Annotated in this window: 181 protein-coding genes and 34 pseudogenes (2 of these 215 cut by a window edge); 97 read left to right on the forward strand and 118 right to left on the reverse strand. The window is 68.7% G+C overall.

The window, feature by feature from the left end; translation table 11 throughout:
• Positions 1–999, forward strand: partial view of an IPT/TIG domain-containing protein gene (locus tag AS97_RS45400; protein WP_210566977.1) — the 3' portion only. It extends 9 nt beyond the left edge of the window; the window shows 999 of its 1,008 coding nt (coding positions 10–1,008); the start codon falls outside the window, past its left edge; the stop codon is at positions 997–999.
• 694 nt (positions 1,000–1,693) lie between these two features.
• Positions 1,694–1,978 carry a hypothetical protein gene (locus AS97_RS45405; protein ID WP_210566978.1) on the forward strand — a complete coding sequence of 95 codons (285 nt, stop codon included), beginning with the start codon at positions 1,694–1,696 and terminating at the stop codon, positions 1,976–1,978.
• Here the strand turns inward: AS97_RS45405 and AS97_RS45410 are convergent.
• The 4 genes from AS97_RS45410 to AS97_RS45425 form a co-directional block, all read right to left on the reverse strand.
• Positions 1,938–2,732 (reverse strand): SDR family NAD(P)-dependent oxidoreductase, encoded by a 795-nt coding sequence (locus tag AS97_RS45410; RefSeq protein ID WP_210566979.1) that lies wholly within the window; start codon positions 2,730–2,732, stop codon positions 1,938–1,940. The genes AS97_RS45405 and AS97_RS45410 overlap by 41 nt on opposite strands.
• 11 nt (positions 2,733–2,743) lie before the next feature.
• Positions 2,744–2,911: a hypothetical protein gene (locus AS97_RS45415; protein ID WP_161500364.1), complete on the reverse strand. Its 168-nt coding sequence runs from the start codon at positions 2,909–2,911 to the stop codon at positions 2,744–2,746.
• Between the two features lie 360 nt (positions 2,912–3,271).
• A complete protein-coding gene (locus tag AS97_RS45420) occupies positions 3,272–3,709 on the reverse strand; it encodes a DoxX family protein (protein ID WP_210566980.1) in 438 nt (145 codons plus the stop codon).
• A 777-nt stretch (positions 3,710–4,486) separates the two neighbouring features.
• Entirely contained in the window at positions 4,487–5,071 is a 585-nt protein-coding gene (locus AS97_RS45425; protein WP_059146853.1) for a CGNR zinc finger domain-containing protein, read from the reverse strand.
• 51 nt (positions 5,072–5,122) lie between these two features.
• Here AS97_RS45425 and AS97_RS45430 point away from each other — a divergent pair, with 51 nt between their 5' ends.
• Both AS97_RS45430 and AS97_RS45435 read left to right on the forward strand, forming a co-directional pair.
• Positions 5,123–6,568 (forward strand): MFS transporter, encoded by a 1,446-nt coding sequence (locus tag AS97_RS45430; RefSeq protein WP_210566981.1) that lies wholly within the window; start codon positions 5,123–5,125, stop codon positions 6,566–6,568.
• 52 nt (positions 6,569–6,620) lie between these two features.
• The gene (locus AS97_RS45435; protein ID WP_125755587.1) at positions 6,621–7,742 is read left to right on the forward strand and encodes an epoxide hydrolase; all 1,122 of its coding nucleotides are present in this window, start codon (positions 6,621–6,623) and stop codon (positions 7,740–7,742) included.
• A gap of 154 nt (positions 7,743–7,896) precedes the next feature.
• On the opposite strand, the pseudogene AS97_RS45440 reads toward AS97_RS45435, so the two are convergent.
• Positions 7,897–8,598: pseudogene (locus AS97_RS45440) on the reverse strand (Tn3 family transposase); the annotation flags it as partial.
• A gap of 1,098 nt (positions 8,599–9,696) precedes the next feature.
• On the opposite strand from AS97_RS45440, the gene ctaD reads away from it, so the two are divergent.
• Together ctaD and AS97_RS45450 are read left to right on the forward strand one after the other, a co-directional pair.
• Entirely contained in the window at positions 9,697–11,364 is a 1,668-nt protein-coding gene (gene ctaD / locus AS97_RS45445) for a cytochrome c oxidase subunit I (RefSeq protein ID WP_079059628.1), read from the forward strand.
• Positions 11,365–11,427: 63 nt separating this feature from the next.
• Positions 11,428–11,997: a hypothetical protein gene (locus AS97_RS45450; protein ID WP_210566982.1), complete on the forward strand. Its 570-nt coding sequence runs from the start codon at positions 11,428–11,430 to the stop codon at positions 11,995–11,997.
• Between the two features lie 111 nt (positions 11,998–12,108).
• Here AS97_RS45450 and AS97_RS45455 read toward each other — a convergent pair whose 3' ends face one another.
• From AS97_RS45455 to AS97_RS45470, 4 genes are all read right to left on the reverse strand, one after another.
• Positions 12,109–12,483 carry a hypothetical protein gene (locus AS97_RS45455; protein ID WP_210566983.1) on the reverse strand — a complete coding sequence of 125 codons (375 nt, stop codon included), beginning with the start codon at positions 12,481–12,483 and terminating at the stop codon, positions 12,109–12,111.
• Between the two features lie 156 nt (positions 12,484–12,639).
• Positions 12,640–13,515, reverse strand: a complete 876-nt coding sequence (locus AS97_RS45460) for a universal stress protein (protein ID WP_210566984.1) — start codon at positions 13,513–13,515, stop codon at positions 12,640–12,642.
• Positions 13,516–13,571: 56 nt separating this feature from the next.
• On the reverse strand, positions 13,572–14,072 hold the full coding sequence (locus tag AS97_RS45465; RefSeq protein WP_210566985.1) for a hypothetical protein: 501 nt from the start codon (positions 14,070–14,072) through the stop codon (positions 13,572–13,574).
• Between the two features lie 67 nt (positions 14,073–14,139).
• Positions 14,140–15,027 carry a universal stress protein gene (locus tag AS97_RS45470; protein ID WP_210566986.1) on the reverse strand — a complete coding sequence of 296 codons (888 nt, stop codon included), beginning with the start codon at positions 15,025–15,027 and terminating at the stop codon, positions 14,140–14,142.
• A gap of 111 nt (positions 15,028–15,138) precedes the next feature.
• Here AS97_RS45470 and AS97_RS45475 point away from each other — a divergent pair, with 111 nt between their 5' ends.
• Positions 15,139–15,336 (forward strand): CBS domain-containing protein, encoded by a 198-nt coding sequence (locus AS97_RS45475; protein ID WP_059146844.1) that lies wholly within the window; start codon positions 15,139–15,141, stop codon positions 15,334–15,336.
• Positions 15,337–15,539: 203 nt separating this feature from the next.
• On the opposite strand, the gene AS97_RS45480 is transcribed toward AS97_RS45475, so the two are convergent.
• Positions 15,540–16,097 carry a substrate-binding domain-containing protein gene (locus AS97_RS45480; protein WP_282615718.1) on the reverse strand — a complete coding sequence of 186 codons (558 nt, stop codon included), beginning with the start codon at positions 16,095–16,097 and terminating at the stop codon, positions 15,540–15,542.
• 157 nt (positions 16,098–16,254) lie between these two features.
• Here AS97_RS45480 and AS97_RS45485 point away from each other — a divergent pair, with 157 nt between their 5' ends.
• Positions 16,255–16,944, forward strand: a complete 690-nt coding sequence (locus tag AS97_RS45485; RefSeq protein WP_086706935.1) for a response regulator transcription factor — start codon at positions 16,255–16,257, stop codon at positions 16,942–16,944.
• A gap of 82 nt (positions 16,945–17,026) precedes the next feature.
• Here AS97_RS45485 and AS97_RS45490 read toward each other — a convergent pair whose 3' ends face one another.
• The 4 genes and pseudogenes from AS97_RS45490 to AS97_RS45505 form a co-directional block, all read right to left on the reverse strand.
• On the reverse strand, positions 17,027–17,482 hold the full coding sequence (locus tag AS97_RS45490; protein ID WP_059146842.1) for a cyclic nucleotide-binding domain-containing protein: 456 nt from the start codon (positions 17,480–17,482) through the stop codon (positions 17,027–17,029).
• 162 nt (positions 17,483–17,644) lie between these two features.
• Positions 17,645–18,163, reverse strand: coding sequence for a pyridoxamine 5'-phosphate oxidase family protein (locus AS97_RS45495; protein WP_079059627.1), 519 nt, complete (start codon positions 18,161–18,163; stop codon positions 17,645–17,647).
• Positions 18,160–18,657 carry a hypothetical protein gene (locus AS97_RS45500; RefSeq protein WP_059146841.1) on the reverse strand — a complete coding sequence of 166 codons (498 nt, stop codon included), beginning with the start codon at positions 18,655–18,657 and terminating at the stop codon, positions 18,160–18,162. The genes AS97_RS45495 and AS97_RS45500 overlap by 4 nt, the downstream gene beginning before the upstream one ends.
• Before the next feature lie 245 nt (positions 18,658–18,902).
• A pseudogene (locus AS97_RS45505) lies at positions 18,903–19,250 on the reverse strand (respiratory nitrate reductase subunit gamma); the annotation flags it as partial.
• A 133-nt stretch (positions 19,251–19,383) separates the two neighbouring features.
• Between AS97_RS45505 and AS97_RS45510 the strand changes: the two are divergent.
• A pseudogene (locus AS97_RS45510) lies at positions 19,384–19,969 on the forward strand (hypothetical protein); the annotation flags it as partial.
• A 67-nt stretch (positions 19,970–20,036) separates the two neighbouring features.
• Here AS97_RS45510 and AS97_RS45515 read toward each other — a convergent pair.
• Positions 20,037–20,459 carry a pyridoxamine 5'-phosphate oxidase family protein gene (locus AS97_RS45515; RefSeq protein WP_210566988.1) on the reverse strand — a complete coding sequence of 141 codons (423 nt, stop codon included), beginning with the start codon at positions 20,457–20,459 and terminating at the stop codon, positions 20,037–20,039.
• Positions 20,460–20,515: 56 nt separating this feature from the next.
• Here AS97_RS45515 and AS97_RS48825 point away from each other — a divergent pair, with 56 nt between their 5' ends.
• Positions 20,516–21,097, forward strand: a complete 582-nt coding sequence (locus tag AS97_RS48825) for a hemerythrin domain-containing protein (RefSeq protein ID WP_282615719.1) — start codon at positions 20,516–20,518, stop codon at positions 21,095–21,097.
• Positions 21,098–21,118: 21 nt separating this feature from the next.
• Positions 21,119–22,855, forward strand: coding sequence for a GAF domain-containing protein (locus AS97_RS45530; RefSeq protein ID WP_247204883.1), 1,737 nt, complete (start codon positions 21,119–21,121; stop codon positions 22,853–22,855).
• 127 nt (positions 22,856–22,982) lie between these two features.
• Here AS97_RS45530 and AS97_RS45535 read toward each other — a convergent pair whose 3' ends face one another.
• The 3 genes and pseudogenes from AS97_RS45535 to AS97_RS45545 form a co-directional block, all read right to left on the reverse strand.
• Positions 22,983–24,602: an ABC transporter substrate-binding protein gene (locus AS97_RS45535; RefSeq protein ID WP_247204722.1), complete on the reverse strand. Its 1,620-nt coding sequence runs from the start codon at positions 24,600–24,602 to the stop codon at positions 22,983–22,985.
• Positions 24,603–24,607: 5 nt separating this feature from the next.
• Positions 24,608–26,776: a hypothetical protein gene (locus AS97_RS45540; RefSeq protein WP_059146836.1), complete on the reverse strand. Its 2,169-nt coding sequence runs from the start codon at positions 26,774–26,776 to the stop codon at positions 24,608–24,610.
• A gap of 155 nt (positions 26,777–26,931) precedes the next feature.
• Positions 26,932–27,123 (reverse strand): annotated as a pseudogene (locus tag AS97_RS45545) (ABC transporter permease); the annotation flags it as partial.
• 27 nt (positions 27,124–27,150) lie between these two features.
• Here AS97_RS45545 and AS97_RS48305 point away from each other — a divergent pair.
• Positions 27,151–27,240, forward strand: a pseudogene (locus AS97_RS48305) (IclR family transcriptional regulator C-terminal domain-containing protein); the annotation flags it as partial.
• 64 nt (positions 27,241–27,304) lie between these two features.
• Here the strand turns inward: AS97_RS48305 and AS97_RS45555 are convergent.
• Together AS97_RS45555 and AS97_RS45560 are read right to left on the reverse strand one after the other, a co-directional pair.
• A pseudogene (locus AS97_RS45555) lies at positions 27,305–27,739 on the reverse strand (ATP-binding cassette domain-containing protein); the annotation flags it as partial.
• Between the two features lie 59 nt (positions 27,740–27,798).
• Positions 27,799–28,475 (reverse strand): annotated as a pseudogene (locus AS97_RS45560) (amino acid ABC transporter permease); the annotation flags it as partial.
• Between the two features lie 17 nt (positions 28,476–28,492).
• On the opposite strand from AS97_RS45560, the pseudogene AS97_RS45565 reads away from it, so the two are divergent.
• The 4 genes and pseudogenes from AS97_RS45565 to AS97_RS45580 all read left to right on the forward strand — a co-directional run.
• Positions 28,493–28,723, forward strand: a pseudogene (locus AS97_RS45565) (HAD hydrolase-like protein); the annotation flags it as partial.
• Positions 28,724–29,194: 471 nt separating this feature from the next.
• Positions 29,195–30,288: pseudogene (locus tag AS97_RS45570) on the forward strand (cytochrome P450); the annotation flags it as partial.
• 17 nt (positions 30,289–30,305) lie between these two features.
• Positions 30,306–30,671, forward strand: coding sequence for a hypothetical protein (locus tag AS97_RS45575; RefSeq protein ID WP_143670206.1), 366 nt, complete (start codon positions 30,306–30,308; stop codon positions 30,669–30,671).
• Positions 30,672–30,803: 132 nt separating this feature from the next.
• On the forward strand, positions 30,804–32,024 hold the full coding sequence (locus AS97_RS45580) for a cytochrome P450 (protein ID WP_210566990.1): 1,221 nt from the start codon (positions 30,804–30,806) through the stop codon (positions 32,022–32,024).
• A gap of 69 nt (positions 32,025–32,093) precedes the next feature.
• On the opposite strand, the gene AS97_RS45585 is transcribed toward AS97_RS45580, so the two are convergent.
• The 5 genes from AS97_RS45585 to AS97_RS45605 all read right to left on the reverse strand — a co-directional run bounded on the left by AS97_RS45585 (position 32,094) and on the right by AS97_RS45605 (position 38,634).
• Entirely contained in the window at positions 32,094–33,275 is a 1,182-nt protein-coding gene (locus AS97_RS45585) for an acyl-CoA dehydrogenase family protein (RefSeq protein WP_059146831.1), read from the reverse strand.
• A 2-nt stretch (positions 33,276–33,277) separates the two neighbouring features.
• A complete protein-coding gene (locus tag AS97_RS45590) occupies positions 33,278–34,513 on the reverse strand; it encodes a CoA transferase (RefSeq protein WP_125755561.1) in 1,236 nt (411 codons plus the stop codon).
• Positions 34,506–36,191, reverse strand: a complete 1,686-nt coding sequence (locus AS97_RS45595; protein WP_125755559.1) for an acyl-CoA dehydrogenase family protein — start codon at positions 36,189–36,191, stop codon at positions 34,506–34,508. Before AS97_RS45595 ends, AS97_RS45590 begins: the two co-directional genes overlap by 8 nt.
• A gap of 28 nt (positions 36,192–36,219) precedes the next feature.
• Complete coding sequence (locus AS97_RS45600) at positions 36,220–37,548, reverse strand: MFS transporter (RefSeq protein WP_059146829.1); 1,329 nt, start codon at positions 37,546–37,548, stop codon at positions 36,220–36,222.
• 180 nt (positions 37,549–37,728) lie between these two features.
• Positions 37,729–38,634, reverse strand: a complete 906-nt coding sequence (locus tag AS97_RS45605) for a LysR substrate-binding domain-containing protein (RefSeq protein WP_210566991.1) — start codon at positions 38,632–38,634, stop codon at positions 37,729–37,731.
• A 290-nt stretch (positions 38,635–38,924) separates the two neighbouring features.
• Between AS97_RS45605 and AS97_RS48310 the strand changes: the two are divergent.
• A pseudogene (locus AS97_RS48310) lies at positions 38,925–39,104 on the forward strand (hypothetical protein); the annotation flags it as partial.
• 3 nt (positions 39,105–39,107) lie between these two features.
• Positions 39,108–39,489: pseudogene (locus tag AS97_RS45610) on the forward strand (glutamate dehydrogenase); the annotation flags it as partial.
• An 87-nt stretch (positions 39,490–39,576) separates the two neighbouring features.
• Here the strand turns inward: AS97_RS45610 and AS97_RS45615 are convergent.
• The 3 genes from AS97_RS45615 to AS97_RS48315 all read right to left on the reverse strand — a co-directional run bounded on the left by AS97_RS45615 (position 39,577) and on the right by AS97_RS48315 (position 42,753).
• Positions 39,577–40,839, reverse strand: a complete 1,263-nt coding sequence (locus tag AS97_RS45615) for a YncE family protein (RefSeq protein ID WP_059146827.1) — start codon at positions 40,837–40,839, stop codon at positions 39,577–39,579.
• 195 nt (positions 40,840–41,034) lie between these two features.
• Positions 41,035–42,246, reverse strand: coding sequence for a right-handed parallel beta-helix repeat-containing protein (locus tag AS97_RS45620; protein WP_185929667.1), 1,212 nt, complete (start codon positions 42,244–42,246; stop codon positions 41,035–41,037).
• A 276-nt stretch (positions 42,247–42,522) separates the two neighbouring features.
• Positions 42,523–42,753, reverse strand: coding sequence for a hypothetical protein (locus AS97_RS48315; protein ID WP_236669685.1), 231 nt, complete (start codon positions 42,751–42,753; stop codon positions 42,523–42,525).
• Here AS97_RS48315 and AS97_RS45625 point away from each other — a divergent pair.
• From AS97_RS45625 to AS97_RS45640, 4 genes and pseudogenes are all read left to right on the forward strand, one after another.
• Positions 42,668–42,892 (forward strand): annotated as a pseudogene (locus tag AS97_RS45625) (short-chain dehydrogenase); the annotation flags it as partial. The gene AS97_RS48315 and the pseudogene AS97_RS45625 overlap by 86 nt on opposite strands.
• A 298-nt stretch (positions 42,893–43,190) precedes the next feature.
• Positions 43,191–43,487: a hypothetical protein gene (locus tag AS97_RS45630; RefSeq protein ID WP_079059622.1), complete on the forward strand. Its 297-nt coding sequence runs from the start codon at positions 43,191–43,193 to the stop codon at positions 43,485–43,487.
• Between the two features lie 9 nt (positions 43,488–43,496).
• A complete protein-coding gene (locus AS97_RS45635; protein WP_059146823.1) occupies positions 43,497–44,363 on the forward strand; it encodes a helix-turn-helix transcriptional regulator in 867 nt (288 codons plus the stop codon).
• Between the two features lie 44 nt (positions 44,364–44,407).
• Entirely contained in the window at positions 44,408–45,394 is a 987-nt protein-coding gene (locus tag AS97_RS45640; RefSeq protein ID WP_247204724.1) for a zinc-binding dehydrogenase, read from the forward strand.
• A gap of 16 nt (positions 45,395–45,410) precedes the next feature.
• Here the strand turns inward: AS97_RS45640 and AS97_RS45645 are convergent, their stop codons facing one another.
• Both AS97_RS45645 and AS97_RS45650 read right to left on the reverse strand, forming a co-directional pair.
• Complete coding sequence (locus tag AS97_RS45645) at positions 45,411–45,557, reverse strand: hypothetical protein (RefSeq protein WP_156107716.1); 147 nt, start codon at positions 45,555–45,557, stop codon at positions 45,411–45,413.
• 73 nt (positions 45,558–45,630) lie between these two features.
• On the reverse strand, positions 45,631–46,233 hold the full coding sequence (locus AS97_RS45650) for a hypothetical protein (protein WP_059146821.1): 603 nt from the start codon (positions 46,231–46,233) through the stop codon (positions 45,631–45,633).
• Between the two features lie 216 nt (positions 46,234–46,449).
• Here AS97_RS45650 and AS97_RS48320 point away from each other — a divergent pair, with 216 nt between their 5' ends.
• The 7 genes from AS97_RS48320 (at position 46,450) to AS97_RS45680 (ending at position 51,998) form a co-directional block, all read left to right on the forward strand.
• Entirely contained in the window at positions 46,450–46,677 is a 228-nt protein-coding gene (locus AS97_RS48320; protein ID WP_247204725.1) for a hypothetical protein, read from the forward strand.
• A 25-nt stretch (positions 46,678–46,702) separates the two neighbouring features.
• Positions 46,703–46,897 carry a hypothetical protein gene (locus AS97_RS48330; protein ID WP_247204892.1) on the forward strand — a complete coding sequence of 65 codons (195 nt, stop codon included), beginning with the start codon at positions 46,703–46,705 and terminating at the stop codon, positions 46,895–46,897.
• 324 nt (positions 46,898–47,221) lie between these two features.
• Positions 47,222–47,764 carry a hypothetical protein gene (locus AS97_RS45660; protein ID WP_210566992.1) on the forward strand — a complete coding sequence of 181 codons (543 nt, stop codon included), beginning with the start codon at positions 47,222–47,224 and terminating at the stop codon, positions 47,762–47,764.
• A gap of 121 nt (positions 47,765–47,885) precedes the next feature.
• The gene (locus tag AS97_RS45665; protein ID WP_210566993.1) at positions 47,886–48,215 is read left to right on the forward strand and encodes a hypothetical protein; all 330 of its coding nucleotides are present in this window, start codon (positions 47,886–47,888) and stop codon (positions 48,213–48,215) included.
• Positions 48,216–48,800: 585 nt separating this feature from the next.
• A complete protein-coding gene (locus AS97_RS48335; protein WP_247204726.1) occupies positions 48,801–49,031 on the forward strand; it encodes a hypothetical protein in 231 nt (76 codons plus the stop codon).
• A gap of 71 nt (positions 49,032–49,102) precedes the next feature.
• Complete coding sequence (gene istB, locus AS97_RS45675) at positions 49,103–49,837, forward strand: IS21-like element helper ATPase IstB (RefSeq protein WP_282615732.1); 735 nt, start codon at positions 49,103–49,105, stop codon at positions 49,835–49,837.
• A 505-nt stretch (positions 49,838–50,342) separates the two neighbouring features.
• A complete protein-coding gene (locus tag AS97_RS45680) occupies positions 50,343–51,998 on the forward strand; it encodes an IS1182 family transposase (protein ID WP_210564157.1) in 1,656 nt (551 codons plus the stop codon).
• A gap of 157 nt (positions 51,999–52,155) precedes the next feature.
• Here AS97_RS45680 and AS97_RS45685 read toward each other — a convergent pair whose 3' ends face one another.
• Positions 52,156–53,379, reverse strand: coding sequence for an IS4 family transposase (locus AS97_RS45685; RefSeq protein WP_349017629.1), 1,224 nt, complete (start codon positions 53,377–53,379; stop codon positions 52,156–52,158).
• A 63-nt stretch (positions 53,380–53,442) separates the two neighbouring features.
• Positions 53,443–55,098 (reverse strand): IS1182 family transposase, encoded by a 1,656-nt coding sequence (locus tag AS97_RS45690; protein WP_210564157.1) that lies wholly within the window; start codon positions 55,096–55,098, stop codon positions 53,443–53,445.
• 292 nt (positions 55,099–55,390) lie between these two features.
• On the opposite strand from AS97_RS45690, the gene AS97_RS45695 reads away from it, so the two are divergent.
• From AS97_RS45695 to AS97_RS45705, 3 genes are all read left to right on the forward strand, one after another.
• Positions 55,391–56,608: an IS110 family transposase gene (locus AS97_RS45695; RefSeq protein WP_210566995.1), complete on the forward strand. Its 1,218-nt coding sequence runs from the start codon at positions 55,391–55,393 to the stop codon at positions 56,606–56,608.
• Between the two features lie 288 nt (positions 56,609–56,896).
• A complete protein-coding gene (locus AS97_RS45700; RefSeq protein ID WP_210566996.1) occupies positions 56,897–58,528 on the forward strand; it encodes an NUDIX domain-containing protein in 1,632 nt (543 codons plus the stop codon).
• 265 nt (positions 58,529–58,793) lie between these two features.
• Complete coding sequence (locus AS97_RS45705) at positions 58,794–59,006, forward strand: hypothetical protein (RefSeq protein ID WP_156107712.1); 213 nt, start codon at positions 58,794–58,796, stop codon at positions 59,004–59,006.
• Between the two features lie 413 nt (positions 59,007–59,419).
• On the opposite strand, the gene AS97_RS45710 is transcribed toward AS97_RS45705, so the two are convergent.
• From AS97_RS45710 to AS97_RS45720, 3 genes are all read right to left on the reverse strand, one after another.
• The gene (locus AS97_RS45710) at positions 59,420–60,052 is read right to left on the reverse strand and encodes a DUF2461 family protein (protein WP_247204727.1); all 633 of its coding nucleotides are present in this window, start codon (positions 60,050–60,052) and stop codon (positions 59,420–59,422) included.
• A gap of 186 nt (positions 60,053–60,238) precedes the next feature.
• Positions 60,239–60,391 (reverse strand): hypothetical protein, encoded by a 153-nt coding sequence (locus AS97_RS45715; protein WP_210566997.1) that lies wholly within the window; start codon positions 60,389–60,391, stop codon positions 60,239–60,241.
• Between the two features lie 220 nt (positions 60,392–60,611).
• On the reverse strand, positions 60,612–62,015 hold the full coding sequence (locus AS97_RS45720; RefSeq protein WP_210566998.1) for a CARDB domain-containing protein: 1,404 nt from the start codon (positions 62,013–62,015) through the stop codon (positions 60,612–60,614).
• 382 nt (positions 62,016–62,397) lie between these two features.
• Here AS97_RS45720 and AS97_RS45725 point away from each other — a divergent pair, with 382 nt between their 5' ends.
• Both AS97_RS45725 and AS97_RS48340 read left to right on the forward strand, forming a co-directional pair.
• Entirely contained in the window at positions 62,398–62,565 is a 168-nt protein-coding gene (locus tag AS97_RS45725; protein ID WP_161563142.1) for a hypothetical protein, read from the forward strand.
• 356 nt (positions 62,566–62,921) lie between these two features.
• Positions 62,922–63,150, forward strand: a pseudogene (locus AS97_RS48340) (aminotransferase class IV); the annotation flags it as partial.
• Positions 63,151–63,382: 232 nt separating this feature from the next.
• Here AS97_RS48340 and AS97_RS45730 read toward each other — a convergent pair.
• The 9 genes and pseudogenes from AS97_RS45730 to AS97_RS45765 all read right to left on the reverse strand — a co-directional run bounded on the left by AS97_RS45730 (position 63,383) and on the right by AS97_RS45765 (position 70,456).
• Positions 63,383–64,243 carry an urease accessory protein UreD gene (locus AS97_RS45730; protein WP_210566999.1) on the reverse strand — a complete coding sequence of 287 codons (861 nt, stop codon included), beginning with the start codon at positions 64,241–64,243 and terminating at the stop codon, positions 63,383–63,385.
• Complete coding sequence (gene ureG / locus AS97_RS45735) at positions 64,240–64,935, reverse strand: urease accessory protein UreG (protein WP_210567000.1); 696 nt, start codon at positions 64,933–64,935, stop codon at positions 64,240–64,242. Before ureG ends, AS97_RS45730 begins: the two co-directional genes overlap by 4 nt.
• A 28-nt stretch (positions 64,936–64,963) precedes the next feature.
• A complete protein-coding gene (locus AS97_RS45740) occupies positions 64,964–65,638 on the reverse strand; it encodes an urease accessory UreF family protein (protein ID WP_210567001.1) in 675 nt (224 codons plus the stop codon).
• Positions 65,639–65,755: 117 nt separating this feature from the next.
• On the reverse strand, positions 65,756–67,807 hold the full coding sequence (locus AS97_RS45745) for an urease subunit alpha (RefSeq protein WP_210567002.1): 2,052 nt from the start codon (positions 67,805–67,807) through the stop codon (positions 65,756–65,758).
• Positions 67,804–68,199 carry an urease subunit beta gene (locus AS97_RS49175; RefSeq protein ID WP_349017648.1) on the reverse strand — a complete coding sequence of 132 codons (396 nt, stop codon included), beginning with the start codon at positions 68,197–68,199 and terminating at the stop codon, positions 67,804–67,806. Before AS97_RS49175 ends, AS97_RS45745 begins: the two co-directional genes overlap by 4 nt.
• 165 nt (positions 68,200–68,364) lie before the next feature.
• Positions 68,365–68,661: pseudogene (locus tag AS97_RS49180) on the reverse strand (urease subunit gamma); the annotation flags it as partial.
• 407 nt (positions 68,662–69,068) lie between these two features.
• The gene (locus AS97_RS45755; protein WP_210567003.1) at positions 69,069–69,575 is read right to left on the reverse strand and encodes a DUF2461 family protein; all 507 of its coding nucleotides are present in this window, start codon (positions 69,573–69,575) and stop codon (positions 69,069–69,071) included.
• A 25-nt stretch (positions 69,576–69,600) separates the two neighbouring features.
• A complete protein-coding gene (locus AS97_RS45760; protein ID WP_247204729.1) occupies positions 69,601–70,233 on the reverse strand; it encodes a hypothetical protein in 633 nt (210 codons plus the stop codon).
• 61 nt (positions 70,234–70,294) lie between these two features.
• Positions 70,295–70,456, reverse strand: a complete 162-nt coding sequence (locus tag AS97_RS45765; RefSeq protein ID WP_210567477.1) for a hypothetical protein — start codon at positions 70,454–70,456, stop codon at positions 70,295–70,297.
• Between the two features lie 50 nt (positions 70,457–70,506).
• Between AS97_RS45765 and AS97_RS45770 the strand changes: the two genes are divergently transcribed.
• From AS97_RS45770 to AS97_RS45780, 3 genes are all read left to right on the forward strand, one after another.
• Positions 70,507–71,631 carry an IS630 family transposase gene (locus tag AS97_RS45770; protein ID WP_086710425.1) on the forward strand — a complete coding sequence of 375 codons (1,125 nt, stop codon included), beginning with the start codon at positions 70,507–70,509 and terminating at the stop codon, positions 71,629–71,631.
• A 165-nt stretch (positions 71,632–71,796) separates the two neighbouring features.
• Positions 71,797–72,174 carry a helix-turn-helix domain-containing protein gene (locus AS97_RS45775; protein ID WP_244453216.1) on the forward strand — a complete coding sequence of 126 codons (378 nt, stop codon included), beginning with the start codon at positions 71,797–71,799 and terminating at the stop codon, positions 72,172–72,174.
• Between the two features lie 141 nt (positions 72,175–72,315).
• The gene (locus AS97_RS45780; RefSeq protein ID WP_210567006.1) at positions 72,316–72,846 is read left to right on the forward strand and encodes a transposase; all 531 of its coding nucleotides are present in this window, start codon (positions 72,316–72,318) and stop codon (positions 72,844–72,846) included.
• Positions 72,847–72,923: 77 nt separating this feature from the next.
• On the opposite strand, the gene AS97_RS45785 is transcribed toward AS97_RS45780, so the two are convergent.
• Positions 72,924–74,504, reverse strand: a complete 1,581-nt coding sequence (locus tag AS97_RS45785; RefSeq protein ID WP_210564187.1) for an IS1182 family transposase — start codon at positions 74,502–74,504, stop codon at positions 72,924–72,926.
• Positions 74,505–74,741: 237 nt separating this feature from the next.
• On the opposite strand from AS97_RS45785, the gene AS97_RS45790 reads away from it, so the two are divergent.
• The 4 genes and pseudogenes from AS97_RS45790 to AS97_RS48345 form a co-directional block, all read left to right on the forward strand.
• A complete protein-coding gene (locus AS97_RS45790; protein WP_244453216.1) occupies positions 74,742–75,119 on the forward strand; it encodes a helix-turn-helix domain-containing protein in 378 nt (125 codons plus the stop codon).
• 141 nt (positions 75,120–75,260) lie between these two features.
• Entirely contained in the window at positions 75,261–75,791 is a 531-nt protein-coding gene (locus AS97_RS45795) for a transposase (RefSeq protein WP_210567006.1), read from the forward strand.
• Positions 75,792–75,874: 83 nt separating this feature from the next.
• Positions 75,875–77,101: an IS110 family transposase gene (locus AS97_RS45800; RefSeq protein WP_210567007.1), complete on the forward strand. Its 1,227-nt coding sequence runs from the start codon at positions 75,875–75,877 to the stop codon at positions 77,099–77,101.
• 353 nt (positions 77,102–77,454) lie between these two features.
• Positions 77,455–77,559, forward strand: a pseudogene (locus tag AS97_RS48345) (transposase); the annotation flags it as partial.
• Positions 77,560–77,919: 360 nt separating this feature from the next.
• On the opposite strand, the gene AS97_RS45810 reads toward AS97_RS48345, so the two are convergent.
• The 10 genes and pseudogenes from AS97_RS45810 to AS97_RS45855 all read right to left on the reverse strand — a co-directional run bounded on the left by AS97_RS45810 (position 77,920) and on the right by AS97_RS45855 (position 90,780).
• Positions 77,920–78,930 (reverse strand): glycosyl hydrolase, encoded by a 1,011-nt coding sequence (locus tag AS97_RS45810; RefSeq protein WP_210567008.1) that lies wholly within the window; start codon positions 78,928–78,930, stop codon positions 77,920–77,922.
• 267 nt (positions 78,931–79,197) lie between these two features.
• Positions 79,198–80,040: pseudogene (locus tag AS97_RS45815) on the reverse strand (phosphotransferase); the annotation flags it as partial.
• Between the two features lie 387 nt (positions 80,041–80,427).
• Positions 80,428–81,291, reverse strand: coding sequence for a substrate-binding domain-containing protein (locus AS97_RS45820; protein WP_210567010.1), 864 nt, complete (start codon positions 81,289–81,291; stop codon positions 80,428–80,430).
• A complete protein-coding gene (locus tag AS97_RS45825) occupies positions 81,288–83,771 on the reverse strand; it encodes a glycoside hydrolase family 2 protein (protein ID WP_210567011.1) in 2,484 nt (827 codons plus the stop codon). The genes AS97_RS45820 and AS97_RS45825 overlap by 4 nt, the downstream gene beginning before the upstream one ends.
• A 160-nt stretch (positions 83,772–83,931) precedes the next feature.
• Positions 83,932–85,128 carry an MFS transporter gene (locus tag AS97_RS45830; protein WP_247204730.1) on the reverse strand — a complete coding sequence of 399 codons (1,197 nt, stop codon included), beginning with the start codon at positions 85,126–85,128 and terminating at the stop codon, positions 83,932–83,934.
• The gene (locus AS97_RS45835) at positions 85,125–86,591 is read right to left on the reverse strand and encodes a GMC family oxidoreductase (protein ID WP_210567012.1); all 1,467 of its coding nucleotides are present in this window, start codon (positions 86,589–86,591) and stop codon (positions 85,125–85,127) included. Before AS97_RS45835 ends, AS97_RS45830 begins: the two co-directional genes overlap by 4 nt.
• Positions 86,588–86,986: a hypothetical protein gene (locus tag AS97_RS45840; RefSeq protein ID WP_210567013.1), complete on the reverse strand. Its 399-nt coding sequence runs from the start codon at positions 86,984–86,986 to the stop codon at positions 86,588–86,590. Before AS97_RS45840 ends, AS97_RS45835 begins: the two co-directional genes overlap by 4 nt.
• Positions 86,983–88,401 carry an aspartate aminotransferase family protein gene (locus tag AS97_RS45845; RefSeq protein ID WP_210567014.1) on the reverse strand — a complete coding sequence of 473 codons (1,419 nt, stop codon included), beginning with the start codon at positions 88,399–88,401 and terminating at the stop codon, positions 86,983–86,985. The genes AS97_RS45840 and AS97_RS45845 overlap by 4 nt, the downstream gene beginning before the upstream one ends.
• Positions 88,394–89,791, reverse strand: coding sequence for an NAD(P)/FAD-dependent oxidoreductase (locus tag AS97_RS45850; protein WP_210567015.1), 1,398 nt, complete (start codon positions 89,789–89,791; stop codon positions 88,394–88,396). Before AS97_RS45850 ends, AS97_RS45845 begins: the two co-directional genes overlap by 8 nt.
• Complete coding sequence (locus tag AS97_RS45855; protein WP_210567016.1) at positions 89,788–90,780, reverse strand: glycosyltransferase family 2 protein; 993 nt, start codon at positions 90,778–90,780, stop codon at positions 89,788–89,790. The genes AS97_RS45850 and AS97_RS45855 overlap by 4 nt, the downstream gene beginning before the upstream one ends.
• 269 nt (positions 90,781–91,049) lie before the next feature.
• Between AS97_RS45855 and AS97_RS45860 the strand changes: the two genes are divergently transcribed.
• Positions 91,050–93,233, forward strand: coding sequence for an alpha-galactosidase (locus tag AS97_RS45860; protein ID WP_349017630.1), 2,184 nt, complete (start codon positions 91,050–91,052; stop codon positions 93,231–93,233).
• 556 nt (positions 93,234–93,789) lie between these two features.
• On the opposite strand, the gene AS97_RS45865 is transcribed toward AS97_RS45860, so the two are convergent.
• The 5 genes from AS97_RS45865 to AS97_RS45885 are packed head-to-tail and all read right to left on the reverse strand — an operon-like array spanning position 93,790 to position 99,365.
• Positions 93,790–94,695: an ATP-binding cassette domain-containing protein gene (locus AS97_RS45865; protein ID WP_210567017.1), complete on the reverse strand. Its 906-nt coding sequence runs from the start codon at positions 94,693–94,695 to the stop codon at positions 93,790–93,792.
• Entirely contained in the window at positions 94,692–95,663 is a 972-nt protein-coding gene (locus AS97_RS45870; RefSeq protein ID WP_210567018.1) for an ABC transporter ATP-binding protein, read from the reverse strand. The genes AS97_RS45865 and AS97_RS45870 overlap by 4 nt, the downstream gene beginning before the upstream one ends.
• Positions 95,660–96,664 (reverse strand): ABC transporter permease, encoded by a 1,005-nt coding sequence (locus AS97_RS45875; RefSeq protein WP_247204731.1) that lies wholly within the window; start codon positions 96,662–96,664, stop codon positions 95,660–95,662. Before AS97_RS45875 ends, AS97_RS45870 begins: the two co-directional genes overlap by 4 nt.
• A 15-nt stretch (positions 96,665–96,679) precedes the next feature.
• A complete protein-coding gene (locus AS97_RS45880; protein WP_210567019.1) occupies positions 96,680–97,669 on the reverse strand; it encodes an ABC transporter permease in 990 nt (329 codons plus the stop codon).
• A 58-nt stretch (positions 97,670–97,727) separates the two neighbouring features.
• Entirely contained in the window at positions 97,728–99,365 is a 1,638-nt protein-coding gene (locus AS97_RS45885) for an ABC transporter substrate-binding protein (RefSeq protein ID WP_247204732.1), read from the reverse strand.
• A 403-nt stretch (positions 99,366–99,768) separates the two neighbouring features.
• Here AS97_RS45885 and AS97_RS45890 point away from each other — a divergent pair, with 403 nt between their 5' ends.
• Positions 99,769–101,073 (forward strand): ROK family transcriptional regulator, encoded by a 1,305-nt coding sequence (locus AS97_RS45890; RefSeq protein ID WP_210567020.1) that lies wholly within the window; start codon positions 99,769–99,771, stop codon positions 101,071–101,073.
• Positions 101,074–101,266: 193 nt separating this feature from the next.
• Here AS97_RS45890 and AS97_RS48350 read toward each other — a convergent pair whose 3' ends face one another.
• The 5 genes and pseudogenes from AS97_RS48350 to AS97_RS45915 all read right to left on the reverse strand — a co-directional run bounded on the left by AS97_RS48350 (position 101,267) and on the right by AS97_RS45915 (position 106,946).
• Complete coding sequence (locus tag AS97_RS48350) at positions 101,267–101,734, reverse strand: integrase core domain-containing protein (protein WP_247204733.1); 468 nt, start codon at positions 101,732–101,734, stop codon at positions 101,267–101,269.
• 750 nt (positions 101,735–102,484) lie between these two features.
• Positions 102,485–102,759: pseudogene (locus tag AS97_RS45900) on the reverse strand (transposase family protein); the annotation flags it as partial.
• A 256-nt stretch (positions 102,760–103,015) separates the two neighbouring features.
• A complete protein-coding gene (locus AS97_RS45905) occupies positions 103,016–103,609 on the reverse strand; it encodes a cysteine hydrolase (protein WP_210567021.1) in 594 nt (197 codons plus the stop codon).
• 588 nt (positions 103,610–104,197) lie between these two features.
• The gene (locus tag AS97_RS45910; protein WP_210567022.1) at positions 104,198–105,637 is read right to left on the reverse strand and encodes a cytosine permease; all 1,440 of its coding nucleotides are present in this window, start codon (positions 105,635–105,637) and stop codon (positions 104,198–104,200) included.
• Positions 105,638–105,902: 265 nt separating this feature from the next.
• Complete coding sequence (locus AS97_RS45915; RefSeq protein WP_210567023.1) at positions 105,903–106,946, reverse strand: LLM class flavin-dependent oxidoreductase; 1,044 nt, start codon at positions 106,944–106,946, stop codon at positions 105,903–105,905.
• 231 nt (positions 106,947–107,177) lie between these two features.
• Between AS97_RS45915 and AS97_RS45920 the strand changes: the two genes are divergently transcribed.
• The gene (locus AS97_RS45920; protein WP_210567024.1) at positions 107,178–108,374 is read left to right on the forward strand and encodes an IS110 family transposase; all 1,197 of its coding nucleotides are present in this window, start codon (positions 107,178–107,180) and stop codon (positions 108,372–108,374) included.
• Here AS97_RS45920 and AS97_RS45925 read toward each other — a convergent pair.
• Genes AS97_RS45925 through AS97_RS45945 form a run of 5 tightly spaced genes read right to left on the reverse strand, consistent with a single transcriptional unit; the run spans position 108,358 to position 112,057 of the window.
• Positions 108,358–108,663: a tautomerase family protein gene (locus AS97_RS45925; protein WP_210567025.1), complete on the reverse strand. Its 306-nt coding sequence runs from the start codon at positions 108,661–108,663 to the stop codon at positions 108,358–108,360. The genes AS97_RS45920 and AS97_RS45925 overlap by 17 nt on opposite strands.
• Before the next feature lies 1 nt (position 108,664).
• Entirely contained in the window at positions 108,665–110,152 is a 1,488-nt protein-coding gene (locus AS97_RS45930; RefSeq protein ID WP_210567026.1) for an aldehyde dehydrogenase, read from the reverse strand.
• Positions 110,145–110,876: an alpha/beta hydrolase gene (locus AS97_RS45935; protein ID WP_210567027.1), complete on the reverse strand. Its 732-nt coding sequence runs from the start codon at positions 110,874–110,876 to the stop codon at positions 110,145–110,147. The genes AS97_RS45930 and AS97_RS45935 overlap by 8 nt, the downstream gene beginning before the upstream one ends.
• 6 nt (positions 110,877–110,882) lie before the next feature.
• The gene (locus tag AS97_RS45940) at positions 110,883–111,434 is read right to left on the reverse strand and encodes an amino acid synthesis family protein (protein WP_210567028.1); all 552 of its coding nucleotides are present in this window, start codon (positions 111,432–111,434) and stop codon (positions 110,883–110,885) included.
• Entirely contained in the window at positions 111,431–112,057 is a 627-nt protein-coding gene (locus AS97_RS45945) for an amino acid synthesis family protein (protein ID WP_210567029.1), read from the reverse strand. Before AS97_RS45945 ends, AS97_RS45940 begins: the two co-directional genes overlap by 4 nt.
• A gap of 467 nt (positions 112,058–112,524) precedes the next feature.
• Between AS97_RS45945 and AS97_RS45950 the strand changes: the two genes are divergently transcribed.
• The gene (locus AS97_RS45950; RefSeq protein WP_210567030.1) at positions 112,525–112,950 is read left to right on the forward strand and encodes an ester cyclase; all 426 of its coding nucleotides are present in this window, start codon (positions 112,525–112,527) and stop codon (positions 112,948–112,950) included.
• A 36-nt stretch (positions 112,951–112,986) separates the two neighbouring features.
• Here AS97_RS45950 and AS97_RS45955 read toward each other — a convergent pair whose 3' ends face one another.
• Entirely contained in the window at positions 112,987–114,183 is a 1,197-nt protein-coding gene (locus AS97_RS45955) for an IS110 family transposase (RefSeq protein ID WP_210567024.1), read from the reverse strand.
• A 232-nt stretch (positions 114,184–114,415) separates the two neighbouring features.
• Here AS97_RS45955 and AS97_RS45960 point away from each other — a divergent pair, with 232 nt between their 5' ends.
• Entirely contained in the window at positions 114,416–114,919 is a 504-nt protein-coding gene (locus AS97_RS45960; protein ID WP_210567031.1) for a flavin reductase family protein, read from the forward strand.
• 71 nt (positions 114,920–114,990) lie between these two features.
• Positions 114,991–115,659 (forward strand): GntR family transcriptional regulator, encoded by a 669-nt coding sequence (locus tag AS97_RS45965; RefSeq protein ID WP_210567439.1) that lies wholly within the window; start codon positions 114,991–114,993, stop codon positions 115,657–115,659.
• A 192-nt stretch (positions 115,660–115,851) separates the two neighbouring features.
• Here the strand turns inward: AS97_RS45965 and AS97_RS45970 are convergent, their stop codons facing one another.
• From AS97_RS45970 to AS97_RS45980, 4 genes and pseudogenes are all read right to left on the reverse strand, one after another.
• Entirely contained in the window at positions 115,852–116,229 is a 378-nt protein-coding gene (locus AS97_RS45970) for a PfkB family carbohydrate kinase (protein WP_210567032.1), read from the reverse strand.
• Between the two features lie 352 nt (positions 116,230–116,581).
• Positions 116,582–116,743, reverse strand: a pseudogene (locus AS97_RS48355) (sodium-independent anion transporter); the annotation flags it as partial.
• A gap of 35 nt (positions 116,744–116,778) precedes the next feature.
• A complete protein-coding gene (locus AS97_RS45975; RefSeq protein WP_210567033.1) occupies positions 116,779–117,972 on the reverse strand; it encodes an IS3 family transposase in 1,194 nt (397 codons plus the stop codon).
• A gap of 65 nt (positions 117,973–118,037) precedes the next feature.
• Positions 118,038–118,733 (reverse strand): annotated as a pseudogene (locus AS97_RS45980) (integrase); the annotation flags it as partial.
• Positions 118,734–118,926: 193 nt separating this feature from the next.
• Here AS97_RS45980 and AS97_RS45985 point away from each other — a divergent pair.
• Positions 118,927–119,181 (forward strand): hypothetical protein, encoded by a 255-nt coding sequence (locus tag AS97_RS45985; RefSeq protein ID WP_247204734.1) that lies wholly within the window; start codon positions 118,927–118,929, stop codon positions 119,179–119,181.
• 54 nt (positions 119,182–119,235) lie between these two features.
• Here AS97_RS45985 and AS97_RS45990 read toward each other — a convergent pair whose 3' ends face one another.
• A complete protein-coding gene (locus AS97_RS45990; protein WP_210567034.1) occupies positions 119,236–120,648 on the reverse strand; it encodes an MFS transporter in 1,413 nt (470 codons plus the stop codon).
• A gap of 216 nt (positions 120,649–120,864) precedes the next feature.
• Here AS97_RS45990 and AS97_RS45995 point away from each other — a divergent pair, with 216 nt between their 5' ends.
• Positions 120,865–121,620, forward strand: coding sequence for an SDR family oxidoreductase (locus AS97_RS45995; protein WP_247204735.1), 756 nt, complete (start codon positions 120,865–120,867; stop codon positions 121,618–121,620).
• Between the two features lie 11 nt (positions 121,621–121,631).
• On the opposite strand, the gene AS97_RS46000 is transcribed toward AS97_RS45995, so the two are convergent.
• Complete coding sequence (locus AS97_RS46000; protein WP_210567035.1) at positions 121,632–122,447, reverse strand: IclR family transcriptional regulator; 816 nt, start codon at positions 122,445–122,447, stop codon at positions 121,632–121,634.
• A 109-nt stretch (positions 122,448–122,556) separates the two neighbouring features.
• Here AS97_RS46000 and AS97_RS46005 point away from each other — a divergent pair, with 109 nt between their 5' ends.
• The 7 genes and pseudogenes from AS97_RS46005 to AS97_RS48360 form a co-directional block, all read left to right on the forward strand.
• Entirely contained in the window at positions 122,557–123,123 is a 567-nt protein-coding gene (locus AS97_RS46005; protein ID WP_210567036.1) for a carboxymuconolactone decarboxylase family protein, read from the forward strand.
• An 84-nt stretch (positions 123,124–123,207) separates the two neighbouring features.
• Complete coding sequence (locus AS97_RS46010; RefSeq protein WP_210567037.1) at positions 123,208–124,080, forward strand: fumarylacetoacetate hydrolase family protein; 873 nt, start codon at positions 123,208–123,210, stop codon at positions 124,078–124,080.
• Positions 124,077–124,928: a fumarylacetoacetate hydrolase family protein gene (locus AS97_RS46015; RefSeq protein WP_210567038.1), complete on the forward strand. Its 852-nt coding sequence runs from the start codon at positions 124,077–124,079 to the stop codon at positions 124,926–124,928. Before AS97_RS46010 ends, AS97_RS46015 begins: the two co-directional genes overlap by 4 nt.
• Positions 124,929–124,972: 44 nt before the next feature.
• Positions 124,973–125,764, forward strand: a complete 792-nt coding sequence (locus tag AS97_RS46020) for an SDR family oxidoreductase (RefSeq protein WP_210567039.1) — start codon at positions 124,973–124,975, stop codon at positions 125,762–125,764.
• A gap of 99 nt (positions 125,765–125,863) precedes the next feature.
• Positions 125,864–126,619: a CoA transferase subunit A gene (locus AS97_RS46025; protein WP_210567040.1), complete on the forward strand. Its 756-nt coding sequence runs from the start codon at positions 125,864–125,866 to the stop codon at positions 126,617–126,619.
• Positions 126,619–127,269, forward strand: coding sequence for a CoA transferase subunit B (locus tag AS97_RS46030; RefSeq protein WP_210567041.1), 651 nt, complete (start codon positions 126,619–126,621; stop codon positions 127,267–127,269). The genes AS97_RS46025 and AS97_RS46030 overlap by 1 nt, the downstream gene beginning before the upstream one ends.
• Positions 127,270–127,436: 167 nt before the next feature.
• Positions 127,437–128,035 (forward strand): annotated as a pseudogene (locus tag AS97_RS48360) (helix-turn-helix domain-containing protein); the annotation flags it as partial.
• 29 nt (positions 128,036–128,064) lie between these two features.
• Here AS97_RS48360 and AS97_RS46035 read toward each other — a convergent pair.
• Positions 128,065–129,147: an integrase core domain-containing protein gene (locus AS97_RS46035; protein WP_210567042.1), complete on the reverse strand. Its 1,083-nt coding sequence runs from the start codon at positions 129,145–129,147 to the stop codon at positions 128,065–128,067.
• Positions 129,148–129,218: 71 nt separating this feature from the next.
• Here AS97_RS46035 and AS97_RS46040 point away from each other — a divergent pair.
• Positions 129,219–130,082 (forward strand): annotated as a pseudogene (locus tag AS97_RS46040) (IS1380 family transposase); the annotation flags it as partial.
• A gap of 158 nt (positions 130,083–130,240) precedes the next feature.
• Here AS97_RS46040 and AS97_RS46045 read toward each other — a convergent pair.
• Positions 130,241–130,531: a hypothetical protein gene (locus AS97_RS46045; protein WP_210567043.1), complete on the reverse strand. Its 291-nt coding sequence runs from the start codon at positions 130,529–130,531 to the stop codon at positions 130,241–130,243.
• A gap of 47 nt (positions 130,532–130,578) precedes the next feature.
• On the opposite strand from AS97_RS46045, the pseudogene AS97_RS46050 reads away from it, so the two are divergent.
• A pseudogene (locus AS97_RS46050) lies at positions 130,579–131,455 on the forward strand (nucleotide kinase domain-containing protein).
• Positions 131,456–131,525: 70 nt separating this feature from the next.
• Here the strand turns inward: AS97_RS46050 and AS97_RS46055 are convergent.
• Positions 131,526–132,368 carry a hypothetical protein gene (locus tag AS97_RS46055; RefSeq protein WP_210567044.1) on the reverse strand — a complete coding sequence of 281 codons (843 nt, stop codon included), beginning with the start codon at positions 132,366–132,368 and terminating at the stop codon, positions 131,526–131,528.
• Between the two features lie 530 nt (positions 132,369–132,898).
• Between AS97_RS46055 and AS97_RS46060 the strand changes: the two genes are divergently transcribed.
• Positions 132,899–133,726: an IPT/TIG domain-containing protein gene (locus AS97_RS46060; RefSeq protein WP_210567045.1), complete on the forward strand. Its 828-nt coding sequence runs from the start codon at positions 132,899–132,901 to the stop codon at positions 133,724–133,726.
• 84 nt (positions 133,727–133,810) lie between these two features.
• Here AS97_RS46060 and AS97_RS46065 read toward each other — a convergent pair.
• The 3 genes and pseudogenes from AS97_RS46065 to AS97_RS46075 all read right to left on the reverse strand — a co-directional run.
• Positions 133,811–134,437 (reverse strand): annotated as a pseudogene (locus tag AS97_RS46065) (transposase); the annotation flags it as partial.
• 187 nt (positions 134,438–134,624) lie between these two features.
• The gene (locus AS97_RS46070; RefSeq protein ID WP_125762086.1) at positions 134,625–136,424 is read right to left on the reverse strand and encodes a reverse transcriptase/maturase family protein; all 1,800 of its coding nucleotides are present in this window, start codon (positions 136,422–136,424) and stop codon (positions 134,625–134,627) included.
• Between the two features lie 931 nt (positions 136,425–137,355).
• Positions 137,356–138,152 (reverse strand): IS5 family transposase gene (locus AS97_RS46075; protein ID WP_125760062.1). Its coding sequence is split into 2 segments (ribosomal slippage): positions 137,356–137,814 and positions 137,817–138,152, totalling 795 coding nucleotides; the frame shifts between segments, so codons are not numbered across the junction.
• 155 nt (positions 138,153–138,307) lie between these two features.
• Here AS97_RS46075 and AS97_RS46080 point away from each other — a divergent pair.
• A complete protein-coding gene (locus AS97_RS46080; RefSeq protein WP_282615733.1) occupies positions 138,308–138,820 on the forward strand; it encodes an alpha/beta hydrolase in 513 nt (170 codons plus the stop codon).
• Positions 138,821–138,999: 179 nt separating this feature from the next.
• Positions 139,000–139,290: a hypothetical protein gene (locus AS97_RS46085; protein ID WP_210567047.1), complete on the forward strand. Its 291-nt coding sequence runs from the start codon at positions 139,000–139,002 to the stop codon at positions 139,288–139,290.
• A 165-nt stretch (positions 139,291–139,455) separates the two neighbouring features.
• Here the strand turns inward: AS97_RS46085 and AS97_RS46090 are convergent, their stop codons facing one another.
• Together AS97_RS46090 and AS97_RS46095 are read right to left on the reverse strand one after the other, a co-directional pair.
• Positions 139,456–141,141, reverse strand: coding sequence for an AMP-binding protein (locus AS97_RS46090; protein WP_210567048.1), 1,686 nt, complete (start codon positions 141,139–141,141; stop codon positions 139,456–139,458).
• Between the two features lie 31 nt (positions 141,142–141,172).
• Positions 141,173–142,681, reverse strand: coding sequence for an FAD-dependent monooxygenase (locus AS97_RS46095; protein WP_210567049.1), 1,509 nt, complete (start codon positions 142,679–142,681; stop codon positions 141,173–141,175).
• Positions 142,682–142,776: 95 nt separating this feature from the next.
• Between AS97_RS46095 and AS97_RS46100 the strand changes: the two genes are divergently transcribed.
• Genes AS97_RS46100 through AS97_RS46110 form a run of 3 tightly spaced genes read left to right on the forward strand, consistent with a single transcriptional unit; the run spans position 142,777 to position 145,688 of the window.
• Positions 142,777–143,532 (forward strand): Asp/Glu racemase, encoded by a 756-nt coding sequence (locus tag AS97_RS46100; protein WP_247204737.1) that lies wholly within the window; start codon positions 142,777–142,779, stop codon positions 143,530–143,532.
• A gap of 12 nt (positions 143,533–143,544) precedes the next feature.
• Complete coding sequence (locus AS97_RS46105; RefSeq protein WP_125760054.1) at positions 143,545–144,222, forward strand: VOC family protein; 678 nt, start codon at positions 143,545–143,547, stop codon at positions 144,220–144,222.
• Positions 144,219–145,688 (forward strand): hypothetical protein, encoded by a 1,470-nt coding sequence (locus AS97_RS46110; RefSeq protein ID WP_210567050.1) that lies wholly within the window; start codon positions 144,219–144,221, stop codon positions 145,686–145,688. The genes AS97_RS46105 and AS97_RS46110 overlap by 4 nt, the downstream gene beginning before the upstream one ends.
• Before the next feature lie 336 nt (positions 145,689–146,024).
• On the opposite strand, the gene AS97_RS46115 is transcribed toward AS97_RS46110, so the two are convergent.
• From AS97_RS46115 to AS97_RS46125, 4 genes and pseudogenes are all read right to left on the reverse strand, one after another.
• Complete coding sequence (locus AS97_RS46115; RefSeq protein ID WP_125760053.1) at positions 146,025–146,753, reverse strand: TetR/AcrR family transcriptional regulator; 729 nt, start codon at positions 146,751–146,753, stop codon at positions 146,025–146,027.
• Positions 146,754–146,960: 207 nt separating this feature from the next.
• On the reverse strand, positions 146,961–148,361 hold the full coding sequence (locus tag AS97_RS46120; protein WP_125760052.1) for an aldehyde dehydrogenase family protein: 1,401 nt from the start codon (positions 148,359–148,361) through the stop codon (positions 146,961–146,963).
• A 227-nt stretch (positions 148,362–148,588) separates the two neighbouring features.
• Positions 148,589–148,856: pseudogene (locus AS97_RS48365) on the reverse strand (hypothetical protein); the annotation flags it as partial.
• A 166-nt stretch (positions 148,857–149,022) separates the two neighbouring features.
• Complete coding sequence (locus AS97_RS46125; protein ID WP_210567051.1) at positions 149,023–149,919, reverse strand: aminoglycoside phosphotransferase family protein; 897 nt, start codon at positions 149,917–149,919, stop codon at positions 149,023–149,025.
• A gap of 111 nt (positions 149,920–150,030) precedes the next feature.
• Between AS97_RS46125 and AS97_RS48370 the strand changes: the two are divergent.
• Together AS97_RS48370 and AS97_RS46130 are read left to right on the forward strand one after the other, a co-directional pair.
• Positions 150,031–150,382 (forward strand): annotated as a pseudogene (locus AS97_RS48370) (RacP protein); the annotation flags it as partial.
• Positions 150,383–150,421: 39 nt separating this feature from the next.
• Positions 150,422–151,280, forward strand: a pseudogene (locus AS97_RS46130) (IS5 family transposase).
• A gap of 33 nt (positions 151,281–151,313) precedes the next feature.
• Here AS97_RS46130 and AS97_RS46135 read toward each other — a convergent pair.
• The 8 genes and pseudogenes from AS97_RS46135 to AS97_RS46170 form a co-directional block, all read right to left on the reverse strand.
• Entirely contained in the window at positions 151,314–151,685 is a 372-nt protein-coding gene (locus tag AS97_RS46135) for a VOC family protein (protein WP_210567052.1), read from the reverse strand.
• Between the two features lie 128 nt (positions 151,686–151,813).
• A pseudogene (locus AS97_RS49185) lies at positions 151,814–153,032 on the reverse strand (transposase); the annotation flags it as partial.
• A gap of 50 nt (positions 153,033–153,082) precedes the next feature.
• Complete coding sequence (locus AS97_RS46145) at positions 153,083–153,559, reverse strand: hypothetical protein (protein ID WP_210567053.1); 477 nt, start codon at positions 153,557–153,559, stop codon at positions 153,083–153,085.
• A gap of 212 nt (positions 153,560–153,771) precedes the next feature.
• On the reverse strand, positions 153,772–154,479 hold the full coding sequence (npdG, locus tag AS97_RS46150; RefSeq protein ID WP_210567054.1) for an NADPH-dependent F420 reductase: 708 nt from the start codon (positions 154,477–154,479) through the stop codon (positions 153,772–153,774).
• A 46-nt stretch (positions 154,480–154,525) separates the two neighbouring features.
• Complete coding sequence (locus AS97_RS46155; RefSeq protein ID WP_210567055.1) at positions 154,526–155,935, reverse strand: NAD-dependent succinate-semialdehyde dehydrogenase; 1,410 nt, start codon at positions 155,933–155,935, stop codon at positions 154,526–154,528.
• Positions 155,936–156,029: 94 nt separating this feature from the next.
• Positions 156,030–156,773 (reverse strand): transglutaminase family protein, encoded by a 744-nt coding sequence (locus AS97_RS46160; RefSeq protein ID WP_210567056.1) that lies wholly within the window; start codon positions 156,771–156,773, stop codon positions 156,030–156,032.
• A 47-nt stretch (positions 156,774–156,820) separates the two neighbouring features.
• Positions 156,821–157,888, reverse strand: coding sequence for an LLM class flavin-dependent oxidoreductase (locus AS97_RS46165; protein ID WP_059142202.1), 1,068 nt, complete (start codon positions 157,886–157,888; stop codon positions 156,821–156,823).
• A complete protein-coding gene (locus tag AS97_RS46170) occupies positions 157,885–158,724 on the reverse strand; it encodes a GntR family transcriptional regulator (protein ID WP_247204740.1) in 840 nt (279 codons plus the stop codon). Before AS97_RS46170 ends, AS97_RS46165 begins: the two co-directional genes overlap by 4 nt.
• Before the next feature lie 161 nt (positions 158,725–158,885).
• Between AS97_RS46170 and AS97_RS46175 the strand changes: the two genes are divergently transcribed.
• From AS97_RS46175 to AS97_RS46195, 5 genes and pseudogenes are all read left to right on the forward strand, one after another.
• Positions 158,886–159,197 carry a putative quinol monooxygenase gene (locus AS97_RS46175; protein WP_066028028.1) on the forward strand — a complete coding sequence of 104 codons (312 nt, stop codon included), beginning with the start codon at positions 158,886–158,888 and terminating at the stop codon, positions 159,195–159,197.
• Between the two features lie 46 nt (positions 159,198–159,243).
• On the forward strand, positions 159,244–160,605 hold the full coding sequence (locus AS97_RS46180) for an MFS transporter (protein ID WP_210567057.1): 1,362 nt from the start codon (positions 159,244–159,246) through the stop codon (positions 160,603–160,605).
• A gap of 763 nt (positions 160,606–161,368) precedes the next feature.
• Positions 161,369–161,665: pseudogene (locus tag AS97_RS46185) on the forward strand (hypothetical protein).
• 103 nt (positions 161,666–161,768) lie between these two features.
• A complete protein-coding gene (locus AS97_RS46190; RefSeq protein ID WP_247204741.1) occupies positions 161,769–162,212 on the forward strand; it encodes a hypothetical protein in 444 nt (147 codons plus the stop codon).
• Between the two features lie 477 nt (positions 162,213–162,689).
• Complete coding sequence (locus AS97_RS46195) at positions 162,690–163,223, forward strand: kinase (RefSeq protein ID WP_210567058.1); 534 nt, start codon at positions 162,690–162,692, stop codon at positions 163,221–163,223.
• 167 nt (positions 163,224–163,390) lie between these two features.
• On the opposite strand, the pseudogene AS97_RS46200 reads toward AS97_RS46195, so the two are convergent.
• A pseudogene (locus AS97_RS46200) lies at positions 163,391–163,619 on the reverse strand (transposase); the annotation flags it as partial.
• A 159-nt stretch (positions 163,620–163,778) separates the two neighbouring features.
• On the opposite strand from AS97_RS46200, the gene AS97_RS46205 reads away from it, so the two are divergent.
• The 22 genes and pseudogenes from AS97_RS46205 to AS97_RS46310 all read left to right on the forward strand — a co-directional run bounded on the left by AS97_RS46205 (position 163,779) and on the right by AS97_RS46310 (position 191,841).
• Positions 163,779–164,312, forward strand: coding sequence for a pyridoxamine 5'-phosphate oxidase family protein (locus AS97_RS46205; protein WP_210567059.1), 534 nt, complete (start codon positions 163,779–163,781; stop codon positions 164,310–164,312).
• 23 nt (positions 164,313–164,335) lie between these two features.
• Entirely contained in the window at positions 164,336–166,864 is a 2,529-nt protein-coding gene (locus AS97_RS46210; RefSeq protein WP_210567060.1) for an ATP-binding cassette domain-containing protein, read from the forward strand.
• A 739-nt stretch (positions 166,865–167,603) separates the two neighbouring features.
• Positions 167,604–168,708: pseudogene (locus AS97_RS46215) on the forward strand (integrase core domain-containing protein).
• A gap of 136 nt (positions 168,709–168,844) precedes the next feature.
• Entirely contained in the window at positions 168,845–169,531 is a 687-nt protein-coding gene (locus tag AS97_RS46220) for a restriction endonuclease (RefSeq protein ID WP_210567061.1), read from the forward strand.
• Positions 169,532–169,574: 43 nt separating this feature from the next.
• Positions 169,575–170,288 (forward strand): restriction endonuclease, encoded by a 714-nt coding sequence (locus tag AS97_RS46225; RefSeq protein WP_210567444.1) that lies wholly within the window; start codon positions 169,575–169,577, stop codon positions 170,286–170,288.
• A 648-nt stretch (positions 170,289–170,936) separates the two neighbouring features.
• The gene (locus AS97_RS46230; protein ID WP_210567062.1) at positions 170,937–173,246 is read left to right on the forward strand and encodes an amino acid adenylation domain-containing protein; all 2,310 of its coding nucleotides are present in this window, start codon (positions 170,937–170,939) and stop codon (positions 173,244–173,246) included.
• 478 nt (positions 173,247–173,724) lie between these two features.
• Positions 173,725–175,071, forward strand: coding sequence for an SUMF1/EgtB/PvdO family nonheme iron enzyme (locus tag AS97_RS46235; RefSeq protein WP_210567063.1), 1,347 nt, complete (start codon positions 173,725–173,727; stop codon positions 175,069–175,071).
• Positions 175,072–175,079: 8 nt separating this feature from the next.
• Positions 175,080–175,826, forward strand: a complete 747-nt coding sequence (locus tag AS97_RS46240) for a class II aldolase/adducin family protein (protein ID WP_210567064.1) — start codon at positions 175,080–175,082, stop codon at positions 175,824–175,826.
• Between the two features lie 31 nt (positions 175,827–175,857).
• A complete protein-coding gene (locus AS97_RS46245; RefSeq protein WP_210567065.1) occupies positions 175,858–176,943 on the forward strand; it encodes an LLM class flavin-dependent oxidoreductase in 1,086 nt (361 codons plus the stop codon).
• Between the two features lie 26 nt (positions 176,944–176,969).
• On the forward strand, positions 176,970–178,838 hold the full coding sequence (locus AS97_RS46250; RefSeq protein ID WP_210567066.1) for a non-ribosomal peptide synthetase: 1,869 nt from the start codon (positions 176,970–176,972) through the stop codon (positions 178,836–178,838).
• Complete coding sequence (locus AS97_RS46255) at positions 178,835–180,631, forward strand: condensation domain-containing protein (protein ID WP_210567067.1); 1,797 nt, start codon at positions 178,835–178,837, stop codon at positions 180,629–180,631. Before AS97_RS46250 ends, AS97_RS46255 begins: the two co-directional genes overlap by 4 nt.
• A gap of 1 nt (position 180,632) precedes the next feature.
• Positions 180,633–181,898 (forward strand): PLP-dependent aminotransferase family protein, encoded by a 1,266-nt coding sequence (locus tag AS97_RS46260; RefSeq protein WP_210567068.1) that lies wholly within the window; start codon positions 180,633–180,635, stop codon positions 181,896–181,898.
• Positions 181,895–182,404, forward strand: coding sequence for a pyridoxamine 5'-phosphate oxidase family protein (locus AS97_RS46265; RefSeq protein ID WP_247204742.1), 510 nt, complete (start codon positions 181,895–181,897; stop codon positions 182,402–182,404). Before AS97_RS46260 ends, AS97_RS46265 begins: the two co-directional genes overlap by 4 nt.
• Positions 182,405–182,450: 46 nt before the next feature.
• Positions 182,451–183,707, forward strand: coding sequence for an MFS transporter (locus tag AS97_RS46270; RefSeq protein WP_210567069.1), 1,257 nt, complete (start codon positions 182,451–182,453; stop codon positions 183,705–183,707).
• A complete protein-coding gene (locus AS97_RS46275; RefSeq protein WP_210567070.1) occupies positions 183,700–183,912 on the forward strand; it encodes an MbtH family NRPS accessory protein in 213 nt (70 codons plus the stop codon). Before AS97_RS46270 ends, AS97_RS46275 begins: the two co-directional genes overlap by 8 nt.
• Positions 183,909–184,643, forward strand: coding sequence for a class I SAM-dependent methyltransferase (locus AS97_RS46280; protein ID WP_210567071.1), 735 nt, complete (start codon positions 183,909–183,911; stop codon positions 184,641–184,643). Before AS97_RS46275 ends, AS97_RS46280 begins: the two co-directional genes overlap by 4 nt.
• A 12-nt stretch (positions 184,644–184,655) precedes the next feature.
• Positions 184,656–186,686, forward strand: a complete 2,031-nt coding sequence (locus tag AS97_RS46285) for a condensation domain-containing protein (protein ID WP_210567072.1) — start codon at positions 184,656–184,658, stop codon at positions 186,684–186,686.
• Between the two features lie 45 nt (positions 186,687–186,731).
• Positions 186,732–187,679: an NAD(P)-dependent oxidoreductase gene (locus AS97_RS46290; RefSeq protein WP_210567073.1), complete on the forward strand. Its 948-nt coding sequence runs from the start codon at positions 186,732–186,734 to the stop codon at positions 187,677–187,679.
• Positions 187,679–188,911 (forward strand): DegT/DnrJ/EryC1/StrS family aminotransferase, encoded by a 1,233-nt coding sequence (locus AS97_RS46295; RefSeq protein WP_247204743.1) that lies wholly within the window; start codon positions 187,679–187,681, stop codon positions 188,909–188,911. Before AS97_RS46290 ends, AS97_RS46295 begins: the two co-directional genes overlap by 1 nt.
• A complete protein-coding gene (locus AS97_RS46300; protein ID WP_210567074.1) occupies positions 188,908–189,396 on the forward strand; it encodes an NUDIX hydrolase in 489 nt (162 codons plus the stop codon). The genes AS97_RS46295 and AS97_RS46300 overlap by 4 nt, the downstream gene beginning before the upstream one ends.
• A gap of 59 nt (positions 189,397–189,455) precedes the next feature.
• Positions 189,456–190,238 (forward strand): hypothetical protein, encoded by a 783-nt coding sequence (locus AS97_RS46305; protein WP_210567075.1) that lies wholly within the window; start codon positions 189,456–189,458, stop codon positions 190,236–190,238.
• Positions 190,239–190,272: 34 nt separating this feature from the next.
• Positions 190,273–191,841, forward strand: a complete 1,569-nt coding sequence (locus tag AS97_RS46310) for a class I SAM-dependent methyltransferase (RefSeq protein WP_210567076.1) — start codon at positions 190,273–190,275, stop codon at positions 191,839–191,841.
• A 361-nt stretch (positions 191,842–192,202) separates the two neighbouring features.
• Here the strand turns inward: AS97_RS46310 and AS97_RS46315 are convergent, their stop codons facing one another.
• A complete protein-coding gene (locus AS97_RS46315; protein WP_210567077.1) occupies positions 192,203–192,835 on the reverse strand; it encodes a BlaI/MecI/CopY family transcriptional regulator in 633 nt (210 codons plus the stop codon).
• A 626-nt stretch (positions 192,836–193,461) separates the two neighbouring features.
• On the opposite strand from AS97_RS46315, the gene AS97_RS46320 reads away from it, so the two are divergent.
• A complete protein-coding gene (locus AS97_RS46320) occupies positions 193,462–193,728 on the forward strand; it encodes a hypothetical protein (RefSeq protein WP_210567078.1) in 267 nt (88 codons plus the stop codon).
• A complete protein-coding gene (locus tag AS97_RS46325; protein WP_210567079.1) occupies positions 193,725–194,138 on the forward strand; it encodes a GNAT family N-acetyltransferase in 414 nt (137 codons plus the stop codon). The genes AS97_RS46320 and AS97_RS46325 overlap by 4 nt, the downstream gene beginning before the upstream one ends.
• A 392-nt stretch (positions 194,139–194,530) precedes the next feature.
• Here AS97_RS46325 and AS97_RS46330 read toward each other — a convergent pair.
• The 7 genes and pseudogenes from AS97_RS46330 to AS97_RS46365 form a co-directional block, all read right to left on the reverse strand.
• A pseudogene (locus AS97_RS46330) lies at positions 194,531–196,331 on the reverse strand (reverse transcriptase domain-containing protein).
• A gap of 569 nt (positions 196,332–196,900) precedes the next feature.
• Entirely contained in the window at positions 196,901–198,688 is a 1,788-nt protein-coding gene (locus tag AS97_RS46335) for a reverse transcriptase/maturase family protein (protein ID WP_210567080.1), read from the reverse strand.
• Between the two features lie 957 nt (positions 198,689–199,645).
• Positions 199,646–201,130: a UDP-N-acetylmuramoyl-L-alanyl-D-glutamate--2,6-diaminopimelate ligase gene (locus AS97_RS46340; RefSeq protein WP_210567081.1), complete on the reverse strand. Its 1,485-nt coding sequence runs from the start codon at positions 201,128–201,130 to the stop codon at positions 199,646–199,648.
• A gap of 404 nt (positions 201,131–201,534) precedes the next feature.
• Positions 201,535–201,765 (reverse strand): annotated as a pseudogene (locus AS97_RS46345) (GNAT family N-acetyltransferase); the annotation flags it as partial.
• Between the two features lie 288 nt (positions 201,766–202,053).
• Positions 202,054–202,863 carry a helix-turn-helix domain-containing protein gene (locus tag AS97_RS46350; protein ID WP_210567082.1) on the reverse strand — a complete coding sequence of 270 codons (810 nt, stop codon included), beginning with the start codon at positions 202,861–202,863 and terminating at the stop codon, positions 202,054–202,056.
• A gap of 950 nt (positions 202,864–203,813) precedes the next feature.
• Positions 203,814–204,419, reverse strand: a complete 606-nt coding sequence (locus tag AS97_RS46360; RefSeq protein ID WP_210567083.1) for a dihydrofolate reductase family protein — start codon at positions 204,417–204,419, stop codon at positions 203,814–203,816.
• A gap of 808 nt (positions 204,420–205,227) precedes the next feature.
• The gene (locus AS97_RS46365; RefSeq protein ID WP_210567084.1) at positions 205,228–205,470 is read right to left on the reverse strand and encodes a hypothetical protein; all 243 of its coding nucleotides are present in this window, start codon (positions 205,468–205,470) and stop codon (positions 205,228–205,230) included.
• A 237-nt stretch (positions 205,471–205,707) separates the two neighbouring features.
• Here AS97_RS46365 and AS97_RS46370 point away from each other — a divergent pair.
• A pseudogene (locus AS97_RS46370) lies at positions 205,708–206,537 on the forward strand (MerR family transcriptional regulator).
• A gap of 76 nt (positions 206,538–206,613) precedes the next feature.
• Here AS97_RS46370 and AS97_RS46375 read toward each other — a convergent pair.
• From AS97_RS46375 to AS97_RS46430, 12 genes and pseudogenes are all read right to left on the reverse strand, one after another.
• Positions 206,614–207,798 carry a Mu transposase C-terminal domain-containing protein gene (locus tag AS97_RS46375; RefSeq protein WP_210567085.1) on the reverse strand — a complete coding sequence of 395 codons (1,185 nt, stop codon included), beginning with the start codon at positions 207,796–207,798 and terminating at the stop codon, positions 206,614–206,616.
• Between the two features lie 88 nt (positions 207,799–207,886).
• Positions 207,887–208,303: a hypothetical protein gene (locus AS97_RS46380; protein WP_210567086.1), complete on the reverse strand. Its 417-nt coding sequence runs from the start codon at positions 208,301–208,303 to the stop codon at positions 207,887–207,889.
• The gene (locus tag AS97_RS46385; RefSeq protein ID WP_210567087.1) at positions 208,300–210,384 is read right to left on the reverse strand and encodes a hypothetical protein; all 2,085 of its coding nucleotides are present in this window, start codon (positions 210,382–210,384) and stop codon (positions 208,300–208,302) included. The genes AS97_RS46380 and AS97_RS46385 overlap by 4 nt, the downstream gene beginning before the upstream one ends.
• The gene (locus AS97_RS46390; RefSeq protein WP_210567088.1) at positions 210,381–212,351 is read right to left on the reverse strand and encodes a hypothetical protein; all 1,971 of its coding nucleotides are present in this window, start codon (positions 212,349–212,351) and stop codon (positions 210,381–210,383) included. Before AS97_RS46390 ends, AS97_RS46385 begins: the two co-directional genes overlap by 4 nt.
• Positions 212,348–213,721 carry a site-specific integrase gene (locus tag AS97_RS46395; protein WP_210567089.1) on the reverse strand — a complete coding sequence of 458 codons (1,374 nt, stop codon included), beginning with the start codon at positions 213,719–213,721 and terminating at the stop codon, positions 212,348–212,350. Before AS97_RS46395 ends, AS97_RS46390 begins: the two co-directional genes overlap by 4 nt.
• 1,001 nt (positions 213,722–214,722) lie before the next feature.
• The gene (locus tag AS97_RS46400) at positions 214,723–215,106 is read right to left on the reverse strand and encodes a VOC family protein (RefSeq protein WP_247204745.1); all 384 of its coding nucleotides are present in this window, start codon (positions 215,104–215,106) and stop codon (positions 214,723–214,725) included.
• 48 nt (positions 215,107–215,154) lie between these two features.
• Positions 215,155–216,406 (reverse strand): annotated as a pseudogene (locus AS97_RS46405) (IS256 family transposase).
• 599 nt (positions 216,407–217,005) lie between these two features.
• Positions 217,006–217,785, reverse strand: coding sequence for a hypothetical protein (locus tag AS97_RS46410; RefSeq protein WP_210567090.1), 780 nt, complete (start codon positions 217,783–217,785; stop codon positions 217,006–217,008).
• 158 nt (positions 217,786–217,943) lie between these two features.
• Positions 217,944–220,127 carry a helicase associated domain-containing protein gene (locus AS97_RS46415; protein WP_247204885.1) on the reverse strand — a complete coding sequence of 728 codons (2,184 nt, stop codon included), beginning with the start codon at positions 220,125–220,127 and terminating at the stop codon, positions 217,944–217,946.
• 200 nt (positions 220,128–220,327) lie between these two features.
• Positions 220,328–223,465, reverse strand: coding sequence for a HEAT repeat domain-containing protein (locus tag AS97_RS46420; RefSeq protein WP_210567091.1), 3,138 nt, complete (start codon positions 223,463–223,465; stop codon positions 220,328–220,330).
• Between the two features lie 522 nt (positions 223,466–223,987).
• A complete protein-coding gene (locus tag AS97_RS46425; protein ID WP_210567092.1) occupies positions 223,988–225,841 on the reverse strand; it encodes an AAA family ATPase in 1,854 nt (617 codons plus the stop codon).
• 490 nt (positions 225,842–226,331) lie between these two features.
• Positions 226,332–227,987, reverse strand: a complete 1,656-nt coding sequence (locus AS97_RS46430; protein ID WP_210564157.1) for an IS1182 family transposase — start codon at positions 227,985–227,987, stop codon at positions 226,332–226,334.
• Positions 227,988–228,739: 752 nt separating this feature from the next.
• Between AS97_RS46430 and AS97_RS46435 the strand changes: the two genes are divergently transcribed.
• Positions 228,740–230,686 carry the 5' portion of an AAA family ATPase gene (locus tag AS97_RS46435; protein WP_210567093.1) on the forward strand. Its footprint extends 54 nt past the window's final position, so only the first 1,947 of its 2,001 coding nucleotides appear in the window; it begins with the start codon at positions 228,740–228,742; its stop codon lies off the right edge, out of view.

A 230,686-nucleotide genomic window follows, 5' to 3' on the forward strand; every position in this document is an offset into this window, starting at 1 on the left:
CCCACGATCACCAGTCTCAGCCCGTTGTCCGGCACAACCGCCGGCGGCAACCCGGTGGTACTCAAGGGGAAGAACTTCAACACCCCCGCAGTCACCAGCGTGACCTTCGACGGCAACAGCGCCACCTTCACGATCAACTCCGATGAGCAGATCACCGCGACCGCGCCCACGCACCCGGCGGGGTCGGTGACCGTCACCGTCACCAACGCCAATGGCAGCGCCACCGCCGGCTACTCCTACGGCAGTGGCTTGACGCTGAGCCCGACTCAGGGGCCGACCGGCGGGGGGACGGTCGTGGACATTTACGGCATGGGCCTCGCCGGTGCCAACTCGGTGCTGTTCGGCTGCACAGCAGCCAGGTCCTTCACACAGCTGTCCGCGACCCACCTGCAGGCGGTCAGCCCAGCCGGGGGTGGAGAGGTCCACGTCGTGGTAATGGCGAAAGGCACCGCCAGCGCCCCGGCGTACTTCTACTACAACCCCGCGCCCTTCACCTCCGGCATCAACCCGGTCGCCGGGCCCCTGGCCCGGGGGACAGCGGTGACGATCACGGGCCAGAACCTGTACACCACCACCGCCGTCACCTTCGGCGGGATCCCGGCCACCTCCTTCGCCGTGGTGTCCGACAGCCAGGTCACGGCGGTGCCCCCGGCCAGAGCAGCGCCGGGCTCGGTCCAGGTCAAGGTGACCACCGCAGGCGGCGTCGCAGGAAACCTGTCGTTCACCTACGACACGACCCCGACGATCAGCGGCCTCAGCCCATCGTCCGGCTCCACCAACGGCGGTGACACGATCACGATCAACGGCACCAACCTGGCCGACACCAAGGCGGTGACCTTCGGCGGAAACCCGGCCCACTTCGGCGTCATCGACAGCAACACAGTCACCGCGATCACGCCCCCCAGCCCCGCAGGACCCGCCGACATGACCGTCACCACGCCCGGCGGCACCGCGACCGACCCAGGTGCCTTCACCTACCAGGCCCCGCCTGGCGGTTGAGGACATGGCCCAAGACCCACCGGCCCGTTGCGCGGCACTATCAAGCTCTGCGAAGCCTCCGGTACGACAAGGGGACGGCTCCTGCCGCACCGAGGTCGTCAAGGTCGGGTATCTGCCTGCGGGGCGACGGACAGCGCGTGTGGATGCAGGCCCGTTGCGAGACCTGCCGCACCGCCGTTCCCAACGGCCCGGCCCCGGCCAGCGGCACGGACCCTGCATAGCCGAGGGCCCCTATGCCGGACCTGCGACCTTTTGGCCGGCCCTCCACGGCGCCCTTCCGGACTCCCGTCACAGCTTCACCCGAAAGGGTGAAGCTGTGACGGGAGTCCGTGCTTGAAGCGGCTGGTCAGCGTCGATGAGCCGTCATATCGCGGAATCGGCACGGTGTTTGGGACCGTTCGCGAGGCGCGTTCATATGATTACGATACGTGCCCGTCTGAGTTGATCTCTGATGGGACCATGACATGACCTGCACCGATGAGGACGTCCGCGAAGGCCGGTCGCCTCATGGACGAAGGCCGCGACAACAGGCTGTCGCTCGGCGAGAAGCTGCTGGCGGTCGCCGGACTGAACAACGACAGTGTCTTCGAGGAGTTCTGCGGTCGGATCGGGCTCGCGCCCGCCTGCGGGGGAATACCGCCACACCGCCCGCATGGCCACCCCGGCGATATGCCAGTTAATCGCCGAAGGCACCATGCACGTCAGCTACAGCACGCTGCGTGAGGGCGCCCGGCCCAGGCCAGGCGGCATACCGGCGGACGAGGGCTGGGCCAAGCTCCGCACCTTGCTGAAGGAGGCCCGCGAGGCGGGCCGCGACCGCGTCACCCTCGCGTACTACCAGCAGGTCCTGGGCACCGCGCCGGCCCTCAAGGAGCTGGTGGGGTTCTGGCCCAACTTCTGTGGTGCGGGCACGCTCAGTGAGTTGCTCGACGAGGCCGTTACGGCACCGATGCGATGCCCCCGTCGACGCGCAGGTTGATTCCGTTGATGTAGCCGGCCAGCGGGCTGACGAGAAACGCGACCGCTGCCGCGATATCGGCCGCGGTGCCGAGCCTGCCCGCCGGGTTCGGGGCGTACTCGGCCACCACCAGCGGTTCCAGCTCCGGCCATTGTCCGGGCCAGCCTCGTGCGGCCGCTCCGTCTTCGAACATCTGTCGCATGCCGTCCGTGACGATCACACCGGGGCTCACCGTGTTCGCGGTGATGCCGGATCCGGCCAGATGTTGGGCCAGGCTGGTCGTCATGTTGACCACCGCTGCCTTCGCCGCCGAATACTCGACCATGTTCGGCAATGGAGTCGTCGCGGCCCGGCTGCCTACATTCACCACCCGCCCCCACCCGCGCTCGCGCATCCCAGGCACCAGGGCCCGGATGAGCCGCACCGCGGACACGACGTTCCCGTTCACCGCGTCCAACCACATCGCCGGCTCCGCAGTTTCCCAGTCATGCTCGGAGAAGGGGCCGGCGTTGTTGACCAAGATCTCCACACCCCACTCGAGGGCCTGCTCGGCCACCGCCCCGGCGGCGTCCTCATCAGCAAGGTCTCCCAGGGCGACGCCCACTACTCCGCCGACAGCACGAAGCCGCGCTGCAACCTCGCCGACACGCGCAGGGTCGCGGCCATGCACCAACACCGCGCACCCTTCATCGACCAGCCGCTCGGCCACGGCGGCACCGATGCCCCCGCTGCTCCCCGTCACCATCGCCCGTCGTCCCGCAAGGTCCAGGTCCATACTTCGGGAGGCTAGACCACGCCTGTGACAGCCGGTGCCGACCGCAGAGCGAGGCCCGCGATGACGGCGTCGAGATCACGTTCGAGACCGTTGACGAAGGTGTGCATGCTGGGCAAGTCGTCAGTGCGGACCGCCGCGATCCATTCGAGGAGTCGGTCGCCCTGGAGCTGAGCGAGCATCTGGGCGAAGGAACGGACATGCCTGGTCAGAGCGTCTAATTCAGGGCAGTGTGACAGGACGGACTTGAGTTTGAGCCGGTCAGTCTCCGGGAGGGCATCGGGGTGAGTGAGGATCCACCTGGTGACCGTCCGAGGTGTAGGTGGGCGAGTGTCCGCCGAGGTGGCTCTGCGGAAAGCGACAAGGTATGCGCGAACGGTTCCGTATCCGCCGGCGGATCCGTGAGCCTTGATCTCCTCCCAGAGGGTCCACGCGTTCGTGCAGCCCTCGGCCCACCGTTCGTGAAGGTAGGGCTTGAAGCCGTGCGGGAGCCGGGCGACGTCCTCGTCGCGGACCTCATGTCCCTCGGCCCGCAACCCGGCTCACCGGGCGCGGTGCGGGAGCTGTCGGAAGAGTGCGGCTGTCGCCCGGCGGCGGCCGTAGGCGATCCAGCCGAGGATCGCGGCGAGGATGAGCGGGGTGTACCAGTAGGTGGTGTCCAGATAGGCCCACAGGAAGATCTCGGCGCCTGCCATGAGTCCGGTCAGGGCCAGGGCGGCGAGGCCGGCCAGGCGTGGGACCAGCAGGCCGATGGCGCCCGCCACTTCCAGGCCGCCGACCAGGTACATGAACCAGTCGCCGTAGCCGATCCGGTCAAATGACTCGGCGGCAGCCGCTATCCCGGCCAGCTTCGGGAAGCCGCTGGCGACAGCGAAGAAGAGGGCGAGGGTGATCTGGGTGGCCCACAGCGCGACACCGGTCCGGCGGGAGACCCCCGGCGCTGGAGCGGCGGAGGTGGTGTGGGTGGTGGCAGTGGTCATGATGGGTCCTTGAATGTCGGTGGGCAGTGCGCGGCAAGCGCGGTCACCTGTATGACTGCGATCGCGGGCAAAGTTCATCGCTCCCGGATGCCTTCGCCCCGCGGTCCTTTGACCGCGGGGCGAAGCAGCGTTGCCGCGTTGACCGGCATGCTCGGCACCTGTGCGTGATGCGCCTCGGCACAGCCCCTTGGTGCGCTGGCGGTCCGCGCCGGTGGCACGGTGGGCGGTGCCCTTGTGACATGGCCCTGTTCTCGTATTGCTGATCAGTCGTTAGCAGCCCTGGCCCGGGACGTTGCTCTCGGCCGGACTGTTCGAGTGATGGTCCGCCACGCCTGTCGTATAGCTATCCGATGCCTTGCCGTTGAGCGGCGGGCGGTCTGGCTACGGCGAGGTGGCGTGTAGCGCAGAGTGAGTAGCTGTTTGCGATCCCGGGATCTTGAACGGCTGATCGGGTGCAGTGCCGGGTCCTTGGCCACCCTTCTGCCGTGTCAAGTCCTGCTGTGTTGCATGGGTGCTCGGGGCCTGCTTCCGTCACCAGACCCATGGCTCGGCTCAACCTTGCTTGAGATCCGCCGTTGCTTGGAACTCGTCGAGGTCGAGAATTGCCCGTCGGATCACGCGAAGGTCTTGGGCCGAAACGTCGAGCCCGATGTGTTGCTCCTCGCCGTCGTCGCTTTTGAAGGGCAAGAGACCTTGGGGAGCGTAGTTGGTGTGGAGCAGATCGATCAGCCAGACGTCGAAGCGCTCGCCGGGCTGATCTCGCTCAGGTGCCGGCGCTCAACGCGGGCTGCGCCGACTCCGGTAGGCCGCGACGCTGGCCCGGTGTGCGCAGGTTCGGGTGCAGTACTGCTTCGAGCCGTTGCGCGAGAGGTCCACGAAAGTGGCCCGGCAGGTCGGCCCGGCACATACGCCGAGACGAGCGGGACCGAGCGTGGCGATCACGGAGGCCAGCGCGCTGAGCGTAGCCGCGGCAAGGTGCGCCGAGCAGCGGTCGGTGTCGGAGGTCACCTCGGTCCACCAGCGGTCGTCCTCGTGGCGCAGTACCGGGGTGGCGCGGCTGCGACGCAGACCGTCGTTGATCAGAGCCGCAGCTTCGGCCGCGTCCGCGTTCGCCCGTTCGAGCACCTCACGCACCGTCTCGCGCAACGCGCGGACTTCCGCCAGGTCGGCGCGGGTGAGATGCCGCGGACCGGTCCCTTGGTTCGCGGCCGAACTCGGAGGCTCGGCCGCGGGATGGTCGTCAAGGAAGTCCCGGAGCTGCTCCACGGTCTCGAGCGCGTCCTCTCCCTTGATCGGCCTCAAGGTGTTGGCCAGGTCGACGGCCGTCTGGACCACCAATGGGCTGTGATACGCATCCTGCATTTGACGTATCTCCTCACTGCTCCGTAATGTTACACCCAAAGGAGCTTTAGCATGTCACTACATACCCGGCAGGGGACGACGCCGCAGACGATCCGGTCCGGAGGGGCCCCGGCACCGGAGCGAACCGACGCCCCGGACGGGCGTCGTCTGGGGCTGACTCTGGGGATGCTGGTGCTGCCGATGTACGTGGCACTGGGAGCGCCGTCGGTGGCCCTGCCGGCCATCGGCCGCGCACTCGCGGTGCCGTTCGGGGCCACCGCATGGATTCTCGCCGCGTGGTCGCTGACCTCCGCGCTCGCGATGCCGGTCGCGGGTCGGCTGCTGGTCCGCTGGAGCCCCTTCCAGGTCCTCGTCGCCGGGGTCGTGGCGCTCGCCGCGGGCTCCGCGCTCGCCGGAGCCGGGCCGACACTGTCCGTCGTGATCGTCGGCCGACTGATCGGCGGCGCCGGGGCGGGCGCGACCGTGATCGCCGTCTTTGCCGCGGCCACCGCCCTTCCCCGGCGGCAACGGATCCGCGCCCTGGGAATCATCGCGGCCGCCAGCGCGACGGCGTCGGGGTGCGGGACACTGCTGGGCGGGGCGGTGACCGCATGGCTCGGGTGGCGTGCCGTGCTCGCGATCCCGGTCCTCGCGCTGCCCCTCCTGCTGGCCGCATTGCCGAGTAGGCGCGCGCTGACGCGGAGCGGTAGCGGCGAGCGAAACGGCTCGACCGGGCGACTCGATATCGTCGGCGCGGCCGTGCTGTCGGTACTCGCCGGCTCGTTGATCACGTTGCTGCAGGCACACTCGGTCGGCCTGCCCGCTCCGGTCACGCTCGTCGTGGCTGCCGCCGGGGTGCTCGCCGCCGTGGGACTGTGGTGGCGCCTGCGAAGCACGCCCGAGGGGTTCGTGCCTCGGCGGGTGATCGCGGCCCGCGGTTTCCTGGCGGCCGGGCTCGTCGGCGGGACCGTCTTCGCCGGCTACTACGGGGTGCTGTTCCGCGCCCCGTCCCTGATCGAGCAGGCCACGGGCGGTGGCCCCCTGGAAGCCGGCGTGCTCTTGGTCCCGGCCGCCGCCTGCTCGGTGCTGGCCGGGCGGCTGGTCGGCACCTTGACCGACCGGTTCACCGGCTGGCAGGTGTCGGCCGGGCTTGCGGCACTTACCGTGGTCGGTGTGCTCGTGGTCGCGGTCTTCAATGGGCCGATCCCCATTGTCGTCGGCACGGCGTTGACCGTGTGCGGGTTCGCCGGCGCCCAAGCCGTACTGGTGAGCCTCGCGCCGGACCTGGTCGCCGCGGACGACCGCGACACCGCACAGGGCCTGCTCAACTTCATGAACGCCCTGGGTGGCGGGATCGGTCCGGCCGCTGTCGCGGGTCTGTCCGGCATCGTGCCGGTGCCGGTGGCCCTCGCCGCGCTCGCGGCACTCCCCCTGGCCGGACTCGTCCTCAGCCTGACCCGGCGCCCTACCGCCGACCGCCGCCCCCAACCCGACGCCACGCGTGGGAGCCCGCGATGACGGTCCACCTGCATCTGATCCGATAACGCCTTGACCAGTAAGGAGCCTTGCCATGTCCGCCGAGCCATTCGAGGTCAGCATCACCGAAGCCGAGATCGCGGACCTGCGTGAACGATTGCGACGGACACGGTGGCCCGAGCGCGAGCCGGTGGACGACTGGTCACAGGGTTTGCCGCTGGCGTATGCGCAGGAGCTTTGCCGCAGCTGGGCCGAGGACTACGACTTCGGGTTCGCCGAGCGGCTGAACGTGTTCCCGCAGTACCGCGACACGATCGACGGGCTGGGCATCCACTTCCTGCACGTCCGCTCGCCGGAGCCGGACGCGTTCCCGCTCGTGCTCACGCACGGGTGGCCGGGTTCGGTGCTCGAGTTCCTGGAGGTCCTCGGCCCGCTCACCGACCCGCGCGCGCACGGCGGTGACCCGGCGGACGCGTTCCACGTGGTCGCGCCGTCGTTGCCCGGGTACGGCTGGAGTGACAAGCCGTCGACGACCGGGTGGGGCGTCACTCGCACCGCGCGCGCCTGGGACACGTTGATGGTCTCGCTGGGTTACGAACGGTACGGCGCGCAGGGCGGTGACTGGGGTTCGGCGGTGTCCGGGGCGCTGGGCGAGGTGGCGCCCGAGCGGGTCGCCGGCGTGCACCTGAACCTGGGATCCGTGGCGGCGGGCACGTTCGACGACCCGACGCCCGCGGAGCTGGCGAATCTCGAGGCCGGGAAGGAGTTCCAGCGCACCGGCCGGGGGTACTCGGCGATCCAGGCGACCCGGCCGCAGACGCTTGGCTACGGCCTCACCGATTCCCCAGCGGGGCAGGCCGCCTGGATCGCCGAGAAGTTCTGGGCGTGGACGGACAACGACGGCCATCCCGAGGACGCGTTGTCGCGGCAGACGATCCTCGACGAGATCTCGGTCTATTGGTTCACCGCGTCGGCCACGTCGTCGGCGCGCCTGTACTGGGAGAGCTTCGCCAACTTCCGGGACAAGGTGACCGCGCCGTCCGGGCTGTCGGTCTACCCGCGCGAGATAACCCGTCCGTCGAGGCGGGAGGCCGAGCTGCGGTTCACCGACCTGCGCTGGTTCGAGGAGCTGCCGCACGGTGGCCACTTCGCCGCGCTGGAGCAGCCGGAGTCGCTGGTCAAGCAGGTGCGCGGGTTCTTCCGCCTGTTCCGCTGACTGTCCGTGCCATCCCCTGGGAAGCCCGCGCCCAGGGGATGGTCCTGTCCGTCCCCCGGTTACCGGCACATCACGTTGTGGGGCGGTGCAATGGACGAACGTTGTCCGGCTCGCCGGCCACAGTCCGCGCGGTGCCGTTGGACCATGACCTCCGTCAGCCTCGGTCCCGACAGTCTCTGAAGCCCTGTCCGGGTTGCGGGGACAGGGCTCGGCTCACTCCTCGGCCCCGGTCGTCCTCTGCTGCGTCCGGGTCCCGGAAGGGGCGCAGGCTCTGGGCGGGGCCGCTGGCCTCGGTGGTGAACAGGTAGCGGTCCAGGACGTTGATGTGCCGGTCCTTGAGCGGGGAGAGGCGGGCGACGTCCGCGTCCTTGATGTCGTGGCCCTCGGCGCGGAGCTGGACGACGGCGGCTTCCAGGTAGCGGGTGTTCCACAGCACGACGGCGTTGAGGACCAGGCCGAGGGCGGCGAGCTGTTCCTCCTGGCCCTCGCGGTACGCCTGGCGGATCTGGCCGCGGCCGCCGTGGCAGATCGCGCGGGCGAGGCGGTGGCGGGACTCCTGCACGGTGAGCTGCCGGTTCATCAGGCGACGGTAGGTGTCGTCGACCGGGTCGACCGGGTCGACCGGGTCGACCAGGGCGAGCAGGTGCATCGTCTTGTCGATGCGCCCGTACTCGGCGAACGCGGCACTCAGCGGGGTGGGGTGACCCTCGCGGCCGAACATCCGCAGCAGGTCGTAGGCACGGACCTGGTTCGTGATCAGCGACCAGGCGACCCGGAGCATGTCGGGCCAGTGCGTGACGACCCGCTTGAGGTTCACCTTGTTGCGGGCCACGGCCTGAAGGGGCCCGTACCCGGCGGCCGGCGAGCGACAGGAGCATGGCGACGAGAGAGCGGCCGGAGATCACTGCGGCCACCATTCCCGCGTCGCGTTCCTCCAGAACGGGGGTCCGGAAATGCGGGTGACTTCCGATCTGAGCCGCCACGAAATCCCATGTGTCGCGGTGGCAGACCAGCGTTGTCGACGAGACTTTCCCTGCCCCCATGATCGCCCAAATCTTTCCCGCCGGGCTGAAGGGCGAGGGCCCCTGCACCGAGGCGTCGTCTGAGGCCCGGGCACCGGCGCCACGCTCAAGTCTCCCGGTCCGGGGTTCACTGACGGTGACGGCTGCCAGGCTTGACCTTCCATCGTCGTCCAACTGCGGCGCACGTCGGTCCATGCAGTAGCAGAAGACATGTCTGCGGATGGCCGAGCCGACGCGGCGCGGCGGCGGATTCCGCCCGGTGGCCCTGTGGGGCCCCGGCCGTTCGCTGACGGGCGGGGGTGGCAGCACCTCCGCCAACGACAGTTCGGGTGGCGGCGGGGAGGAAGCCATGAGAGGTATGGAGTCATTCGCCGCGGGCGCCGTGGTGGTGGCGCTCGCCGTCATCGCGGCGGTGCTCTCCAATCGGCTCAGCGAGCGCTTGTGCGTGCCTGCTCCGGCCCGCCGCCGTCGCTTCCGACCTGGTGCCGGCGCTGCGGAACGTGCCGATCCGTGCCGTGCCGGTCGTGGTGACGCTGGCGCTGGTGGTCCTGCTGTTCCACGGCGGGATGGACCCCGGATGGCGCCGCTTCCGGCCGAACGCCGGGGCTGTGGTGGCCTGCCGGTGCCGCTCGGCTGAACCGCGGCCGGGGTCTGGTCCCGGCTGTGCGAGGTCCTCCTCGCCGCTGTTGGCCGACTGCGGCTACGACCACGACAAGTGCCGCCGTCCAGTCTGGGCGCTCGGTGAGAAGCCGCTGAGCCTGATCGGAATCAGGGACCTTCGACCCTGCCCCTGGACTCTTCGGCCCTGTGCGGCTAGTTCCCAACCCGTGATCATGTTGTGAGCTGGAAAGAGTGGCGGCTTCTTCATGCGCTGCTCTTTCCGGCTTTTCGGGATGGATCGAAGAGGCAGAGGGTGCGGCTCGGTGGACGGAATGAGTACCAAGGGGAACCACATCAGGGGAGTTGCTCCCGGAACCGGATCCCCGCCGACGCGCAGGCATGTCCTGGTGGAGTGGCTGACGACAACCGATCATAAAAAGATCGGGACGCTGTATCTGGTCTCGGCCTTCGTCTTCTTCCTCGTCGGCGGCCTGATGGCGCTGGTCATGCGGGCCGAATTGGCGCGCCCGGGGACCCAGCTCCTGTCGAACGAGCAGTACAACCAGGCATTCACGATGCATGGCTCGGTCATGCTGCTGCTCTTCGCGATGCCTCTGTTCACCGGGTTCGCCAACTGGATCATGCCGCTTCATATCGGGGCTCCGGACGTGGCCTTTCCTCGGCTGAACATGCTCTCCTACTGGCTGTTCCTGTTCGGCTCGCTGATCGCCGCGGCCGGATTCCTCACCCCTCAGGGCGCCGCCGACTTCGGCTGGTTTCTGTATGCGCCCCTGTCGGACGCCATTCATTCACCCGGTGTCGGCTCCGATATGTGGATCATGGGCGTGACGCTCTCCGGATTCGGCTCCATCTTGGGCGCGGTCAACTTCATCACCACGATCACCTGCATGCGCGCTCCGGGCATGACGATGTTCCGGATGTCCGTCTTCACCTGGAACGTGCTGCTGACCTCGGTGTTGATTCTGCTGGTCTTCCCGGTGCTGGCCGCCGCGCTCCTCGCGCTGGAGTGTGACCGTAAGTTCGGATCGCATATCTTCGACCCGGCCAATGGTGGTGCCCTGCTGTGGCAGCATCTGTTCTGGTTCTTCGGACATCCCGAGGTCTACATCCTCGCGCTGCCGTTCTTCGGTATCGTCTCCGAGGTCGTCCCGGTGTTCTCGCGCAAGCCGATGTTCGGCTATGTCTCGCTGATCGCCGCGACGATCTCGATCGCCGGTCTCTCGGTTACGGTGTGGGCCCACCATATGTATGTCACCGGTGGTGTGCTGCTGCCGTTCTTCTCATTCATGACGTTCCTCATCGCGGTTCCCACCGGCATCAAGTTCTTCAACTGGATCGGAACGATGTGGAAGGGGTCACTGTCCTTCGAGACGCCTATGCTCTGGGTCACCGGATTCCTGATCACCTTCACCTTCGGCGGTCTGACCGGTGTGATCCTGGCGTCGCCGCCGATGGACTTCCATGTGTCGGACTCGTACTTCGTCGTCGCGCACTTCCACTACACACTGTTCGGCACCGTCGTCTATGCGATGTTCGCCGGATTCCACTTCTGGTGGCCGAAGTTCACCGGAAAAATGCTCGACGAACGGCTTGGAAAGATCACCTTCTGGACCCTCACCGTCGGGTTTCACCTCACCTTCCTCGTGCAGCACTGGCTGGGGGCCGAGGGCATGCCCCGTCGATATGCCGATTACCTGGCGGCCGATGGCTTCACCGCTCTCAACACGCTGTCCTCCATCGGCTCGTTCCTGCTCGGCCTTTCGGTCCTGCCGTTCTTCTACAACATCTGGAAGACCGCCAAATACGGCAAGAGGGTCGAGGTTGACGACCCCTGGGGATACGGACGCTCCCTGGAGTGGGCCACCTCGTGCCCCCCACCACGGCACAACTTCACGTGGCTGCCCCGGATACGCAGTGAATCCCCGGCCTTCGATCTGCACCATCCAGAGTTCCGCGAGCTCGATGCCGAGCGGCGCTGAGCGGACCGCCACGGTCCCGATGCCCTTGCCGATGTCCAGGTGTTGTTGATGGAGGAGAGCGCCATGTCCCATGCCGTCCTCGCGCTGGCTGCCGCGGTGTCCTGCGTCGGCGGCTGCGTCTGGTCCCTGCCCGCGGTGGCGGACATACGGGCCCGAGACGACCGACCGCTGTCCCGGCGGATCGCGGCGGCCGGATGCCTGACCGGCTGGGGTACCGTCGCGCTTCTCGCGGCGCTGCTTCTCACCCCGGTGTCCTGGAGTGTCATCGGTGTCGTGGCCGCGACGGGCGCGGCCACGGCCACGGCGCTGGCCGCCCGGTCCCGCGTTCACCGGGCACGCGAACTCCGCGAGACGGAGAAACACTGGGCGGCCTGCGGATATGGGACCCCGCTCCGGTCCACCTCCTCGCGCTGCCGCACCTTCCTCGTATGGCTGCTGCCCGGACTCATCGTGGCGACCGTCGTGGCTGCCGCGGTCCTCTGGACGGGGCAGACGAACCTGGGCCGCACGATTGCGGCGGCGTTGATGGCGGCGGCCGTCGTCAGTATGTTCCTCGTCATCGCCATCGTCGGCGCGGCCCGGGGGCACACCGTGCGCCGTGGCGAAGCGCCGACGGGGCCGATCCGGCCGTAGAGGTTCGGGACCGTCGATGACATCGAGCGCGTGAACGTGAACGAGGGCCCGGACCGGGCCCTCGTCACGGTTCCATCCGAGCCGGGCGGGAGAGGTCTCCGCGACGGGGCCTCAGCCCGCCGTACGTCCTCCGCGCCACGGCGGCTCCACCGGCCTGCCGGCCGCGCGCCCGCCGTGGGTGGCCTGGTCCACCTGGCGGCGCATCCGGTCCCGCAGCCGGTCCGCGACCTCCCGGCCGGTGACTTCCCGGGCGTGGACGATCACGACGGCTCGACCCACCCGGAGGTTGGCCGTGGCCGACCAGGGGCGCTCGACATGGGGAGCAGCCGCCTTGACGATCCTCACTTCGCCGGTGACCACGGGCAGCCCCGGGCGGGCCAGGACCGCGTGGACCTTGGCCCGCGCGTAGCCGAGCGTCTCCTCATCGATGCCGTTCTCGGCGCGCACCGTCACAGCCGCGTCCTTGTCGTTGGTCCCGAGAGTCATGTCCGATCGCTCCTTGTGCCGTTGACAGCGGTTTCGGCTCTCCCCGGTGGCGCGGCGGGGCCCAGGCCCGATCGGTCTCGGCGGGCGGGGTGGTGTGCCCGGCCCACCGGGAGCGGGAGTGAGGCCGAAGACCCGGCCGAGCGCCGGGGGCGGCTTTCAGTCGTGCGGTACGACGGCCACCGGAACGGTGGAGTGGTGGAGCACCGCGTGTGTGACCGGGCCGATGTGTGTACCGAGGGCGGAACGGTGTGTCCGGCGGCCGACCACCAGCAGCCCGGCCTCGGCGGTGGCCCGCAGCACGGCCCCGGCCACGAACGCGAGATCGATCGTGCGTTCCACCGCAACCTGCGGGTACTTCTCCCGCCACGGTTCCAGGGCCCTTTCCAGCTCCCGGTTCACCTGGCCCTCCAGATCACCGTCCAGGTAGCCGACGGAGGCCGTGGCGAGGCCGTACCCGTAGTCGGACGACGGCAGCTTGCGGACGTGCACGGCCCGCAACGTCGCCCCGCGCGCGGACGCCGCGGCGAACGCGAAGTCCAGCAGCGGCCCGGGGGCCGCCTTCAGGTTCTGGAGCGCGACGACGACCTCGTCGCCCGGCCGCTCGGCGGTCGACCGTTCGTTCGCGCGCACCATCACCACCGGGCACGTGGCCCGGGCGAGGACCTGCTGGCCGACAGCGCCGAGCAGGAAACCGGTGAGGGCGCTGAGCCCACGCGAGCCGAGCACCAGCATCTCGGCGCCCTCCGCCCGCTCCAGCAGCGCTGTGACGGCCGTGGCGGGCACCTGCTCCGCGGTGAGCGGAAGCTCCGGGTAGCGGCCGGTCAGTTCCTTCCCGCCGTCGCGCAGGATGCGCTGTGCCCAGTGCCTCACGGTGTCCTCGCTGTCCGCGGCGGGCAGATCGCCGGCCTGCCGGAGCCAGGCGTGTACCAGGCTCAGTGGCAGCCCGCGGCGCTGGGCCTCGCGGGCCGCCCAATTGGCCGCGGTGAAACTCTCGGGGGAGCCGTCGAGCCCGACGACGACGGGTCGAAGCATGACATCTGCCTTCACGTATGAGGGGGTGGGCAGCGGGGGTTCCGCGCCGGGGAGGTTCATCGCTGGACGGTCGTCGCGCTGATGTCGGAGATGAGGTTGGTGGCCAGGTCCGACCGCAGGGAGAGATAGGTGTACGTGGGGTGCTCCCCGGTGCCCCAGGTGAGCCGCACCCGAGTCCAGGTGTGTCCCATGGCGCTGTCCTCGTAACTGACCTTCCAGGCCGTGGGAGCGCCCTGAGCGCGCAGCACGCCGTCGGCGGCGTGCTGGTCTTCCCAATCGGCCAGACGCCGGAGGAGAGCGGCGGTCAGATAGTGACGACGCAGCTCCTGGCCGAGCCGTTCGCTCGCGGAGCCGCGTGCGTCGATATAGGCGCCGTAGAAGTTCGCGACGTGGTCGAAGGCGGACTCCGCGGCACCCGACCGGTCCGCCGGCACGGTGTCCTCCGCGGCCCCCGCCTCGCGCGGTGTCGCGGCGGCGGTGTGTGCGGCCGTGGGCACGGCCGGAGTCACTGTCAGCAGGGCGGAGGCGAGGACGGTGGGCAGCACGGTTGTGAACATGGATGGTTTCCCTTCGACGAACGGACCGGGAACGGTGTCGGCTTCGCGGCTGCCTCTCGACGGAGCGTCAGCCGTGCGCGATCACCGCCACCGGCGCGGTGGAGTGGTGCAGTACCTTGTGGGTGACCAGACCGACGCGCGGGCCGGGCCGCGGGCCGTGGGTGAAGCGGCCGACGACCACCAGGGCGGCGTGGGCCGATGCGTCCACCAAGTGCTCCGCGGGGCTGCCGATCACGGCCTGCTCGCTCACCTCGACGCCGGGGAACTTCGCCCGCCACGGGCGGAGTACGTCAGTCAGCTCGCTCGCGACCTGAGCGGACGCGCCGGTACCCAAGGGGGCCGGGTAGCCGGAGGCGGGGGGCGGGCTCCATCCGTGGATGACGCACAGTGTCGCCGCCCGGCGGGCGGCGGCGTCGAACGCGAAATCGAGCAGCGGGGCGGCGGGCCGCCGGAGGTCGAGCCCCAGCACCACATCGCGGCGCGCGAGGCGCGAAGAGGCGGTGGCGGCCGAGCGGGGCCGGTGGCCGCCCTTGCCCACCCCGCCGGTCCGTACCAGGACGACGGGGAGCTCGGCCCGGGCCACGACCGCAAGCGCCACGGAGCCGACCAGAACCCCGGTGACCCTGTTCAGGCCCCGGGAGCCGAGAACCAGCAACTCGGCGTTCTGGGCGGCCGCCAGCAGCGACGGCACCGGTTCCCGGGCGACCTGCTCGTGGACGACCCGCAGGTCCGGGTGGTCGCGTCGCAGCCGCGCCGCGGTGTCGCTCGGCAGGCGCTCGGCCCATCGGGTCAGCGATTCGACTCCGGTCAGCGGCGCGTAGGTGTACGAGTGCCAGTCCAGCGCGTGGACGAGGCGCAGCGGCATTTCGCGGCGCTGGGCCTCGCGGGCCGCCCAGTCCGCCGCGGTGAGGCTCTCGGGTGAACCGTCCAGACCGACGGTGACGGTACGGGGCATGGTGCGGACCTCCTTCCGGGACGCGCTTCCACCCTCTCGACGCGGACGGAGTGGCGGGATGGGCCCCAGGTCCCCTGAGCGCGGCCGACCGGCCCCACGCCGTGCCCGCGCGTGGTCGGGCACGTCCTCACCGCCGTGCCCGTGCTCGACGAGCAGGACCGGCCGGTGGGGGTCGTCTCCGAGGCCGATCTGTGGTGCGACGAGGCAGCCGGGGAGGGCCCGGGCGGATCGGCGCTCACCGCGCGGCTGCCGCCGGACGCCCAGCTCGAACACCGGGCGAAGGACGCGGCCGGGGTCCCGTCGGCGTAGCGGTCACGACGCCGCGGTGGAAACACGGGTGACCAGGCCCGCACGCACCACATCAGCGAGGTCGAGCTGCTGGGCTCGGTCTTTCCGGAGTCCGTGGCCCTAGGCGCGAGTTCCCGCGGCCCCCGCACGTGTCGGCTCGGCCGGCCAGCGGCGGGTGCCGTGGAGGGAGCGGATGCGGTCGGTGTGCGCGAGGATGGCGGTGGTCAACGGCTCGACGGGTTCGGCGGGGGCGTGCGGGTTGGTGAGCAGGACGAGGTCGAGTTCGCCGAGTTCGGGCAGGCCGGTGCTGCCGGGGAGCTCGACCAGGTCGCTCGGCAGGAGGCTGCGGACAAAGATCGCGAGGCCGAGCCCGGCGCGGGTGGCGGCAGGACGGCGTTGACCCCGCGCGCTGTGCAGACCACGCGGTGCTTGATGCCCGCCTGTTCCAACGCTTGCACGGCCAGATCCCGGCTGGGACTGGGCGCCTGGTACACGATGAGCGGCACCGGCCGTTCCTCGTCCCACCGCAGGCCGGTACCCTCGGCGGCTGCCCAGACCAGCCGGTCCCGGCGGACCAGCCGTCCTCGCCCGTCTCCGCCGTTCGTTTTGACGAAGGCGACGTCGACGTGGCCGGATTCCACTCTGCGTTGCAGATGCACCCCTTGGGAGACGGTGAGGTCCAAGGTGACACCGGGGTCGAGGTGCCGGAAATCCCGCAGGATCCGCGGCACTTGAGTCAATGCGAGATCGTCGGTCACTCCGAATCGCAACCGGCCCCGCACCCCTGTGCCCGCGCACTCCGGCCGGCGCGGCGGCGCAGGCGGAATGGGGCCGACCGGCCCTGGTCCTTCGGCCCGAATACGAGAAGGATCCTGGTTCGGTGCCCGATCCCGACGCGATCGGGCATCGACGGAACGTGGAACCTACAGGGAGCGATCCATGGCGGACAGCGAGCGGCCCGGCCCCGGCAACCCCACCCGGGTCTTCCTGCTGGACGACCACGAGGTGGTACGGCGTGGTGTGCGCGACCTGCTCGACGACGAGCCGGACATCAGCGTGGTCGGTGAGGCCGGGACGGTGGAGCAGGCACTGGTCCGCGTCCCCGCGCTGCGACCCCAGGTGGCCGTCCTCGACGTTCGCCTGCCCGACGGTGACGGCGTGTCCGTGTGCCGGGAGTTGCGCTCGCGCATGCCCGAGCTTGCCTGCCTGATGCTGACCTCTTTCGACGACGAGGAGGCCCTGCTGGACTCCATCATGGCGGGCGCTTCCGGGTACGTCCTGAAGCAGATCCAGGGCTCGGACCTGGTGTCCGCGGTACGCACCCTGGCCGACGGCCAGTCCCTGCTCGACCCGAGCGCCACCACCAGACTGATGGCCCGGCTGCGCGGCGGGCAGCAGCAGGAGGAGCCCGACGCTCTGCCCGGCCTGACGCAACGGGAGCGCGAGATCCTGGCTCTGATCGGCGAGGGGCTGACCAACCGCCAGATCGGCCAGCGGCTCTACCTGGCCGAGAAGACGGTGAAGAACCACATCTCCCGGCTGCTGGCCAAGCTCGGTGTGGAACGTCGTATCCAGGCCGCGGTCATCGCCACCAAGGCCCAGGACCGGCAGCGGCGGGAAGGGCGCTGAAGACCAAGGAAGACCGAGGCCGGTGGACGCCACGACTTCTCGACGGACTCCTCCGCGCCCTCCTTGGCCGCCTTCCGCCCGCTCAGACGGCGCTGTCGGCGCCGTACGGGGCGTAGAGGTCCAGCAGCCGGGTCCTGGCACAACGCAGCCGGTGGGCGAGCACCTCGCCGACCCACTGGGTGACGGCCCGGCCGAGAGCCGGGTCGTCCTGGCACATGGAGCGAATAGCCGTGGCATCGAATTCGTAGGCCCGCACGGGTGTCGTCGCCGTGGCGCCCAGATGCCACACATGCGGTGCGAACAGCCAGGACCAGCCGACGAGTTCGTTGGCACTCAGCGTCTCCACGACGGCGGTACGCCGACCGGGCACCTGCGTGTCGAGCTCGACCGAGCCGGTGCGAAGGATCCAGAACCGGTCCGCGCGGGCACCTTCGTCGAAGAGACGCGTTCCCTGCGGGAAGGACACCTCCCGGGGGAGGCGCATGAGCCGTCGCCGGTGATCGGCGGGCAGCGCGCGCAGCATGGTGGGGGTGTTCATGACCTGCCTCCCGAAGTGGGGTCTGAAATCTGCCGCCTCCAGCGTGCGGCGGCGGTCGGGCCCGGACGAGGGGCCATCGGGGCCCGTACGGCGGGCCACCCGGCCCCGCCGTGCGTCGCCGCGCGGTGGTCGTGAGGCGTCCACCACCGGGACGCGGCCGCCTCACACCGCCGGACCGGTCCCGCCAAGCGCCGAGGAAGTGGGCAAAGCCCCTGCGGAACGCCTTGTGATGCCGTGCCGCTCGTGTGATGCCGTCGCCTTCAGCCGGTAGCCGGTCACGAACTCGGCACGGATGCGGACCACGTGCTCCATCTCCGTGTTGATCCAGGGCGTGAGCTCGGTGCGGTAGCGGGAGAGCGTCCGCGGGTCCGTGACCCGGCTCGCGGTGCCGGTGACCATCACGCTCCAGCCGGTGTGCGTGGCCTCGTCGATCTGGTCGGCCTCGTACACCACCACCTCGGACGCCGACGCGGTGGCCAGCAGCGCGGCACCGGCGTGGGTGCGGATGACGAGGTCGCCGTCGTCGTTCACGAGGTGGTTGACCGGCCGGATCACCGGGAGTGCCTGGTGGGTGAAGCCCACCCGCCCCATGGACACGCTCGTCAGTAGCCTGAGCGATTCCTGCCGGTCCAGCTCCACCATACGGGTGCCGGGAACGGGAGGAAGAGGCTGAACGGTCATGACGGTTCCCGGGAAACGGTCCCGTGCATGGCACCCCGCGGCCAGATCACCTCGACATCGACCCCGTGACTGCGCGCGTAGGCCACCAGATGCGCCGTGATGTCGCGGCCGTTGGACGGTGAGCCGTCCCATACCGCGAGCACGCGGGCGCAGTGGCGCAGCAAGCTCTCGTCCGCGGTCACGCACGAGCCGCGGTCGCCGGGGTCGTACTCCACCAGCCGCACCTGATCCGACAACAGCAGCAGTTCGCCGGCGGCCCTGCGGTCGAGCTCGGCCAACTGCGTGGGCACGCCGTTGCGCGACGGCAGGACCGTCACCAGGGCCAGCCCGGCCTTACGGGCGGCCCTCCCGAACGCCGTCGGCAACCCCTTTCCGGCGCGGACCAGACCGGCTCTGCCCGCCCGGGCGAACTCGGCCAGCCGCGTCCGCAGTTCCTCCTCCACCAGCACGAGCGTCGACGCGCTGAGATCGGCATGCCCTACGACAGCGATCATCCCCGACTGTCCTTTCTCCTCACCGCCCACTGGTCCGCTTGATCGTCTCCGGGCCCGGGCGCGGCGCGCCAGAGCCGGGCGGAACGCGGAAAGGGCCGGTCGGTCCTTGCGGAGGGGGAAGCCGTCTCGCTCCGGTTTCCGCCGGTCCGCGCGCGAACGGCCGAGCCCGGCGAGCCAGCCGACTGCTCCGGTCAGGGCCAGCAGCCAACCGATGCGCCGGCTCGCCTCTCCTGGGCGGGCCCGGCTCATGCGGCGCGCCCGGTACGCGACGCGGGAGCCGAGTCGGTGCGCACCACGGGTGCCGCGGTGGCCGCGCGACGCCGGGAGACCAGATAGGGGCGGAGGAGATAGCCGACCGGGGCGCTCCAGACGTGGACCAGGCGGGTGAACGGCCAGGCCGCGAAGAGCAGCCAGGCGCTCAGGGCGTGCAACTGGAACAGGAGCGGCGCCCCGGCGATCGCCTCGGGGCGCGGATGGAGCGCGAAGACACCGCGGAACCAGATGGAGACGGTCTCGCGGTAGTCGTAGCCGGGCCCGAAGAGGTTGTGGGCGGCGGTGGCGGTGATGCCCAGCAGGACGGTCGCCGAAAGCACTCGCCGGTCTTCCAGTCCCGTACTACCCCGCCGGGCTGGGCGAGTTCATCCGGTGTGTCGTGCGTGTCGCGCTGCGGTGGAAGGCGCTGGCGGACGCCGGTGAGGACCACATCGAGGCGCTGGGGCTCGGGCCGGCCGCCCGGTACCCGACCCGGTGGTGATGGAGATGTCGGAGGCCGCGCGCACGGAGGACGCGCCTGCGTCTGCCGGACATCGCCGGGACCCGACGGCTGCTGCACCTGACCGCCGTCGCCGAGGCCCGCAACCACGCCAACTCGTCGCGCACCGCCGAAGCACGCGCCTGGATCACGTCCCCGGGGTCGGACAGGCCGTGCGGCATCCCGGTCACGGCCCTCGGTCCGCAGGATGCGGCCGGACGCATGCCGATGCGGGACTTCACCGGCCCGCTCCCCACACCGCATCCGCCCGCCCTCCGCTTCGAACGCCACGCCCAGGTCGCCCTGTTGTGGACCTTTCACGACCGCGGGAAGGACTGGCTGAACGCGGGCCAGGCCCTGCAACACGTGCTGTTGACGGCAACGGCGCACGGCGTGCGCACCTCGCTCCTTCACCAGGCGATGGAATGGCCGGACCTGCGCGCGGCCATCGGCCTCCCGCGTCGGCGATGCCATCCCCAACTGCTGATCCGCTTCGGCTACGGGCCGGACTCAGGCCGCACGCCCCGCGCCTGCGGGCAGGCGGCGGCCGAAACGCCGTGAGCGGCGTGGACGGCCCCGATCCCGGTAACATGAGTGTCCTTGAGGGCGCTTGCCCGCCGCGGCGCGGTCAGCCCGCGCCGCGCATGCCGGAAACCTCCCGGCCGGTGACCATCTCGGACTCGATGCGGACGAAGACGTCATCGCACGTGACCACCCAGGAGCGTGGGCCGACCCGCGAGAGCCGTTCATGTTGGGCGGGGTCGGTGACCACGGTCGCCCGGCCGGTGACGACGACGCTCCACCCGGAGCGGGTCGCGGCGTCGAAGTCGTCGGCCTCGAAGGCCACCACGGCCCCGCCGATGGCGTGCACGAGACCTGAGCCGGCCGAGGTGCGCAGGAGCACGGAGGAGTCCGCGTCCAGGGAGAAGTTGACCGGGAGCACCGCGGGCAGCGCCTGCCGGGTGTACACGACACGGCCGACCGGCACCTTGGCCAACAGGCGCAGGCACTCCTGCCGATCGAGCACGCGAAAGCCGTCGTTGTGGAACATCAGTCCATGCTGCCCTCCGCGGCCGGGGCACGGTTAGGGCCGTAGGGCCTCTGTCCATGCGTGGCGACGTGTTCGCCTTTGTCGCCCTGCTGGTCCCGGCGAACAAGGCGGGCCCGGTCACCGGCGTTGTTGGCGCCGCGGGTGGCCTCGGAGGCTTCGTCCCGCCGCTGGTGATGGGCTCGCTGTACGGCGCGTACGGCTCGCACGCCCTCGGCCTGGTCCTGCTCGCGGTGGTGGCGGCCGCGGCGCTCACCTTCACCGGCACGGGCGTGCGCCACGCGGTCACCCGGCGGGTTCCCCACCCAGGCGCACTGAGCGGAAAGGAGAGCCACGCGATGTGCGAGTACTGCGGCTGCCAGGCACTGGAGACGATCGACAAGCTGACCCAGGAGCATGAGCGGGTCGTGACGCTCATCAGTCACGTCCGCGACGCCCACCGCGACGGCGAGGTCACCCGCATGGCGGAGGTCGCCCGTGAGATCACCGCCGTGCTCGGCCCGCACACCCAGGTCGAGGAGGAGGGGCTGTTCCCCGGACTGGCCGGCGGCTCCCCCTGCCTGCGCGCCGCTGCCGAACCGCTCCCCGGGGCGCCGTCGATCCGCGTCCACGCGTCGGGCATCCTGGTGGGGTCGGCGTGAGGGAAAAGCGGAGCAACTGTGGTGGACGAGTGTGGCCAGGAGCCCCGCGATCCCCCGGTGTCCGGGGCCTTGCCCCAGTTGCGGCTGGATGAGCTGCTGGAGGGTCTGCAAGAGCAGGTGGCGCAGGTGCGGTCGGCACGCGACCGCATCCACACGCTGCTGGACGCCGTGCTCGCGATCGGCTCCGACTTGGAGCTGGAGGTGGTGCTGCAGCGCATCGTGGAGTCGGCCGTCAGCCTGGTCGACGCGGAGTACGGGGCGCTCGGTGTGCTGGGTGAGGAAGGCACGATCAAGCAGTTCCTCACCGTCGGCATCGACGAGGAGACCATTGCGGAAATCGGTCACTATCCGCGCGGTGAGGGCATCTTGGGGCTGTTGATCCGCCATCCGGAGCCGCTGCGTCTGGCCAACCTGGCGCGGCATCCCTCTTCCGTGGGCTTCCCGTCCGGGCACCCGCCGATGACCAGCTTCCTCGGCACCCCGATCAAGGTGCGCGAGCAGGTCTTCGGCAACCTGTACCTGACCGAAAAGCAGGGCGCCGCGGAGTTCGACGCCGACGACGAGGCGGTGCTGCGCACCCTGGCCGCGGCGGCCGGTGTGGCGATCGACAACGCCCGGCTGTACGACGACGCCCGCCGCCGGCAGCGGTGGCTGGCGGCAAGCAACGAGCTGACCCGCAGCCTGCTGTCCGGAACCGAACCCGCCGCGGTGCTGGAGTCCTTCACCGCCACCCTGCGCGAGATGGCCGGCGCGGACCTTGTCACCCTGGCCGTCCCGGTCGGCGACAGCGGGGAGCTGGTCATCGAGGCCGCCTCCGGAACGTGTGCGGAGGATGCGCGCGGTCTGGTCCTGGGCCCCGCGACGCTGGCCGCGAAGGTCTTCGCCTCCGGGGAGACCATCACCAGCGACGCGGTCAGCGCCGATGCGCGCGCCACCGGTGGCAGCGCCGCGATCGTGGAGCTGGGCCCCGCGTTCTTCGTCCCCCTCGGCACCCGCGACCATGTGCGGGGCGTGCTGCAAGTGGCCAACATACCGGGCGGCCCGGTCTTCACCGACGCCGTCATCGACATGGTGATCGGGTACGGCAACCAGGCGGCGGTGGCGCTCGAGGTCGCCGAGCACCGGCAGGACGCCGATCGCATGCTGGTCCTCAACGACCGTGACCGGATCGCCCGCGATCTGCACGACCTCGTCATCCAGCGGTTATTCGCCGGGGCGCTGACCTTGCAGTCCGCGCTCGGCCGCCTCGCCGACAGGCCGCAGGTGGGCGAGCGGGTCCAGCGGGTGGTCGACGACCTGGACGACACCATCAAGGTCATCCGCTCCACCATCTACTCGCTCGGCGAGCAGGAACGGTCCCGGAGCGAAGGGCTGCGTGCCCGGCTGGTGGCGGCCATGGAGAGGGCCGCCGAAGCGCTGGGCTTCGCGCCCGCGCTGCGCATGACCGGCCTGCTGGACACCAACGTCCCCGCCGGTCACGCCGAGCACATGCTGGCCGTGGCCGTCGAGGCACTGTCCAACGCGGCCCGGCACGCCCGAGCCACCGCCGTCGACGTCAGCGTGGAGGTCACCGACATGGCGCTGCGGCTGAAAGTGGCGGACAACGGCCACGGCGTCGACCCGGCCGTCACCCGCCGTAGCGGCCTGGCCAACCTGAAGCAACGCGCAGAGGAACTGGGCGGCTCGTTCTCCCTCCGCCCGAACGAGCCGAGCGGCACCGTCGTGGAATGGGCCGCGCCGCTGCGCACCGCCCCGTGACGTCCCGGCCGCTGTCCGGCCGTCAGCCGGGCCCTGGGGGTCGGCGCTTCGCATGTGGCGTACCCCCAGGGCGCGCTGCTGTGCCACGGGCTCCTGATCACGGCCGACGAGCGGCGCGCCGCGCTGTTCAGGGAACGCGGCTGGGAATCACACAGTTCTTCGGCTGTTCCCGGCCGGTGGGCCAGCCCAGGCCGACGAACTTCAGCTTGCCGCGGCCTCCCCGGCCCGGATCCAGCTGGACCACCGCGACCGGTTTGTCGTATGCGTTCCCGCTGCTGGTCAGGCAGATCAGGCCGCTCGTACCGCGCACCCGGTGCCGGGACTGGAGCAGCGACCACTGAGCGCCGACGTCCTCACGGCTGGGCACCGCCCCGGCGCCTCCCTCCTGCGCCTGGTGCAGCGCCTTTCCGATGGTGATGAGGCCGTCGTACACGAGCATCGTCCGGGAGTCCTCCAGGTTCGGGGCGGAGCCGAGGTCGATGCCCTCCTCGCGTGTTGTCCCGATGCGTTTCTTCAGGGTGTCCAGGGCCGCCTTCGGCTCGGTGAGGTACTGGGGGAGTTCCGCCTTGGTGGGCTCGCGGTCGTGGTGGGCTCGCCACTCCCGCTTCCAGCCGGCCAGCCCGGTACTCCAGGCGTCCGGGTGCGCGGGGGCGGCGTACTGCACGGTCACCTTCGCCTTGCCGTCCGCGCCGCGCAGCTGTTGCCAGTCCTTCTCCGTCATGTCCTGCCGCAGCGAGGCCGCGTCGGAGCCGCTGACGATCGTGTAGTGCCGGTTCTGGCAGTCCACCTGCGCGAGCTTGAGCGCGAAGATCCGCAGGTGCAGCGTGCGGCCCGCGAAGTAGATGGTGCCGGCGCCGGAGTCGCATATGTTGTTGGCCGTCTGGGTGAACTGGTTGCCGGTCGAGCCGGCCTCGTCGATGGCCGGGGACTCGAAGGGCATCGCGGCGGGACCGGGCGGGCCCTTCTCGTCGATGCCGCTGAACGCCTTCGCCAGCGACTCGTTGTAGGCGTCGCTGCGCTTGTCGTAGACCAGCACCGTCCTCCGGTTCTCCCGGCCCCGTTCGCCGCTGAAGTTGGCCAGTGCCTGGGCCGCGTCGTGGTTGGTGGGGATCAACCGGGCCAGGCCGGGGAACCGCAGCTCGGCCGTCCCGTCCGTCCGGTCCTCGTTCGCGATCTCGTCTCCGCTGATCCGCGAGGCGAGGACCGGGACCTTGTGCTCCGTCAGCCGCTTGACCGCCTCTCGCGTGTCATCGAGGCTGAGGTTGAATCCCGTGACCGCGCGCAGCCGGTCCTTGGGCGAGTCGGCCATCCGCAGCAGCGTGTCCACGACCTTCTGCTGCTGCTTGTACGCCCGTCCGGGGTTGGCCAGCACCAGCCGGATCCTCGGCGGTTCGCCCTCGCCCTCGTTCGCCTGCCGCTGCCCCAGATACGCCCCCTGGAGGTCGCTGAGCATCTGCCGGCGCAGCGCGGCCCTGTCCGACTGGAGTGGCAGCATCACCGCCACGGTGACATGCGGCTGGCCGTCGATCCTCTTGTTCTCGCGTGCGATGGCCCGGGAGACGTCATGGATCTCCGGCGTGCCGAAATCGTAGCCCGCGCCGTTGACGCCGACGCACTCGCCGCCGGTCCGCTCGACCCCGTCGGCGCAGGTGTCCGGCTTCTGGATGAAGTACAACAGGAGCCAAACACACACCGTGACCGCCCCCGCAGTCAGCAGCGCATAGAGGATCTTCTTCCATCTGGGCATACCCGTTACCCCCTTCGCCCCAGTTGTTCGGTACAGGCGCAGCGCAGCAATGGTTGCTCGTTCGCCGCCAGCCCGCTCCAGTAGGTGGCCACCTTGCCGAGCTGTCCCGCCCCGTCGAACTCCATGATCGAGAGAAGCTCCAGCAGCTTGGCCAGTGTGCGGGCCGTCTCCTGCCCGGTCGGCCTGGTCCGTTCCTCGCACAGCCACACCGCGTGCAGCAACTGGTCGACGGTGCGGCGCAGCGCGGGTCCCTCCGGCGTCACCAGGCCCTGGGCGCGCTCCCGCCGGGCGTCCGCGCCGCCCGGATACGGTGCCTGGGCGATTTCCAGCAGCTCCGCGCACCACTCCCGGGGTCGCCCGGGCAGCGTGGCGGCCAGATGGTCGGCCACATCGGCCGTACCGCCGGACACCAGATGGTGGTTCATACGGTGTGCGATGACCGAACCGAACGCCCCACTGTCCGGCGGCCTCCCGTCCGCCGCCGCTTCCGCATAGTGGTCTCGCAGGAGGTGGTGGTCGGCGTACCAAGCGGCGCCGTCGGGGCGCAGCCCGTACAGCCGGTGCACCAGCATCTGGCGCAGCCCGAAGTCCCCCACGAAGTGCCGTTCGCAGCTGGGCCATCCGGTGTCGGTGAGCAGCTTCGACACCTGGTGCGCGGTGAGACGGTTCACATGGCCGGACTGATGATGCCGCAGCAGGACATCGGCGCACTCCTCGTCGTGTGCCACTGACAGATGGGTGAGCAGATCCAGCCACTCGCCGCGGTGCTCGGTCGGCAGCCCCACCGGTAACTGGTCCATGAGCAATTCCTGGAGCAGCACGTCCGCCACCGGCCGCTCGGTGGCGCTGTCGCCGGGGAGTCGCAGCGGGGCCTCCAGCAGGTCCCGGTCGTTGGCGTCCGCCGACATCCGGAAGGCGGCGGCGGCGTCGGCCAGCCGGATCACCGTGTGCGGCCGGCCGCCGCTCAGCCGCGCCACGGCGGCGTCGATGCGACGGCGGTTCGCGCCGCCCTCCGGCTCCCCACGCGTCTGTCTGCGCTCGGTCTCCCGGCGCAGTTGGTCCCCGGTGAGGAAGGGCATCCGCAGCAGCAGCACCCCGTCGGCCAGCGGAGCCCGTTCCGACCCTCCGCCCAGGCGCCGGGACCACTCGGGCGGGCCGCAGTCGGAGGGACGGAACTCCGCCGGGGACGCCACCTCCTCCGGCGGCAGGCCGCCGTGCAGGAAGGCGCCGCCGTCCGCCCGGCGCGCCGTGCCCACGATCACTACGCGGTCGCGCTGCCCGCCCCGGCGGTCGGTGAGCACGGCGCGCAGCAGCCGTTCCCCCAGCGACGATTCGGCGTGGTCCAGCAGCAGCGCCGGGCGGCCCACCCGGCGCAGCCAGCCGGACGCCGAGGCGTACGCCGCCTCCAGATCCTCGCGCAGCGCCCGGAAGAGGAAGCCCTCCGCCAGCTCCCGTGCCTCGCCGCGGGCCTGGAAGTCGGCGGCCAGGTTGCTCAGCCCATGCATGGGCTGGCCGGCCGCGCCGGGATAACCGCCGTAGACTCGCTCCAGTTCCACCATGCCCCGGGGCGCCAAGGACTGGAAGAGGGCTTCCAGCAGCGCGTTGCCCACGGCCGCGGAGTACGGGTCGAGCGCTTGCCCGGCCATGGCCGTCAGGAGGTTCTGGAGGGATCCGGAGATCACGCCCTTCCAGAAGTCACCCGTCCTCAGGCCGGGCAGACGCCGCTTCTGGGGCAGCTCCTCGTACCGTTCGACTTCCGTCGCGACCGCCGCTGGGGTACCTTCCGCGGCGCCGGTCGCGATCACCGCGAGGCCCGCGAAGAGCCGGGGGAAGGCGAACGAGCCACCCGTCCCCTGCCAGGTGCACAGCCGCCGGGCCATCTCGACCAGGGCCTCGGTCGCGGACGAGCGGGCGCCCGGCTCCGGTCCCGCCCGGTGCGCGTACACCGGCGAGCCGCAGTCCAGACGGACTACCGGTACCTTGGTCGCGAAATGGTCCCGCACCGCGTGCAACAGCCGTCCCTTGCCCATGCCGGGCCCACCGGTGAGCAGCACCACCGGGAGGTCGGGGCCGTACAGCGGATCGCGGCCGGCGCCCGATGGTGACCGCCCGAGCAGATGCGCGAAGAAACCGTCCTCGCTGAGCAGCTTCTCGAACCCCAAGTCTTCATGCACGGACTCCTCCCCCGTGGAGTGCTCTCCCGCCCGGGATCGGGCGGCTGGTGCTGATGAGTCAGGAAGATTAGTGGAAAGTTCGACCGATTTTTGTGGACAATGATAAATCCCCGGAGGGGAGTTGACGGGTCGATCGCGCGGGAAGTCCGGTGCGAGATGGCCTCCACGGTCAGCCGTCCGACGCCCGGCCAGGAGAAGACCTGCTCGGTGAGGATCGCCCCGCCGAGCAGCCCGCCGAACTCCAGGCGGATCACGGTGACGGTCGGCAGCGAGGCATTGCGCAGCCCGTGCGCGAGCACCACCTTCGCCGGGCCGAGCCCCTTGGCCCTCGCGGTGCGGATGTGGTCCGAGCCGTGCTCGTCGCTCTGCCCGCCGTGCGCGGGCGAGGCTATGCGGTCGATGACGAATACGCGGAGCAGGACGTCCGCGCCATCGCGGCCCCGGTGCTGGGGCCGGGCGACCGGGTCGCCGGGGCGGTCGGCATCCTCGGGCTGACGTTCACGCTGGACGAGGAGAGCGTGGCGGTGCTGGCGCGGCGGCCGCCTTGTCCCGCAGGCCGACGCGCTCCAGCAGCCGCTCGGCGCGTTCCTGGGCCCGGGCACGCGGCACTCCCAGGGCGGAGACGGGCGCCTCGATCAGGTTGTCCATCACCGTGAGGTGCGGGAAGAGATTGAAGTTCTGGAAGACGAAGCCGATGTGGGTGCGCTGACGCAGCACCTCGCGCTCGCGCAGCTCGTGCAGCCTGTCGCCGGCCCGCCGGTAGCCGATCAGTTCGCCGTCGATGGTGACGGTGCCGCGCTTGACCTTCTCCAGGTGGTTGATGCAGCGCAGCAGGGTGGACTTGCCGGATCCGGACGGGCCCAGTACGACGGTCACCTCGCCGACGCGGACCTGGAGATCGACGCCCTTGAGTACCTCGACCAGGCCGTAGTTCTTGTGGACGTCGCGTATGTCGACGACCACCCGGGCGGGATCGGCCGCAGCCTCGCGGGAACGGCCGGTGGCGGAAGGCGATGTCGTGGTCACCGCGGGGTCCCTTCATCCGTGGCGGCCGCGCGGAGGTTGCGGATGGCGAGGCGCACCCGCTCGACGGGGGTCGGCGGCAGCGCCCGCGTCGTGCCCTTGGCGAAGCGGCGCTCGACGTAGTACTGGAAGATCGTCAGGAGGGTGGTCAGCAGGACGTACCAGGCCGTCGCGACGAGCAGCATGGGCACGATGCGCGAAGTGCGCCCGTAGATGACCTGGACGGTGTAGAAGAGCTCCATGATCGCCATCACGGAGACGATCGAGGTGTTCTTGAACAGTGAGATCAGCTGGTTGGCCGCGTTGGGCGCGATGGTCCGCATGGCTTGCGGCAGCACGATGCGCATGAGCTGACGGCGCCTGGGGATCCCCAGCGCGGCGGCGGCTTCCAGCTGGCCGTGGCTGACGGACAGCACCCCCGCACGGACGATCTCCGAGGCGAAGGCGGCCTCGTTGACCGAGAGCGCGATGACGGCCGCACTCACCGAGCTGACCAGATGGGTGGTGCTGAAGGAGAAGAACTCCGGCCCGAACGGCACCCCGATGCTCAGACGCGCGTACAGGTAGGAGATGTTGAACCAGAAGAGCACCTGTACCAGCAGCGGTACGGAGCGCACGCCCCAGACGTAGCCGTGGCGGTCACCCGCAGCAGGGGGTTGGGGGAGAGCCGCATGAACATTCCGTGGCCGCCCCTACCCCGACCTGATCCTCACCGCGGTCATCAGCCTCGGGATCGACGCGGTGCAGCGCGTCCTCGTCGCCGGCGACACGGCCAACGACCTGCTCGCCGGCACGCGCTCCGGAGCCGGACACGTCATCGGCGTCCTCGGCGGAGCACACGGGAGGGAGCGGCTCGAGGCCGCTCCACACACCGCCATCGCCGAGAACCTGGGAGAAGTGCTCGCGCACACCCGGACGGCGTGAGGAGGCCGCCGCCCGCGCCCCGCACGAGGCCCGCACATCCGGGCCGACGGCGGCCGTCACGCCCGCGCAGGTGAGGGCCTGTGTTACGGTGCCGCGCCGATCATCCTCGACTGCGACGACCAGGGTGATCCCGTGGCAACGCTCTCGCTGCTGACTGGGGACAACCGGGCTGCCGCCTACCACGTGGTGGGCCCGCTGCCCCGAACGGGTGCCGAGGATCGAGGATGACGGCCGCCACATCCCCGATCGTTGAGACACCCTGTCAGTCACCACGGTCTCGCCGTCATCAGCCGCCATTGCGGATCCGCTCGCCCGCCGGGGGACCGGGACCCGTGCGGGGGCCGCTTACCCGACCTCGGAGGTACCACGGCGATGACGCCGAACGACCCACCGCTCAGAGCTCCGACCAGCTCGCCCCGCCACCCGGGTGTCCCGCGCATCGAAACGGCGAGCCCCCGCACGGCGGGGAGCATGTCAGCCCGCTCGCCGTGCCCCTGAGCGGGCCCCCGGTTCCATGTCGAACCCAACCTCCTCTACCAGGAGATGCGCCGCGAACACGGTGCGGTCGCCCCCATCGTGCTCGAGGGCGGCATCCCGGCGTGGCTGGTTCTCGGTTACCGCGAACTGCACCAGGTCACCGCCGGTCACGTGCTCTTCACCCGTGACTCCGAACTCTGGAACCAGTGGGACCGCATCCCGGAGGACTGGCCGCCGCCCCCGCTGATCGGCCGTGGGCAGCCGTCCACCCTGTACACGACCGGTGAGCGGCACCGCGTACGGGCCGCGATGATCAGCGACGCGCTGGAGTCGGTGGACCCCTTCGAGATCCGGCAGCACGCCGAGCGGCTGGCCGACGAACTGATCGACGGCTTCTGCTCCGAGGGCAGCGCGGACGTCATCGCCCGGTACGCGATGCCCTTCCCGGTGCGTGGTCTGGCGAAGGTCTACGGCTTCCCCGACGAGCAGGGGCCCGGACTGGCCGCGGCGGCCATCGACCTGGCCGACGGCGGCGACCTGGCCCAGGCGGCCCAGGTCCACCTCGCCGAGGCCACGGCGGCCCTGATGGCCGAGCGGAAGTCGGGGAACGGCCCCCGGGACGTCGCCGCCCAACTGGTCGGCAACACCCTCGGCTTCACCGACGAGGAGATCCTCCACGACCTGATCGTGCTGGTCATCGCGGGCCACACACTGACCGCGGACTGGATCGGCAACTCGCTGCGGCTGATGCTCACGGACGAACGGTTCACCATGTTCCTGGCCGGCGGACTCAAGAGTGTCTCGGAGGCCATGAACGAGGTGCTCTGGGAGGACACCCCCGCCCAGAACGGCGTCGGCCGGTGGGCGTCCCGCGACACCGTCCTCGGCAACCGCCGGATCAAGGCGGGCGACATGGTGTGCCTCGGAATCGCCGCCGCCAACAAGGATCCGCAGATACGCCCCCGACGGCACGATGCTGACCGGCGGCAACAACGCGTTCCTCTCGTTCGGGCACGGCGAGCACCGCTGCCCGGTCGCGGCGCAGGAGATCGCCATCCGTCGGACATCTGTTAGCAGATCGGTTGCCGACCGCGCAATCCGTGAGATGCCGACGGCGGCGAATCCGCTTGTGGTGTCCGGGTCCATGGCGATGGACTACGCCGGACTCTACGGTTTCGGACACGCCTGGTGCTTCCGGCGCACAGCGACGCGTCGGCGAGTGCTGGCCGGAGAACACCGTCCCCGCTCACGAGCCCATTACGGCTACGTCGGCCTCGAAGCGCTGAAGGTACCGGCCTTGATCGCCCTGGGCGCCACGGCCCTGACTGCCCTCCAGCACCAGTACCGCGATCCCGTGGCTCACATCACCCCCGACGTCACCGCTCGTCGCACGCCGACGTCACCGAACAACGGCATCGCGCCCAGGGGCGGCCGGGAGTTGACCTGGACCCGCCGGTTCTGCTGCGTCTAGCCTTGGCCATGACCTGACGTCTCATCACGTGGCATGAGCGGGGCCGTCGTGCCCTGTCGTGGTGCCCCGTGCCGTATGCCATGGGTGCGTACGGCCGGTGACCGCCGCCGCTCGCCCAGGAAGCGCTCCGTCATGATCACCACCCCCTCCACGGCGCCCGACATCCTCTCCCCGGAGTTCGCGGCGGACCCGTACCCCGCCTACCGGACCATGCGTGCGGACTTTCCGCTGATCCACCACCACACGACCGGCGGCTACATCGTCTCCCGCTACGAGGACGTCGCCCGGGCCTTCAAGGACCCGGTGTTCACCAGCCACAACTACGACTGGCAGTCCGAGCCGGTGCACGGCCGGACCATTCTCCAGATGGACGGGCGTGAGCACTCCGTGCGTCGAGCACTGGTGGCACCCGCCTTCCGGGGGAAGGACTTACGGGAGAAGTTCCTGCCCGTCATCGAGCGCAACTCCCGGGAACTGATCGACGCCTTCCGGGACGCGCCGGAAGCCGACCTGGTGGGACAGTACGCGACCCGCTTTCCGATCAACGTGATCGTCGACATGCTCGGGCTGGACCGGGCGGACCACGGCCGGTTCCACGTCTGGTACACCTCGATGATCGACTTCCTGGGCAATCTGAGCCAGGACCCCGAGATCGCGGCGGCGGGGCTGCGCGCCCGGGACGAACTCGCCGCCTACATGATCCCGATCATCCAGGACCGGCGCGCGCACCCGGGGGACGATCTGCTCTCCGTCCTGTGCACCGCCGAGATCGACGGCACGCGGATGAGCGACGAGGACATCAGGGCGTTCGTCAGCCTGCTGCTCGCGGCGGGCGGTGAGACGACGGACAAGGCCATCGCCGGTCTCTTCCGCAATCTCCTGACCCATCCCGGGCAACTGGCGGCCGTGCGCGAGGACCGTACGCTCATCGCGGCGGCATTCGCCGAGACGCTGCGCTTCACACCTCCGGTGCACATGATCTTCCGTCAGCCATGTGAGGACGTGGAGATGAGCGGTGGCACGATTCCGGCGGGTGCCACCGTCACCTGCCTGATCGGGGCCGCCAACCGTGACGAGAGCCGTTACGCCGATCCCGACACGTTCAACATCTTCCGCGAGGATCTGACAACCGGCAGCGCCTTCTCGGCCGCCGCGGACCACCTGGCGTTCGCACTCGGGCGGCACTTCTGTGTGGGGGCGCTGCTGGCGAAGACCGAGGTCGAGGTGGGCGTCAACCACCTGCTGGACGCCTTCCCGACGATGGCCTTCGCCGATGGCGAGGCCCCCGCCGAGACAGGAGTGTTCACCCGGGGCCCCGGCTCGCTGCGGGTGCGGCTCGCCCGGCGGGCCTAGGCGCGGGCCGGGGTTGCCCCTGGCCTGAGACCTCGAAACCCACTGGGTCAGCGGCCGGGGCCGTCCGGGTCAGCGGAAGGCCGCGTGCCCGGTCAGTGCCTGGCCGAGCGCGAGGGTGTGCATCTCGGATGTGCCCTCGTAGGTGAGGACGGACTCCAGGTTGTTCATGTGGCGGATGACCGGAAATTCGAGGGAGATGCCGTTGGCGCCGAGGATCGTCCTGGCCGTGCGGCAGATCTCGAGGGCTTCCCGTACGTTGTTCAGCTTGCCGAGGCTGATCTGCGCCGGGTGGACGCCTTCGGCGGAATCCTTCAGGTCCGCCAGCCGCATCGCGGTCATCGTCGCCTTGTGCAGTTCCAGGGCCATGTCGACCAGCTTCTGCTGGGTGAGCTGGAAGGCCGCCAGGGGCTTGCCGAACTGCTCGCGCCGGGCCGCGTAGTCGGCGGCTGTCCGCCAGGCTGAGCGGGCCGCGCCGGTGGCGCCCCAGACGATGCCGTACCGCGCCTCGTTCAGGCAGGTGAGCGGGGCGGAGACGCCATGGGCCCGGGGCAGCGTCGCGGATGCGGGCAACCGGATGGAGTCCAGGACGAGTTCGCTGGTGACGCTGGCCCGCAGCGACATTTTGTGCTTGATCTCGGGCGCGGAGAAGCCGGGGGTGTCCGTGGGTACGACGAAGCCCCGGATGCCGTCGTCGGTGCGTGCCCAGACGACGGCGACCGCCGCCACCGAGCCATTGGTGATCCACGTCTTGCGGCCGTCGAGGATCCAGTCGCCGCCCTCGCGCCGGGCGCGCGTGCGCATCGACGAGGGGTCCGAGCCGTGGTCGGGTTCGGTCAGGCCGAAGCACCCGATGGCTTCGCCCGCCGCCATACGCGGCAGCCACTGGTCCTTCTGCTCCTCGGAGCCGAAGCGATGGATCGCGAACATGGCCAGGGAGCCCTGTACGGAGACGAAGGAACGCAGTCCCGAGTCGCAGGCCTCCAGCTCACGGCAGGCCACTCCGTACGCCAGGGCGGACATGCCCGCACAGCCGTAGCCGTCGAGGTGCATGCCGAGCAGACCCAGCTCCCCGAAATCGCGGGCGAGGGCGGCCAGGGTGGGGAGCTCGCCCTGTTCGAACCATCCGGCGATGTGCGGTTCCACCCTGTCGTCCAGGTAGTGGCGCACGGTGTCGCGGACGGCCCGCTCCGTGTCGGTGAGGAGGGATTCCAGGCCGAGCGGGTCGACCGGGTCGAGCGTGGTGGACGGCATGGTCAGGCTCCTCGAGGGTCTGAGTGCGGGTGTGAGTGCGGGTTCGCGTGGTCGAGCAGGTGGGTGATCTCGGCCTCGCCGTAGCCGAGTTCGGCGAGCACGTCGCGGCTGTGCTGGCCGAGCGTGGGCGGGGCGGTGCGCACCGGTGGGCGCTCGCCGCGGAAGGTGACGGGGAAGGCGACCTGCCGCAGCGGTCCGATGGCGGGGTGGTCGACGGATCGGACCATGCCCAGCGCCTCGGTCTGTGGGCAGTCGTAGACCTCGTCGAGATGGCGGATGGGGGTGACCGGGACGCCCTCGTTCCCCAGCAGGGCGCACCAGTGGGCCACGGTGTCGTCGACCAGGACGGCCTGGAGCTTGGCGTTGAGGGCGGCGCGGTGCGCCACCCGATCGCGGTTGGTGGTGAACCGCGGGTCGTCCGCCCAGTGCGGGTGGCGGAGCGCCGCGCACAGCCGGCGGAACAGCGCGTCGTTGCCGACGGCGATCACGAAGTGTCCGTCGGCGGCCGGGTACGCCTGGTACGGGACGAGGCTCGGGTGGCCGGAGCCCAGGCGCCCGGGGCGCTCCCCGGTCGCGAAGTAGCCCGTGGCCCAGTTGATGTGCAGGGCGAGCTGGGACTCGTACAGCGAGGTGGTGACGTACTGCCCGCGTCCGGTCCGCTCCCGCTCGACGAGCGCGGAGGTCACCCCGATGAGGCCGAAGAGGGCGGCGGCCAGGTCCCCCATCGCGTATCCGGCCTTGACGGGCGGGCCGTCCGGCTCGCCCGTGAGCGACATCAGACCGGCCGAGGCTTGCGCGATCATGTCGTAGCCGGGCTCGTCGCGCAGCGGTCCGTGGTCGCCGAACGCCGAGATGTGCAGCAGCACCAGGCGCGGGTAGCGGGCGGACAGATCCTTGTAGTCGAAGAGGCGCGCGAGGGAGCTGCCGGGGCGGAAGTTCTCCACGACCACGTCGGCGGTCGCCAGCAGCCGGTGGACGGCCTCCTGTCCCTGGGGCGACTTCAGGTCCAGCGTCACCGAGCGCTTGCCGCGGTTGGCGGCCAAGTAGTACGTCGCGTCGGGGCCGTTGAAGGGCGGGCCCCAGCCGCGCGTGGGATCGCCGCCGTCGGGGTGTTCGACCTTGATGACATCGGCACCGAGGTCGGCGAGCGACATCGTCACATACGGTCCGGCCAGGATCTTCGACAGATCGACGACCTTGATCCCGGCGAGCGGAGCGGCCGCGGGCTGCTCATGCACGGGCGGCCTCCGTCGTCTGGTACCCGGCGTTCCCGGTGTTGATCGCGGGAACCAGGGCGAGGGGCACCCGGCCGCCGTCGGCGAGTTCGGCGAGGTGGTCCAGCGCGGTGCGGGGGAGGGCGTCCGGGTCGTTCAGCAGGGCGAGATGGGCGTGGGCGACCAGGAACGTGCGGCCGTTGCCGGTCGCCTCGGCCTCGTACTCGGCCTGCTCGAAGAGGAGCGTGGCCATGACGGTGCGGGCGAGTTCGTCGGCGTACCGGCCGATCCTCATCTCCGCTTCCTCCCCGGGGAGCTCCAGGAGCCGGTCCCCCTTCTCGCGCAGCGCCTTCCAGCGGTCGGCGAGGCGCCCGGTCCCGTAGGTGTCGGCGAGGGTGTGGTGGGCGCTGCGGCGGCGCAGGCAGCGCAGCACGTCCAGCGCGATCACGTTCGAGGACCCCTCCCAGATGGAGCCGAGGTGGGCGTCGCGCAGCAGACGCGGGTTGACCCAGTCCTCGATGTAGCCGTTGCCGCCGCGGATCTCCATCGCCTCGCCGGTGACGGTGCGGGCGCGCTTGCACAGGGTGTACTTGGCGAGGGGGGTGAGGACACGGATCAGGTCCCGGGCGTCGGTGGACCCGTCGTCGGCCTCGGTCAGGCGGGCGGCCGCCTCGAGCACGAGACCGAGTGCGGCCTCCGCTTCGACGACCATCGGCAGCAGGGTGGCGCGCATCAGGGGCTGCTCGAACAGTGGCTTGCCGAACACTTCGCGGACGCGGGTGTGGTCGATGGACTCGCGGACGGCGCGTCGCATCAGAGCGGTGGCGCGCATGGCGTTGGAGAGGCGGGAGACGTTGACCATCTCGGCCATCTGGCGGAATCCGCTGGTGAGTTCGCCGACCGGGGTCGCATACGCCTCCTCGAGGAAGACCTCGGCGCTCGCGATGGACCTCGAGCCGAGCTTGTCCTTCAGGCGGTCGATACGGATGGCGTTGCGGCTGCCGTCCGGGCGCAGCCGCGGGACGAGGAACATGCCGAGCCCGCGTGTACCCGCTCCCTGCCCCGGGACGCGGGCGAGCGTGAGGATCACATCAGCGGCCGGATTGGAGGCGAACCACTTCTTGCCCGTGAGCGTCCAGTGCGTGCCGTGGTCGGTGGCGAGGGTCCGCGTCAGGCCGACGTCCGTACCGCCCTGCTGCTCCGTCATGAACATCGCCCCGGTGGCGCGGAGTTGATGGTCGGTGGAGGACAGGGCGGTGATCTCGTCGGCGTACCGCTCCGGGGCGAACAGGCGCAGCACACGGGCGGCGGAGTCGGTCATCGACAGCGGGCACGCCATGCCGAACTCCGACTGGACGTACAGGTAGGAGAGTGCGTACTTGACGGTGTGCGGGATCGTGGTGGGCCAGCCGTGGACGCCGGGGCGGTGCGACATCGCGGCGAGGCCGAACCGCTCGTACGCGATCGAGGCCACCCGGTCGTGCGCCGGGTGGTACTCGATCTCGTCGACGCGTTCGCCGTCCGGGGCGTACTGGCGCAGCTTGGGCGGGTTGGCATCGGCGAGCGCGGCCTGCCGGTCCAGCTCACCGGCGGCGAGCTCGCCGAGTTCGGTGAGCAGCGGTTCCACGCGGGCGCGGTCCTCGGCGGACAGGATCCGGTCGAGCAGCGGGCGCAGGGCGGGGTCCTGATCGGCGTAGTTCACGGACGGTTCTCCTGTCGGGTGTGGCGGTTCAGACGGGCGAGGCGGCGCGGGCGGTGACGGCCGGGGAAGGGTCACCGGTGCGGGCCAGCAGGGGCAGCACCCCGAGGAGGGTCACGGCGGTGTAGCCGAGGCCCAGACCGACGACCGGCCAGATCGAGCCGGAGGCGGTGAGCAGGTACTGGGCGACGATCGGTGCGGTCCCGGCGAACAGCGTTGTGCAGAGCTGGTACGACAGGGACATTCCGGTGTAGCGGACCTCGACGGGGAAGACCCGGGCGAGGATGCCCGCCAGCGCCGCGTAGTACATGGCGTGCGGGAAAGTCGCCAGCCCCATCCCGAGGACGGCGAGCCAGAAGTTGCCGGTGGCGCAGAGCATGAACATCAGCGGCAGGACGACGAACTCCGGCACGAGCATCCACAGCACGGCCTTCTTCACCGGCCACCTGCCGGCGAGAACGGCGCCGAAGGGCTGGACCACGACCTGCACCACGAGGGTGAGGGAGATGGCGGTCAGAAAGGTGGTGCGGTCGAAGCCGATGTCGGAGGTGGCCCAGGAGAGCGCGAAGGTCGTCTTGATGTAGGTGATCGCGACGCCGGCCGTGCCCGCGAGCACGCCCAGGGCGACGAGCAGCGGATAGCGGGTGAGCACGACCTTGATGGGCAGCTTGGCGGTTTGCTTGCGTTCCAGGACGGCCAGCATCTCGGGGGTCTCCGCCAGCCGCAGCCGGATGACCAGGCCGATGGCCACGAGGACGGCGGAGGCGAGGAAGGGGACGCGCCAGCCCCAGGACTCGAAGGCGGCGTCCGGGAGCCTGGCGATGCCGAGGAAGGCGAGCGTCGCGAGGAGATTGCCGACCGGGGAGCCCTGCTGGGCGAAGGCTCCGTAGAGCAGCTTCCGCTTCGGCGGGGCGTACTCGGTGGCGATGAGCACCGCGCCGCCCCATTCCCCGCCCATCGCGACGCCCTGGACCATGCGCAGCAGGACGAGGAGGACGGGAGCGGCGACGCCGATCTGCGCGTATCCGGGCAGCAGTCCGACGCAGAAGGTGGCCGTACCCATCATGACGAGCGTGGTGATCAGTGCCTTCTTGCGGCCGTGGCGGTCGCCGTAATGGCCGAATATCAGGCCGCCGAGGGGGCGGGCGAGGAACCCGACCCAGAAGGTGGCGAACGCGGCCAGTGTGCCGACCGCGGGCGGGATGTCGGCGAAGAAGACTTTGCCGAGGACGAGCGCGGAGGCGGAGCCGTAGATGTAGAAGTCGAACCACTCGATGGTGGTGCCGACGAAGGCGGTGATCCCGGCGCGCCTGGCGTCGCGGGCCGTGGGCGGCCGGTCGGCCGGAGTGATGTGCTGCATGACGAGCGTCCTCTCGTAGCGGCAGATCTCGCCACGAGAGCGTGTGGAGGAAAGCGGTGCGGCCGCTCGGCGCCCCATCGCGAGATGGGCATCACTGTGCACCCGCCGTTTCAGAGGTGTCCAAGACCGATTCCGCCCATCGGTCAGACGTCATCCGTCACAATCGACGGCCGACCGCCGTCATCCGTGGAAGTCGGCCGGGGTGGGCAGGACCCGGTCGGCGACGCGCAGCACCGCTGCCAGCGCGGCGGACTGGTTGCCCGAGCGCCAGCCCAGCGCGATCGGCAGCACCGGTACGTCGTCCCCGGCCAGGGGGCGGAAGACGACATGTTCCAGTTGAATGTTGCGTGCCGACTCCACGACCACCGCGAGGCCGACACCCGCGCCGACCAGGGCGAGCATGGTGTACGCATCGGGTGCCTCCTGAGCGATCCTCGGTGCGAACCCCGCCTCGTGGCAGGCATGCATCATCGCCTCCCGCACCGCGGAGCCGCGAGAGAGCGGGAACGTCACGAACGGCTCCCGCGCCAGCTCGGCGAAAGCCACCTCGGCGCGGTCCGCAAGAGGGTGGCTGTCCGGCAGCGCCAGTTGCAGCCGTTCCAGGCGGACGACGCGTGCGCCGACCCCGCGCCGTACGGGCAGCGCCACGAAACCGAGGTCCAGCGACCCCTCGGCGATCCGTCCCAGCGCCTCGCCGGCATAGGTCTGGCCTTCCAGCACCAACTCGATACCAGGGTGTTCGGAGGTGACGGCACGCGTCAGCACCGGCAGGGCGGAGTAGCTGCTGGCGCCCGCGAAGCCGAGCGTGACGCGGCCGACCTCGCCCAGATGCGCCGCCTGCACGGTCCGCCGTGCGGCCGAGGCCTCGGCCAGTAGACGCCGGGCAGGCTCCAGCAGCGCCTGCCCCGCGGCGGTGAGCTGCACGGACCGGGTCGTACGGTCGAACAGCCTGACCCCGAGGTCCCGCTCCAGCAGCCGGATCTGCTGGCTCAGCGGCGACTGGGCGATGTGCAGCCGCTCGGCTGCCCGCCCGAAGTGCAATTCCTCGGCGACGGCGACGAATCCGGAAAGGTGACGTAGCTCCACGCACCCGACCATGCCATCCACACCGCTCCAAGAGGACTGACGCGGCATGCACATTACTTCGGCCGAGGCGGGTTCTCGCGTAATTCATAACACCCCGGGAACGCCAGTGTGAAACGACTGTGAAGAAGGTTTCGGTTGGGCTGACCAGGCAAGGGGGAGCCCCATGAGTTACCCCCCCTGACCGCGTAGCGGATAACAGTCAGTACAACAGCGATGGAAATCGCCCATACCATGCCGACCCTGCTGGCTATCCTGCCGCCAATCGGCGTCGGGCGGGCAATGGAGGGGGTCTGGGTACAGACAGGACAGCGCTGGTCATTCACACCCTCGCGGACATTGCCGCGGGTTTTCTGGCGTTGTGGATCCTGCTGTACATGCTCGACGCGAATCAGGCGAATGTCTTCGTCGACTTCGTGCACGGCGTAGCGGACTGGCTCGCCGGCTGGTCACAGGACATCTTCACGATGGACGCGCTGCACCAGCAGGACGCCACCGCGCCGGCGAAGAACGGTGCGCCGGCCGTGGCCGAGGGCGCGAACATGCCGTGCACACCCGAGGCGGTCGAGGTCTTCCGCGGCGCGCGGATCCTGTTCGGACGGGCAAGGCCGCCAACGCGCCGCCAACGCGGGCGGGGTGGCGACCTCCGCGCTCGAGATGCGGCAGAACGCGTCCCGCGAGAGCTGGAGCTTCGAACGCACGGAGGACCAGCTCGCCACCATCATGCGGCAGGTGCATGCGCAGTGTCGCGCCACCGCGGAGACCTACGGCGGTGACACCGACGACTACGTGCTCGGCGCCAACACCGCGGACTTCCTCCGTGTCGCCGAGGCCATGACCGCCCAGGGGGTCGTCTGAGCACCACCGTCGACATGACGGGGCGGGGCCGTAGGGCGCATCGGCCCCCGCCAGGCCACCGGCGCGCCGCGACGCGCCGAAGTACCGCTACGAGCCCGACGGCCCGGTCCAGTCGGCGGCCACATGGCCGATACGCACCCGCTGCGGGTGGTCGCCCACCGACACGGACGCGGTCTTCTCGCCCGTCGCGAAGTCGATCGCGGTGACCCGGTCGGCACCGCTCTCGGAGACGACGCACGCGGTGCCGTCGCCGCTGACTGTCGCCCAGTACGGCTTCGAGGTCGGCACCAGGGGGCCTTCCTGGAGCGATTCCCGGTCCACGACGGTCGCGTAGTCGTCCATCGTCCCGGCCACGCACAGCTTCTTGCCGTCCGGGCTCATCGACAGGCCGTGGTGGCGGGAGTCGTTGACCCAGGTGGTGCGGTCCTCGCTGGTCTCAGGGTTCTTCGGGAGGGTCTTAGCGCGAGTGATCTTGTCCTTGGCCACGTCGTACTCCAGGAACCCGTTGAAGAAGGAGACCTGGAAGTAGAGCTTGGACTCGTCGGGGGTGAAGGCGACGGGCCGGACGGCGTCGGACAGGTCCTTGCGGCCGAAGGCGTCGAGCCGTTCGCGCATGTCGATGACCTTCACCTGGCGATAGGTGTTCGCGTCCACCACGGTGATGTGCCGGTCGCCCTTCGTCCAGTCCATCGACGGCTCGTCCAGGTCGGTGTTGACCTCGCCGATCGACATGTTCCAGAGATACTTGCCGCCGTCGGTGAAGACGTTCTCATGGGGCTTGTCACCGGCGGAGAACGAACCGAGCTGCTTCCCCGTCACGATGTCGAGGACATGCACCGTGTTCGATGTCGAAGCCGACACCGCGACGCGTTTGCCGTCGGGGGACACGGCCATGTGGTCCGCGCGGAACCCCGACACGGGGAAGCGCCAGTTGACCTTGCCCGTCGCGACGTCGATCGAGACCACATCGGCGAAGCTGGGCCGGGAGACGACGATGGCGGAGCCGTCCGGGGTCGAGTACATGTCGTCCACGAACTGGTCGTGCCCTTCACCCGGCCCCAGCCGGATCCCCAGGAAGAAGGCGAGCTTGATGGGGTTGAGGTAGATCTCGGTGAGCCGCTGGTCCTTGTCCGGTATGACGTTGATCCGGCCGATCCTGGCCAAGTCGCCGGTGGACTTGATGACGTCGGCGGTGCCGTCCCAGTTGTTGCCCACGAACATCACCTCCCGCAGGCCGGCCGCCTTCGGCTGTGCGGAGGCGCTCACCGCCGTGGAACCGGTCACGGCCAGCGCCACGGCGGCGGCGAGAGAGAGCAGCATTCGGGCGGAGCCACGGTGCTCGGGAGCCATGGTCACTCCATTGGAGGTGGGAGTCTGTCATCGTCGGGGTGCCACCTACTGGAAAGTAATGAAGGTGGATACCTCTCACAAGAGCTCTGACGGCAAAAAATGACAGGCTCTCAACTTCACGAGGGCCGGGGTCCGCTGTGATGCGCTGAACGCGGACGACCGCTGCCGACTGGAAGGGGCGGTGTCCAAGAGCCGTCAGGAACGCCTTGGGGCCTGGCCGCCGAAGCTCACGCGGAGGCTGCCGTCCGCGGCGAAGGACCACTTCAGCGCGCCGGTGTAGGACGAGCACCGGGATCCGTTCGTCCCGGACCAGAACTGGTTCGAACCGTCGGCGTCACCGATGATGCGGTCCTTCGTCCCGCTGCTGCCGCCGCGGCACGACGCATTGTCCCGGAACACCGAAGTGCCGCCGTCGAACGAGAAGTTGCGCTGGCCGTTGTCGATGCCGACGTTGCCCGACACCGACATACGGCCGGGGTTGCTGTTGTAGGTGAACCCGTGCTTGCCGTTGTGGTAGGCGATGCTCCGCCGGATGACGTGGTCGACGGCGATGTCCGAGCCGCCGAGCTTGTAGCCGTTGCGGTCGCCGTTGGAGTTCTGGGTGCCGTCCGAGAGGGTGCCGTTGCCGTAGGCGAGGGAGTCCTCGATGGTCACCGGGCCGATGGGGCCGGTGTCCTTCTTGGTGTAGAGGTCCCAGCCGTCGTCGATGTTGTTGTGGGACACGTCGTAGCGGAACACGTTCCCGGAGCCGACCGTGAGCTTCGCGGCGAATCCATCGGCGTCCTCGCCGTCGGAGTCGGCGTTGTCATGCGACTCCGAACTCACGACGAGGTTGTTCGACGGCCACTGGTTCTGCGGGGTACTGGAGGCGATGCGGGAGATCTGGAGCCCGGTGTCGCGGTTGAAGCGGGTCACCGTGCGCTCGATGACGTTGTTGCTGCCACCGACGAAGATTCCGTTGTCACCGGCGCGTTCGACGGTGATGCCGGAGACGCGCCAGAACGACCCGTTGAGGGCGAGCCCGCGGTTCGCCGAATCCTCGCTCATGGCCGAGAAGTTCAGCACCGGGGTCTCGCCGGGGTAGGCGACCAGCTCCTTGCGGGCGCTCGACGTGCCGTTGTTGCCCGGTGCGATGGCGACCGTCTGCGAGAGGTCGTAGGCCCCGCCGCGCACGTAGATCGTGCCGCCCGGGGTGATACGGGTGATCGCCGAGGCGAGTGTGGTCGGAGAGGACTCCGTCCCGGGGGCGTCGGCACTGCCCTTCGGCGACACGAATAAGTCATCGGCGGCGAAGGACGCGGACTGCGCCCGCGAGACGGGCGGATGGACGGCGAGCAGACCTGCCGACGCGACCAGGGCCGCCGCCGCGGCGACGAGGGTGCGAGGGAATGTCCGGGAGTGCTTCATGGCGCTGAGACCTCCTGATGTGGGGGAGCTGCCGTGGAGACGACAGACAGCACATGAGAGCGATTGCTGACCGTTTCCCATCGTCAGAGTCCAGAGGTGAACGGCATGTGATGGGTGACGGTGTGGCAATGCGACTCGGAAAATTAGCAAGCGCTTTCCGGTGCGTCAATGTCCCTCACCAAGACGGCGATTGGCCTTCCGGACCTGTCGTGCGCCGGTTACAGTGGCGGGTTGGGAGCGCTCCCATGTTCTCGACCCTCTTCTTCGACGCCACTGTCACAGGCGTGGTCTAGCGTGCCGCATATGGACCTGGAGCTTGCGGGACGACGGGCGATGGTGACGGGGAGCAGCGGCGGTATCGGTGCCGCGGTGGCCCGGCGGCTGGTCGACGTATTCGGCGGCGAGGGCGGCGGTGGTCAACATGACGACCAGCCTGGCCCGGCATCTGGCCGGATCCGGCATCACCGCGAACACGGTGAGCCCCGGTGTCATCGTCACGGACGGCATGCGGCAGATGTTCGAGGACGGGGCGGCCGCGCGAGGCTGGCCAGGGCAATGGGCAGAGCTGGAACCGCTGGTGGTGGCGGAGTACGCCCCGAATCCGACGGGCAGGCTCGGCACCGCGGCGGATATCTCGGCGGCGGTCGCGTTTCTCGTCAGCCCGCTGGCCGGGTACATCAACGGAATCAACCTGCGCCTCGACGGGGCATCGCGCTGGTGCCGTAAGGCCGACCGCCCAACGCGTGATGCTCGCCCGCACACGCCCAGCTCGTCCCGTTCGGTGTGCCATGACGCGAGTCGGCTGGTCGAACGCCCCCGGAAGGCAACTGGCATCGATCAAGGGCATCGGCGCCAGGGTTACCAGACCCATTGGGCAAACCGCCCAGCATGTGCATACCGGGCCTCTCGGAGCTCGTGTGGAAGGCTCCTCCAGGATCTTCGGCATGGCGAAGCGCGCGGTCCATCGTCGGGCCCGGAAGATAGTGGGCGAGGAGCCCGTGGCCCTGGTCTGGTGCGAGATCCACAAGCCCATTCCCATGCCGTCCAAAGAGGTGCACCGCGCCGCGGGCAGGGGACGGCTGAAGCCGGGCCTCGATCAGGCCCGGGTCGAGGGCGAGGCGGGCCAGCCGTGCGGATTCGCCACGTTCCGGCTCCGCTTCGCCGACGGCTCCTGGCTGGAAGCGGGACGGCTGGGCGAATCCGAGGACGCGGACCACTTCCTTCGCACCATCAACGGCTGATCACCCGTCATGGCTATCTCTCATTCGCCCCAGTCCCGCGACGACCGGCGCACCGAGCTGCGGGAGTTCCTGCGCAGCCGCCGAGCCCGGGTCTCGCCGGCCGATGTCGGCATGCCCGACGGTGGCCGGCGGCGCACGCCGGGTCTGCGGCGCGAGGAGGTCGCGGTGCTGGCAGGCGTCGGAGTCTCCTGGTACACGTGGCTTGAGCAGGGGCGTGACATCAAGGTGTCCGAGCAGGTCCTCGACGCGATCGCCCGGGCGCTGCTGCTGGGCTCCGCCGAGCGTGCCCACCTGTACCGCCTGGCCGGACTCAATCCGCCGCAGGCCCCCTCCGCGCCCTCGGCGGCACCCTCACCCGAGGTGCGGCGGTTGCTGGATGCCTGGTCACCGCGGCCCGGCTATGTTCGCGACCGCCACTGGAACTTCACCGCCGTCAATGACGCGGCACGCGTGGTGTTCGGCTACCGCGAGAGCGACCACAACTGCCTGGTCTCCTTCTTCACCAACGCCCGCTACCGGGTGCTGCACCAGAACTGGGCCGCGACCGCACCCGATGTGGCCGCTGCCTTCCGGGCCGACGCGGCGTGTTACCCGGACGATCCGGAGTTCGGCCGCATCGCCACCGACCTGGCCGCGGTCAGCCCCGAATTCGCCGAGCTGTGGGCGCGCCACGACGTGGCCGAGCACACCAGAGCGGTGAAGGCGGTCGAGCACCCCGACGCCGGGACGATGATCTTTGACGCCACCTTGCTGCCGCTGCCCGAGCATCCCGGGCACCATCTGATCCTGCACAACCCACGTCCCGGCACCGACACCCAGCAACGGCTGGAGACGCTGCTACGGCAGCACAGCCTGGTGGTGCCACACCCAGGATGAGGGGACACTGCCCGCGTCGCCGCCGTGCCCGCAGGATCGGGGACATGAGCAACAGCAGCAGGCAGATGATGAAGGCAGTGACCATCCCCGAGTTCGGCGACGCCGAGGTGCTCCGCGTCGCCACCGTTCCCGTCCCCGAGCCCGGGCCGGGCCAGGTCGCCATCGACGTGGCGTACGCCGGCGCCAACTTCGCCGAAGTCCTCTACCGGCGCGGCGTGGTCGACGTGCCGCTTCCCTCCGTGCCCGGTATCGAGGTGGCGGGGCGGATCCGGGCGGTCGGTGAGGACGTCGAGGGCCTGACCGTCGGACAGCCGGTGGCCGCGCTCTCGATCGTCGACAGCGGTGGTTACGCCGAGGTGGTGGTCACCTCGGCGGACTTGGTCGTACCGCTGGACGGCCTCGGGATCGGGATGGACGTCGCCGCGGCGCTGCCGTCCAACAGCACCACGGCGTTCCTCGTGCTCGACCGGGTGGCCCGGATCGAGCCCGGAGAACGCGTGCTGATCCATGCGGCGGCCGGCGGCGTGGGAAGTCAGCTCGGCCAGGCCGCCCGTCTGCTGGGCGCGGGCCACGTGGTCGGCACCGTCGGCAGCGCGGCCAAGATCGAGACCGCCAAGCGCTTCGGCTACCACGAGGTGATCACGCGGGACCGGATCGCCGACGCCGGCGAGTTCGACGTCGTGGTCGACATGGTCGGCGGCCCGGCCCGCCGCGCCGGCCTGGACCGGCTGGCCCCGATGGGGCGCCTGGTGGTGATGGGCAACGCCTCCGGCGCCGAGGACATCGGTATCCCGGCCAACGAACTGTGGTTCACCAACAAGACCGTCTCCGGCTTCAACCTGGCCGCCTTCTCCGCCGCCTTCCCCCAGGAGACGAGCCAGGCGCTGGGCCGCGCGGTGGCGGCCGCGGCGACGGGAGATCTGCGGGTGCGGGTCGAAACCCTGCCCCTGGAGCAGGCCGCCGAGGCCCACCGCCGTATCGAATCGGGAACCACCACGGGCAAGCTCGTGCTCGAGGTCGCGGCGTTGTGACCTACGGCCGAGGGCCTCAGAGGCTGTACCTCCCGGCGGCGAGTGCTGTGATCGCGCACTCGGCCGCGTGCCGGGCCGCGACGCGGGCCGTTGCTCGGGCCTTGGCCTGCTCCAGTTCCAGAGACAGGTCGTCGAGGACGCGGTGCATCACCTTGCCGGGCATCCTGCGCGGACTGAACCGTGCGGCCGGTAAGTCGTCCTTGGTCGCGGTCGTCGCTCCTCCAGCTCGCGGTCTCTCAGTGCCCGTAGGGCGGCTCGAAACAGCCGGTCTCCATGAAGGGCCCGTTCGTCTTGACCTCGTAGTTGGTCTTCTGTACGAACGCCGTGACGCAGGCATCGTCATGGACGCGAAGGCCGATCAGGGCGCCTTCGGGCGTGACGTTGTGATCGACCTCGTAGCGCGGATACATCTCCCGTACGGTGAGGGTCCCGCCGAGGCGCTTTCCTTTCGGCCCGGTCCGCTCCTCTTCGTACCCCAGCTCAAGGAGCGCCGCTCGCACGCTCTTGGGATCCCACTTCCTCTGTCCCCATAGCCGCTTGAGCACGGGCTCGATGCGGTCGGCTTCCTTCTGCGCGTCCTTGGCACTGGCGGGGGACATCTCGCCTGAGCGGCGGTAGGCGTTGTTGTCGCCGTTGTGCGGGGCACCGTCAACGGTCCCGGGCTCCACGTAAGGAGAGGCGCCGGGGGAGCTGGGGCTGGACCGTGGGGATGTGGTCGAGGAGCCAACGGCCACGTCCGTGCCGCGCTGCTCACCGCAGGCGGTCAGTGACACAGCGGCACCCAGGAAGAGGGCGGTGGCAACGAAGCGTCTACGCGCCCCTGGCGTTGAGGTCAGCATGCCATGACTCTGTCATGGCATGGACGGTTGCGCTGGAGTCCGGAGCCTTTTCGCGGTAGCGCACGTGCCCTTCGGGCGAATGCCTCCCGCATCCCGTGGCCGATGGCGTCGGCGATAGCGGGTGCGCTTTTCCGGACTAACCGATTCCTCGTGCGATTTCAGCGCGCATGGGTGATCATCTGCATACCTGAAGTTCGAACACGGAGGCGTATATTCATGAGACCGACGCGTGCCGTTCTGCTCGTCGTGGCCACCGCACTGACCCCGGCCCTCCTCTTCACCGCCCCGGCGTTTGCCAGCGGTTCGGCGGCCCCGGTCACCACCACCGTGGTGACCACGTCCGACACCCCGATGGACGAGATGTCGGAGGACGAACTGCGTGCCGCGATCGCCGCCATCCTGGCGGACGAGGAGCGGCCGGGGGGTCGTCCGAGAGGCCAATGAGGCCCTCAACGGCACCGTGGACGACATGCGCACCTTCTTGAAGACCGGCTACCGACTGGCTCAGGCTGAGGACGACCGGGTCGCCATCGCCCGCATCCTCTACGGAGCAACGCAGAACAATGACAAGCGAGTCATCGGGGAGGCCAACAAGCTCCTCGACAGCGACTCCCCGGAGGAGATGCGCGCGCTTGACCGGCTACGGGAACACCTGTTCCGATAACGCCTGTGATGCGAGTGGTTAGCAGTAAGTAGCAGCTCGGTAAACGAAAGTAGGGGAGGAGCCCATGCCTCAGGGGAGGAGCATGTGGCCCCCGAGGTCTGGGCTGACTGACTTCAAGGGAAGGAAATACGTGCGCAAGCACCGATTACGCAACAGAGGACGCTCGCTGCCAGCACGGCTCTTCTGCTGCTCGCTTCAGCGAATGCCACCGCTGCATCGCCGGAGGAGGACAATCCCGATCCACCCGTCGAAAAGCTCACAGATGCTGAACCGCCTGCACCGTCGGTAGAGGGCCCCGGTACACCGGTCGCGCCGGAAGGCGAGATGCCCCCCGAGGACCAAGCAGTCACCGTAGACTCGGCGGAGGAAGAAAGCCCTGAGCCGCCCGCCGGAAAGCTCACAGATGCTGAACCGCCTGCACCGTCGGTAGAGGGCCCCGGTACACCGGTCGCGCCGGAAGGCGAGATGCCCCCCGAGGACCAAGCATCAATCAAGGCCGGCCCCCATTACCGCATGTACACCGATGATTCCGACAACGGTGGCTGGGTGGAGTTTTTCACCGTGGGTGACGAGGTCCGGATGGGCGACCGGGCGTCGGACGGCCGTGGCGTCGAGATCGACGTATGGAACGAGTCTTCGGACCCGGACAGCTACGAGTTCGGATGGTACAAAGGCCGCGGCAAGGGAAAATGGCAGTACTCCAAGGCGAGCATGGGACAGCCATGGAACATGGCTGAGGGCGACTGCTCCAAATTCCGTATTCGACTGGTGGACAACGGCAACGTCGTCCCAAGTTCGACAGACTACGCACAATGGTGGAACAGAAACGGCGCCGGGCAGGGCGGGAACTGTGACAGCGTAGAGTAAGTTAACAGCACGTAGCGCGGCGGCGAGGATGCCAGACAATCCTTGCCGCCGCACCTGCAGAGGACCCAGCCAAATGACCGCATCAAGGCGCGGACGGCGGCGAACCCGTCCCGCGCGAACCGTGCTGTTCCTGTTGTTCTCCGCGCTCGCCATCGTCGTTGTGCTCACCATGCATGCCCTGCAGAATAAGCCTACGTACGAGAACGAAGGCCTTGGGGATAACGAAAAGGTCATGATGGACACGGTGTGGCTGATTGCCGATGAAACGGGGTATTTAGCCGATGCCGACCGCAGCAGGATCAATACGCTCATCGACAGGTGGCGCGCCCAGTGCCGCCGTGGCGATGCTGAGAGAGCCCAGGCCATCGAGCGTACGCCCGGCGTCGGCCAGCTGACTGGTACTGAGCGTAGTAAGATTCTCAATTCTTACAAGGGCCTGTGCTCACAGTGAGGGGCTGATGCCCGGGCCGTTGCGACTGTCTCGAACTTGCTGGTCACGGGCCGCGTACGGTCTCGTCGCGAGACCGCCGACGCGACCAGAGACGCGACGGGAACCAGTTCTACGGCGTCCAGGTGGCGATCTGCTTACCGCGGCGGGGCAACCGCAAGGGGGTCGTGGAGAAGGCCAACCACTCGGCGGCGCAACGGTGGTGGCGCACAGTCCCGGACGCGCTGACGGTCGAGCAGGCCCAGTCCGGCATCGACAAGCTCGCCGTCCGGATGGACGAGCGCCGCCGCAGCGTCGACGGCGTCAAGGTGACCGTCGCCGAGCTTGCCGCCGCGGAGCCACTGTTGGACCTGCCCACACTGCCGTTCCCGGCCGAGCTGGAGGTCGTGCGGACCATCAGTCCGCAGGCCCTGGTGTCCTTCGAGGGCAACCTCTACTCGGTCCCACCTGGGATGCCGGGGATGCAGGTCACCGTCCGGCAGCGGCTCGGCGAGAACTACCTGCACATCGTCACCACGGGCCGGGCGGTCGTCGCCCGCCACGAGCTCGCCCCGCGGGGCCGGGCGGAAGGTCCGAGACGCGGGGCATGTGATCGCACTGGAGCGGGCGGTCCTCGCGCAGGTCAGCGACCGGGCCCCATGCAAGACCAAGATCCGCCGACCGCTCTCGCCTGCGGCCCTCGCGGAGGCCGAGCGGCTGCGCGGGCAGGCCCCCGGGGCCGGCTCGGCCGAGCGGGTCGTGATCAACCTCGACACCTATGCCGTCGTGGCCGACTGGCTGCGGACCGCTCCGACACCCGAGGAGGAACCCGGCGAGTGAGCACATCACCGGCCCACATGAGTGAAGCGCGCCGCTATTCGCAGCTGCGGGCCCACCTGTCCTAGCTGAAGCTGAACGACGCGTTCGACGCTCTGCCGCGGGTGCTGGACCAGGCCAGCGCCGAGAACCTGTCGATGACGGCCGCGCTGGAGCGGCTGCTGGAGATCGAGGTCGAGGCCACCGAGTCCCGGCGCCTGGCGGCCCGGGAGCGGTTCGCCTGTCTGCCCGAGCCCTGGACGTTGTCGGACTTCGACTTCTCGGCCCAGCCCGGGGTCGACGAGAAGCTGATCCGGGATCTGGCCACGCTGCGGTTCCTGGACGACGCGTCGAACGTGTTGTTCGTCGGGCCGCCCGGGGTGGGCAAGACGATGCTGTCCGTCGCGCTCGGCCGGGCGGCGGTCGACGCCAGCCACCGGGTCTACTTCACCACCGCTGCCGAGCTGGCAGCCAAATCCCACAAGGCCGCCCTCGAGGGTCGCTGGAAGACCTGCATGCGCTTCTTCGCAGGTCCCAGGCTTTTGATCATTGATGAGCTCGGCTACCTCCCGCTGCCCGAGGACGGCGCCTCGGCGCTGTTCCAGGTGATCAACCAGAGGTATCTGAAGTCGAGCACGATCCTGAGCACCAACGTCGGCATCGCGGACTGGGCCTCAGCGTTCGGGGACGCCACCGTCGCCGCGGCGATGCTGGACCGGCTCCTGCACCGGGCCGCCGTGGTCGGCATCGACGGCCCTTCCTACCGGCTCCGCCACCACCAGAACCGCGCCGACAGCCTTCGCCAGGGAGTGAACGCCCGTGTCTCGTGAACTCGACACCATCAGCGGCGAGTTGGACCGCACCTGCCCCGAGTGTCAGACCGGGTTCAGGGGCGATTCCCTGACCAGCCGGCGCAAGTACTGCTCGCCGAGTCACCACAACCATCAGCCCGAAGCGCCTGTTCTGCTCGGGCGAGTGTCGCACCGCCGCCCGCGAGGCCCAGACGGAGACCCGAACCTGCCCGGTCTGTGAGAATTCCTTCGAAGCGAGGCGCACGGTCCGCACCCGCTACTGCTCGGCGGTCTGCCGCCGCGAAACCGAGCACCGCCGGGACCGGGCCCTGGACGAGGAACGGGCCCGCCGCCTCGGCCAGGCCCCGTTATGTTTTTCGCGGTCCCGCAATGGGGCCGCTGGCCTCCGGGCCCGGTATGACTGTTGCCCCCTGTCGACGGTATGACAATGCCGTGACTCTGTTGGTGATGTTGTCGGGGTCATGCGGTAGTTGTCGGTGGGCTGGCACAGTGGCAGGGAGGCTGTTCCAGGGGGTGGGCTGCGATGTCGTTGCGACCGAAGAGCTATCAGCGGATCCCGGCGAAGACAGTGCGGACGGCGCGGGCCGCGTGTCCGAAGGGCACACCGGCGATGCTGATCCGGGATCGGTTGGACGTGCTGTTCGAGGACGAGGAGTTCGCTTCTCTGTATCCGGCCGACGGCCGTCCGGGTCTGTCACCGGGGCAGTTGGCGCTGGCGTCGGTGCTGCAGTTCGCCGAGAACCTCTCCGACCGGCAGGCTGCCGACGCGGTCCGCACCCGCATTGACTGGAAATATGCCCTCGGGATGGAGCTGGACGATGCCGGGTTCGACTACTCAGTGCTGTGCGAGTTCCGGGCCCGGCTGGCCGAGGGTGATGCCGCCGACCGGCTGCTGACGGTGATGCTGGAGCGGCTGGTGGAGGCCGGGTTGCTGAAATCCGGAGGTCGTCAGCGCACCGACGCCACTCACGTGATGGCGGCAGTCCGCACGCTCAGCCGGCTGGAACTGGCCGGCGAGACGCTGCGGGCCGCGCTGGAAGAGCTGGCCGAGGCCGACGGGGACTGGCTGCTGCCCTTGATCGAGCCGGAATGGGACAAGCGCTACGGGCGCAAGATCGAGATCGGGAAGGTCCCCGGTGGGAAAGCCGGGGTCACCGCCCTGGCGGAGACCTTCGGCCGGGACGGCCAGAAGATCCTGACCGCCGTGTGGGCACCCGACGCCCCACCCCGACTGCGGGTGTTACCGCAGGTGGAGATCCTGCGGCAGGTCTGGGTCCATCATTACTACTGGGACACCCACGGGCGTCTGCGCTGGCGCGACGGCCACGCACTGCCCCCGGCACACCTGCGGTTCGACTCCCCTTACGACACCGACGCCCACTACTGCGTCAAGCGGGACACCGCCTGGAGCGGCTACCGGGTCCATCTGACCGAGACCTGTGACACCGACCGGCCCGAAGTGGTCATCCACGTGGCCACCACGATCGCCCCGGTCCAGGACGGCGAACTCACCGAACAGATCCACGACGACCTCGCCGACGCCCGCCTGGCCCCGGCCGAACATGTTGTCGATGCCGCCTACATCACCCCGGCCCGGATCGAACGGGCCCGCCGGGTCCATGGCATCACCCTGCTGGGCCCGGTGGTGCCCGACCACAGCCACCAGGCCAAGAGCGGCAGCGGCTTCGACAAGTCCGCCTTCGCCGCGGACTGGGACAACAAGCAGGTCACCTGCCCCCGCGGGCACATCAGCCGGCACTGGGGACCACTGCGCATCAACGGCCACGACTACATCCAGGTCCGTTTCGACAAGGCCACCTGCCTTGCCTGCCCCGACCGCCCTCAGTGCACCACCTCCGCCACCCGTCCGCGTGCACTCGCGCTCCTGCCCACCCGTAAACTCCACGAGATCCAGACCCGCAACCGGCTGGACCAGCAGACCAAGGACTGGCAGCAGCGCTACGCGATCCGTGCCGGCATCGAGGCCACCCTCTCCCAGAACATTCGCACCTGCGGCCTGCGCCGATCCCGCTACCGCGGCCTGGCAAGAACCCACGTCCAGCACGTACTGACCGCACTGGCCTGCAACCTCACCCGCGTCGCCGACTGGATCGCCGAGCCGACCCCCACCCGCCACCGATCAACACGCTTCCACTCTCTCTGCACCACCGCCGCATGACCCCAGAAGATCACCAACAGAGTCATGCCGTTGCTTTAGCACTCATTCCCACCGGTGATGCAGAGTGACGATCACGGGTGGACGGTGCTGGCTGCTGGGCTCGCCGGGAGCCTTACTGCCGTAGCCGGTGATGCATGACCGGATCTTGCGGGGGCAGTCACGAAGCCGACGACGAGGCAGGAGGCTGTGGCCGATCTCGGTGAGTCCGAGGTGCCGGTCGCGTCTGCGGGCGGAGGGGGGAAAAGCCGCTGGGTGAGATCACCGTGCGGCGGACGACGTGCAGGGTCCGGGTGAACGAGGTCCGCTCGGCGGTGCTGGAGTGCAGGCGGGCGGCTTCGTCCAGCAGGTCGCGGGTGGCGTGGTGCACGATCAGGTGTGCGTAGATCTCCTGCCGCACCCCGTCCGGAGTCTGCGATCTGAGGACTGGCCGGCCGCGTTGATGGGTCTTGATCTCATCGAGGACCAGCTCGATCTCCCAGCGTCGGGCATAGAGGGCGGCGAGCTCGGCGGCCGGGTACTTCTCGTGGTCAGTCAGGCTCGTGATCAGGCGGACGATGTCGGGCTGCCCGTCGATGCGGTACTCGATCACCCGCACCAGCGCCGGCGGGGCCTTTGCCGTTCCGGCTGCCTTGCTGTGTTTGTTCGCCTCGATCCGGGCCAGGTAGCTGCCGTCGGGCAGGACGTCCTGGACCTGGCGGGCCTTGCGCCGCTCGATCCGCCATAACAGGTGAGTGCCCCGTTCCCGCAGGCGGTGCCAGCGAGCCAGGCCCCAAAGGCCGCGATCGGCCAGCAACAAAGTGCCAGCTCCGATGTGGGCCTCGAGCGTGTCGGAGACGATGCGTTCGGACTCCTTGAACCCGCCGATCACGGCGTCGAGCACCGCGTGGGAAGAGCACTCCGCGACGGCGACAACCCTTGCCTGCGGATATCCCATGGGACTGCGCTCGGAGCCCGACTTGCCGAAGGCGTCGTTGTTCCCTGCTGAGTCGGGCACGGCCAGCAAAGTCCCGTCCAGGGCAAGGACCCGCAGACCGCGGAACAGCTCTCCACTCCCGCCCAGGGGCCGGGCCACGGCACGAAACAGATCCCGCATCACGGCCCATCCGAGCCTCTGCCGGGCCCTGGTCAGCGACGACTTGTTGACCCCGGTCCACGACCGCAGTCCCGGATCCCCGGTCTTCACCAGGCGCAAGACCTCCAGGTAGTCGGCCTGCGGAAACAGGCACATCGCCAGCACGAAGTAGACCGTGAACCGAGCAGACAGCAGACGCCGGCGCCTCTCCGAGCGACCAGCGTCACCGACTACCCGGTCCACCAAGTCCGGCGGGCACGACCGGGTCAGGACGCCCAGCCCCAACCGCTCCAGACGGCATATCAGCACATGGGCTCAACCGGCCGACCGCCTCAAAAGCAACGGCATGACTCTGTTGGTGATCTTCTGGGGTCATGCGGCGGTGGTGCAGAGAGAGTGGAAGCGTGTTGATCGGTGGCGGGTGGGGGTCGGCTCGGCGATCCAGTCGGCGACGCGGGTGAGGTTGCAGGCCAGTGCGGTCAGTACGTGCTGGACGTGGGTTCTTGCCAGGCCGCGGTAGCGGGATCGGCGCAGGCCGCAGGTGCGAATGTTCTGGGAGAGGGTGGCCTCGATGCCGGCACGGATCGCGTAGCGCTGCTGCCAGTCCTTGGTCTGCTGGTCCAGCCGGTTGCGGGTCTGGATCTCGTGGAGTTTACGGGTGGGCAGGAGCGCGAGTGCACGCGGACGGGTGGCGGAGGTGGTGCACTGAGGGCGGTCGGGGCAGGCAAGGCAGGTGGCCTTGTCGAAACGGACCTGGATGTAGTCGTGGCCGTTGATGCGCAGTGGTCCCCAGTGCCGGCTGATGTGCCCGCGGGGGCAGGTGACCTGCTTGTTGTCCCAGTCCGCGGCGAAGGCGGACTTGTCGAAGCCGCTGCCGCTCTTGGCCTGGTGGCTGTGGTCGGGCACCACCGGGCCCAGCAGGGTGATGCCATGGACCCGGCGGGCCCGTTCGATCCGGGCCGGGGTGATGTAGGCGGCATCGACAACATGTTCGGCCGGGGCCAGGCGGGCGTCGGCGAGGTCGTCGTGGATCTGTTCGGTGAGTTCGCCGTCCTGGACCGGGGCGATCGTGGTGGCCACGTGGATGACCACTTCGGGCCGGTCGGTGTCACAGGTCTCGGTCAGATGGACCCGGTAGCCGCTCCAGGCGGTGTCCCGCTTGACGCAGTAGTGGGCGTCGGTGTCGTAAGGGGAGTCGAACCGCAGGTGTGCCGGGGGCAGTGCGTGGCCGTCGCGCCAGCGCAGACGCCCGTGGGTGTCCCAGTAGTAATGATGGACCCAGACCTGCCGCAGGATCTCCACCTGCGGTAACACCCGCAGTCGGGGTGGGGCGTCGGGTGCCCACACGGCGGTCAGGATCTTCTGGCCGTCCCGGCCGAAGGTCTCCGCCAGGGCGGTGACCCCGGCTTTCCCACCGGGGACCTTCCCGATCTCGATCTTGCGCCCGTAGCGCTTGTCCCATTCCGGCTCGATCAAGGGCAGCAGCCAGTCCCCGTCGGCCTCGGCCAGCTCTTCCAGCGCGGCCCGCAGCGTCTCGCCGGCCAGTTCCAGCCGGCTGAGCGTGCGGACTGCCGCCATCACGTGAGTGGCGTCGGTGCGCTGACGACCTCCGGATTTCAGCAACCCGGCCTCCACCAGCCGCTCCAGCATCACCGTCAGCAGCCGGTCGGCGGCATCACCCTCGGCCAGCCGGGCCCGGAACTCGCACAGCACTGAGTAGTCGAACCCGGCATCGTCCAGCTCCATCCCGAGGGCATATTTCCAGTCAATGCGGGTGCGGACCGCGTCGGCAGCCTGCCGGTCGGAGAGGTTCTCGGCGAACTGCAGCACCGACGCCAGCGCCAACTGCCCCGGTGACAGACCCGGACGGCCGTCGGCCGGATACAGAGAAGCGAACTCCTCGTCCTCGAACAGCACGTCCAACCGATCCCGGATCAGCATCGCCGGTGTGCCCTTCGGACACGCGGCCCGCGCCGTCCGCACTGTCTTCGCCGGGATCCGCTGATAGCTCTTCGGTCGCAACGACATCGCAGCCCACCCCCTGGAACAGCCTCCCTGCCACTGTGCCAGCCCACCGACAACTACCGCATGACCCCGACAACATCACCAACAGAGTCACGGCATTGGACGGCATGACCTGGGGGGTGGTGTCGCCGGGCCCGGGAGGTGTCCGTCGGAGACGCTGATCAGAGGTCCGGCCACCGTCCGGTCCGGCGCAACGCCGGACAGTTCGCGGGCGGCAGGTCTGCATAACGTGGATGCGCGAGCACGACACCCGAGCCGAGGCCGGCACCGTCAACACCCCCTGGGAAGGGGCACGATGTTCAAGATCGAAGACGTGGGCGTTTTCCTGGGCCTGGACGTCGGCAAGAGTGCCCACCACGGCCACGGACTCACCCCGGCCGGAAAGAAAGTCTTCGACAAGCCGCTGCCCAACAGCGAGCCGAAACTGCGGGCCGTCTTCGACAAGCTCACCGCCAAGTTCGGCACCGTCCTGGTGATCGTCGACCAGCCCGCCTCGATCGGCGCTCTGCCGCTGAACGTCGCCCGCGATGCGGGCTGTCAAGTGGCCTACCTGCCGGGCCTTGCCATGCGCCGGATCGCCGACCTCTACCCCGGCGAGGCCAAGACCGACGCGAAGGACGCCGCGGTGATCGCGGACGCGGCCCGCACCATGCCGCACACCCTGCGGTCCCTGGAGGTGACCGACGAGATCACCGCGGAACTCACGGTCCTCGTCGGCTTCGACCAGGACCTCGCAGCCGAAGCCACCCGCACCTCCAACCGGATACGCGGCCTGCTCACCCAGTTCCACCCCAGCCTGGAGCGCGTCCTGGGTCCGCGCCTGGACCACCAGGCCGTGACCTGGCTGCTGGAGCGTTACGGCTCCCCGTCCGCCCTGCGCAAGGCCGGCCGCCGCAGACTCGCGGAGCTGATCCGCCCGAAAGCCCCCCGCATGGCCCAGCGGCTGACCGACGACATCTTCGACGCACTGGACGAACAGACCGTCGTCGTCCCCGGCACCGGCACCCTCGACATCGTCATCCCCTCTCTGGCCGCTTCCCTGGCCGCCGTCCACACCCAGCGCCGGGCGATGGAGGCCCAGATCAACACCCTGCTGGAGGCCCACCCTCTTTCCCCGGTCCTGACGTCGATGCCCGGCGTCGGCGTCAGGACCGCCGCCGTCCTGCTGGTCACCGTCGGCGACGGCACCAGCTTCCCCACCGCCGCCCACCTCGCCTCCTACGCCGGACTCGCCCCCACCACCAAGTCCTCCGGCACCTCGATCCACGGCGAACACGCACCCCGAGGCGGCAACCGGCAGCTCAAACGGGCGATGTTCCTGTCCGCCTTCGCCTGCATGAACGCCGACCCCGCCTCCCGCGCCTACTACGACAAGCAACGAGCACGCGGCAAGACCCACACCCAAGCCCTCCTCCGACTCGCCCGCCAACGCATCAGCGTCCTGTTCGCCATGCTCCGCGACGGCACCTTCTACGAACCCCGGACACCGAGAGACCTCGAACTCGCCGCCTAACCCCAGCAACCCCGAACCACCCCAAAACCGACAGGGATGCCTTGACGGAAGACATAGAGGCACCCCCCCCGCGCTGCCGGCCCGGATCGAGCTCCCTCCGCTGCCACCGGTCCGCACCGCCTCCCGGCAGCCCGCGGCCGTCCGCGACCCGCTGGAGCCGACCTCGACCCGGAACTGCCCCCACTGCCAGCAGCCCGTCACGATTGTCGCCCTGCTGGCCACCCCGGAGGCCGCCCGTCCGACGATGCCGCACCACCGCACCGACGTCGTCCCGCTGCGGCGGACCCCATGACCGGCCCCTTCACGCTCGCGCAGGTCGACGAGTCGGTCACCCGCAGCCACAGCGACGGCGTCACCGATCTCGCCGCGGCCGCGCTGATCGAGCACGACGCCAAGTTCCTGCTCGTCCGCACGGCGACCCGGGACCTGGACACGCCACCGGCCTGGGACCTTCCGGCTGGCCCTGTCCTGCCCGGGGAAACCGTGGTCGACGGCCTGCACCGCATCCTCGCGCAAGCCCTCGGCTACTCGAATACGAAGATCACCGCCTTCTTCGGCATCGTCGACGCCGACAACGGCACCCGCACCTTCGTCTTCTCGACGACCGTGGACCAGCCCGACAGCGTCTGCTGGGCCAGCGACATCCCGCACCGCTGGATCGATACCATCACCATCAGCGACCTGGTCCCCGAGATCAACCACGTCCTTCGCGCCTACCGCGGCTGGATGCGCGTCTACGCTCACATGCCCGACCACGGCGCCCACACCCGCCAGGCTACCTGTCTGATCGGCGGTACCGACTCGACCAGCCCCTACCGGGTGCACCCCCAGCGAGTGCTGGAGAACAAGTGGGTCGACCTGGGCGTGTTCAACTTCACCGGCCCTCCAACGGTGTCGCTGGACAGCGACACCCAAGACGGCACCGGGGATGAGGACATCGCCTGGGACTCGGTGGCATTCCAGCCGCTGTCGGCGAAGCCGAAGAACTTCGTCGTCGCGATGGGCGACTCGTACTCCTCAGGCGAGGGCGCGACCGAGCCGGGCGGCAAGGACTACTACGCCGAGTCGGACTACTACGACAAGGCGGAACCGAAGTCGAAGAACTCCTGCCACAGATCCAAGATCGCCTGGTCGCGTCAGGCAACCCTGCCGGGCTCCAGCAAGTCGATCGGCGCGCTGGCCGACAGCCGGGACGCGAACATGGACTATCACTTCATCGCCTGCTCCGGCGCCCGTACCTTCAATATCCTCAACACGGGCAGGAGCGGCGAACTCGCGCAACTCAAGCAGGGCTACCTCGACCAGAACACTAGCCTGGTCACCCTGTCCGTCGGCGGCAACGACGCCCGATTCACCGACATCGTCAAGAAGTGCGTCCTGCCCACCATATGGAACTGCCAGGCCGAGTCGCTGGACAACATCGACCCGGACAACGGCGAGAAGACCGGTGGCGACACCGGAGGGCTGGACGAGTGGGCGCCGAAGTGGCTCCACGAGCAGATCCGGCCACGCATCACCGCAACATTGAAGACGATCCACGACAAGGCCCCCAACGCCGAGATCGTCCTCATGGGCTACCCCAGGCTTCTGGAGGACAACGGCTCGTGCGTCCTCGGCATGGAGGACGTTGAGGGCAAATGGGTCAACAGCGTCGCCGACATCCTCGCCGACGAGATGAAGGGCGCAGTAGACGACGCCAACTCACAGTACAAAGCCAAGGCGGTGCTCTCCGACCCGCGCGGAGTGTTCACCGGGAAAGCGGTCTGCGGCGATCCGGAATCGGTGCATGGCATCGTGATCTCCGGCCAGGCGCAGGCGGACAACGACCTGCCGAAGCCGTCCATGCAGTCGTTCCACCCCAAGCCCGCGGGTGCGCGCCTGTATGCCGACTCCCTTGAGAAGACACTCAAGTGCGAGTAACACCTCATCGTGTGGAAACTGCGGGGTCCTGCGTATGGTACGCAGGACCCCACGGCCTCTGGAAAGCGTGGAATGAACCATGTCCCGAGCGGTACAGTCCCTCAAGGGAGCGGCAGTCACGGCTGTGGCGGTACTCGTATGCCACCTTATCCTCAGCGCCGGTTACGCCGCCGCACGGGCCCAGAAACGCGCAGACCCCGACGGCGGCTCATGGGGAAGCGCTGAAATCCACGCGGTCACATTTGCTCTGGGGATCTTACTCGTGATGCCGCTGCTGCTCTGGGCAGGAATGCGTATTCTCCGCGAAAGGGACAACTACCTGCTGATCATAGTCGGCAGTCTGCTCTGGTTGATCGGGGCCGGATTCAACCTCAGCCACCTGAAGTACACGCCAGGCGCCCACCTACCGGTGCTGCTGCTCGCGGGCATGGTGGCCGTCGGAGCCCTATTGGCTCCCGCCTCGCGGCTCTTCCGTTGACCACAGGAAGGCCGTATGTCCGTCATGGGTGTACTTCGGCAGGCACATCAGACTCGTGGGCATGAGCGTCTGGCCGAGCTTCCTCGACACTCATCGCTTCGACCGCGAGCACACCGGCATCCTCCGCAACCTTGACTCCGACGCCGTCATCGGCACCCGGCTCTTCATCGCCACGGCCAGGACCAGATGCTGGCGACACAGTGAGGAGAGGACAGACAGTGCCGGGACTCGACGCCGTCCACGTCAGCGCTGCGTCCGGCCGCGCTCCGCGCGCCCTCTATGCCGCGCCTGTGCGAGCAGGCGTCTGAGCTCGGCGACGGCCTGGGAAGAAGGGGTCCGGTAAGCGCCTCTCTCCTGTTGGCGATGTGCGCCGGTTTTCCGGACGGTGTGTGTCGATGCTGGTTCTTCTCGTGTCAGGTGGTGCTGTTCACGTGACGGACCAGCCACGTGAGCATGGCGTCGAGGTCGTCGGCGGCCGCGAGGACTTTGCCGACAGCCTCAGGGGTGTGGAGCCAGTCGTCGCAGCCGAGGGGATAGGCGGCGATCAGTGAGCGGTGGCGCAGCAGGTCCGTGCAGGAGTGGTCGCACGGATAGCCCCGTGGGGGGCGCTTCATCACGTCCCCGGAGATGTCGTAGCCCTTCGCCCTCAAGTCCTCGATGATGGAGAAGAGTTCGTGGCCGCTTCCCTCGGTGGCGACGGCCTTGCGGAACGTGGTGACCTGGCCAGGGGCGGGATACCACCAAGCGCCTTGGATCCGCAGGCCGTCCAGGTCGAACCGCAGACCGATCTCGATCTTGTGGCCGAGGCGGATCACCGCGCCCTGATGCTGCCACCACCAGGAGTTGGTGCGGTAGTGCCAGACAGAGAAGTCCTCGTACCGGGGATCGGCGTCTGCCACATCATTGAGCAGCGCGATCATCGGCTGCCGGACGAGACGTTCCCGATCCGCGCGGTACTGCTCGCGCACCACGCGTGATGGCTCGCCCTGCAGGTGCAGCAGCACGTCCATGGCTCGCTTGGGCCAGCCGGTGAACCGTCCGCTCATGCGGGCACCATAGCCCACCAACCCACCCACGATCCGACAAGGATGCAGTGCGACGGGGCAAGGAGGGGCAGCCTGGCCCGCGGGATACAGGCCAGGCAGACGTTGCAGCGCCCTCACTGCGGGGACGGCTGTTGACTGCGGCTTGACCGCGGCCCGGTTCCGGGAAATCCCACATGGTGCCTCGGCTCAGACGATCGTGCCGATGTCCTGGGCGGTGATGGCGTCCATCGCCCGCTCGGCCACGGCTGCGATGGTCATCGATGCGTTGCACGCTCTCGAGGTGCCCAGGATCAGCGCACCGTCCAGGACGTACAGACCGCGCTGTCCGTGGACCGCCACGGCAGGCGTGCGCTTTGCGGCTGGGAGGCAGGACCTTGCCATCCTGCAGGCCCTGTCGCCCCGTGAGCTGCGGTGGTGCCGGTGCGCTGCCGGTCGTGTGCTGGAAGGGGAAGGTCTGTGGTGCGCCGCGTCTTCGGCCGCAGGGCCTCCGGGACCGGGCCCCCGACCGTGTCGCGTGGCCGGGGGCTGGCGGAGGCGGCGTGGCGTGTTCCTGGGTGGGTTACTTGCGGGGGGAGCAGGGGTCGCAGCAGGAGGGGGCGGGATCGACGCAGACGGTGGCGGTGTCGGTGTTGTTGGTGGGGTCGGGGTCCTTTTCGTTGCCGGCGGCGGTGGCGGTGTTGGTGATCCGGCCGGTCTTGGTGGCCTTGGCTCGCAGCACGAGGGTGGCGGTGGCGCCGTCGGCCAGGTCGTCCACGGTCCATTGCCCGGTGACCGGGTCGTAGCTTCCGGGGGTGCCGTCGGCGGACAGGAAGGTGAGGTCGTCGGGGAGTTGGTCGGTGACGGTGACGCCAGTGGCCGGGTTCGGGCCAGTGTTGTGGACGGTGATGCGGTAGGTCACGGTCTGGCCGACGGTGACGGTGGTCGCGTCGGCTGCCTTCGCCACGGTCAGATCGGCAGCCGGCTTGACCTCCGTGATCTGCTCGTTGGACGTGGCCGTCAAGGGCTCCGGCGTATCACCGAGCCGGTTCTCGTAGGTGGCGGTGGCGGTGTTGCTGATGTGCTTGTCGGCGGCGGCCAGGTCGATGACGGCCCGGTACTCCACCGTGGTCCCCGGCGGAAGGGTCCCGGTGTTGGGCAGGCTGCCGCCCTCCACGCCGGAAGCGCCGTTGCCGAGATGGAAGACGACCTTGTTTGCCTGGGCGTCGTAGTACGCCTGGTCGTCACCTTTCGCGTCGCTCTTCGCTCCGGCGTTCGGGCCGTCGACGATACGCAAGGAACCGGGCAGATAGGTCGTGCCCTGCGGGATGACGTCGGTCAGGATGAGGTTCTCGGCCCCGCCACCGCCCTCGTTCTTGGCGGTGATGCGGTAGGTGACGGCATCGCCCACCTCCAGCGGCCCCGCGGGAATGGCGGTCTTGGCGACCGTCACGTAGGGAGCGGTGCCGAAGAAGATGCCGTCCAGGAAGTTGCCGACGCTGCGGTTGCCGCCGGCGGCGGAGACCGAGCGGAAGGCGAAGCGCGTCAGTGTCTGGCCGTCCGGGACGGTGTAGGTGCCTGTGTAGTAACCCCAGGCGGTGTTGCCGTCGGTGAAGCGCCTTTGCTCCACCGTGGAGCCGGGCGCGCCGATGTCCAGCGCCATGGTGTCCTCGCCCTGGCGGCCGCGGTGATACAGCCGCCAGTACAGCTTCGTGCCGGGCGTGGTCGGCAGGTCCTGGTAGAGCGTGGAGACCTGGTTCGCGTTGAGCTCGGCGAACTGGACGCCCTCGGCCGCCGGCACACCGTTGAAGCCCGACCGCCACAGCTCGATCCTGTGGTCGGAGGCCGTGGTGAGCCAGCCCGGGACCCGCTTGGCCGCCTGCGTCTGTGAGGCGTCCGGCAGGATCTCCACACCGGTTACGGCGGGTTCTTCGAAGCTGCCGTTGGCCAGGGCGACCCGGAGCGGAGCAGCGGGAGGTGTGGTCATGGTGATGTCCCTCGAATCGATGCTGCTGGAATGCACCGCCGGGCCGTGGCGACGCCGGAACAGCCAGTAGCACAACGCGTTCAGGTAAACACGTAAAGTGATTAACGAATGAGTCCGGCCAACCCTGCGCAGCACGTTTGCGCACCCCACCCCCAAGCACCCCGCGCCCCGCCGTCCCCACAGGCCACCGGTCGGCACACCCCTCCCACCACACGCCCCTCCCCACTCTCACCCACCACACCGGTCATGGCCGAAAGCGCCCGTCGCACTACCCGCGCTCACCCCCGCGCAGGGTGAATCAGACGCCAGCGAAGTTGACGATCCCAGGACTCCGGACCTGATCCACCGCGGCGAGCGTGGCGCCGACCGGGACCGTGCCGACGTGGCGCTGCTGCCGGATCCACCCTTTGTCGACTGTGCTGCGAGGGAGAGGCCGGGCAGCACTGAGGCCGACATCGACGCGGCGCCGCTGTACCGGCCCGGCGGGCTGGAACACCTTGCCCAACTGCGCGAGCGTGGTGTGCTCGGCTCGCCGGATCAGTCCGCCTGACGGTCGGCGCGGGCGGCTGGGATGTCCGGAGGCTCCTGCCCGGCGGGCTGTGCCGGGCATACGAGCCGGCACGTCTCAACTGCGGTTGCCAGGCGCAGTAGTTGGGGCGTGGCGTGCGGCGTTACGCGGGCCGAGAGGCGGAGGCCCTGCACGCCCCGTTGTTCTGTCGACGGAGGGTCCTTTATGCCTCCAGGCCAGCCCCCGTTCCTTGCGTCCGGCGCAGTAACGTGGCCGGCAGGCGGCCGCCGTCGTCGGTCAGGTGCATGGCGGTGGTGCGGGAGGCGCTGTGCCCGCTCAGGGCCCTGCGGCGCCCGGGTTCACAAAGCGCTGGTCGCCGCCGCAACCCCGCTGTCGGCGCCGGGAACCACGCGGGTGCGTGCCTCGACCAGCAGGCGGCCGCCGATGCGGGCTGCCAGCAGGTCGTGTGGCTGGACCCGGTGGAGCGCCGCTGGGTGGAGGAGATGGGCGGCATGAACCTGATTCCTCGTCCGGGGGACCGGACCGGACGCCGGCGTGGTGACGCCCCCGCTGACCGGCACGCTGCTCTCCGGCGTGATTCGCGATTCCCTCATGACGCTCGCGGCGGCTCCACGGCATGCGACCGGCGCATGTGGCACCCGCAGTGGCACGACCTCCTCGACTGTAGGCCCGCAATCGGAGTGTCCTATTCCGGCGATGGCTGCGGTGAGGAAGAGGTGCCTAAATTAGACCAAGGCGCTGCGTGTCCAGGGAGTGCTTGGCGTCGCGGGGCGCGGACGTTTGGGGCTGACCCGCTGGTGTGGTCCGCCGCCCGCTGAGGGGCGGCGGGTCATCCGCGCTACTTTTGGAGGGCGTGTGCGAGGGCTTCGTCGAGCAGTTCCCGCAGGGCCGAGGAGGTCGGTGCGATGGCGGTGGCGAGCAGTGCCGGGCCGTCGGCCAGTGGTGTGAGGACGGCGCACCCGTCCCGGGAGCCCTCGCGGAGGAGGACGGGGCTGTGGTGAATGCCCATTTCGGGTGCGACGAGCAGGAGTTGGCCGACAGCGCGGTGTCCGTGCAGGACGGCCGGGCCGTCCCAGCCGGGTTCTGGGTCCCCGTATGCCGTCTGCTGGTCGAGCAGTGGTCTTCCGGCACGGTGGACCAATAGCCGGCTGATGAGGTGGCCCGGATGCTCGTTGGCCCGGCCCAGGAGCTGCTCCTCTCGCAGCAACAGCCGTGCGGTGGCGGCGAGTTCGACGGTGTAAGTCTGCCGGAGGTTGCTGCCGGCGGCGCTGATCAGCGGCTGGGGCAGCCAGTGCAGGCTCGTGTGTTCCCCGGCGGTGAGCCGTACGTCGTAGGTGGCCGGGGCGGTGGTGGGGCCGCGCAGGGCGAGTGTGGCGGCGGCCGTCGTGACCTCCAGTACGGCCCGGTCCCCGGCGGTGACGTCGATGGTGAGCCGGTCGCCGCCGAGTGGGGCGCTCATCGCACCGATGATCCCCACCTTGGCGGTGTTCCCGTCGGTGCGCATGCGTCGGAGGTGGAACGGGCCGTCACTGCGTAGCTGCGGAAGTGTGGTGACGCGTCCGTTGTACGTGGCGTGGATGCGGGCCGTGGCATGCACCCCGTCCGGGTGCCCGGCGGGCTCCTCGGCTCCGGAGCGGGCTCCGGCCAACGCTGCCCGGTCTGCGGCGAGTTGTGCGGCGAGTTGTGCGGCGAGGCTCATACGGCCGCCTTGGAGCGCCACTCGGCGAGGTGCGCGGTAACCCAGTTGGCGACCTCGCGGATGCCGTCGTCCAAGGTGAGGCTGGTGAAGATGACGGGAAGGTCGCCGCGTTGCCGTTTGGCGTCGGCGGCCATGGTGGCGAGGTCGGCGCCTACGTGCGGGGCGAGGTCGGTTTTGTTGACGACGAGGAGGTCGGCGGTGGTGATGCCGGGGCCGCCTTTGCGGGGGATGTCCTCGCCGCTGGAGACGTCGATGACGAAGATCTGCACGTCGACGAGGCCCTTGGAGAAGGTTGCGGTGAGGTTGTCGCCACCGGACTCGACGAACACGAGGTCGAGGGGATGGAGGGCCGCCTCCAGGTGTTCGACGGCCTCGAGGTTGGCTGAGATGTCGTCGCGGATCGCGGTGTGCGGGCACGCGCCGGTCTCCACCGCGGTGATCCGTTCGGGCGGCAGCACGGCCTCTCGCAGCAGGTACTCGGCGTCCTCGCGGGTGTAGATGTCGTTGGTGACGACGGCGATGGACCAGCGGTCGCGCAGGGTGCGGCAGAGCGCTGCGACGCTGGCTGTCTTGCCGGAGCCGACGGGCCCGCCCAGACCGACACGCAGAGCTCGGCGGCTGCCGTCGGCGCGGAGCGGCTCGGCGCTGTGGGTGTGGCGCTGTGGCATGGTCACGGGGTGGTCGAGGTGCACGAAGAGCTCCAGGTGGGAAGGGAAGGCTTCAGGAGGCGAAGAGCCGGACGGTCCAGGCGGCGTGTTGTTCACCGGTGATGTCCAGCAGCGGGGAGGACGCCGATGGCAGGGCGTCGATGCCCTCGGCCGTGACGCGGTCCGCGGCCTGGGCGGCAGCTGTGGCGACGGCGTCGGTATCGGAGCTGAGGCGGGCCAGCAGCCCCGAGGCGTCGAGCGGGTCGAGGCTCAACAGGCGCACTGCCGCGGTGGCCGGGCCGCTGGCGTTCTCGTACGCGGCGGCATAGGCGGCGTCCAGCGGGGTGAGCCCTGCGGCCCGGGCGGCGAGGCCCAGCACGAGCGGCTGGTGGGCGCCCTGGGGACGTTCGGCGGCCAGCCGTTCCAGGTCCTCGGACGGGAAGGTGGCACGGGCCGCGCGCATCATCTGCCGGCCGAGCCGACGGGCGACGGCGCGCAGCGCGGGGACGGGGGTGCGTGCGTCAGCGGCGTCGTCCAGCAGCAGCGGGTCGACTCCGGCGGCGGCCGCGGCGGCCAGGCCGGCCATGGTCAGGCCGGTGGTGTGCAGACGGCCGCGGCAGAATGCCTCCAGGCTGTCGGTGTCGTGTACGGCTCCGTGGGCGACAGCGGCTTCGACGCCCCCTGAGTGGGCGTGCCCTCCGGCGGGGAAGCGGCCGTCGGCCAGCAGGAGCAGGGCTGCACGGCTCATGGGTGAGCGGCTGCCTTTCGTGGGGTCGGAAGTTGTGCCGAGCGCGGGCGGGCCTGGCCTGCCCGCCCGAGGGCCCGGCCGCAGTGCTGTTGCTCCGACGGCCCGGCTGGTGGCGGTTCAGAAGAGGAAGTACCGCTGTGCCAGGGGTACTTCGTTGACGTAGGAGCGCGGCACGGTCGCACCATTGAGTTCGGTGCGGGCGTCGGTCGTGGTCGCACCGCCGATGGTGACCTCGAAGCTGTTGTGGTCGACTTCGAGGCTCGTCAGCGCACTGCCGTCGTTCAGTTTCATGTCGGACTTCATGACCTGCCGGGTGCTTGTGATGTCCACGAACTCCTTGTCGAGACCGAGACCCGGAATACTGCTGGTGCCGTCTCCGTTCAGTTTGCCGGCCACGCCCGGAGCCACGAAGTTCACCGAGTTGCGTCCCGGGGAGCGGCCGGTGGAGCCCCAGACCGGGCGCGGCATGTAGGGCTGCGGCGTTGTGATCGACGCGTTGGCGTCGCCGACCTGCGCGTATGCGAGCTGGCCGCCCTTGAGGAGCATGTGCGGTTTGACGCCGAAGAACTTCGGCTCCCACAGCACCAGGTCGGCGAGCTTCCCGGTCTGCACGGAGCCGACGTGGCCGTCGATGCCGTGCGTGATCGCCGGGTTGATCGTGTACTTGGCGACGTACCGGCGCGCCCGGAAGTTGTCGTTCGGCTGCAGCTGCTGGTCGTTGAAGGAGTGGTTTGTGTCGTCGGTGATCGTGCGGACCTTCGCGGCTTCGAGGTCCTCCTTCAGTGCCCCGTAGCGGCACTTCATGACGTGTGCGGTCTGCCAGGTACGCATGATCATCTCACCGATGCGGCCCATTGCCTGGGCGTCGGAGGACATCATGGAGATGGCGCCCATGTCGTGGAGGAGGTCCTCCGCGGCCATGGTGGACGGCCGGATCCGGGAGTCGGCGAAGGCCATATCGGCCGGAATCTGCGGGTTGAGGTGATGGCACACGATCATCATGTCGACGTGCTCCTTGACGGTGTTGACCGTCAGGGGACGCGTCGGGTTGGTCGAGGCCGGGAGGACATTCGGTTCCTTGACCAGCTCGATCATGTCCGGCGCGTGACCACCGCCAGCACCCTCGACATGGAAGATGTGGATGGAGCGTGCCTTCTTCTTCGTGAACTTCCCCCCAGCGTCCCTGCCGTCGCCCGTGAAGGCTGCCCGTGTGCTCTCCAGGAACCCCGACTCGTTCAGTGAGTCGGCGTGCAGAGCAAGCTGGACACCGCGCTCTTCACAGATGTCCAGGGCCCGGTCGATCACCGCGGGCGTGGCGCCCCAGTCCTCGTGAATCTTGAAGCCACAGACACCGGCGTCAACCTGCGCGTTGAGCTCGTGCTCGTTCATCGTGCTGCCCTTGCCGAGCAGGCCGATGTTGACCGGGAACTCGTCCAGCGCCTCGAAGAGCCGCCTGATGTGCCATGCGCCCGGGGTCACGGTGGTGGCCGTACTGCCCTCGGCCGGTCCCGTGCCGCCGCCGATCAGGGTGGTCACACCCGAGGCCAGAGCCTCGTGGATCTCCCCGGGGCAGATGAAGTGGACATGGGTGTCTACGCCACCCGCGGTGATGATCCGCCCGTTGCCGGAGATGACCTCGGTGCTCGGCCCGACCACGAAACTTACCGGCGTCAACGGAACCGGCTCCGTATTGCCCATAGTTGTACGGTTCGGCATCTCGAACCTGTTGCTCGGGATCGGGTCCATCGTCTCGGGGTTGTACGCCTTGCCGATGGCCGCGATCCTGCCGTCGCGGATGCCAATGTCGGCCTTGACCACGCCCCACCAGTCGAGGATCAACGCGCCCGTGATGACGGTGTCCACGGGCCTGTGGTCCGTGGCGTCGCCTTCGCCGTTCCTCCCATCCCTGGCGAGGTGCGACATTCCCATAGACTCGCGGATCACCTTGCCGCCGCCGAAGACCATCTCATTGCCGCTGTACGCAGGGCCGCCGCTCCAGTCGGCCTCGATCTCCAGCGTGAGGTCGGTGTCGGCGAGCCGGACCCGGTCCCGCGTGGTCGGCCCGTACAGCGCTGTGTAATCCGCCCGCGTCAGCTCATTGCTCGGCTTCGGCCGGCCCTTCACAGGCTTCGGCACCTGGCCGCGGCCCTGTCCCTGCGGGTTGTTCATCGGACGATTCCTTCGCGCAGTCCCCGGATCTTGGCCAGGTCGCTGGTGTTGCTGCCGCCGGCCGTGACATCACCCTGGATCTGCACCAGTTCCACACAGCACTCGTCGCCAGGTTCGAAGCGCACCGCCGTGCCCGCGGCGATGTTGAGCCGTCGGCCCTTCGCCGCATCGCAGTTCCAGAGACTGCGGTCATGGGGGACTGTCCGACCGGCAGGGACCTCGATGCTGATGACCTTGAGCTCCGGGTTGACCTCGGCGAAGTGATAGTGGGAGGCAACCTGAATGGGACGGTCCGACTCGTTCTTCACCTTGATCTTCGTCTTGCCCGGCCCCGGCAAGGTGGTGGCGTCCCTCTGCAGGCTGACGCCCTGCGTGTCCCCGTCGAGGTGCACGTTGAAGTGGATCGCGTCGTACCGGGAGACTGTGTCGTCGTACTCGTAGCAGCTTACGGACGAGTTGCCGCTGTCGTCGCAGTCGACCGGGGAGTCTGGCTTGCGGGGCGGCTGGGGGTGCTCGACCTTGCCCGGGTAGACCTCGTGCTCCTCTGGCGCCTCCGGAATGGGGTCGTCGATGGTGACCAGCTTGGTGCCGTCCGGGAAGGTGGCCTCCACCTGGACGTTCTTAATCATCTCCGGGACGCCGTCCATCACCTCATCACGGGCGAACAGCTGCCGACCCGACTCCATGATGTCGCTGACCGTCTTGCCGTCGCGTGCCGCCTCGAAGACGTGCACCGTCAGCAGGGCCATCACTTCTGGATAGTTGAGGCGCAGCCCACGGTCGCGGCGCCTGTGTGCAACGTCGGCCGCGACATGGATAAGCAGGCGCTCCTGCTCATGCGGAGTCAAATGCACGATAAGCCATTTCTCTTGGTCGGACAGTGCATGCGGCCAGGCATGCCGGAGATCACGAACACGTTCCCCCAGGACGGCAACCGGGCGCTCTTCGAGCATCAGCGGGCAGGATCAGCGAGATGGCCAAACCGCGGATGAACCACACCATCTGATGAATCCGCGATGCGGAATACGCAGTCGCCACCCCGCCGGGCAGGAGCTGACAGCGTCGTCCAGGCAAGCCCCTCACGAGCGGGCGGTGGTCCACTCCTCCACCGGGGCAGCGACACGATGAGCCACCACTCCCGCGGACCACCGCCCCTATACCCGACCAGCGGAAATGCAGTCCTCACGCGCGGAAGGCAACAGCTTCTGGGGACATGTGCCGGTTTTCCGGACGGTGTGTGTCGATGCTGGTTCTTCTCGGGTCAGGTGGAGCTGTTCACGTGACGGACCAGCCACGTGAGCATGGCGTCGAGGTCGTCGGCGGCCGCGAGGACTTTGCCGACAGCCTCAGGGGTGTGGAGCCAGTCGTCGCAGCCGAGGGGATAGGCGGCGATCAGTGAGCGGTGGCGCAGCAGGTCCGTGCAGGAGTGGTCGCACGGATAGCCCCGTGGGGGGCGCTTCATCACGTCCCCGGAGATGTCGTAGCCCTTCGCCCTCAAGTCCTCGATGATGGAGAAGAGTTCGTGGCCGCTTCCCTCGGTGGCGACGGCCTTGCGGAACGAGGTGACCTGGCCAGGGGCGGGATACCACCAAGCGCCTTGGATCCGCAGGCCGTCCAGGTCGAACCGCAGACCGATCTCGATCTTGTGGCCGAGGCGGATCACCGCGCCCTGATGCTGCCACCACCAGGAGTTGGTGCGGTAGTGCCAGACAGAGAAGTCCTCGTACCGGGGATCGGCGTCTGCCACATCATTGAGCAGCGCGATCATCGGCTGCCGGACGAGACTACAGCTCTCAGGAAGAAGATGCCGCGCCGCGCTCAGCCGTACCGGCGGCCGCGTCCGGGGCAGCAACCGAGTAGAAGACGGACCTCTGCTGCTTGGTGCGGTGAGCTTCGCCCTTGGCGACGAGTGACTCGAGAGTGCTGCGCACGACCGTGGCTTTGACCTCGCGGTCTGGAAGGGCCTGGGTGAGGGCAGCGGTGACCTCGGCTGCGGAACGCGGTTCAGCGTGCTGGGTGAGGTCATCACGGATGAGGTCCCGGAGGGTGGAAGAACCCGCTTCTCGCACCCGCTTGGTGCGGATCCCGCCTGACTCCGTTCCCTTCTGCTTGCCGCTGGCTGTGTCGGTCTTCTTCCTCGGCTTGCGCGTCGCCGACCGGTCCGCGGACTTCCGTGCAGCGGATGCACCATTCTCAGAGCCGCTGACGTCGGTGTTCTCCGGAACGTCACCGGCGGCTTCGTCGCCAAGGCTCTGCCGCATGCCGAGCAGCAGTACCCGGTTGTTTTCCAGCACCAACAGCTGCTGCTGTAGTGCCGTGATCTCGGAGGTGAGACGTTCGTGGTCGGCGGAGTTGCGTTCGAGATCGGTATTGATCTGTGCCGCGTATTGGGACTTGAGTTTGGTGTTGTCGGCAGAGGAGTCCACCACAAGCTCCCTCGTCTGGGGCCTTTTCATGTTGGTGGTGGATGGTACCTCTGCGCGACGGCTATGCGGCTACTGGTTCGCTCACCGTGGCCAGGGGCCTGGTGTCGTCCACGTCGTTGGCGTAGTCATGGCGTTCCTGGGCCAACCAGGTGGAGGTGCCGCTGTCCCAGGCTTCGGCGAGCGACACCATGTGGTCGATGTCCAGGCCGCGGGTGCCTTGCACATCGATGTCGTCCTAGTGTCCTGCGCCAGTAGTTGATCGTTAGTTACTGCATGACTTCTTCTGCTGCTGGTGCTTCGGTCCCTCGTCGGGGCCCGAAGCTTGAACCGTTGCTGCTCTCCGACGAGGAGAGGGCGGTGTTGCAACGGTGGTCGCGTCGGGCAACGTCGGCTCAGGCGCTGGCCCTGCGGGCGCGGATCGTGCTGGCGTGTGCGGGCCCGGAGGTGCCGCCGATCGTGGTGGTCGCCCGCGAGTTGCGGGTGGCCGCCGACACGGTCCGCAAGTGGCGGCGGCGGTTCCTGGCCGAGCGACTGGACGGCCTGACCGACGAGCCCCGGCCGGGGCGACCGCCCACCATCGGTGTCGAGCAGGTGGAGGCGGTCGTGGTCGCCACGCTGGAGGAGATCCCGAAGAACGCTACGCACTGGTCGCGGAAGTCGATGGCCGAGCACAGCGGTCTGTCCAAGTCCACCGTCGGCCGGATCTGGCGGAAGTTCCAGCTCAAGCCACACCTGACGGACACCTTCAAGCTGTCCACGGACCCGTTCTTCGTGGAGAAGGTCTACGACGTGGTCGGGCTGTACTTCAACCCGCCCGAGGGCGCGGTTGTCCTCTCGGTGGACGAGAAGTCCCAGATCCAGGCACTGGACCGGTCCCAGCCGGTACTGCCGATAATGCCCGGCATGCCCGAGCGGCGCACCCACGACTACGTCCGTAACGGCCTGACCACGCTGTTCGCCGCCTTCGATGTCGCCACCGGCGAGGTCATCAGCTCCCTGCACCGGAGGCACCGGGCGACGGAGTTCAAGAAGTTCCTGGTCAAGATCGACAAGGAGGTGCCCGCGCACCTCCAGATCCACCTCATCTGCGACAACTACGGCACCCACAAGACACCCGCGATCAGGACGTGGCTGTCCAAGCACCCACGCTTCCACATGCACTTCACCCCGACCGGATCCTCCTGGATCAACCAGGTCGAGCGGTGGTTCGGCTTCCTGGCAGACCAGAAGATCCGCCGCGGCGCACACAAGAGCGTCCAGACCCTCGAAGCCGACATCCGCGCCTGGGTCAAGGACTGGAACGCAGACCCCAAGCCGTTCATCTGGACCAAGACCGCCGAGGAGATCCTCGAATCCCTCGCCCAATTCTGCCGACGGATCTCCGGCGCAGGACACTAGTAGATTGTCGCTGCTTAGCTGTGGCGTGTCTGGTGGGTTCCTCCTTCGTGATTGCTGGACAAGACTGTCGTCGTGGGTTCACAGAAGAAGCGGCCGGTCAGGTTGACCGCGCAGGATCGTGAGGATTTGGTCCGGGTGACCACGACGGGTGTTCGTGGGGCTTCGATGATCATGCGTGCGCGGGTACTGCTCGCGCTGGACACCTCGGAAGGTGAGGTGGATTCCAAGACGGTGATCGCGAACCGGCTGGGCGTCTCCGGTGAGACGTTACGGCTGGTCGCCAAGCGTTTCGCTGAGACCGGTGGCGATGTGCACGCCACGATCGCGCGGAAGAAGCGCGACCTGCCGCCGGTGCCCTCGCCGGTGACCGGTGAGGTCGAAGCCCGGCTGATCGCGATGGCGTGCTCACAGCCACCCCAGGGCCATACCCGGTGGTCACTGCGGCTGCTGGAGAAGCACGTTGCGCTGGCCGAGGACATCCCCGATCTGGACCACTCCACCATCGGGCGGGTCTTAAAAAAACGGAACTGCGCCCTCACCTGAGAAAGTGCTGGACCATCCCGCCACGGGCGAACGCGGAGTTCGCGGCCCGGATGGAAGACGTGCTGGCCGTCTATGCCCAGCCTTATGACCCGGCACGTCCGGTGGTGTGCATGGACGAGAAGCCCTACCAGCTCCTCGCCGATGCCCGCGACCCACTCCCGGCCTCGCCCCGGACACGACGCCCGCCAGGACAGCGAGTACATCCGCCGCGGCACGTGCTCGATCTTCGCGTGGGTCGAACCCCTGCGCGGGTGGCGCCGCGTTCAGGCGCTGTCGCAGCGGACCCGAATCGACTGGGCCGGCCAGGTCAAGCAGTTACTGAACGTGGACTACCCCAATGCCGAGACCGTGGTGCTGGTGATGGACAACCTCAACACCCACGGCATCGCCTCACTGTACGAGGCATTCGAACCACACGAGGCCTTCGCCCTGGCCCAACGCCTCGAGATCCACCACACCCCCAAGCACGGGTCATGGCTCAACATCGCCGAGATCGAACTCTCCGCACTCACCCGGCAATGCCTCGACCGCCGGATCGGCGACCTCGACACCCTCAATACCGAACTCTCAGCCTGGCAGAACACCACCAACACCGACCGACGTCAGGTGAACTGGCAATTCACCACCCACGACGCACGCATCAAACTGCGCCACCTTTATCCCAAAAGTTAGCCGCGACAATCTACTAGAAGGCCGATGAAGATCTTGGTGAGGGGCTGTCCGGCCGGAGGCCGGATGGCCCCTCTTCGTTATGTGGTGGCTGGGGCGAGGTGCCAGGCGCCGTCGATGCGGGTGAGTCCGAGGTTGATCAGTCGGCGGAGGTTGAGGGCGGCGGCTCGGGTGTGGAGCCAGGTGTCGTTCTTGAGGGTGCCGCGGTAGCGGAGTCGGCGGTTGCCGTGGTGGACGAGCCATGCGACGGCGCGTTCGACCGGTGGTCTCCAGCGGCGGTAGTCGGCCTGCCAGTCAGGATCGGTGGCGGCCTGGTGGCGGGCGGCCGCTTGGAGGTCGTGGTGCGGGCGGATGGTCAGGATGCGTCCGGCCTTGGCCTTGGTGCACTGCTCGCGCAGGGGGCATCCGGTGCATAAGTTCCCGAAAGAGGCTTTGCGCTGGTGGTGCTGCCCGCCGGGGTCGGACAGGCCCACGGCGTGTCCGGCCGGGCAGGTCACGATGGCGGTGGTGGTGTCGATGGCGAAGTCGTCGAGGGTGAAGCCGCCGGGGACGGCGGGCCGCAGCGGGGCGGGTTTGAGGAACAGCCGGTGCCCGGCCCGGTCCAGGGCCTGGCGGGCGTCGCCGGTGGAGTAGGCGGTGTCACCGAAGGCGTCCACCGGGGTGTCCTCGTCGGCGAGCAGCTCAAGACCCACGGCAGCCTCATGGTGCTCGGGCCCGGAGCCGGGCCGCAGGGCGACGGCGGTGTATAAGCCGGTCTCGGGCTCGATGGCCAGGTGGGCCTTGAAACCGTCCTGCTGGTGGCTGCGGGTCTTGTGGATGTGCCGGGCTTCCGGATCGATGGTGGAGACCATCCGGCCAGGGACGGTGCCCCGGGTGATGCGCCAGCGTCCGTCGCGGCCGTCGGAGTCCTCGGCGGGCTCGACGTCCTGACCGGCGACCAGGGCCAGGATGCCCACCGCGTTCGCGGCCTTCTCGCCGAGTTGCTGTTCGGGCAGGTGGCCCAGCAGCCGCAGCGCGTCCGTGACGAGTGCGTCGACCAGCTCGGCGCGGGCCTGCTCGTCGTTCCAGGCGATCTTCGGTTTGCCTGGGTCGGTGTAGTCGTGGGCGGTGCACTGGGCAGCGGCGGCCGTGTCGGCGCCGGGGACTTCGCGGATCACCGCGCGGACGGCGGCGATGATCTGGGTGACGGTGTCCTGGGTGGCGACCGCGTCGTCCAGCACAGTGGAGTCCAGAGCCCGGCGGTGCTTGCCCTTGAGGACACCGGTGGCCTTCACGACCTCGCGTACGGTCTCGAAGATGCGGTTCGGGCGGGCGGAACGGGCCAGCCGGCGGCGGAAGTAGGCCAGCAGCGATGGATCGAACGCCATGTCGTTGAGGCCCAGGCCGCATGCGGCCTTCCACCGCAGGTCGCACCGCAATTCCTGGACTGTCTCGAAGTCCGACAGCCCGTGCAGGGCCTGTAGCGCGATCGCGGCGGCCAGGATCTGCGGCGGCATGCTCGGCCGTCCATTCGCCGACGGATACATGTCCACGAACATCTCAGCCGGGAACAGCTCGCCACGATGCTCGGCCAGGAACGCGAACACACTCCCGGCCGGAATCAGGTCCCGGCAGGTCTCCCACACATCCGGCCCGACCATCTCGCCGACCCACTCACCCATCGCCACAAGACAAGTCTGGCCCTGCCGCTGACACGGCAGGGCCAGAACCCAAGACCTTCACGAGCCTTCTAGTAGATTGTCGCTGCTTAGCTGTGGCGTGTCTGGTGGGTTCCTCCTTCGTGATTGCTGGACAAGACTGTCGTCGTGGGTTCACAGAAGAAGCGGCCGGTCAGGTTGACCGCGCAGGATCGTGAGGATTTGGTCCGGGTGACCACGACGGGTGTTCGTGGGGCTTCGATGATCATGCGTGCGCGGGTACTGCTCGCGCTGGACACCTCGGAAGGTGAGGTGGATTCCAAGACGGTGATCGCGAACCGGCTGGGCGTCTCCGGTGAGACGTTACGGCTGGTCGCCAAGCGTTTCGCTGAGACCGGTGGCGATGTGCACGCCACGATCGCGCGGAAGAAGCGCGACCTGCCGCCGGTGCCCTCGCCGGTGACCGGTGAGGTCGAAGCCCGGCTGATCGCGATGGCGTGCTCACAGCCACCCCAGGGCCATACCCGGTGGTCACTGCGGCTGCTGGAGAAGCACGTTGCGCTGGCCGAGGACATCCCCGATCTGGACCACTCCACCATCGGGCGGGTCTTAAAAAAACGGAACTGCGCCCTCACCTGAGAAAGTGCTGGACCATCCCGCCACGGGCGAACGCGGAGTTCGCGGCCCGGATGGAAGACGTGCTGGCCGTCTATGCCCAGCCTTATGACCCGGCACGTCCGGTGGTGTGCATGGACGAGAAGCCCTACCAGCTCCTCGCCGATGCCCGCGACCCACTCCCGGCCCCGCCCCGGACACGACGCCCGCCAGGACAGCGAGTACATCCGCCGCGGCACGTGCTCGATCTTCGCGTGGGTCGAACCCCTGCGCGGGTGGCGCCGCGTTCAGGCGCTGTCGCAGCGGACCCGAATCGACTGGGCCGGCCAGGTCAAGCAGTTACTGAACGTGGACTACCCCAATGCCGAGACCGTGGTGCTGGTGATGGACAACCTCAACACCCACGGCATCGCCTCACTGTACGAGGCATTCGAACCACACGAGGCCTTCGCCCTGGCCCAACGCCTCGAGATCCACCACACCCCCAAGCACGGGTCATGGCTCAACATCGCCGAGATCGAACTCTCCGCACTCACCCGGCAATGCCTCGACCGCCGGATCGGCGACCTCGACACCCTCAATACCGAACTCTCAGCCTGGCAGAACACCACCAACACCGACCGACGTCAGGTGAACTGGCAATTCACCACCCACGACGCACGCATCAAACTGCGCCACCTTTATCCCAAAAGTTAGCCGCGACAATCTACTAGGTCGCTGCGTGGCCCGCATGCGCTCGTGACCAGCGCAAATACCTGTACATCGGGAAGGAAAGACCCTTGATCTACTGCGGAGTCGACTGGGCGGAACGGACGCACGATGTCGCCCTGGTCGACGACACCGGTGAGTTACTGGCCAAGCGGCACATCACCGACGACGCGGCCGGCTACAAACTGCTGCTGGACCTGCTCGCCGAGTACGGCGACACCGAGGAGGATCCGATCCCGGTGGCGATCGAGACGTCCCGGGGCCTGCTGGTGGCGGTGCTGCGGACGGGCAAACGGAAGGTGTTCGCGATCAACCCGATGGCCGCCGCCCGCTACCGCGACCGGCACAGCGTCTCGCGCAAGAAGTCCGACCCCGGTGACGCCCTGGTCCTGGCGAACATCCTGCGCACCGACATGCACGCCCACCGGCAGCTGCCCGACGACAGCGACCTCGGCCGCGCCATCGCCGTCCTCGCCCGCGCCCAGCAGGACGCCACCTGGAACCGGCAGCAGACCGCCAACCAGCTTCGCTCCCTGCTGCGCGAGTACTACCCAGCAGCCCTGGACGCCTTCGCCACCTGGACCAACGGCCTGTGCAGGCCCGAAGCCCGCGAACTCCTCAAGACCGCCCCGACGCCCGCCAGGGCCGCACGGCTGAGCCGCACGCAGATTCAGGCCTCCCTCAAGCGGGCCGGACGGAAGCGAGGTATCGAGGCCGAGGCCGACCGGCTCCGCGAGGTCTTCCGCGCCGACTGGGCCCACCAGCCGCCCCTGGTCGAGGACGCGCTCGGCAAGCAGATGCTCGCCCTCCTGGTCCAGCTGGAAGCTGCCTGCACCGCCGCCGACGACCTCGCCGAGGCGGTGGAGGAGTCCTTCCCTCAACACCCGGACGCCGAAGTGCTGCTGAGCTTCCCCGGGCTCGGCATCCAGCTCGCCGCCCGGATCCTGGCTGAGATCGGGGACGACCACACCCGCTTCGCCGACGCCCGCGGCCTGAAGGCCTACGCGGGCTCCTCGCCCATCACCCGCGCGTCCGGCAAGAAGTCCAGCATCACCCGACGCTGGGTGAAGAACGACCGCCTCAACCACGCCGGCTACCTCTGGGCCTTCTCCTCGCTCCGGGCCTCCGCCGGGGCCAACGTCCACTACCGGCGCCGACGCGAACAAGGAGACTGGCACGCAGCTGCCCAGAGGAACCTCTTCAACCGCATGATCGGACAGCTCTACCACTGCCTCCAGCACCGCGAACCGTTCGACGAGAACACCGCCTTCCCCACGGAACTGGCCGCCGCGGCTTGACGGCATAGCAACGTGAGGTGTCTGCGCACGGGACGGCTTCCCGCGCACGACCTGACCTGCGAGGCGTAACCCTGGCAGCGGCACCCGAAGTCGCGGGCGGTGCTGGCGCCGCCGGGGCGTGGCGCCATCCGTGGAGCGGCACGACCTCGCTCAGAACCGCTATGGCCGGCCGGCGTTACATGACCGGCTGCCTCGTGGCGGGGACGCGCTGATCGCCTACGTCCTGAAGGTCGGCGAGGACGGCATGCACATTCTGCGTGCCGTCCACCAGGACGACGCACCGCCGGGACTGCGGGACCTGCCCGCCGTGCAGGTATCGCGGCAGGTCTGGGTTCAGCAGTACTGGTACGACGGTCAACGCGCTGCTCTACCAGGGCCGCACCAGCTGCCAGTGGGACCTGCTCCCGCACGACTTCCCGCCGCCCGGCGCAGTGAAGTACTACTTCTACACCTGGCGCGACGACGGTACCGATCAGACCATCCACGACCTGCTGCGCTGGCAGGTGCGGGAGAAGGCGCGGCCACCGGGATCTCCCGCAGCGCGAACCCATCCTCGGTGACGGTCACCTGGAAGACAGTGCCGGTGGTGAAGGAGCCATCCAGGGCCTCGATGGCCTCGGAGTCCTCAAGAGCAGCGGGGCGGTACCGGTAAGCCGGGTCGTCAGCAGCGACCATGGCACGACGCTACGACCGCTCCGACCACGGCAGGACGGGTTTCGGCCGACCACGCCCGGTCCCCGGCCCAAGGCTCCAGGGCGAGAGCTGACCAACCCCGCTCGGGCGGCGGGCGACGCGGCGCCCGAGCGGGACAGGAGGCGTCAGTTGAGGTCGGGCACCTCATCGCGGGTGACGACATGGTCGTGGCCGTAGACCTTGACCAGGTGGTCGACGGTGTTGCTCTGTGTCAGGTGCTCGACATTCCAGGTGTTGAACAGCACCCAGCCGGTGCCGGTCGACACGAGCTCGTCCGGGTCCGGGATGGGGCCGTTCTCGTGTAGCGCCACCGGAATGGTGTCGCCGACCACACCGGTCGTCGCGTCGTACATCGCCTTCTGCGGGTCGTAGTTCTGGTCACCGGCATATGTGTCGGCGCCGACGATGTCGACGTATTCCTTGCCCGGGTAGCAGGAGGCGGAGGCGGCGGGCTCGCCGTTGAAGCCCATCAGCCAGATGGCGTTGGTGACCTTCTTCTCGGTGAAGCGGTCGAAGGCGTACTTCCACAGCCGCTGGTATTGGTCGCCGCCTTCCTTGCTCCACCAGAACCAGGTGCCGCCGGCCTCGTGGAAGGGGCGCCAGATCGCGGCGGCGCCGACCTCTCGGAGCTTGTTCATCTGGGCGGCCGCGTTGTCCAGTCGCTCGACGAAGGACTTGTTCTCGGCGGTGCCCGCGGTGAGCACCTTGTCGATGGAGACGGTCTGCTTCGAGCCGTCGTAGTCGTCGGAGTACGTGGGCGCCCCCATGTGGTAGCCGAACATGGGGATGCCGCCGGCCTGCCACCAGGCGATGGCCCGCTCCGTGGCGCCGCCCGGCGCGTCGCAGATGTCGAGGCCGCGGATCGCGGGGTACTTGCCGGTGTGCTCGCGGATGTAGTTCATCTCGTAGTCGGGGCCGTCGATCCAGGTCGACTCCTGCTGCCCGGAGATGATCTTCTTCCGGTACTGGGCGGTCACAAAGGCCAGTAGTTTCACGGCCTGCTGGTTCGCGCCGGGCGCGACCGGCCCGGCAGCTTTCTTCCGGGCGCCACGAGGGGAGACGGTCTCGCCGGCAGACGCGTTGCCCGCCACCGCGGCCGTGCCGGGCACGGCGAGGATCGCAGCGATCTCTGTCATGCGGCGGAGAACCGTGCGACGGGAGGCATGTTGTGGGGACATGACCAACTCCTGTGGGGGGATACGGACGATGCGATGAAAGCGCGCCGTGCACCACGGTGCGCAGGACGGGTGGTCCGCCCGGCGGCGATGTCCCTTGGCTCTGGCGAGCCTGTGGCCCCCGGCGTCACTCACCCGTTGGCCACCGACGGTAGGAGCGCGGCCGGAGGCTGGCAACACCTTCCGCAGAGAAACTTCGGAAACCGATGAAAGTTTCCTGGGCCCGATTCATCGAAGGAGCGCGGTCCACCGCTCCAGCGATCGCATGACCCTCGGCAGGTCCCGGGCCGCGAAGGTGACCATGCGAAGCCCAAAGGCACGCTGGCCGGTGTCGGCCTGGCGGTGGCCCAGCGCCAGCCACAGGCACCAGGCCATGGTGGCTAGTTGGCTGCGCAGCATGCCGGCGAACGCGGAGACCGTTGCCGGGCCGCCCGGCCCTCCGCGATCGAGATAGGCCGCCAGCAGCGGGCGCACCACGCGGGGATCGCCCTCGGCGGTGGGTCCGTTGAACGGGGTGGCGACCCGGAAAGCGACGTTCACCGCTTCCCACCAGGGGACGTCCGCCCGGACCACCTCCCAGTCGATCAATGCGTATCCGTCGGAAGTGCGCAGCACATTGGCCCGGGATGTGTCCCCGTGGACCAGTACGGTGCCGGGAGGATTGCGCAGCGCGTCCTGAATCAGCGTGGTCGCGTCCGCGACCACGGGGAGGAGGGCATGCGCCGACGGGGCGACCGGGTGGTCGCTCGCACCGGCCTCGCCCACCCACTCCTGCCACTCCGCCAGGGAATGCAGCGCGATGCCGTCATCGGCGCCGGCCCCTGAACCAGTGCCCAGGAGGGCGATGCGGGCCAAGGTGCTTCCCACCCACTCCGCCGGCTTCGAGAGGTCGGCATCGGATGGGGCCTCGGCCCGCCGCAAGTCGTGCCCTTCGAGCCATTCGCTCACCCGCACCAGCGCCTCACCCGCTGGGTTGTGCCAGAAGCCGATGGCCGGAGAGGGGGGCTCGACGGGCCGCGGTATCGTGATCCCCGCTTCCCAGGCCGCGCTCTGTAGCCGGTGCACCCGGTGCGCCTGTTCGCGATGTCACTCGCCCAGCAACCGGTCCGTCCGCACCACCCACCGGCCTCGCGTGGTGACCAGCACACGGCTGTCCGACGGGCGCCCCCGTTGGCCAGCGGGCGCCATGGCCCCAACGGCCGACCCAGCCCGAAAGCCGCAGCGACTGCGACGCAATCGAGATGCATCCGAAGAGTCTGCTCCACATGGCGGCACTGCCGCATCCGGCTTCTCCGGCCATCCACAGATGTCACGAACAGTGCGCCCGGGTATCCGCGCAGGCCGCCGCCGCCCGTGCTCAGCCGAGTGGGTCAGCACGTCCGTACGAGCGGACGGCCCGGCCCGGACGGCGTCAAGGGCGCCGGGGGCGGAATCGCTGCCGCCCCCGGTTGCGCCCCGTCAGGCGGGTGCGGGCCCCGTCGTGCCGCGTTGCACGAAGTGGGCCGTCGGGGACCAGCGCTCGGTGACGGGCCTGCCGTCGATGTGGTCCAGGGCGGCTTCCGCGACCACCACCCCGAAGCCGTGCACGTCGACGGTCATGGTGGTCAGCGGCGGTGAGGCGAGGCGGCAGAGCGTGGAGTCGTCCCAGGCGATCAGCGACAGGTCGGCGGGGGCCTCCAGACCAAGCTCCTTGGCCGTGGCCAGTCCGGCGACCGCCATCACGTCGTTGTCGTAGAGGATCGCGGTGGGCCGGGAATCCCGCTTGAGCAGTTCGGCGGTGAGCCGGGCCCCGGACTCGGCCGTGTAGTCGCCGTCGACGACCACCGACTCGACGCCCGCCTCTTTGCACGCCTCCTCCTGGGCCACGGTGCGGGCCTGGGTATGCAGGAGGGAGCGCGGTCCCGCGACACGCGCGATGACACGGTGTCCGAGGTCCGCGAGCCGGGCCACGGCGTCGCGGACGGGGCCGCCGTCGTCGGTGCGCACGGCCGGCAGGTCGGGGGCGTCCCGCCAGGTGCCGACGAGGACCGCCGGCAGCCCCAACTCGCGCAGGACGGCCGGCCTTGGGTCGTCCTCGACGAGGTTGACCACGGCCACCGCGTCGACCAGACCTCCCTCGGCCCACCGGCGATAGGCGGCCACCTCTTCCTCGTACGTCGGGACGACATGGAGCAGCACCGACATGTCGCGTGTGACGAGGCACTCCTCCATTCCGGCGATGAACTCCATGAAGAACGGCTCCACGCCGAGCAGCCGGGTCGAACGCGCGAGGACGAGGCCCAGGGCACCCGGCTGGGTGCGGTCGCGATGGGCAGGGGTCATCCGATCTCCGGTGTCGTGGGGCAGAGGCTGTTCACGGAACGCAACACGGGTACGGCGGTCAGGACAGCGGGATCGAGGGTGTGGCGGGTGCGGACGTGGAAGGTGTGGCTCTCTCCGGGCAGCAGGGTGACGAGCATGTCGTCGACCGTCGCGTCGTCGGCGACGTGGTCGGCCAGCACGGCGACGTCGCGGGCGAACGAGGTGGCCCGGACGTCGACGCGGTAGCCGCCCGGCTCGGCGTGGGCCTGTGCGCTCAGCGCGTCGGGCCGGTAGGCGAGGTCGCGGTCCTCGCAGAAGGTGTGGACGGCACGTACGCCCTCCGACGACGCCACGAGCACCTCCTGCCTGGCCTCTTCCGGTGTGAGCAGTGAGTCGTCCGGTTTCACGCAGACTACCGAACGGGGCCCCACCCGGAGCTCGACTTTAGCATCGGCCCGGACGACACCCTCGAGCGTCTGACGCTCGAGGACCAGACGGCCGGCCCAGGTTTCGCCGGTGTCGTTGACCACGACGACGGCGAGCCTGCCCTCCCTGGGCTGGAAGGTCAGCAGACGCGGCGCGTAAGCGCCGCGCAGCGCGTACCACAGGGGCTTGGGGCGCTCGTCGCTGTCCACCGCGGCCCAGGAGGTGACGGGCCAGCAGTCGTTGAGCTGCCAGACCAGACTTCCGGCCGTCCTCGGCCACCAGGAGCGGAAGTGCTCGATGCCGAAGGCGACGGCGCGGGCCTGGTTGAGCTGCGTGGCCCAGTGCCAGTCCGTGAAGGAGAGCGGGCGGGGCAGGTGCGGAGCCATGCCGCGGTCCAGCTTGCCGTTCCCGTCCTCCGCCTTCTGGTGCAGCAGGAACGCGGGCGAGGAGGGGGTGAGCGGTTCGTCGTGGATCCAGCGGGTGAGGGTGGCCCAGGTGGGCGGGCCCTGGAAGCCGAATTCGGAGCAGAAGCGCGGAATGTGGTCGCGGTAGGTGGTGTAGTCGAGCCGGTTCCACACCTCCCACTCGTGCCGCGTGCCGTGGTTCTGGTCGTTGGGGTGGGTGCCGCCAACCGGTGCGCCGGGGGTGTAGGGGCTGCCGTCGGCGTAGGGCGTCGTCGGGTCGAGGTCGGCGACGATCCGCGGCAGCACCTCGGTGTAGTAGCCAAGTCCCCAGGTGCGACCGACCAGTTGCTCGGGCCAGCCCCAGTCGGCGTAGCCCCAGAGGTTCTCGTTGCCGCCGTTCCACAGGGCCAGGCTGGGGTGTCCGGCGAGCCGGGCGACGTTCTCGCGCGCCTCGGCCTCGACCTCGCCGCGCAGCGGCTCCTCCTCGGGGTAGGCGGCGCAGGCGAAGGGGAAGTCCTGCCAGACGAGCATGCCTCGCTCGTCGCACACGTCGTAGAAGTCGTCGGTCTCGTAGATGCCGCCGCCCCACACGCGCAGCATGTTCATGTGGGCGCCGAGGGCCTGGTCGACGCGGCGTTCGAGGCGTCCGCGCGTGATGCGGGTCAGGAAGTGGTCGTCGGGGATCCAGTTGGCTCCCTTGGCGAAGATGCGGGTGCCGTTGACGACGAAGGTGAAGGGGGTGCCGGTCTCGTCGGGTGCGGTGTCGACGGTGATGTTCCTGAAGCCCACGCGCCGGTCGACGGCGTCGAGAGGCTCTTCGGGCCGCTCGGCCGTGGCAAGGGTGACCCGAAGGTCGTACAGGGGCTGGTCGCCGTATCCGGCGGGCCACCACATCCGGGCGCCGGGTACGCCGCCCCGGAGCACGGCGGTGGTGTCGCCGGCGGCGAGCACGGCGCGCGCCCGGTGCCCGCCGACCTCGGTGGTGAGGACCAGCTGCGGCCCTTCCGCTGCGGCCCGTTCGATGTCCGCGTGGACCTCCACGACTCCGGTGCCGTCGGGTTCGACGCTCACCAGGGGCCGGACGCGGCCGAGTCGTGCCGTGTGCCAGCGTTCCAGGCGGACGGGCTTCCACATGCCGGCGGTCTGCAGGTCGGGGCCCCAGTCCCAGCCGAAGCTGCACGCCATCTTGCGCACCATGTTGAAGGCGTGCGGGTAGACGTGGTCGCGACGGCCGAGTTCCGCTTCTTTCTCCTCCGCGTACTGGAGGGCGGAGGAGAAGTCCACGGTGAGTTCGTTGGCACCGTCCACGAGGTGGGGACGGACGTCGAAGCGGTAGCTGCGGTGCATGTTGGCCGTGGTGCCGATCAGTTCCCCGTTGAGGGTGATGGCCGCGACGGTGTCCAGGCCGTCGAAGACCAGGTCCACGTGCTCCCCGGCCTGCGCGGCGGTGGCCTCGAACGTGAGGCGGTACTGCCAGTCGGTGCGGTGCATCCACACCAGCTCCGCCTCGACCCGGTCAAGGTAGGGGTCGGGGATGAGGCCCGCGGCCCTCAGGTCGAGATGCACGCTGCCCGGCACCGCGGCGGGCACTGTGCGCCCGCGGACGGCGTCCGGCACCGGCCCACGCGTCGCGCTCAGCCGCCAGCCCTCGTGCAAGGTCGTACGCGCCATGTTCACTCCCGTCGGATCGGAGCCTGCGGCCGGGACATCCGTCATCGCTGGACCCTCGTGTCTTCCGAGCGAGGCCATAGACTCGCTCGCGAGCATTGTTACGTTACCAAATTAAGTAAGTCAACGAGACCCAGAACACCCCGGAAGGGAGACGAGTCGATCAGTGGGTGCGGGTGGCGCGGATCAGCCAGAGCGTGGCGGTCAGACACAGCGCCGAGACACCGCACAGCAGCAGCGGCACCGCGCGGATGCCGGACCACTCGATGGCCTTGCCGAGCACGGGTCCGGCCGCGACGCCGCCGATCATGGACGCGGCGATGACCACGGCCCCGGCCCTGCGGGCCCGCGGGGCCGCCTTGTTGAGCCAGGGCAGGCCCGTCGGAAAGATCGGTGCGATGAACAGGCCGACACCCGCGTACGCGTACGGGGCGAGTCCCGGCACCGTCGCGAGCAGCAGGCACACGGTCATGCCCGCGCAGGAGACGGTGATGATCGCCTGGGCCGAGAACCGCAGCGCGATCGGCACGACGAGGAACCGGCCGACGGTCATCATCAGCCAGTACACGGACGTGGCGGTCGCGGCCACTCCGGCGCCGAAGCCGACGGTCTCCAGGTGGGTGGGCTCCCAGCCACCCACGCCCGCCTCAATGCCGACGTGCAGCACGTAGAGCGCGATGAACACGCCGAGCACGGAGGCCAGGCTGCGCCCCAGCGCGCCCGTGGACGCCGTGGCCTGTGCCGAGGAGGCCGACTCGGGCGCCCGGTCGCGTATGCCCTTCAGGCACAGCAGGAGCGGCAGGTTGACCACGGCGAAGCCAAGGAAGACCGCCGGGTAGTGCGTGGCGCCGACTGCGCCGATCAGCATCGGGCCGAGGATCGCGCCGATCCCGAAGTGGGCGTTGAGGATGTTCAGCATGGCGGTCGACCGGTGGCCGAAGCCGATCGCGAACAGCTGGTTGAGGCCGTAGTCGATACCGCCGAAGCCGAGCCCGGCGAGCAGCGCGGCGGCCAGGGCGAGCGGCCAGGCCGGCGCGAGCGCGACGCCCGCGGCGCCGACCGCCATCAGGACGTAGGAGCTGGCCAGGATCTGCCGGTTGCCGAGCCGCCCGAAGAGCCGGTCGAAGAGCAGCACCCCGGCGACGCCGCCGACGAAGTGGGCGCTCAGGCCGAGGCCCGCGCCGGAGGGGGAGAGCCCGAACTCCTCACGGAAGGCCGGGATCGCCGGACCGTACAGGGCCTGCAGCGCGCCGATGAGAACGAAGCCGACGCACGAGGCGACGACGGCGGTGTTGTTGAACAGCGGTGCGGTGCAGGCCGGTCGACCGGTCTTCACTCGCTGGGCGGCGTGGTCGCTCACACGGACTCCAGATGACGGCCCACGATCTCGTGGGCGTAGGACATGATCGTTCCCTGCGGGCTGATGCCGGGGGCACCGGGCAGCACGCTGGCGTCGCACACGTGCAGGTTGCGGAAGCCGTGCGGCCTGCCCGTCTCGTCGCACACCCCGCCGCGCTCGGGCCGCGCCATGGGGCAGCTGGCCATGCCGTGCACGGACACCAGCTCCCAGTCACGCGGCCGCACCTGGGCGCAGTACGCGTCCACGTCGGTCAGGTCGCGCAGCGGCCCGGCCGTCGACGTGGGCGGCAGCAGCTCGACGGCACCCGCCGCGAACAGGAGCCGCGCGGTTCTGCGGAACGCGAGCCGCAACATGTGATGGTCCGCCTGGGTCATGCCGTGCCGCAGCAGCGGCGCGCCGCCCACGCTCGCGATGATGCCCGCCGGGCCCTGCATACGGACCTGCGTGGTGAACATGCCCAAATAAGCGCGAGCGTCGAGGAGCGCCTCGACCTGGCGCGGGTCGCGTCCGGCCAACGCGGCGCCCAGGCCGCCCGGGGTGAGGTTGGACGGCATGACGAGGATGCCGAGCCCGGAGTGCTCCTGGACCTGGGCGGTGAACATGGTGCCGCGCGCCGCGTCCACGACCCGGGAGAAGCGGGCGACGGTCCGCAGGTTGAGGTGCAGGGCGAGGCGGCGCCCGGCGGTGTGCCGGTGGACGGAGCTGCGGCGCAGCAGCACGGGCGTGCCGATCGGGCCCGCGGCGGCGAACACGGTGCGCGGCAGGTAGCGGACGGGCCGCCCGGCCGCGTCCGTGGCCTCCACGCCGGTGACCACGCCGCGCCCGTGCACGAGCCGCCGCGCCCGCACCCCGTCGTGGATCCGCGCGCCGAGCGCCTCGGCCTGCGGCAGATAGCTGACGGCCATGCTCTGCTTGGCGCCGCTGGGACAGCCAGTGGCACACTGGTTGCGGTGCTCGCAGCCTCGCACCACCCGCTGCGGATGCTGCCAGCGCCAGCCGAGCGACTCGGCTGCCCGGGCGAGCAGCCGGGAGTCCTCGTTGCCCTCGCCGTGCTCCTGAACGATCATCCCCAAGCGCTGCTGTACGTCGGCGAAGCGGGCGCCGACGGCGGGGAAGCGGTAGCCGCCGTAGCCGGACCAGGCGGCCCAGCGGTCCAGGACCGTCGCCGACGGCTCCCACAGCAGACCGCCGTTGACCACGGTGGTGCCGCCGACCACGCGGGCCTCGCCGTAGGCGATGGCCGGGGTGCCGAGGACGGCGATCGCCCCGCCGCCCCGGTACAGGCGGCGCATCGACTCGGCCGGGCTGGCCGCCGCGAGCTCCGCGGTGGTGACGCGCGGCCCCTCCTCCAGGACGGTCACCTGCCGCCCGGCGCGGGCGAGTTCGAGCGCGGCGACGCTGCCGCCCGCGCCGGACCCGATCACCAGGGCGTCGCAGTCGATGTCGTACGCGGCACGCCTCATCGCACGGCCCCCAGCGGCGGGTGCGCGGGGCGGGGCGCCGTACCGTCCAGGGCCCCATACAACGCCAACGCCGTGGTGGCGCGCAGCACATCGGCGTAGCCGGGCCGGGCACGCAGCTGCCCGAGACCGTGGCGCAGTCGTTCCGGGGAGGCGGAGTGCGGGCTCGTCCACGTCACCGCGCGGAAGGCGACAGGGAACAGGCGCAGGGCCGCGACCGTGCCCCACCGGTAGGCGGCGGGCATCAGGGCGAGGCTCGCGGCGGTGTGGCGCACCGCCCGTTCCAGGGCGCGGGAGTCGCGCAGAGCCGCGTAGGACCCGGCCCAGCAGGTGGGCAGACCGCTGTCGTAGAGGGCGCGCTCAAGGGCCCGTGCCCGCGGCGTACGGTCGCCGCTCACGCGGTCACCTTCTCCCGCACCAGTCCGGCGAGGAGCCTCGAGGCGCCCTGCCCGAGCACGTCGTCCAGGGCCTTCATGAACAGGTCCACCTCGTCGTCCTGCGCCACCAGCGGCGGCGAGACGATCAGCGCGATGAGCCGGTTGGACCCGAAGAAGGTGAGGATGCCGTGGTCGCGGTAGAGGGCGGCGACCACGGCGCCGGTCAGCAGCTTGGAAACGGCCTGCGGGTCCCTGGCCACTGACGTCGGCAGCATCTCGCGCAGCCTGGCCGGGACGTCGGGCCCCGGCGTGAGGAACACCCCGTGCAGCGCGCCCCGCCCCGTCACCTGCCGCACCAGACCCGGATGGCGGACGGCCACCTCCGCGAGACCCCGTTCGAGGCGCTCCCCCAGCGCGCGGGCGCGCCCGGGGAAGTCCTCGTCGACGGCGACCGCCACCGCCTCCAGCGCGGTCGCGGTCTCCTCGCCGAAGCCGTAGTACGTGGTGCTGTGCAGCGTCGCGTCGGACAGGTTGTCGTACGCCGCCCGGAAGATCGGCTCGCGGGCGACGTAGCCGGAGATGGACGCCTTGCCGCCGCCGAACGACTTCGACGTCGTCACGATGTCCGGCACCAGACCCGGGTGGTGCATGAAGTGGAAGAGGGCGCCCGTCTTGCCCCAGCCCGTGTACACCTCGTCGAAGATCAGCACGATGTCCCGCTCGGTGCACAGCCGGCGCACCCGGCGCAGAAACTCCGGAGAGCACTCGCGCAGGCTGGACGCGCTGAACGCCTCCAGGACGACGGCGTACACATCGCTCTCCCCCGAGGAGGCGGTGTGCCGGTCGAGCGCGAGAAGGAACGAGGACAGATCGTCGTACGCGAACGTGTCCGTGCCGGGGATCTGTGGATACGGGAAGTGGATCTCGGGCGAGGCTGTCAGGCTGCCCGCGCCCAGGAGCTTTCCGTGGAAGGCGATATCGGTGTGCAGGACGGTGCCGCGCCGCCCCCGGTGGTACTTGTAGGCGAGCTTCACCGCGCCCTCCACCGCCTCCGCACCGGAGTTGGGGAAGTAGCTGATGTTCAGGTCGCCGGGCAGCAGCTGCGCGAGATTGTGGCTGAGGGCCGCGACGTACGGCGAGAAGTAGTTCTTGTGCACCTCCATACGGCGCCGCTCCTGGAAGCGGCGGCGCGCGGCAAGGATACGCGGGTGGTTATGGCCGTGGCTGAGGACACCGACGCCGCCGGTGAAGTCGAGGATCCGGCGCCCGTCGCGCAGATGGATCCACGCACCCTCGGCATGATCGACGAGGTCCCGGCCGAACCCGAACGAGCCGATGAGGGAGACCTGGCTCCGGGAAACGTACCGCCGGTACAGGTCATGGGCCTGCTCCGTGGTCATTGCCTCCGCCTGGTCCAAGGTGATCAGTTCAGACATGGGCGCTCCCGGCGGGGGAGGCGGCACGGAGACGGTCGGCGATGAGACGTCCGGCGCGCCGGCCGGCGCGCACCGCGTAGTTGGTGCCGCGGTCCTCGGGGAACACCTGCGCCATGCTCGACAGGTACAGGCCCCGCACCCGTGACTCCACAGCGGGCATGGCCCGGCTGTAGTGCGGCGTGATGACGGGTTGCGCGTGCTCGGCGCGCCAGACGTGAAACCGCTCGACCCAGCTGCGGTCGAAGCCCGGGAACATGCGCCGGATGTGCGGCAGGCTGTACGCGAAGACCTCCTCGTCCGGCATCCGGTACAGCTCGGCGTCGGTCGGCAGATACTTCGACAGATACACAACGTGCTTGCCGTCGTAGCGCTCGGGCCGGTCGAGATTGGTGTGCTCGATGACACCCACGAACGGGAAGTCGGGGTCGTTGACGTTGAGCCAGTACGTATCGGAGAGCTTGCGGTTGTTCTCCAGGACCAGGCACAGGTTGCCAAGGTAGTCGATGGCCGACCAGCGCCGCTGGAGCTCCGGCACGGCCGGGTGGTCGGCACCGTCGTGGTCCAGCAGTCCCACGGCCAACTGCGGGGCGACGGTGACGAGCATCTGGCCGGCCGGGTGGAAGACCCCGCCCGCGCTCACTCCGCTCACCCCGGCCCCCTCGGTGTGCACGGCATCCGCCGCCACTCCGGTGAGGATCTCGGCCCCCAGGGACTCAAGGCGCCGCCGCAGCGCACCGAGCAGTGCCTCGCTGCCGCCCTTGATGTAGTAGAGGGTTTCCTTGCCGGAGCGGGTCCGGCTGCCGCCACGCAGATGCAGCTTCGTCCACATCCAGGTGGCACCGACCTGGTCGGCGTACTTGCCGAACTTACCTTCGAGGAGCGGCCGCCACACCACCTCGTACACCCGCCGCCCACCCAGCGATATCAGCCACTCGCGCGCGGTCAACGACTCCAACTCCCGCCAGTGTTTCACCCGTTGGGCTCGCAGAGCGAGCACGCCAAGGCGGATCCGGTCGCGCGGCGGAAGCGGTGCGAAGCGCAGCACGTCCAGCGGCGCGGACAGCCGGTACACCGAGTTGGCGTAGTAGACGCCGGTACGTGTCTCGTGCGCCTCCAGGAGATGGGCTATGCCGAGGCTCTCGCACAGCCGGATCATCTCCACGTCGGAGGAGAACCAGTGGTGGTAGAAGCGTTCGAGGCGCTTGCCGTCGCCTATGTCGAAGCTGGAGGCGAGGCCGCCGATGGTCTCCTCGCGCTCGATGACACGCACGCTGCGGCCCTGGAGAGCGAGTTCGAGCGCGGCGGACAGGCCGGTGAACCCGGCGCCGACAATGACAGCGTCCACGGCGCCGGCTTGCGTTGCCGACTGCGGTGTGATCTCCGCGCTCACAGGGCGACACGCTCCTTGCGGGGCTGGCGGGAAGGGGGTGCGGAGGTGAAGGTGGCGGGGCGGTCCGCGCAGCCAAGCCGGTCCTGGACCACGTAGTCGGGGCGCCCCTGCACCTGCCGGAAGACGGCGTGCAGATACTCACCGACGACACCGAGCGCGATGGCGTGCGCGCCGAAGGCTCCCGGCCGGGCGAGCAGACGGGCGTTCCGCCGCGTCAGGGCGGCCACACATCCCCCTGTCAATACGGCCGTTCCGACATAGGTGGACAGCCGCAACGGCGCCACCGAACCGGCCAGCAGGCCGCGCCGCGACAGGGCGAGCATCTTGCGCAGGGTGTACTTCGACTCGCCTGCCTGCCGGGCGTCGCGGTCGTACGTCACGCTGGTCTCGGGCAGCCCGAACCAGCTGACGGCACCGCGAAGGTACAGGTTCTTGTCAGGCACGCCGGTCAGCAGCGCCACCAGCTCCCTGTCCACGAGCCGGAAGTCACCGGTGTCGAGGGCGAGCGAGTGGTCGGAGAGTGAGTTCAGCAGGCGGTAGAAGGCGTAGGCGCTGGCCCTTTTGAACAGCGTCTCGCCGTCGCGGCTGCGGCGTCGCGCGGACACCACGGACCAGCCGTCCCGCCACAGGGCGGCGAGCTCCGGGATCAACTCCGGCGGATCCTGCAGATCCGCGTCGATGACGACGACCGCGTCGCCCACGGACTCACGCAGCCCGGCCAGGCAGGCGGCCTGATGCCCGAAGTTCCGGCTGAGCCGCACGCCCCGCACGGAACAGGGCTCTTTGGCAAAGGAGTTGATGACCCCCCAGGTCCCGTCGGAACTGCCGTCGTCCACGTAGATCAGCTCGTACTCGAATCCAGTGAGCCCTTCGAGGACGCGGGTCAGGCGGGTGTGGGTACGGGCCAGCACCTCCGCTTCGTTGTAACAGGGCACGACGACGCCGAGGACTGGCCGCCGGTTGTCGTAGACACGCCTCTCCTGCAGCACGGCACACCTTTCGCGTAGGGGGACACGGTGAGGGAACGGTCTGGTGGTACGCGGATCAGGACTGACGGGGCTCAGCACGACGCTTCGGTGGAAGCTACGGTCGCCGACGGAGCCGATCGCAGGGGGGCACGTCCACCAGTGCTGGACTCTGGTGTCTTCGGAACTCTGGTGTCTTCGGAGCGAGGCCGATAAGCTCAAGCATTGTTACGTTGCCAACTTAAGTAAGTCAATGAACGCACGGACACCCCCACTGTGAGGAAGTGCCAACTGTGTCAGCTGAAACCCTCATGCCCGGCTCCGAACCGATCCACCTGCGCGCTGCGGGCACCGCCCTCGTCCTGGACCTGTCGGCGGACATCCTCCCCCGTGTCCTGCACTGGGGGGCCGACCTGGGAGAACTGTCCGCCACGCACCTTCACGCGCTGCGGCTGGCGTCGCAGCGTCAGCCGATCGGTTTCTCCGTGGACCAGCCCGTCGAGGTCTCCGTACTGCCCGAGCAGTCGGCGGGCTGGCTGGGCACTCCGGGGCTGGTCGGCAACCGCGGCGGAGCGGACTTCTCGTCCGCCTTCCGCATCACCGGCACTGAACTCACAGCCGGCGGGGACATCGACGATGACCGGCCCGGCAGCCTCGTCGTGTACGCACGCGACACGGCCGCGGCCCTTGACCTGACACTGACCATCGAGCTGACCCCCGAAGGGCTGGTGCGCCAGCGCGCGAGCGTCACCAACCTCGCGGACACCCCATTCGCCGTGGACGCGGTCAACCTCACCCTGCCCGTGCCGACCGCGGCCGTGGAGCTCCTCGACTTCACCGGTCACCACCTGCGTGAACGCAGTCCGCAGCGCACCGCCTTCACTCAGGGGCTGCGGGTCCGCGAGAACCGAACGGGCCGCACCGGTTTCGACTCGGCATACCTGCTCGCGGCCGGTACCCAGGGCTTCGGCAACGGCAGCGGTGAGGTGTGGGCCGTGCACACGGCCTGGTCGGGCAACCACCGCACGTTCGCGGAGCGCACCTTCCACTCCGTGGCGCTGCTCGGCTCCGGGGAACTGCTGCTCTCCGGCGAGATGGTGCTCGGCCCCGGCGAGAGTTACAGCACGCCCTGGCAGTACGGCGCCTACGGACGCGGCCTGGACGAGGTGTCGGCCCGCTTCCACCGCCATCTGCGAGCCCGCCCGCACCATCCGTCCTCGCCCCGGCCCGTGGTCGTCAACACCTGGGAAGCGGTCTACTTCGACCAGGATCTGGACCGGCTCAAGCGGCTCGCGGACACGGCGGCCGCGGTAGGCGCAGAGCGGTTCGTCCTGGACGACGGCTGGTTCGGCGCGCGCCGTGACGACCGCCGGGCGCTCGGCGACTGGTACGTCTCCGACGAGGTCTGGCCCAAGGGGCTCGGCCCGCTGACGGACTATGTGACGGCGCTCGGCATGGAGTTCGGGCTCTGGGTGGAACCGGAGATGATCAACGAGGACTCCGACCTCGCCCGCGCACACCCCGACTGGATCATGGCCACCGGCGGTCGGCTGCCGGGCGCAGCCCGCAGCCAGCAGGTCCTGGATCTGGCCCGGCCCGAGGCGTACTCATACATCCTCGAGCGCCTTGACGACCTGCTGTCGACGTACCCCATCTCCTATCTGAAGTGGGACCACAACCGCGACCTGGTCGAGGCCGGGCACCAGCCGACAGGGCGGGCCGGTGTGCACGATCAGACCCTGGCCATTTACCGGCTGCTGGACGAACTGCGTTCCCTGCACCCGGGCGTGGAGATCGAGTCCTGCTCATCGGGCGGCGGGCGAGTGGACCTCGGCATCCTGGAGCGCACGGACCGGGTGTGGGTGTCCGACTGCATCGACACCCTGGAACGGCAGCAGATCCAGCGATGGACGAATGCCCTCGTCCCGCTGGAGCTGATGGGTACGCATGTCGGTTCCCCCGTGTCCCACACCACCGGCCGCAGCCACCCGCTCGACTTCCGGGCCGGTACCGCGCTGTTCGGCCACTTCGGCATCGAATGGGACCTGACCTCCGCCGGACCGGAGGAGGTGGAACGCCTGAGGCAGTGGGTGGCTCTGTACAAGGAACTGCGACCCCTGCTGCACTCGGGGACGGCCGTGCACGGCGACCATGCCGATCCGGCGTACCAGGTGCACGGAGTGGTCGCCGAGGACCGGACCGAGGCCGTCTACGCACTTGTCGCCACCGGGACGTCTGAGCTCTACCCGACCGGCCCGGTGCGGCTGCCCGGCCTTGGCGAGCACGCCGTCTACCGCGTTCGCCCCCAGGCCCCGGGCGACGTCCCGGACGGCAACGCACACCACTGGGGTCTGCACCTGCCCTGGTGGACGGGGGACGGCGTCGAACTCCCCGGCGCCGTGCTCGCGGACGCCGGGCTGCAGGCGCCCGCGCTGTACCCGGAGCGGCTGGTCCTGCTGCGGGTGACGCAGGTCTGATCCCGCGCCCGGCAGCGCAGAGCCAGGGGCCCACCGACGTGACGTCGGTGGGCCCCTGGCGGTGACGGGTCCTACGGGTTCGGGCTGAGCCGCACCACGCGGGCCGTCGGCGCCTGCGTCGCGCTGTCGAGCCGGAGCTCTCCGCAAGTGGCGTCCCAGTGGGGGTTCCAGTGGGTGTTCCAACCCGTCGCTGCCGCGGGGAAGAGGACCTGCGACCGGGCCTCCCAGCCGTCCGGGCCGGCGGGGAGCGGACACCGATCACCTCCGGTTCGAGCCAGATGCCCGGCACCACGCCGCGCTCCCGGATGCGGTCCAGGCCGGACCGAGACCGCCGGGGGAGCGTGTCGTCGAGGGGCCGGTGGCTGCCGGGGAACCGCCCCTGGCCGAGGACCTGCACCTCGACCAGGGGGGGCGGCATCCGCGACGGTTCCGCGGCGGGTGCCGCGCCCGCAGGACGCGGCGAGAGCAGCCGGACCGGTCGATCAGGGGCGACCCCGAGCGTCAGCTCGACGTCGCCGCCGGTCCAGTTCGGGAGTTCGTCCGTGCTCCTCATGTCTCACCCTGCCACGGCGGCGTCGGAGTCCGTTGCGGCATCGATGTCGATCCACCGCCCGGCCTCGTGGTCGTACGTGAGGTGATGGCGGTCGGAGGCCGCCTGCGGTTCGGGTTCTGACGAGAGCAGGCGGCCGCGCAGTTCGGGGTTCGGGGCCGCGGCGGCCAGGGTCTGGGTGTACGGGTGCTGGGGGGTGAGGATGACGTCGTCGGCCGGGCCGCGCTCGACGATCCGCCCGCGGTTCATCACCAGGATGCTGTCGGAGAAGTGCCGCGCCGTGGCCAGGTCGTGGGTGATGTAGAGCACCGCGAGATCGTCCTCCCGTTGCAGCCTGGCCAGGAGGTTGAGGACGCCGAGCCGACTGGACACGTCCAGCATGGAGACCGGCTCGTCGGCGACGATCACCCGTGCTCCCGGCGCCAGGGCGCGGGCGATAGCGACGCGCTGACGCTGTCCGCCCGAGAGTTCGTGCGGGCGCCGGTCCATCAGCTCGACCGGCAGGCTCACTCGCTCGAGGAGTTGTGACGCCTGTTCCCGGACCTGTTCGCGGCCCTTCGCCCGGCCGTGCAGCACCAGGGGGCGAGCCAGGTGGTGCTCGATGCTGTGGAAAGGATTGAGCGAGGCGAACGGGTCCTGGAACACCATTTGCACGTGGTCCCGGTAGTGGCGGTCCTCGATCCGCGTCCCGTCCGGGCCGACGGCGGCGATCGTGCCGGACGTGGGCTTCTCCAGACGGGCGATCATGCGGGCGACGGTGGACTTGCCCGAACCCGACGCCCCGACCAAGGCCACGGTGCGGCCGGGCACGAGGGTGAAGTCGACACGGTGCACGACACGCAGCCGGGTGCGGCGCAGCCCGGACCTGAGCGTGAACTCCTTGACGAGATCGCGTACTTCCAGCGTGGTCATCGCATACCCCCGTCAGGACGAACCTGTTCTCGGTCTGCCGCGCCGGGCCCGGTGGGTGTCGTATCCGGAACGGTCTTCGGCGCGACTTGCCTGCCGTCCCGAAGGAAGGCTCCACGTTCCCCCGTCAGGCGGGGGAAGGAATCAAGGAGTCGGCGCGTGTAGGGATGTCGTGGCTGCCGGTAGATCGTCTCCGCGGCCTCGCACTCGACGATCTCGCCGCGCAGCATCACCGCGATGCGGTCGCTCAGTTCGAGCAGCAGCGGCAGGTCGTGGGTGATGAAGATGACGGCAAAGCCGAGCTCTTCGCGCAGCCGGAGGATCTCTCGCAGGATGCCGCGCTGTACCAGCACGTCGAGGGCGGTGGTTGGCTCGTCCATGATCATGACCTGCGGGTCGAGCAGCAGGGCCATGGCGATCATCACTCGCTGGCGCATGCCGCCGGAGAGCTCGTGCGGGTAGGAGTTCATCCGGCGGGGCTCGACTCCGACGAGTTCGAGAACCTCCGCGCAGCGTGCCCGACGGTCCTGCTTGGACATGCCGGGGCGGTGCGTGGTGAGTACGTCCTCCAGCTGTGCTCGTACTGAGGTGACGGGGTTGAGAGCGTTCATCGCGCCCTGGAACACCATCGACAGCTTCGACCAGCGGAACCTGCGCAGTTGCTCACGGCGCAGGGCCGGCAGGTCCAGGTCCTGTCCGTCGCGGTCGTGGAAGGTGACCGATCCGGAGGTGACGTCGGCGGGCCACTCGTGGAGGCGGTTGATGGCGTACGCGAGGGTGCTCTTGCCGCAGCCGGACTCGCCCGCGAGGCCGAGGATCTCCCCCCGGCGCAGGGTGAAGGAGATGTCCCTGACGGCGTGCACGGGAGGGTCGCTCTGGTACACGACGTTCAGGTCACGCACCGTCAGGACCGGTGCCTGCGAGGCAGTTCCGGGTGCCGGAGCGGTGTCCGGTGACAGGTCGGGGGTCATGCGGCGGTGCTCCTGACGGCAGAGTTCCGGCTGCCCCCGGATGCGGCGCTGGCGGCGCCTTTGCGGACGGGGCGGCGCAGCCGCGGGTTGATGATCTCGTCGAGACTGAGGTTGATGAGGGCGAGCCCGCATCCGAAGGCGGCGATGATCAGGCCGGGCGGTACGAACCACCACCACGCCTCCCGCTGAAGCGCGAAGCCGTTCTGCGCGAAGTACAGCATCGTGCCCAGCGTGGAGGAGTTGGAGGCGCCGAGGCCCAGGAAGGACAGGCCCGCCTCACTGAGGATGGCGGCGATCACCGAAAAGACGAACTGCGAGGCCAGTACCGGCAGCAGGTTGGGCAGGATTTCGACGCAGATCACGCGCCAGGGCTTCTCCCCGGAGACTCTGGCCGCGGCCACGTAGTCGCGGTTGCGCACGGAGAGGGTCTGTGCGCGCAGCACGCGTGCGGAGGCAGCCCAGCCGGTGACGGCGAGAACCAGGGCGATCGTCCACGATCCGCGCTGGTCGGCAGGGACGAATCCGGAAATGACGATCACCAGCGGCAGACCGGGGATGACGAGCATGACGTTGGAGAACAGCGAGAACGCCTCGTCGACGATGCCGCCGAGGTAGCCGCCGATCACGCCGAACACCGCGGACAGGGCTGTGGCCATGACACCGACGAGGAGACCGATCTGCAGCGATCCCCGCGTGGCGTGGGTGAGCTGGTCGAGCACGTCCTGGCCAGTCTGCGTGGTGCCCAGCCAGTGGTCACCGCTCGGTGCGGTGAGGCCGATGTTGCGGATGGTGTCCGGATCGCCGGCCGGCACCGGCCCGATGAGCCCGAACAGCGCGATGGCGACCACCAGGCCGAGCCCGGCGGCCAGCTTCGGTGTCCAGCTGGGCAGCATGGCGCGCCAGCCGGTGCGCCGGGTGGACGCGGGTGCGGGCACGGCCCCGGGCCCGGCGCCGGGAGGCAGGTCCTCCAGCCCGCTCGAGGGGGGAATGACACTCGTCACGGATGATCCTTCCGGTCAGTTGCTCGCTCGGGTACGGGGGTCGATCAGCCCGTAGAGCAGATCCACGAGCAGGTTGGCGCCCAGGACCGTGACGGTGATGACCAGGAAGATTCCCTGCATCAGCGCATAGTCGTTGTTCTCGACGGCCTGCAGCAGCCGGCCGCCGATGCCGGGGTAGGAGAAGACCTGCTCGGTGATGACGGATCCGGACACCACGAAACCGAGCGAGGTGGCGAACCCCGCCACCGAGGGCAGCGCCGCGTTGCGTGCTGCGTAGCGGATCATGATGCGGTTGCCTCGCAGGCCCTTCGCGCGTGCCGTGAGGATGTAGTCCTCGGCCGCGGTGGACACCATCATGTTGCGCATGCCAAGGAGCCATCCGCCCACGGAAGAGATCACGACGGTGAGCGCGGGCAAGATGCCGTGGTAGATCGCCGAGGAGATGAACGGCCAGTTCCAGCCCATGGAGAGGGACACGTCGTATCCGCCGAGCAGCGGGAACCAGTGCAGGGTGGAAGAGAGCAGCGCCGCCAGGATGAGGGCCAGCCAGAAGTAGGGCACGGCAGCCAGCACGGTGGTGCTCGGGATGATCGAGTCCAGCCAGGTGCCGCGCTTCCAGCCCACCACCGTCCCGAGGACGATACCGAGCACGAAGGAGATCAGCGTCGCCATACCGATCAGAACGATGGTCCAGGGCAGGGACTGCCCGATCACGTCCGACACCTTGGCGGGATACGAGCTGACCGAGACCCCGAAATCGCCGTGCAGCAGATTGCCCAAGTACGAGACGTATTGCTGCACGAGTGAGTCGCTGCGGTCGGCCCCGAGGAGGAGCTCGTAGGACCGGCGTACCGACGGGTCGACCGTGCCGCCGCGCTGCTGCAACTTCGCCATCAGGATGTCCACCGGGTTCCCCGGCATCATCCTCGGGATGAAGAAGTTGAGAGTGACGGCCGCCCACAGGGCGACGAGATAGAAACCGAACTTGCGGGCGTAGTACCTCATCGGTCACTGCCGATCATGATGCGCTCCTCCTCGACGGGCTTGTTCACGTCCTCATGCCTCACTTGGCGGGCTTGAGGTGCAGGAAGACCTGCGAGTTGTCGGGGCGGCCCCAGACCGCAGGGAAGGCGTAGAGGTTGTCCTCGCTGGGCCAGCCGGTGAACTTGCCCGCGTTGTACTCGCTGGTGGTGCCACCGGTGAGGACCGGGATGTACGGCATCGACTTCTCGATCTCGGTCTGGATCGTGTCGTAGTACGGCTGCCGGGCGGTGGTGTCCTGCGGGTCGATGGCCTTCAGTGCGTCCAGGGCGTCATCCACCTTGGCGTTCTTGAAGCGCGCGAAGTTCGGGTTGGCGCTCTTGCCGACCGGCGCGGTGGTCTTCGAAGAGAAGAAGTAGCTGTACGTGTAGTAAGGGTCGGGGGCGGGCCCCTGCGACAGGGAGTCGATCAGCAGCTGGTACTGGCCGCGGCCGCGGGCGTCCGACCACTCGTTCCACGACACCTGCTGCACGGTGAGCTTGATGCCCGCCTTCTTCAGCTGCTCGGCCATCGTGTTGACGGCGGTGATGTAGTCGGTCCAGCCGGAGACGACCTTGACCGTGAGGTTCAGCTTCTTGCCACTCTTGGCGTAGATGCCGTCGGAGCCCTTGGTGTAGCCGGCGTCCCGCAGCAGGCCGGTGGCCTTGTCCGGGTGAGGCTTCATCGGCGCGATGGGGTCGGTGAGCTTGTCGGACACCAGCGCCTTGTCCCGCTCAGGCAGGGCGAAGCCCGGGGAGATCTCGCTGGCGGTGTTCTCGAAGGCCAGGGCGTTGAGCTGGGTGCGGTCCAGTGCGTAGTAGATGGCTTTGCGCACCGCCTGATCAGTCTGCGGTCCCGTGCATCCGAGGTCGGCGCTGGAGCAGGTGAACAGGGCCGCCTGGTTCATCGGAACGGTGATGGCCTGGTAGCCCGGGTAGTTCTTCGAGACGTTCTTGATGTCGGGAACGGGGCCGGTGTTCCAGTCGATCTGGCCGGCCTTGAGAGCGTCGGCGCCGGACTGGTTCCCGGAGAGCGCCACGAAGCGAACCTTCTTCAGGGCGGGGGCGCCCCCGTAGTAGTCCTGGTTCGCCTCAAGGGTGAACGCCTGCGGTTTGAACTCGGCCAGCTTGAAGGGGCCGGTGCCCACTGGCTTCTTCACCACGTCCTCGGCCGGCTTGCCGACCTTCGACCAGATATGCTTCGGCACGATCCAGGACTTTCCGAGGATCTGCGGGCCGTCACTGAAGGACGGCTTGCCGAAGGTGATCTTTACGTGGGTGGCGTCGACGGCCTTGGCAGTGCCGGAGTACCCCGCACCGTTCATGCCGGGGTTCTTGCGGATCATGTCGAGGGTGAAGACGACATCGTCCGCTGTGAATTTCCGCCCGTCGCTCCACTTGGCGTCTGGCCGGAGGGTGACCGACAGCTCGGTGCCTTCCTTGTTCCAGGAGTAGGCGGTGCCCAGGCGCGGCCGGGGCTTGTCCTTGCGGGCGATGTTGTAGAAGAACAACGGCTCGAAGATCGCGCCGGGGCCGTCGATCACGGTCGGCGAGTACGGGTTGAAGTTGATCTGATAGTCGCCGTTCTGGCCGGTATAGGCGACCAGTGTGTCGGAGCCACCCCCACCGCCGGTGCCACCACCTCCGCCGCCGCACCCCGTGAGGACGAGGCCGAGGGCCATGGCCCCCGCGATGCTGACACGACGCGATTCACTACGAAACCTGAACATATGGGCCACTCTCTCGAGGCGGTCCTTGCCGGAGGCCGGGGCCCCGGGGCCGCCTCGCGGGGCGCCGGGGAACCATGCCTGTGTGGCGAGATTGTTAAGCTGGCGAAGAAAGAAAGTCAACACATCGGCGGGAAGTCGGGGCTGTTTCATTGGTCCGCCGCACCGGACACGGAGGCAGGCCCCACGGCGGCCATTGCCGCGGTATCTACACCCTCGACTGTGCGACAGCACTGCTCATCAGGCCTCTCCGCTGCTATGTTCGTCCAGCAAATAAACTGATCGATGCCGGAGTCTCCGGCCGAACGCAGCGCCTGTTGGCGCCGGGAGGATGTCGATGGGAGGGTCGGCGAGGGACATGCCCCATGCGACCAGCAGGGCCGCGGTGCTGGACGTCATCAGGGCTGCCGGAACAATCAGCCGCGTCCGGTTGATCAAGGCGACCGGTTTCACCGGCGCCACGATCTCGACCGTGGTGCGGCGCCTGATCGACGACGGACTGGTCACCGAGGTGGGCCGCTCCGAGTCCACTGGAGGTAAGCCGCGAACCCTGCTGGCGCTCAACGAGAGCTCCCGTTACGCGGTCGGCGTCCACCTCGACCACTCAGGCATCACTTACGCGCTCACCGACCTCGGCGGCTCGGTGGTGGCCCGGATGTCCAGGGCCGGGGCAGGCACCGACAATCCTCCCGTGGTAGTGGCCCGCATGGCCGACGAGCTGGACAAACTCATCCAGGGGGTCGGCATCAGCCGGGACCTGGTCCTGGGCCTCGGCCTGGTGTCACCCGGCCCGCTCACGCCGGCCAGTGGCATGCGCCTGACACCTCCGACGATGCGGCACTGGGAGGAGTTCCCTCTCGACCAGGCACTGGCGGAAGCCACCGGCCTTCCGGTCGTCCTTGAGAACGACGCCACCGCGGCGGCCCTGGGCGAGCACTGGTCCGGTGTGGTGCGCGGCACCCCGAGCTTCGCCGCCGTCTACATGGGAACCGGCATCGGCGCCGGCCTCATGATCGACGGCGTCGTCTACCGCGGCCGCAGTGGTAACGCCGGCGAGATCGGCCATATGTCTCTCGACGTCGACGGCCCCGACTGCTGGTGCGGCGCGCGCGGGTGCACCGAAGCGCTCGCGGGCCCGGCCGCCGTGGTGACACAGGCCCGCGCCGACGCACGCATCTCCCGGGCGGCCGGCCTCGCCCAGGGCCCGGGCGGCCAACGCCCCTCGGTAGCCGCCGACTTCGCGGCGGTGTCGCGGGCGGCCCGGCTCGGGGACAGTGGCGCCCGGGAACTCCTGGAGCGCTCGGCACGCTGGCTCGCCCTGGCCACGCGAGCACTCGCCAACGTCATGGACCTGGAGACGGTCGTACTCACGGGCCCCAGCCTGGCTGTCGCCGGTTCCGTCTATCTGCCCGTCGTGCAGGAGGAGTTGGACCGGACCTTCTTCGCACGCGCCGCGCATCCGGTGGTCGTGCGCCTGTCGGACTCGGCCGCCACCGCTCCCGCCATCGGAGCGGCGACCATGATGCTGCGGGCCGAACTGGTGCCGTTGCGCCAAGGAAGCCTCCCCCTTTCGAGCGCGCTCGGGGAGCCGGAGCCCGAAGTCGCGGTCGGCGCCACCGCGGGCCGTGCACGCCCCGTATCGTCCCGCCGGAAGGCGATCTGACCTCCACGTCGCGCTGTCGGCCGGTACCGGCCGACAGCGCGACACTTTGATTAGCCGCAAAACTTACTCCTCCGGTAGTCTTGCCTCGTTCCGCCGCGCTCTTGACGTCGTGGACACTGGCGACCCCGGCACGGGCCGCACAAGCCCGGCCGTACCGAGCCGCGAGCTTGTGGGTGTCGAAAACGGTGTCACCCTATGCGACCTGCGTGTATTCGTGGATGAGGCCGCCGAGTCGACCGTGTCGATGGATGCGAGTGTTGTCGGTGGCGGTAGGTGGTCCGGGTTCGGTGAGTCGGTCCGGCGCCCGTTGTCCGAGGGATCGGTGTGGCCGGTGTTGGTTGTAGTGCTTCGCGTACTCATCGACGACGAGGCGTAGGTGGCGCTCTCCCGTGATCAGGATGCGGTCGGTCGCCTCGCGTCGGCATGATCCGATCCAGCGTTCCGCGATGGCGTTCATCCGCGGTACTCGGGGCAGTGTTGGAAGGACGTGCGTGCCGATCGCCTCGAAGACGGCGTCGAAGCTGTCGGTGAAGTAGGCGCCGCGATCCCGGATGAGGAACTTGATCGACTCGGCATGGTCGCCGAGGTCCATGAGGTAGTTCCGTGCTTGCTGGGTGATCCAGGGGCCGGTCGGGTGTCGGGTGATGCCGGCGATGTGCACACGGCGGGTGCCGTGGTTGATGAAGAACAGCACGAACCAACGCCGCAGGAAGACCGTGTCGATTGTGGAACAGGTCGGTGGCTACGATCGCGGAGGACTGGGCTTTGAGGAAAGCAGCCCAGGAGCGGTCCACGCGCTGCGGCGATGGGTCGATCCCTGCTTGCTTCAGAATGGACCAGACGGTGGAGGCGGCGACCTTGCGACCCAGGCCGAGGAGCTGTCCGTGGACGCGGCGGTATCCCCATCCAGGGCTCTCCCGTGCCAAACGCACGACCAGTTGCCGCAGGGCCTCTGGTTTGGGTGGTCGGCCCGGACGACGGGAGGGGTAGGTCCACTTCCATGCGATGAGCCGCGCGTGCCAGCGAAGGACTGACCGCGGAGAGACCAGCAAGGCCACCTGGGTACGCCGCTGCTTGCTGACGATCCGGAACAGTGCCGCCATGACGGCTCTGTCGCTCCATGAGAAGCGGGGCCCTGGCTGGGCACGGCGTGCTGTGGCGAGCTGATGCCGGAGCTTCAAGATCTCTGCGTCCTTCGAGGCATCCGAACGGGCAAGCAAGGCAAGCCATCGGAAGGTCTGGCAGGCGAGCAGGTAGATCAGCCGTATCACCACGACCAGCACGCTGCCTCAAAACGGCTCGCCGCTCCCGAGATCTGGGCAGATCCGAACCAGCAGGTCAGCCTGGGTGACATAATTCCCGGCACCCACAGGCCGCCAGCGGGAGCTGACGGCCAATCACGAAAGATCGAGGCTAACTCCTTGACCACAGCTCCAACTTGCCTGGTCAGGCGGGCGGTTCGGCGCTGGTAACGCTCCAGGACTCCGGGAACCTGTTCGCGGAAGGTGTGGCGGCAGCCGAGCGTGGGACACACCAGACGCCGCACCCGCACACGGACCACCACCCGACGGTCATCGATCGGCACGTCGGCCACCGTCCGCAGCTGATGACCATAGACCGCTTCGACGGCGCCCCGCACACCGGGCAGACCGCGGCCTCCTTTGGCGTCCGAGCCTGCACCACAATCCGCTCGCCCTAGTCGGCCACCTCCTCTATGACCAGCGGGGACAGTCCCGAAAAATCCGCCTGCACAAGCTCGTTGACATCGTTCACGCCAATATCAACGACCCTCACGACGCTCCGTCACCAGCGAATGTGTGACAGGGGCGAACGTTTTACAGTCCCAACCACCTTGCAATCAGCGGGTGTCGCTAACCTCCCGGCCTTGGGGAAGGACCCCACTTCAAGGATCCAGGCTGAGGTTGTCCCCTTGCGCGAGGGGTTACATTTGCTCACCGGGACGGCTGATTTGGCCGGAACGAACCGTGTTACCAATGAGTTCAGCAGCGCTGCGGATCTCGATCATCGGGGAGAGCAGCTCCAGCAAGGCGAGAGTAGCTCTGTGATGCTCCTCGCTGACACCAGCGCATGCATCCGAGACAACTGTCACCGCGCGTCCCGCATCCACAGCGCCGAGAGCGGTGGAGAGTACGCAACAGTCTGTGGCGACCCCACATATCGTCAGCGGGGCGCCCGCGGTTATGCGGTCGAGTTGGTCACCCCACTTGCTGAACGTCGGAAGGGTTACCATCGGTGTGCCCGGGAGCACAGGGATGGTGACGTTCCACAGGGGCGAGTTCGCGGAGCAGCGCATGGAGTGCCACCGGTCGTAGTACGCCGCCCACTGCCCTGGCTCCTCAGGGTCTGGAACGAAACGGGTGATGACCGTGCGCCCGGCGAACCGCTCGCACAGCTCCGAGACGACCGGCTCGATCGTGCCGTAGTCGGGAATGCCCCAGACGCTGTCAGGGTCGGCGAACGCTGTTTGCATGTCGATGACGACCAGCCACGGCTGAGTGAGGGTGTCCGTGCTCATGTGCGCCCTTCTCGGATCTGAGCCTTTGTATGGTACGGCGCGATGAATATCGCTTCTGCGTGTCAATGGTTGCGAGGTCGAAGGTGAGTCTGCTGCACGTGGCGGAGGCATTGTCTGGCCAGCCCCCTGCTCAGCCCTGTGGAGCGGGCGAGTTCGGCGGCGTTCGCCGAAGTCGAGCCTCCTTTGCGTTGGGTATCCAGTGCGGCTGCGACTCGTTGCAGAGCCCATGGGGGAAGCGAGTGCGGCATGTTCTTTGCTCTCGAGCGAAGGAAGGACAAGAGGTGTGGGGGATGACTGAAACCGCCAGGTGGCGCCACGCCGTATGCGGCGATCGAAGGCCCGGCGGCGGGGCCCGTCTGGGCAGACTTGTCATCGCGGACTTCTCCGCTCGCTTTCTGCCGGACCCTGCGCAGAACCGGCCCAGGGATCCACAGTCGGCCAACATCATGCCGTCGCCCAGATCGGGGGTAGCCACGCCATCCTCGACTCGATCAGGTTCGTGGAGTAGACGCCTTCCTTGACCAACGGGTCCATCAGCGGCGGGCGGCGCCCCGAATGTACGGCCGCCGCCCCCCAGTTGGCGTTTCGTCAGTGATTGCGCGAAGCCATCGTCCTGGAACGGTCCTGTTCGCCTGAGGTGCGGCGTGTCTCGCCAGCGCCCTTCACCCACAGCGGTTTGAGCCGGTAGGTCAGCAGGTACAAGGCCGCGCCTGCTCCGGTTGCGACGAACATGCTGAGGTCGCCGGCGCCCGGATGGGCCACCGAGAACGGTCCGGTGTAGAAGTCGGACTGCCAGAACGGTACGGATGCGGCGACCCCGCCCGCCCACGCTACGAAGCCCCAGTCCAGCACGCGGGAGCGGTCGTAGAGTTCGGGGATGCGGCTCGCGTCGGAGCGGCCGCCCAGGTAGTAGTCGAGCAACAGCACCGCGACGAAGGGGGCGATGAAGTACGCGGTGAGGTTGAGGAAGACCTTGAACTTGGCCTCGGTCCCGGACTCGCCCCACAGGCTGAGGGCGTACGCCAGCACGCAGATGCCGATGACTGCCTGGCTGCGGGTGACGGGCACCTTCAGGGTTTGGATGGAGATGGCGCCGCCGTAGACGTTGAGGAAGTTCTGCGCCAGTGCTGACAGTCCGACCGCGAGCAAGGCGGGAAGGGCGAATGGGCCGGCGAGTTGGTGCAGGGCGGTGATCGAGTCGGAGCTGGTTGCGCTGCCTCCGACGACCACGCCCAGGATGCCGAGCCAGCAGATGGTGACGAAGTTGCCGAGGCCGGTGTACCAGGCGGTGCGTGTGATGACCGCGGGGGTGTCCGGCAGGTAGCGGGAGTAGTCTGATGCGAAGGGAGCCCAGGCCACCAGGAAGGACAGGAACCAGCCGCCGAAGGTGACCAAGCCGCCGGTGGAGCCGATGTACCCCTGTGCGTCGGGGTTGGCGTGGAAGATGCTTCCGCCGCGTATGACGGCTACCACGGTGATCAGCGCGAACAGGGGCGTCAGGACGTAAGTCAGCGCCTTCTGCAGGAAGTTGATCATGTTGTAGCCGAAGACGGCGACGACCATCTCGATCAGTGTCAGCAGGCCGGCGCACAGCCAGAACGGCATATGGGTCAGCCCGGCGAACGCCTTGCCGCCGAGGATGACGGTGACTGCCGCCCAGCCGATGCCGGCGAAGACGTTGATGTAGGCGACGGGAATGAAGTTGCCGAAGAAGCCCAGCGGTCCGCGGGCCTGAATCTGCTGTGGTACACCGAGCCGCACGCCCATCCGGGACATCACGGCCATGAGCAGGGAGCCCAGTGCCGCCCCGATGACGATGGCGGTGACAGCGGCCGGGAAGCTCAGTCCGAACCAGGCGGCACTGAATCCGAGCAGGATGATGGGGAAGTTCAGTCCGGCGGCGAACCAGACGAAGAACTGCGAACTGGGCTTTCCGTGCCGCTCGGTTTCGGGAATGTGGTCGACCCCGAAGGGTTCGACCTTTGTTACCGCGCTGCCGTACACCGGTGCCGAGGCATCGTGGGTCATGGCGTGCTCCTGGAGACGGAGGAAGGAGGCTGCTTCAGTGGGTGAGAGTGCGACTGCCGAGGGGGCTCACGACGGCGGGTCGTCGCTAGATGTCGGACGAATTCGGCTGTAGACCAGCCGGGCGGGGTTGCGGGTGACGGCGCCCCGGTCGGGCTGCGACCCGAGGAAGGCCGACAAGCTGCGGTTCGACAGCTGGCGAACGGAGAGTGGTCGCCCCGGAGTGCGGCGACCTTCCTGGGCCACGGAGGCGCCGGGCAGTCTGGTGTTACTGGAACGCGGGCATGACTTCCTTGATGAACAGCTCCAGCGACTTGCGCTTCTCCTCGTGCGGCAGGCTGGTGTCGATCCAGAAGCTGTACTCGTCCACGCCGAGCTCTTCGTAGGTGCGCAGTCGTTCGATGATTTCGGCAGGGGTGCCGAGCATCGCCGTCCTGTGCAGCGACTCCGGTTCGAACTCGGGGCGGCCTTCGAACTTCGACTCCGGGCTGGGGGCGAGGAACCCATTCTGCGGGGTCGTCTTGTTGTCGAACCAGGCGTCGAAGGTCCGGTAGAACCGGCCGATCGCCTCCGCAGCCGGCCGCCATCCCTCGGGCTCGTCCGGGGAGTGGACGTGGGTGTGCCGCAGCACCATCAGCTCCGGACGCGACACCTCAGGGTGGTTGGTGACCGCGGTGTCGAACTTCCGCTTGAGGTCGACGACTTCCTCGTCCCCCTTCATCAGCGGGGTGACCATGACGTTGCAGCCTTGGGCGACGGCGAAGTCGTGGGAATCGGGGTCGCGGGCGGCGATCCACATGGGCGGGTTGGGCTGCTGCACCGGCTTGGGGACGCTGGTCGAGGTCGGGAACTGCCAGATCTCGCCGTCGTGGGCGTAGTCACCCTGCCAGAGTGCCCGGACAGCCGGGACCAGCTCGCGCAGGTGCTTCCCGCCGTCGCGGGCCGACAGGCCGCTGGCCAGCCGGTCGAACTCGAACTGGTAGGCGCCCCGGGCGAGGCCGACTTCCATCCGGCCGTTGCTGATGACGTCGAGCAGTGCGCACTCACCGGCGGCCCGGATCGGGTTCCAGAACGGGGCGATGATGGTCCCGGCGCCGAGGCGGATGGACGAGGTCTGCGCGGCCAGGTGGGCGAGCAGCGGCATGGGGCTGGGGGAGATGGTGTATTCCATCGCGTGGTGCTCGCCGATCCACACGGTGCCGAACCCGCCGGCCTCGGCCATCAGGGCGAGTTCGGTGAGATTCTCGAAGAGCTGGCGGTGGCTGACCTCCTCGTCCCAACGCTCCATGTGCACGAACAACGAAAACCTCATGACTGCCCTACCTTTCTTGTGGGTTCGAAATGATCATTCGTAAGATCACCGGGACCCAGGGGTTCCGGGTATGGCTGTCATGTGGTCGCCCGCAGATGGCTCAAGGAGCTTGGCCGCCCGGAGTCCCGCGACGACTCGACCGCCAATTGGGATCTGCGACTCGATCGCTGTGTAGGGCAACGCCGGCGAGGTCGTCTGCTGGGTGACGTTGACCATGAAGAGCTGGCGGAGGTGGCTGTGCCCCGGATCTGGGCCGGAGTGGACATCGGCAAGGAACATCACCACTGCGTGGTGATCGACGCGGACGGCCGGCGCCTGCTGTCCCGCCGGATCCTGAACGACGAGACGGCCCTGCTGGAACTGCTCAAAGACGTCTTGGACCTCGACGAGGACGTCCTGTGGGCTGTCGATCTCAACCATGGTGGCGCCGCCTTGCTGATCGGGCTGTTGGTCAGCCACAACCAGCCCTTGGCTTACATCACCGGCCTGGCTGTGCACCGCGCCTCTGGGACCTACCGCGGTGAGGGGAAAACTGACGCGAAGGACGCCTTCGTCATCGCGGACCAGGCGCGTATGCGCCGCGATCTTGGACTGTTGCGGCCCGGTGACGAGATCGCCATCGACGTGCGCACACTGACCACGCGACGCACCGACGTGGTCTGCGACCGGACCCGGCAGATCAACCGTCTTCGGGCCCAACTGCTGGAAATATGCCCCGCGTTGGAGTGTGTGCTGGAGCTGACCAACAAGGGCCCGGTCCTCCTGCTGACCGGCTACCAGACTCCGGCGGCGATCCGCCGGGCTGGGGTGAAGCGCATCGAGACATGGCTGCGCAACCGCAAGGTCTACGGAGCCGCTGCGCTGGCCAAGGCGGCCGTGGATGCCGCCGAGGCCCAGCACACCGTACTGCCCGGCGAGAAGCTGGCTGCCGCCATGGTGGTCCGCCTCGCCAAGGGGGTGATCGCCCTCGACCAGGAGATCGCCGAGCTCGACGCCCTGATCGAGGCCCGGTTTCGCGAGCATCCGCACGCCGAGGTGATCCTCAGCATGCCCGGCATGGGCAGGCTGCTCGGCGCCGAGTTCCTGGCCGCTACCGGTGGCGACATGGACGCCTTCGGCAACGCCGACCGCCTGGCCGGATACGCCGGTCTGGCACCCGCCCCGCGTGACTCCGGCCGCGTCAGCGGCAATCTCCGCCGTCCCCGCCGGTTCCATCGCGGGCTGCTGCGAGCGTTCTACCTCTCCGCGCTGTCCAGTCTGAAGTCCTGCCCCGCCTCGAAAGCCTTCTACCAGCGCAAGCGTGCTGAGGGGAAGGGACACAAACAGGCGCTGCTGGCGCTTTCGCGCCGCCGTGTCAATGTCTTGTGGGCCATGATCCGCGACGGAGCGTGCTACCAAGCCACACCACCTGTCACGGCAGCGGCTTGACATCAGCATTGGGAAGCTCCTTGGCTTGCGGGCCGGTCGGGTGTCGGCTCGTGTCCCGGCCGCTGCCGTCGGTGGTCGCGCCGGACGGTCCCGTGCCGGCGGTGTCCATCTCTGTGAGGGTGACGTCGCCGGTGGCCCAGTGGGAGCGGGGCACCTCGTGGACGACGACACGGATGTGTTCGGGGCGGGTGTTCGTGGTGCGCAGGACCGCGGCGTGGACTTCGTGCAGCAGGTCCCGGATCTGGGTCGGGGTGCGGCCTTCGGCGAGGGTGATGGCGACCTGTGGCATGTCAGCTCCGCATGGTGAACGGATCGGCCACGGGCTCCTCGCTCGTGTTGATCCAGACGCTCTTGAGGCGCGTGTACTCCTTGATGGTCTCGGTGCCGTGCTCGACGCCGATGCCGCTGGTCTTGAAGCCCTGCCGCGGGGACATAGGGGACATGGCCCGGTAGGTGTTGACCCAGACGGTCCCCGCGTCGAGGCGCGCCGCCAGCCGGTGTGCCCGGGCAAGGTTCGTGGTCCAGACGCCGGCGGCGAGTCCGTAGTCCGTGTCGTTGGCCAGGCGGACGACCTCGTCCTCGGTGTCGAACGGCATGACGGCCAGGACAGGGCCGAAGATCTCCTCACGCACGACCCGCATGCTGTTGTCGACGTCCACGAGGATGGTGGGCTCGTAGAAGTAGCCGCCGAGCCCGCCGTCGGTGGTGTGTCCACCGGTCAGCACCCGGGCGCCCTCGCTGCGTCCGAGGTCGACGTATCCGGCCACCTTGGCGCGCTGGTCCGCGAAGGCCAGCGGGCCGAGTTCGGTCTGCTCGTCCAGGGGGTCGCCGATACGGATGGTCTTGGCGCGTTCGGCGACGCGCTCGAGCAGCTCGTCGTAGACCGACCGGTGGGCGAAGACGCGGCTGCCGGCGATGCAGGTCTGTCCGGCGGCGGCGAAGATGCCGGCGACGACACCCATCGCGGCGTTCGGTATGTTCGCGTCCTCGAACACGATGTTGGGTGACTTGCCGCCGAGTTCGAGCGTGGAGCCGATGAACCGGCTCGCGGTCGCCGCGGCGATGCGGGCCCCGGTGGCGGTGCTGCCGGTGAAGGAGATCTTCGCCAGGTCGCGGTGGTCGACCAGGGCCTGCCCGGCCTCGGCCCCGAATCCGGTGACGACGTTCACCGCGCCCGGCGGGAACCCGGCGGCGAGTGCCAGCTCGGCGAGCTTGAGGACGGTGGCCGACGTGTACTCGGAGGGCTTGATCACGACGGTGTTGCCGGCGCAGAGCGCCGGGGCCAGCTTGCTGCTGGTCAGCGTCAGCGGGGAGTTCCAGGGCGTGATCGCTCCGACGACGCCCAGCGGCTCCCGGGCCGTGTAGTTCAGCACCCGGCGGTCGGAGGTCGGGATGAAGTCGCCGTGGATCTTGTCGGCGAGCCCCGCGTAGTAGTGGTAGTACTCCGGCAGGGTGGCCAGCTGCCCCTGCATCTCGCGCAGCAGCTTGCCGTTGTCCAGGGTCTCCATCCGGGCCAGCTCTTCGGCGTTCTCGGCGATCAGCTCACCGAGGCGGCGCAGCAGGTGGCCCCGGCGTGTCTGGCTGAGGTCGCGCCAGCGCGGGTCCTCGAAGGCGCTCCTCGCGGCGGCGACGGCCCGGTCGATGTCGCTCGCGTCGCCGCGCGCGGCCCGGTAGAGGACCTCGCGGGTAGCCGGGTTGGTGCTCTCGAAGTACTCGCCGGACGCGGGCTCCACGGACTCCCCGCCGATGAAGTGCCGCAACGTGGTGAGCTCAGACATGAGGACACTCTCCGAGGAAGGTGGTGAGGGAGTCGACGAGCGCCTGGGGACGCTCGACGGGCAGCATGTGACGCGCCTCGGGGACGACCACCGCACGGCAGTCCGGAAGCGCCGCGGCGAGCCGCCGGGTCATCTCGGGGGTGGAGCCCGGATCGTTCTCACCTGTCACAGCAAGTGCGGGTACGGAGATGCGGCCCAGGTACGGCCCGAGTTCCGCGTCCGCCGAGGCGAACACGCGATAGCAGCCGAGGAAGGAGTCGACGTCGCCTGCGAGCAGCGTGGCCTCGGTGCGGGCCACCCACTCGGCGTCGACGTCCGTGCCGTCGTACCACCGCTTCAGGCTTGCGGCCGCGCTGGCAGTGAAGTCGGCTTCCGCGGTGCGCAGTCGGCCGAGGACCGAGGTCCGCTCCTCGGCCGTGCGCCGGCACACCGAGCTGACCGAGGTCAGGGTGGCCACCAGCTCGGGGCGGTGTAGTGCCAGGTGCTGGGCGACCAGCGCCCCGAGGGAGAATCCGACCAGGTGTGAGCCGGCCGGGATCTCGCCGGCTACCCCGTCGGCCAGGTCGGCGAGGATCACACGATCGTTCACCGGCGGGCGGGTGCCGTGGCCCGGCAGGTCGGGGGTGATCACGGTGAAGCGGTCGGCCAGGAGTGCGGCGGTGGGCTCCCACATGGTGTGGTCGAGTCCGACGCCGTGCAGCAGGACCACGGTCGGCTTGCTCATGAGCACCTACTGTTCGGTCGTGAGCGGCGCCAGGCGCTGCTGGGGGCGTCCCTGAGCGGCGGCGGCGAGTGCGATGACGATCTCGTTCGGGTGCGGGGCGTCGCTGATGCGGACCTCGAAGCTCTGGTGGTGCGAGCGGATCGTTGCGTCGGTGATGTGCTTCAGCGGGATGTCGAAGACCACGCCGGCGGGGCCGCGCTTCTCGACCGCGGGCAGCAGGGTGGTCGCATTGGCCGCCTTGCGGAAGTGATCGCCGAACTTGAGGGTGTGGATCAGCCCCGAGCCGTGCTCGATCTCGCCGTCCAAGCCGACGATGGCGGCCTTCCCGTACGCCTCCGCGGGCTCGCCGAGGGCGTCGAGGACCGCCGGGGCCAGCAGGGCGCCGAGGTCGGAGGCGGTCGCGTCGATGCCGGGGCCGAGGTCCTCGACGAAGCCCTGACCGGCCCAGGGGTTCTCGATCACCGCTGCGACGACAGCGATGCGAGCGGGGCGGTTGACCTCTCGGCCACCCTCGGCGCGGATCTCTTCGACGATGGTCACGATCTTGCGGACGCTCATGAGGGGACAACCTCCAGGGTTTCGGTGGTGACGACGGGGTCGGTCATGCGGTCCCCGATACGGGGGTGCGGCCGGGGCCCCGTCGACGCGGCTGCGATGACGACGATCTCGTCCGCACGCGGCGCGTCGGGTACGCGGGCGCTGATGGTCTGGTAGTGGCTACGTGTCGCGGCATGGGTCTTGTGCCAGAGGGGGACGATGAGTGTCTCTCCGGCCTCGGCCCGCGTGTCGGCGAAACAGATGATGGACTCGCCCTGGAGGAACTCTCTCACCAGGTTCCCGAAGTACGGGGTGTGGATGAGTGCCCCGGCGTGCTCGATTTCGCCCGCCGTGCCGACGATGGCAGCCTTGCCGAACGCTTCGATCTTGTGCACACCGCCCATGGATGCCATGAGCCGGTCGGTCAGCAGCTTCGCGAGTACCGGAGCGAAGCGAGCCTGTTCCATGGACAGGTCGGTAGAAGGGCCGGAGCCCACCCATGGATTCCGTATGACCGCAGCGACGCTGGCGCGTTGCACGGGCCGTGCGGGTACCTCGCCCGCTTCGGTGAAGACGACATCGCGGTAGAGCACGAGCTTGCGGAGACCGATGCTCTCGTCAGTTTGTTCCAAGCTCTCTTGCATGGCACAGGACGATAGGTGTGCACTTTCGAGTCAGTCAAGGGCTTGAGTCGAAGGGCTTTCGCTGGCCCTTCACGTGACCGCGTCGGCAACCGCGAAATGCCCTCTGAACTGCAGGTTTATATGTTCGGTGAAGTTGGGGTGCGATCCGACGCCCGCGAACCCTTGACGCTCTACCTGTGGCATGTCTTACTGCTTCTTGTATGCCAGTGCGGGGCCGGGTGTCCGCCTCGTGGCCTCAGTTGGTTCCGCATCCATTCACCTTCGGGCGGGTACGAAACTGTGCCCCGCAGCCATCAGGGCAAGGGGAGAAGCCACCACGAACGAGACAGCCGAGGGCGGCGGCCAAGAGGACGAGCGTGGTTCCGCTTCCGCCGTTCAGCTCGTGCCTCCGGCAGCGTGCTGGCACTCCGGCTCCTGTCGGCGGACCGACCGCACTCCGCATTGCCGCCACCGTGAAAGGAGAAGAGATGGCACACAACGACGCCCGCCGAGAACTCATCGAGAAGGTATGGGCCCAGGCATGGGGGCACGGCGACGTCGACGCCCTCGACGCGTTGCTGAGCCCGGCCTACCTACGCCACGGAACGGACCCGTACCCGCATAACCTGGACGCCTTCAAGGCGGCGATCGTCACAACGCGGGCGGCGTTCCCGGACCTGACCACCACCATCGACGACATCGTGGTCGAAGGCGACAGGGCCGCGATCCGCTGGCACAGCAGCGGAACCCATGTGAATTCGTTCCTCGGTGTCCCGCCCACCAAGCGGCGCGTCGAAGTCAGCGGCGCCACGTTCGCCCGCTTCGAAGGGGACCAGGTCGTCGAGGAGAACGTGACGTGGGACCCCCGGGCGCTCCTCTCGGCACTGGGCATCATCACCGTGGGACAGGACTGACGATCAAAATGCCAAGGAGCTTCCCAAATGCTGATGTCAAGCCGCTGCCGTGACAGGTGGTGTGGCTTGGTAGCACGCTCCGTCGCGGATCATGGCCCACAAGACATTGACACGGCGGCGCGAAAGCGCCAGCAGCGCCTGTTTGTGTCCCTTCCCCTCAGCACGCTTGCGCTGGTAGAAGGCTTTCGAGGCGGGGCAGGACTTCAGACTGGACAGCGCGGAGAGGTAGAACGCTCGCAGCAGCCCGCGATGGAACCGGCGGGGACGGCGGAGATTGCCGCTGACGCGGCCGGAGTCACGCGGGGCGGGTGCCAGACCGGCGTATCCGGCCAGGCGGTCGGCGTTGCCGAAGGCGTCCATGTCGCCACCGGTAGCGGCCAGGAACTCGGCGCCGAGCAGCCTGCCCATGCCGGGCATGCTGAGGATCACCTCGGCGTGCGGATGCTCGCGAAACCGGGCCTCGATCAGGGCGTCGAGCTCGGCGATCTCCTGGTCGAGGGCGATCACCCCCTTGGCGAGGCGGACCACCATGGCGGCAGCCAGCTTCTCGCCGGGCAGTACGGTGTGCTGGGCCTCGGCGGCATCCACGGCCGCCTTGGCCAGCGCAGCGGCTCCGTAGACCTTGCGGTTGCGCAGCCATGTCTCGATGCGCTTCACCCCAGCCCGGCGGATCGCCGCCGGAGTCTGGTAGCCGGTCAGCAGGAGGACCGGGCCCTTGTTGGTCAGCTCCAGCACACACTCCAACGCGGGGCATATTTCCAGCAGTTGGGCCCGAAGACGGTTGATCTGCCGGGTCCGGTCGCAGACCACGTCGGTGCGTCGCGTGGTCAGTGTGCGCACGTCGATGGCGATCTCGTCACCGGGCCGCAACAGTCCAAGATCGCGGCGCATACGCGCCTGGTCCGCGATGACGAAGGCGTCCTTCGCGTCAGTTTTCCCCTCACCGCGGTAGGTCCCAGAGGCGCGGTGCACAGCCAGGCCGGTGATGTAAGCCAAGGGCTGGTTGTGGCTGACCAACAGCCCGATCAGCAAGGCGGCGCCACCATGGTTGAGATCGACAGCCCACAGGACGTCCTCGTCGAGGTCCAAGACGTCTTTGAGCAGTTCCAGCAGGGCCGTCTCGTCGTTCAGGATCCGGCGGGACAGCAGGCGCCGGCCGTCCGCGTCGATCACCACGCAGTGGTGATGTTCCTTGCCGATGTCCACTCCGGCCCAGATCCGGGGCACAGCCACCTCCGCCAGCTCTTCATGGTCAACGTCACCCAGCAGACGACCTCGCCGGCGTTGCCCTACACAGCGATCGAGTCGCAGATCCCAATTGGCGGTCGAGTCGTCGCGGGACTCCGGGCGGCCAAGCTCCTTGAGCCATCTGCGGGCGACCACATGACAGCCATACCCGGAACCCCTGGGTCCCGGTGATCTTACGAATGATCATTTCGAACCCACAAGAAAGGTAGGGCCCCCCATGGCCGCACTTGCCCCGACCCCCGACATCGACGTGATGAAGCAGGCCAACCGGCAGTTCGTCACCGGTGTCACGGTCGTCACCGCGATGGATGGAGAGACCCCCAGAGGGCTGGCCGTCAACGCGTTCTCGAGCATCTCGCTCGACCCTCCCACGGTGATGGTGTGCGTCCAGCACACCTCGTCCACCCATGACTGTCTGTTCCGGGCGGACCACCTCGCGATCAACATCCTTTCCATCGACCAGCTCGACGTCGTCGGCACGTTCGCGAGCAAAGCCGCTGACAAGTTCAAGGACCTCGACTGGGGAAGCGGCCCGTTCGGCAGCCCGCTGATCGCTCGAAGCAGCGCGCAGATGGAAGTGCAGATCCGCGAGCGGCTCCAGGCCAGTACGCACACGATCTTCATCTGCCGAGTCGTGCACGCCGCAGTCGCCGAGCGCCACCCCATGGTCTACAGCGCGGGCAAGTTCTTCGACGGCGGCGCACTCACGCCTCTGGGATGATGCAGCGGGTGGCACGGGAGATGGAGGAGTACTCGGTGAATCGCGCAAAGAGCGAACCGAAGAACGGATCGATGCAGGCCACGGTGATCGCCGAAATGCGCAGGCGCATCATCAAGGGCGACATCGAACCCGGAGCTCCGCTGTCGGAGCTCGCCCTGGCGGACGAGTTCGGCGTGAGCCGTACGCCAGTGCGCGAAGCCCTCAAGCAGCTGCAAACCGAGGGGCTGGTCGAGATCCGGCCCCGCGTCGGGACGTTCGTTACCATCCCCTCCCGCCGTGAGATCACGGAACTATTCGAGATGAAGGAACTGATCGAGGGTGCTGCAGCCCGCCTGCTCGCCCAGCGCGGCCGTGTGCCGGAGATCGACCTGATCGAGCGAAACTTGCGCGAGGCCGATGAAGCGGTGGAGCGGGACGACCGGGAACGGTACGCAGAGCTGGTCCAGGAGTTCCATGACCTGCTCATAGCTGGCGCCGACAACAGCAAGTTGGAGGCCCACTACCGGATGCTGATGAATCAGCTGGCGTACTCCCGGCTGGTGAACACCTCGCTCAGCCAGCCGGGCCGCGCCACCCAGTCCGACCGCGAACACCACCTCGTTCTGGAGCTGATCCTGGCAAAGGACGGTGACATTGCCGAGCAGGTGATGCGGGAGCATGTCAGGGCAAGCCGACGCGCTCTACTGGCGGGCCTGCCCATCGGTGGCCCGCACGAGAGGTTCGGCGCGGCGAGCTCCTAATCTTGGGCCCATCCAGCCTCTCATCGCTTCCGCCTGTCGAGCCGGAACGGGGCCGGCGAGGTGCCGGTCCCTTCGTGCGTCCTCGGGCCGCGATGGATGGCCGCTTGCCGACTTTGGAACCTTTCGCCGACTCCGCGTACGCCACATGAAGGAGGCCTGTAGCCCTTGTTCCTGGGTGGGGCATCGGCCAGATCAGTGTGCCGAGGCGGCGGCATCGTCATGGTCGAGCGTGTCGAGTAAGGCTTGCAGTTCGGTCCTGGTCGGGTAGGAGTTCTGGGCTCCGCGGCGGGTGGCGGCGTAGGCGGCGAACGCTGCTGCCGCGTGCGCGGTGTCGACGACGGTGCGGCCGTCGGCAAGGCCCGCGAGTACCGCCCCGGGGAAGGCGTCCCCGCAGCCGGTGGCGTCGACGGCGCTGACGGTGACCGGCGCGATGCAGACGACGCGGGCCTGGGCGTCGGGTTGCCCGGGCAGTCGGCATGGGTCAGTACCACCGCGCCGCGGGCTCCTGCGGTCACCACCGTGCGGCGGATACCGAAGCGTTCGAGGAGTACACCGCAGATGTTTTCCCACGACCTTTCCGCCAGGTCGGTTCCCACCTGAGATTCGCACGCCACTGGCCCCGGACCGACATCATTACCGGCGCCCTGGCACGACCATGGATGGAGGGTCTCGCGGTCCGTGCCATATGGCAGCGCTGTGACCTGCTCCTGCATCTGGTGTCTCACACCGTGGCCTTGTAGGTCTGTCTTACAGTCGTGTCCGAATCATCAGGCCGCCTACGCGGAACGGGCGGCTGTACGGCGGAAACGAACAGCCAGGTCGCACGGCCGTGGAGTCGTGAGTCTCACGTCCACGGTGCCCAGACAGCAGTAGGCTGCCTCGCAGTGATGATGCTCACGAGGCGGCCTTTGCTGGTTGGTGCTCAGTGGTTGTTGGCGAGTGCGCCGCTGAGCTTGTCATGGAGATCGGCGCTGGGCCGGTTCAGGCCGATGATCTCGACTTCCTTGCCGCGCTGGGCGTACTTGGTCTCAATCGCGTCGAGGGCGGCAACGGAGGAGGCGTCCCAGATGTGGGTGGCGGACAGGTGTGAGGTGACCCCCTGGATGTGGGCACAGGGGTTTATGCCGCGAGTGAGAGTTTAGCCGTCGTGTGGTGCTGCTGTTCGAACTCCATTGGGGACAGGTAGGCCAGCGCACTGTGACGCCGTCGCGCGTTGTAGTACGTGAGCCACCGGAAGATCCCCAGTCGGGCCTGACTCATCGTCGGGAACGTCGTCTTGTACATGGCCTCTCGTATCAGGCTCTGCCACAGGCTCTCGGCCAGGGCGTTGTCGTAACTGGAGCCGACCCGGCCCATGCTCCGCCGGACCCCGTATCCGTCGCAGACCTGCGCGAACGCCGCCGAGGTGTACTGCGACCCGCGGTCCGAGTGGAAGACCACACCGGCCACGTCCCTGCCCCGGGCCGAGACCGCCATCCGCAGTGCGTCGATGACCAGCTCGGCCCGCATGTGCGGGGCCATCGACCAGCCGAGTACCCGGCGCGAGCAGATGTCGATCACGCAGGCCAGGAACAGCCACCGCCCACCGACCTGGATATACGTGAGGTCGCCGCACCACCGCTCATCGAGCCGGGAGGCGGTGAAATCCCGTTGCAGCAGGTCCGGCGCCGGCGGCGCGACGGTGTCGGGGACCGTGGTCTTCTTCTTCCTGCGCAGGTGGCGGCCGACGATGCCATGTGCGCGCATCAGCCGTGCCACCCGCTTGCGGTTCACGTGATGTCCGAACCCTTGCAGATCGGCGTGGACCCGCAGGACCCCATAGGCCTCACCGGACTCAGTGTGGATTTCGCGGATCTTGGCTACCAGGGCGTCGTCCGCAGCCTGCCGGGCGGACCGTGCATCCGCGCCGGCCAGCCACCGGTAGTAGCCCGAACGGGAGACCCGCAGCACCCGGCACAGCCGCTGGACGCCGAACTCACCGGCGTGCGCGGAGATGAAGTCCCAGCGGCGGGACGTCACTTCATCTCCTTGGCAAAATACTGGGCCGCCCGACGCAGGATCTCCCGCTCCAGCTGCCACTCCTTCTCCGCCTTCTGCAGCCGGGCGTTCTCCGCATCGGCGGATCCCGACTGCCCCGAACCACCCCGCCGAGGCCTGGCCGCCGCCCTCGGCCGCTCGCACCCACACCCTCAGTGTCTCGCGGGTGATGCCCAGGTCAGCGGCGACGTCCTTCATCGCCCGCTGACCCGCCGAAGCCCTCCACAACGCCACCGCGTCCGCCCGGAACTCCGGGGTGTATATCCGCCCTGCCATATGAACCATCTTCCCGGACCATCAAGATCCGCCATCAGAGTGTCCACACCACAGGGGTCATCTCAGTCCATGACGAGGTTCTTCGCCGCTTGCGCTACCCAGGAGGCGATCGGATGCGTGGTGGCGCCCAGGACGCGGATCCGGCGACTGCCGTGTTCGATCACCACGAGCACGTACATCCGTGCCCCCGACAGGGTGACTGTTTCCATGAAGTCGCAGGCCAGCAGGGCATCAGCCTGGGAACGCAGAAAACTGGCCCAGGTACTGGAGTTCCGCTCGGGCGCAGGATCGATGCAGGCCTCCTTCAGGATGTCCCAGACGGTGGACGCGCCCACCCTCACCCCCAGTACGAGGAGTTCGCCGTGCAGGCGTCGGTAGCCCCAGCTCGGGTTCTCCTTCACCAGGCGCAGCACCAGGATGCGGACGGAGCGCACGGTGCGTGGTCGTCCCGGGCGTTTGGGTCGGCAGGAGGTGGCGTGGCGGCGTGCGACGAGGTTGCGGTGCCAACGCAATACCGTGTCGGGGCGTACGAGCAGCCGTAACTGTCGCAGGACGTGCAGTGGCAGCCGGTGCAGCGCCGCCAGGAACGCCCGATCGCTTGGCGAGAACCGGATCTTTTCCTTGCCGAGTTGGCGTTCCAGCACGGTGATCTGGTGGCGCAGAGCGAGGATCTCCGCGTCCTTGTCCCGGTCGGTCATCGGCAGCAGGCGAAGCATCGCGAACGCGTTCGTCGCACCCAGATAAGCCAGTCGCAGCAGCACGATCGATCATCATGACGCGCTGACGGCAGCTGCGCGAGAGCGCCAGCTTGGGCGACCGCGGCCAGATTTCGGGAAACCCGATGCACCGGCCTCCACCAGGACGGATGAGATTTCCGGCAAGGGCAGATTCAGGCCGCAGACGCATGGGCTGCGGCCGGTCGAGATGGCGCGGGCGCGCCGGCGGAGCGTGTGCGTGCTGCGCAGCGCGGGTGATCTCGCCTCGCTGGCGCTGGAGGGCATCGGGGCGACCGTCGTCCCCCTCCCGGTGGCGGAGGCCATCGTCCCAGCCGAGCACGCCGACTGCGGGCTGCGCCTCGACGACCCACAGGCGCTGCTGCCGCCGGCCCTCGCCCACCCCGATCCCGCCTCGACCGCACCTGCGGCGCGGGCGTTCCTGCGGCTCGCGCTCACCCGCCTGGCTCCTGATACCGCGGCCGCTCACGGATAAGGCGGACCCGCCGCCTCGCAGGAGACGGCGGTCCTGGGAATGTGGGTGGCGGTTTTACTGGGAGAGTTCCTCCAGCGACGCCTGCTTGGTCTCGATGCCGAAGACAGCGGTGACGACCAGCCCGATGACCAGGACGGCCGCGAAGAGTCCGAAGACGGCGGCGATGCCGTGGTCGACGAGTGCTCCGATGACCGTCGGGGCGAGGACGGCGGCGAAGCCGCGCCAGGAGCTGGCGCTGAGGGCGCCCCAGGAGCGCATGCGGGTGGGATAGATCTCGGCGGTCCAGGCGTATACGAGCGGGTCGACGCTGCTCACGCCGAGGAGCATCAGGCCGCCGCTGGCCAGGAGCGCGGGCCAGGTGTGGAGGTTGCCGGTGGCGGCCAGTACGACGGCGAGCAGGGCGCCGGCGAGGGAGATCACGTATCCCGTGAGGAACCAGCGGCGCCGACCCACGCGGTCGACGGTGGTTCCCACGGCGATGATCAGCACGATGGCGGCGAGGGTTAGGGCACCGCTGAGCAGTGCGGCGGTCGACGGGGAGACACCGACGCGCTTGACGTAGAGGCTGGGCATCCAGGCGGTGGCGCCGAGCAGGGTGAAGAACACGGTGAACCACAGCACCCAGGCCGTGAGTGTCCGCCTTCGGTACTGGGGTGAGAGCAGCTCGGTGTGCCGAGTGGAGGCCAGATCGGCGCTGGGCGCGCTCGCGGGCGCTGACGTGGAGTCTGCCGGGGGAGCGGCGGGGGCGGAGCCCGCCGAGGCTTCCATGGCGGTGACGATCCGCTCCGCCTCGGCGAAGCGTCCTTGCCGGATCAGGACGCGCGGCGACTCCGGCAGCAGACGCCACGCGACCAGGGCGATCAGCAGCGGGGCGCCGCCGATGGCGAACAGCAGGCGCCAGGCGTTCTCGGGACTGGTGGAGGCGAGCAGGGCCGCCGCGGTCAGCGAGGTGGCGAGGTTGCCGAGCGGCGAAGCCAGCTTGTAGAGCACGGTGACCCGGCCCCGCTGCCGGGCTGCGACGAACTCGCCGAGCAGGGCCGAAGCGACGGGCACTTCGGCGCCCAGGCCGAAGCCCTGGATCAGCCGGGTGGCGCCCAGGCTGGTGCTGTTCCAGGCCAGGGCCGAGATCAGGGCGAAGACCCCCATCACGGCCAGGGCGGCGAGGAACACCCGGCGCCGCCCCAGGCGCTCGCTGACCAGGCCGAACCCGATCGCGCCCACCGCCTGGCCGAGGAAGCCCGCGCTGACCAGCAGACCGGCCTGGCTGGAGCTCAGCCCGTAGGTGGCGGATATGGCGCTGAGGACGGTGGCGACGGAGACGATGTCGAACGCGTCGAAGAAGGTTCCCGCGCCGAGCGTGCCGACGACGCGGGCGTGGAATCGGGAGACCGGCACCTGGTCCAGCCGCTTGACCAACTGGTCGGCTTGCAGGGCTTGTTGAGTGTTCTGCGTATTTGTCGCGGCCATGGCGTCAGCTCCTCGTCGAGCTTGCAGGGGGGATGCGGTCCTTAGCGGGAGCCTACTTTCACTCAACGAAAGTGGCTTGTTCTAACCGGAAGGAACCAAAGCATCGGGGCCGGAATGACGTCAAGAGGCCGGGCGCCGTGGACATTCAGGCGGCCCCGGCGCTATGGTCCCAAGGAAGTTTGAAAGCTACTTTCATTCAGTGGAAGCGGGGTCGCCATGGAGTGGTTGGGACTGGAGGGCCGCCGGGCGCTGGTCATGGGAGCCGGCGGGCTGGGAGCCGCCTGTGCCCGGGGGCTGGCGGAGGCAGGGGCGCGGCTGGCCGTGGTGGACGTGGACGCGGCGAAGCTGAAGGCGCTGCGGGATGAGCCGGTGCTCGCGGATGCCGGTGTGCGCGTATTCCCGGCCGACATGACGACCTCCGAGGCGTGTGACGAGGCCGTCACGGCAGTGGCCGGTGAACTGGGCGGGCTGGATGTGCTGGTGCACGCGGTCGGCACGAACGACCGACGCCCGGTGGTGGACACCCCGGACGAGGTCTGGGAGCGGATCCTCACGCTGAACCTGTCGAGCGCGTTCTACGCCGGGCGGGCCGCCGGACGCCTGATGCGCGAGGGGGGAGGCGGCAGCATGGTGTTCTTCTCGTCGGTCTCCTCCCGTCTCGCGCACAAGCATCACGCGCCGTACGCGGCGACCAAGGGCGGCCTCGACCAGTTGGTGAAGGTGATGGCCCGGGAGTGGGCGGCCGACGGCGTGACCGTCAACGCGGTCGGCCCCGGCTACACGGAGACAGAGCTTACCAGGACGTACCTAGACAAGCCGGGAATGCGCCAGGAGATGGTCGGCCTGGTACCGGCTGGGCGTCTGGGCACGCCCGAGGACGTGGTCGGCTCGGTGCTGTTCCTCGCCTCGCGGCGGGCGTCGTTCGTCACCGGGCAGGTGCTGTACGTCGACGGCGGCCGCACGCTCGTATGAACCGGCGGATCTCAGCTTCCGCCGAGCAGCCGGGTGATCTCCCGGCAGGCGTCCAGCAGCGGCGGACGCAGCTCGTCGTGCAGGCGGGCGACCGGGAACTCCATCGCCGGTACGGCCACGTTGACGGCGGCGACCACCGCGCCGGACGCGTCGCGCACGGGCGCGGCCACCGAGCGCAGCCCGTAGGCGAGTTCCTCGTCCTGCACCGCCCAGCCCTGCTTGCGGATCTCGATCAGGGCCGGCCGCAGGCCGGCGAGCGACCTGATCGCGTTGGGGCCGATGATCCCGGCGAAGGACGCTTCCGTCAGGCGCTGGTCCAGTTCCTTCTCGTCGAGACCGGCGAGCAGCACCTTCCCGATGGAGGTGCCGGCGGCCGGGAGCCGAGAGCCGACCTGGATGTTGGCGGTGACCAGGTCGTTGTTGCGCAGTCGGATCAGATACAGCACGCGGTCGTCGGAGAGCGTGCCCAGATTGACCGTCTGCCCGGTCGCCGCGGCGAGCCGGCGCAGCGGCCCGTCGGCCAGCTCCACCAGATCCATGCCGCGCAAGGCCGAGAAGCCGAGCGTGAGCACCTTCGGGGCGGGCCGGTAGGCACCGTCCGGAAGCTGCTCGAGGAACCCCTCGGTGCCCAGGGTGGCCGCCATCCGGAAGGCGGTGGGCAGCGGTACGCCGGTCTCGGCGGCCATGTCGGTGAGCTTCATCGTGGTGCGCTGCTCGGAGAACAGCGCGAGCAGCCGCAGCCCCTTGGCCAGGGCCTCGACGTGATAGCTGCGCTTCGACGCGGGGGCCTCGGCGGTCGGGAGGATCGGTTCATCACGGGGCGGCACTCGGTGCTCCCTTTCTGTTATCGGCATGCGCATGAGGGGCAACTTTCATTCTACGGAAGTCGATATCACGCATAGGGCCACTTTGCACAGGAAGGCTTGAGGAGGACACATGGGAGCGCGACTGGCCGGGCTGCTGCCCTGCCAACTGGACGAGGAACAGGCGGAGGTCTACCGGGCCATCACCGGCGGCCCCCGCGCGGCCGGACCCCAGGCGTTCGCGCTGACCGATCCGGAGGGGCGGCTGCGCGGCCCGTTCAACGCGATGCTGCTCAGTCCGCCGGTGGGCCTCGCGGTCCAGGCCATCGGCGCGGCCGTGCGCTACGGCTCCGTGCTGGGCGACCGGGCTCGCGAGCTGGCGATCCTCGCCGTGGCCGCACACTGGAACAGCGCCTTCGAGCGCGCGGCCCACGAGGCCGTGGGCCGCGCGGCGGGCCTCACCGAGCGGGAGATGGCCGCACTGGGAACCGGAGCGGTGCCCGAACTCGCCGACCCCGTCGAGCGGGCCGTCCTGCAGGCAACCTCCGCACTGCTGAGCCATGGCGCCCTCAGCGACGAGGAGTACGCGGACATCGTGTCCGTGGTAGGAGAGCGGGCCTTGTTCGAACTGACGACCCTCGTCGGCTATTACGGCACCCTCGCCCTCCAGCTCCGCGTTTTCGCAGGTGAGGGGCCTTGACAGCCCGTAGAGACCCATAAATACTCACGTCACGTTCACCCAGCGAACTACACTTTCATTCATCGAAAGAAGGCAGGGAATCCCGTGAAATTGATCACCTTCGACGACGGACGGGTCGGCAGGCTGGAACTGGAAGAGCGGCTGGTACTCCCGCTGGAGGTGGGCAGCACCCGGGAGTACTTCGAGCGCGACGGCCAGGTGTCCGAGACCGGTGAGCGGCTCCGCCTGGACGACGTGAGGCTGCGCGCGCCGATCACGCCGAAGAAGTTCTTCCACACCTCCGGCAACTTCCGTGAGCACGAGGACGAGTCGAAGAACGTCGACTGGTCCCACCCCATGCACAAGGGGATCGTCTTCTTCCAGAACGTCGACGCGATCGTCGGCCCCGACGAACCGGTCATCTACCCCGAGCACCTGACCAGCGAGCTGGACTACGAGCTGGAGATCGCCGTCGTCATCGGCAAGCCCGGCAAGTTCTTCGGCGTCGACGACGCGCCCGACCACATCGCCGGGTACGTCGTCTTCAACGACATCACCGCCCGCGACATCCAGCGCCGCGAGATGGAGTCGGGGGTCTTCTCCTTCTGCAAGGCCATCGACACCTTCTGCCCCCTCGGCCCCTACATCGTGACCGCCGACGAGATCCCCGACCCGCAGAACCTCGACATGGAGCTGCGCGTCAACGGCGTGGTTCGGCAGAAGTCGAACACCAACCGCATGTCGGTCTCCATCCCCCACCTGGTCGCCTACCACTCCCCGCAGGGCTACAGCGCCGGCGACCTGCTCACCACCGGCACCGTCCAGGGCGTGGCCGGCTTCAGCGGCGACCCGGACATGTACCTCAAGCCGGGAGACGTCATCGAGGCCGAGGTCGAACGCCTTGGCGTGCTGCGCTCCCCGATCGTCGGCTGGACCGAGGGGCACGGCACCCCCGTACCCGAGAAGGTGGACTGGTGAGGCTGGGCGTACTCGACGGACGGGCCGTCGTCGTCCGCGGCGACCGGGCCGCCGACGTGGCCACCGCCTCGCGTGGGCTGCTGCCCGCCGACCCGATGGCGCTGCTGGAGGACTGGCCGCGGGTCCGCGACTGGGCCACCGAACTGCCCGAGGACGCCTACGACCCGACAGTCGATCCCGCCGCGCTCGGCGCACCGGTACCGCACCCCCGCCAGGTGTTCGCGGTCGCCCTCAACTACCCGCCGCACGCGGCGGAAGCCGGCTACACCCCGCCCGAGGAACCGCTGGTCTTCACCAAGTTCCCGGCGTGCATCACCGGCCCGCACACCACCGTCGCCCTCCCCGAGGGCAAGGTGGACTGGGAGGTCGAACTCGTCGCGGTGATCGGACGCGAGACCTACCGAGTGAGCGAGGACCGCGCCGCGGACGCGGTGGCCGGCCTGACCGTCGGCCAGGACCTGTCCGAACGCGTCTCCCAACTGCGAGGGAAGCCGGCCCAATTCAGCCTGGGCAAGTCCTTCCCCGGCTTCGGGCCCATCGGTCCGGCGCTGGTCACTCCTGACGAGTTCGACGACCCCGACGACCTGGAGATCACCGGACTGCTCAACGGGAAGGCCGTCCAGCACGACCGCACCAAGTCCATGATCTTCCCGGTGCCGGAGCTCATCGCCCGCCTCTCGGCCGTACTGCCCCTGTACCCGGGCGACCTGATCTTCACCGGCACCCCGGCCGGTGTCGGCAACCGCATGAACCCGCCGCGCTACCTCACCGCCGACGACGAACTCGTCAGCCGGATCGAGGGCATCGGCGAGATCCGCCAGCGTTTCACGGCCCCCGAAGACCTCTGAGCCTCGCGGCTCCCAAACCACTGCACCGTTAGACAAGGACCCGCATGTCCCCGCAGAAAACCCCCGTCCCCCGCCGTTTCGAGGGCCGCACCGTCCTGGTCACCGGCGCCGGCACCGGCTACGGCGCCGAGATCGCCGTCCGCGCGGCTCAGGAGGGCGCCCGCGTCGCCGTTCACTACCGCAGCTCCGCGGCGGGGGCCGACAAGACCGTCGCCCGCATCAAGGACGTCGGCGGTGAGGCGTTCACCGTGCAGGCCGACATCGCCGTGCACGCCGACGTCATCCGCATGGCCGACGAGGTCTTCGACCGCTTCCACGGCCTCGACGTGCTGGTCAACAACGTCGGCGACGTCGCGGGCGACCAGATGTCGTGGCGGGACCTCACCGAGGAGTCCATCGACCACGTGCTGGCCGTGGACGTCAAGGGAACCATGCTCTGCGTCCACGAGATCGGCTCCCGCATGCTGGAGCAGGGCCACGGCGCGATCGTCAACATCGGCTCCACCGTGATCGTGCGGGGCAGTGCCCGTGCGCCGCAGTACGCCGCCGCTAAGTACGGCATCCTCGGCATCACCAAGTCCTACGCCCAGGCGTTCGCACCCTTCGTACGGGTCAACACCTTCGCGCCCGGCTTCATCGAGACCCAGACGCTCCTCGACCGCGCGGACTGGAAGTCCGGCCGCCGCGAGGACATGATCGCCAAGACGCCGATGGGCCGCATCCCCGGCCCGGCCGAACTCGCCGGCACCGCCCTCTTCCTGGCCACCGACGACGCCTCCCACATGACCGGCGTCTACCTCAACGCCGACGGCGGCTTCAACATGATCGGCGCCTGACAAGGGCCCCCTGCAGACCGGGGGCGCGGCGGCCCGGTCAATGCCCTGATTCCCCTGTCGCGCTCCCACTCTCCCCTCTCTCCCACGGAAGGGCCTTTCATGGACAAGGTCTGTGCGAGCGCCGCGGAAGCGGTCGCCGACATCCCCGACGGCGCGTCCCTGGCTGTCGGCGGCTTCGGCCTCAGCGGCATCCCCGACACCCTCATCCACGCCCTGCACGAGCAGGGCGCCACAGGCCTGCAGGTGGTGTCGAACAACTGCGGCGTGGACGGGCAGGGCCTGGGTGTGCTGCTGGCCGCCGGCCGCATCGCGCGCGTGACGGGCAGTTACGTCGGTGAGAACAAGGAGTTCGCCCGCCAGTACCTCTCCGGCGGACTGGAGGTAGAGCTGGTCCCGCAGGGCACGCTCGCCGAACGGCTGCGGGCCGGCGGGGCGGGCATCCCCGCCTTCTACACCCCCGCAGGGGTGGGCACCCAGGTCGCCAACGGCGGACTGCCCTGGCGCTACGAGGCCGACGGGTCCATCGCCGTGGCCTCGCCGGCCAAGGAGATCCGTACTTTCGCCGACCGCCGCCATGTCCTGGAGCACGGCATCACCACCGACTTCGCCCTGGTACGGGCCTGGCGCGGAGACCGCCACGGCAACCTCGTCTTCCGCAAAGCGGCGGTCAACTTCAACCCGCTCGCCGCGATGGCCGGCCGGATCACCATCGCCGAGGTCGAAGAACTCGTGGAACCCGGCGAGTTGAACCCGGACGCAGTGCACCTGCCGGGCATCTACGTCCAGCGGGTGGTGGAACTGACGCCCACTCAGGCAGCCGACAAGCAGATCGAGAAGAGGACGGTAAGCCTCTGATGCCCTGGACCCGTGACCAGATGGCCGCCCGCGCGGCCGCTGAATTCACCGATGGCTCTTACGTCAACCTGGGCATCGGCCTGCCCACGCTGATCCCCGGACATCTGCCGCCCGGCCTGCACGTCGTGCTGCACTCGGAGAATGGCATCCTGGGCACCGGCCCCTACCCGACCGAGGACGAGGTCGACCCGGATCTGATCAACGCGGGCAAGGAGACGGTCACGGTGCTGCCCGGCGCCTCGTTCTTCGACTCGGCGCTGTCCTTCGGCATGATCCGGGGTGGTCACATCGATACCGCGGTGTTGGGTGCGATGCAGGTGTCGGCCTCGGGTGACCTGGCCAACTGGATGATCCCCGGCAAGATGGTCAAGGGCATGGGCGGGGCCATGGACCTGGTCCACGGTGCCCGCCGGGTCCTCGTGCTGATGGAACACACCGCCAAGGACGGCACCCCGAAGATCCTCACCGAGTGCACCCTGCCGCTGACCGGCGAACGGTGCGTCCATCGCATCATCACCGACCTCGGCGTCCTCGACATCACGCCCGACGGTCTGGCCCTCGTCGAGACCGCGCCGGGCGTCACCCTCGACGAGATCACTACGAAGACCGACGCGCCCCTGCGGGTCGACGTCGCCACCTCCGCCTTCTGAACACGCCGGATCAGCCCGCGGCGCCGGAAAGGTGTGGGGCTCGAATGATCGTCGCTCCTGGTCAAGCGACATAGCTGTACTCGTTGATCACGCCGCCGAGGGTGCGAGTGCGCAGGATTCTGCGGCTGGCCGGCTTCAGGACCGGAGGTGGTTGCGTCTGCTGCCGAATGAGCGACCGGAACAAGGATGCGGAGATCTTGTCTCTCCGACATCAGATCACGGTGCTCGAACGCCAACTCGGTGGTGCCCGAGTACGGTTCACTCCGGGCGACCGGGGGTTCCTGGCGGCGCTGCTGCACCGGCTACCGTTGCCGGTTCTGCGGCGTGTGCGGCTGCTCTGCGTCCTGGTACGGCGCTGCGCCGGCACCGCGACCTCGCCAGGCGCCGTCATGCCGCCCTACCGCCGCCCAAGCGACCCGGTCGACCTCGTACCGAGCGCTCCATCCGAATTCTGGTGCTGCGTCTGGCCAGGGAGAATCCAAGCTGGGGCTACAGGCGCCTGCATGGCGAGCTGCGCGTGCTGGGAGTGAAGGTGGCCGCGTCGACCGTCTGGAAGATCCTGAAGGATGCCGGCGTCGATCCGGCGCCCGGCCGGAGCTCCAGCACGTGGGCCGGCTTCCTGCGTTCCCAAGCCGACGCCCTCCTGGCGTGTGACTTCTTTGAGGCGGTCACCCTGTCCGGCGCGCGGATGTACGTACTCGCGGCGATCGAACACAGCAGTCGTCGCATCCGGGTCCTGGGCGCCACCGCACACCCGACCACATCCTGTGCCGCTCGAAAAGTCGTCGCTGCATGTCATGCCGCATATCTGTACTCGTTGATGACGCCACCGAGGATTCGGTTGCGTAGGACTTTGCGGGGGTTGAGGTCGTGCCCCGTGGCGGGTTGGTGGTCAGCGTCGGGCGGTAACTGGCTGCGGGCTTGATGGGGTCGGTGCTGGTTGTAGTGCTGCTCATAGGTTGCAAGGACCTGGCGGGCGTGGGCCTCGTTCATGATGAGGATGTGGTCGAGGGCTTCGCGTCGGATGCTGCCGATGATGCGTTCGCAGTGCGCGTTCATGCGGGGAGCTCGCGGGGCACTGTTCAGGATTTCCATGTCCTCGGCCTGGAAGACGGCGTCGAACGCCTCGCCGTACTTGCCGTCGCGCTCGCGCAGCAAGAAGCGCAGGGAATCGATACGTGGGCCCAAGCCGGAGGTGAGATTCCGCGCCTGCTGCACGGCCCAGTCCCGTGTCGGGCGAGCGGTGACCCCGGTGATGTGCAGCCGCCGGGTGCCGTGCTCGAGGAACACCAGCGCGTACAATCGCCTGCCGAGCGCGGTGTCGATGTGGAAGAAGTCTGCCGCGACGATGCCCTCGGCTTGCGTGGTCAGGAACTCGCGCCAGGTAGGACCAGCGCGGCGCGGCGTCGGATCGACGCCCGCCGCATGCAGGATCTGCCAGACCGTCGACGCGGCCATCCGATGCCCGAGTCGGGTCAGCTCACCATGGATCCGCCTGTGCCCCCACCTCGGATTCTCCCGGGCCAACCGCAGAACAAGCATCTTGATCGCTGCTGGGGCGGGTGGGCGTCCGCTGCGCCGGTGCGCGGTGTAGTCCCACTTCGCGGCGATGAACCTGCGGTGCCAGGCAAGCAAGGTGCCGGGAGTGACAGGGAAGACCTCGCGCCAGCGGCGCCGGGGTATCAGCCCGGACAGGGCAGCGAACCAGAACCGGTCAGCGGGCTCATAGCGGACCGTTCCGGCCAACTGGCGACGCAGGACGGCGTTCTCGTGCCGCAGCACCAGCAGTTCCGCCTCCTTCGTCGTCCCACGACGGAGGAGCACCGATGGAACCATCAGCAGCTTCCGAGTCACGCTGTACAGCAAGGACACGATCACGGAAGACATCATCCCAGCGGACTGACTGCTCCCCTGCCTACCTGCGGCGATGACTTTTCGAGCGGCACAGGTTCGTCGACCACGGCCCGGGCGGCACCGGTGAGGCGGTGACGGCCCTGCTCAGGCCGGGGAACGCGGGCTCGAACACGGCCGCCGACCACATCACCGCCACCCGCCTGGCGTTGGCCCAACTGCCGAAGAAGTACCGGCGCGGGCGCCGGACCCTGATACGCGCCGACTCCGCGGGCGGCACCCACGACTTCGTCGCCTGGCTCGCTCAGCGAGGCCGGTGGCTGTCCTACTCGGGCGGCATGGTGATCACCGAGGCGATCCACGAGCACGTGCTCAAGGTTCCGGCCTCGGCCTGGACGCCGGCCGTCGAGGCGGATGGCGAGATTCGTGACGGCGCCTGGGTCGCCGAACTCACCGGCGACGTCCTGAACGGCTGGCCGAGGGGCATGCGGCTGATCGTCCGGAAGGAACGGCCGCACCCGGGGGCCCAGTTGCGGCTCACGGACGCGGACGGCATGCGGCTGACCTGTTTCGCCTCCAACACCTCAAGCCGACCGATCGTCGAGCTCGAGCTCGAGCTCGAGCTCCGTCACCGGCTGCGGGCCCGGGCCGAGGACCGTATCCGGGCCGCCCGGGCCACCGGCCTGCGCAACCTCCCCCTGAAGCATGCAGCCCAGAACCGGATCTGGCTGGAGATCGTGCAGATCGCTTTCGACCTGCTGGCCTGGATGCCGATGCTCGCGCTGACCGGCAAGGCCAGGCTCTGGGAACCCCGCCGCCTGCGGCTGCGCCTGTTCACCATGGCCGGACAACTCGTCACCACCGGCCGCCGCCGGATCCTCCGCCTAGCCCGGCACTGGCCCTGGACCAGCCACATCACCGCCGCTCTCGAACGGCTCGCGCTCCTGCCGAACCCCGGCTGACCAAAGGTTTTCCCGTCCCTACGACAGCAGCTCAACAGCCGGAACAGTGGAACGCCCACCACGAGGCGACACTCGTGCCCTCGGCCAGCACAGCCTTCGCCCACGGCACGAAAACGGTCCACCGACTCCCGTCGGCGGACCGTCACGAAAGATCGAGGTTAGGGCGAGGTGGTACGGCGTGGGCCTGGAGGGCGGACGACGGGGAGGTCGTTGCGGTCCTCGTCGTCGGCGAGTGCGTCGGCCGGCAGGCGGCGGTAGCGGTGCAGGAGGGCGGCCAGTCGCTCGGGCTCGACGACGGTTGTGGCTACCAGCGCGGCCAGCAGTTCGGCGCGGGAGGTGCGTTCCCCGGCTGCCGCACAGGCACGGACCAGGATGTTCAGCCTGCGGTCGACGTCCCCGGGCCAGGTCACCGAGGTCGTGCGGTGCTTTTGGTGGCACAGCAATTCCATGGCGCCCCCTCGGTGACAGTTACCCATAACGAATATATATTGCGCGTATGGTGAGGCTGCTGCAAGACCGTCAGGCATCCACCGTGCTCGAGTCCGTGCCGAGTGCGGTGCAGGTGGCGGGCCGGGTGCTGCAGCCGACGCCGGTCTTCGACACCTATTGGCGTTTCGCCTCGGCCCGGCAGGCCGTGTACGAGGCCCGTCTGGCGGGCCGGAGCCAGCCGTGGACCGACCTTCAACAAGGAATCCACCTGGCGGCTGCTGACCCGCGGCCTGGGGGACGTCTGCTGGGAGACTTACGACTACCGCAGCTACGACCGGGTGCTGTCAGCCGCGTTCGCGCGGGGGGAGCGCCTGTACTCGGCGGCCTGCATCGTGCCCCCGCCGCAGTTGGGAGAGGACCGCAAGCACCGCAACCATCTGCGGCTGCTGGAGATGATGATGACCTCCGGGGCAGCCGAGCGCGTTGCGGAAGCGGCGACGATGCGCCAGGCCTACGAGGTGCTCCTCAGCTATCCGGCCATCGGCCCGTTTCTGGCCTACCAGTTCACCATCGACCTCAACTACGCGCCGCAGCTCGCGTTTTCTGAGATGGACTTCGTCGTGCCCGGGGCCGGAGCGCGCGATGGAATCCGGAAGTGCTTCGGCCCTGCCGCTGACGGTATCGAGGCGGATCTCATCCGCTACATGGCCGACTCCCAGCGTGACCACTTCGACCGCCTGCAGCTGCCCTTCGCCGAGCTGAAGGGGCGGCCGTTGCAGCTGATCGATTGCCGGAACCTGTTCTGCGAGGTTGACAAGTACGCGCGAGTGGCCCACCCGGAGATCGCCGGCATCAGCGGCCGCACGCGGATCAAGCAGGCCTACCGCCTGGATGCCGCACCGCTGCGGGCCTGGTTCCCGCCCAAGTGGGGCCTGAACACATAGTCCCGCGCGGCGCCATCGCCCTCCGCGGGCGCCCGGGAGCCGTCTGGCTCATCCCAGGCGATGTGGTTGGTCAGGCCCCGAGGCCGAACAGTGGTGTGGTCAGTGTGTGCTGGAGGGCGCTGAGCTCGGACTTGGTGCAGTCCAGGCGGGCGCATCCGGCCATGACGGTCAGCGTGCCCGGCGTGAGCTGGGTGTGCCGGGCGACCCAGGCGTACAGGTGCCCCAGGGCGAGGTAGTTGCCGTAGGCACGGTCGAACATGTAGTGGCTGCGGTAGTAGGCGGCCAGGTGCACGGTGTCGGTGGCACTGTCGAACTGGAAGGAGCAGTGGCTCAGGCAGGGAAAGTCCAGCGTCTGGGTGTCCAGGGCCGCGGCCCTGATCACGGCCTCGGTGCTGACGCCGGTCGGTACCGGTTCTTCCTCCTGCGGGGCGTCGTCGTCTGTGACATGGGCGGTGCCGGCCTCGTAGACGGCGCTCCACTTCGCGGAGGAGCGGAGCTTGTCCAGCCGCCGGATGACGCGGGCGAGCTGGTCGACCGGTTCCGGCTTGTCGTAGGTGCCCGGGTAGGCGACGAGCCGTCCGAAGTAGGTTCCGCGCGCGTTGCGCCTTACCTCACACAGCCGGGGATACAGCGCCCGGTAGCGGCTGGTCAGCTCCTGGTGAGTGTCGCAGGTCGCGGCGAGCTCGACGGGAAAGAGGGTGTTGACGACAGTGTCGACGGGGTAGAGCAGGGGCTTGGTGCGAGCGGCGCGCAGCCGGTCGAGTTCTGCGCGCAGGTGCGGATCCTCCTGCAGCGGATTGGTGATGCGGACGACCGTGTGGAAGGCCCTGTTTTCCGGCAGTCCGGCGAGGCGGGTGCAGGCTTCCAGCCACGCACGGGAGACGTCAGGGGGCTCGACGATGAACGCGTGCATCGGCTCGCTCCTTGATCGGCGGGTGGGTAGGGCCCGTGCGGTGGTGGGGGCCGTCAACCCCAGAAGTGGTCGGAGCCTTTAGTGCGTGTTTTCGAACTCTCCTCGTCTCACGTGGGCTGGTTCGCTGGGATACGGCTGGCGCGATCGTGAACTCGGCACTTCGAGACCCTGAGAGCCCATCGCCTGTGTCTGGGATGCTCCGGGACGGCCACGACAGGTGAGCCCTCCTTTGTGCCTATGCGCTGGGGCGTGAAAAGTGCACCGGTCCGCCCGATGAATGTCAGTAGTGCGCGCACTTGCAGGTGCGAGTCACCATGCGCTCGCCCTGACGGGTGAATGAATATTCTGCCTATTGCGGCCAGATATTAGTTCGGTGGTTACTTAAGTGGAGGTATCCGAGTAAGCGGGTTGCCCTTTCTGGGTGTGACTTGGCGTGCGCTGTTCGTGGCCGTAACCGCTGATGGACGACAGGTGGGCCCACGGTCTTGCGCAATCTGTCTCGCGACTCGCATCAAATCAAAGGAGACGTCATGGCGCCCTTCATCACGTCGATCAGCCCTACCCAGAGCCATCACGCTGTCCCCATGACCATCACGGGAACGGGGCTGTCGAGGGTGATCAGAGTCAATTTCGGCACCAGGCCAGTCACGCCGACCAGTGTCACCAGCACGACCGTGACCTGTATGATCCCGGAACTGCCTGCTGGCCAGTACAACGTCTCTGTGACCGACGGGAGCCTGACGAGCAACTCGCTGCCGTTCTATTACATCGGCCCGCCGAAGGTCACTTCCGTAACCCCCAACACAGGGCCTCTCACCGCGACGTCCCTGTCCGTCTTCGGCGAAAATCTGGTTACCACGACCTCCGTGGCCTTCGGCGATGCGGGGGTCGCAACTGACGTGGTCATCGCATCAAACACCACGCTCACTGTGGTCACACCTGAGCATGCGCCCCTTGAACCCGGTACCTGCACAGACACTGTGGACGTCGTTGTCACTACCGCTGGTGGCACCAGCTTCTCCACTGGCGCAGGGAGTCAGTACACCTATTACGACGCCCCGGTGGTCACGGGTATGCGGCCTTCATCGGCGTCGGTCGGCTCAACTTTCACCCTCTCCGGTTCCTGCCTGCTGGGGGCCACCAGGGTGACGTTCACTCCAACCGCAGGAGGTCAATTACTCCAAGCCGACTACGTTGTCCTCTCTCCCGCACAGATCAGCGCTATCGTCCCGCCCCACCTTTCTCAGAACACCTACAACGTCCGGGTCACCACCCCAGGGTGGCCAAAGCCCCATCACTCCCGAGACGGTATTCACAGTGATCGGCTGACAGCGCGCAGTTCCGCATCATGCGGCTGACTCCGCAAACCAATACACAGATAGGGAAGGGCTGGAACTGGTCTCGATCCTTGGCCCCAGGCCCGAGGAGTGGACGGGCAGTTAAGCGTCGGCTGGCGCCGGTTTCCTCGGCCAGCTGGGGGTGGCGCCTTTCCGGGCCAGGCGCCTGCTCATGAGGGTGATGGCAGCCCAGGTGATCAGCGTCTCGGAGTGCTGGACGAGGCGTTCGTAGTCCCGGGCATGCCGGCGCGCGTGCATCATCCACGCAAGACTGCGTTCGACGACCCATCGACGAGGCAGTACGACGAAGCCGGAGGCGTCCTTGGGGCGGCTGACCGGTTTGATCGTCAGATTGAGGTGCTGTTTCGCCCAGTCGACGAGCTTGCCGGCGTAGGCGGAGTCGGCCCACACAATCGTGATCTCAGGGTGCATCAGACGGAGTCGGAAGAGGACTTCCTTGGCCGCGGCCGCGTCGTGCAGGTCGGCTGGGGTGACCATGACCAGCAGGGGCAGGCCGCGTGTGTCGACGACCATGTGGCGTTTGCGGCCGTTGATCTTCTTGCCCGCGTCGTAGCCGCGGGAGTCGCGACTGACGGTCTCGGCGGCCTGGACGCTTTGGGAGTCGATGACGGTGGCGACCGCGCGGGGCCCTTTGCCCATCTCGCGGCGGATTCGGCCGGCCAGGTGGTCGCGGATCTGACCGATGACGCCGATGGCGGCGCACCGGGCCAGTGAAGTAGGCCGCCGGCGAGGTGCCCGTGGTGCGGGTCCTTTTCCGACGGCCCCTTCCCGAACGGTGCGGGAGGTTGGGTAGGCCGCCAGCGAGGTGCCTGTGACCAGGTCCTTTTCCGACGGCCCCCCACCGAACCCACCGTGCTAGATTTCCCAGCAGTGGGCTCTCCAGTGCCTTTTCTTCTTCTCATGAGTTCTGCCGCGAGCGACTCGCACCGTAGTGGATGTCCTCGTGGCAGACGCGGCAGACGACCAGGGTCTTCCGACGGCGCGCGGCCATCATCTGGGCCCAGGCGGGCTTGGCGGCCCGCCCCCGGACATTCAGGTCTTTGAGGTGCCGGATGTGGTGCACTTCGACACCGTCATGGGACCCGCACATCTCGCAGGTGTCGGCGAGCAGGCGCTTGACCACTTCGTTGCGCGCGCTGTTCCACACCTGCGTCGGGTGATCGTCGAGGCTGCCGATCCTGATCTTGCGCTTCAGCGAGACTCCGCCCCACTGCGCCACCAACGGCTGTCGTCCTTCGCCGCGTTCGACGGTGACCTGGAGTCCCCGGCGGGGACCCTGGTCGGTCTTCAGCACGGTACTGTAGCGCCGGTAGATCCTGGAGACACGGACGCGGTACTTCCGCGCGAGCGTCTTGACCAGGGAGCGCTGCATCACGTACTTCAGCCGCCCTAAGCGGTGGAGGTTGAAGGCGAGCTGGTAGTAACCGGCGATCCCACGGAACTCGGCCTGGTACTGGGCGACGATGGAGAAGTCGCTGTTGACCGTGCGTTCGGTCCGCCGGATCGGTCGGCCATGGTGCATGTAGAGACGGCACTTGGCGCGGATAACGTCAGCAGGCACTTTCAGCCCGATCTGCGCGTTGATGCTGCGGTGACCGCGCTGGTCGTGCTTGGTGTCGTTGTCCAAGACCACGATCTCGTAGCCGAGGAACCGGGCGGCACTCGTCCGCCCGTGCGTGATCAGGGTCTTCTCCTCGGACAGCTCCAGCTTGAGCTCGTCGTGCAGGAACCGGCCGATGTCGGCCTTGATCTCCTCGGCTTCCCGCTTCGGTCCGGTGAACCCGAGCAGCCAGTCGTCCGCGTAACGGCAGTAGTTCAGCCGACGGTAGCCCGGATCATCAGGATCGCGGGAGGGCATGGTCTTCATCTGCCTGCGCAGAGCCCGACCCGCCTCCAACTCCCCTTGCTGTTCCAGACGGAAGGCGCGCTGCCACAGCCGCATGTATGGACGATACGGCGTGCGCCGGGCTCCCCGGTTGTAAGCGGGCAGCAGGTTCGTCTCGATGTACTTGTCCAGCCGGTCCAGGTAGATGTTGGACAGGATCGGCGAGATCACGCCGCCTTGCGGCGAACCGCTCAACGTCGCGTGATAGCGCCACTGTTCCAGATACCCGGCCCGGAGCAGTCCGCCGGTCAACCGTAAGAAACGGTTGTCGTGGATCTTCTCCGCCAGGATCGACAGCAGGACCTCATGGTCCAGACTGTCGAAACAGGCTTTGATGTCCCCCTCGACGAACCATGTACTGCCCCGCCAGCCGGGATAGATCGATTGCAGGGCGGTGTGACAGCCCCGGCCGGGCCGAAATCCGTGGGAGTGATCGGAGAACTGCGGCTCGTAATACGCCTCAAGCAACAGGCGCATCACCTCTTGCAGCAGCTTGTCCGACCACGTCGGCAGACCCAAACCGCGCCGACTCTTCGTCCTTCCCTTCTTCTCGATGTAGACGCGGCGCGTCGGTGACCAGCGATAACGCTCACTGCGGAGCGCATCGATGATCGCCTGGATCTTCTCCAGGCGCATGCCGTCCACGGTCTCGGCCGTGACGCCGGGCGTCATCGCACCGTCGTTGCGGTAGATCCGCCCGTAGGCGAGCAGGTACAACTCCCGGTTGAACAAGCATCGGTAGAGACGTTCCAGCGGCAGACCTCGCCTGCCGCGTTCACGGATGATCCCCAGAAGGGCTTCGGCGCTCTGCATTTCGCATACCTCGCCATCGTGAAGATCTGTTGACACCTGGGGTCCTTCGCCCGTGTAGACGGCTTTCCCGTCCTCCCTGGTCGGGCGTTACTCCGACGACTACTACGACCCCTCCGTAGCCATAGGGCTCGCGCCCCGTAGGCCATCCCGTATTCCTCTTGCGCTGGACGTATCGAGCGTGACGTAGGCGGCCCGGTCCGTCCCCTTGAGCGAACTCACTGTCCGCCGCCCGCCGGCCGGAAGGGTTGAGACGGCAAAAGTCAGGACCGTCCGATGCCGACGGCTGCGACCTCAGGCGTCGTGTCGCAGGGTGTGCGTCTTCCACCGCTGGTGACTGGGCTTCAAGCAGTGTGGCCTTCGCCGTATCACGCGGGCCTTGCGCGGCAGCGCCTTCGACGCCTTCTCGATGCTCCACGCTTTCCCGCCATGCTGTTGTCCCCTCGCGCTTTCGCGTCCAGGTAAGGCGGGTGGCCCCAAGGTCACCTCCTTCCGAACCTCGGCCCCCTGCGGGGGCGATCCAGCGCCGAGTGAAACGGCGCACGCTTATGACCGCATCCGGCTCTCCAGTGCCTTTTCCTTATGAGTTCTGCCGCGAGGGGCGTCCGCTGTAGTGGATTCCTTCGTGACAGACTCGGCAGACGACCAGAGTCTTCCGATGGCGCGCGGCCATCCTTCAGGTGCCGAATGTGGTGCACTTCAATACCGTCATGAGACCCGCACATCTCGCAGGTGTCAGCAAGCAGGCGCTTCACAATCTCGTTGCGTCCGCTGTTCCACACTTGCGTCGGTTGATCGTTGAGACTTCCAATCCTGATCTTTCGCTTCAGTGAGATTCCGCCCCACTGCGCCACCAGCGGCGGTTTTCCTTCACCGCGTTCGACGGTGACCTGGAGCCCCCGGCGGGGACCTTGGTCGGTCTTTGGAGGTCATCTCATTTGGTGAGTCTGCGGTAGCAGATGAGGGTGCAGGCGATGCTGGTGAATGCCAGGAAGTGGACGGCTTTCCGTTCGTAACGACGGTGTAGTCGTCGGCATCCGGCGAGCCAGGACATCGTGCGTTCGATGGTCCAGCGGTGGCGTCCCAGCCGCTTGGAGGACTCGATGCCTTTGCGGGCGATGCGGTGCCGGATGCCGCGCTGCCGTAGCCATCGGCGCGGGTGGTCGTAGTCGTAACCTTTGTCGCCGTGGAGCTTGGCTGGCCTTCGGCGGCGAGGTCCGCGGCGGGAACGGATGGGCGGGATGCCGCGCACGAGCGGTTCGAGCGCCTGGCTGTCGTGAAGGTTGGCGCCCGAGATCCCGATGGAGATGGGCAATCCGGTCCGCTCGGTGATCAAGTGGATCTTCGAACCCTTCTTACCCCGATCTACGGGATTCGGACCCGTCAGGTCCCCCCTTTGAGAGCCCTCATGTTCACCGAGTCGATCGCGCACCGCGACCAGTCCAGCTCGCCACGCGGCCCGAGCTCATCCAGGACCAGGCGGTGCAGCTTCGCCCACACCCGCGCCTGGGACCATTCCATGAACCGGCGGTGAGCGGTGGCACCGGACGGGCCGAACACGGGCGGGACCTGCGCCCACGTGCAGCCAGTGGTCGCCACGAAGATGATCGCGGCCAGCACCTCACGATCTCCGTACCGGCGTCGGCCACCGCCCTGCGGACGGGTCGGCACCTCCGGAACCACCCGCTGAAACAACTCCCACAACCCGTCCGGCGCCAGACGTTCAACCATCAACACACAACCAGGCTACCGGCGAGCCCAAATGAGATGATGTCTTAGAAGCCGTTGCTCTATCGAGAGCGGTGATCACTGGTTCGAGTGCAGCGACTCGGTTGGGTGATCTCCAGCCCAAGCAGGCATGAAAGCAGGGCCTCCTCGGCGGCTGGATCGCGGTGAAGACCGCATACGCGCACCCGGAGCGGGTGAGCCGAATCGTGCTGAACACTCCCGGCGGTGCGCTCTCCGACCCGGCTGTCCGCAAACGGATCCGGACGCTGTCCCAGGGCGCAGCCGACGACCCGAGTGACGAGCGTATACGCGCCCGCGTGAGCTGGCTGATGGCCGACCCGGCAAGCGTCACCCAGGAGCTGGTCGACGTCCGGCGGACCCTCTACGCCCAGCCGCCGTTCGCCGAGTCGATGCGGAACATCATGTGCCTGCAGGAGGCAGACGTCCGGGCACGCAACATGATCACCGACGACGAACTGGCGGCCATCACCGAAGCCGCGCTCGTGGTCTGGACCAGCGACGACCCCTCGGGACCCGCCGCCGTCGGGCTGCGTATGGCAGAAAAGCTCCCGAACGGGCGTTTCGAGCTGGTCGAGGGCGCGGGGCACTGGCCGCAGTGGGAGCGGCACCGCCGGTTCAACGAGCTCGTCCTGAACTTCCTCGGACAGTGAGAGGGCGCGGACCTGTGACTTCGACCCGGCTTCAGCCATGACGGCGACGCCACCACCGTCGGCGATGGCACGCTGCCCGTCCGCAACCCCCGTACCGGGCGCGTCGATCACCTGATCCGTCCGCCCGCGCCTGCCGAGGTGACCCGCATGTGTGCCGGCCTCCGCACGGCCCAGTCGGCATGGTCCGCGGTCGGCTTGCCGGGGGTCTTCTCACCTCGCTGGCGCTGGTCGGCGGGCCCGACGGGATGCGCGGCGCGATGCGCTCGTTCGCGCGGACCATCGAGGGGTGGTGGTCCGACTCGGGCACGCCGCGTCTCGACGAGGATGTCCGTGCCCGGCTGATCGCCGCCGCTGACGAGGTGCTCAGCAACCGGCCGATCAACGACGTCCTCGCGGCCCGGGACGCGGCCGCGGTCGACGTGCTGGCACTGCGGCACGTCCAGGACCGCGACGTGCCGCCTGGGGCATGAGCCTATTCGCGACGCCGGTGGTCGGCTGCCGCCGTGAACCGGACGGCTCCATCGTTGTGCGGTCCCGGATCTACAGCCGACTGGGGACGCGCCTACGTGAACATCGAAACCCCGGCCGGATAGTCGCCACGGTGGCGTTGTCGTGGTGGTCAACGGCCCGGCTGGTCAGCCAGTGGCCGCGTGTGTTTCGGCTTCGAGCCGCGCCGTGATGCTGGCTCGCATCGCGTTCTTGTTGATCTTGCCTACCGGCGTGCGGGGGAGCGCCTCGACCAGCTCCACCCGTTCGGGCCACTTGAACTTCGCTACCCCGCGGCCCGCGAGGTACTCCCGCAGGTCGAGCAGGTTCGGCGCGGCGCCTGGGACTGGAACGATGAACGCGCAGCCGCGCTCCCCGAGCCGCGGATCCGGCATCGCTACCACGGAGACTTCTGCGACCTTCGGGTGACCCGTCAGCAGGGACTCGAGCTCGTCGACGCTGATCTTCTCGCCCCCTCGGTCGATGACGTCCTTCAGCCTGCCCTCGATGGAGAAGCAGCGATAGCCCTCCTCGAAGCGCACCATGCCCAGGTCGCCGGTCCGGTAGAACCCGTCGGAGGTGAAGGCTCGGGCGTTGTGCGCCGTTGTCTCCGCGGCTTCCGGCTCCGGTCGGACATCGAAGTAGCCGGTGATCGTGTACGGGCCGCGGACACACAACTCGCCGACCTCGCCGTCCGGGAGTTCGGTCTCGGTCCCCGGCGCGAGGATCACAACGTCGTCCAGTTCGCTGATCGGGACTCCCACGGAGTACCGGCGCGCCGCACGGGGTGAGTCGAGTGGGGTGACGGTGAACAGGCCCTCGGCCATGCCGTAGAGCTGTCCAGCCCACACCCCGGCAGCCTCGAATGCCTCGAACATGCCCTCGGGGGGCTTGGAACCGGAGAGGATGACCCGCTTCAAATGCTCCCCGCGCTCCAGCAGCGGCACACTCAACGCGGCCATCGGGGTACCCGCGATCAGGTCGGTCACGTGTTCCGCCGCCACGGCGGGAAGGACGACCTTGGGGTCGGGGGGCAGGAGGATCGCGGTGGCTCCCACGCTGTGCGGGCCGTGCAGGCCGCATACTATTCCGGCGTTGTGGATGATTGGCAGCAGGTGGGCGACCCGGGCGTCGACGTCCCAGCCCAGCACCTTGGCGTACCGCGCGGCGTTGTACCAGTATTCGTGGTGCAGCCGCGGGATCAGCTTAGGGGTACCCGTAGTGCCGCCGGAGAGCTGGAGGACGGCGATGTCGTCCGGGTGCCGGGCCGCCTGGATGGACTCGACCCGCGCCCGCGCGGCCTGGGGGTCCCCGGTTCCGGCGAGGTCCTCGATCCTGGTCCCTGCCGTGTCTCGGCCGGCCCCGAGCGTGAGCCGCACCCGCAGGGTGGGCACCGCCGCGGCCATCTCCTCGGCGAATGTGTGCACGTCGAACCGCGGTTGTTCCTGGACCAGGTGCGCCGCGGCTCCGGCCCGTCGCGCAATCGCCTCGATCTCATGGTGTCGGTGAGCCGGAAGCGTGCACACCGGTACCAGCCCTGCCTTGAGCAGGCCGTACCAGGCCGAAACGGTGCCGACAGAGTTGGCGCTCTGCACGATCACCCGGTCGCCGGGGACGAGTCCCTGGTCCAGGAGGCCGACGGCGATTCGGTCACTCGCGAGTGATAGATCGGCGTAGCTCAGCCGCCCGTCCGGGGCGACGACGGCCTCCCGATCCGGGTGGGCGTCCGCGACGCGCTGCCACTGTTGCGCAAGTGTTTCGGCCCGCCACGCACCGGCCAGGCGGTACTGGTCGACGAGCTCAGGGGCGCGGGTCGTGAGTCCGGTGTGAACCACGATGATCTCTCCTTGGATCAGCGGCGAGTGGTCAGCGGAAGCGGACGAGATCAACACGACCGGCGAGCAGGGCGCCGACCGCGTCGGCCCTGGCAGATTGAGGCACGTCGACACCAACGGTAGCGCCGAGGTCGAGACGGAGCCGCTCGGCCAGGGCGCAGCGGCTCAGGACGTCCGCGCGCGCCGTGGCGTCGCGGTCCTCGAGCCACAGCGCGCGGGCCTGTAGTCCGCGTGCTCGCTCGACCACCGCCGCGCCGTCGGCTCCCCAGACGTCGGCGATCGGCCCCGTGGGCACGATCGCGGTGTCGGAGCTCAGCTCTGTGACCGTGCGGTCCTCCAGGACCAGATCGGCGAGCGCGTCCGGCTCACCGGCCTGTGCGTTGCTCGGCCTGCTGCCAGTCAACACCTCGGTGGCATCCGCGACCACGTCCGGGTGCAGGGTGGCGAAACCGTCGACGGTGATATTCCCGGCCCGGGTCATGAACGATGACATGATCGTGGCCGGGGCGAGGTCGAGCCGGCGCGGGAAGACCTTCCACCAAGTGTGGCTGTGCTCCGCGATCCGTTGGAACCGCTCGACCCGGGGCCGGCGCTCGCTCTCGTAGCGGGCCAGCGCCGTCGCGTCGTCCGTCTCGTCACGCAGCGCCGCGGCCAGCGCGATGGCATCCTCCATCGCGAGCTTGGTTCCCGAGCCGATCGAGTAGTGGGCGGTGTGCGCTGCGTCGCCGAGCAACACCACGCCGTTGTGCCGCCAGCGCCCGCAGCTGATGGTCGCGAATCGTTGCCAGCGGGTCCGGTTGCCCAGCAGGCGTCGGCCTCCGAGGACGTGCGCGAACACCTCGGAGAGGTAGTCAAGGCTCGCTTCGTCCGACGAGCCGCCCGGGGTACGCGCGTCCGTGGTCTGGAGCCCGGCCCGTCGCCAGGTCGCGTCGTCCGTCTCGACCAAAAACGTGCTCCGGTTCGGTCCGTAAGGGTAGGCGTGGACGACGAACACCCCGTGCGGTGTGCGAGCCGGGAGGAACGTCGCCCGGTCCAGGGCGAAGTCCGCACCCGCCCACAGATAGAGCGCATCGTCCAGGTCGACCCGGGCGGCGAACTCGGCCGCCAGCTTCTCGCGGGTGGCGCTGCGCACCCCGTCTGCAGCGATCACGAGGTCCGCGTCGAGGTCGGACACCTCGACATGGGCGTTCTCTATCCTCGCGCCGGCCTCGAGGGCGCGCTGACGGAGGATCTCCAGCAGGGAGGCTCGTCCGATGGCGATGTTGTCCCCGCCATCGAGGACCACACCCGCTCCGACCCGCATATCCAGGCCGCGGCCCAGGTGACCGGTCCGGCGGATCGCCGCCGCCGACACCGGGTCGGCCGCGTCCAGACTGCTGAGAGTGCTGGCCGTCAGGCCGACCCCGAACCCGAACGTCTGCCCGTCGGTGTTGTGCTCGTACACCGTGACCTCATGGTCCGGGCACGTGAGACCGATCAACGCGGCCGCGTAGAGCCCTCCAGGGCCGCCCCCGATGACGGCCACCTGCCGTTCGCTCACTTGACTCCTCCTTCTGACGCCACTTTCAATGATGTAGAATAACTTCCATTGATGTCAATCTGCTGTCGGAGGTGTCGCGGGTGAGGATTCACCGCGTGGGGTTGGTCGTCCCGAGTTCGAACGTCACGGTGGAGACGGAGCTGCCGGCGCTCCTGGGACGCCACGAGCACGCTCGCTTCTCGTTCCACTCCTCACGGATGCGCATGCGCGCCGTGTCCGCTGCCGAGCTGGCGGCCATGAACGCACAGCGCGAGCGCTGCGTCCTCGAACTCGGTGACGCCGGTCCGGACGTACTGCTGTACGCCTGCCTCGTCGCCCTGATGGCGGGTGGCCCCGGCGAGCACACCCGGGTCGAGTCGCTGGTCGCCGAACAACTGTCGACGGGGGGCTCGCGGGCGCTGGTGCGCAGCAGCGCGGGCGCGCTGGTCGAGGCTCTCCAGGAGCTTCGGGCCCGACGGGTCGCACTTGTCATGCCCTACCTCACTCCGCTCGCCGAACAGGTCGTGGCATACCTGCGCACGCCGGTCGCCGAGGGCGGCGCGGGCGTCGAGGTCGCCGACTGGCGCAGCCTCGGCGTCGGTAACAACGCCGAGGTCGGGTGCATCCCAGGTGCCCAGATCATGCGGGCCGCTCGTTCGCTCGACCTGCGCGACGTCGATGCCCTGGTGCTCTCCTGCTGTGTGCAGATGCCCTCGCTCGATCTGATCGCGGCGGCCGAGGGGGAGTTCGGCCTTCCGGTGCTGTCGGCGGCGACCGCAGGTGCCTTCAGTGTGCTGCGCGCTCTCGGCCTCGCGCCCATCCTGCCCGGAGCGGGGAGCCTGCTCGGCTCCCGCGCCCCGCTTCACGCCTGAGAGGAGATCACCATGTCCGAGCTGCGTCACCTGGCCCGTGGGGTGGACCACGTCGCCTTCCCGACTTTCGATCCTGCGGGCACGGTCCGCTTCTACCGAGACGTCCTCGGCTTTCCCGTGGTGCACTCGATCTGCGCCGCAGGCTGGGGCCCTGAAAACCACCCAGACTTCATCCACTTCTTCTTCGACATCGGCAACGGCGACCGGATCGCGTTCTTCTACTACTTCGGTCTGGAACCGGACGTCGCGGGCGGGTCCGCACCCGAGGGTCCTGTTGCGGCGAAGGGCGACGTCTACGCGCGGTTCGGTCCCGAGGTGCCGGACTACTTCGTCCGGTCCCGCCACCTAGCCCTGCACGTCGACTCCGAGGAGGACCTCCTCGAGTACCGGCGAAGGCTCGACGCAAGCGAGTGGCCGGTGGAGCTGCAGTTGCAGCACGAGACGATCGAGTCGATCTACACCCACGACCCGAACGGTTACATGTTCGAGATGACCCGTGCCCTGCGTCCGGTGCTCCCGCAGGAGGACCTGGACGCCCAGCTGACGATCGAGGCCCTCCTCGACGTCGTCACAGAGCCTCACCCCTCGATGGCTGCCCTGGTCGCCCGCAAGGCTGAACTGATCGTGACCAAGGCCGAAGCCTGGTCCGCCGAGCAGTCCGCGGCCCAGCAGACCGGGAGGGTCTCGTGATCACGCTCTACGTGCTCGACGTGCCTGAGAACGAAGGACTGGTCCGGCAGGCCGAGGCGATGGCGGAGGTCAACGTCCGCACGGTCGGGCCTTACTTCGAGCTGTCCACGGGCACCGAACTCACGATCGACCGGCGGGCCACCGGAATGCGCCACGCTGTCTGGTACTCGTGCGTGGCGGGCACCGGAGGCGGAGCGATCATCACCCAGTGGGACAAGGACGCGCTGCGCGTGGAGCCCCAGGTGAGCCCCGAGCGGCTCGGCGCCGGTCGCCATTTGCCGGTCGCCGAGCCCCCGGCGGGCACCGTCATCTCCCTGCACCGGCTGACGACCGCGGACGGCGCCTCCGTCGACGGCGTCCTGCGGACCGTGCCCGGCGCGGAGACTGTCGTGTGTCTCGCTCACCCCCGCCAGGACGTCACACACCACCCGCTGGTTTCGGAGCTGCTGGCACGTGGCGTGGCGGTCTGGACACAGGGCACCCGCTCGGTCAACAACGACGTCGCCCTCGTGCACGAGCAGGCGCTGCTCGATCTCGCTGCCGGCCTGTCATTCCTGCGCGACCGCGGCTTCGCACACATCGTTACGCTCGGGCACTCGGGTGGTGGCGCACTCTACGCCTACTACCACGAGCAGGCGGGCCTGGTCGGTGACCGTCGCGTGGCTACGACCCCAGCGGGCCGCCCGTCAGGGCTCGTCGACGCCACACTGCCCTCAGCGGACGGGGCGGTCTTCATGGCACCGCACTCCGGGCAGGGGATCTTGTTGTCCCGGCTGATCGACCCCTCGATCAAGGACGAGCAGGACCCCCTCTCCGTTGACCCCGAGTTGAATCCGTTCGCCTCGGCCAACGGGTTCGCCCCGCCGCCGGAGAGCTCGCACTACCCTCCCGAGTTCGTCGACCGCTACCGCGCCGCCCAACTGGCCCGGGTCGAGCGGCTCGACATAGTGGCGCGGGAGCGGGTCGCCGAAGCCGCGCAGGCCCGCCGAGGCGATTCGACGGCCGATCGGCGGCGGGCGATCGCTCCCCGCCTGATGACGATCTACCGAACGGACGCGGATCTGCGGTGTGTCGATCTCTCGCTCGACCCGAACGACCGGCCCTACGGCTCGTTGTTCGGGCGTAGGCCCGATCTCACCAACTACGGGCTTGTCGGATTCGCCCGCCAGGTGACCCCGGAGGCGTGGTTGTCAACCTGGTCGGCTCTGTCGAGCAACGCCGGCTTCGTGCGGGCGGCTCCCGGGGTCACCGCCCCGACACTGCTCGTGGAGCTCTCCGGCGACCAGGCGTGCTTCCCCAGTGACATCACCGAGATGTCGGCGGCGCTGGGTGCGCGCGACCTCACCATCACGCGCGTGGCGGGCACGCACTTCGGTGGCCCGATCGCGAAGGGCGAACCGACGGGTGCCTCCCTGGCCGCCGCCGAGATCGGCGGCTGGCTGGCGAAGAGGTTTCCCCTCGCCTGAGACCGATGCAGAGGTCGTCCTCCTCCACGAGGGAGTCTCACCGCACGCCTGGCCGTGTCACCTTCCGTGGACGTTGTTCGGGCGTCATCGGGGGATCATTTGGCAGTCGGGTTCATGATCAATACCAGTGAGTTCGATCCCGCTCGCGTGTTCGCCAGGGAAGGGAGCGGGGCGAGAGGGCGGGACGTTGTGCGTTCGGCTGCCGCCACCCGTGACGCGTCCGCGTGCCCGACGGCGCGCAAGGAGATGTACGCGGGGGAGAACGTCCGCCGGTTGCGCCACCTACCCGGAAATCCGGCAGGCGATCGCGCGTGCCGTGCAGATCATGACGGAGCGCTAGCCTCTTTCGCGCTGGTCGGCGAGCAATTGCTCGAGATGATCGATGTCCTCGCGGAGCAATGCGATCGCCCCGTCGGTACCACGCTCTCGGGGCAGCCGCTCGTCGGCACGGCGCAGGCTGGCCACCGCCATCTCGGCGAGTGTGTCGGCCACGGCGTCGGTGTCGTCGCCCTCGTGATGCCACCAGGCGACCCAGTTGCAGAGCCCGATGACCCCGAGGGCGCCGGTCCGGGCGTCGATGGGGCGGAAATCAGCAGACCGGATGCCATCCTGCACGACTCGGACGAACGCCGACAGGACTTCTCGGCGGGCCTCCCGGTGAGCGTGGGAGATCTCCTCCGGCAGCTCGGACTCGGACTTTACGAGCAGCCTGAACCGTGCGGCTTGGGCGGCGATTCGGGAGACATTCAACCGGGTCATCGCGCGCAGCCGCTCGGCTGGGGCGAGGTCGCTACGATCGGCGATCTCGTGCACGTCCACGGCGGAGGTCTGGGTGATCTCGCCGACCAGGCGCGCCAGAATCGCCTCCTTCGTCTTGAAGTAGTAGTAGACGGCCGGCCGGGTCACGCCGAGGGCGTCGGCGATATCCTGCAGCGTGGTGCTCGCGAAACCTTTCTCGGCGAACAGGCGCGTGGCGTGCTCGTAGATCTCGCTCTCGACCAGCCCACGCCGATTCGTAGGACCCTTTGCCTTTCCTGAGTGTTCAGAATTCTTCGTCCGAGCCATGGCACCAGGATAGTTCCCCCGATCCCGCCGCCGGCGGGCGGCGTCCGCCCACGATCTCCCCCGGCAGGGTCCTGACGTCGGTGGAGAGGTGTCACCGCTTCGCGCCACGACCAGGTCCGGCCGGACGAGAGGGACGATCGGAAGTGCCACGCGCGAAAAGGGGCCGGCGCCACATAACGTCGGCCCTTTTCCGCGCGCGGCGGAGAGCTACTGCGTGGACGGCGGTGCCGCCGTCGCATACACCTTGAGGTTCTGGAACTCCTCGATCGCCGCGGGCCCGCAGAGCTTGCCGTAGCCGCTCTGCTTGACCCCGGCCTCCTCAAAGTGCTCGGTGAGCAGGCCCCAGGTGTTGAACCAGACCAGGCCCGCCCGGATCTCCCGGCCGACCCGACGAGCCCGCAGGTCGTTCCCGGTGAACACCGACGCCGCGAGCCCATAATCCGTGGCGTTCGCCCGCCGGATCGCGTCCGCCTCGTCGTCGAACACCTCAAAGGTCTGGACTGGGCCGAAGACCTCCTGCTGCACCAGCGGGGCGTCGAGCTCCTCGATCTCCAGCAGGCTCGGCCGATAGAACGCGCCCGCCTCCAGCGCGGGGTCCTCCAGCGGCCCGCCTCGGACGAGCACCTTCGCGTACGAAGTCGCCTCCTCGACCAGCTTGTCGACCCTCTCGACCGCGGCCTTGTCAATCAGCGGGCCCAGCTGGCTCGCTGGGTCGTTCGCCGGCCGCACCTGGACCGACTGCAACGAGGCGGAGAGCTTGGCGCGAACCTCGTCAGCCACCGCGCGGTGCACGAGGACCCTTGACCCGGTGACGCAGAACTGCCCGTTCATCAGGGTGCAGGCCCCGACCAGGAGCGGGAGCAGGGAGTCGACATCGGCGTCGTCGAACACGATCAGCGGGGTCTTGCCGCCCAACTCGAGGCTCAAGCGCTTGACCGTCGGTGCCGCGGCCGCGGCGATGGCTCGCCCCACCTCGGTGCTCCCGGTGTAGCTCAGCACGTCCACCGCGGGCGAGGAGACGAGTAGCGGCGCCACCTCGTTGCCCGCCTCGGTGAGCAGGTTGACCACGCCGGACGGGATCGACGTGGTCTCCTCGATGACTTCGCCCAGCAGAGCGTTGGTCAGCGCGGTCTGGCCGGGCAACTTCACCACGACGGTACATCCGGCCCCGAGCGCGGGTCCGATCGCCCGGGCAGTGAGAACGATGGGTGAGTTCCAGGGCGAGATGATCCCGGCGACGCCCGCGGCCTCGGGGGCCGACTGGAAGTACAGGCCCGGCGCGGGCTCGGCAGCACGACCGGCAATCTGGGTCAGCGCGGAGGCCGCGCTGTAACGCAGCCAGTCCACCGCCAGCGCGACCTCCCAGGTCGTCTCCCGCAGCAGTTTGCCGTTCTCCCGGGAGAGCATGGTCGCGAGATCGTCCGCCCGTGCTGCCAGGTTGTCCGCCAACTCGTGGATCGCCTTGGCGCGCGGCGCGGCGGCCCGAGACCAGCCCGTGGTGTCGAACGCGGTGCGCGCGGCCGTGATCGCGGCTTCGGCCTCGGTCCGGCCCGCGGAGTGGAAGGTTCCCACCACCTCGCCGGTCGACGGGTCGACCGATGTGTGCACGGGGCCGTCCGTACCAACTCCGCGCGGCGTATCGCGATCCGCTCCTGCACCTCGGGATCCACCTTGCGCCGGATCGTAGGGAGGAGAACGAGGCGGCGGACCGGAACAGGCGAACTGCCCTGCCCGACGATCTACATGCTGGACACTGCCCCACCACCAGCCCGAGCAGCCTCACCCGCCATCACACCAGAGGTCCTGACCAGCCAGAATCAAGATGGCGGAGCTTCGGTCTTGCGCATGTCCTGAGCGACCATCGTGTCGAGAACGAAGGCATGGACGCCACCGTCCCAGGCAACGTTGACAAACCCTACGAGCCTGACGTCTTCTCGGGCACAGACCCAGCCAAGGGCTGTGACGGTGCACTTGTGTCTGCCAATCGATGGGCAACTGGGCGTGACCGAACGCCTCCGCGTGGAGCGCGTTGACGGCAGCGTTGTCGAAGTCGCCGCGCCAGACGGAAGGTTGGCTCGGCGAGGTCGAAGGTCTCCAGGTCAGCCTGGCTGGCGCCGAGGAGAAGCTCCGCCAGCTCGATCGGGGCCATGGGCAGAATACGGCCGTGGACCTTGGCATCCCCACTACGCGTGGTGATCGATGAGTCCACGAAGGTGGACTGCCGCATGGCCCTCAATCAAGATCGAGAACAAGTTCAAAGAAGCGCGCATCAAACGCCCTTCAGAACACGATCAAGTGCCGCGCGGCCTACAGGTCCCCAGTTCGGCTTGCCGCCGGGAAGGCCCCGATCCCCGTTCTGCCCCATGAGCATCAGAAAGAGGCTCTTCATCGCGGCCAGCCCGCGGGCGCGCCGGATCGCCGCCTCGTCTGCATGCGCGTACATGTCGAAGAACCGTGAGGCCGTGCCTGCGGGCAGCAGCACCCATGCGGCGGCGAGGTCCCACGCGGGATCGCCGGCGAACATGTCACCGAAATCGACGATGCCCGAGAGCGTTCCGTCCGAGACCACGACGTTCGCGGGATGGAGGTCGCCGTGGACCCACACCGGCGGGCCTTCCCACGCGTGGGCCGCAACGGCGTCGTCCCAGAGGGCCCGGACGTCGGTAGCGGTGTCGTCGGGGGCAACGGCCTGGAAGAAGTTCTCGAAGCCGTCCGTGCAGTTCTTGGGATGGGCACCGCGGTCCGTGGCGATCGGCGCCTCGGCGGGCGCCTCCACATGGAGCGCCCGGAGGAAACCCGCCAGCGTGTCGGCAGCGTGGTCGCCGCGGCTGATCGAGCCGTGGTCCAGCGGCTCGCCGGGAACCCACGTCATCACGGTCCAGTACTTGGGGAAACGCTCGGACGGTTCGCCGAACCGCACCGGAGTCGGCACCGGGAGCGGCAGGCGCGGAGCCAGCACGGGCAGCCACCGCCGCTCCTTGAGCTGGAGTTCCGGGGTGGGGTCCATGCGCTGTATGCGCACGGCCAGCTCATCCCCGAGGCGCCACATTTGGTTGCCCCAGCCGCCCGCCACCTCGCGGATGGCCAGCCCTGCAAGATCTGGATGTTGCTCCTGCAGCAGGTCGCGGACCAGGTCTGCGGTGATCTCGATCTCGGTGTCGGTCATGCGAAGTCACAGTACTGAGGCGGCAGGCGGAGTGGCTCTCGCTCCGGAACATTTCGCTGTGAAGGTCGGCATGGATGACGGACTGGCCCGCATGCTGCGGGGCGAGTAGTCGTGCTCCGCGCCTCACGGCGTCGGGGCGAGGCCGCCCAGCGGCATGCGGACACCCTGCGGTTCGTGTTGTTCGAGGCCAGACCCGCGGGGCTGCTGTTCTCTCAGTTGACCCGCGCGAGCGGGCTGCCTCCCAGCCAGGTCAGATCGGGGCTGGCCGCTCTGCGCGACATCATCGCTGAAAACGGCTGGCCACCGCTGATCTGGACCAGGGCCGACAGCGACCAGCTCGGCGCCGAACGGGCGGCGCTGGAGGCATACGAACGGGCTGTGCTCGCCGGGAAGCTGACCGAGTTCCGCCCACCCGCGCGACAAGTGGGTCAAGCACATCATCGCCCAGCTCAACTCCATCGAATGTGCCTGTCCTCGACTGCCCGGAGGGAGCGAAGCTGCCATGCGCCGCCGCTATCCCTCCGACACCACGAACGCGGAATGGGCCCTGATCGAACCGCTGCTGCCGACCCCGGCCTGCGAGACTCACCGCGGCGGCCGGCCGGAGGAACATCCCCGGCGCGAGATCGTCGATGCCATTCGCGACGTCGTCGACACCGGCGGCAAGTGGAGAGCCTTGCTTGTGGACTTTCCGCGCTGGCGCACGGTCTGGGGGTTCATGGTGCGCTGGGCGGCGGCCGGGGTCATCGGGCAGATACGCGACCAGCTCGCCGGCCGGATCCGCCGCGACCTGGGCAAAGGCCCCCGTGCGGTCGCCACGGTCATCGACTCCCAGACGTCAAGGCCGCAGAGACCGTGGGGAGAGACAGCCGCGGTTACGACGCGGGAAAGAAGATCAATGGTCGGAAGCGTCACCTGGTCGTGGGCACACGCGGGCTGGCCCTGCTGGTTATGTCACCCCGGCCGATCTGCACGATTCCGCGGCGGCGAGGGAAGTCCTCTTCCGCCTTCGGCTCATGCGCCCCCAGATCACCATCGTCTGGGCGGATTCCGCCTACGCGGGGAGGCTCGTGGGCTGGGCGAAACAGCGCCTCAACCTGACCATCAAGCCCGTCAGCCGTCCCAAGGACACCTCCGGGTTCGTCATCCTTCCCCGGCGCTGGGTCGTCGAACGCCCGCTCGCTTGGATCATGCACGCGCGTCGTCACGCCCGCGACTACGAGCGCCTGGTCCAGCACTCCGAGACCCTCATCACCTGGGCTGCCATCACCTTCATGACCCGACGCCTCGCCCGCCGCAAGAACCATCCGGCCGAACGCCGCGACAGCACCCACGGCCACGTGGTGGCCGAAGCCGCCTGACCTACCGATCGGCCCGATGGAGAGAGCAGGCTCTCAGGCTCCCTCGGGAGTGATCAAGCAGAAGGGATGGCCGACGGGGTCCTCGTAGACCCGGTAACCGATCGGCTTGTCCGAACCATCCAGCAGCGTCGCACCGAGGGCGAGCACCTGGGGCTCGGCCGTATCGAGGTCCGCGACCATCACATCGATGTGCATCTGCTGAGGGCGCGCGGAATCCGTCCACCGCGGCGCGCGGAAGTCGTCCACCCGTTGGAAGGCGACCACCGGGGCGCCTTCGGCGTTCTGGAGCACGACGAAGTCACCGGTGTCCTCCTGTCGTGAGAGCGACAGCAGCTTCTCGTAGAAACCGGCGAGCTCACCCGGGTCGGGGCAGTCGATGACAACGGTGTACAGGCGTCCGATCATCCGGCTCACTATGCCACTCGCCCGCGAGCGCTCCGGGACCGACCTGGGGGTCGGTACAGCGCCACATGCGAGAATGCCAAGCGGCCAGCACCCAGCCCAGGTTCAGGGACAGGCTCTCGGCTTGTTTTTTATGTGCAGGATTTTCCGGGCTTGCCGATGGCCTTGGGGGTCTCGGGGCGTTTGAGGGTTTTGCCGGTGTCGTAGCGGGGTGCCCGGTGTTTTGTTGTTGGTGCCGGGTGGCCGTCCGGGGCTGGTGCCTCGGGGGTGGGGGACACGGGTCGGGCAGGGGAGGTGGGTGCGGATGTTCCTGAGCCCCCGGTGGACTGGGCCGGGGTGAGTCGGCCGGAGGTGGTGGGTTTCTCTCAGGGCGGGCGGAGGTCGGTGGCGAGGGGCCGGGTGAGTCGGGGCTGGGTGTGGGCGACGATCAGGATCCAGGTCCAGCGGTCTGGCGTCTCGGGGGTACGGAGTTTCGGGGTGGTCCGGCCGGGGGTCTGCTTCGTGAAGCGGAAGGTGTGCTGCGGATCGAAGCGACGCGGAAATGCTTGCCGGAAGCGGTCCCCCTCGTCCGGGGTGGCGCCGGTTTTGGAGGACCATAACCGCACTGGCGGGGCATCTCGTTCCTTCGGCAGATGCTCGATCTTCAGTCGCGTCAACGTGCCTTCGACCGGCGGAAGTTCACCGTCGTGGTCGGGCCAGGAGGAGCGGTGGGTGAGCTTTGGGTGGACCCGGTCCTATGCCTGGGGTTTCGGCCTTGCCGTAGTTGGTCGTGTCCGTGACGGTGGTGGTCGCGGGCTCGGGTCAGGTCTCCGGCTTGGTGAACCGGAATTCCGGGCCGTTTTTGGGCGGCCGGCTGTTGTCTCCGTGCGTTCTCGGTGGTTTCGGCAGCCGCATCACACGGTCGGAGCGGACCCGGCCGACCAGTCGGCCGGCAGGTCGTGCAGGACCCAGGCCAGGCGGGTGACGTCGTGGCCGGTATCGCTGACGATCAGGATATGCGGGTCCCCGGCCTGTCATTGACCAGCGGCGATGAGTTGCTCGACGACACCTCGCAACTGGGTGGCGGTGATCGCGGTTGCGTCGTCCGCCGGTCCGGGCCGGATCGCGGTCCAAGGTCGCGGTCCGGGATGTGGCGCCCGGCTCCAGCACGGCCACGAAAGAGTGGGGCCAGCCCGGAATGAGCTGCGAGGCTGTCTTCGCGCGCCCGTAGACGTGGCAGGACAGGCGCTCGGCCGAGCATGGCGTGTCCGGGCGAAGCCGCGGCGACGCATCGACTGCCAGGACCGGACGCCCGCCGTCGAACCGCGGCAACGACAGCCCGGCCAGCACCGTCCGCAGCCGGGCGATGTCCGTGGTTTTGATGTTGTGGCCGTGGGTGGGGAGCTGGACGAGGGTGGTGTTCAGGTAGCGGGTGTTCCTGAGGACGACGGTGTTGGGGACCAGGCGAGGGTGGTGAGCTGGTTCTCCTGGTCTTCGTGGTATGCCTGGGTGGATCTGGCGGCGGCCGCCGTGGCATTCGCGGGGGCGAGGCGGTGGTGGGACTTCTGCTCGGTGAGTTGCCGGTTCATCAGGCGCTGGTAGGTGTTGTCGGCCGGGTGGGCCGGGTGGGCCGGGTGGGCCGGGTGGGCCGGGTCGGCTGGGGCGGCCGGGTCGGCCGGGTCGGCCAGGGCGAGTAGGTGCATGGTCTTGTCGGTGCGTGCGTGCTCGGCGAATGTGGTACTCAGCGGGGTGGGGTGGCCCTCGCGGCCGGACATCCGCAGTAGGTCGTAGGCACGGACCTGGTTCGTGATCAGCGCCCCGGCGATCTCACCGGGCCGTCGGCGCTGAGTACCGTGTCCGCCGGCTTGAGCGACTCGTCGCGGCGGGCGGTCGGGCATGCGTGGAACTCGTCCTGGATGCGTGAGGTTTCCGCCGGTGTTTCCCTCCGGGCGGTATGAGGGAGCGGGTTCGTCCTCAGGGCTTTCGTCGTGATCACGCGCACCTTGGTGGGAGCGCGTGATCAGACGGAGGCTGCTCCCGTGTCTGGCGGGCCCCCGGGTGAGCGGCTCGGTTCGAGGCGCTGTTCGAGGGCCGGGGGGAGAGGACAAGTTCATCGGGGGAGAGGCTGGGGGAGGCCTGTGAGCCGGATGCCGGTGTGGGTCTTGTAGCGCTTGTTGATCCCGATCAGCAGGGCGGTGATCCGTTCGCTGATACCGCTGATGTCCAGTAGGCCGCAGTCGATGGTGCGCAGCCCGGGGATACGGTCGATGAGATCCGCGGCCAGGACCTTGTCGGCCTTGTGATCGCCGCAGAGCAGTACGTCCTCGTCCAGCCGGAGCTCGGTGTTCTGCAAGGTGGCGGCGCTGACCGTCTGCAGAGCCGAGACCAGGCCTGTGCCGTCCGGGAGCAGGGCCTGGGCCTGTTGGGCGGCGGAACCGGCCCAGGGGGCGATGGGGCGCAGGCCGCGGGGGCCGGCGGGCAGAAGCGGCGCGGTCGTGTCGATGACCAGTTGTCCGGGCTGGATGACTTTCGCAATGGCGCGCATCGTCTCGGCGTGTGCGCTGAAGGGCACAGCGACGACCACCGCCGCCGCGCCTTCGATCATGGTGGTGTTGTCCCCGCCGACCGCTCCGGGGAGTTTGTCGGCGCAGCCCTGCGCCGCTTCCGCACGCCGGGATCCGATGCGGACGTGGACGCCGCTGTGGGCCCACCGGGTGGCGAGCCCGAGTCCGAGGGCGCCGGTGCCGCCGACGATGGCGACGGTGTTCTCGTGGTGCGTTGTTGTGGCGGGGAGGGAGTCCGGCTGGGTGACTGTCATGGGTGGTCGCTTTCGGTCGGCTGGTGGCGGTGGGGGAGAATGCTGGTCATTCGCTGAGGGGGTGGCTCGGTGCGTTGTGTGCGGGGCCGATCCACACGCTCTTGACGTTGGTGAACTGGCGGAGTCCGAAGGCGCCCAGTTCGCGCCCGTAGCCGCTGCGCTTGATGCCGCCGAACGGGAGCCGTGGATCGGAGGCGACGGTTCCGTTGACGAACACCGCGCCGGCCTCGATGCCGGGGATCAGGCGGTCGGCGCGCTCCAGGTCGGTTGTCCACAGGGCGGCGCCGAGACCGAATTCGGTGGCGTTGGCGATGTTGACGGCCTGGGCCGGGTCCTTCGCGGAGACAACGGCGGCCACTGGCCCGAACGTCTCCTCTGCTGCGACGGCCATCGTCGGGGTGACCTGGTCGAGGACGGCGGGTACGTAGAAATACCCGGGGCCGTCGAGGACCGTGCCGCCGGTGACGAGTCGGGCGCCTGCTGCGGTGCTGCGCTCGACCTGGTCGACGAGGTCGGAGCGGAGACCGGACCGGGCGAGCGGGCCGATGTGTATGTCTCGGCGGAAGGGGTCGCCCACGGCCAGGGCGGCGACACCGGCGGTGAACGCGTGGGTGAATTCCTCGACGACTGTTTCCTCGACGATGAACCGCTTGGCGGAGATGCAGCTCTGGCCGGCGTTGTGCATGCGTGCGCTGACCGCCGCCGCGGCGGCGGCGGGGACGTCCGCGTCGGCGAGGACGATGAAGGGGTCCGAGCCGCCGAGTTCGAGGACCTGTGGCTTGAGGTGGTGTGCGGCCATGGCGGCGACGGCAGAGCCCACTTCGGTGGATCCGGTGAGGGTCACGGCGTGGATGCGGGGATCGGCGATGAGGTCCGGCACTGTGTCGGGGCCGACGAGCAGTGTGGTGAACAGGCCGGGCGGGCAGCCGGCCCGGTCCCAGATGTCGGCGATGGCCAGGGCGCAGCGCGGCACGTTCGAGGCGTGTTTGAGTACGGCTCCGTTGCCGGCCAGCAGCGCGGGCGGCGCGAAGCGGAACACCTGCCAGAGGGGGTAGTTCCAGGGCATGACGGCCAGGACGAGGCCCAGCGGGTCGAAGGCGACGTGGCTGCGGGTGGCCCCGGTTGCCACGGGCTGGTGCATCAGGAGTTCCGGTCCCTGCGTCGCGTAGTACTCGCAGCACCAGGCGGACTTGTCGACCTCGGCTTCGGCTTCGGCGATGGGCTTGCCCATCTCCTCGGTGATGAGTGCGGCGAGTCGGTCGCGTTCGGCGCGCAGTAGCGCGGCGGCCCGCTTGAGGTGCTCGGCCCGTGCCGGTACGGGTATCGTCCGCCACCTCCTGGCGGCGAGGGATGCCCGCTCGACTGCCGCGTCGACAGCTGTCGGCGAGTGGGGGGTGAACTGGGCGATGATTTCCTCGGTGGCCGGGTTGACGGAGTTGATCTGGCGAACGGCCATGGTCGGTTGCACTCCCTGGGGGTTGAGGTGATGGTCCGCGAAGGGCGGGCATGTGCGCCGGTCGGTGTCCCGGGGCGCTCCTCGCGTGGCCGGATCAGGCGACGGAGGTGCGGCCGACCAGCTCCGGATCGGGGCCGCTCCACAGCACGTCGTCGCCGGCGACCCGCTCGTGCGCGGTGGGCGAGGCAAGCGCTTCGAGGACTTCGCCGGCGACCTGCTCGTACCATCGCGCCACTTCGGCGGGATAGTCGGCGTAGCTGCCGTTCTCCCGCAGGACGGGTCCCTCGACGGTCGGGATGTCCGTGACGCCGTCGTAGGTGACGGTGTAGGGCTTGCCCAGACGGGTCGCTGTGGGCGCGTCGATGGTTGCGTCCAGCTTGATCCACCGGCCGTTGAGGAAGGCTTCGCCGAGCGAGTGCCAGGGCAGTGGCCGTCCGACCGGCCCTCCCCACAGGGTGCGGACCTCCGGTGAGAGGAATTCCATCTTCGGGGCGTGGAGCGCCTGGAACGCGATGCGGGCAGGGATACCGGCGGCCCTGGACAGGGCGACGAACGAACTCGCCTTGCCCATGCAGAAGGCGACGCCGTGGGCGAGGACGTCGCTGGCCGCCGATTCGCCCTCGGCGAGATAGCGGAACGAGGCGAGGATGTCGTAGGGCAGGTCGCGGACGTAGTGGTAGATGCGGCCCAGTCGTTCGCTGTCGGTGGTGGCACCGTCCGTCAGCTCTCGTGCGGTGGATACCACGAGCGGGTGGTCGGAATCGATGTAGGCGGTCGGCCTCAGGTACGCCTCGTCGATGGTGGTGAGCTCGTTGTGCGCGGTCGTCTCGGAGGTCACGGAGTAGCCCTTCGTTGAGTCGTCGGCGTCGTGGTCGCGCGGCTGGGTCAGGCGGGTTGCGTGTGCCGTGCGGGCTTGATGTGGGGCAGGATCTGCTCCCCGACGACGTCGAGGTAGGTCGAGTCCGCGACGTCGGGGATGGTGAACAGGAAGTGGTCGATGCCGGCGTCCTGGTAGGCGCGGATGCGCTCGACACAGGCTTCCGGCGTCCCGGTGATCAGTCCGGTGTCGGGAATCGACTGGAAGCGGCCACGCAGCTCGTCCTGCTGTGCCGGGGAGTCGGTCGGTGCGAGCAGGGTGGTGATCGACAGGCGCAGGGTCGCCGGGTCGCGGCCGATCGCCTCGCACTCACGGTCCAGCAGCGCGCGGCGCTCCGCGCACTTCTCGGCGGGCCACCATCGGACGTTGACGCCGTTGGCGTGGCGGGCGGCGATGCGGTGGACCCGCAGCCCCTCGCCGCCCACCCACAGGGGCGGATGCGGCTGCTGGAGCGGGGGCGGATCGCAGACCGCCCCGTCGATGCTGTAGAAGTCGCCGTGGAAGGCCGGGTGCGGTTCGGTCCACACCTGGCGCATCACCTGGAGCGACTCGCCGAGCGCGGTGACCCGGTCCCCGGTCGGGGGGAACGGGATGCCGTATGCCTCGTACTCCTGCTGGAACCAGCCCGCTCCCATGCCCAGGTCCAGTCGGCCGCCGGAGATGACATCGAGGGTGGCGGCCATCTTGGCGAGCACGGCGGGGTAGCGGTAGGAGTTGCACAGCACACTGGTGCCCAGGCGCACGGTGGTGGTGTCGCGGGACAGGGCCGACAGCGCGGTCCAGCATTCGAGCAGCGGGACCGACGGCGAGCGGCTCTGCTGGGCATCGCCGTCGCTCTCGGGTCCGGCGGTGATGCCCGCGTCCCGGACGTAGTCGTCGGGGCTGAGGGTCAGGAAGTGGTCGCACAGCCACACGGAATCGAACCCGTAGGACTCGGCCGCCTGCGCGGCGCGGACCATGTCGGGATAGTTGCCCACGGCGAGGCCGCGGATGGTCAGGGCCAGGATCAGCCCGATGTGCGGCCCGGACTCATAGGCGGGACCGGGGCCCGCGCCGGAGGGATCGGTCTCGTTCATGGACGTCGCCTTTCTGTCATGTCGGTCATGTCGGTCATGCCGACCGGGGCGCCGGAGACGGTGCGGGGAAGGGTTACGGTGAATCCGTAGCGTTCCGGGCGGTAGTGGAAGATCACGACTTCCAGTGGACGGTCGTCGTGGCCGAGGCTGACCCGCTCCAGGACGAGCACGGGTGCGGACTCGTCGATCTCCAGCGCCGCGGCGACGTCCGGAGAAGCCGCGGCCGCGTGGATCTGGTGCCGGGCCTGCGCGATCCGCACCCCCAGGCGCTGCTCCCACATCGTGTACGTGGTCTCGGTGGCGGGTTCGCCGGAGCGCAGCGGCCCGGCCGCCTCCAGCACCCGCGTCGGGAGGTGGATCGTGACGAGCGCGACCGGCTTCTCCCCGTCCCCGTACCGGCGCCGGATCGTCAGTACCTCGGACTCCCCGAGGACCTGCGCGACGTGGGGCGCAGCGGATTCGACCCCGAAGCCCAGGACGTCGATGTGCGGTGTGACGCCCTGTTCGAGCAGGACCTCGGTGATGGTGCGCACGCCGGAGGACAGCTCCTGGTCCACCGGTTCGGAGACGAAGGTGCCCAGTCCTTGCTTGCGCACCACCCAGCCCTGCGACTCCAGGGCACCCACGGCGGCACGGACCGTGATGCGGCTCAGACCGGTCTCGGCGATCAGCTCCCGTTCCGTGGGCAGCCGCGTTCCCGGCGGCAGCTGCTGCTTGAGGATCAGTGCCTTGATCTGCTCCGCCAGCTGCGTCGTCGCCGGTGTCCGGCCCCGTTCGATCCGGAATCCGGCGGCCGACAGGTCGAAGCGGGGCTCGTTGCCCATGTCAGATGTCATAAGTCGTATTGAACCCGGCGACAGGCCCGGACGCGTAACACCCCCTTCGGGTGTCACGGCCGGCTGGATCACCGAACCCTTGACGCATGTCATGAGACGTTTTATAACGTCTTACATCTGGTGGGCGCAAGTAGCCCCCGCCGAGAATCAAAGGAGCCCCCGTGTCGGACCAGAACCACGTGACCGTGATCGCCCGCTTCACCCCGGCCTCAGACCGCGCTCCGCAGCTGCGGGCCCTGCTCGAAGGAATGATCGCCCCGACCCGCTCCGAGCCGGGATGCCGCTCCTACGACCTCTACACCACCGAGACGGAAGCCCCGGACTTCGTCCTCCTGGAGCGCTACCAGGACTCCGCGGCCCTGGAGGCGCACCGCACGACGGCCCACTACAAGGCGTACCGCGCCCAGCTGTCCGACCTCCTGGCCAAACCGGTCGAGGTTTCCGTCCTCAGGCCGGTCAACGTCATCGGCTGACGACGGGCACGTCACGACGTCGCGCGACCGCTCAAAGGAGAGCACCATGTCCGACCTGCAAAACGACGTGTCGCCCCCCAGAACTCTCAGCCCGTCCCCAGCCGTGCCCCACATCGACAAAAGCAGCCGCCGGGCGCTGTTCGCGTCCTGGCTGGGATGGACCTTCGACGGGTTCGAGACCTACGCCCTCGTCCTCGTCGGCCCCACAGCCGTCATGGCGGTGGGCACCGAAGCACAGCTGGCAGACCTTCCCACCTACATCAGCGGCCTGCTCGCGGCCACCCTCGCCGGCTGGGCGCTCGGCGGGATCCTCGCCGGCTTCGCGGCCGACCGGCTCGGCCGGCGCCGCACCCTCATCCTCTCCATCCTCTGGTACGCCCTCTTCACCGGTCTGACCGCACTCGCACCCGACTACTGGTGGCTGCTCACCCTGCGCTTCATCACCGGCATGGGACTGGGAGCGGAGTGGGGCAGCGCCACCGCCCTGATCGGCGAACTCTGGCCGGACCGTTCACGAGGACGAGCCGCCGCAGTGCTTCAGTCGGGCTTCGGCGTCGGCGCAGTCTTCGCCGCGCTGGCCTGGTACCTGCTGGAGCCCGTGGGCGACAACGCCTGGCGCTACCTCTTCCTGATCGGCACACTCCCGGCACTCATCGTCCTCTACGTACGGCGGGCCGTCCGCGACCCGGAGATGTGGACCTCGGTCCGCGACCGGCGGCGCAAGGCCAAAGCCGCCCAAGAAGCCGGCGACACCGTCACAGCCGCAGACAGGGAACTCCTGCGCTCCCCCTTCACCGCCGTCTTCAGCCACGCCCACCTACGCCGTCGCGGGCTGCGGCTGCTCGTGCTGACCGTCGTGTCGGTCATCGGCCTGTACGCCGTGTCGGCCTGGATCCCCGCATACACCGCCCAACTCGCCAAGGACACCGGCGAGACGGGCACCCGATGGGGTGCCAACGCCGGCCTGGTGTTCAACGGCGCCTCCGTACCCGGCTACCTCCTGCTCGGTTACCTGGCCGACCGCTGGGGCCGAAAACCCACCATGCTCCTCTACTACTCCGTATCCGCGGCCGTCGTCCCGGTCTTCTTCTTCGCCGTCCACACCCCGCAGGCGGCACTGGCCGTGGCAGCCGTGGCCGGGTTCTTCGTCCTGGGCCAGTTCGCCTGGATGCCCATCTACATGCCCGAGCTGTTCCCCACCTCGGGCCGCGCCACAGCGATCTCCGCGGTGTTCAACTCCGCGCGCATCGCAGGCGCGCTGGTCACCCTCGGCACCGGAATGCTCATCAGCCTGCTCGGCGGGATCACTGCCGCTGCCACGGTCGTCGGAGTGGTGATGTACGTCATCGCCATCGCCACCGTCTGGTTCGTCGGGCCGGAGACCAAGGGACAACCCCTCCCTCAGTGAGCCGCTTCCAGGTCCCCACCGGCCACGACCGCACAACGGCAGCCGGTGGGACCACCAGTGAACACCGCCTGGCCGGTCAGACCACCCGGCCCTACGCCGAGAACGTCGGAGGGCTCCCGAAGGCTCCGCGCCCGTGATCCACAACGGCCGGCCCACCCGAGCCACACGGCCGACTGGCGGACACCCTCTCGTTCGGGACGCTGTTCCTCTCCAACCCCGACCTCGTGCACCGCCTCCGCCTCGGCGCCGCTCGCCGCGGCCGACGAGACCACGTTCTACCGCGGCGACCACCGCGGCTACACCGACTACCCCCGCCTGGGGGAAGTCCTCTCGTGACCGTCGGCGTTCATTCACCTCCCACGGTCTACTCGCGCAGGCTTCTCGGCCCTCTCTCCGTTCGCTGGGCTTTGAAGAGCTGTTCACCAAAGCCCTGGCCGACGAAGCGTAAGCCTCGTCCCACAAGACGCCACGGCCCCGGGAAGACCAGACCAGCCATGACGCTTTGACTGAGCTGGTCCAGGCGCAGGCGGACAATCCCACCGGCTTCGTCCCCCCGCACCGCTGGGCACAGATCCTGGAACGGCACTTCCGGCCGGACCTCCCCGACCCCGGCCACACTGCCGAACAGCCGCACCATGGGGCACACAGCACCGGGTCAGGGGCTCCTTCGGAGGCCCGCACCGGCGTGAGCTTGGGCGCAGGGCCGGGCCTGGGCTGCCCCGGACCAGCCCGCGTTGCCGGTGGTGGCTGGAAGGCTGGAGGGATGAACGGCGATGAGCATCTGCTGCGTGGCCGGGTCTACGGCTGTGACCACGACGACCCCGACCCGGGGCCGCTCCCGCACCAGACCTAGCCCGCGCTCATAGGCGGGCCGCTGGATGGGTTGCTGCTGGACATCACCGGTTGGCGGCCCGGGGAAGTCGATGGTGGCGTAGCCCTGGCCACCGAGCTCGGTCAGTTTCCCGGCGGGCGGTCGCTGTACGATCCCCGCCCCGGCGAGCCTCGCACACTGGGCCCGGGCGTGATCTGCCGCTTCTACCACTCTGCCGACACGCCCTGACCGACACGCCCTGACCGACACGCCCTGACCGACGCCCCGACCGCGTCAGGTCAGCGGCCGGTTCGTCTGGCCTGAACCTCCGGCTACGGCCTGCCATGCTTGAGTGGTGCTACTCGCTGATCACGAACATCGCATCAGGCTGCGTCCGCTGCGCTATCAGTTCCCGGTGGTCAGCGGCGACGAGTATGACGACAATTGGCTGGTGGCCGAGGGCGAGGTGATCACGCCCGAGGGCAGTTGGTCCTTCGCCGAACCCTGCCTCCTGACCGATGAGGCACGCCAGATCTCTCCATGGCTGCGCGCCGTCGGTGGAGCAACGCCGGCGAGCACACAGCCGGACCTTTACTTCCTGGAGCCCGTTGTGTCCTTCAGCCACACTGGCTCGGGCTTCGTGCGAGTCCATCTCTCTCAGGAGGCGGCGCCCCCATGGCTGGATGGCGATGAGCACTTGGACGAGTACGTCATCGAGATCAAGGCCACCGCCGCCAACCTGCGCCAGGCGGCGGACGAGTGGGATCGTTGTCTGGCCCCGTTCCCCCCGCGATGATGGTGCCCTGTGCCCTGTGCCCTGTGCCCTGTGCCCTGTGCCCTGTCACCTGCGCTTCTGCTTCGAGGCCGGCGTTCCGCACACCCCTTTGTGGCCAGACGACGTCAACAGTGCCCACGGTTCCCCCTGCGAGCTGGAACGACTGCCTATCAGCACGGCCACGCGGGAGGAGCTGGGCGAGACTGTGCGAGTGGTACCAGCCGTCCATCGAGTGGGAGTACCCATCGGGCCCGTCGCCGTGGACCGAGGAGCAATGGGCCCTGTTCAGGCAGCAGGCGGACGCCGCACTGGAGGCTCTGCACCGGGAACTGAGTGACGGCTGGATAGTCGAGGACCGTCGCGACGGCCCGTGACACCTGTACGCAGCAGCGGGCTGGCCCGTCAAAAGGGCAGGCACACCACTCGTTACGTCGATGTCGGCGGTGTCTCAGAACGCGCCGGGCGCTGTCACCGGCCGTCGGTAGGGTGACGGCCGTGATGGTGGGCAGTGAAAACACCCGGCTGGTCGTCCTGCGCGGCAACAGCGCCTCGGGGAAGTCGTCCGTCGCCGTCGGCCTCCGCGAGCGGTTCGGCCGCGGCCTGGCCCTGGTCGGCCAGGACAACCTCCGCCGCATCGTGCTCCGCGAGCGGGACAGGCCCGGAGCAGCGAACATCGGCCTGATCGACCTGACGGCCCGCTACGGACTGGATGCCGGGTATCACGTCGTGGTCGAAGGCATCCTCTGCGCCGACCGCTACGGCGACATGCTCGCCCAGCCGCGCGCCGACCACCGCGGCCCGACCCACGGCTACTACCTGGACGTACCCCTCGACGAAACCCTCGCCCGACACGCCACCAAGACGATCGCCGATGACGTCAGCGAAACGCAACTGCGTGACTGGTCACGGCCGCGCGACCTGCTGCCCGACGGGCTCGAGACCGTCATCGGCGCCGACAGCGTCCTGCACGGGACCGTCGACCGCATCCTGCTCGAGACCGGCCTGGCCCACCTGCCCGCACTGGACTGCTGACCTGGGTATGCGCACCAGATCACCCGCGCGCCCTCGAATTCGCCGGATTGACGTCGTTTTTTGGCTTCATTGCTCACCGCCGCGAGACCCTCCGGCCCGGTTCGGCTGAGAGTCCGGGCGTGAGACGGTCACGTTCCGTGGTGAACCTGAGGAACCGACGATGGGCACGACTCGCAGACGCCGAAGCAGGGCGGCAGAGCCCGCCAGGCACAGCCACTGACCAGCACGTAGATGATCGCCGCGAGCAGCGTCTCATCAGGCGTGTCCCGGCCTCCCGCCGCCCTGCGGCCGCACCTTCGACGGCGGGATCAACAGCTTGGCGGTCTCCCGCAACCCGTCCCTAACAATCCAGCACCGCCCAGCCGCGGGCGCGGCGCAGGGTCGCGGCGTGCGCAGCCGGTCGTCGCCTGTACGCCTGCCCACACCCCGGTGGCAGGGTGCAGAGGGCACCGCAAGAAATACGACAGAGGGTGTCGGTTTTTGTGGAGACAGTGGGGGCGCCGGCCGGTGCCGTGTGGTGGCGCGGGCCGGGACGACGGACAGACAAGGACCCTCATGCGCGAAACACCCGACGACCTCCACCGGCTCCAAGCCCTCCTTGACGCCTCGCTCTCTCGCTCCACGGCGCACCTGCGGTCGATCATCAGCAGCGAGCGCACGCTCACCGCCGAGCAGCTCACTCGCGTGCTCACCGGCATGTGCACGCTCGCGCTGTCCACCGTGACGGCGAAGGGCGAGCCGCGGGTCAGCGGCGTGGACGGGCACTTCCTGCACGGAAAATGGCACTTCGGCACCGCGCGCGGCGCCGCCAAGGCACGGCACCTCGCCGCCCGGCCTGCCGTCAGCGCCGCGCACATGCGCGGGGAGGACCTGGGCGTGTTCACACACGGCACCGCGGAGACCCTCAACCCCCACCGCGGCGAACCGGCCGCCGACTGGCCGGACCTGCTCACGTACTTCCGGGACTTCTACGGCGACGACGCCTTCGACTGGGACAACGACGTGGTCTTCTACCGGCTGCACCCGCAGTGGATGGCCGTGTTCGCCCCCGACCTCGCCAAGCTCGGCGGGAAGGCCGACGAGGCGTGACCCGGCCCGTATCGGACACGCGCATGCCGGCCCCCCACGCCGCCGGGGCCGGCAAGACCCGCGACACCATCGACGTCGTGGGCGCCCGCACCAACAACCTGCGCGACGTGTCCGTCAGCATCCCCAAAGGCCGGCTCGTCGCCTTCACCGGCGTCAGCGGCAGCGGCAAAACCTCACTCGCCATCGACACCCTGCACAGCGAGGCCCAACTGCGGTACCTGGAGGGCCTTTCGCCGTTCGTACGCCAGTACATCACCCAGCGCAACCGCCCCAAGGTCGACCGCATCCTCGGCCTCGGCGCCACGCTCGCGGTCGACCAGCGCCGCCTGAACCGCAACCCCCGCTCCACGGTCGCCACCATCACCGGGATCGACGGGCACCTCGGACTGCTCTACTCGCGCCTCCCGCGGATCGCCCCGGACCCGGACCCGGACCCGGACCCGGCCGCGGGCGCCGGTCCCCTGACCACTGCGCACTTCGACCGCCACACTCCCGAAGGCAGCTGCCCGGACTGCCACGGCGCCGGCGGACGCTGGCAGGCCCAGGAAGACCTCGTCGTCACCCGCCCGGACCTCCCCCTCTTCGAAGGTGCCTCCCCCTGGTACGCCAAGTGGCGGTCCGGAGAGCACATGTTCGTCCCCGCACTCGCCGCCAAACGCGGCGTGGACCTCGGCCGCCCCTGGCAGTCGCTGCCCGCGGCTTTTCAACACGAGGTCCTGTACGGCACCGGCGAGGAGGCGGTCGAGGCCACCGTCGACATCCCGAACAAGAACCAGACGGCTCGTATGACCTACACCTCCAGCCAACCGCTGCGCGGCGCGATCGCCGAGGTGGAACGGGTGTTCGTCAACGCCCAGACGGCCGACGCCAAGCAGCGCTACCTGCCGTACATGCGCAAGCAGGCCTGCGGCACCTGCCACGGCAGCGGATTCGATCGGGCCGCCCGGTCCGTACGTCTCGGCGGCCTGACCTACCCCGATCTGCTGGACGTGGATGTACGCGAGGTCCGCCGCTGGGCCGGGCACGTCGCCGACTCCCTCGACACCCGGCAGCGCACCGTCGGCGAGCCCCTGCTGCAAGACCTCGGACGCCGGCTCCGCCTCCTGGACCGGCTCGGCCTGGCCCATCTGCAGCTGTCCCGCAGCGCCGCCACGCTGTCCGGCGGTGAGTTGCAGCGCACCCGGCTCGTCGCTCAGCTCGGCACCGAGTTGAGCGACGTCATCTTTGTCCTGGACGAACCCGGCGCCGGGCTGCACCCGGCGGACAAGAAGCACCTCCTCGACATCGCCCTGGAGTTGCGCGAAGCCGGCAACACCGTCCTCCTCGTCGAACACGACCCCGAACTGATCGCCCGCGCCGACTGGATCGTCGACATGGGCCCCGGCGCGGGCCGCCTCGGCGGCGAGGTCCTGGTCTCCGGACCGCCCGCCCTGGCCGCCGCCGACCCCGCCTCGGCCACTGGCCGCTACCTGGCCGGCAACGGGCCGCGGCTGCGCCGTACCCCCCGCCCGGTCCGCGATGACGCCGGCTGGGTGGAACTGCACGGCCTGCGCGCCCACAACGCGGCCGCGGAGCTGCTGCGCCTCCCTGCCGGGCGGCTCACCTGCCTGACCGGGGTCAGCGGCAGCGGCAAGAGCAGCGTCCTGGGCGCACTCGCCGCGGGCGTGGCGGCCGCACTCAAAGGCACGGCCGCCGACACCGTGCGCGAGGTGACCGGACTCGACGGATTCGGCTGGGTCGCCGTGGTCGACCAGGAACCCCTTGGGCGCACGCCGCGGTCCAACCCGGCCACGTACAGCAAGGCGTTCGACATCGTCCGCAAACTGTTCGCCGCCACCGACGCGGCACGCGCGCGCGGCGTCGACGCCTCCTGGTTCAGCTTCAACACCACCGGCGGCCGCTGCGAGACCTGCACCGGCTACGGCCGCAGGCTCGTCGACATGCACTTTCTCCCCGACATGTGGGTGGTGTGCGACACGTGCGACGGCCGGCGCTACGGGCCCGGGGCCCTGGAGGTCACCTACCTGGGGCTGTCCGTCGACCAGGTGCTGGGCCTGACCGTCGCCGAGGCCGGGGAGGTCTTCACCGAACCCCGGCAGCTCGCGGAGACCCTCGCTGCGCTCGACCGGGTCGGGCTCGGCTACCTCCGGCTCGGCCAGAGCGCCACCGAGCTATCCGGCGGCGAGGCCCAGCGCCTCAAACTCGCGTCCGCGATCCAGCGGGGCGCGGCGAGCCGCAAGGCCGGCCTCGTCGTCCTCGATGAACCCGTCTCGGGCCTGCACCCGTCCGACGTCCAGCGGGTCGTCGACGCGCTCGACATGCTGCTCGACTCCGGCAACACCGTCGTCGTGGCCGAACACGACATCCCCGTCGCCGCGTCCGCGGACTGGGTGATCGACCTCGGACCGGGAGCCGGCCCCAACGGAGGCGCGGTGGTCGCGCAGGGCACCCCCGACACCGTCGCTGGCGCGGACACTCCCACCGCCGGATACCTCCGCCGGTACGCGGCCGGCCTGCCACTCCTGGACGCCTCGAAGGACACACGGCGCTGATGTCCAGGAACGGTTTTTCTGATCAGTAGTGGGCGGTCTGGCCTGCGTTGATCAGTTTGTGGTGTGTCTGCGGGCGGGGGATTGCGGTGTGCGAGTAGCTGTAGTGGTTGTGGGTGTTGTGTTTGAGGGAGGGCCTGGCCTGCGGGTTTGTCGCGTAGCTGTTGGGTGATCAGGTTGTGTCAGCTGCGTTGTGCGAGGTTCAGATTCAGTGTTCGTTGGTATGTGGCGGCGTTTGGACGGGCTTTGAACTGGACTGCGTTGACGGGATGCTCGCCTCTATCGCCTCTATCGCCTCTATCGCCTCTATCGCCTCTATCGCCTTTGTTGATGATCATGTGTTCGCCGGGCTCGGGGGGCGCGTGTCCGTGAGGTCGTCTCGGGTTACTGGTTGTCGGCCCATGTAGGGACGGGGGTAGGTGTGGATGTCGCCGAGTGCGAGGCGGAGGGGGCCGAGGAGGCGGTGGGCGAGGCTGGGGGAGAGGTCCTCGATCGCGAGCGCCGCGGCGGCGAAGCATACGGACTTTTGTTCGTCTGAGAAGTCCGTCACGCGTTTGCACGTGGGTGCGGGCTGCTCGGTCCAGTGCTGTTTCGGTGTGTTTGGTCAGGGCGTTCTTCAGTTGGGCCCGGTTGGTGGTCGTAGCGAGGTTTTGTTGTCCCGCTCGGGAATACGATTCTGGGTTTGGCCTGCGGCTTCTCCATGCAGGGAAACGGCCTCCGCAGCACCTGGGACGATCCTTCGATGCCGCTGTCGATCGTCACCGCACTGGTCCGGAATCTGATCAGAGTGCCCGCCGCCGTGCTGCGCAGCCGGGTGGCCAAGGATGCGGAGGTGCTGGCGTTGCGGCACGAGAACGCGGTGCTGCGCCGCCAGATCGCTCGGGTCCGCTATGAGTCCGCCGACCGGTATGAGTCCGCCGACCGGATCTGGCTGGCCGTCCTTTCCCGGCTGGTCCCGCGAGAGCGCTGGCGTCAGGTCTTCGCGGTCACGCCGACCACGCTGCTGGCCTGGCACCGACGCCTGGTCTCCCGGAAGTGGACATTCACCGAGCGCCGCCATCCGGGACGGCCCCCCGACTGCGCCCACCGTCAAGCAGCTCATCCTGCGTCTGGCGCGCGAGAACAGCACCTGGGGCCACCGCCGCATACAGGGCGAGCTCGCCCGCCTTGGCTACTCCATCGCCCCGTCCACCGTATGGGAGATCCTGCAGTCCTCAGGAGTTGCCCCAGCGCCGCATCGCTCCGGCCTCACGTGGCGCCAATTCCTCACCACCCGGGCCCACGGCATCATCGCCGCCGACTTCCTGCATCTCGACACCGTGGCGCTGGGGCGCCTGTACGCCCTGATCTTCATCGAGCACGGCACTCGCCGACTACACCTCGCCGGCGTCACTGCCCACCCCACCGCGCAGTGGACCGTCCAGCAGGCAAGGAATCTCTCCATGACGTTGGGGTGCCGGATGGACTCGCTGCGCTTTCTGCTGCGGGACCGGGATACGAAGTACACCGACGCCTCCGATGCCGTCTTCCAGGTCGACGACGTACAGATCCTGCTCAGCCCGCCGCAGGCACCGAAAGCGAACGCGATCTGCGAGAGAGCCGTGGGCACCCTCCGGCGCGAGCTCCTCGACCGGATCCTGATCTACAACGAGGCCCACGCCCAAGCGGTCCTGGCCGAGTACATCCGGCACTACAACCAGCACCGCCCCCACCAGTCCCGGCGGCAACTGCCCCCGGACAGCACCAAACCACCCGCTCCAGCCACCGTCACCGACCTCCAGGCCCACCGAATCCGGCGACAGCCCCTCCTCGGCGGCCTGATCAATCAGTACCAGAGGACCGCCTGACCGGACGGCCTCGCCGCAGCTCACAGCACCGAATCGTATTTTCGAGCGACACAGGCCAAGTCTTCGGCTTCGGCGAGTCCAAGGCCGAGCAGACGCCTTCGCCTAAGCCCTCGGTATCCGCCCCGGCGGCACGCTGATGACCCGGCGCCGACCACGGCTGCGGCTGCGCAAGCCTCGTGGCACGGGCGAGCACATCGCGGCCGGAGTCGTCGCCCTGGCGGCAGCTAACCTGCTGCTCCAGATGGTCCGCGCCGCACGGGACGCGGTAGTCCGCGGGTGGCCACTCCTCCTCGTCCTGGCCGCCAGCGGCCTCGCCTATGGGCTGTGGCGAGTGCTTCGCGCAGCACGAGCGCGGCAGACCCGGGCCGAGAAGCTGGCGCTTCTGCGGATCACACTTGCCGACATCGACGCCATGGACGACCAGGCGTTCGAGTTCGCGCTGCGAGACCTGCTCATCCGTGACGGCTGGTCGGCCCGCAAGGTCGGCCGAAAAGGAGACCAGGCAGCCGACGTCATCGGCGACCACCCACAGCGCGGTCGGATCGTCGTGCAAGCCAAGCACACACGTGTCGGCGGGAAGGTGGGGGCATCGGTGATGTACGCGGTGAAAGGGACGGCCGGACCGGTCCATAAGGCCGATCACGCTGTCGTCGTCACCAACGGCGCCTTCACCCGGGACGCCATGACGTGGGGCGACCGGCACGGCGTTCACTGGGTCGACCGGGAGAAGCTGCAGCGCTGGGCCGAGAGCGGCGCCGCCCTACACGAACTTCTCGGAGTCTCCGCGCGCTCTCGGCCGAACCGGTTCAAGCGCGCAGCCTGACCGGCGGAGTCCCTGGTCAGCTTTCATCACGTCTGAGGGTTTGGTGTTCGACGAAGACGGGTCGCTCGACCCGGTACTGAAGTTCAGCCTGTACGCAATCCTCACGCTGGCCGCGGGCAAGATGCTCTGGGAGTGGCTCACCGAGGACGTCAGCCGGTGGATCACCGTTGACCTGTGGGGCCTGATAGCCGATCACCCGTGGTGGACCGGGCTCATCGTCGCCATCGGGCTGTCCGTGCTTCTCCTACTCGGCAGACTCCTGTCATTCCTGCTCGGTGCCGACATCTACGTCGGCCAGCAGGACACGTTCGCCGATCCGTCTGACGACTCGGCCGACCCTGACGTACTGACGTTCAAGATGAAGCAACTGTCCGCGATGAGCGCGACGGGCTTTGAACAGGCGTGCACCGACCTTCTGGCCCGTGACGGATTCCGGAGTCCGCGGCGGGTCGGCGGCGCCGGGGATCTCGGCGTGGACGTCACCGCCCGTGATGACGAAGACCGTCTCCTGATACTGCAGTGCAAGCAGTACCAGAACCCAGTCGCATCAGGACACGTGCAGAAGTTCAACGGGACAGCCCGCCTGCACCACGGAGCCGACCTCCCCATCATGATCGCACTCAACAGCTTCACCCAGCCGGCAGTCGGCTTCGCCCAGCACCACCAGCTCATCCTCATGGGCCGCCCGGAACTGAAGAAATGGGCCCACGGCCAACACCTCTACGACGTCCTCGGTATTCAGACCACGACATGGTGACACCAGTTTGACGCCATCCTGCAGCCGACCCGCGAGATCGGTGCACACACCGCTCTCTCGAGCGGCATGCACCGTCCGGTCTGTGGACTGTCTCGCACCATGCGGGGGCGGGCCCCTTCGCGTGAACCGCTCGACGCCGATTCAGCGTGGTCCGACACCCGGCCGCCAACGATCCGCATGATCTGCGCTTCTTCACAGGCCCCGCCCGAACCACTCCCGCAGCATCAGACGCTGCACATCGCGACTTCCGCCATCAACTGATGACGTGGCCCAACTGTGGCGCGCGCTGCCCGCCCGGATCTCCCGCCCCGCACGGCTGCCTCCGAGAGCCTATGGTTCTCGGACGCTGTTGCGTCTTGGGGTGGCTGAGGCAGGAGGCAGGGTGGTTACGTCGAAACGGCCAGAACTCAGCGGAGTGCGGGCCCCGAGTCTCTGAACGGGACTTTCGCGAACGGGTGTTGCGGGGTGACGGGAAAGTGGCTGTCGGGGTTTCGTGTAGTTGAAAAGACCGGTAGTCATGTTCGCGTCGAGATCAGCTCGTAACCAATACAGGCGAGCGGCCCGGGTCCGCGCGTGTCCGCGAGTGGTTCGCAAATGTGCGAGTCGGGGGGGACGCACGCGAGCGCGTGTCTGGACGTGAGGAGTGATGTGACCGAGCAGTCAGGGCCTGATCATATACCGCCGGGGTGCACCCCTGCTGATCAGTGGTCGTGGGACGCCTACCTCGTCGGGGCGCCGACACAGTCCCGGTTCCCGGAGCTCACCACGGACAGCCCCGCCTCCGACACCGTGGAGCGGGTGGTCGCAGCCCTCCCCGTCGAGACCTCACGGATGATCGAGCGACTCGCCGCCGAGGAGCGGACGACCACCGGCGTCTTCTTGGCGACCGTCGTGCAAGCGACGCTCTCATGCAGCGCCGACCAGCCCGAGGTGCTCATCGCCTACCTCACATCCGCGGCGCCACCGGGCCGCACGCTACCGCTGCGCTGGATGCACCAGGAGGCGCATACCTTCCGCGACCGGCTGCGGCACAACGCCGTGGCTGCCGTAGGCACCACCGCAGCCGGCAGTGTCCCCGCGTTCCCAAGCCACGTCCTGGTGACCGCATCCGCCCGCCGCCCCGCGGCCCCGTCCCCGCACGCGGTCAAGAACCACCACCTCGACCACGTCGGCCACGAGGCCTCCTTCCGCTTCCACTCGGGCCAGGACGGCACTCTCGCCTTGGCGGCCGACTACCGCAGCCGGAGGTTCAACGCCGACGGCGCCGCGCTCGTCACCGGCCGCCTGCTCTACCTGATCGACGCCGTCGCGCGCTCTCCCGAAACCCCCGTCCGCGACCTGCCCGTGGTGCCCGACGATGAGCGGGCACGCCTCCACTGCCTGACCGCCACCGGCCGAACACGCCCCGACGCGCCGCGCTTGCACGATCTGGTGCGGGAACAGGCCCGGCGGACCCCCGACGCGATCGCGGTCCAGGACGAACAGAACCAGCTCACGTACCGCCGCCTCCTCGAGCAAGCGGAGGCGGTCGCGCGGCAGCTGCGCCTGCGGGGTGCAGGGCCGGACACGGTCGTCGCGGTGTGCGCCTTGCGGTCGGCGGCACTGGCCGTGGCTCTGCTCGGCGTCCTCCTCGCGGACAGCGCGTATCTGCCGCTCGACCCCGGCCACCCGCTACAGCGCATCCGAGACATGCTCGCCGAGACCGGCACCCGTGTCCTGCTCGCCGACAAGGACTGCCGCGACACGGCCCGCGCCGCTGCCCCGGACCAAGTGACCGTTCTCCCTCTCGATGCATCCGGCGCCCCCGCAGCCCCGGGAGGCTCAGCTGGCGTGCCCTCAGCCCCCCGCCGCGGTGCACCTCGGGGCGACAGCGACCTCGCGTACGTCATCTACACCTCCGGCTCCACCGGGCGTCCCAAAGGCGTGGCCGTCGAGCACAGGGGCATCGTCAATCGCCTCCTGTGGATGCAGTCCACCTACCGGCTGCGCTCCGACGACGTGGTGCTGCAGAAGACCCCCTACACTTTCGACGTTTCGGTGTGGGAGTTCTTCTGGCCGCTCATCAGCGGCGCCCGCCTGGTGATGGCCCGGCCGGGCGGACACCAGGACCCCCGCTACCTGACGGCGGTGATCCAGGAGTTAAGGGTGACCACCGTGCACTTCGTGCCCTCGATGTTGGGAATCTTCGTCGAGGAACTCTCCGTACCGGTCTGCCGCTCGCTGCGCCGGGTGTTCTGCAGCGGCGAGAGCTTGCCGGCCTCCCTGGCCAACCGGTTCCGGCAAGTCAGCGGCGCCGAGCTGCACAATCTCTACGGTCCCACCGAGGCGTCGGTCGATGTGACCCACTGGCCCTGCCGTCGGGCGGAGCCCGCCGGAACGTTGCCGATCGGCTATCCCATCGACAACGTCAGCGCCTATGTGCTGGACCGCTCCGGGCGGCTAGCGCCGCTGGGTGCGCCGGGGGAGCTTTGGCTGGGTGGGCCGGCCCTGGCACGCGGCTACTTCGGGCGACCGGGGCTCACCGCGGAGCGGTTCGTGCCCGACCCGACCGGTTCGGGACGGGGGCGCAGGCTCTACCGCACCGGGGATCTGGCCCGTTGGCACCTGCGGGGCTATCTGGAGTTCCTCGGACGGCTCGACCATCAGGTGAAGGTGCACGGGGTCCGGGTCGAACCGGGCGAGATAGAGGCTCAGTTGCGCAGACATCCGGCGGTGCGGGAAGCCGTGGTGACCGTGCGGCACGACATGGGCGCCAGCGCTCGGCTGGTCGGCTATGTCGTGCCGTCGTCCCGTGAGCCCGCGTCCGCGGCCGAGCTAACCCGGCATTCGGCGGAGTATTTGCCCGAATACATGGTGCCGTCGGCCTTCGTAACGCTGGAGGCCTGGCCGTTGACCGCCAGTGGGAAACTGGACCGGGAGGCTCTTCCCAAGCCGCAGCTCAAACGTCGACGAAGATAATCCATCAGGAATATGCCAACCCTATTGACCTTCCTGGAAGTCATCGCCTAAACTTCCTTCCGGAAGCACAGGATAAGAGCAAGTTCAGGCACGATGCTCAACCCTCTTGGCGGAGGGTGCAGAGAAACACTTACCGACCTCACCCGGAGGGAAGTGTCATCGGAGAAAATGCCGGACTCGAGGCTCTCCTGTTTCCTCAATTGCTGATTCATTCTCCCTCGACTGGCTCGTCTCGGTGAGGCGTGCCCCATGGATGGCCGTGGTGCGTCCACGGCTGGTTGGTAGTGCCCCCTATGTTCCCAGAAGGAGGTGACTCGATATGACCGCCGAAGACTTCCTGGCGTCCCGCGAGGCGGGAGAGGCCGCGACGAAGTGGTAATCGTCGAAGCCGGCAGATAGCGGGATGCCGGGGGAGCTGCCCAGCCGATGAGTTCACCCGGCATCCCGTCGGTCCAGGACACCGAGACAGGGGAGGGACATGCTGCAAGACCTCGCGAACGAAACGTCCTTGGGCGGACTCGCCGGCCAGGAGTACCGCGACCGGATCGAGCGGATCGAGAAGGCGCTGGCCGACGCGGCCGATGCCGACCTCTCCCTGCCGGACCTGAGCACCTGGGCGGTCCGGCACCCGGACTGGAACGTGCGGCGGCTCGCCGTCGAGACCCTCGGCGCCAGATTCTCCGACGTCCCGCAAGCACGCGAGGCGATCAGCGAGGCGATCCACGACGACGTGGACTGGGTTGCCTTCACCGCGATCAAAGTGGCAGGTCAACGCCGCATCGCCGAGGCCGTACCGCATATGATCCGGATCTCCGGATGGCCGAGCAACTTCACCAAGCCCGCCTACGCGCGCAAGCCGGTGGGCTGCGGGGCGGCTTTCACCAAGGATGCACTGCTGCGGTTCTTCGGCTCCACCGACCCGGATGAGCTGCGCAACCTGGAGAACGAGCACTTCGCCTCCCTGCACGCCCAGGTCGCCGCCGCACGGCGCGAGCCCGACCTGCGGGACGCGGTACTGGTCCCGGCCGGTCCCTTCATAGCCGGGGCCCGAGTACAGGAGATCGGCCCGTTCCAGATGGACAACACCGATAACCCCCTGCGTGTGGAAGAACTCCCTGCCTACTTCATCGACCGGACCTGTGTGACGAATCAGCGTTACGCTGAATTCCTTGAAGCGACGACAGGATCACACGAATTCGGGCATCCGGACGAGCCCGACGGTAAAGACTACACGCCGGCGCACTGGCACGATCGGCGGTTCAACGACCCGAAGCTTCCCATTGTCGGAGTCGACTGGTACGACGCCTATGCGTTCGCCAAGTGGGCTGGCGGGCGACTTCCGTCCGAAAACGAATGGGAAAAGGCGGCGCGCGGCACCGACGGACGTATCTATCCCTGGGGTGACGCCTGGGATAACTCAAAAGCCCGGAGTGTTTTCACCGCATACGGCCGCGACGACATCCAAGACCTCGCCGGCCTCGAAGAACTTCTTGTCTCCACCACGGTCGACTGGCCCGAGAATCCGGTGGTGCCCGCCGATTCCCATCCGTCCGGCGCCAGCCCGTACGGCCTGCTCAATATGGCGGGGAACGTCTGGGAACTGACCCGCACGAATTTCTTCACACGCGAGGACATGGCCCCCTACTTCAAAGGCAGAAGCGGCCAGGAGTTCATGAACCGGCCCGAGGCTTTCCACGTGCTGCGGGGCGGGACGTGGACATCACCGCCGGTCTGTCTGTCCACGTTCTACCGCGGCAAGGATCTGCTGACCGACCGACACAACGAGGTTGGATTCCGCTGCGTCTACGACGCCCCCACCAAGTGAGGTCACCGATGTCTGCACCGTCCGCCCCGGCAGCGACCCGGCCCGGCACCGCACCGGGACGCGAGGAGGTGCGGCGTTCCCTGACCGAGGCCGTCCACCTGCTCGCCGAACTCGGCTACAGCGAAGGCATCGCCGGACATGTCAGCGTGCGGGACCCGGAAGACCTCGACGCGTACTGGGTCAACCCCTTCGGCATGGACTTCCATCACGTCACCCCGGACAACCTGCTGCTGGTTGGCGCCCAGGGCACCGTCCTGGAGGGCACCGGCGACCTCAACCCCTCGGTGGACCCGCTCCACGGCGAACTGCACCGCAGCCGCCCGGATCTGGTGGCTTTCGCCCACACCCACTCGATGTACGGCAAGACCTGGTCATCACTCGGCCGGAAACTCGACCCGATCACCCAGGACGCCTGTGTCCTCTACCAACGGCACGGCCTCTACGGCCAGTTCATGGGACTGGTAAACGCCCGCCAAGAGGGCAAGGAGGTCGTCAAGGCGATGGCGGACGGCACCGCCGTCATCATGCAGAACCACGGCTTCCTCACCGGCGGCCGCAGCATCGGCGAAGCGATCTGGCTGTTCGTCGTCATGGAACGAGCAGCCCAGTCCCAGCTGATGGCCGAGGCCGCAGCCTCCGCCCCCCGGCTGATCCCGCACGATGTCGCCGTCGACACGGGGCAGGCACTGGCGAAACTGGAATTCGCGGACAAACAGTACCGCAATCTGTACGAGACGACATGCCGACGCCGATGAGCCGCGTACCGCACCGGAAGAGGACGTCTCTATGAAGCTGGGGATCAACTTCCTGCCGACCGTCGGACCCGACGAGGTGGCGGCCCACCAGTTCTACGACGAGTGCATCGAGCTGAGCGCCGTCGCCGACGAACTCGCCTTCAGCCACGTAAAGATGGTCGAACACCACTTCCACGAGTGGGGCGGCTACAGCCCGGACCCGGTGGCTCTCCTGTCCGCCGTGGCGCGGGCCACCCGCCGGGTCCGCCTGGTCACCGGCGCCGTGACCCCGGCGTTCAACCACCCCGTAAAGCTAGCGTCCTCACTCGCGGTCCTGGACAACCTCTCCCACGGCCGGCTCGACGCCGGATTCGGCCGTGCCTTCCTGCCGTCGGAATTCGAGGCGTTCGGCGTGGCCCTGGCCGACAGCCGCGCCCTGCTGGAGGAGAACGTCGAGGCGATCAGGCGGCTGTGGAGCGACGAGAACTTCCGCTGGCAGGGCCGTTTCCACCGCTTCGGCCCCCTGCCCCGGATGCTGCCCCGCCCCGTACAGCAGCCCGCGGTGCCCATTTTCATCGCGGCGACCTCCTCGCCCGAGACGTTCAGCTGGGCCGGAGAGCATGGCCACCACCTCATGATCATCCCCATAGTGGCGAGCCACGAGAAGCTCTCCGGGCTCCTGGAGACCTACAGGAAGGCCCGGACCGACCACGGCCACACCCGCTCCCACCGGTTGCACGTCAGCTACCACTGCTATGTCGCCGACAGCCACGCGGAGGCCGTCGACCGGGCCGGCCAGCACTACGAGGCCTACCGGGGCAAGCAACTTGAGGCATACGGCAGCTGGCGCGGCATCACCTCCCGGCAGTACCCGGGCTACGAACGCATGGAGGACGCCGCGCGCACGACCACGGTCGCCTCCCTGACGGCCGCCGACAACATCATCGTCGGTGGAGTCTCGGAGGCTGGAGCGACGCTGCGCCGCATCCACGACCTCTACCCCGGTGCGGAGATCAGCCTTCAGTGCCGCTTCGGATCCGTCACTCACGCGGAGGCCCTGCGGACCGTACGGCTACTCGGCGAGAAGATCCTGCCCGACCTCGCGCAGCTCGGCCCCGAAGAAGCCGGCCTTCTCTGACCCCGAATGACGATGACGGTGATCCAGTGACAACGCACCACACCCCGGGAGACCGGGCCCAGGCTGCCACGACCCACGGCCTGGTCGAGCAGCTGGCCCGCACCCGGCCGGACACCGTCGCCCTGCGCGGCCCCGACACCTTCGTCACCTACGGGCAGCTCAACACCCAAGCCGACGGCCTCGCCCGCGCACTCGCGGACGCCGGAGCCGGACCAGGGGTACCGGTTGCCCTCACACTGCCCCGCTCCTGCGCCCATGTCGTGGCAACCCTGGCCATCTGGAAGCAGGGCGGCAGCTGTGTCCCGGTCGACCCGCTGCTGCCCGCACAGCGCGCCGAGCGGCTGATGGCGCTCTCCGGGGCGCGGATCACGGTCGGCCCCGGCCTAGAGGTCTCCACCACCCCGGCACCTGGCGACCCGCACACCTGGGCGGCCGGCTCCGCACCGGCAGACCGCATCGCCTACGTGTTCTTCACCTCCGGCTCCAGCGGCGAGCCGAAAGCCGTCGCGATCCCGCACTCCGGCATCGTCAATGAAGCACTGTGGACCGCCGAGACCTACGACTTCGGCCCCGGCACCGTGGGCAGCTGGCTGTCCTCTCCCGGCTTCGCCATCACTCGCTGGGAACTGTGGTCACCGCTGACCGCCGGGGCCTGCGTCGCCGTCGCTGAAGAAGGCACCGAATGGGACGCTCCGGCCGTCCAGCGATGGCTGTGCGAGAACGGCGTGACCTGGAGCGTGGTGGTGACCGGCCTCGGCGAGCGGCTGATGGCGCTCGCCTGGCCCAGGGACACCGCTCTGCGGGTCCTGATCACCGGTGGGGAACAGCTGAGGTCCTGGCCCGAAGGGCTCCCCTTCGAGGTCGTCAACTCCTACGGCGTCACGGAGACCTCCGGGGTCCGTCTGGTCGCCCCCCTCACCCCCCACGACGCTCCGGGCGCACGGCCCGAGGGCCTGCCACCGATCGGCACGACCATCCGCGAGACGTCCGCCCACGTCCTCGACGCGGACCTGCGCCCGGTCCCCGACGGCGAGACGGGCGAGCTGTACATCGGCGGCACCGGGCTCGCCCACGGATATCTGGGCCGCCCCGGACTGACCGCGGAACACTTCGTGTCCGACCCCTTCCGGGGCGCCGGACACCGCATGTACCGCACCGGAGATGTCGTACGCCGTACAGCGGACGGATCCCTCGGATACGTCGGCCGGGGCGACGGCCAATCCAAGGCCCGTGGCGTACGCCTCAACCCCGCCGAGGTCGAGTCGGTGCTGCTCGCCCACCCCAGTGTCACTGCGGCAGCCGTCCTCGTCCGCCCCGACGGCGTCACCGGATACGTGGTGCGCCAGGACGGGACCGACCTCCACGCCCATGACCTGCGTGCCTTCCTCGCGGGCCGGCTGCATGCGGCGGCCGTGCCCACTGTCCTCGTTGAACTACCTGCGCTTCCCGTCCTGCTCAGCGGCAAGACCGACCGCAACGCACTTCCCCGACCCACAGCGGACAACACACTTACCGACCGCTACGCCCCACCGCTGGGTCCCGCGGAGGAGACCGTCGCCGAGGCATTCGCCGCGATCCTGAGCGTCCGCCAAGTCGGCCGCGACGACGACTTCTTCGCCCTCGGCGGCGACTCCCTGGGAGTCGCCCGTCTCAAAGCCCGCATCGAACAGCGGTACGCCGTACTGGCCCCTGCCGCAACGCTCTTCGAGGAACGAACCCCGCGCCGCATCGCCACCGCCCTCTTCCCCCACGACGGCCCCCTGCCGCCCCCGCCGCCCGTCGAGCGCGCCACCGGCCCGGAAGCCGCCGACAGCCGAACCGACTGGGTTGCTACCCTCAGCGACGACGAGGTGGAGGACCTGCTGGCGGTCATGGACCGGATGGAGGAAACGTGACCACAGAGGCCTCGCACCCCCACAGAGCCGATGGGAAGGACCGCCGCGCCGACGGCAAGAGCCGGCGCCAGGAACTCGCCGAACGCCTTGGCCAGCCCGACACCCTGGCAGGCACCACCCGCGCCCCACGGATCGTGCCGCCTTCCAGCGGCCAGCGCGGACTGTGGTTCCTGGAACAGATCGCCCCGAAGACCGCCGCCTACGCGGAGACCGTGGCGATCCAGCTCGACGGACCGTACGACACCGCCGCCCTGCGCTCGGCGCTCGCCACTGTGGTCGACGGCCAGGCCGCGCTGCGCACTGCCTGCGTCACCGGCCGCTCCGGCCCCGTACAACTGGTCCACCCGCCCGCCACGGTAACCGTCCCGCTCCAGGAGAGCACCCACCCGGGGGACCCCGACGACCCGCACACCCTCCAGGCCCACCTGGAACACGACGGGATGCTCGAGCCGTTTGACCTGGGCCGTGCACCACTACTGCGGGCCCGCCTCTACCGTGTCTCACCCACCCGCGCCACCCTCGTCCTCGTCGTCCACCACCTCATCTGGGACGGCGCGTCCATGGGAGTGCTGCTGGCGGAACTCACCGCCGCGTACGAGGCACAGACCACCGGCCGTAGGGACACCACGGACCGCACGGGGCCGGACTACACGGACCTGACGCTGGCCGAACGCGGCCGGGAGAGTGACGCCGACTACCAAACCTCCCTGGATCAATGGGCGCGGTTGCTGCGCGACGCCCCTGTGACCGTCCTCCCCGCGACGACCGGCCCCGGCGACACCGCAGAGGCGGCACCCGCCGCCCCCCGCCGCAGCGGCGTCGTACGGCGCACCATCCCCGCCCCGACCGCCGAACGCCTTCGGGCCCGGGCCGCCGAAGCGGGCTGCACCATGTTCATGATGGGGATCGCCTGTCTCACCGCCGCCCTGCGCCCCGGACCCGCGCCCCTCCCCGTCCTCGTAGCGGCTCCCATGTCGGTACGACCGCCGGACGCCGAACGGCTCATCGGCTACCTGACCAACACCGTGCCCGTCCTGGTCACCCCGCCGCCGGGCAGCTCGCGGCGGGCGTTCCTGGAAGAAGTACGCCACAGTTGTGTGCGGGCATGGGCCCACCGCGCGGTGCCCCTGGAAGACATCGTGGCGGCCGCTGCACCGGCCCGCACCGTCGGCACCGCCCCGTTCGCCGACGTCCTGTGCAACTACACCGCCTTCCCGGAACCCGTCCGCGATGCGACCGGCCTGACCTGGCAGGCCCACTGGCTGCCCAGCCGCAGTCCACGCTGCGCCCTGCTGGCCTCCTGGAACGAATCGCAGGACCAGTTGCTCGTCCGGCTCGAATACGATCCCGGCCGGCTCACGCCCGAGACGGCGAACGACATCGCCGACGCGATCCTCGCTGTGGCCGAGCACCTCGCCGAGGCCGCCGACACCCCTTACGACCTGCTGCCCGCCCTCGCACCCCTGGCTCTCCCGACCCGGGCAGCGGCCGAGCAGGCCATCCGGCCCGGGACAGAACTCCCCGGCGCCGCAACCGTCACGTCCGGGGTCCGGGCAGCGGCCGAGCAGGTGTGGCGCGAGGCCCTCGGCCTCGATGAAACCGACGAACTCGACGACGAGGACGACTTCTTCGAGCTCGGTGGCCGGTCCCTCGACGCGGCCAGGATCGCGACGAAACTGAGTGCCGCGCTGGGGCGCGACATCTCCCTGCGCACCGTGCTCGACACGGAATCCTTCGGTGAGTTCCTGGCCCAGGTGGAACTGGCCCCCACCACCGCGATGAAAGGGGCCTGACATGCCCGATCCCTCGGCGACCTTCGGCACCGGCGCAGCACTGCCCCTCGCTACCCGGACCACGCAGCTCAGGTCCTCGGCCATCGGCACCGTCCTGCGGCTCGCCGAGGCGCCCGGGATCATCTCCCTCGCCGCGGGCAGCCCCGCACACGAACTGTTCCCCGCCGCAGCCGTCGAAGAGGTGTCGAGTCGGCTGCTGCGTGAGCACGCCGACATCCTCCAGTATGGCGACACCGCCGGACTGCCGCAGCTGCGCGAGTGGATCGCCACCCACGTCGGGGCACGGCTGAGCGCACTGCCCAGACCCGAGCACACGATCCTGGCGCACGGCTCACAGCAGGCCCTGGACCTCGTCTGCAAGGCCCTGCTGAACCCCGGGGACACGGTGGTCGTCGACCGGCCCTCGTACGTCGGGGCACTCCAGGTCTTCCGGCTGTTCGAGGCGGAGCTCGCCTCGGTCCCGCTGGCCTTTGACCCCGAACTCGCCGCTCTCGCCGACGCGCTGGAGCAGGGGCTACGGCCACGTCTGGTGTACACCGTGCCGGACTTCGCGAACCCCACCGGCGCCCGGCTCACGCTGGTGCAGCGCAGGCGGCTGGCCGACCTCGCCGACCGGTACGGTTTTGTCATCGTGGAGGACGACCCCTACGGCGAGCTCCGCTACGACACGGAAGGGACCACGGCGCCCCTTCCCTCGATAGCGTCCCTCTCCGACCGGGTGATCCGCCTCGGCAGCTTCTCCAAAGTCCTCTTCCCCGCCGCCCGGCTCGGATACCTCACCGCACCCGCACAACTGGCCCCGGTGCTCGGCCTTCTCAAACAGGCATCGGACCTCGGCAACTCGGGGTTCATCGAGCGCATCGTGCTGGAGCTGGTCACCCGCCCCGGCTTCGTGGAGGACCAGAGCGCCGCGGCCCGCACTCTGTACGTCGCGCGCCGCGACGCGCTCGCCCTGGCCCTGCGCCGGGAGTTCGGCGACAGACTGCAATTCGAGGTGCCCGAGGGCGGATTCTTCATCTGGGCCCGCTTCGCCGACCGCACCCACGCCGCTGACCTGCTGGCCGACGCGCTCCGCCACCGAGTGTCCTACGTTCCCGGTGCCGAGTTCTACGCAGCCGACCCTGACCAGGCGACGCTGCGGCTCTCGTTCTCCGGCTGCTCCACGGGCGACCTCACACGCGCCGCCGGACGTCTGCACACCACCTGGAGCGCGGCGGCGGACCGCAGCCCGGCGAGCAGCACCCCGGGCAGTGGGGCGGCCCGGTGAAGAAGACCCTCAAGGCAGTCCGCCGGAACGGCACTTTCGGGCCGCTCACGAACGCCCCTTTCGACGTGGACCGCTTCCTGGCCAGGCCGCTGGTGGCCCGGTTGGCCACGGACGGCCCGACGGTGCGCCCGGTGTGGTTCCTGTGGGAGGACGAGTCGTTCTGGGTGCTCACTGGCTCCTGGTCCCAGCTGCCGCGGCGGCTCGCGAAGAACCCGGCATTCGAACTCGTCGTCGACATCTGCGAGTTGGAAACCGGCGTCACCCAGCAGGTGGTGGCTGGCGGGCAGGGCCGAATCGTGCCGCTCGACACCGCCCGGGCGCGACGCAAACTGGTTCGCTACCTGGGTCCGGACGAAAGGGTGTGGGACCCGCGGTTCGCGCCCAGCGACGCCCCCGAGAGCGGGGGTACCCTGTGGGCCCACCTTGTGCCCGACGTCCTGCGGATCGCCGATCTGTCGTTCACACCCCCGGGCGTCACGACGGGAGAGGCGGGCGCGCGTGGGTGAGCTGGACACCGGCGGCACACCGGCACGAGACACGACAGGAACAGGCATGGGGACAAAGACCGAGACGGGACCTGCCAACCGATCCTACCGCGAAGTGCTGCGCAACCGCCGCGTCGCCGCACTGCTCACCGGCGACCTGCTGTCCTACATGGGCACTGGTATGATCATCGTCGCGATGCCCGTACAGACCCTGGACATCCACGGCTCGGTGCCACCGGCCATCGCGATCTCCGTCGTGGAGACATCACCGTTCGTCCTGTCCACCGCCCTGGCACTCGGCATGGGGCTGGGACGGCTGCGCGTACCGCCCCGCGTCTTGCTGCTTGCCGACTGCCTGCTGCGGTTCGCCGTGTTCATCACGCTCGCGGTCCTGTCCGCCAACGGCGACCTCACGCTGCCCGTCCTCGTCGCGGGGCTGCTGTTCGGCTCAGTGTTCCGGCTCGTCGGATCCAGCGCGCGCAGGCTTCTGGCCACCTCGATGGTGGGGGAGGAGGACCTGTTCGCCGTCAACGGCCTCCTCGGCGTCAACAGCAACTTCGCCCTGTACGTCGTGGGGCCAGCGGTCGGCGGTCTGGCCGTGGTGGCCTGGGGGCCCGGCACGGTCCTGCTGTTCGACGCGATCGGCTCTCTGCTGCTCTTCGCCGTCGTTCTGCTCTGGGTACCGAGCCAGCCCCCGGAAGAACAGCAGACTAAGGAGAACAAGAACACCGAGACCGGGTGGCGCATCCTGCGCCGCAGGCCGCAGACCGCCCGACTCTTCGCCGTCGTCTTTTTCTTCAACTTCTTCTACATGCCGGTGGAGATCGCCCTTCCACTCCTCGTGCAGGGCCCGCTGAACTCCAACGGGGCAGGCCTCGGAGTGCTGTGGGGCGCCTTCGGGGCGGGCGCACTCCTCGGCGCCGTCGTCACCAACTACGCACGCAAACTGCCCGAACACATCCTGCTGATCACGATCATTGCCCTGTGGGCGCTGTGCCCGCTGGCGCTCGCGATTTCGGGGAACCTCGTCGCTGCGGTGCTGGTCTTCGCGCTCGGCGGTCTGGTCTGGGCCCCCTTCACCCCGGTCGTCTACAGCTTCGTACAGTCCGCGCTGCGCCCCGACGAGCAGCAGCCCGTGGTGACGCTGTGGGTCGCGGGATCCACACTCGCCGCGCCCCTTGGCCTGGCAGCGGGCGGCCCGCTGATCGAATACGTCGGCACCCGCGGTGGCCTGGCCCTGTCCGGGCTGCTGACCCTGCTGCTCGTCCCGCTCGCCGGGGTGGGCCTCCTGACCTCGAAGAGCAAGGGCGCCCCCGGTGCCTGACGAGAACGCCACCGTGTACGACGTCGTGTTCAACGAACAGGACCAGTACTCCCTGCGGGCCAACGGCACACCAATGCCCGGCGGATGGCGGGCCGAAGGCTTCAGCGGGCCCAAGGACGCCTGCCTGTCCTACATCGACAGGACCTGGACGGCGATGCAGCCGCCCGGCACCCGGCAACCAGGAGAAGAAAGGACAGCCACATGAAGCAGTTCGACAACGCCGATTCCTGGGACCGGCTCGACGCCTACGACAGCACCGAATGGGCGGTCGGCAACGACGAGGATGAGGCGAGCGCCTTCCTGGCGAAGGCCGCGCAGGGCGGCCCCGCACTCGAACTCGGCGTGGGCACCGGACGCGTCGCGCTCCCGCTGGCCCGCCACGGGATATCGGTGACCGCCATCGAGTCCTCACCCAAGATGATCGAACAATTACGCACCAAACCCGGTGCCGCCGAACTCCACATCGTTGAAGCGGACTTCACCGAAGTGCCCGTCGACTGCGAATTCAGCCTGGTCTACTGCGTGTTCAACACGTTCTTCCTGCTGCTAAGCCAGGAGGACCAGCTGCGCTGCTTCGAGCACGTCACCGCCCGGCTGCGCCCCGGCGGCGCGTTCGTCCTGCAGACCTTCGTCCTGACCGCCGAGCACTACGGCCAGGAACAGCTCACCGAGACCATGTACGTGGGCGACGACCAGACCGTGCTCCTGGCCTCGGTGCACGACCCCGTCGCCCAGCGGTTCAACCGCCAGCAGATCGTGCTGACCTCGACCGGCACACGGTTCCTCCCGATGTCCTTCCGGTACTCCTGGCCGTCCGAACTGGACCTCATGGCACGCCTGGCGGGGCTGACGAAGGAGGCACGCTGGAGCGGCTGGAACGGTGAACAGTTCCGCCACCCCGGCCCGTGCGTCACCGTCTACCGCAAGAGCGCGTAGGGGGACACCTGCATGTCCGGACACCGCACCGTGCACACGCAGACGGCCTCCGACGCACCACTGGCCTGGGGCCAGGAGAACTACTGGTACGTCCGCTTCCTGCGGACCGAAGGCAGCTCGAAGATCGCGACGTCCTGGGCCGTCCCGGAATCCGCGTCCCGGGAACAGATCACCGCGGCCGTCCAGGAACTCCTGCGCGGCCACGAGTCGCTGCGCACCACCTTCCCGCAGGGAAACGACGGGCGCCCGGTACAACGTGTCCATCCGCTGCGGCCCGTCGACGTACCCGTACTGGGCCTGGAGCCGGGACAGAGCCCGGCCGGGCTCACCTCCCGCTGCGCCGAGGCCCCCATGGACCCCGAGACCGACCTGCCGGTGCGGTTCGCTCTGATGACTTCCGCCGGCCGACCGTTTCGTCTGATCATCGTGCTCAATCACATCGCGGCCGACGGGGCGGGCATCGAAGCGCTTTGGCGCGACTTCGAGGCCCTGCTCGGCGCCGGGCCGCACCCCCAGCGGCATCCCGCCGCCCGCACCCCCAGCGAACAGGCAAGGCACGAACAGAGCGAAGACCTCCACGAGCACCGCAAACGGGCCCTCGACTACCTCCAGGAATGCTTCAGCCAGGCACCACGGGCCACCTTTCCCGGGTTCCGCCCTGCCGCGGCGGATACCAGACAAACCGGCGCGCCGCCGGACGTCACTGAGCCTGGAACGGGACAGCCACTTACGGGCCCCGGAGCCGGGCAGCCAACCGCCGTCTATCACAAGGCGGCCCTGCGCTCCGCACAGCTCCACGCGAGCGTGGAGACACTGGCACGCCGAAATCGCACGCTGCCGTCCCTGGTCTATCTGGCCGCCTACGCTGTCCTGCTGGGCGCGCACTGCGGCCACAACCGTTTCGTCCTCCAGTCGTCGTTCGCCAACCGTCCGCCGGAGCTGGAACACGTGGTGGGCTGCTTCTTCCAGCGCGGTCCGGTACGCATCGACCTGTCGGGCGCCACCACCGCCAGCCGGGCCCTGCGCGCTGTCAAGAACTCGGCGATGGACGCATGGGAGCACGCCCACCACTCCTACTGGGACATGCGCGATGCCAAGGCCCAGGCGGAAGCCGAACGGGGCCACCCCGTACGGATCGGCGTCGGATACAACTACTTCGCCTCCGACGTGCTGTCCCGGGCCTGGTACATCGAGCCCGACACCGCACCCGACATGACACTGCAGTGGAAGAACCCGGGCAAGACCGACGACGCGCTCGACGCCCACCTGGAAGTGCTCCTGGACGGGCCGGTCGTCGAACTGTCCCTGCTGGCACACCGTTCCGTACTCGACCGGCACACCACCGGCACACTCCTGCACGCCGTCACCGCCCTGATCTGGCGCTGGGCCGCGGCCCCGGCCGGCACCGACCTGGAGTTGGCCGCCCTTACCGCCGAACTCGGCTTCCCGCCCACCCGATTTCCGGCCACCTGGCAGCTCGCCGGACACAGCTGGGTCAACGTTCCTCGGCTGACCGGGTGCCTGCGGTCCGCCCCCGGCGCCGCCACGGCGCGGGTGTTCGCCGTCCCCGCCGCGCATCGCCCGGGACAGGTCGGCCTGGAGGCGTACGTCGCGGGGACACGCCGCCGCCCCGGCCTTGTCCCGCTGCTGGACCACGTGCGGGCCTCGGTCGCGGCCCACGCGGACCTCATCCCCCCCGACCGGATCGTGCTCTGCGACCGTCCGCCGCACAGCCCGGACGACCTCGCGGCCTGGCACGCGCTGCCCGGGCACACTCGGGAAACCCACGGCACCGCTGCCCCAGCCACCGCCGTCCGCCCTCCGCGCGGTGACGCAGAAGAAGCGCTGTGCGCGGCGATCGGCAGATACCACCCAGGTGCCGAGGTGGGCATCGACATTCCCTACGCGGCAGCGGGCGGAAGCGCGGCCGCCGCCGTCGCGGTGGCCCGCGAACTAGACCACGCAGGTTATCAGGGCCTGCACCCCGAGGAACTGCTCAGCCCCGTACCGCTGCGGACCCTCGCCGCGCGTCTGCGCCGGTGAGCGAGCACCGCACCCCACCCGCCCCGTTCGAAAGGCCCGGATCACATGAGGACGCTGCTGGTCACCGGAGGGAACGGCTATGTCGGCACGGAGCTGACCGTCCAAGCACTTGCCCAGGGTTGGCGGGTCTTCACCCTCGACACCCGGCCACGCGACGGGGCCCCCCTCCCGCCGGGCGACCTCACCGAGGTCGCCGGGGACATCCGCACCCCGAAGGAGTGGAGCAGGGTCCTGCGCCACGTCGACCACGTCGTCCACCTGGCCGCCGTGGTCGGCGACCCGGCCTGCGGCGCCGACCCCGACGCCGCTTGGGAGACCAACTACCTGGCCACCGTCAAACTGGCCGAGGCATGCCACCGCCACGAGATCCGCGAGCTCGCTTTCGCCTCGACCTGCAGTAACTATGGAGTAGCCGCCGACCACATGGCCCACACCTGGTCACCCCTCGCGCCACAGTCCGTGTACGCGAAGTCGAAGGTGTTCGCCGAACATCACCTGCTCTCCGCCCGCGACCGCGGACTGCGTGCACGCATCCTGCGGTTCTCCACGCTCTACGGCTGGTCGCCCCGCATGCGCTTCGACCTCGTGGTCAACCGGATGACGGCCGACGCGACATGGGACGGCGTCATCAATCTCGTCGGCGGCGAGCAGTGGCGCCCCTTCCTCCACGTACGCGACGCTGCAGGAGTGGCCCTGGCCTCCCTCACTGCCACATGCGCCGAACTCATCCACAACTGCGGTGTCACCAGCGAGAACTATCGCATCGCCGATGTGGCCCGCATGGTCGGCGAGGCCGTGCCCGAGGCCCGGCTGCTGCATACGCCGGGCGGCTCCGACCGGCGCGACTACCGGGTCGACTTCGACGGCCTGGAGAAGAGCCTCGGTTTCCGGCCGAGGTGGACGGTCGCCGCGGGGATACGCGAGATCGTCGGACAACTGCGCTCGGGCCACGGGCCGACCGGTGTGGGCGGCATGGCCGCAGTGATGAACTGATGGGCCGCCTCCCCGCCATACTCGGCGGCGTCCCGCGCTTCGGCCAACGCGTACCGGTGACCCGCCCCACCTTGCGGACGGACGACGCACTGATGACGGAGATCCGCGTTGTCCTGGAGTCGGGGATGCTCACCTCCTCCAGGCATGTACGGGCCTTCGAAGATGAAGCCGCACAGTTCCTCGGCGTGGCCGACGTCGTGGCAGTCAGTAGCTGCACCACCGGTCTGATGCTGACCCTGCGCGCTCTGGGGGCGACCGGGGACGCAGTCCTGCCGAGCTTCACCTTCATGGCAACCGGCCATGCCGCCGCATGGCACGGCCTGACCCCTGTACTCGCCGACTGCGACCCGTCCACCTACACCCTGGCCACCGAATCGGCCGCGGCCGCGCTCACCGGCGACACCGGGACCGTCATCGGTGTGCACACCTTCGGAGTTTGCTGCGACGCGGACACCCTCCATGAACACACCGAGGACCGCGGCATCCCGCTGGTTCTGGACGCGGCACACGCCTTCGGCGCCCGCTACCCGGACGGAACCATGGCCGGAAGCAAAGGAATCGCCGAAGTCTTCAGCCTCAGCCCGACCAAGGTGCTGCCCGCAGGTGAAGGCGGACTCATCGCCACCCACTCCACCGCCCTCGCAGCCGACCTCCGTCAGGCACGCGAATACGGCAACCCCGGCGACTACGACGCCCGCATGATCGGCCTCAACGGCCGGATGACCGAGATCAACGCCGTCCTCGGCAGGGCGGCCCTGCGCGCCCTGCCCGGCCGCCTCGCCCAGCGGACCGAACTCGCCGACCGCTACCGCAGCCGGCTGGCCCAGCTGCCCGGGCTCGGCTTTCAGACCGTCCCCGATGGCGCCACCAGCACCTACAAGGACTTCACAATACGGATCGACGCCGGCCGACTGCGCCTGACACGCAGCCGGCTGACAGCGGCCTTGGACGCCGAGAACATCGACTCCCGCACATACTTCGACCCGCCCCTGCACACCCAGACCGTCTACCGCACCCTCGCCCGCCGCCCCACGGCCCTGCACGCCACCGAGAGCCTCTCCCGCACCCTGCTCACCCTGCCCCTCTACAGTCACATGGGTGTGGACACCGTGGACAGGATCTGCGAGACCATCGCCGAGCTCCATGAACAAAGCCAGATCATCAACGCCGCCGCAGACGCCCATGGCACGGCGGAGGCCGCGGCGGCAGACGGAACAGTGAGCGCTTCATGAACTACGTGATGGACCTGCGGAAACTGGTGGGCTCCCGTCCACTGCTGCTTCCGGGCACCTCGGTGCTCATCACTGACGACCAGGGCAGGCTGCTCCTCGTGGAACGCGTCGACACCGGAGACTGGGGGCTGCCCGGCGGTCTTATGGAGCCGGGGGAGTCCTTCGAGGAGACAGGGATGCGCGAGGTCCGCGAGGAGACCGGCCTGGACATCCACGACCTGCAACTCTTCGGCGTCTACTCCGGCGCCGACTACTACTATCGATACCCGCACGGCGACGAGATCTACAACGTGACAGCGGCCTACACCGCCCGCGTCGCGGGCGGCCGGCTGGCTGCGGACGGGGCGGAGACCAAGAGGCTGCACTTCTTCCCCCTCGACGAGCTCCCTAAGGACATCCTCGCCCCCGAATTGCCCATCGTCGAAGCGTTCCTGCACAGGACGGGCCCCGCCGCGGGCCGGGACCCCGGGTCGGGACAGCCATGAGGGCCGTCCGGCTCCTCACGGCCCCCGCACCCGGCCGGGCCGCCAACGAGGACGCCTGCGTGCACGCCGGCAACTTGATGGGCGTCCTGGACGGGGTGACCCAGCCGCCCGGGCTGGTCTCCGGCTGCCAGCACGGAGCCGCTTGGTACAGCGCCCGCCTCGCCGCCCGCCTCGCCGACGTGCACGGCACCAGCCCGCAATGTGCCCTGACCGACCTGCTCGCCGAAGCCATCGCGGTCGTACGCGGGGACCATGGCGGCCACTGTGACCTGGGCCGACCCACCACACCGGCCGCCGCAGTGTGCCTGCTGCGCGCCTCACCCGGCCGCGCCGACTTCCTGCTTCTGTGCGACACGACCCTGGTCGTGGAGAGCCCCGGCGGGGTCCGGACGATGACCGACCACCGCCTCGCGGGCACCATCTCCCGCCTCCGCACGCAGGAACAGAACAGCGACACCACAAGCGCGAGTCTGACGGGCGAGAGCGCCGAGGAACGGGCTGTACGGTACGCACTCGTGAAGAGCGCGTACACCAATCGCCCCGAGGGCTACTGGATCGCCGCCGCAGACCCCGCCGCGGCGGAGCATGCGCAAAGCGGAACTCTCCCGCTGGACGGCCCGGATGCCGTCACCCGCGCGGCCCTTCTCACCGACGGCGCCGCGCGCGCGGTCGATGTCTTCTCCCTGTTCGGCTGGCTGGGACTGCTCGGCCTGCTGGCAGGCGAGGGGCCACAGGCGCTGGTCGACTCCGTGCGGAAGGCGGAGTACGCCGCTGCCCGCAACGGCGGCCTCGGTGCCGAGAAGGCACACGACGACGCGACAGTCGGCTACATAGAGTTCTGAGACCCCTGAGCCCCCGCCCCCAAGGATGCGCCCCATGCCGGATGACAACGGACGCCCGCCCTTCCAGTCGGGCGACCTCGACACTGTGCGAGACCAGCTCCGCTCCCATCCAGCCGTGGAGCAGGCCGACGTCCGCCTCGCGGCAGGGGGCAGCCTGACCGCCTACGTCGTGCCCGCGCACAGTTCGCAGGGAGATGCCGCCGGTGTGGCCGGGGGCGTTGTCCCGCCCGATACGGAGACGGTCGACAATTGGCGGTCGGTCTTCGACGACTGCTACCGCGGCACCCGCATCACCACCACCGGGGCCGATACGGGCAACCGGCCCGAACCGGAGCGGAGCGCGGCCTCCGAGACCGAACTGACCGCTGGATGGACGGACAGCTTCACCGGACGCCCCATCCCCGCCGACGACATGGCCGAGTGGGTGGCCACGACCGTGGCGCGGATCCTGGCATTCGAGCCGACCTGCCTGCTGGAAATGGGCGCGGGCACCGGGTTGTTGATGTCCGACCTGACAGCCCAGGGGGAGCTGCGGGAGTACACGGCCACCGACCTTTCCCCCGAATCCGTACGTGTCCTCACCACTGTCGCCGCACGGCTGAGACGCACGCGCCCGGCGCCGCTGTCCCTCGCGGTGCATGAGGCTCGTGCCACCACCCCGGCCCCGCCGTCCCTGCACGGGGGATACGACGTGGCGGTCCTCAACTCCGTCGCCCAGTACTTCCCGTCGACCCGTTACCTGGAAGATGTCCTCCACCGGATCGTTCCGGTGATGCGTCCCGGCGGCCACATCTTCCTCGGCGACCTGCGCAACGAAGACCTTTTCGAAGAGTTCGCGTGCATCAAACACCACCGCCGTGCCACGCCCGGCACCCCGCCCCAGTGGATCGCCCGGCAGATCACCCGCGAACTGCGCCGCGACGGCGAACTGCTCCTGTCACCCGGCTACCTGCACGGGCTGCCCGCCCGGCTCGGCGCCATCACGGCGGTGGAGACGGCACCGCGGCGCGGCGCCGCCTGCAACGAGATGACGCTCTTCCGCTACGATGCCGTGCTCCACGTGGGCTGCGAGGCACCCGCGACGGAGCCGGACTGGCACGACGGGACAAAACTCACCCTCCCCGTCCTCGCACATCAACTTGCCTGCGAAACCGGCGCGTTCGGCTACCGTTCCCTGGTCAATGCGCGCCTGAGGGACGCGCAACGCCTGCGCCGCACCTACCTGCCCGAACACTCTGCCCCCGCCTCAGCGGAGGCCGTGGCTCTGGACCCGGAAGAGGTCTGCACCCTAGCCGAAGGGTACGGCTGGACTCCCCGTCTGCGCTGGACCCCCGGGGCGGATTGCGGCGAGTTCGATCTGTGGCTCGCGCCGCCAGACGGCACCTGTGAACACTTCCGGTTCGCCATCCCGTGGCAAGATCCCGACCCCGGGCAGGACCTTGGCGCCTCGCCGCGTCATCGGATGTTCCCGCCCCGTGCGGAGCACGACAGGAAGACCGAGCTGACGTCCTTCCTCACCCGACGGCTTCCCGAGCGGCTCGTGCCGTGCGACATGGTCTTCACCGAGCGGCTTCCGTGCCTGGCCGGGCACTCTCACCGATAACCGTCGAGCCGGTCGCTAGTGGTGCCAGCCGTTGAGCACAGCAAACTGCTGTGAAGCGATCTCCGGCGAGCCGTGCTGGAACCACAGAGCCGCGCGTACTTCTCCCATGCGCCGGGCCCAGTCGCCCGATGTAGCTCTGAACATCCAGCGCACATGCAATGGTCTCCGTCTATCTGCACCGACGTGGCGTCGCCCGTGGACTCCCAAACGGCTGGCCACCGCCGGGTGCAGTCACGTCGGTGCGGTGCCGTTGTTCAGCAGCCGGGCCGCGGCTGCCCATAGGACATGGCCCGGGAGCCATCGGCCCCGACCGCAAGGCGGCCGGTCTGCTCGAGATAGGCGACGACACCGTCACTGTGGTTCAGCGGTCAGAGCCTGCAGCCTGCTGCGCTGCTGACTTGTCCTGTGCCGCAGCTCCGGCGGCCTCTGGGGCGGTGTAGAAGACAGACGCGCCCTGCTTGGTGCGCTGGGCCTGGTTCTTGGCCACGAGGTTTTCGAGCGTGGTGCGCACGACGGTGGTCTTGACGTTGCGCTTGGGGTACTGCTTGTCGAGCTCGGCGGTGATTTCGGCTGCGGAGCGAGGCTCGCCCTGGCCTGTCAGATGCTCGCGGACCAAGTCGACGAGAGTCGGCTGGGCCGATGGTACGGCGGATGCCTTGGGCGTGTTCGTCTTGCGGGACTGCTTGGGAGCCGGGGTGGCGGACTTCTTTGCCTGCGGCTGCTTGTCGGCCTTCGACGTGGCAGTCTTCTTCTTGCGGGGTGCGCGCACTGCTGTGCTGGACTTGGGTACAGCGGGTGCTGCCGACGCCCCGAGGGCCTGCTGGACGTTCACCAGGACGGTGTGGTCCTGCTCCAGAGCGACCAACTGTGCCTTCAACGCTTCGATTTCACCGCTGATTCGTTCCTGTTCCTTGCGGTTGAGGTCAAGGTCATCCGCCACCTTCGTGCTGTACTGCGAGGTCAACTGGGTGGGCGGCGCAGTGGTTTTCGACATGTGTTTACATCCCTTTCCGGGTGCCACGGCCGACGGGGCGAAGCTCGCGGCGTGTGCGAATCTCATGCGTGTGCTGTCAGGGCATGCTGCCACGTGTGCAGGAGCAGGAACTCCCGCACGGCAATGTCGTAGTGATAGTACGGAAAGGGCATGCGTTTTGCTCCGCCGTGCGACGCCAGACGCAGCGCATCCCGAAGTCTGATGATGGTCAGCGCGCACCTGTGACGACATACCGGTGAGGAGCCAGACAGGCTGACGGGGGCAGTTCACCGGTGTCTCGCAGACGGTTCCGACGCAGGGGGTGACCGGCTCACTCACTGCTGCACAGCTGGCCCGCTCCGCTGATGCCTTCTTCTCCGGCACTGGAGGCCAGGGCCCCATCGACAGGCCCTCGCGCGACTCGGGCGGCGGCACAGCCACGTTGCACACCTGAAGCGTGCGTAGAGGACCTTCTGTCCTCCCCGGGGCGAACGCCTCCACCACGGCCCCCCGTTCCGCCGCCTTCTACGTGGGACTGTGCCAGCATGGTGCGAGCCATCACCAGAGGAGAGAGATGTGACCAGGGCCGTGGACGCTGGAACATGCGCTCCTGCCTCGTGTCTCAGGGACAGGACCGGGTGACCGCGATGGGTGTTCCCGCTAACGGGGACGAGATGCCCTGGGTCCGTAAGGCCGGTCCCGGTGACGAGGCTGTCATCGCCCGCCTGGTCCCGGCGGCCCTCACAACATCCGATCCCCGGTACGACGCCCGGGAGTTCGCCGAAGCCATGTGTGCGGCCCACGGTGAAGCGTCCGTGCCCCACGGCACCAGCAGGCTCCTTGTGGCCGGACAGCCCGGCACACTGGCTCCCGCCGGGTTGGTCTACTTCCTTCCCCCCCCGTACGCCTGGTGAACGCGCACGCTGACGCTGGGCCCTCAGCGCAGTCGCGGCTGGCCGGACAGATCACGGAGGTCGAACTCCTCGCTGTCGACCCGGACGCGCAGGGCACCGGCCTTGGCACCGCCCTGCTGCGGGCGGCAGAGCAGGTCGCCCGCGACCACGGGGCACAGGGGGTCTTGCTGGCCAAAGTGGCGAAGAACGACTTCCCCGTGCTGCGGTGGTGGCGACACCGCGGCTACACCCTGGCCCAGCCAGGCCAGGAAGTACGCCTCGCTCTGGGATGGGCCACGGTCAGATGCGACGACGGCGGCACCGGCCACCGTATAGCTGTCGCCCCGACGCACCCGGACGGCCGGGTACAGGACACCAGATCCGGCCTCCGCGTCACCGCACCGCCTGTCACCATAGGCAGCCGACCATGACCTGCCTCAGCTACGACGCCGCAGCATCCGAGGAACTGCGCACCCGCACTGATGACGCTCCCTGAAAGCGGCCACCCCGTACTCGGGGGCGACCCCGGACCTGCTCGATGGATCTCCCCACCCATACAGCACCTGAGCTGCGGACGGACGTCACAAGGGAGGGGCGCCGGGTAGCCGGAGGGGATCTCACCCTCCGGCCCCCACAGGGTGAAGTAGGCCGCCGGCGAGGTGCCCGTGGTGCGGGTCCTTTTCCGACGGCCCCTTCCCGAACGGTGCGGGAGGTTGGGTAGGCCGCCAGCGAGGTGCCTGTGACCAGGTCCTTTTCCGACGGCCCCCCACCGAACCCACCGTGCTAGATTTCCCAGCAGTGGGCTCTCCAGTGCCTTTTCTTCTCATGAGTTCTGCCGCGAGCGACTCGCACCGTAGTGGATGTCCTCGTGGCAGACGCGGCAGACGACCAGGGTCTTCCGACGGCGCGCGGCCATCATCTGGGCCCAGGCGGGCTTGGCGGCCCGCCCCCGGACATTCAGGTCTTTGAGGTGCCGGATGTGGTGCACTTCGACATTCGTCATGGGACCCGCACATCTCGCAGGTGTCGGCGAGCAGGCGCTTGACCACTTCGTTGCGCGCGCTGTTCCACACCTGCGTCGGGTGATCGTCGAGGCTGCCGATCCTGATCTTGCGCTTCAGCGAGACTCCGCCCCACTGCGCCACCAACGGCTGTCGTCCTTCGCCGCGTTCGACGGTGACCTGGAGTCCCCGGCGGGGACCCTGGTCGGTCTTCAGCACGGTACTGTAGCGCCGGTAGATCCTGGAGACACGGACGCGGTACTTCCGCGCGAGCGTCTTGACCAGGGAGCGCTGCATCACGTACTTCAGCCGCCCTAAGCGGTGGAGGTTGAAGGCGAGCTGGTAGTAACCGGCGATCCCACGGAACTCGGCCTGGTACTGGGCGACGATGGAGAAGTCGCTGTTGACCGTGCGTTCGGTCCGCCGGATCGGTCGGCCATGGTGCATGTAGAGACGGCACTTGGCGCGGATAACGTCAGCAGGCACTTTCAGCCCGATCTGCGCGTTGATGCTGCGGTGACCGCGCTGGTCGTGCTTGGTGTCGTTGTCCAAGACCACGATCTCGTAGCCGAGGAACCGGGCGGCACTCGTCCGCCCGTGCGTGATCAGGGTCTTCTCCTCGGACAGCTCCAGCTTGAGCTCGTCGTGCAGGAACCGGCCGATGTCGGCCTTGATCTCCTCGGCTTCCCGCTTCGGTCCGGTGAACCCGAGCAGCCAGTCGTCCGCGTAACGGCAGTAGTTCAGCCGACGGTAGCCCGGATCATCAGGATCGCGGGAGGGCATGGTCTTCATCTGCCTGCGCAGAGCCCGACCCGCCTCCAACTCCCCTTGCTGTTCCAGACGGAAGGCGCGCTGCCACAGCCGCATGTATGGACGATACGGCGTGCGCCGGGCTCCCCGGTTGTAAGCGGGCAGCAGGTTCGTCTCGATGTACTTGTCCAGCCGGTCCAGGTAGATGTTGGACAGGATCGGCGAGATCACGCCGCCTTGCGGCGAACCGCTCAACGTCGCGTGATAGCGCCACTGTTCCAGATACCCGGCCCGGAGCAGTCCGCCGGTCAACCGTAAGAAACGGTTGTCGTGGATCTTCTCCGCCAGGATCGACAGCAGGACCTCATGGTCCAGACTGTCGAAACAGGCTTTGATGTCCCCCTCGACGAACCATGTACTGCCCCGCCAGCCGGGATAGATCGATTGCAGGGCGGTGTGACAGCCCCGGCCGGGCCGAAATCCGTGGGAGTGATCGGAGAACTGCGGCTCGTAATACGCCTCAAGCAACAGGCGCATCACCTCTTGCAGCAGCTTGTCCGACCACGTCGGCAGACCCAAACCGCGCCGACTCTTCGTCCTTCCCTTCTTCTCGATGTAGACGCGGCGCGTCGGTGACCAGCGATAACGCTCACTGCGGAGCGCATCGATGATCGCCTGGATCTTCTCCAGGCGCATGCCGTCCACGGTCTCGGCCGTGACGCCGGGCGTCATCGCACCGTCGTTGCGGTAGATCCGCCCGTAGGCGAGCAGGTACAACTCCCGGTTGAACAAGCATCGGTAGAGACGTTCCAGCGGCAGACCTCGCCTGCCGCGTTCACGGATGATCCCCAGAAGGGCTTCGGCGCTCTGCATTTCGCATACCTCGCCATCGTGAAGATCTGTTGACACCTGGGGTCCTTCGCCCGTGTAGACGGCTTTCCCGTCCTCCCTGGTCGGGCGTTACTCCGACGACTACTACGACCCCTCCGTAGCCATAGGGCTCGCGCCCCGTAGGCCATCCCGTATTCCTCTTGCGCTGGACGTATCGAGCGTGACGTAGGCGGCCCGGTCCGTCCCCTTGAGCGAACTCACTGTCCGCCGCCCGCCGGCCGGAAGGGTTGAGACGGCAAAAGTCAGGACCGTCCGATGCCGACGGCTGCGACCTCAGGCGTCGTGTCGCAGGGTGTGCGTCTTCCACCGCTGGTGACTGGGCTTCAAGCAGTGTGGCCTTCGCCGTATCACGCGGGCCTTGCGCGGCAGCGCCTTCGACGCCTTCTCGATGCTCCACGCTTTCCCGCCATGCTGTTGTCCCCTCGCGCTTTCGCGTCCAGGTAAGGCGGGTGGCCCCAAGGTCACCTCCTTCCGAACCTCGGCCCCCTGCGGGGGCGATCCAGCGCCGAGTGAAACGGCGCACGATTTCCCCGCACACGGCTCTCCAGTAGTCATTTCCGAGTAGCTGCTGTACTCCGTCCCGCGTGGATATCCTGATGACAACGCTCGCAAACCACAAGGGTTTTCCGTTTACGCATGGCCATCAGACGTACCCACGACGGCCGTTCCGCCCGTCCCGGTTTGTTAAGATCGGCGAGTTTGCGGACGTGGTGGACTTGCAGTCCATCTCGCCCCTCGCACATCTCGCACTGACCGGCCAGGAGTCGGTGAATCAACTCGTTGCGCCGAGCAGTGGCCATGACGGGCTGGCGGTCGGTGATGACGGCTTTTCGCTGCCGTTTGAGTGAGATCTCGCCGAAGCGAGCGATCAGCGGTTTCTTCCCTTTTTCACGCCGCACCGTGACCTGGAAGCATGTCCGCCGGCCGTCAGGAGTGCTGATGGTCGCCTTGTATCTGCGGGCCATCTTCATGACGGTCGACTTGTGCTTACTGGCCAGGGTCTTGAGCATCGACGTCTCCATGACCCAGCGCAACGGGCCCAGGCGTGAAACGTCCTGGGCGAGAAGGTAGTACTGAACGAAACCGCGATACTCGGAGCCATACTTCGCGACGATCGTGAAATCCTCGTCGTGGAGCAACGGGCCCCGCATAGCGGGTTTTCCCCTACTCATGTAGCGGGCGCATCTGTCCCGGATCACGTCCCTGGGAACGAACAAACCGATAGCACCGTTGACCGACCGGCGGTTCCGGGTGATCTTCGTATCGGAATGCTGCGCCCTGATCTCGTAGCCGAGGAAGCGCGCTGCCTGGCTGGCAGCGTGCGTGATCAGAGTTTTGGACCCGGACAGTTCCAGCTTGAGCTCGTCATGCAGGAACACCCTGATCCTTTCCTTGATCTCCGCGGCCTCACGCTTGGGACCGGCGAACCCGAGTAGGAAGTCGTCGCAATACCGCACGTATCGAAGACGTCGATAGCCTGGATCGTTGGGGTCTTGACTCGGCAGGGAACGGCGTTCGCGTCGCAGCGCCCGCATCGCCTCCCGATCGCCGTGTCGCCTGGCCCTCACGATCTGGTTCTCGACAATCTCATACGCACGGTAGGTGCGTCGTCTCCTACCTCGGGTGTAATCCGGAATCAGCTGCTGTTCAACGAACTGATCGAACCGGTCGAGATAAATGTTGGAAAGGATCGGTGACGCAACGCCGCCCTGCGGTGCCCCGCTGAGCGTGTCGTTCCACCGCCAGTCCTCCAAATACCCTGCCTTGAGCATCCGTTCGATCAGCTGGAGGAACCGGCCATCGTGGATCTTCTCCGTCAGAATCGAGAGCATGACTGAATGGTCAAGACTCCCGAAGCAGTCGGAGATGTCCCCCTCGATCATCCAATGTGTTCCCTTCCATACCGACACCACCTCATCGAGAGCGGTGTGGCAACCCCGCTTGGGGCGGAAGCCGTGTGAGCGGTCGGAGAACTGAACGTCGTAGTACGCTTCAAGGAGCATGCGCACTACTTCCGCGACCAGCTTGTCCGACCACGGAGGCATTCCCAAAGGGCGCTTCTTCCCGTTCTTCTTGGGGATATACACCCTTCTGGCCGGAGACCACCGATAGGACTCCGCACGCAGAGTCGCGATGATCCTGTCAATCTTGGCCAGGGACATGCCGTCCACGGTCTCCTGGGTGACCCCGGGCGTCATCGCACCCTTGTTGGCGTAGATGCGCCCGTAGGCCAGCAGGAACAACTCCCTGTTGAACAGCTGCCGGTACAGCCTTTCCAGCGGAAGGCCACGCCTGCCACGTTCCCGGATGACGCCCAGCACGGTTTCAGCACTCTGCAATTTCGCATCCCTCCCCGTCTGAACATCATGATTACCTGTGCCCCTTCGCCCTCATTCCGGCTTTCCCGGACTTCGCGGCCGGTCGTTACTCCGGCGACTACTACAGGCACTCCGTCGCCATAGGGCTCGCGCCCCGTAGGCGATCCCGTGGTACGTCTTCGCTGTACGTATCGAGCACGACTTAGGCCGCCCACTCATTCCCTTGACCGCCCTCGCTGGGCGGCGCCCAACGCCATGGAGGTTGCCCGGACTCACGGTTCACGCCCAGACATGGCATCGGCATCGGTTACAGGCGTCATTCCGACGGAGCGTCACTTTCACTCTGGGAATTAGGCTTCAAGCAATTCAGCCTTGGCCATATCGTGCGGGCCTTGCGGCACGACGTCCTGAACGCCTCCGGAACGTCCACCGCTTTCCCGGCATGCTGTGGTCCCCTCCCGCTTTCGCGCTCAGGTAAGCCGGGTGACCCAAGAACCTCCCTCCAAGTTCCTCCCGACTGCGTCGGGGATACAACAAAGCGCCTCACGGCGCACACCGTGCGTAACGATCTCTCGTTACACGGCTCTTGTCGCTCTGATCACCAGGAGCACGCGCCAGTTCTTGAGGTGGGCGATTGGTCTGGTGCGGGGTGCTGAACGCACCGAGCTGTGGCATGGAGTGGCTGGACGGGCCGACCCCAGCCCGTCCCGATCAGCGCCACCCGCGTCCACGCCGACGGAAATGAGGGCGGCCCGCACGTCCTCGAGGTAGCCGCGGGGCCCCAAGGTCTCGTGTGTAGCGGGCAGCGGGTCTCCGACGGCGCTGGAGGCCGACGATGTGCCGGACCGACCACCTTCGCTTCGGCCAGGGCCGCGGACCTGCCATTGCGCATCAGCCAGCAGGTCGGCGTCTGGAGCAGCTGCACGTCCTCGTGCCCGGCACCGCAACCAGCGCCGGGCGTCAAGAAGGCCGGTACGCCTACCGTGTGGCGAGTTCGCGTACCGTCGCCATGTCGCTGAACGGCAGCAGTTCCTCGTTGACGATCTGGTAGGGCTCGCTGCCTTTGCCCGCGATCAGGATGACGTCGCCGTGCCCTGCGGCGGACAGGGCGAAGGAGATGGCGCGGCGGCGGTCGGCGAACCGTTCGAAAGTGGTGCCGCTCGCGAGCAGGCCCGGGACGATCTGATCCATGATCGTCCGGGGGTCTTCGTTCCGGGGATTGTCCGAAGTGAGAACGCACAGATCGGAGTAGGTGCCGGCGATCTCCCCCATCCGGGCGCGCTTGGTGACGTCCCGGTCCCCGCCGCAGCCGAAGACCGTGACGACCCGGCCAGAGGCGAAGCCGCGGATGGTGGTCAGCACCTTCTCCAGTGAGTCCGGGGAGTGCGCATAGTCCACGATGACGGACGTGCCGTCCGGGGTCTCGTAGCGTTCGAACCTTCCCCGGATCGGGGGCATCTGCTCGAGTGCGGCGACCAGTCCGGCCAGATTGTGCCCGATGAGGTGGCAGGCTGCGACAGTGGCAAGTGCGTTGGAGACGGAGAACCGTCCGGGCACGGGGATCGCCGCCGGATACTTGTGGCCGGCGTGGTGCAGGGTGAAGCGGGTGCCGACGGCGTCCATGGTGAGGTCGGTCGCCCGGTAGTCCGCCTCCGCGTCGATGCCGTACGTGACGACCGCGCCGGGCATCATGGCCCCGATGCGGGCTCCGACCGGGTCGTCGGCGTTGACCACCGCACGCCGGCACAGCCCCTGGAACAGACGCAGTTTGGCGTCCCGGTAGTTTTCCATGGTTCCGTGGTCGTCCAGATGATCCTGCGTCAGGTTGGTGAACACCCCTACATCGATGAACGAGTGGTCGAGGCGGTGGGTCAGCAGGCCCATCGACGTGGCTTCGAGCGCCACGGTGCCGACACCACGGTCGCGCATGCACCCCAGCAGATACTGGAAGTCCGGCGACTCCGGTGTGGTCAGTACCGACCTCGGCATCGGGATCAGTTCGTCGCCGATCCGGCTGCCGCCCGTCCCGATGACACCCACCCTGGCGTGCTCGGCGATCCTCAGCACCGACTCCACCATGGAGGAAACCGACGTCTTCCCGTTGGTGCCCGTGACGGCCACCATCTTCATCTGCCGGCCTGGCTCCCCGTGGTAGCGGGAGGCGACGACCGCTGCCGCCTTGCGCGTGTCCGCGACGGCTACGACGCATACACCAGCTGCCGACGCCCAGGTCGCGACCGGAAGGTGCGCCGTCGCGGAGTCGATGAGTATCGCCACCGCGCCGCGTGCGAGAGCCGGTCCGACGGACTCGGGGCCGCCCCCGCGATGGCCGGGCACCGCGATGAACAGGGATCCCGGAGCGGCGCGGTGGGCGTCGAAGCCGGTGCCTCCGGTGATCCTCGTATCCGGATCGCCCTCGATGACTTGATGATCGTGCCCGGCGAGCAGCTCGCTCAACTTCACAAGGGTCCTCTCGAAGATGCACCGGCTGCCGGTCGTCCGGCGGTCGGCGCGCAAGCGGCGCCAGGGCGCCAAGGGATGACAAAGCAGGAAATTATGTCGAGGGCCGTCGCCGTACGGTTAGAGAGGCGGGGAGGGGCTGCCGCGCAGAAAGTGGTCCGCTCGCAGGGGCGGAATGATCTCGGAAATGCCGAGAATTACCTGGAATCGCTAGCCGTGGCCGTGCAACGCGCGACAGTAGATCGCCGACGCGTTCACCGGGTCGACGGCCGTCGCGCACACGGCGGACGGGCATACGGCATGAGCGGCCTGGAACAGGCACTCCCTCACTGCGCATGTGCGACCCATGTGTGGAGTGTACGTCCAGCCGCGGGGGCGATCGGCCACCGCTCGTTCGCACATCTGCGTTACTGCTGCCGCACTGTCTCCGGCACCCGCGCCGCGAGGAACGCCGTGCGGCGGCGCAGCCGAAGGCCCGGCGACTCGCACAGTCGGATGGCGTTGGTGTTGCGCGCGGAGGTGTGCGGGAAGGGCCTCTCGTCGCGGGCACGGACGCCGGGGGCCACCGCCAGTACCAGGCGGGCGGCCATGCCCTGCCGGCGGAAGGCCGGGTCGATGCGGACTGCACTGATCTCCGTAGCTGGAGCGGATCACGGCTCGCCGCAGTGAACTGGACGCGCTCGCCGAGCGGGTCCTGGTCCGGCTGGCCCGAGCAGGACCGGGCCGCGGCGGAGGCCGCCGTGGGCGGCGCTGCTGGTCCCGCACCGCAGCGAGACTCCCGATGAGACCGCCCTGCCCGGCGACTACCGCAAGATCCTGGCGATCGTCCGGGCCGCCGACGGCCCGGTGCAGGCCAAGGGCAGTGCACTGGGGAACGACGAGCAGCACTGGTCGTTTTCAGGGCTCTGTCCGCAGTTCCGTGAAGGTCATGGCTGGGTGAGGATGCGGGTCCGGAGGAGTTCGAATGAGGCCCGGCCATTGAGGCCGGCGGTGACGGCGTCGAGGTCCCTGCGGAGGAAGCCGGCGAATCCGCTCATCGGCTTCGGCGCGTCCTGCTCGGCCTGGCGGATCCACTGCGGCAGCAGGTATCCGCGCTGGTGACGCACGAGATCGGCGAAGGCTCGGGCGAGGTCGCGGGCCCGGGTGATGTCCGGGCAGGCGAGTCGGATCTGAAGCAGCCGCTCCTCCTGGCTCTCGGTGAGCGTGTCGCGGGGCCGCATGATCCAGGAGGTGATCTTCCGGGGGCTGGGGATGTCGGCCCGGACCGGTTCGGCGGTGCCCGCGCGCAGGGCGGCGAGGTGTTTGCGGACGACCTGGCGGCTGCCGAGGTAGCCGCGTTCGCGGATCTCCAGGAAGAGGCGGGTGCCGCTGGCCTGGCCCTGTGCTTCGGTGAAGCGGGCGTTGAAGTATGCCTTGAAGGGTTCCAGAACGCCGTTCGGGCGACGGTCGCGGGCGGAGGGCAGCAGCTGGTCGAGGTCGGTGTCGCGGAAGCGGCGCACGGTCTTGCGGTCGAGGTTCAGCCTGCGGGCGATGGCGCTGATCGTCCAGCCTTTCTCCAGCAGTCGGTGGACGTCCTCGTAGCGGTGGCGGGTGCGTTCGATGATCTGCGTGCGGGGCAGCTCGGCGGGCGGTAACAGCATCGGTTGCGGCTCCGGCACGTCGGTCGCCGTCTTCGCCACCTCCTCTTCGGTGTGTTTGCGCAGGCAGTTGCGGTGCTGGTGGCAGGTCTTCTCCACCGCGGCGGACAGGTTCTGCAGCAGGTGCCAGCGGTCCGCGACCCAGGGCGTCCGGGGCGGCCTCCTTGACGGCCTTGGTGTAGGCGGTGGCCCGGTCACGGCAGATGATCTCGGCGCCGGGATGCCCGGCCAGCCAGGCCGCGAACGTCTCCGAGGTGCGGTCGGGCAGCACGTCCACGACCCGGCCGGCTTCGACGTCGACCAGCACGGTGCCGTAGGTGCAGCCCTTGCGGAAGGCGAACTCGTCCACTCCCAGCACCTGCGGGGCGCGGTCCGGCACCGCCGGCGCCTTGAGCAGCCGCAGGAGCCGGGTCCGGCCCGCGGCCAGCCGCAGACGGTGGCACAGCCGCGCGGCCGGACGGCCGCCCAGTTCGACTGCGGTCGCCCGCAGCCAGTCCGTCAGGCCGACGCTCGACCGGCGGTGCCGCTCGGTCAGACCGCCGACCTGCTGGACGAACGTCCTGCGGGAACAGCTCTTGCGGTCGCAGAAGTACCGGTGCACCCGGAGTCGAACCATGACATGGTGGGAGCCCAACGGCCTTTCTGTCAGGGTGCGTTGGTATGAGCTGTGCACGCGTCGCGCCTGCTTCCGGCAGTCCGGGCAGCGGCCCGGGCGTGCGGTGGATACCGCCTCCACCACCAGGCTGCCGGAGGAGTCGCTGACACGCTCCACTCGCACATCGATCCCGGGAAACAGCACATGCTCGACCGTCTTGCTCGCCATGGCAGGAAACACCCTGCTGAAACGATCCCCCGTTCCCATCCCTGACCTGGGGATTCACGGAACTGCGGACAGAGCCCTGAAATCGGCCGGGAACGCTCTGCCCTCCACTTCGTTGCGTCGTGAAGCATGTGGGGAATGTGGGGAGTGAAGAGCGCGTGTGAGGGTCCAGCGACCGAAGCCGCCGGCGCCGGCCTGGCGGCCGTCCAGACCGGCGGACGGGGCGATGTCATGCGGGGACGCCGAGCGGGGGGTGCTCGAGCACGCGGGGCTTGTACTCGACCAGCTGGATGCGGCCGTCGAAGGTGCGGTGCTCGATCATCTCGAGGGCAATGTCCGGATAGCCGTCGTAGATGCGTTCTTCGCCCGTGGCCCCGGTGATCACCGGGAACATCACGACCCGGAAGCGGTCGACGAGTCCGGCTCGTAGCAGGGACCGGCACAGGCTGAGGCTGCCGATCGTGCTGAGGAGCCCCGAGCCACTCGACTTCATGGCGCGGACCGCCTCGACGGCGTCGTCGCGGACGAGCGTGGAGTTGGCCCACGTCAGTGGCTCCTCGAGTGAGGAGGAGAACACCACCTTGGACGCTTGCGTGAGCTCGTCGACGGACGCCTCTTCCTCGGGCCTGAACTCGTCTTGGCCATTCGGGACCTCGCCTGCGGCGAAGCCCGACATCAGGCGGTAGGTGTTCGCTCCCATCAGGTAGGTGGCCCCGGGCTGCTCGCCGAGCCATGCGAGGTACTCCGGGCCCTCGAGGCCCCAGAACCCGGGCCAGCCCTCTCCCGATGCGTGGCCGTCGAGGGAGGTGATGAAGTCGACGAGAAGCTCCGACATGGCGGTGTCCTTTCCCAGGGTGTCACGAGCTTGGACCGGCCGGGAGCCACAAACTCATCGGCCGCGCTGTGGAGTAACGAGAAAACCCATGACGCTGCATCCGATCAGGCCGACGGAGCGGCACTGCTTCGGAGAGCCGGAGGCCTACACGATTGCGCTACGCACGCAGCCGGGTAATGATCTCCACGTGATGGGAAACGGCTGTTTGAGTTCTGTCAAAGCCCGAGCACTGCCCCACCCGCGAACGGCCCACCATGCTCTGCTGGGTGATCAGCGAGGCCTCGCTGCCCCGACGTCGACAGCGGGTACTTCATCCACTCACCTGCGACGGCGGCGGAGTACTTCCGTGAGTACGGCCCCGCTCCGATCGACGGCGAACCGATCACGCTGGTCTTCGCCAGCGACGGCGGGGGCCATCTGTTCGTGATCGGAGCCAGCGGACAAGTCTGGAAGTCCACTACGGCCTCCTGGTTTGACGACTTCGAGGTCACCGCGTCCAGCTTGCAGGAGTTCCTCGAACAGCTCGGCCGCCGGATTACGGTCTGCCGGTATCCCGTGGACCGACCTCCGAACTGATCGGGCTCAGGCCCATTCCACGCCCAGTTCGGCCAGAGCGGCTCTGTCCAGGAGCGGTCTTTCTGATCGGTGGGTCATCGGGTTGGCCTGGGCTGATCAGTTTGGTGCTTGGTGGTGGTAGCGCTTCAGGCTGGGTTGTTACGGCTCGGTGATGGAGGGAACGAGGGCTTGGGCTGCGTGTTGAGCTGGTGCTTTGTCAGGTGGGATGAGTGTTGGTCAGCTGTGGTCAGTTTCATTGCATGTTGATCAGGTTCGTTGAGTGTTCCTTTGCGCTCGTCGTGGTGTTGGTGGGGTGGTTGAGCCAGTAGAGGGCGGTGTCCATGTCGTGTGGGGTCCAGTTGTGGATGGGGGTTGGGGCGGCGGCCAGGAGTTGGTCGATCGTTTCGATGTAGCGGCTGTAGCGGCCGGGTGCGTGGCTGAGGGGGATGCCGAGGGTGTGGAGGGCGCTGTGGGCTCGCCGGTCGTAGATAGCCATGCGGTCGGGTGCGGCTGCCGTGAGGATGGTGGAGGCGAGGGCGTCGCCGGTGCGGAAACCTGGTAGGGGAGCGAGGGCTGCTCGGCCGGCTTGTGCTGCTGCGCTGCGGCTGAGAGTGGTGTCCCGTGCGGCGGTGGTGGCTGCGGCGGTTGCGCCGCCCGGATGGTGTGTTGTTGCACCTGCCGTAGCGGCATGTGGTGTCGTCGAGGCACCACAGCACGAAAGGCTCCGTCTGCGATGTACCCCTCTGTCACACCGCCCCGCCAGGTCAAGATCGGCGATGCTGCCGCCTTCGCCGGGACCACCCCACGCGCTATCCGCCACTACCACCAGATCGGTCTGTCCGGAACCCGAGCGCGGTGGAGACGGCCGCCGCCGCTACGGCTACGACGACATGATCCGCCTGTTGTGGATCCGCAGAATGGCGGAGGTCGGCATCAGTCTGGAAGACATGCGAGCTGCCTTCGACGAACCCGGGGACATCGAGGAGACTCTGGGCCGGCTGGAGGAATCCCTGGCTGCCCAGGAGGCCGACATCAAAAGTCAGCGCGCGGCCGTCGGGCGCCTGCGGGCTGTGGGCAGCCCGCAGGGCCTGCTCTCCGAGCTGGTGACGGATCGGCTCAGCCACCTGCCCCCTGGCGCATTGCGCGCCTCCGACATGGAGGCCCTGCTGGTCACGGAACGGATCTTCGGTCCGCTCGGCTCCGCACTACAGGCCAGCGTGTACATCGTGCTGGCCACCCATCCCGACCTACGGGCCGAGGAGGACCGTCTCGACGAGGCTGAGGCCGCCCTCGACGACGGCGTCGCCGCGCGTCGAGGAAATCGCCGTACAGCGATACACCCACCACATGGCTCTCGTACAGGCCATCACGGCAGCCGGGCTGGACACGGCCGATGACGAGCTCTTCGAGACCTACGACGCCGACCTGGCAGAGGAGGAGGACACGCAGATGGGCGCCTCGGAGGCGATCACCAAGATGCCCTACGACTTCTCTCCTGCCCGGATGCGCTGCATGGAGCGCGTGGCACAACTCGTCGGCCAAGACGCCTGCGCAGACAGTTGATCGCCTGTGCCCGGTACAGACCTGGCCGGCAGCCTATCTCGTCCACCTGTACGTGACCGGCCACATCAGGAACCGGTCAATCCGAAACCGAGAGTGACATCTCAACTGGCCGTACGTGGGGATTCCGGACAGGCCGCTGACAGAACGTCCTCCCCGGGCTCATCGGCTTCCGCCTCCGGCTGCTGGCCGAACAAGATCCCCCACACCGCACCCTCGGTTGTGGCGCGGGCGCGGGCGGCGATGACCTTCTCCCGGCGGGTGCCATGTCCGGCGGCGGCGCGTTCCAGCAGCTCGCGCAGGGCGAGCGCCAGGTCATGTTCGTGCTGGGCGCGGTCTGCGCGGCGGGCGACGGTGCGCTTGATGTGCTGCCAGGTGAAGTCGGTGAACGGGGCACTGACCAGGGTGTGGTGGATCCACGGCACCGCCTCCCACGCATATCCGCCTGGTCAGACTTCGGCAGGCGTACCCATGCCTGGCCGGGAGCGTGCGGGTTGTAGTGGATCTCCCACAGGCCGTCCGCCGCCGGCGAGCGCTCGCCGCGGTAGGGGTTGAGGACCTTGTGGTCGTAGGTGCGGTAGTCGATGCGGATGCCGTAGTCGTTGATCTTCTGCCGCTTGACAGGCATCAGCTCGATGTAGTCTTCGCGACCCAGCGGCACCGGGATGTACCCGCACACGGCGACCAGCGCCGCCCACATCTCGTTCGGCGACAGCGCGCAGCGGGGCATCATCGGGTGCCGCAACCCATCGTGCTCACGTTCCTGCCACCCGCAGATGATCCACTCCTGGAACATCTCGGCCAGCTGGGCCAGCGTCCACACCGCCTCGCCTTCGGCGTCCTTCCCGCGCTCGCCGGTGTGCGAAGCCGTATAGGCGGCCACATGCTGCACGAACAGCGTGTTGATCGAGGAGAAGGTGCGCTCCACATGCCCCTTGGCCGGCCCGTTGCCCGGCGGCGCGGGCTGCACGGAAATGCCCAGCGACTCGCAGGCGGCGATGAACGAGGACGAGACGAACACATTGCCCTGGTCGACCACGATGGTCTGCGGGGTGATCACCGGCCGCGCCGCTGCGCCCTCCAGTCGGGCATCCACGCTCAGCAGCCGCTCGTAGGGCACCACCGAGTGTTCCATCGCCAGCGCCTCGGCCCAGCCGGGCCGCATCGGCGCCGGAACCACCATCTGCGCCAGCAACTGCGCCGCGTCCACGCTGCGGGTCCCTTTCGCACGCAGCACGGCCGCGCAGATGGTGCGGGTGGCCACAGCCAGAGCGATGTTGTGGTGGTGGTTGTGGGTTGACCGTTGACCGCTTCGAGGCTGTTGGGGCTACGGCGGGTTGGTGGGGCAGGGCTCAGGGCCGTCGGCTTCGGTCTGGTTGGTTGATGTGGGTGATGTTGTGGCTGGATTCCAGGGCCTCGCGGAGGCGGGCGTTGTCGAGTGCGAGTCGCTGGATGTGGGCTGCTGCGTAGCGGAGGTTTTCGGTCAGGGCCCGGTTGGCTCGGCGGAGTTTGGCGTTTCTGGCGATGAGGACGTTGTGGGTACTGGGCCGTGCTTCGTCGCCCGCCGGTGAGGACGGGCTGCTGCGAAGGGCTGAGATTTCCTTGGTTAGTTCGGGGAAGTGGCGGCGGAAGGTGGTGTTGGACAGGCCGAGCCTGGTGGCGAGGGCGAGGACGCTGGGGCGTTTGCCGTTGTCCTTGCACTGGCTCAGGTATTGGTCCGTGGCCTGGCGGGCGCGGGCCTGGGTGGGGATGTCGGCGGGCCGAGTCACGGGGTGGGCCCTTTCGTGGTGTTCCGTTTCAGGAATGCGGTGATCTCGTCGCGGCGGGCCTCAAGCCTGTGCCGCAGCAGCGGTGGCAGGGGCGGGCGGGTGGCGAGCCGTTGGTTGATGCGGTTGATTTGGCGTTGCCACGCGGCGGTGTTCTCGACAGTGAGGGCGACGTTGCGGCAGGCAAGTGGCTTGCAGCCCCCGTGATCAGGAAGGCCCTCGCTGCGCCGGTTCCGGGCTTTTTCGCAGAGGGCCTTGGTGTGGTCGTGGACGCAGGTGACGTACTGGCCGGGATAGACGGCCGGATCATGCCGGGCCATCAGGCGCCGTAGCCGGATGTCGTCCAGGACGATCTTGCCTTGGAAACGGGCCTGGCTGCCAAAGGCTTCCAGGCGGCGGGTGGCTTCGTCGGCGGCGGGGCCGGTGAGGTGGGTGTGTTCGTGGGCGTCGATGGCGGCCATGAGGTGTTCGCCGCGGGCGAGGGCTTGTTCGCTTTCGACTTCGGCGCGGAAGCCGGAGTCGCTGGTGCCTGCGTAACCTTCGAAAACTTGGATGCAGTGGTGGCGGTAGGCGAGGGCGCCGGCGATGACGCCGCCGGGGCGGCGGGCGATGTACCAGGCGAGTGTGCGCCGGAACTGCCGGTTGGTCAGGTGCCAGGGCCGGCCGTCGACCGCGGGAATGCCGTCACTGCGACCGTGGCGGTGGCAGTAGTCGTTGATCCAGGCGGCGTAGCGGTTCAGGCGGGCGTTGGTGGCTCCGCTGGCCAGGACCTGGTTGGCCGCGTCCGGCTTGGCGCCGGGCGTGTGGGGGAGAGGCCCGAAGAGGTAGTCGCTTGCGGGTGGCTGCAGCTGTTCCAGGACGGTGATCGCGCGGGCGGCGGCTTCCCCGATGCTCCAGACCGCGGGAACGCCGGCCGGATCGTGTTCGGCTTTGAAGGCCAGGCTGCGCATTTTCCATCGGTAGGGCGTGCCGTCCGCGTCGCGTTCGATGATCAGGCTGCCGCGTTTGAGGTGTTTGATTTCGCTGTCGCGGGCGCCGGAGAGGAACGCCAGGACCACGTAGCAGGCGTCTTGGAGGTGGCGGGCGAGGACGGCGAGGCTGTCGCGTTCGGCGAAGTCGGCCAGGACCGCCTCGATCCAGGGACGGTCGTCGAGCCGGCCGAAGGTCGGCTGGTCGCTGACCGTCTGCGGGCGGATGCCGATGACGGCAACCGCCTCGTCGATCATGTGCTGGTGGCGTGCCAGGGAGATCCGGCTGCATCCCACGGCGTGGGCGATCGCGGTCAGACTGGGCTTGCCCCGCCAGCCGGGCAGCGGCCGGCCGGAGGCGATGAGCTCATCCAGCCACGCCCGCAGCAGCCCGTATACCTGGCCGTAGGCGGGCGGCTTGGCATGCGGTGGGGGCGGGGTGCGCCATGCGCGGTCTGCGGCGAGGACGTCGGCGCTGAAGTCGTCGATGAACCGCATGGACCAGACGAACAGCGGTCCGAGGACGTCTTCGGGGATGCGGGCGGTGGTGTTCTCCTGCCGGTGTGTGGTGGTCTCGCCCCAGCCGTCGATGTGGGCGGGGTCGAACCGTAGGGCGCCGCAGGGCAGGCAGTTTCGCCAGAGCCAGAACTTGCGGGCTCCCGCGCGGGCGCTTTGGCGGGCCCCCACCAGGGGCAGTGACTGGATCAGATACCGCTGGTAGTCCTCCAGGTCCGCGCCACCCAGGGCGTCCAAACGCGGGGCACGGCCCGCGGCCCAGCGCAGGAAGCGGACGTGTTCGGTGAATGCGGTGCGGATCGTGGCGACCGCCGGCCGTGTCTCGCCGGCAGGCACGGGCCCGGACAGCATCGCGTAGCAGAGCTCTTTGCCGACCTGGCGGTGGGTGGCCGGGATGAGGCGGAAGTCCAGGATGAACCGGCGTTCATGCTTCTTGAGCAGGGCCGGCCCCAGGTTCCACACGTCGTCGCTGAACCGGGAGGTCTCCTCCAGGCGGCTTTCCGGTTGCAGGCGGCAGCCGTTGAGGACGAACGGGTCGCTCTCCCGCTCCAGGGACGGGGGCGGGAAGGGTGCGGGCAGGAGGTGCGGCGCGGTCGTCATGGCGTCTCCCACGGGTTCTCGACCAGGTCGAGAGTTGCGTCGTGTGGCTTGTGGGCCTGGGCTTGCTCGAGTTCTGCGGGGGTGAACCGGGTGAGGATGTCGTGGCGGATGGCGGCCCAGGCGGACCCGTAGCGCTGCCACCACTGCTCTTGCGGTAGTTCGCGGCGGCGCTGGGCCAGAGCGTCGACCAGGCCGAGCAGGCGGGGCAGGTGGTCGCGGGTGATCAGGCAATTCCCGCAGTGGAAGCAGCCCAGGAAAGAGACCTCACACGACTGCCCGGTGAGGGGATGGTGGTCGTGGTCGACGCAGGCGCTCCAGCCGGTGTCCAAGCCGCCGTCCGCAACCTGCCGGGCCGAGGACGGCGCGACCCCGGCTTCCTTCAGCGCGGTGGCCCCGGACGGCCCGGGCAGAACGCGGGGGCCTCCCCCCTGGACCTGCGCTGCTCGCTCGTGGGCCCGGCGGGCCGCCTGCTCGGCGTCGACGAGCGCCTCACCGAGCACCTCTTCCGCCCACGCCGTGATGACCGGATCCCCGCTGAGGTAGTTGCGGAACAGCACCGGAATCGTGTTCGACTTGGCGGCCGAGGGCAGGTGGCCACCCATCCGCTTGGTGCGCCGCACCTCCATGCTGGTCTTGATCCGGTTGAAACTCACCTGCAGCGGCAGGCCCTCACCCGGGCCTTGCGAGGCACAATCTCCGGGCTGCGGGTCGGCCAGCAGCGGACGCGGCCGATTGGCCGCCCACGCGCTGGGGAGGATCGGGGTTCCCCGCAGGGACTGCTCGAAGGGCGCGCAGTGGTCGTCGGCGACCTTGAGCCCCGCTGCGTACCCGTTGCGCCAGACACACCACAGCAGCGGCGATGGCGAGCCGCGCAGCCGGCGGCTGCGGGCGGTCAACTCCAGCAGCAGAAGGTACAACCCGCCCGGAGTGTGCAGTTCCCGGCCCGGGGCGCCGATCTCCCAGGTGACCGTCTCCAACCAGCGGCGCGCCCCGCGTCGGCGCTTGACGATGACCAGATCGACCGCCCGGCCTTCCAACAACCGGTGCGCAATGGGCAGTTCCTTGATCGTCTCACCGTTGCGTTCGGACAGTGCGGCGGCGAGCAGCATCAGCGGCGGCAGGTCCCGCAGGGTCAGGAAGAGCCGACCGGCCAGCTGCAGCCGCTCGGGAGCGAACGGGTTGGGGCGTGCACCAGGCGGTACCGGGACCTTGCCGGTGACGGCCATCTGCTCCAGCATCCGCCCCACGGTGCGTTCCCTGTCGTCCAACGCCAGCGGATCGGTCTGGTAGCGGCGCAGCAAGTCCTCCCCGGCCCGGATCCGGTCGCGGATCCTGGCGGCATCCGCCCGCAGCGCGGCCAGCAACCGGGCCAGTTCACCGTCGGTGTAGCCGGTTGTCAGCCGTCTGGTGCCGCCAGCCGGCGGCGGACACGCGGCGCGGGTCCCTGCAGCCAGCGGCGGGGACGTCCGGGGTGCGGGCAGGCGCCGCTGAAGGTAGTCGATCACTTGCGGTGACACGTGCTGTCGCAGTTCGGGCAGGCTGAACAACAGCCGGGCCCGTGTGAGGTCCTGGCGTGCGGTGGCCGGAGCGGTCGCGGCCCGGTGGGTGTGGAAGGCCGCCACATGAGCGGGCGTGAGTTCGCCCGGCGTCGTGGGCGGTTCGGGCAGTGAGTCGAGGAACCGCATCAGCCGGACCAGGGATCCCCAGCCTGTGCCGGCCGCGGAGAGGGTGCGCAGCCCTCCAGCCGGGCCAGTCCGTGCGGCGAACGCTGCGGCCAGCACCTGGTGCCAGCCCGGCAGCGGCAGCCGGGAGACATCGAAGCTCCTGCTGCGGCCGTCGTCCCCGCAGAAGGCCACCACCAGCGTGCCGTCCGCCCCTTGCTGCACGGGGGCGGCAGGCGTGTAGGCCCCCACGGGCATCGCGGCCGGCCGGCCGGGGCCGGTGCTGCCCCGTCCCCGCCGGCTCATCCGGTGTCTCCGGCCGATTCAGCCGGCGCGCGGGTGTCGTCGCCGATCCGCTGCAGCGGCGTATCGCGAGGGTCTTCCCAGGTATCGGGCACCAACGCCATGCGGGTCTCCATCTCCAGCTCCTGCAGCGCGTGCAGATAGACGGTCGTGGTCACCACGGAGCGGTGGCCCAGCCTGCGGCGCACCCAGTCCAGCGGATCACCGAAGATGCGCGTGTAGTGGCCGCGCTGCGCCTCGTTCAGCTCGCCGAGAGCCGCGATGTGGCCGCGCTGCAGCTGCTCCAGGGTCACCACGGCGAAGCTGTGCCGCAGCAGGTGGGCATGGCACGACAGCACGACCCCGCGGGTCTTGCAGCGCTTGTTGGCGTCGGTGAAGATGCTCTTCCACGTCGACACCGCCAGCGGCTGACCGTCCTCACCGAGCCAGAACAGCGCCGGCTCCAGGCCGTCCAAACTCTCCACCAGCAGCCGGCGCCGCTCCGTCGGCCCAAGCTCCCGCACGCTCACCGTGCGCCGAGTGGCGCTCCCAGTGACCCGGGCCAGCTGCGGCCGCGCCGGGTCGTCGATCACCAGCGGACGACGCCACCTGCGGTAGACGCCGGACGCGCGAGCATCCCCGACCACTTCCGCCCGGTCCAGCTCCGCGTAGACCGCCAGCTCACGCACCACACTGTGCGGGACATAGACCCAGCGGGCGGAGAAGTACTTCGCGATCGCCCCCGGCAGCCAGAACCGCTGATAGCCGCCCGTTGCGGGCCGGACCGGCATCTCCGCCGTGGTCAGGTGGGCCTGCTCCGACAGCCGCATACCGGTGCGCACCATCAAGTCGGTGAACGCCGCGTTCCGCGCCGCCCAACGCCCCCGAAACCGCCTCGACGGCAACCCGTCACTCCCGTACCCGCGCAGCCCCACGTCCCGCCACAACCGGTACGACGCCGGCGGCAGCCACTCAATCCGCTCCCCGCCCCGGTCATGCGCGTAAGTCGCCGGGACCGTCTGCGCACGGGAGGCGGACGGCGTGCCCCACGGCGGCAGCTTGGGTGGCCGGTGCGGGATCGGCACCGCACCCACCTGCCCCTGCCCGGCCGCCCACACATAGAACTGGTTGACGTGCGAGACGTCCTGGCTCCACGTGCCACCCGACACCCGCGGCCCGGCCGTATCCCGCCGACGCCACTGGTGATACGCCAGATGATCAGCGTCAGTAGCCTCCCGCCACCCCCGCCCGCCCCGCGCCCGGTACACGAACGTCAAGAACCCGGCCAGCGCCCGGGCTCGGTTGGCATTGCTGTTCCACGGCGCGCCCACCAACTGCGGGCGCTGGAAGTAGGAGTTGAGCACCACGTCGTACTCCCACCGCGGTGACAGCAAGAATGGCAACCCGTCAGGCAGGCCCGCCCTATCCAGCCATGCATCGAGACCACCTGGCAGCCCCCGCAGCCCCTGCACGACAGTCTCCGGCTGCACGACATCACGCGAAACGAAATGCACACTCCACGCTGGCTCCTGCATGCGTGAGGCCACCCTTCGACGTGAGCAAGCCCGTCCTGGGCCGACCTGACGATCGCTTGTGCACGGCCGGTCACTGACCGCCGCACGCCTCCCAGTCAAGGCGGGCTCAAATGCCTCACCTGCAAAAGCGGCGAACGCGTCATCAGCGACGAGCGGATGCGTCAGGATGGACGGAGAGTGCGTCCTTCTCCCGGGGCACCCGCGCGCGGCGTGGACTGGCCAAAACACCCGCCGCATAGTCCGGACGGCCCCGGAACAGCGCACTGTCCGACCGCGCGGGCACGGCTGGCCTCTCGCCGAACCGCCGCCGCTACGCCATGAGCGCCAGCTATACGCGGTTTCGTATGCGCAAAGTGCGCTTCCTGCCCGGCAGGCTAAGTAACTCGCAGATCGGGTGGTCCCTGCGTGCTGGTCACCCGCCGGTGTGCCTCTGTTTGGGGCGCCGGGGCCGCCGCGCCGCATCGCCGTCAGCCCGGCTATGACTGCAGATTGTGCTGGATCACTTACGCAAGAGTCATGATTCGTGCTACTCGTCTACCGGGGTGATGTGAGCGAGCTTGGCGGGGGCGTATGACATCGGATGGCGTGGAGGTGCGGACACGGAGGGCGAGCCGGGTCCAGGATGCTGTGCGCATTCTGTTTCTGTTGGACCACTGTCCACAGCCGGATAGCGAGTGTCCAGCCCATCCGGACGCAGTGGCGGTGCTGCGCGGGCAGAAGAAGCTTCAGGCGCTCGACTTCTGGCTCCGCAACCCTGATTACCTTGCCGATGAACTGTTGAACGTCGCGGAGGCCGGCCGGAGCGTTTCGGGAGAGCAATTGTCAATAGTTGTGGATCACGTGACATGTGATCCAGCCGGTCATCCCTCGTCGTAGCAGAGGCAGAAGGGGTGGCCGGCGGGGTCGAAGAGCACTCGGACGTTCTCCTGCGGCTGGACCTCCGCGATCGTGGCGCCCAGGGCGACCGCCTCGGCGACCGCCGAGTCCAGGTCGCCGACCTGGAAGTCGAAGTGCATCATCGGGCGCTGCTCCCCGTCGGCCGGAGGCCAGACCGGAGCCCGATAGTCGTCCGCCTGCTGGAAGACGAAGAAGGGGCCTTGCGGTGACGCAGCGACGATGGCCGTTCCCGGCTCCTCGTGTCCGATGTGCCAGCCGAGCAGGTCGGCGTAGAACCTCCCCAAGCCGCTGGGGTCCGGCGCCTCGATCGCCGTTCCCCACCACATACCATCAGTTCGAGACTTCATTCCGGCAGCCTGCCTCACGATCCCGTGCTTGTCGCGCATGAGGCGTGATCAGGCAGCGGTGGTCTCCTCACGCTCGACCAGGACGCCGTCTTCGAAGCGGGATCCGGCGCGGACCAGAGCCACGAGGTGAGCGCCGGTGATTGCCCGCCAGCGTTCCTGGGCGGTCTCGACGAGCTTGAACACCATCGCCAGGGCGGCGGCGGGGCTGCCGGCGCCGCGGGTGACCTTGGTGCGGAGTTTGACCGTGGCGAAGGTCGACTCGATGGGATTCGTGGTCCGCAGGTGGATCCAGTGCTCGGCGGAGAAGTCGTAGAACGCCAGCAGTTCCTCGGTGTCGTTGGTGATCTTCGCGACGGCCTTGGGGAACTTCGCCCCGTAAGTCTTCGCGAACGCCTCGATCGCCTTCTGGGCATGGGCGCGGTTCTCGGCGTTGTAGATCTCCTGCATCGCCTTCGTCGCGCCCGGCTGCGCGGACTTCGGCAGGGCGTTCGTGACGTTGCGGGCCTTGTGCACCCAGCACCGCTGATGCGGGCGGCCGGGAACACCTCCGCCAGTGCCCTCCACAAGCCCATCGCGCCGTCGCCGACCACCAGCTCCGGATCGCGCATGCCGCGCCGGCGGCAGTCCCGCAGCAGATCGGCCCACGACTCGGTCGACTCTCGCAGCCCCTCGGCCATGGCGATCAGCTCTTTGGTGCCGTCCAGGCGCACCCCCATCAGCACCAGCACGCAGCTGTGCGCCTGGCCCAGACGGACCTTGGGATGCACCCCGTCCGCCCACACGTACACGTAATCGTTCCTGGATAGATCCCGGGCCTGGAAGGCGGCGTGATCGTCGCCCCACTGCCTGGTCAGCCGTGTGACGGTGGCCGGTGACAGTCCGGCCGTGGAGCCGAGGAACTGCTCCAGCGCGGGCACGAAGTCCCCGGACGACAGCCCGTGCAGGTAGAGCAGCGGCAGCACCTCCGAGATCTTCGGCGACTTGCGGCACCACGGGGGCAGGATCTTGGAGGAGAACCGCTTGCGCTCGCCAGTGTCGGCATCGACCCGCTTGTCGTTCACCCTCGGCGCCGCGACCTCGACCGGCCCCGCGGCAGTGGTCACGGTGCGCGGCCGGTGGTGCCCGTTGCGTACCACCAGGCGGCGGCCCGCATCGTCCCGCTCCCTGCCAGCTCGGCTATGTACTGGTTGACCTCCGCCTCCAAAGCGGCGGCCAGCATGCGGTGGGCGCCTCCCCGGACGATCTCATCGATCAGGGAGCCGGACTCGGTGGTCCCGTCGGAGTTCACTACGCTGAGCACGGGGTGTACCTTCCCGACCCGCGCTGCAACGCGGGTCTCTACTCGGTGACTTGTAGATCACTCGGGAAGGTACGCCCTTCGCGCGCTCCCCGGGGAACCGATCCACAAGTCCTGAGCATTGCTCGGCTGCCTCTCCTGAGGTCAAGCTGTGGCTCACGGGCCAGGGAATCGCTCGGGACAGCGGAACGATCATGTCGCGCAGCTTCTCGTACGCGAGGATGCAGTCCACGTAGGACTGACGCCTAAGCTCACGGTGCCATTTGCTGAGGTCGCGGGCCATTTGAGCCTCGGCCTGCCCCCTTGCGGCCCGCGGCACCATGCCGTGGCCGGCAAGCGCGAAGAGGCCCGCAACCACTACACCAACAAGCGGCCAGACCGGCGTCCAGTCGAAGCCTGTGCCCTTCCCTCCAGCGGCGAGGGCAGCCCCTATCGAGTTCATGGCGGAAGTGTGCTGGTTGCCTGCCCAGTTGGCGAAGCCCGCAGATGAATGGCACAGTCACAAATACCGGTCACCGTCTGACGGGCCCCTCCGGGCCGCGTGGGCGAAGCGGACGCCCGGGGATCGGGGCTCGCAGGATGGACGTCCTGACCACGGCCCGCTACTGAGTAGGGAGGGCTGGCGGTTCGCCGTTGTTGCTGCGTGCTTCCCTCTGCTGCCGAATTAGGTCTCTCCTGTGCTCGTGCTCGGTCCGAATGGAAGGGGCGTTGGCCAGCTTGTAGCTGTCTGACAGAGCCTTCACCGCATTCTGGATCTTGCCGAGTTTTTCTTCGATCTGTTTCGTCGGCCGGTTCTTCATCAGTGACTCCGCCCAAGTCCCGAAGTCGACCACGTACTCAAGAGACTCCACGCTTCCGCTGGGCCCTTCGGATTCGACGGTGAAGGTGTAGGCGGTGGGCAGGTCACTGTTCTCGAACCGGTCCTGGTTGTCCAGGAGGAACTCGAGCCGGCGCCCAGGCGGCAGCATGGGAATGGCGCGGGACAAGGCGCGTTGCAGCATCTCCGTCAGGTCGTCTCCCCACCCGGAGACCAGGGGCGGATCGCAGGAGATACGCACGTTACGAGCCACGGTCGGGCCGATGTTCTCGATGACGACCACGAGGGTCCCCGAGGCGGGGTCTGAAGGCTGGATGTCGACGATTACGTACGGCTCGTTCTGCTCCCGATGGATGCGTTCTGCCAGCGCCAACTGCTCGCGGTGCAGACGTTCTGCCTGTTGAAGTTGCTCATTGGCCACACGTACCTGCTCGTCGGCTGCACGGGCTTGCTTCTCGGAGTGGCTTGCTGAGGCCGATGCGGTCCTTGCCTGCCAGATAGCGATGGCAGCGGCGCCCACCGATGCGGCGCCCGTGCTGAGTGCAATCCAGTCTCCTGCGTCCATGAGGCGAAGCTAGCGGGAGGGGCTGACATACACCGGGACGGCTCCCTCGATCACCGCCGCTTGCACAGACTGGGACAGCACTGCATCTCTTGGCGTGGTGACCCACCGCTCACCGTGCGCTGACAAAACGTCCCGGGCTCTCCGTGCCGGACAGGGCATCATGCCCATTCGATGCCCAGTTCCCGCAGTGCGTCGAGCTGGTCCTGGGTGAGCTTGTCTCGCCTCGATTTGGTGTTGGAGACCCACACGCCCAGTTTCACAGCCACCGGGTCCGTCTCGTCGTCGACCGCGATCTCTTCGCTGTGGCCCCTCGGCACCGGCCGTTGGCCTTCCCGTTCCACCCACTGTGTGAGGGCCGCGAGACCGCGCTGGAACGCCTGCTGCGCCTTGCTCGGCCCCTTCTCCGCGCTGCTCGCCGCCGGAGCTGAGACCGGGGCCGGGGCGGGAGGCGGCGCCTGAATGCCCAGTTCGGTCAGCCGGTCCTGCTGCTCGGTCGACAGCTGTGCCCAGGTGCCCGGTTCCTGCTGTCGCCACCTCCAGGTGCCGATGTCGTCGCCGTCGAAGACGACGCCTGGCGCGATGTAGGGCAGGACGCCGTCGGCGTCGACGAGATCGGCGAGGACGCGGTAGTGCCGCTGCCAGCTCAGCGGCCATGGGCAGTTCCAGTCCGGGTCGATTGCCGCCAGCTGCTCCGCGCGTGCGGCGGCCCGCTTCGGGTTCTTCCCGAGGCCGTCCTTGCGGCGCAGATTGGCCATGTGCTGCCCCACCGGCATCATCGCCTCGCCCTCGCCCCACGCGGCGTCCTGGCGGGGCGCGAGGTGCCCCGTGGCCCGCCGGTAGGACCGCAGCGCGGCGAGCTTGGTCTCCCAGGCTTCCTCGCCGGGTTCCCACACCATCCCGGCCTCCGGCAAGTCGAGCAGCTCTTTGCGCCGCGGCTCCAGCTCACCCGCCCGCAGCGCCTTCCTCTGCTGGTGGACCCACCGCCCCAGCGGAAACGACTGTGTCGCGCCGACTTCGACCTCGGTGTCGTAGGGAATGGTGTAGAGGCCGGTGATCTGGTTCTCCGCCCGCCAGCGGAGCAGGGCTTGGTAGCCCTCCAGCCACACCAGGGACTCCGGCCGGTAGACCCGGGTGCGCAGGAACGCGGCGATGGTCGCCGCGTCCCGGGGAGAGGAGAAGTGGAGCAGGGCCGACTCGGCAGCGGCGTCGGTGTCGTCGTGTTCCTGGTCCTCGCCGTCGCTCTCGCCGCTGGCCCCGACGATCCGCCCGTCCTCGTCACGCTGGACGTGGACCTTGCGCTTGCCGCTGGTGAGGGCACGGGAGGCGAGCTGCTCGACCAGGCGCTCATCGTGGCTGCGCAGGCCCTGGAGCACGGCTACGAGGGGGCGGAAGCTGGCGCTGGCGACCATGTCGGTCGGGTCCTCGCCGGGCTCCAGGAAGACCGGGACGATGATCCTGGCGACCTTGGTGGAGCCGTCCTTGTTGAGGCGGAGCGCGCGGCCGATGTTCTGCACGATCTCCACCTGCGAGCCGCGGGTGTCGGCGAAGCAGATCGAGTCGACTCCCCGCTCGCCGGTGATGTCCACGCCCTCCCCGAGCACGCGAACGCTGGCGAGGAAGGCGCGGTGCACCCTGCGTCCGGCCGCGTCGATGCCGTTGGCGAACTGGCGCAGGACCTCACGCCGTTCGCTGACGAGGTGGTCGCCGCACAGCCACGCCGACCAGACCCGGTCCGGCGGGACGTGGCGGCCGGCCTCGAGTTCGTAGAACTCCGCGTCGATGGATGACTTCGGGAGCTTGTCCGCGGCGGCCAGGTCGTCGTCGGTGGTGTCCTTGACGTACAGCTCGGCAGCGGTCTCAGGGAGCTTGTCCGCGAACGCGGCGGCCTCCTCCACCTTCTGGTGGAACGTCATCACCGTACGCAGGTTGTACGCGGCCGCGTGCTCCAGGAGCGCCGTTTGCAACAGAGCCAGGCGCCGGCCGCGCAGCGCCTCCGCCGACTCACCGACGACGGGGGAGGGGTCGCGGATCTCCAGGACGTCGATCTCGAACCCAGCGAGGATGCCTCGCTCGATGGCTTCCGAGAGCCCGAGTTCGGCGCCGGGGAGCCATGCGCCGTACGTGCCGTCCGGGTCGTCGGCCATGGTCGCGATCTCCGCCTCCTGGCCGTCCGCGCCCTTCTGGGGGCGAGGCGCGGCGAGGATGCGCGGGGTCGCGGTCAGGTAGAGCCGGAAGTCGGCGGGGATCCGCTGGTTGTCGTGGATCGCCGCCCACGGACGCCCAAGATCACCGGCGGTGCCGTGGGCCTCGTCCGTTTTACCGACTCTAGAAGTGATCGGCAGGTTCCTGAGCTGCTTCGATGCGTCGTGGCCATGTTCGCGACGTATAGATTGAGGTGACACTGGCAGGTGCCGACGACGTGCCCTCTGCCGTCGTTGCCTCAGCCTTCAGATCCGGTCAGAGACCAGCCAGCAGTATGCGCACTGTGTGACTGGACAGGTGTTTTCTGTCGTGCCCAGCTCTGTGGCAACCAGCGTCCGGCTCATGGGATCTGGGCGGTGGCTTGGCGGACGCGTGCGCTGTTGTCGGTGCGGAGTCGTTCGGTGATGGCTTCGTACTTGAGGCGTTCGCCTGGGGGGAGCTCAGCGAGGATACGGGCCAGATTGTGGCGGACGCTGGTGTTGGAGTCCTCGGCGAAGACGCGTGCCAAAGACGGATCCCGGTGATCGGCGTGGCCCCAGCAGATTACGGCCGTCTGCCGCACGAACTTTGAGGGGTGGTTGACCGTCAGGGATGTCGGCGTGGGGGCCAACCGGTCGAGTGCGAGCATGGTCTGTGCCTGTAGCCAGCCGTGGCCTCGTTCTTGTTCGGCACGGCTCAGGTGCGGGAGCAGGCGCTGTTGGACGCGCATCGCTTGCTCGGTGGTGTTGGCGAAGACGGCGGTCGCGTACAGGATCTCTGCGGACAGACGCTGGTCTCCTTGAGCATTGATCTTGTATCGGCTCAGAGGGTGCTGGGTGCGTCGGTCGAAGGCGTCGACCGGGTGTTCTCCCGGATTTGGGTACAGACCCATGAGCCGTTCGAACATGTCGTCTCGTACTGGCGCTGGCAGGGTTTCAGCGAGGATGGACAGTGCGCGAACGGCCTCGGAGCGCCGGTCGGCTGTGTCGTTGCGGTCTTGGGCCCACAACAGCAGGTGTGCTGCGACGCGTTCACGCAAGAGTCTTGCGCCCACGGTGCTCTGGCCCTCGCACGCTATGAGGAAGGCCGCGCACTGCCGCGCGACGGTTCCCATGGCATAGAAGGGGCGGACGGTCCCGACCGGTTCGGCCAGCACGGTGTCGGCCAGTTCCCGCGCGGTCTCAGTGACAGAGGGGTCGTCCACCCGCCAGTCGGCCAGTACGGCGGTGGCCCCGCGGTGTCCCTGCTGCGCCCGTTCGCGTACCGCTGGCACGGCTGACGGCACGTGGGCATGGAGGCCGGCAAGCAGACTCTCAGCGCCGTTCACATCGAGCTTCCACGCGTCCATCAAGGCTTGGATGGCTCGGTCCGCTACAGGCAGTTCGGCCTTGATACAGGCACCGAGGAAAGCCAGCATCTGTTCATCGATGTGCCGAGAGGTATTCGGCTCTCTGGGAATACATTCAATCAACAAGGGCAGCACCTGTTGCGCTGATGCCGCTGGCAGTCGCTCATCGAGCGCTCCCAGAGCTCCGAGAGCCTGCATAACCGGATGAAGGCCCGCCAGCTCCGACTGCAGGCCCGTGATGACGATGTCCGTCAGGCGGGCAGCGATGCCTGCGACAGCATCATCAGGAATGAGATCCGCTTGCTGGCCGATCACCGCTGCGGCTGCGCTGCATACCCACCGTGCACGCACCTCCAAGAGGTCGCGTACGTCGAGAAACTCGGGTACCGATTCGGTGGCGGAGAGTGCGTCCTTTCTGCGGCCGGCAAGGACGTATTGACGCACGGCGTGCTTCGTTTCTCCGGCGCGGTTGAAGACTTCGCCGTAGCGCTGGTGGGCGAGGTTCTCGTCGGTCAACGCACCGGAGATCCGGTCCTGCCACAGCCACTGGTGCGCGGCTCGTGAGGCGTCCGGCAGCCTGTCGTCGACCAGGGCTTCCAGCGCGCTGACTGCCGGGTTGAAGGAGAGGTCGATGAGTCGCGCGCCCTTGGCGCCGACCGTGCGGGCCGAGAGCATGGCTTGGGACGATTCCCTGAATCCGACGTTGTACTGGTCGGCCAGGTAGGAAATGGATCGCAGGGCGTGCCGGGCATCGCCTCCCAGGCCCTCTCGGGTAGCGGCCAGTACAGCGCGCCGGTAGGCCTCGACTGCTTCACTTCCGAGGTCGGCCAGGGCCAGGGCGCGTCCGCGGCGCATGTGCACCAGGACCGCGAACCGTTCCGGTATGCGGCCGCCCAGAGCGCGCCGGTCGAGGTCGGCATACGACTCTTCCGGGCTCTGTCCGGCGCGGACGGCCAGGTCTGCCAGACAGCACTCCAGCCGAATCCGCAAGAGCCCTGTCTGGGAGGGGAAAATCCCGAAAGCCAGGTCAGACAGCCTCGCCGGATGATCGTCGGGGTGTTCGTCGACCACGATCTGCTCGATGACTGCCAGCACCAAGCGGGCTGCCAGGGGATCGCACGCCTGCACCACAGTCTCAAGCGCGGTAGTCACCGGCGGGAGGTCGTAGCCGTACTCGAACCAGTCCCCCAGCGCCTTCAAGACCACGTAGATGTCAGATGCCGTGCCGCCGGCGTCGGGAGCGAGCCGCTTCAGGTGCTCATCCACGAACATACGATCGCCGGAATCGTACCGGTCAAGCATCAACTTAGCCGCGACGGTGAATGCTGCGTCGGCCTGTCCTGCGGATGCCAACAGGTCGCGTTGCCGAGTGCGTAGCTGGCGGGCATGCCCGGTAAACGAGGCATGTTCAAGTGCATCCGCCAATTCGCCGAAGAGCTCGGCAGCCGGCCCAGGCTCCGTCTCCGCGAGCTGCTGGGCGCGGTGCAGTGCGTCCGCCAGGCCCAGGTACTCGAGGGGGTCGTTCAACAGCGCGTAGCCATGCGGCAGGGACGGCACCGGTGGCGTCTCTACCCCGCAGAATGCCTTGGCCCACTCTGGACCGAAGACGCCAGCGACAATGGACGGGCGTTCCCGCAGGAATCGGGAAAGGGCGCGTGCGTCGTACAGATCGATGTCTATGTCGTCCTGGTACTGCTCCTGCAGGGCGACGAGTTCGTCTTCCACGGCCGTGTCATCGACGATGCACCCTGCTGCCAGGACAAAACGCACAGTATCGAACCGACGCTCGGACCACCCCTCTTCGGGGGTCGTGGTACGGGATGGGCCGGTGAAGTCGGTGACGGCCGCACGGAGCGCGGGCGCGGACAGGGAGACGATCCTGCGCACCTGGTAGACGTGCGTCTTCCCTTTCCGCCTACCAATGAGATCGAGTCCGCCCTGGTCCTGTCCGGATCGGCCGTAGCCGCGGATGTCGTTCATCCCATCGACAAGCCACATGACCTCGCAGACCACGCGTTCGAACCCAGGCGGGGACAGCTCGCCGAAGGGCAGCGCATCGGGGGCAGACAGGGGCGGGGTGAGGGGTAGTGCGCTGCGCCGGCTGACAAGCGCACTGAGACGGATCTCCTCCGCGGGCAGCCTCGCAGCCATCCTGCACTCCTTACTCGCCACCGGCAGGCACGGCGGACGTTACCGGAACGTACGCAACAGATCTGCGACGCTGCTTCGGGGGCGGGTAGCCATCTGGTGTGGCCGCCCTTTTCCGGGACCGGGTGCCTCTTGCAGACGGGGAGATCGGCGGAGAACGAGGTGGCGTGCTTGGAGCAAGGCCGACATGCGTGTGACAGCCGCAGTCGACACAAGGAGGGGAATGCATCCGTCCGGTTGTCAGTGGCAGGTGGCACTCTTTGAGCATGGCCTTCCGGGGAAAGTGTTCATATCGAAGGTATTCCGACGTACACGGGCGGTGCTCCATGGGCGGTGGTCGGGTGATACGCGTACATCGCAGGGAGCTGCCGTCTCCTGACGGCTGCCGCTGGTGTGGCGACGATCCGGGCCACCACGGGTCTCAGTGGGTGGCTTCGGCCGGCCTGCATACGTGGGAGGCGCCGACGCCGCAGCAGCGGCTGATGCGTATGAAGGCGCGGCGCGCGGCGCGTCAGGCCGGGGCGGCTACCAAAGATGAGGCCCCGAGTCCTGCGCGCGACTGACGAGAGCATCGAAGACCGTGGACAGGGCGGCGGGGATGCGGTCCTGGGCGAGATGGGCGGCGATGCCGACCATGAGGTCTTCCTTGTTTTTCGGTCCCTCAGGGGAACCGCCCTTGAGCAGGTCCAGTAGTTGCGAGCTGAACTTGCCAGCCCGCAGCTCTTCGATCTCCTGAGGCTGCCAGGGGCCGCGTTCGGTGTTCGGCCTCCACAGCGCGTTGGCTGTCTCGGCCCAGTCGTCGTTGGTGAACAGGTCTTCGAGCTCGTTGGGGGAGCCAAGGTAGAGGCACTCCTGCTTGAGGTCGAAGCCGTGCTCCTTGAGCTTGTCGTCGCGGAAGACGTGCTTTTGGTTGGTGCGGCTGTCTTTGTCAACTACGAAGGCGACGTCCCGCCCGTGATCTTTGAGGAACCGGGCGAATCGCAGCGCGCCTTCGTTGCTGCCGCCGGCCCACAGGCAGATCCCGGCGGACTGGATCGGGAAGCCAGCGTGCTTGCGGAAGAGGATGGGGAACGCGGATGTCTCGGATACGCCCTCAACGGCAACGAAGAACCGCTCGTGCAGGAGGACGCTGTTGCGGAACCCCAGTGTTGTCGCGATCGTCGACAGGTGTCGGCGCACATCCTTGTCCGCGCTGTCCTCGCTCAGGACCTCCGCCCGAACCCGGCCTTCCTGGGTACGCAGGTGCACCACGGAGGAGATGTCGACGCCGTCGATCAGGTTGAGCGAGTGCGTCGCGACGATGACGCGCGCGTTAGGCCGCGAGGACTGCAGTTGGAGGAGCGCCATGATGCGCCGCTGATGGGAGTAGTCGAGGTGGGTGTCGGGCTCGTCGTAGACGAACAGGACATCCGACTCGGGCGTCTGCGTGGCGTCGTGCTGCCCCAAGAGTTCGTTGCTGCTCTCCCACAGGGCCAGGGAGATCCGGCGCGAGCGGCCGGTGCCGGCAGACGACAGCGGGAAGCGGCGGCCCTGGGAGTCCAGCACATTCAGCTCGACGCCGACCAGGGTCGGACGCACCTGCACCTGGGGAGCCAGCTCCACCGACGGCAGGGTGCACCGCTGCGCGATGTGACTGCGGATGCTGTCGATGTCCTCTTTCAGCGACTCAGCGAGATAGCCCTCAAGGTCTGTTACCCGCTTGGCCACTTCGTCGGCCCGCGTATATTCCCGCAGCCGGGAGTTGAGCAGACTCTGGATCACGGCCTCGGGCGCCTGGACGGAGTCTCCCTTGAAGTACACCATCGTCGGCAGGGCCGCGGCAACCTCGGAGGACGCCGACACCCACGCGTCCACCTGCTTCAACTGCTGAGCCAACGCCCGAAGCGGCTGCTCCCAGCTATTCCTGGCACTCGCCTGCCCGACCGGCTCGACCCCGTGAACCGCCGCGAGCTCCTTCAATCCCGGCAGCTTCACTGCCGCCAGGTCACGCAGTTGAGGGTCCTGGCAGACACGTCGGTGGACCTCGAGGAACATGCCTGCCTCCGGCCGGAAACGCCGCCGGATTCGTACCTGCTCGGGCAGCTCGAGACGCAGTTGCTCCTCGGCATTGAGGCTGAAGCTGCCTGTCACGACTGTCTGGGGCACACGCGCGTGCGGGGCGGCTGTGTCGCTCCCTGGCTCCTGGAGATCGCCGTCGCCGACGTAGGTGAGATCGTGCTCGCTCAGTGCTGTTCCGTGCAGCAGGAAGTTCAGCGCGTCCAGAAGAGCGGTCTTCCCGCCCTCGTTCTGCCCGGTCAGAATCGTCTGGGAAAGGACCGGAACCCCGGCGACGTCTGCAAGGCAGCGAAAGCCCTCAACAGAAACGGAACAGATCTGCACGCGTGCCTCAACTCGACGACGATGGACGGGACCTGGATGGGTGCGTCAGCCCGAGACACGGTGGTAGACGTAGCGGCCCTTCACGAAGCGAGCCAGGAAACCGCCTGTGACGTGCCGTTGAAATGCCAGTAGAGGTGTATCAGTGTCGTGCCACTGCTAGAAGGCTACTGATCGCCCCTCACCTGCCTTCATGCTGATGTCGCTCGTGGCAGGAGGTGAGAAACCTGACTGGTGCCTAGTGGCATCTAGGCAGGACAGATTCGTGAGACTTCCTACTGTCCGCGATCTCGCCCGCCGGGCCGCCGTTCGCGCGCACCGGGAGTGCGGCGACCGGTTTGCGGAGCAGCTTCGGCAAGCGTCGCGGGGCAGCGTCCGCTCCCAAGCGGCGGGGCAGTTTTCTTTCAGCGCCGCCGCAAGGTCTGCAGGAGCTCACCTGTCTCGTCGACCGTCCAAAACCCCCAGCCGTGACTCTGTTGGTGATCTTCTGGGGTCATGCGGCGGTGGTGCAGAGAGAGTGGAAGCGTGTTGATCGGTGGCGGGTGGGGGTCGGCTCGGCGATCCAGTCGGCGACGCGGGTGAGGTTGCAGGCCAGTGCGGTCAGTACGTGCTGGACGTGGGTTCTTGCCAGGCCGCGGTAGCGGGATCGGCGCAGGCCGCAGGTGCGAATGTTCTGGGAGAGGGTGGCCTCGATGCCGGCACGGATCGCGTAGCGCTGCTGCCAGTCCTTGGTCTGCTGGTCCAGCCGGTTGCGGGTCTGGATCTCGTGGAGTTTACGGGTGGGCAGGAGCGCGAGTGCACGCGGACGGGTGGCGGAGGTGGTGCACTGAGGGCGGTCGGGGCAGGCAAGGCAGGTGGCCTTGTCGAAACGGACCTGGATGTAGTCGTGGCCGTTGATGCGCAGTGGTCCCCAGTGCCGGCTGATGTGCCCGCGGGGGCAGGTGACCTGCTTGTTGTCCCAGTCCGCGGCGAAGGCGGACTTGTCGAAGCCGCTGCCGCTCTTGGCCTGGTGGCTGTGGTCGGGCACCACCGGGCCCAGCAGGGTGATGCCATGGACCCGGCGGGCCCGTTCGATCCGGGCCGGGGTGATGTAGGCGGCATCGACAACATGTTCGGCCGGGGCCAGGCGGGCGTCGGCGAGGTCGTCGTGGATCTGTTCGGTGAGTTCGCCGTCCTGGACCGGGGCGATCGTGGTGGCCACGTGGATGACCACTTCGGGCCGGTCGGTGTCACAGGTCTCGGTCAGATGGACCCGGTAGCCGCTCCAGGCGGTGTCCCGCTTGACGCAGTAGTGGGCGTCGGTGTCGTAAGGGGAGTCGAACCGCAGGTGTGCCGGGGGCAGTGCGTGGCCGTCGCGCCAGCGCAGACGCCCGTGGGTGTCCCAGTAGTAATGATGGACCCAGACCTGCCGCAGGATCTCCACCTGCGGTAACACCCGCAGTCGGGGTGGGGCGTCGGGTGCCCACACGGCGGTCAGGATCTTCTGGCCGTCCCGGCCGAAGGTCTCCGCCAGGGCGGTGACCCCGGCTTTCCCACCGGGGACCTTCCCGATCTCGATCTTGCGCCCGTAGCGCTTGTCCCATTCCGGCTCGATCAAGGGCAGCAGCCAGTCCCCGTCGGCCTCGGCCAGCTCTTCCAGCGCGGCCCGCAGCGTCTCGCCGGCCAGTTCCAGCCGGCTGAGCGTGCGGACTGCCGCCATCACGTGAGTGGCGTCGGTGCGCTGACGACCTCCGGATTTCAGCAACCCGGCCTCCACCAGCCGCTCCAGCATCACCGTCAGCAGCCGGTCGGCGGCATCACCCTCGGCCAGCCGGGCCCGGAACTCGCACAGCACTGAGTAGTCGAACCCGGCATCGTCCAGCTCCATCCCGAGGGCATATTTCCAGTCAATGCGGGTGCGGACCGCGTCGGCAGCCTGCCGGTCGGAGAGGTTCTCGGCGAACTGCAGCACCGACGCCAGCGCCAACTGCCCCGGTGACAGACCCGGACGGCCGTCGGCCGGATACAGAGAAGCGAACTCCTCGTCCTCGAACAGCACGTCCAACCGATCCCGGATCAGCATCGCCGGTGTGCCCTTCGGACACGCGGCCCGCGCCGTCCGCACTGTCTTCGCCGGGATCCGCTGATAGCTCTTCGGTCGCAACGACATCGCAGCCCACCCCCTGGAACAGCCTCCCTGCCACTGTGCCAGCCCACCGACAACTACCGCATGACCCCGACAACATCACCAACAGAGTCCAGCCGTTGCGGTTGGGCTTCACCTGCGGCTTCAGGGCCTGCAGAACCGCGCTGGCCGCCCCGCTTGGAGTGCGGTAGGAACCGGCCGCGGGCCCCTCGGTGATCGTGAGCGCCTGGGTGGTCGGGTCGTACCGCCCCGGGACCCGGACGCTCTGGTAGATCACATGGACCGCCACCGGTCCGTCCGCTGGTGCCTCGGTTACCCGGGCGGCGGGGGAGGGCTGCTGGAAATGCTCCACCAGCCGGCGCACCGCCTCCCCGGGCGTCACTTCCCAGGCACGGGCGAGAAGGTAGACCTGGGCATGCGTGGCATCGTCCACGGCAAGGCTACGGCTCATACCGGCACTCTAACCCGCATGCGAGGAAATGTGAGCAAAACTGAGAAGCCTCACCCGGGTGCCGGGCCGAGGAAGGCGGACCGGGCGGACGTCCCGGCCCAGCCGCTCTCGCGCGGCCGACAACCGCTCGCCCCGGGCTGCCCGCCGTCGGCAGGCCGTCCTGCGGGACGGCGAACGCCGCCGACGATCTCTACAACGGAGGCCGAGCACCCCGGCGGGCGATGAAAAAGCAGTTCATCGGTCAAATCAGCAACTAGGCTTATTCGTACGTGCGGGACGCCTGGAACGGGTGTGGCGTAGAGCTGTTCACTGGGGAGGGAGCGCGATGCGCCTGTCCAAAGTCAAGGTCACCAACTTCCGGAACTTCCGTGACCTTGTGATCGACCCGTTCCCGACCCCGGCGGTGATCGTCGGGGAGAACGGGGCCGGCAAGAGCAACCTGCTGCACGCCCTGCGTCTGGTCCTGGACCCCGACCTGTCCAACCGGTGGCGCCGGCTGCAGGCCGATGACATCCACGACGGCGCCCCGGGGCTGCACGAGGGAGTGGAGGTCAGGGTAGAGGTCGAACTCTCGGACTTCGACGAGGATGCCGATGCCATCGCCACCCTCGACGGCGCCATCATCACCCAGGACGGGCAGCCCCGGATCGCCCGCCTGACCTACCTGTTCCAGCCCAAGGCCGCGTTCGACGCCGTCTTCCCAGCACAGCCGGACCAGGCACTGACTCCGGATGACTACTCCTGGACCATCTACGGCGCCGACGATCCGCGAATGGACATGCGCCACGCCAAGGAGTACGTCCCGCTGTGGGTTCTTCCGGCCCTGCGCGATGCGGAGGGCGACTTCACCCGCGCCGACCGCAGCCCCCTCATCCGGCTGCTGCGTGAGCGGCAACCGTCCCCGGAAAACGTCACCTCCACCTTGGCAGCCCTGAAAGAAGCGCGCAGCCAGCTCGCACAAGACCCCGCCATGGAGCAGGCGGTCAGCGAGCTCGCCGCTCGGTTGTCCGCCATGACCGGCCCCCAGCTCCCGCTGGCCCCCGCACTGGACTTCGCCAGCCGGGAAGAAGACCTCATCCGCAGCGTCCAGCTCTTCACCGACCCTGGCAGCCGCCGCGGCATCCAGTACACCTCCACCGGAACAGCCAACGTGGTCTACCTGGCTCTGCTACTGGAATGGATCAAGCTGCGGCGACAGGCGACCGACGGCGAGGACACGCTCCTAGCCGTGGAGGAACCCGAGGCGCACCTGCACCCCACCCTCCAGCGCAAGGTGTTCGCCCACCTCCTGCACGGCCCCAACCGGCTGCTACTCACCACGCACAGCCCGCACATTGCTGCCGTCACCCCGCTCGCCAGCCTCGTCCTTGCCAGCACACGCGGCGAGCACACTACGGGCACCGTCGTGCCGCCCGGTCTGCTCACTCCCGCCGAGACAGCCGACCTCGAGCGCTACCTCAACGTCACGCGCGCCGAGATCCTCTTCGCCAGGGGCGTCGTCTTCGTGGAAGGCGCAGCCGACGCCTACCTCCTGCCCGCCCTCGCCGACGCCGTCGGATTTCCCCTGGACGACCACGGCATCGTCATCTCCAGCGTCGAAGGTACCGACTTCGCCCCCTACGCCACCCTCCTGGGACCTCAAGCACTGCGCCGCTCCCACTGGATCCTCACCGACGGCGATGCTGCCGACGCCAAGTACCGGCACACCAAGGAACCGGGCCTGTGGCGGGCCCGCCACCTGGCTCAGATCGCCGGCAACGACGAACTGCACCAAGAACTCGAGCGCCACCTGAACGCCCTCGCCGCCCAGGACCTGCCCGACAGCGGCTCCCGCACCGGCCGGAGGGCCGCCGTGGCCGCCGCGGCAGGCATCGGCGTCTACGTCGGCGACCACACGCTGGAAACCGACCTCGCACCCCTGCTCCACCAGGAGATGACCGAGGCCTTCCACGACTTCAAACAACGCGCCGACACTCGCGCCGCCTTCGGCGCAGCCCTGACCCCGGTCAAGGACGGCACCGCCACCAGCGAGCAGCGTCGCGTCCTGGTCGACAAAATCGAAGATATCGGTAAGGGCCGCTACGCCCAGCGCCTGGCCGCGCACGTCGCCGCCCTGCCGGACCTGCCCCGCCGCGTACGCGGGCTCCTGGGCCCTCTCCCGGGCCCTCCCACCCGCGAGGACCTGCTGACCATCGCGGGACCGGGCACGCTCCTCGCCCTGCTGGACGACCTCAGCCGCACCTTCCGCGACCTTCCCCTCTTCCCCTCAACC

The sequence above is a fragment of the Streptomyces sp. AgN23 genome (genome assembly GCF_001598115.1).
Lineage (GTDB): Bacteria > Actinomycetota > Actinomycetes > Streptomycetales > Streptomycetaceae > Streptomyces > Streptomyces antimycoticus.

Bases quoted from the DNA above. Each gene is read 5' to 3' on its own strand.
- AS97_RS45405 (WP_210566978.1), top strand. From the start codon at position 1,694: ATGCACGTCAGCTACAGCACGCTGCGTGAGGGCGCCCGGCCCAGGCCA.
- AS97_RS45410 (WP_210566979.1), bottom strand. From the start codon at position 2,732: ATGGACCTGGACCTTGCGGGACGACGGGCGATGGTGACGGGGAGCAGC.
- AS97_RS45415 (WP_161500364.1), bottom strand. From the start codon at position 2,911: ATGCTCGCTCAGCTCCAGGGCGACCGACTCCTCGAATGGATCGCGGCG.
- AS97_RS45420 (WP_210566980.1), bottom strand. From the start codon at position 3,709: ATGACCACTGCCACCACCCACACCACCTCCGCCGCTCCAGCGCCGGGG.
- AS97_RS45425 (WP_059146853.1), bottom strand. From the start codon at position 5,071: ATGCAGGATGCGTATCACAGCCCATTGGTGGTCCAGACGGCCGTCGAC.
- AS97_RS45430 (WP_210566981.1), top strand. From the start codon at position 5,123: ATGTCACTACATACCCGGCAGGGGACGACGCCGCAGACGATCCGGTCC.
- AS97_RS45435 (WP_125755587.1), top strand. From the start codon at position 6,621: ATGTCCGCCGAGCCATTCGAGGTCAGCATCACCGAAGCCGAGATCGCG.
- ctaD (WP_079059628.1), top strand. From the start codon at position 9,697: ATGAGTACCAAGGGGAACCACATCAGGGGAGTTGCTCCCGGAACCGGA.
- AS97_RS45450 (WP_210566982.1), top strand. From the start codon at position 11,428: ATGTCCCATGCCGTCCTCGCGCTGGCTGCCGCGGTGTCCTGCGTCGGC.
- AS97_RS45455 (WP_210566983.1), bottom strand. From the start codon at position 12,483: ATGACTCTCGGGACCAACGACAAGGACGCGGCTGTGACGGTGCGCGCC.
- AS97_RS45460 (WP_210566984.1), bottom strand. From the start codon at position 13,515: ATGCTTCGACCCGTCGTCGTCGGGCTCGACGGCTCCCCCGAGAGTTTC.
- AS97_RS45465 (WP_210566985.1), bottom strand. From the start codon at position 14,072: ATGTTCACAACCGTGCTGCCCACCGTCCTCGCCTCCGCCCTGCTGACA.
- AS97_RS45470 (WP_210566986.1), bottom strand. From the start codon at position 15,027: ATGCCCCGTACCGTCACCGTCGGTCTGGACGGTTCACCCGAGAGCCTC.
- AS97_RS45485 (WP_086706935.1), top strand. From the start codon at position 16,255: ATGGCGGACAGCGAGCGGCCCGGCCCCGGCAACCCCACCCGGGTCTTC.
- AS97_RS45490 (WP_059146842.1), bottom strand. From the start codon at position 17,482: ATGAACACCCCCACCATGCTGCGCGCGCTGCCCGCCGATCACCGGCGA.
- AS97_RS45495 (WP_079059627.1), bottom strand. From the start codon at position 18,163: ATGACCGTTCAGCCTCTTCCTCCCGTTCCCGGCACCCGTATGGTGGAG.
- AS97_RS45500 (WP_059146841.1), bottom strand. From the start codon at position 18,657: ATGATCGCTGTCGTAGGGCATGCCGATCTCAGCGCGTCGACGCTCGTG.
- AS97_RS45515 (WP_210566988.1), bottom strand. From the start codon at position 20,459: ATGTTCCACAACGACGGCTTTCGCGTGCTCGATCGGCAGGAGTGCCTG.
- AS97_RS48825 (WP_282615719.1), top strand. From the start codon at position 20,516: ATGCGTGGCGACGTGTTCGCCTTTGTCGCCCTGCTGGTCCCGGCGAAC.
- AS97_RS45535 (WP_247204722.1), bottom strand. From the start codon at position 24,602: ATGCCCAGATGGAAGAAGATCCTCTATGCGCTGCTGACTGCGGGGGCG.
- AS97_RS45575 (WP_143670206.1), top strand. From the start codon at position 30,306: ATGCCGACGGCGGCGAATCCGCTTGTGGTGTCCGGGTCCATGGCGATG.
- AS97_RS45580 (WP_210566990.1), top strand. From the start codon at position 30,804: ATGATCACCACCCCCTCCACGGCGCCCGACATCCTCTCCCCGGAGTTC.
- AS97_RS45585 (WP_059146831.1), bottom strand. From the start codon at position 33,275: ATGCCGTCCACCACGCTCGACCCGGTCGACCCGCTCGGCCTGGAATCC.
- AS97_RS45600 (WP_059146829.1), bottom strand. From the start codon at position 37,548: ATGCAGCACATCACTCCGGCCGACCGGCCGCCCACGGCCCGCGACGCC.
- AS97_RS45615 (WP_059146827.1), bottom strand. From the start codon at position 40,839: ATGGCTCCCGAGCACCGTGGCTCCGCCCGAATGCTGCTCTCTCTCGCC.
- AS97_RS45620 (WP_185929667.1), bottom strand. From the start codon at position 42,246: ATGAAGCACTCCCGGACATTCCCTCGCACCCTCGTCGCCGCGGCGGCG.
- AS97_RS48315 (WP_236669685.1), bottom strand. From the start codon at position 42,753: ATGCCGTCCGTGACGATGACACCGGGGCTCACCGTGTTCGCGGTGATG.
- AS97_RS45630 (WP_079059622.1), top strand. From the start codon at position 43,191: ATGGCGAAGCGCGCGGTCCATCGTCGGGCCCGGAAGATAGTGGGCGAG.
- AS97_RS45635 (WP_059146823.1), top strand. From the start codon at position 43,497: ATGGCTATCTCTCATTCGCCCCAGTCCCGCGACGACCGGCGCACCGAG.
- AS97_RS45640 (WP_247204724.1), top strand. From the start codon at position 44,408: ATGAGCAACAGCAGCAGGCAGATGATGAAGGCAGTGACCATCCCCGAG.
- AS97_RS45645 (WP_156107716.1), bottom strand. From the start codon at position 45,557: ATGCCCGGCAAGGTGATGCACCGCGTCCTCGACGACCTGTCTCTGGAA.
- AS97_RS45650 (WP_059146821.1), bottom strand. From the start codon at position 46,233: ATGCTGACCTCAACGCCAGGGGCGCGTAGACGCTTCGTTGCCACCGCC.
- AS97_RS48320 (WP_247204725.1), top strand. From the start codon at position 46,450: ATGAGACCGACGCGTGCCGTTCTGCTCGTCGTGGCCACCGCACTGACC.
- AS97_RS48330 (WP_247204892.1), top strand. From the start codon at position 46,703: ATGCGCACCTTCTTGAAGACCGGCTACCGACTGGCTCAGGCTGAGGAC.
- AS97_RS45660 (WP_210566992.1), top strand. From the start codon at position 47,222: ATGCCCCCCGAGGACCAAGCAGTCACCGTAGACTCGGCGGAGGAAGAA.
- AS97_RS45680 (WP_210564157.1), top strand. From the start codon at position 50,343: ATGTCGTTGCGACCGAAGAGCTATCAGCGGATCCCGGCGAAGACAGTG.
- AS97_RS45690 (WP_210564157.1), bottom strand. From the start codon at position 55,098: ATGTCGTTGCGACCGAAGAGCTATCAGCGGATCCCGGCGAAGACAGTG.
- AS97_RS45695 (WP_210566995.1), top strand. From the start codon at position 55,391: ATGTTCAAGATCGAAGACGTGGGCGTTTTCCTGGGCCTGGACGTCGGC.
- AS97_RS45700 (WP_210566996.1), top strand. From the start codon at position 56,897: ATGACCGGCCCCTTCACGCTCGCGCAGGTCGACGAGTCGGTCACCCGC.
- AS97_RS45705 (WP_156107712.1), top strand. From the start codon at position 58,794: ATGCCGCTGCTGCTCTGGGCAGGAATGCGTATTCTCCGCGAAAGGGAC.
- AS97_RS45710 (WP_247204727.1), bottom strand. From the start codon at position 60,052: ATGAGCGGACGGTTCACCGGCTGGCCCAAGCGAGCCATGGACGTGCTG.
- AS97_RS45720 (WP_210566998.1), bottom strand. From the start codon at position 62,015: ATGACCACACCTCCCGCTGCTCCGCTCCGGGTCGCCCTGGCCAACGGC.
- AS97_RS45730 (WP_210566999.1), bottom strand. From the start codon at position 64,243: ATGAGCCTCGCCGCACAACTCGCCGCACAACTCGCCGCAGACCGGGCA.
- AS97_RS45740 (WP_210567001.1), bottom strand. From the start codon at position 65,638: ATGAGCCGTGCAGCCCTGCTCCTGCTGGCCGACGGCCGCTTCCCCGCC.
- AS97_RS45745 (WP_210567002.1), bottom strand. From the start codon at position 67,807: ATGAACAACCCGCAGGGACAGGGCCGCGGCCAGGTGCCGAAGCCTGTG.
- AS97_RS45755 (WP_210567003.1), bottom strand. From the start codon at position 69,575: ATGATCGCGCTGCTCAATGATGTGGCAGACGCCGATCCCCGGTACGAG.
- AS97_RS45770 (WP_086710425.1), top strand. From the start codon at position 70,507: ATGACTTCTTCTGCTGCTGGTGCTTCGGTCCCTCGTCGGGGCCCGAAG.
- AS97_RS45775 (WP_244453216.1), top strand. From the start codon at position 71,797: ATGATCATGCGTGCGCGGGTACTGCTCGCGCTGGACACCTCGGAAGGT.
- AS97_RS45780 (WP_210567006.1), top strand. From the start codon at position 72,316: ATGCCCGCGACCCACTCCCGGCCTCGCCCCGGACACGACGCCCGCCAG.
- AS97_RS45785 (WP_210564187.1), bottom strand. From the start codon at position 74,504: ATGGGTGAGTGGGTCGGCGAGATGGTCGGGCCGGATGTGTGGGAGACC.
- AS97_RS45790 (WP_244453216.1), top strand. From the start codon at position 74,742: ATGATCATGCGTGCGCGGGTACTGCTCGCGCTGGACACCTCGGAAGGT.
- AS97_RS45795 (WP_210567006.1), top strand. From the start codon at position 75,261: ATGCCCGCGACCCACTCCCGGCCCCGCCCCGGACACGACGCCCGCCAG.
- AS97_RS45810 (WP_210567008.1), bottom strand. From the start codon at position 78,930: ATGACAGAGATCGCTGCGATCCTCGCCGTGCCCGGCACGGCCGCGGTG.
- AS97_RS45820 (WP_210567010.1), bottom strand. From the start codon at position 81,291: ATGACCCCTGCCCATCGCGACCGCACCCAGCCGGGTGCCCTGGGCCTC.
- AS97_RS45825 (WP_210567011.1), bottom strand. From the start codon at position 83,771: ATGGCGCGTACGACCTTGCACGAGGGCTGGCGGCTGAGCGCGACGCGT.
- AS97_RS45835 (WP_210567012.1), bottom strand. From the start codon at position 86,591: ATGAGGCGTGCCGCGTACGACATCGACTGCGACGCCCTGGTGATCGGG.
- AS97_RS45845 (WP_210567014.1), bottom strand. From the start codon at position 88,401: ATGTCTGAACTGATCACCTTGGACCAGGCGGAGGCAATGACCACGGAG.
- AS97_RS45865 (WP_210567017.1), bottom strand. From the start codon at position 94,695: ATGACCACGCTGGAAGTACGCGATCTCGTCAAGGAGTTCACGCTCAGG.
- AS97_RS45870 (WP_210567018.1), bottom strand. From the start codon at position 95,663: ATGACCCCCGACCTGTCACCGGACACCGCTCCGGCACCCGGAACTGCC.
- AS97_RS45880 (WP_210567019.1), bottom strand. From the start codon at position 97,669: ATGAGGTACTACGCCCGCAAGTTCGGTTTCTATCTCGTCGCCCTGTGG.
- AS97_RS45885 (WP_247204732.1), bottom strand. From the start codon at position 99,365: ATGGCCCTCGGCCTCGTCCTCACGGGGTGCGGCGGCGGAGGTGGTGGC.
- AS97_RS45890 (WP_210567020.1), top strand. From the start codon at position 99,769: ATGCCCCATGCGACCAGCAGGGCCGCGGTGCTGGACGTCATCAGGGCT.
- AS97_RS45905 (WP_210567021.1), bottom strand. From the start codon at position 103,609: ATGAGCACGGACACCCTCACTCAGCCGTGGCTGGTCGTCATCGACATG.
- AS97_RS45910 (WP_210567022.1), bottom strand. From the start codon at position 105,637: ATGACCCACGATGCCTCGGCACCGGTGTACGGCAGCGCGGTAACAAAG.
- AS97_RS45915 (WP_210567023.1), bottom strand. From the start codon at position 106,946: ATGAGGTTTTCGTTGTTCGTGCACATGGAGCGTTGGGACGAGGAGGTC.
- AS97_RS45925 (WP_210567025.1), bottom strand. From the start codon at position 108,663: ATGCCACAGGTCGCCATCACCCTCGCCGAAGGCCGCACCCCGACCCAG.
- AS97_RS45930 (WP_210567026.1), bottom strand. From the start codon at position 110,152: ATGTCTGAGCTCACCACGTTGCGGCACTTCATCGGCGGGGAGTCCGTG.
- AS97_RS45935 (WP_210567027.1), bottom strand. From the start codon at position 110,876: ATGAGCAAGCCGACCGTGGTCCTGCTGCACGGCGTCGGACTCGACCAC.
- AS97_RS45940 (WP_210567028.1), bottom strand. From the start codon at position 111,434: ATGAGCGTCCGCAAGATCGTGACCATCGTCGAAGAGATCCGCGCCGAG.
- AS97_RS45945 (WP_210567029.1), bottom strand. From the start codon at position 112,057: ATGCAAGAGAGCTTGGAACAAACTGACGAGAGCATCGGTCTCCGCAAG.
- AS97_RS45950 (WP_210567030.1), top strand. From the start codon at position 112,525: ATGGCACACAACGACGCCCGCCGAGAACTCATCGAGAAGGTATGGGCC.
- AS97_RS45960 (WP_210567031.1), top strand. From the start codon at position 114,416: ATGGCCGCACTTGCCCCGACCCCCGACATCGACGTGATGAAGCAGGCC.
- AS97_RS45965 (WP_210567439.1), top strand. From the start codon at position 114,991: ATGCAGGCCACGGTGATCGCCGAAATGCGCAGGCGCATCATCAAGGGC.
- AS97_RS45975 (WP_210567033.1), bottom strand. From the start codon at position 117,972: ATGGCAGGGCGGATATACACCCCGGAGTTCCGGGCGGACGCGGTGGCG.
- AS97_RS45990 (WP_210567034.1), bottom strand. From the start codon at position 120,648: ATGGCCGCGACAAATACGCAGAACACTCAACAAGCCCTGCAAGCCGAC.
- AS97_RS45995 (WP_247204735.1), top strand. From the start codon at position 120,865: ATGGAGTGGTTGGGACTGGAGGGCCGCCGGGCGCTGGTCATGGGAGCC.
- AS97_RS46005 (WP_210567036.1), top strand. From the start codon at position 122,557: ATGGGAGCGCGACTGGCCGGGCTGCTGCCCTGCCAACTGGACGAGGAA.
- AS97_RS46020 (WP_210567039.1), top strand. From the start codon at position 124,973: ATGTCCCCGCAGAAAACCCCCGTCCCCCGCCGTTTCGAGGGCCGCACC.
- AS97_RS46025 (WP_210567040.1), top strand. From the start codon at position 125,864: ATGGACAAGGTCTGTGCGAGCGCCGCGGAAGCGGTCGCCGACATCCCC.
- AS97_RS46030 (WP_210567041.1), top strand. From the start codon at position 126,619: ATGCCCTGGACCCGTGACCAGATGGCCGCCCGCGCGGCCGCTGAATTC.
- AS97_RS46045 (WP_210567043.1), bottom strand. From the start codon at position 130,531: ATGGAATTGCTGTGCCACCAAAAGCACCGCACGACCTCGGTGACCTGG.
- AS97_RS46055 (WP_210567044.1), bottom strand. From the start codon at position 132,368: ATGCACGCGTTCATCGTCGAGCCCCCTGACGTCTCCCGTGCGTGGCTG.
- AS97_RS46060 (WP_210567045.1), top strand. From the start codon at position 132,899: ATGGCGCCCTTCATCACGTCGATCAGCCCTACCCAGAGCCATCACGCT.
- AS97_RS46070 (WP_125762086.1), bottom strand. From the start codon at position 136,424: ATGCAGAGCGCCGAAGCCCTTCTGGGGATCATCCGTGAACGCGGCAGG.
- AS97_RS46085 (WP_210567047.1), top strand. From the start codon at position 139,000: ATGGTCCGCGGTCGGCTTGCCGGGGGTCTTCTCACCTCGCTGGCGCTG.
- AS97_RS46105 (WP_125760054.1), top strand. From the start codon at position 143,545: ATGTCCGAGCTGCGTCACCTGGCCCGTGGGGTGGACCACGTCGCCTTC.
- AS97_RS46115 (WP_125760053.1), bottom strand. From the start codon at position 146,753: ATGGCTCGGACGAAGAATTCTGAACACTCAGGAAAGGCAAAGGGTCCT.
- AS97_RS46125 (WP_210567051.1), bottom strand. From the start codon at position 149,919: ATGACCGACACCGAGATCGAGATCACCGCAGACCTGGTCCGCGACCTG.
- AS97_RS46135 (WP_210567052.1), bottom strand. From the start codon at position 151,685: ATGATCGGACGCCTGTACACCGTTGTCATCGACTGCCCCGACCCGGGT.
- AS97_RS46145 (WP_210567053.1), bottom strand. From the start codon at position 153,559: ATGCCCGACCGCCCGCCGCGACGAGTCGCTCAAGCCGGCGGACACGGT.
- npdG (WP_210567054.1), bottom strand. From the start codon at position 154,479: ATGACAGTCACCCAGCCGGACTCCCTCCCCGCCACAACAACGCACCAC.
- AS97_RS46155 (WP_210567055.1), bottom strand. From the start codon at position 155,935: ATGGCCGTTCGCCAGATCAACTCCGTCAACCCGGCCACCGAGGAAATC.
- AS97_RS46165 (WP_059142202.1), bottom strand. From the start codon at position 157,888: ATGAACGAGACCGATCCCTCCGGCGCGGGCCCCGGTCCCGCCTATGAG.
- AS97_RS46170 (WP_247204740.1), bottom strand. From the start codon at position 158,724: ATGACATCTGACATGGGCAACGAGCCCCGCTTCGACCTGTCGGCCGCC.
- AS97_RS46180 (WP_210567057.1), top strand. From the start codon at position 159,244: ATGTCCGACCTGCAAAACGACGTGTCGCCCCCCAGAACTCTCAGCCCG.
- AS97_RS46195 (WP_210567058.1), top strand. From the start codon at position 162,690: ATGGTGGGCAGTGAAAACACCCGGCTGGTCGTCCTGCGCGGCAACAGC.
- AS97_RS46205 (WP_210567059.1), top strand. From the start codon at position 163,779: ATGCGCGAAACACCCGACGACCTCCACCGGCTCCAAGCCCTCCTTGAC.
- AS97_RS46210 (WP_210567060.1), top strand. From the start codon at position 164,336: ATGCCGGCCCCCCACGCCGCCGGGGCCGGCAAGACCCGCGACACCATC.
- AS97_RS46220 (WP_210567061.1), top strand. From the start codon at position 168,845: ATGACCCGGCGCCGACCACGGCTGCGGCTGCGCAAGCCTCGTGGCACG.
- AS97_RS46235 (WP_210567063.1), top strand. From the start codon at position 173,725: ATGCTGCAAGACCTCGCGAACGAAACGTCCTTGGGCGGACTCGCCGGC.
- AS97_RS46240 (WP_210567064.1), top strand. From the start codon at position 175,080: ATGTCTGCACCGTCCGCCCCGGCAGCGACCCGGCCCGGCACCGCACCG.
- AS97_RS46245 (WP_210567065.1), top strand. From the start codon at position 175,858: ATGAAGCTGGGGATCAACTTCCTGCCGACCGTCGGACCCGACGAGGTG.
- AS97_RS46260 (WP_210567068.1), top strand. From the start codon at position 180,633: ATGCCCGATCCCTCGGCGACCTTCGGCACCGGCGCAGCACTGCCCCTC.
- AS97_RS46270 (WP_210567069.1), top strand. From the start codon at position 182,451: ATGGGGACAAAGACCGAGACGGGACCTGCCAACCGATCCTACCGCGAA.
- AS97_RS46280 (WP_210567071.1), top strand. From the start codon at position 183,909: ATGAAGCAGTTCGACAACGCCGATTCCTGGGACCGGCTCGACGCCTAC.
- AS97_RS46285 (WP_210567072.1), top strand. From the start codon at position 184,656: ATGTCCGGACACCGCACCGTGCACACGCAGACGGCCTCCGACGCACCA.
- AS97_RS46290 (WP_210567073.1), top strand. From the start codon at position 186,732: ATGAGGACGCTGCTGGTCACCGGAGGGAACGGCTATGTCGGCACGGAG.
- AS97_RS46295 (WP_247204743.1), top strand. From the start codon at position 187,679: ATGGGCCGCCTCCCCGCCATACTCGGCGGCGTCCCGCGCTTCGGCCAA.
- AS97_RS46300 (WP_210567074.1), top strand. From the start codon at position 188,908: ATGAACTACGTGATGGACCTGCGGAAACTGGTGGGCTCCCGTCCACTG.
- AS97_RS46310 (WP_210567076.1), top strand. From the start codon at position 190,273: ATGCCGGATGACAACGGACGCCCGCCCTTCCAGTCGGGCGACCTCGAC.
- AS97_RS46315 (WP_210567077.1), bottom strand. From the start codon at position 192,835: ATGTCGAAAACCACTGCGCCGCCCACCCAGTTGACCTCGCAGTACAGC.
- AS97_RS46320 (WP_210567078.1), top strand. From the start codon at position 193,462: ATGGGTGTTCCCGCTAACGGGGACGAGATGCCCTGGGTCCGTAAGGCC.
- AS97_RS46360 (WP_210567083.1), bottom strand. From the start codon at position 204,419: ATGTCGGAGCTTCTCGTCGACTTCATCACCTCCCTCGACGGCCACGCA.
- AS97_RS46365 (WP_210567084.1), bottom strand. From the start codon at position 205,470: ATGGCTATCTACGACCGGCGAGCCCACAGCGCCCTCCACACCCTCGGC.
- AS97_RS46385 (WP_210567087.1), bottom strand. From the start codon at position 210,384: ATGACGACCGCGCCGCACCTCCTGCCCGCACCCTTCCCGCCCCCGTCC.
- AS97_RS46390 (WP_210567088.1), bottom strand. From the start codon at position 212,351: ATGAGCCGGCGGGGACGGGGCAGCACCGGCCCCGGCCGGCCGGCCGCG.
- AS97_RS46400 (WP_247204745.1), bottom strand. From the start codon at position 215,106: ATGAAGTCTCGAACTGATGGTATGTGGTGGGGAACGGCGATCGAGGCG.
- AS97_RS46410 (WP_210567090.1), bottom strand. From the start codon at position 217,785: ATGGACGCAGGAGACTGGATTGCACTCAGCACGGGCGCCGCATCGGTG.
- AS97_RS46420 (WP_210567091.1), bottom strand. From the start codon at position 223,465: ATGGCTGCGAGGCTGCCCGCGGAGGAGATCCGTCTCAGTGCGCTTGTC.
- AS97_RS46430 (WP_210564157.1), bottom strand. From the start codon at position 227,987: ATGTCGTTGCGACCGAAGAGCTATCAGCGGATCCCGGCGAAGACAGTG.